This window comes from Sunxiuqinia sp. sy24 (assembly GCF_052677165.1).
The window spans coordinates 209,740-440,425 of record NZ_JBQYLH010000001.1; the positions used below are offsets into that span (position 1 = coordinate 209,740).

Annotated in this window: 176 protein-coding genes and 1 pseudogene (2 of these 177 running past the window's edge); 103 read left to right on the forward strand and 74 right to left on the reverse strand. The window is 44.2% G+C overall.

Translation table 11 applies throughout. The annotated features are described in order from the left end of the window. Window positions 1-2,055, forward strand: the 3' portion of a protein-coding gene (locus ACUNWA_RS00820) for a GH92 family glycosyl hydrolase (RefSeq protein WP_445589971.1). The gene continues 219 nt to the left of window position 1, outside the view; 2,055 of the gene's 2,274 nt are visible here — the last part of the coding sequence; the start codon falls outside the window, past its left edge; its stop codon occupies window positions 2,053-2,055. A 292-nt stretch (window positions 2,056-2,347) separates the two neighbouring features. On the opposite strand, the gene ACUNWA_RS00825 is transcribed toward ACUNWA_RS00820, so the two are convergent. The 3 genes from ACUNWA_RS00825 to ACUNWA_RS00835 form a co-directional block, all read right to left on the reverse strand. Further along, window positions 2,348-4,339 (reverse strand): glycoside hydrolase family 97 protein, encoded by a 1,992-nt coding sequence (locus tag ACUNWA_RS00825; RefSeq protein WP_445589972.1) that lies wholly within the window; start codon window positions 4,337-4,339, stop codon window positions 2,348-2,350. 235 nt (window positions 4,340-4,574) lie between these two features. Further along, complete coding sequence (locus ACUNWA_RS00830; protein ID WP_445589973.1) at window positions 4,575-5,144, reverse strand: acetate uptake transporter; 570 nt, start codon at window positions 5,142-5,144, stop codon at window positions 4,575-4,577. 357 nt (window positions 5,145-5,501) lie between these two features. After that, window positions 5,502-5,951: an OsmC family protein gene (locus ACUNWA_RS00835; RefSeq protein WP_445589974.1), complete on the reverse strand. Its 450-nt coding sequence runs from the start codon at window positions 5,949-5,951 to the stop codon at window positions 5,502-5,504. Window positions 5,952-6,076: 125 nt separating this feature from the next. On the opposite strand from ACUNWA_RS00835, the gene ACUNWA_RS00840 reads away from it, so the two are divergent. Then, window positions 6,077-6,742 (forward strand): Crp/Fnr family transcriptional regulator, encoded by a 666-nt coding sequence (locus ACUNWA_RS00840; protein ID WP_445589975.1) that lies wholly within the window; start codon window positions 6,077-6,079, stop codon window positions 6,740-6,742. Between the two features lie 65 nt (window positions 6,743-6,807). Here the strand turns inward: ACUNWA_RS00840 and ACUNWA_RS00845 are convergent, their stop codons facing one another. The 4 genes from ACUNWA_RS00845 to porE all read right to left on the reverse strand — a co-directional run bounded on the left by ACUNWA_RS00845 (window position 6,808) and on the right by porE (window position 11,138). After that, window positions 6,808-7,338: a DUF5995 family protein gene (locus ACUNWA_RS00845; protein ID WP_445589976.1), complete on the reverse strand. Its 531-nt coding sequence runs from the start codon at window positions 7,336-7,338 to the stop codon at window positions 6,808-6,810. Next, window positions 7,332-7,556 carry a DUF5995 family protein gene (locus ACUNWA_RS00850; protein ID WP_445589977.1) on the reverse strand — a complete coding sequence of 75 codons (225 nt, stop codon included), beginning with the start codon at window positions 7,554-7,556 and terminating at the stop codon, window positions 7,332-7,334. The genes ACUNWA_RS00845 and ACUNWA_RS00850 overlap by 7 nt, the downstream gene beginning before the upstream one ends. A 152-nt stretch (window positions 7,557-7,708) precedes the next feature. Next, on the reverse strand, window positions 7,709-8,965 hold the full coding sequence (ilvA, locus tag ACUNWA_RS00855; protein ID WP_445589978.1) for a threonine ammonia-lyase: 1,257 nt from the start codon (window positions 8,963-8,965) through the stop codon (window positions 7,709-7,711). 175 nt (window positions 8,966-9,140) lie between these two features. After that, window positions 9,141-11,138, reverse strand: a complete 1,998-nt coding sequence (gene porE, locus ACUNWA_RS00860; RefSeq protein ID WP_445589979.1) for a PorE family type IX secretion system protein — start codon at window positions 11,136-11,138, stop codon at window positions 9,141-9,143. 141 nt (window positions 11,139-11,279) lie between these two features. Between porE and ACUNWA_RS00865 the strand changes: the two genes are divergently transcribed. The 17 genes from ACUNWA_RS00865 to ACUNWA_RS00945 all read left to right on the forward strand — a co-directional run bounded on the left by ACUNWA_RS00865 (window position 11,280) and on the right by ACUNWA_RS00945 (window position 38,553). Next, window positions 11,280-11,906: an RNA polymerase sigma factor gene (locus ACUNWA_RS00865; protein WP_445589980.1), complete on the forward strand. Its 627-nt coding sequence runs from the start codon at window positions 11,280-11,282 to the stop codon at window positions 11,904-11,906. Between the two features lie 64 nt (window positions 11,907-11,970). Continuing rightward, window positions 11,971-13,074 (forward strand): FecR family protein, encoded by a 1,104-nt coding sequence (locus ACUNWA_RS00870; RefSeq protein WP_445589981.1) that lies wholly within the window; start codon window positions 11,971-11,973, stop codon window positions 13,072-13,074. Between the two features lie 159 nt (window positions 13,075-13,233). After that, window positions 13,234-16,677: a TonB-dependent receptor gene (locus tag ACUNWA_RS00875; protein ID WP_445589982.1), complete on the forward strand. Its 3,444-nt coding sequence runs from the start codon at window positions 13,234-13,236 to the stop codon at window positions 16,675-16,677. Between the two features lie 14 nt (window positions 16,678-16,691). Next, window positions 16,692-18,449, forward strand: a complete 1,758-nt coding sequence (locus ACUNWA_RS00880) for a RagB/SusD family nutrient uptake outer membrane protein (protein ID WP_445589983.1) — start codon at window positions 16,692-16,694, stop codon at window positions 18,447-18,449. An 18-nt stretch (window positions 18,450-18,467) separates the two neighbouring features. Further along, window positions 18,468-19,256 (forward strand): DUF5018-related domain-containing protein, encoded by a 789-nt coding sequence (locus ACUNWA_RS00885; RefSeq protein ID WP_445589984.1) that lies wholly within the window; start codon window positions 18,468-18,470, stop codon window positions 19,254-19,256. Window positions 19,257-19,406: 150 nt separating this feature from the next. Beyond that, entirely contained in the window at window positions 19,407-20,264 is an 858-nt protein-coding gene (locus ACUNWA_RS00890) for a metallophosphoesterase family protein (protein WP_445589985.1), read from the forward strand. Window positions 20,265-20,556: 292 nt separating this feature from the next. Beyond that, window positions 20,557-21,420 carry an endonuclease/exonuclease/phosphatase family protein gene (locus ACUNWA_RS00895; protein ID WP_445589986.1) on the forward strand — a complete coding sequence of 288 codons (864 nt, stop codon included), beginning with the start codon at window positions 20,557-20,559 and terminating at the stop codon, window positions 21,418-21,420. Between the two features lie 737 nt (window positions 21,421-22,157). Further along, window positions 22,158-22,751: an RNA polymerase sigma-70 factor gene (locus ACUNWA_RS00900; RefSeq protein ID WP_445589987.1), complete on the forward strand. Its 594-nt coding sequence runs from the start codon at window positions 22,158-22,160 to the stop codon at window positions 22,749-22,751. Window positions 22,752-22,851: 100 nt separating this feature from the next. After that, window positions 22,852-23,832 (forward strand): FecR family protein, encoded by a 981-nt coding sequence (locus tag ACUNWA_RS00905; RefSeq protein WP_445589988.1) that lies wholly within the window; start codon window positions 22,852-22,854, stop codon window positions 23,830-23,832. Window positions 23,833-23,979: 147 nt separating this feature from the next. After that, the gene (locus ACUNWA_RS00910; protein ID WP_445589989.1) at window positions 23,980-27,336 is read left to right on the forward strand and encodes a TonB-dependent receptor; all 3,357 of its coding nucleotides are present in this window, start codon (window positions 23,980-23,982) and stop codon (window positions 27,334-27,336) included. Window positions 27,337-27,370: 34 nt separating this feature from the next. Next, complete coding sequence (locus ACUNWA_RS00915; RefSeq protein WP_445589990.1) at window positions 27,371-29,017, forward strand: RagB/SusD family nutrient uptake outer membrane protein; 1,647 nt, start codon at window positions 27,371-27,373, stop codon at window positions 29,015-29,017. Window positions 29,018-29,305: 288 nt separating this feature from the next. Continuing rightward, the gene (locus ACUNWA_RS00920) at window positions 29,306-30,310 is read left to right on the forward strand and encodes a LacI family DNA-binding transcriptional regulator (protein ID WP_445589991.1); all 1,005 of its coding nucleotides are present in this window, start codon (window positions 29,306-29,308) and stop codon (window positions 30,308-30,310) included. Between the two features lie 50 nt (window positions 30,311-30,360). After that, window positions 30,361-32,472 carry an alpha-L-fucosidase gene (locus tag ACUNWA_RS00925; RefSeq protein ID WP_445589992.1) on the forward strand — a complete coding sequence of 704 codons (2,112 nt, stop codon included), beginning with the start codon at window positions 30,361-30,363 and terminating at the stop codon, window positions 32,470-32,472. 10 nt (window positions 32,473-32,482) lie between these two features. Next, on the forward strand, window positions 32,483-33,514 hold the full coding sequence (locus ACUNWA_RS00930) for an alpha-L-fucosidase (RefSeq protein WP_445589993.1): 1,032 nt from the start codon (window positions 32,483-32,485) through the stop codon (window positions 33,512-33,514). 185 nt (window positions 33,515-33,699) lie between these two features. Continuing rightward, window positions 33,700-35,160 (forward strand): sulfatase family protein, encoded by a 1,461-nt coding sequence (locus ACUNWA_RS00935; protein WP_445589994.1) that lies wholly within the window; start codon window positions 33,700-33,702, stop codon window positions 35,158-35,160. A gap of 92 nt (window positions 35,161-35,252) precedes the next feature. After that, window positions 35,253-36,806 carry a sulfatase family protein gene (locus ACUNWA_RS00940; protein WP_445589995.1) on the forward strand — a complete coding sequence of 518 codons (1,554 nt, stop codon included), beginning with the start codon at window positions 35,253-35,255 and terminating at the stop codon, window positions 36,804-36,806. A gap of 124 nt (window positions 36,807-36,930) precedes the next feature. Next, window positions 36,931-38,553: a sulfatase family protein gene (locus ACUNWA_RS00945; RefSeq protein WP_445589996.1), complete on the forward strand. Its 1,623-nt coding sequence runs from the start codon at window positions 36,931-36,933 to the stop codon at window positions 38,551-38,553. A gap of 179 nt (window positions 38,554-38,732) precedes the next feature. Here ACUNWA_RS00945 and ACUNWA_RS00950 read toward each other — a convergent pair whose 3' ends face one another. Then, on the reverse strand, window positions 38,733-40,922 hold the full coding sequence (locus ACUNWA_RS00950) for a glutamine synthetase III family protein (protein WP_445589997.1): 2,190 nt from the start codon (window positions 40,920-40,922) through the stop codon (window positions 38,733-38,735). Window positions 40,923-41,341: 419 nt separating this feature from the next. On the opposite strand from ACUNWA_RS00950, the gene ACUNWA_RS00955 reads away from it, so the two are divergent. From ACUNWA_RS00955 to ACUNWA_RS00965, 3 genes are read left to right on the forward strand one after another with little or no spacing between them, the layout of a single operon-like run. Then, entirely contained in the window at window positions 41,342-42,700 is a 1,359-nt protein-coding gene (locus tag ACUNWA_RS00955; protein ID WP_445589998.1) for a glutamine synthetase family protein, read from the forward strand. A gap of 50 nt (window positions 42,701-42,750) precedes the next feature. Beyond that, window positions 42,751-43,794 (forward strand): hypothetical protein, encoded by a 1,044-nt coding sequence (locus ACUNWA_RS00960; RefSeq protein ID WP_445589999.1) that lies wholly within the window; start codon window positions 42,751-42,753, stop codon window positions 43,792-43,794. 6 nt (window positions 43,795-43,800) lie between these two features. Next, the gene (locus ACUNWA_RS00965; RefSeq protein WP_445590000.1) at window positions 43,801-44,649 is read left to right on the forward strand and encodes an HAD-IIA family hydrolase; all 849 of its coding nucleotides are present in this window, start codon (window positions 43,801-43,803) and stop codon (window positions 44,647-44,649) included. 80 nt (window positions 44,650-44,729) lie between these two features. On the opposite strand, the gene ACUNWA_RS00970 is transcribed toward ACUNWA_RS00965, so the two are convergent. Together ACUNWA_RS00970 and ACUNWA_RS00975 are read right to left on the reverse strand one after the other, a co-directional pair. Beyond that, complete coding sequence (locus ACUNWA_RS00970) at window positions 44,730-45,845, reverse strand: pyridoxal phosphate-dependent aminotransferase (RefSeq protein WP_445590001.1); 1,116 nt, start codon at window positions 45,843-45,845, stop codon at window positions 44,730-44,732. Between the two features lie 110 nt (window positions 45,846-45,955). Continuing rightward, a complete protein-coding gene (locus ACUNWA_RS00975; protein WP_445590002.1) occupies window positions 45,956-46,975 on the reverse strand; it encodes a glutamine synthetase beta-grasp domain-containing protein in 1,020 nt (339 codons plus the stop codon). A gap of 457 nt (window positions 46,976-47,432) precedes the next feature. On the opposite strand from ACUNWA_RS00975, the gene ACUNWA_RS00980 reads away from it, so the two are divergent. The 4 genes from ACUNWA_RS00980 (at window position 47,433) to ACUNWA_RS00995 (ending at window position 51,492) form a co-directional block, all read left to right on the forward strand. Beyond that, entirely contained in the window at window positions 47,433-48,959 is a 1,527-nt protein-coding gene (locus tag ACUNWA_RS00980; protein WP_445590003.1) for a TldD/PmbA family protein, read from the forward strand. Between the two features lie 32 nt (window positions 48,960-48,991). Beyond that, on the forward strand, window positions 48,992-50,308 hold the full coding sequence (locus tag ACUNWA_RS00985; RefSeq protein ID WP_445590004.1) for a TldD/PmbA family protein: 1,317 nt from the start codon (window positions 48,992-48,994) through the stop codon (window positions 50,306-50,308). Between the two features lie 20 nt (window positions 50,309-50,328). Beyond that, the gene (locus tag ACUNWA_RS00990) at window positions 50,329-50,832 is read left to right on the forward strand and encodes an FKBP-type peptidyl-prolyl cis-trans isomerase (protein WP_445590005.1); all 504 of its coding nucleotides are present in this window, start codon (window positions 50,329-50,331) and stop codon (window positions 50,830-50,832) included. 111 nt (window positions 50,833-50,943) lie between these two features. Next, window positions 50,944-51,492, forward strand: a complete 549-nt coding sequence (locus ACUNWA_RS00995) for a hypothetical protein (RefSeq protein WP_445590006.1) — start codon at window positions 50,944-50,946, stop codon at window positions 51,490-51,492. Window positions 51,493-51,564: 72 nt separating this feature from the next. Here the strand turns inward: ACUNWA_RS00995 and ACUNWA_RS01000 are convergent, their stop codons facing one another. Together ACUNWA_RS01000 and rimM are read right to left on the reverse strand one after the other, a co-directional pair. Beyond that, on the reverse strand, window positions 51,565-52,269 hold the full coding sequence (locus tag ACUNWA_RS01000) for a head GIN domain-containing protein (RefSeq protein WP_445590007.1): 705 nt from the start codon (window positions 52,267-52,269) through the stop codon (window positions 51,565-51,567). Window positions 52,270-52,354: 85 nt separating this feature from the next. Next, on the reverse strand, window positions 52,355-52,888 hold the full coding sequence (gene rimM / locus ACUNWA_RS01005; protein WP_445590008.1) for a ribosome maturation factor RimM: 534 nt from the start codon (window positions 52,886-52,888) through the stop codon (window positions 52,355-52,357). Between the two features lie 125 nt (window positions 52,889-53,013). Between rimM and ACUNWA_RS01010 the strand changes: the two genes are divergently transcribed. Beyond that, complete coding sequence (locus tag ACUNWA_RS01010; protein WP_445590009.1) at window positions 53,014-53,988, forward strand: DUF58 domain-containing protein; 975 nt, start codon at window positions 53,014-53,016, stop codon at window positions 53,986-53,988. Here the strand turns inward: ACUNWA_RS01010 and ACUNWA_RS01015 are convergent. From ACUNWA_RS01015 to prmC, 3 genes are all read right to left on the reverse strand, one after another. After that, entirely contained in the window at window positions 53,982-55,052 is a 1,071-nt protein-coding gene (locus ACUNWA_RS01015) for an endonuclease/exonuclease/phosphatase family protein (RefSeq protein ID WP_445590010.1), read from the reverse strand. The genes ACUNWA_RS01010 and ACUNWA_RS01015 overlap by 7 nt on opposite strands. A gap of 85 nt (window positions 55,053-55,137) precedes the next feature. Beyond that, window positions 55,138-56,016, reverse strand: a complete 879-nt coding sequence (locus tag ACUNWA_RS01020; RefSeq protein WP_445590011.1) for a DUF362 domain-containing protein — start codon at window positions 56,014-56,016, stop codon at window positions 55,138-55,140. A 10-nt stretch (window positions 56,017-56,026) separates the two neighbouring features. Then, window positions 56,027-56,878: a peptide chain release factor N(5)-glutamine methyltransferase gene (prmC, locus tag ACUNWA_RS01025; RefSeq protein WP_445590012.1), complete on the reverse strand. Its 852-nt coding sequence runs from the start codon at window positions 56,876-56,878 to the stop codon at window positions 56,027-56,029. A gap of 35 nt (window positions 56,879-56,913) precedes the next feature. Between prmC and ribD the strand changes: the two genes are divergently transcribed. Continuing rightward, on the forward strand, window positions 56,914-57,960 hold the full coding sequence (gene ribD / locus ACUNWA_RS01030) for a bifunctional diaminohydroxyphosphoribosylaminopyrimidine deaminase/5-amino-6-(5-phosphoribosylamino)uracil reductase RibD (RefSeq protein WP_445590013.1): 1,047 nt from the start codon (window positions 56,914-56,916) through the stop codon (window positions 57,958-57,960). Window positions 57,961-58,050: 90 nt separating this feature from the next. Here the strand turns inward: ribD and ACUNWA_RS01035 are convergent, their stop codons facing one another. Continuing rightward, on the reverse strand, window positions 58,051-58,452 hold the full coding sequence (locus ACUNWA_RS01035; protein ID WP_445590014.1) for a DUF6146 family protein: 402 nt from the start codon (window positions 58,450-58,452) through the stop codon (window positions 58,051-58,053). A 96-nt stretch (window positions 58,453-58,548) separates the two neighbouring features. Here ACUNWA_RS01035 and cls point away from each other — a divergent pair, with 96 nt between their 5' ends. The 5 genes from cls to pyrF all read left to right on the forward strand — a co-directional run bounded on the left by cls (window position 58,549) and on the right by pyrF (window position 63,559). Continuing rightward, window positions 58,549-60,015, forward strand: a complete 1,467-nt coding sequence (cls, locus tag ACUNWA_RS01040; protein WP_445590015.1) for a cardiolipin synthase — start codon at window positions 58,549-58,551, stop codon at window positions 60,013-60,015. 35 nt (window positions 60,016-60,050) lie between these two features. Beyond that, complete coding sequence (locus ACUNWA_RS01045; protein WP_445590016.1) at window positions 60,051-60,230, forward strand: hypothetical protein; 180 nt, start codon at window positions 60,051-60,053, stop codon at window positions 60,228-60,230. 78 nt (window positions 60,231-60,308) lie between these two features. Next, a complete protein-coding gene (locus tag ACUNWA_RS01050) occupies window positions 60,309-61,475 on the forward strand; it encodes an AIR synthase related protein (RefSeq protein ID WP_445590017.1) in 1,167 nt (388 codons plus the stop codon). Between the two features lie 107 nt (window positions 61,476-61,582). After that, entirely contained in the window at window positions 61,583-62,668 is a 1,086-nt protein-coding gene (gene prfA, locus ACUNWA_RS01055; protein WP_445590018.1) for a peptide chain release factor 1, read from the forward strand. A gap of 57 nt (window positions 62,669-62,725) precedes the next feature. Beyond that, on the forward strand, window positions 62,726-63,559 hold the full coding sequence (pyrF, locus tag ACUNWA_RS01060; protein ID WP_445590019.1) for an orotidine-5'-phosphate decarboxylase: 834 nt from the start codon (window positions 62,726-62,728) through the stop codon (window positions 63,557-63,559). A 63-nt stretch (window positions 63,560-63,622) separates the two neighbouring features. On the opposite strand, the gene ACUNWA_RS01065 is transcribed toward pyrF, so the two are convergent. Continuing rightward, entirely contained in the window at window positions 63,623-64,156 is a 534-nt protein-coding gene (locus ACUNWA_RS01065; protein WP_445590020.1) for a DedA family protein, read from the reverse strand. Between the two features lie 328 nt (window positions 64,157-64,484). Here ACUNWA_RS01065 and nagB point away from each other — a divergent pair, with 328 nt between their 5' ends. Further along, window positions 64,485-65,312: a glucosamine-6-phosphate deaminase gene (gene nagB / locus ACUNWA_RS01070; RefSeq protein WP_445590021.1), complete on the forward strand. Its 828-nt coding sequence runs from the start codon at window positions 64,485-64,487 to the stop codon at window positions 65,310-65,312. Window positions 65,313-65,623: 311 nt separating this feature from the next. Here the strand turns inward: nagB and ACUNWA_RS01075 are convergent, their stop codons facing one another. Both ACUNWA_RS01075 and ACUNWA_RS01080 read right to left on the reverse strand, forming a co-directional pair. Beyond that, the gene (locus ACUNWA_RS01075) at window positions 65,624-66,430 is read right to left on the reverse strand and encodes a ThuA domain-containing protein (protein WP_445590022.1); all 807 of its coding nucleotides are present in this window, start codon (window positions 66,428-66,430) and stop codon (window positions 65,624-65,626) included. Window positions 66,431-66,555: 125 nt separating this feature from the next. Next, a complete protein-coding gene (locus ACUNWA_RS01080; protein ID WP_445590023.1) occupies window positions 66,556-67,851 on the reverse strand; it encodes a Gfo/Idh/MocA family protein in 1,296 nt (431 codons plus the stop codon). Window positions 67,852-68,617: 766 nt separating this feature from the next. Here ACUNWA_RS01080 and ACUNWA_RS01085 point away from each other — a divergent pair. Next, window positions 68,618-69,925, forward strand: a complete 1,308-nt coding sequence (locus ACUNWA_RS01085) for a DUF2851 family protein (RefSeq protein WP_445590024.1) — start codon at window positions 68,618-68,620, stop codon at window positions 69,923-69,925. An 87-nt stretch (window positions 69,926-70,012) separates the two neighbouring features. Here the strand turns inward: ACUNWA_RS01085 and ACUNWA_RS01090 are convergent, their stop codons facing one another. Further along, window positions 70,013-71,530 carry an alpha-L-fucosidase gene (locus tag ACUNWA_RS01090; protein WP_445590025.1) on the reverse strand — a complete coding sequence of 506 codons (1,518 nt, stop codon included), beginning with the start codon at window positions 71,528-71,530 and terminating at the stop codon, window positions 70,013-70,015. Window positions 71,531-71,785: 255 nt separating this feature from the next. Between ACUNWA_RS01090 and rpsO the strand changes: the two genes are divergently transcribed. The 6 genes from rpsO to ACUNWA_RS01120 all read left to right on the forward strand — a co-directional run bounded on the left by rpsO (window position 71,786) and on the right by ACUNWA_RS01120 (window position 79,727). Continuing rightward, the gene (rpsO, locus tag ACUNWA_RS01095; RefSeq protein WP_445590026.1) at window positions 71,786-72,055 is read left to right on the forward strand and encodes a 30S ribosomal protein S15; all 270 of its coding nucleotides are present in this window, start codon (window positions 71,786-71,788) and stop codon (window positions 72,053-72,055) included. Between the two features lie 106 nt (window positions 72,056-72,161). Next, window positions 72,162-74,444, forward strand: a complete 2,283-nt coding sequence (gene pnp, locus ACUNWA_RS01100; protein WP_445590027.1) for a polyribonucleotide nucleotidyltransferase — start codon at window positions 72,162-72,164, stop codon at window positions 74,442-74,444. Window positions 74,445-74,495: 51 nt separating this feature from the next. Continuing rightward, entirely contained in the window at window positions 74,496-74,981 is a 486-nt protein-coding gene (locus ACUNWA_RS01105; RefSeq protein WP_445590028.1) for a hypothetical protein, read from the forward strand. Between the two features lie 60 nt (window positions 74,982-75,041). Further along, the gene (locus tag ACUNWA_RS01110; protein ID WP_445590029.1) at window positions 75,042-77,147 is read left to right on the forward strand and encodes a prolyl oligopeptidase family serine peptidase; all 2,106 of its coding nucleotides are present in this window, start codon (window positions 75,042-75,044) and stop codon (window positions 77,145-77,147) included. 93 nt (window positions 77,148-77,240) lie between these two features. Beyond that, window positions 77,241-77,879 carry a deoxynucleoside kinase gene (locus ACUNWA_RS01115; protein WP_445590030.1) on the forward strand — a complete coding sequence of 213 codons (639 nt, stop codon included), beginning with the start codon at window positions 77,241-77,243 and terminating at the stop codon, window positions 77,877-77,879. Window positions 77,880-77,975: 96 nt separating this feature from the next. Continuing rightward, a complete protein-coding gene (locus tag ACUNWA_RS01120) occupies window positions 77,976-79,727 on the forward strand; it encodes a tetratricopeptide repeat protein (protein WP_445590031.1) in 1,752 nt (583 codons plus the stop codon). Between the two features lie 80 nt (window positions 79,728-79,807). On the opposite strand, the gene ACUNWA_RS01125 is transcribed toward ACUNWA_RS01120, so the two are convergent. After that, window positions 79,808-80,338 (reverse strand): RNA methyltransferase, encoded by a 531-nt coding sequence (locus ACUNWA_RS01125; protein WP_445590032.1) that lies wholly within the window; start codon window positions 80,336-80,338, stop codon window positions 79,808-79,810. Window positions 80,339-80,507: 169 nt separating this feature from the next. Further along, complete coding sequence (locus ACUNWA_RS01130) at window positions 80,508-81,779, reverse strand: arginine deiminase (RefSeq protein WP_445590033.1); 1,272 nt, start codon at window positions 81,777-81,779, stop codon at window positions 80,508-80,510. Between the two features lie 114 nt (window positions 81,780-81,893). Between ACUNWA_RS01130 and ACUNWA_RS01135 the strand changes: the two genes are divergently transcribed. Beyond that, the gene (locus ACUNWA_RS01135) at window positions 81,894-82,481 is read left to right on the forward strand and encodes a DUF4294 domain-containing protein (protein WP_445590034.1); all 588 of its coding nucleotides are present in this window, start codon (window positions 81,894-81,896) and stop codon (window positions 82,479-82,481) included. Between the two features lie 44 nt (window positions 82,482-82,525). Beyond that, entirely contained in the window at window positions 82,526-83,080 is a 555-nt protein-coding gene (gene thpR / locus ACUNWA_RS01140) for an RNA 2',3'-cyclic phosphodiesterase (protein WP_445590035.1), read from the forward strand. A gap of 1 nt (window position 83,081) precedes the next feature. Here the strand turns inward: thpR and ACUNWA_RS01145 are convergent, their stop codons facing one another. Next, the gene (locus tag ACUNWA_RS01145; protein WP_445590036.1) at window positions 83,082-84,497 is read right to left on the reverse strand and encodes a sugar transferase; all 1,416 of its coding nucleotides are present in this window, start codon (window positions 84,495-84,497) and stop codon (window positions 83,082-83,084) included. Between the two features lie 388 nt (window positions 84,498-84,885). On the opposite strand from ACUNWA_RS01145, the gene ACUNWA_RS01150 reads away from it, so the two are divergent. The 5 genes from ACUNWA_RS01150 to ACUNWA_RS01170 all read left to right on the forward strand — a co-directional run bounded on the left by ACUNWA_RS01150 (window position 84,886) and on the right by ACUNWA_RS01170 (window position 90,361). After that, window positions 84,886-85,536: a protein-L-isoaspartate(D-aspartate) O-methyltransferase gene (locus ACUNWA_RS01150; protein ID WP_445590037.1), complete on the forward strand. Its 651-nt coding sequence runs from the start codon at window positions 84,886-84,888 to the stop codon at window positions 85,534-85,536. A 7-nt stretch (window positions 85,537-85,543) separates the two neighbouring features. After that, a complete protein-coding gene (locus ACUNWA_RS01155; protein ID WP_445590038.1) occupies window positions 85,544-86,185 on the forward strand; it encodes an MBL fold metallo-hydrolase in 642 nt (213 codons plus the stop codon). An 86-nt stretch (window positions 86,186-86,271) separates the two neighbouring features. Next, complete coding sequence (gcvP, locus tag ACUNWA_RS01160; RefSeq protein WP_445590039.1) at window positions 86,272-89,136, forward strand: aminomethyl-transferring glycine dehydrogenase; 2,865 nt, start codon at window positions 86,272-86,274, stop codon at window positions 89,134-89,136. Window positions 89,137-89,189: 53 nt separating this feature from the next. Next, window positions 89,190-90,002, forward strand: a complete 813-nt coding sequence (gene ispE / locus ACUNWA_RS01165; RefSeq protein ID WP_445590040.1) for a 4-(cytidine 5'-diphospho)-2-C-methyl-D-erythritol kinase — start codon at window positions 89,190-89,192, stop codon at window positions 90,000-90,002. 209 nt (window positions 90,003-90,211) lie between these two features. Then, complete coding sequence (locus tag ACUNWA_RS01170; RefSeq protein WP_445590041.1) at window positions 90,212-90,361, forward strand: hypothetical protein; 150 nt, start codon at window positions 90,212-90,214, stop codon at window positions 90,359-90,361. 62 nt (window positions 90,362-90,423) lie between these two features. On the opposite strand, the gene ACUNWA_RS01175 is transcribed toward ACUNWA_RS01170, so the two are convergent. The 4 genes from ACUNWA_RS01175 to tgt all read right to left on the reverse strand — a co-directional run bounded on the left by ACUNWA_RS01175 (window position 90,424) and on the right by tgt (window position 94,756). After that, complete coding sequence (locus tag ACUNWA_RS01175) at window positions 90,424-90,744, reverse strand: biotin/lipoyl-containing protein (protein WP_445590042.1); 321 nt, start codon at window positions 90,742-90,744, stop codon at window positions 90,424-90,426. A 16-nt stretch (window positions 90,745-90,760) separates the two neighbouring features. Beyond that, window positions 90,761-92,305, reverse strand: a complete 1,545-nt coding sequence (locus ACUNWA_RS01180; protein ID WP_445590043.1) for an acyl-CoA carboxylase subunit beta — start codon at window positions 92,303-92,305, stop codon at window positions 90,761-90,763. A gap of 200 nt (window positions 92,306-92,505) precedes the next feature. After that, window positions 92,506-93,594, reverse strand: a complete 1,089-nt coding sequence (locus ACUNWA_RS01185) for an LptF/LptG family permease (protein ID WP_445590044.1) — start codon at window positions 93,592-93,594, stop codon at window positions 92,506-92,508. Window positions 93,595-93,625: 31 nt separating this feature from the next. Further along, complete coding sequence (gene tgt, locus ACUNWA_RS01190; RefSeq protein ID WP_445590045.1) at window positions 93,626-94,756, reverse strand: tRNA guanosine(34) transglycosylase Tgt; 1,131 nt, start codon at window positions 94,754-94,756, stop codon at window positions 93,626-93,628. Between the two features lie 138 nt (window positions 94,757-94,894). On the opposite strand from tgt, the gene ACUNWA_RS01195 reads away from it, so the two are divergent. From ACUNWA_RS01195 to ACUNWA_RS01235, 9 genes are all read left to right on the forward strand, one after another. Further along, window positions 94,895-96,022 carry a glycosyltransferase gene (locus ACUNWA_RS01195; protein ID WP_445590046.1) on the forward strand — a complete coding sequence of 376 codons (1,128 nt, stop codon included), beginning with the start codon at window positions 94,895-94,897 and terminating at the stop codon, window positions 96,020-96,022. Then, entirely contained in the window at window positions 96,013-96,624 is a 612-nt protein-coding gene (locus tag ACUNWA_RS01200; protein WP_445590047.1) for an RNA polymerase sigma factor, read from the forward strand. Before ACUNWA_RS01195 ends, ACUNWA_RS01200 begins: the two co-directional genes overlap by 10 nt. A gap of 94 nt (window positions 96,625-96,718) precedes the next feature. Further along, a complete protein-coding gene (gene rsmG / locus ACUNWA_RS01205) occupies window positions 96,719-97,339 on the forward strand; it encodes a 16S rRNA (guanine(527)-N(7))-methyltransferase RsmG (RefSeq protein WP_445590048.1) in 621 nt (206 codons plus the stop codon). A gap of 229 nt (window positions 97,340-97,568) precedes the next feature. Beyond that, window positions 97,569-97,727, forward strand: coding sequence for a 50S ribosomal protein L34 (gene rpmH, locus ACUNWA_RS01210; protein ID WP_299578220.1), 159 nt, complete (start codon window positions 97,569-97,571; stop codon window positions 97,725-97,727). 273 nt (window positions 97,728-98,000) lie between these two features. Next, window positions 98,001-98,807: a PASTA domain-containing protein gene (locus ACUNWA_RS01215; protein WP_445590049.1), complete on the forward strand. Its 807-nt coding sequence runs from the start codon at window positions 98,001-98,003 to the stop codon at window positions 98,805-98,807. 2 nt (window positions 98,808-98,809) lie between these two features. Next, entirely contained in the window at window positions 98,810-99,868 is a 1,059-nt protein-coding gene (locus ACUNWA_RS01220; RefSeq protein WP_445590050.1) for an RluA family pseudouridine synthase, read from the forward strand. A 3-nt stretch (window positions 99,869-99,871) separates the two neighbouring features. Next, entirely contained in the window at window positions 99,872-100,849 is a 978-nt protein-coding gene (locus ACUNWA_RS01225) for a D-alanine--D-alanine ligase (RefSeq protein WP_445590051.1), read from the forward strand. Window positions 100,850-100,978: 129 nt separating this feature from the next. Further along, window positions 100,979-102,526, forward strand: coding sequence for a replicative DNA helicase (gene dnaB, locus ACUNWA_RS01230; protein WP_445590052.1), 1,548 nt, complete (start codon window positions 100,979-100,981; stop codon window positions 102,524-102,526). Beyond that, window positions 102,492-103,790: a hypothetical protein gene (locus ACUNWA_RS01235; RefSeq protein WP_445590053.1), complete on the forward strand. Its 1,299-nt coding sequence runs from the start codon at window positions 102,492-102,494 to the stop codon at window positions 103,788-103,790. Before dnaB ends, ACUNWA_RS01235 begins: the two co-directional genes overlap by 35 nt. 1 nt (window position 103,791) lies before the next feature. On the opposite strand, the gene ACUNWA_RS01240 is transcribed toward ACUNWA_RS01235, so the two are convergent. The 3 genes from ACUNWA_RS01240 to ACUNWA_RS01250 all read right to left on the reverse strand — a co-directional run bounded on the left by ACUNWA_RS01240 (window position 103,792) and on the right by ACUNWA_RS01250 (window position 105,510). Continuing rightward, window positions 103,792-104,277 (reverse strand): hypothetical protein, encoded by a 486-nt coding sequence (locus ACUNWA_RS01240; RefSeq protein WP_445590054.1) that lies wholly within the window; start codon window positions 104,275-104,277, stop codon window positions 103,792-103,794. A gap of 230 nt (window positions 104,278-104,507) precedes the next feature. Beyond that, entirely contained in the window at window positions 104,508-104,924 is a 417-nt protein-coding gene (locus tag ACUNWA_RS01245) for a GreA/GreB family elongation factor (protein ID WP_445590055.1), read from the reverse strand. Between the two features lie 172 nt (window positions 104,925-105,096). Further along, complete coding sequence (locus ACUNWA_RS01250) at window positions 105,097-105,510, reverse strand: GreA/GreB family elongation factor (protein WP_445590056.1); 414 nt, start codon at window positions 105,508-105,510, stop codon at window positions 105,097-105,099. Window positions 105,511-105,935: 425 nt separating this feature from the next. Here ACUNWA_RS01250 and ACUNWA_RS01255 point away from each other — a divergent pair, with 425 nt between their 5' ends. After that, on the forward strand, window positions 105,936-106,634 hold the full coding sequence (locus ACUNWA_RS01255) for a MarR family winged helix-turn-helix transcriptional regulator (protein ID WP_445590057.1): 699 nt from the start codon (window positions 105,936-105,938) through the stop codon (window positions 106,632-106,634). Between the two features lie 218 nt (window positions 106,635-106,852). Here the strand turns inward: ACUNWA_RS01255 and ACUNWA_RS01260 are convergent, their stop codons facing one another. The 5 genes from ACUNWA_RS01260 to ACUNWA_RS01280 all read right to left on the reverse strand — a co-directional run bounded on the left by ACUNWA_RS01260 (window position 106,853) and on the right by ACUNWA_RS01280 (window position 112,727). Beyond that, complete coding sequence (locus ACUNWA_RS01260; protein ID WP_445590058.1) at window positions 106,853-108,187, reverse strand: TolC family protein; 1,335 nt, start codon at window positions 108,185-108,187, stop codon at window positions 106,853-106,855. Window positions 108,188-108,248: 61 nt separating this feature from the next. Then, window positions 108,249-109,376 carry an efflux RND transporter periplasmic adaptor subunit gene (locus tag ACUNWA_RS01265; protein ID WP_445590059.1) on the reverse strand — a complete coding sequence of 376 codons (1,128 nt, stop codon included), beginning with the start codon at window positions 109,374-109,376 and terminating at the stop codon, window positions 108,249-108,251. 84 nt (window positions 109,377-109,460) lie between these two features. Then, window positions 109,461-110,723: an ABC transporter permease gene (locus ACUNWA_RS01270; protein WP_445590060.1), complete on the reverse strand. Its 1,263-nt coding sequence runs from the start codon at window positions 110,721-110,723 to the stop codon at window positions 109,461-109,463. Window positions 110,724-110,740: 17 nt separating this feature from the next. Then, window positions 110,741-111,991: an ABC transporter permease gene (locus ACUNWA_RS01275; protein WP_445590061.1), complete on the reverse strand. Its 1,251-nt coding sequence runs from the start codon at window positions 111,989-111,991 to the stop codon at window positions 110,741-110,743. Window positions 111,992-112,001: 10 nt separating this feature from the next. Continuing rightward, window positions 112,002-112,727, reverse strand: coding sequence for an ABC transporter ATP-binding protein (locus ACUNWA_RS01280; RefSeq protein WP_445590062.1), 726 nt, complete (start codon window positions 112,725-112,727; stop codon window positions 112,002-112,004). Window positions 112,728-113,165: 438 nt separating this feature from the next. Between ACUNWA_RS01280 and ACUNWA_RS01285 the strand changes: the two genes are divergently transcribed. The 3 genes from ACUNWA_RS01285 to ACUNWA_RS01295 all read left to right on the forward strand — a co-directional run bounded on the left by ACUNWA_RS01285 (window position 113,166) and on the right by ACUNWA_RS01295 (window position 115,653). Beyond that, entirely contained in the window at window positions 113,166-114,017 is an 852-nt protein-coding gene (locus ACUNWA_RS01285; protein WP_445590063.1) for a tetratricopeptide repeat protein, read from the forward strand. A 202-nt stretch (window positions 114,018-114,219) separates the two neighbouring features. Further along, window positions 114,220-114,642, forward strand: a complete 423-nt coding sequence (locus tag ACUNWA_RS01290) for a SpoIIAA family protein (protein ID WP_445590064.1) — start codon at window positions 114,220-114,222, stop codon at window positions 114,640-114,642. Window positions 114,643-114,669: 27 nt separating this feature from the next. Then, the gene (locus ACUNWA_RS01295; RefSeq protein WP_445590065.1) at window positions 114,670-115,653 is read left to right on the forward strand and encodes an ATP-binding protein; all 984 of its coding nucleotides are present in this window, start codon (window positions 114,670-114,672) and stop codon (window positions 115,651-115,653) included. Window positions 115,654-115,841: 188 nt separating this feature from the next. Here the strand turns inward: ACUNWA_RS01295 and ACUNWA_RS01300 are convergent, their stop codons facing one another. From ACUNWA_RS01300 to ACUNWA_RS01320, 5 genes are all read right to left on the reverse strand, one after another. Continuing rightward, window positions 115,842-117,497: a carbamoyltransferase C-terminal domain-containing protein gene (locus ACUNWA_RS01300; protein ID WP_445590066.1), complete on the reverse strand. Its 1,656-nt coding sequence runs from the start codon at window positions 117,495-117,497 to the stop codon at window positions 115,842-115,844. Next, window positions 117,494-118,480, reverse strand: a complete 987-nt coding sequence (locus ACUNWA_RS01305; protein ID WP_445590067.1) for a DUF6427 family protein — start codon at window positions 118,478-118,480, stop codon at window positions 117,494-117,496. Before ACUNWA_RS01305 ends, ACUNWA_RS01300 begins: the two co-directional genes overlap by 4 nt. A 61-nt stretch (window positions 118,481-118,541) precedes the next feature. Continuing rightward, a complete protein-coding gene (purD, locus tag ACUNWA_RS01310; RefSeq protein WP_445590068.1) occupies window positions 118,542-119,813 on the reverse strand; it encodes a phosphoribosylamine--glycine ligase in 1,272 nt (423 codons plus the stop codon). A gap of 5 nt (window positions 119,814-119,818) precedes the next feature. Then, window positions 119,819-120,472 carry a polysaccharide deacetylase family protein gene (locus ACUNWA_RS01315; protein ID WP_445590069.1) on the reverse strand — a complete coding sequence of 218 codons (654 nt, stop codon included), beginning with the start codon at window positions 120,470-120,472 and terminating at the stop codon, window positions 119,819-119,821. Beyond that, complete coding sequence (locus ACUNWA_RS01320) at window positions 120,472-123,531, reverse strand: protein O-mannosyl-transferase family (protein ID WP_445590070.1); 3,060 nt, start codon at window positions 123,529-123,531, stop codon at window positions 120,472-120,474. Before ACUNWA_RS01320 ends, ACUNWA_RS01315 begins: the two co-directional genes overlap by 1 nt. A gap of 446 nt (window positions 123,532-123,977) precedes the next feature. On the opposite strand from ACUNWA_RS01320, the pseudogene ACUNWA_RS01325 reads away from it, so the two are divergent. Together ACUNWA_RS01325 and ACUNWA_RS01330 are read left to right on the forward strand one after the other, a co-directional pair. Beyond that, window positions 123,978-125,053: pseudogene (locus tag ACUNWA_RS01325) on the forward strand (IS3 family transposase); the annotation flags it as partial. 827 nt (window positions 125,054-125,880) lie between these two features. Next, on the forward strand, window positions 125,881-126,546 hold the full coding sequence (locus tag ACUNWA_RS01330) for a DUF6629 family protein (RefSeq protein WP_445590071.1): 666 nt from the start codon (window positions 125,881-125,883) through the stop codon (window positions 126,544-126,546). Between the two features lie 149 nt (window positions 126,547-126,695). Here the strand turns inward: ACUNWA_RS01330 and hcp are convergent, their stop codons facing one another. Further along, window positions 126,696-128,366 (reverse strand): hydroxylamine reductase, encoded by a 1,671-nt coding sequence (gene hcp, locus ACUNWA_RS01335; protein ID WP_445590072.1) that lies wholly within the window; start codon window positions 128,364-128,366, stop codon window positions 126,696-126,698. Between the two features lie 247 nt (window positions 128,367-128,613). Continuing rightward, on the reverse strand, window positions 128,614-129,504 hold the full coding sequence (locus ACUNWA_RS01340) for an ATP-binding protein (RefSeq protein WP_445590073.1): 891 nt from the start codon (window positions 129,502-129,504) through the stop codon (window positions 128,614-128,616). Between the two features lie 80 nt (window positions 129,505-129,584). Between ACUNWA_RS01340 and ACUNWA_RS01345 the strand changes: the two genes are divergently transcribed. The 5 genes from ACUNWA_RS01345 (at window position 129,585) to ACUNWA_RS01365 (ending at window position 134,889) form a co-directional block, all read left to right on the forward strand. Continuing rightward, the gene (locus ACUNWA_RS01345; protein ID WP_445590074.1) at window positions 129,585-130,259 is read left to right on the forward strand and encodes a Crp/Fnr family transcriptional regulator; all 675 of its coding nucleotides are present in this window, start codon (window positions 129,585-129,587) and stop codon (window positions 130,257-130,259) included. Window positions 130,260-130,372: 113 nt separating this feature from the next. After that, complete coding sequence (pgeF, locus tag ACUNWA_RS01350; protein ID WP_445590075.1) at window positions 130,373-131,146, forward strand: peptidoglycan editing factor PgeF; 774 nt, start codon at window positions 130,373-130,375, stop codon at window positions 131,144-131,146. A gap of 67 nt (window positions 131,147-131,213) precedes the next feature. Next, window positions 131,214-131,918: a queuosine precursor transporter gene (locus ACUNWA_RS01355; RefSeq protein ID WP_445590076.1), complete on the forward strand. Its 705-nt coding sequence runs from the start codon at window positions 131,214-131,216 to the stop codon at window positions 131,916-131,918. A 254-nt stretch (window positions 131,919-132,172) separates the two neighbouring features. Further along, complete coding sequence (locus ACUNWA_RS01360; protein WP_445590077.1) at window positions 132,173-133,420, forward strand: aspartate kinase; 1,248 nt, start codon at window positions 132,173-132,175, stop codon at window positions 133,418-133,420. A gap of 185 nt (window positions 133,421-133,605) precedes the next feature. Next, a complete protein-coding gene (locus tag ACUNWA_RS01365) occupies window positions 133,606-134,889 on the forward strand; it encodes an efflux RND transporter periplasmic adaptor subunit (RefSeq protein WP_445590078.1) in 1,284 nt (427 codons plus the stop codon). Window positions 134,890-134,968: 79 nt separating this feature from the next. Here the strand turns inward: ACUNWA_RS01365 and ACUNWA_RS01370 are convergent, their stop codons facing one another. Further along, the gene (locus ACUNWA_RS01370; RefSeq protein WP_445590079.1) at window positions 134,969-136,120 is read right to left on the reverse strand and encodes a carboxypeptidase-like regulatory domain-containing protein; all 1,152 of its coding nucleotides are present in this window, start codon (window positions 136,118-136,120) and stop codon (window positions 134,969-134,971) included. Between the two features lie 232 nt (window positions 136,121-136,352). Here ACUNWA_RS01370 and ACUNWA_RS01375 point away from each other — a divergent pair, with 232 nt between their 5' ends. Together ACUNWA_RS01375 and ACUNWA_RS01380 are read left to right on the forward strand one after the other, a co-directional pair. After that, window positions 136,353-137,009 carry a hypothetical protein gene (locus tag ACUNWA_RS01375; RefSeq protein ID WP_445590080.1) on the forward strand — a complete coding sequence of 219 codons (657 nt, stop codon included), beginning with the start codon at window positions 136,353-136,355 and terminating at the stop codon, window positions 137,007-137,009. A 23-nt stretch (window positions 137,010-137,032) separates the two neighbouring features. Continuing rightward, on the forward strand, window positions 137,033-137,632 hold the full coding sequence (locus tag ACUNWA_RS01380) for a 3-keto-disaccharide hydrolase (RefSeq protein WP_445590081.1): 600 nt from the start codon (window positions 137,033-137,035) through the stop codon (window positions 137,630-137,632). On the opposite strand, the gene ACUNWA_RS01385 is transcribed toward ACUNWA_RS01380, so the two are convergent. Both ACUNWA_RS01385 and ACUNWA_RS01390 read right to left on the reverse strand, forming a co-directional pair. Further along, entirely contained in the window at window positions 137,629-138,966 is a 1,338-nt protein-coding gene (locus ACUNWA_RS01385; protein ID WP_445590082.1) for a deoxyguanosinetriphosphate triphosphohydrolase, read from the reverse strand. The genes ACUNWA_RS01380 and ACUNWA_RS01385 overlap by 4 nt on opposite strands. A gap of 39 nt (window positions 138,967-139,005) precedes the next feature. After that, on the reverse strand, window positions 139,006-139,719 hold the full coding sequence (locus ACUNWA_RS01390) for a M48 family metallopeptidase (RefSeq protein ID WP_445590083.1): 714 nt from the start codon (window positions 139,717-139,719) through the stop codon (window positions 139,006-139,008). Between the two features lie 49 nt (window positions 139,720-139,768). Between ACUNWA_RS01390 and ACUNWA_RS01395 the strand changes: the two genes are divergently transcribed. Beyond that, window positions 139,769-140,473 carry a hypothetical protein gene (locus ACUNWA_RS01395; RefSeq protein WP_445590084.1) on the forward strand — a complete coding sequence of 235 codons (705 nt, stop codon included), beginning with the start codon at window positions 139,769-139,771 and terminating at the stop codon, window positions 140,471-140,473. Window positions 140,474-140,623: 150 nt separating this feature from the next. Here ACUNWA_RS01395 and ACUNWA_RS01400 read toward each other — a convergent pair whose 3' ends face one another. Beyond that, complete coding sequence (locus ACUNWA_RS01400; RefSeq protein WP_445590085.1) at window positions 140,624-143,260, reverse strand: glycoside hydrolase family 2 protein; 2,637 nt, start codon at window positions 143,258-143,260, stop codon at window positions 140,624-140,626. Between the two features lie 574 nt (window positions 143,261-143,834). Here ACUNWA_RS01400 and ACUNWA_RS01405 point away from each other — a divergent pair. The 12 genes from ACUNWA_RS01405 to ACUNWA_RS01460 all read left to right on the forward strand — a co-directional run bounded on the left by ACUNWA_RS01405 (window position 143,835) and on the right by ACUNWA_RS01460 (window position 156,100). Further along, complete coding sequence (locus ACUNWA_RS01405; protein ID WP_445590086.1) at window positions 143,835-145,271, forward strand: alpha-L-fucosidase; 1,437 nt, start codon at window positions 143,835-143,837, stop codon at window positions 145,269-145,271. A gap of 27 nt (window positions 145,272-145,298) precedes the next feature. Beyond that, window positions 145,299-146,414: a carbohydrate-binding family 9-like protein gene (locus tag ACUNWA_RS01410; RefSeq protein WP_445590087.1), complete on the forward strand. Its 1,116-nt coding sequence runs from the start codon at window positions 145,299-145,301 to the stop codon at window positions 146,412-146,414. Between the two features lie 4 nt (window positions 146,415-146,418). Next, window positions 146,419-147,492, forward strand: coding sequence for a family 10 glycosylhydrolase (locus ACUNWA_RS01415; protein ID WP_445590088.1), 1,074 nt, complete (start codon window positions 146,419-146,421; stop codon window positions 147,490-147,492). 319 nt (window positions 147,493-147,811) lie between these two features. Further along, window positions 147,812-148,627 (forward strand): mechanosensitive ion channel family protein, encoded by an 816-nt coding sequence (locus ACUNWA_RS01420; RefSeq protein WP_445590089.1) that lies wholly within the window; start codon window positions 147,812-147,814, stop codon window positions 148,625-148,627. A gap of 341 nt (window positions 148,628-148,968) precedes the next feature. Further along, window positions 148,969-150,375: an anthranilate synthase component I family protein gene (locus ACUNWA_RS01425; protein WP_445590090.1), complete on the forward strand. Its 1,407-nt coding sequence runs from the start codon at window positions 148,969-148,971 to the stop codon at window positions 150,373-150,375. Between the two features lies 1 nt (window position 150,376). After that, window positions 150,377-150,946 (forward strand): anthranilate synthase component II, encoded by a 570-nt coding sequence (locus tag ACUNWA_RS01430; protein ID WP_445590091.1) that lies wholly within the window; start codon window positions 150,377-150,379, stop codon window positions 150,944-150,946. Between the two features lie 77 nt (window positions 150,947-151,023). Further along, a complete protein-coding gene (gene trpD, locus ACUNWA_RS01435; RefSeq protein ID WP_445590092.1) occupies window positions 151,024-152,019 on the forward strand; it encodes an anthranilate phosphoribosyltransferase in 996 nt (331 codons plus the stop codon). Window positions 152,020-152,076: 57 nt separating this feature from the next. Continuing rightward, window positions 152,077-152,862 carry an indole-3-glycerol phosphate synthase TrpC gene (gene trpC, locus ACUNWA_RS01440; RefSeq protein ID WP_445590093.1) on the forward strand — a complete coding sequence of 262 codons (786 nt, stop codon included), beginning with the start codon at window positions 152,077-152,079 and terminating at the stop codon, window positions 152,860-152,862. 48 nt (window positions 152,863-152,910) lie between these two features. Next, window positions 152,911-153,546: a phosphoribosylanthranilate isomerase gene (locus ACUNWA_RS01445; RefSeq protein ID WP_445590094.1), complete on the forward strand. Its 636-nt coding sequence runs from the start codon at window positions 152,911-152,913 to the stop codon at window positions 153,544-153,546. A gap of 8 nt (window positions 153,547-153,554) precedes the next feature. After that, entirely contained in the window at window positions 153,555-154,736 is a 1,182-nt protein-coding gene (trpB, locus tag ACUNWA_RS01450) for a tryptophan synthase subunit beta (RefSeq protein WP_445590095.1), read from the forward strand. Between the two features lie 62 nt (window positions 154,737-154,798). Further along, complete coding sequence (trpA, locus tag ACUNWA_RS01455) at window positions 154,799-155,587, forward strand: tryptophan synthase subunit alpha (RefSeq protein WP_445590096.1); 789 nt, start codon at window positions 154,799-154,801, stop codon at window positions 155,585-155,587. Window positions 155,588-155,905: 318 nt separating this feature from the next. Continuing rightward, on the forward strand, window positions 155,906-156,100 hold the full coding sequence (locus ACUNWA_RS01460; RefSeq protein WP_445590097.1) for a hypothetical protein: 195 nt from the start codon (window positions 155,906-155,908) through the stop codon (window positions 156,098-156,100). A 161-nt stretch (window positions 156,101-156,261) separates the two neighbouring features. Here ACUNWA_RS01460 and ACUNWA_RS01465 read toward each other — a convergent pair whose 3' ends face one another. From ACUNWA_RS01465 to ACUNWA_RS01480, 4 genes are all read right to left on the reverse strand, one after another. Beyond that, entirely contained in the window at window positions 156,262-158,823 is a 2,562-nt protein-coding gene (locus tag ACUNWA_RS01465; RefSeq protein WP_445590098.1) for an adenosylcobalamin-dependent ribonucleoside-diphosphate reductase, read from the reverse strand. Window positions 158,824-159,144: 321 nt separating this feature from the next. Next, a complete protein-coding gene (locus ACUNWA_RS01470; RefSeq protein WP_445590099.1) occupies window positions 159,145-160,383 on the reverse strand; it encodes a 3-deoxy-D-manno-octulosonic acid transferase in 1,239 nt (412 codons plus the stop codon). Between the two features lie 184 nt (window positions 160,384-160,567). Continuing rightward, on the reverse strand, window positions 160,568-161,047 hold the full coding sequence (gene rnhA, locus ACUNWA_RS01475; protein ID WP_445590100.1) for a ribonuclease HI: 480 nt from the start codon (window positions 161,045-161,047) through the stop codon (window positions 160,568-160,570). An 87-nt stretch (window positions 161,048-161,134) separates the two neighbouring features. Then, complete coding sequence (locus tag ACUNWA_RS01480; protein WP_445590101.1) at window positions 161,135-163,285, reverse strand: S46 family peptidase; 2,151 nt, start codon at window positions 163,283-163,285, stop codon at window positions 161,135-161,137. Between the two features lie 284 nt (window positions 163,286-163,569). Between ACUNWA_RS01480 and gltX the strand changes: the two genes are divergently transcribed. The 5 genes from gltX to ACUNWA_RS01505 all read left to right on the forward strand — a co-directional run bounded on the left by gltX (window position 163,570) and on the right by ACUNWA_RS01505 (window position 170,308). Beyond that, complete coding sequence (gene gltX / locus ACUNWA_RS01485; protein ID WP_445590102.1) at window positions 163,570-165,096, forward strand: glutamate--tRNA ligase; 1,527 nt, start codon at window positions 163,570-163,572, stop codon at window positions 165,094-165,096. A 208-nt stretch (window positions 165,097-165,304) separates the two neighbouring features. Beyond that, window positions 165,305-166,831 carry a TolC family protein gene (locus tag ACUNWA_RS01490; protein WP_445590103.1) on the forward strand — a complete coding sequence of 509 codons (1,527 nt, stop codon included), beginning with the start codon at window positions 165,305-165,307 and terminating at the stop codon, window positions 166,829-166,831. 22 nt (window positions 166,832-166,853) lie between these two features. After that, window positions 166,854-167,849: an HlyD family secretion protein gene (locus ACUNWA_RS01495; protein ID WP_445590104.1), complete on the forward strand. Its 996-nt coding sequence runs from the start codon at window positions 166,854-166,856 to the stop codon at window positions 167,847-167,849. Window positions 167,850-167,852: 3 nt separating this feature from the next. Then, window positions 167,853-169,052 (forward strand): ABC transporter permease, encoded by a 1,200-nt coding sequence (locus tag ACUNWA_RS01500; protein ID WP_445590105.1) that lies wholly within the window; start codon window positions 167,853-167,855, stop codon window positions 169,050-169,052. 26 nt (window positions 169,053-169,078) lie between these two features. Next, entirely contained in the window at window positions 169,079-170,308 is a 1,230-nt protein-coding gene (locus ACUNWA_RS01505) for an ABC transporter permease (RefSeq protein WP_445590106.1), read from the forward strand. Window positions 170,309-170,429: 121 nt separating this feature from the next. Here ACUNWA_RS01505 and ACUNWA_RS01510 read toward each other — a convergent pair whose 3' ends face one another. The 3 genes from ACUNWA_RS01510 to ACUNWA_RS01520 all read right to left on the reverse strand — a co-directional run bounded on the left by ACUNWA_RS01510 (window position 170,430) and on the right by ACUNWA_RS01520 (window position 174,920). Beyond that, complete coding sequence (locus ACUNWA_RS01510) at window positions 170,430-172,649, reverse strand: amino acid permease (RefSeq protein ID WP_445590107.1); 2,220 nt, start codon at window positions 172,647-172,649, stop codon at window positions 170,430-170,432. A gap of 160 nt (window positions 172,650-172,809) precedes the next feature. Further along, window positions 172,810-173,475 (reverse strand): DUF3267 domain-containing protein, encoded by a 666-nt coding sequence (locus ACUNWA_RS01515; protein ID WP_445590108.1) that lies wholly within the window; start codon window positions 173,473-173,475, stop codon window positions 172,810-172,812. After that, window positions 173,472-174,920 carry an oligosaccharide flippase family protein gene (locus ACUNWA_RS01520; RefSeq protein ID WP_445590109.1) on the reverse strand — a complete coding sequence of 483 codons (1,449 nt, stop codon included), beginning with the start codon at window positions 174,918-174,920 and terminating at the stop codon, window positions 173,472-173,474. The genes ACUNWA_RS01515 and ACUNWA_RS01520 overlap by 4 nt, the downstream gene beginning before the upstream one ends. Before the next feature lie 167 nt (window positions 174,921-175,087). Between ACUNWA_RS01520 and ACUNWA_RS01525 the strand changes: the two genes are divergently transcribed. From ACUNWA_RS01525 to kbl, 3 genes are all read left to right on the forward strand, one after another. Beyond that, the gene (locus ACUNWA_RS01525) at window positions 175,088-176,215 is read left to right on the forward strand and encodes a glycosyltransferase family 4 protein (RefSeq protein WP_445590110.1); all 1,128 of its coding nucleotides are present in this window, start codon (window positions 175,088-175,090) and stop codon (window positions 176,213-176,215) included. A 40-nt stretch (window positions 176,216-176,255) separates the two neighbouring features. Further along, window positions 176,256-176,894 (forward strand): ribonuclease HII, encoded by a 639-nt coding sequence (locus tag ACUNWA_RS01530; protein ID WP_445590111.1) that lies wholly within the window; start codon window positions 176,256-176,258, stop codon window positions 176,892-176,894. A 174-nt stretch (window positions 176,895-177,068) separates the two neighbouring features. Further along, a complete protein-coding gene (gene kbl / locus ACUNWA_RS01535) occupies window positions 177,069-178,256 on the forward strand; it encodes a glycine C-acetyltransferase (RefSeq protein WP_445590112.1) in 1,188 nt (395 codons plus the stop codon). A gap of 486 nt (window positions 178,257-178,742) precedes the next feature. Here the strand turns inward: kbl and ACUNWA_RS01540 are convergent, their stop codons facing one another. From ACUNWA_RS01540 to ACUNWA_RS01585, 10 genes are all read right to left on the reverse strand, one after another. Next, window positions 178,743-179,501, reverse strand: coding sequence for a hypothetical protein (locus ACUNWA_RS01540; protein WP_445590113.1), 759 nt, complete (start codon window positions 179,499-179,501; stop codon window positions 178,743-178,745). A gap of 24 nt (window positions 179,502-179,525) precedes the next feature. After that, entirely contained in the window at window positions 179,526-181,136 is a 1,611-nt protein-coding gene (locus ACUNWA_RS01545) for a RagB/SusD family nutrient uptake outer membrane protein (RefSeq protein WP_445590114.1), read from the reverse strand. A gap of 16 nt (window positions 181,137-181,152) precedes the next feature. Further along, window positions 181,153-184,320 (reverse strand): SusC/RagA family TonB-linked outer membrane protein, encoded by a 3,168-nt coding sequence (locus tag ACUNWA_RS01550; RefSeq protein ID WP_445590115.1) that lies wholly within the window; start codon window positions 184,318-184,320, stop codon window positions 181,153-181,155. Between the two features lie 552 nt (window positions 184,321-184,872). Beyond that, a complete protein-coding gene (locus tag ACUNWA_RS01555; protein ID WP_445590116.1) occupies window positions 184,873-185,397 on the reverse strand; it encodes a lipid-binding protein in 525 nt (174 codons plus the stop codon). 19 nt (window positions 185,398-185,416) lie between these two features. Continuing rightward, window positions 185,417-186,127 carry a BT_2262 family domain-containing protein gene (locus ACUNWA_RS01560; protein ID WP_445590117.1) on the reverse strand — a complete coding sequence of 237 codons (711 nt, stop codon included), beginning with the start codon at window positions 186,125-186,127 and terminating at the stop codon, window positions 185,417-185,419. A 25-nt stretch (window positions 186,128-186,152) separates the two neighbouring features. Beyond that, on the reverse strand, window positions 186,153-187,637 hold the full coding sequence (locus ACUNWA_RS01565; RefSeq protein ID WP_445590118.1) for a SusD/RagB family nutrient-binding outer membrane lipoprotein: 1,485 nt from the start codon (window positions 187,635-187,637) through the stop codon (window positions 186,153-186,155). Window positions 187,638-187,650: 13 nt separating this feature from the next. After that, the gene (locus ACUNWA_RS01570) at window positions 187,651-190,887 is read right to left on the reverse strand and encodes a SusC/RagA family TonB-linked outer membrane protein (protein ID WP_445590119.1); all 3,237 of its coding nucleotides are present in this window, start codon (window positions 190,885-190,887) and stop codon (window positions 187,651-187,653) included. 1,174 nt (window positions 190,888-192,061) lie between these two features. Beyond that, on the reverse strand, window positions 192,062-192,814 hold the full coding sequence (locus ACUNWA_RS01575; RefSeq protein ID WP_445590120.1) for a YjjG family noncanonical pyrimidine nucleotidase: 753 nt from the start codon (window positions 192,812-192,814) through the stop codon (window positions 192,062-192,064). Between the two features lie 135 nt (window positions 192,815-192,949). Next, window positions 192,950-193,642, reverse strand: coding sequence for a 16S rRNA (cytidine(1402)-2'-O)-methyltransferase (gene rsmI / locus ACUNWA_RS01580; protein WP_445590121.1), 693 nt, complete (start codon window positions 193,640-193,642; stop codon window positions 192,950-192,952). A gap of 50 nt (window positions 193,643-193,692) precedes the next feature. Beyond that, on the reverse strand, window positions 193,693-194,562 hold the full coding sequence (locus tag ACUNWA_RS01585) for a hypothetical protein (protein ID WP_445590122.1): 870 nt from the start codon (window positions 194,560-194,562) through the stop codon (window positions 193,693-193,695). Window positions 194,563-194,633: 71 nt separating this feature from the next. Here ACUNWA_RS01585 and ACUNWA_RS01590 point away from each other — a divergent pair, with 71 nt between their 5' ends. Continuing rightward, window positions 194,634-195,212 carry a thymidine kinase gene (locus ACUNWA_RS01590; RefSeq protein WP_445590123.1) on the forward strand — a complete coding sequence of 193 codons (579 nt, stop codon included), beginning with the start codon at window positions 194,634-194,636 and terminating at the stop codon, window positions 195,210-195,212. Continuing rightward, on the forward strand, window positions 195,209-197,689 hold the full coding sequence (locus ACUNWA_RS01595) for a bifunctional UDP-N-acetylmuramoyl-tripeptide:D-alanyl-D-alanine ligase/alanine racemase (RefSeq protein WP_445590124.1): 2,481 nt from the start codon (window positions 195,209-195,211) through the stop codon (window positions 197,687-197,689). Before ACUNWA_RS01590 ends, ACUNWA_RS01595 begins: the two co-directional genes overlap by 4 nt. Window positions 197,690-197,780: 91 nt before the next feature. Here the strand turns inward: ACUNWA_RS01595 and ACUNWA_RS01600 are convergent, their stop codons facing one another. The 3 genes from ACUNWA_RS01600 to ACUNWA_RS01610 all read right to left on the reverse strand — a co-directional run bounded on the left by ACUNWA_RS01600 (window position 197,781) and on the right by ACUNWA_RS01610 (window position 201,184). After that, window positions 197,781-198,482, reverse strand: coding sequence for a Crp/Fnr family transcriptional regulator (locus ACUNWA_RS01600; RefSeq protein WP_445590125.1), 702 nt, complete (start codon window positions 198,480-198,482; stop codon window positions 197,781-197,783). 149 nt (window positions 198,483-198,631) lie between these two features. Continuing rightward, window positions 198,632-200,275: an NAD+ synthase gene (locus ACUNWA_RS01605; protein WP_445590126.1), complete on the reverse strand. Its 1,644-nt coding sequence runs from the start codon at window positions 200,273-200,275 to the stop codon at window positions 198,632-198,634. Window positions 200,276-200,506: 231 nt separating this feature from the next. Next, window positions 200,507-201,184 (reverse strand): porin family protein, encoded by a 678-nt coding sequence (locus ACUNWA_RS01610; protein WP_445590127.1) that lies wholly within the window; start codon window positions 201,182-201,184, stop codon window positions 200,507-200,509. 328 nt (window positions 201,185-201,512) lie between these two features. Between ACUNWA_RS01610 and ACUNWA_RS01615 the strand changes: the two genes are divergently transcribed. Both ACUNWA_RS01615 and gldB read left to right on the forward strand, forming a co-directional pair. Then, window positions 201,513-202,337: a hypothetical protein gene (locus ACUNWA_RS01615; protein WP_445590128.1), complete on the forward strand. Its 825-nt coding sequence runs from the start codon at window positions 201,513-201,515 to the stop codon at window positions 202,335-202,337. Between the two features lie 127 nt (window positions 202,338-202,464). After that, window positions 202,465-203,502, forward strand: a complete 1,038-nt coding sequence (gldB, locus tag ACUNWA_RS01620; RefSeq protein WP_445590129.1) for a gliding motility lipoprotein GldB — start codon at window positions 202,465-202,467, stop codon at window positions 203,500-203,502. Window positions 203,503-203,763: 261 nt separating this feature from the next. Here gldB and ACUNWA_RS01625 read toward each other — a convergent pair whose 3' ends face one another. Beyond that, entirely contained in the window at window positions 203,764-204,705 is a 942-nt protein-coding gene (locus tag ACUNWA_RS01625; protein ID WP_445590130.1) for a mechanosensitive ion channel family protein, read from the reverse strand. A gap of 495 nt (window positions 204,706-205,200) precedes the next feature. Between ACUNWA_RS01625 and ACUNWA_RS01630 the strand changes: the two genes are divergently transcribed. The 7 genes from ACUNWA_RS01630 to ACUNWA_RS01660 all read left to right on the forward strand — a co-directional run bounded on the left by ACUNWA_RS01630 (window position 205,201) and on the right by ACUNWA_RS01660 (window position 220,823). Then, window positions 205,201-206,094, forward strand: a complete 894-nt coding sequence (locus ACUNWA_RS01630) for an ABC transporter ATP-binding protein (RefSeq protein ID WP_445590131.1) — start codon at window positions 205,201-205,203, stop codon at window positions 206,092-206,094. A gap of 118 nt (window positions 206,095-206,212) precedes the next feature. Further along, window positions 206,213-209,548 (forward strand): golvesin C-terminal-like domain-containing protein, encoded by a 3,336-nt coding sequence (locus ACUNWA_RS01635; RefSeq protein WP_445590132.1) that lies wholly within the window; start codon window positions 206,213-206,215, stop codon window positions 209,546-209,548. An 8-nt stretch (window positions 209,549-209,556) separates the two neighbouring features. After that, the gene (locus ACUNWA_RS01640) at window positions 209,557-211,041 is read left to right on the forward strand and encodes a TolC family protein (protein ID WP_445590133.1); all 1,485 of its coding nucleotides are present in this window, start codon (window positions 209,557-209,559) and stop codon (window positions 211,039-211,041) included. Between the two features lie 26 nt (window positions 211,042-211,067). After that, window positions 211,068-212,126 carry an efflux RND transporter periplasmic adaptor subunit gene (locus ACUNWA_RS01645; RefSeq protein ID WP_445590134.1) on the forward strand — a complete coding sequence of 353 codons (1,059 nt, stop codon included), beginning with the start codon at window positions 211,068-211,070 and terminating at the stop codon, window positions 212,124-212,126. Between the two features lie 12 nt (window positions 212,127-212,138). After that, window positions 212,139-215,213 (forward strand): efflux RND transporter permease subunit, encoded by a 3,075-nt coding sequence (locus tag ACUNWA_RS01650; RefSeq protein ID WP_445590135.1) that lies wholly within the window; start codon window positions 212,139-212,141, stop codon window positions 215,211-215,213. A gap of 68 nt (window positions 215,214-215,281) precedes the next feature. Continuing rightward, the gene (locus ACUNWA_RS01655; protein ID WP_445590136.1) at window positions 215,282-219,997 is read left to right on the forward strand and encodes an efflux RND transporter permease subunit; all 4,716 of its coding nucleotides are present in this window, start codon (window positions 215,282-215,284) and stop codon (window positions 219,995-219,997) included. Window positions 219,998-220,106: 109 nt separating this feature from the next. After that, window positions 220,107-220,823 carry a hypothetical protein gene (locus tag ACUNWA_RS01660; RefSeq protein WP_445590137.1) on the forward strand — a complete coding sequence of 239 codons (717 nt, stop codon included), beginning with the start codon at window positions 220,107-220,109 and terminating at the stop codon, window positions 220,821-220,823. Window positions 220,824-220,980: 157 nt separating this feature from the next. Here ACUNWA_RS01660 and ACUNWA_RS01665 read toward each other — a convergent pair whose 3' ends face one another. The 4 genes from ACUNWA_RS01665 to ACUNWA_RS01680 form a co-directional block, all read right to left on the reverse strand. Continuing rightward, window positions 220,981-221,721 carry a phage Gp37/Gp68 family protein gene (locus tag ACUNWA_RS01665; RefSeq protein ID WP_445590138.1) on the reverse strand — a complete coding sequence of 247 codons (741 nt, stop codon included), beginning with the start codon at window positions 221,719-221,721 and terminating at the stop codon, window positions 220,981-220,983. Beyond that, the gene (gene tcmP / locus ACUNWA_RS01670; RefSeq protein ID WP_445590139.1) at window positions 221,708-222,850 is read right to left on the reverse strand and encodes a three-Cys-motif partner protein TcmP; all 1,143 of its coding nucleotides are present in this window, start codon (window positions 222,848-222,850) and stop codon (window positions 221,708-221,710) included. The genes ACUNWA_RS01665 and tcmP overlap by 14 nt, the downstream gene beginning before the upstream one ends. Before the next feature lie 295 nt (window positions 222,851-223,145). Continuing rightward, complete coding sequence (locus tag ACUNWA_RS01675) at window positions 223,146-223,433, reverse strand: hypothetical protein (protein WP_445590140.1); 288 nt, start codon at window positions 223,431-223,433, stop codon at window positions 223,146-223,148. Window positions 223,434-223,815: 382 nt separating this feature from the next. Next, a complete protein-coding gene (locus ACUNWA_RS01680) occupies window positions 223,816-226,098 on the reverse strand; it encodes a tetratricopeptide repeat-containing sensor histidine kinase (RefSeq protein WP_445590141.1) in 2,283 nt (760 codons plus the stop codon). Between the two features lie 541 nt (window positions 226,099-226,639). Between ACUNWA_RS01680 and ACUNWA_RS01685 the strand changes: the two genes are divergently transcribed. After that, window positions 226,640-227,986, forward strand: coding sequence for an NAD(P)/FAD-dependent oxidoreductase (locus tag ACUNWA_RS01685; RefSeq protein ID WP_445590142.1), 1,347 nt, complete (start codon window positions 226,640-226,642; stop codon window positions 227,984-227,986). Window positions 227,987-228,000: 14 nt separating this feature from the next. On the opposite strand, the gene ACUNWA_RS01690 is transcribed toward ACUNWA_RS01685, so the two are convergent. The 3 genes from ACUNWA_RS01690 to ACUNWA_RS01700 all read right to left on the reverse strand — a co-directional run. Next, complete coding sequence (locus ACUNWA_RS01690) at window positions 228,001-228,999, reverse strand: DMT family transporter (RefSeq protein ID WP_445590143.1); 999 nt, start codon at window positions 228,997-228,999, stop codon at window positions 228,001-228,003. A 222-nt stretch (window positions 229,000-229,221) separates the two neighbouring features. Further along, the gene (locus ACUNWA_RS01695; protein WP_445590144.1) at window positions 229,222-229,767 is read right to left on the reverse strand and encodes a GNAT family N-acetyltransferase; all 546 of its coding nucleotides are present in this window, start codon (window positions 229,765-229,767) and stop codon (window positions 229,222-229,224) included. Between the two features lie 511 nt (window positions 229,768-230,278). Then, on the reverse strand, window positions 230,279-230,686 hold the 3' portion of the coding sequence (locus ACUNWA_RS01700) for a DMT family transporter (protein WP_445590145.1). It continues 36 nt past the right edge of the window; only the last 408 of its 444 coding nucleotides appear in the window; the start codon falls outside the window, past its right edge — the gene reads right to left on this strand; its stop codon occupies window positions 230,279-230,281.

A 230,686-nucleotide genomic window follows, 5' to 3' on the forward strand; every position in this document is an offset into this window, starting at 1 on the left:
CATTACGAAGACTCCACTATTTACGGATTTAGCCATACCCACTTAAGTGGTACGGGCATTGGCGATTTGGGCGATGTCCTGCTGCTTCCGTACTCCAATACCGATGAGCAAAAGCCTGTTGGCGCCTTCGACAAGAAGGACGAATCGGCGACTCCCGGTTACTATCAGGTGCAGCTCAAAAACTTCGGTGTTACCGCCGAGCTGACGGCTACAAAGCGGGTTGGCTTCCATCGGTATAGTTACGCAAAAGCTTCGGAAAGAAAGCTGATGCTGAACCTGGGACACATCCTTCAACCCAACTGGGGACACCGCATTGTTGAAAACTCGTTCCGCAAAATTGATGATAAAACCCTGGAAGGTGTGCAGAAAACAAGTGGTTGGGCCAGCGATCATCTGATGGCTTACCGCATTGAGTTTGCCGAGCCTTTCGAGCAATTGACTGTGTATTCGGAAAACGAAAAAACCAATAAAAGCGAACTGACAGGACGTGATATTCAACTGCATTTTCAGTTTGCCAATGCTGAAGAGCCCTTGTTGGTTAAAGTGGCCCTTTCGGTTGTAGACGAAAAAGGCGCTGCACAAAACATGCAGGCCGAATTGCCGGGCTGGGATTTTGAAGCTACGGTTGCCCAGTCGCAAGACGAATGGAGAGCGGCCTTGCAGGGCATTGAAATCAGTACCGATGACCAGGACGTAAAAACCAACTTTTATACCGCGCTGTATCATTCCATGATGGCGCCTTTTACGTACCAGGATGTTGATGGCCGCTACCGGGGAATGGATAAGAGTATTCGGACAGCTCCTGAAGGATTTACCAACTACAGCGTGTTTTCGTTGTGGGATACTTTCCGGGCTTTCCATCCGTTGATGACCATTATCCGCCCTGAAAAAGCAGGCGAATGGGCCGAGTCGCTGGTGCAGAAATACCGCGAAGGAGGCTTGTTGCCTAAATGGCCGCTGGCTTCGAATTACACCGGAACCATGGTGGGTTATCCGGCCACTTCGGTTCTGGCCGACGCCCTTACCAAAGGTTTGGTTCCGCAGGCCGATCTAAAAACTTGGCTGGAAGCGGCTGTCACCTCATCAACCTACCAACCTGAATGGCTGGAAAAGGTGAAGGGAACACGCGAAGAGAATGTGATGTCGAAGCATATTTATTTCAAGGAGAAATATGGTTTTGTACCGGCCGACTCGATTTCTGAATCGGTGTCGTATGGCGTTGAAATGGCTTATTACGACTGGTGTATTGCCAAAATAGCCGAGGCAGCTGGCGATGAGGAAACAGCCGCGCGTTATTTCAAGAAGGCAGAGAACTACAAACTGTATTTTGATGAAAGCACCGGCTTTATGCGCGGGAAAAATGGCGATGGAAGCTGGCGTACTCCTTTTCAACCCCGTTTTTCGGAGCACGAAAGAAGCGATTATGTAGAAGGGAATGCTTACCAGTGGAGTTACTTTGTGCCGCACGATATTGAAAACCATATCGCTATGTATGGCGGGAAGTCTAATTTTGAAACCCAGCTTGATACGCTGTTTACCACCAGTTCTGAAATCATTGGCGAAAATGCCTCGGGCGATATTACGGGATTAATCGGGCAGTATGCGCATGGAAACGAGCCCAGTCACCACATGGCTTATTTGTACAACTGGACCAATTCACCCTGGAAAGCCCAGAACTACCTCGACCAGATTTTGCATGATTTTTACTTGCCTACGCCGGCCGGAATTATCGGTAACGAAGACTGTGGTCAAATGTCGGCCTGGTATGTGCTCAATGCCATTGGATTTTACCAGGTTTGTCCGGGTGATCCAACCTACACCATTGGCCGTCCGATTGTTGATCAGGCTAAAATTCAGGTGCCGGGAGGTGTTTTTGAAATTGTGGCCCACCAGAATTCAAGAGAAAACAAATACATTGAGAAGTTGGTACTGAACGGTACTGAGCTTGATAAACCATTCTTCACGCACGATGAGCTGATGCAAGGTGGAAAGCTGGAGTTCTTTATGACTTCCAAGCCGGTGGCTTATTTCGGCGAAGCAGGGGTAACAGAGTAATGGTGTTGGGGTGTTCCTCCCGTTTTTGAAAATAAAGGGATTTTAGATATCCTGAACTAAAGATAAAAAAGCCTTCAATCCAGAAGGCTTTTTTGATACTCAAAGGTTTTGGTTTGAGGAGGATTGCACATTCCTGTTGAATGAAAACGGGTTAAGATCGCCGGGGAAGCTGTGGGATAGTCCTAAGAATAGGTTAGCAGTCGGAGAGGTTTAAGGCAATAATATTGCCAGAAATAAAAAAGACCGCTACAGGGAGTACTGGAACGGTCTTTCTCATTTTATCAAGTATGTGTTAACGTTTGGTGATTTTTGCAGCAAATCCACCACCTGGTTTAAGGTCGACGATCAGCTTTTTATTGCCAGGCAAGGGGGTGATTTCATGTTTGTAATCTCTTGCGGCACGGTCTGCATTGATTCCATCGCTGAATAGTTCGAGTTGGTAATCTCCTTCACCTAAAAAGGACAGATCAATTTCAGCTTGCCGTTCCTCCCAGTTGGTCAATCCACCGACATACCAGGTGTCTCCTTTTTGTCGTGCCAATAGAATGTATTCGCCAATTTTTCCATCAATTTCAAGGGTTTGATCCCATACGGTCGGGATATCAGCAATGAATTGCGTGCACTCTATCTCGTTGAGGTAGTTCGATGGATTGTCGCAAAGCATGTTGAATGGCGATTCAAAAATGACATATTGAGCCAGTTGGCGGCACCGGGTACCTTGGCTCATTGGTTCGCTGTTAATGGGGCGGTAGTTTGCATGGGTAGCATTCCGCATGGCTCCTTGGGTATAATCGATTGGTCCGGCCATCATGCGTATAAAAGGCATGGTGACATCGTATGTTACCATGTCTACTTGTTGCGGCGACCACTTTAACTGCTCTAAGCCAAACACTCCTTCAAAGTTGATAACGTTGGGGTAGGTGCGTTGTAGTCCGGTAGGCTTATAGGCCCCGTGGAAGTCGATCATGAGCTGATAGCGAGCAGCCGTTTCCGCACAGCGGTAGTAGAAATCTACCATCGCCTGATCGTCCCGATCCATGAAATCAACCTTAAAGCCTTTGACTCCCATTTCTGAATAAATGCGGCAAACATTTTCTAAATCGCGATCCATGGCCCAGTATCCAGCCCATAGAATGATGCCAACATTTTTGCTTTCGCCATAGCGAATAAGTTCTTCAATGTTTATTTCTGGAATCACCTGAAGCAAGTCTGCTTCCTTGTTTACAGCCCAGCCTTCATCCAGAATCACGTATTCAATACCTTGCTCAGAAGCAAAGTCAATGTAGTACTTGTAGGTTTCGTTATTGATTCCGGCGCGGAAATCCACACCATAAATATTCCAGTCATTCCACCAATCCCAGGCTACTTTGCCGGGCTTAATCCAGTCGGTATCCTCCAGTCGGGAAGGAGCTGCTAACTGGTACACGAGGTCATTATTCAACAGTTCCTTGTCGCTGCTTGAAATGGCCAACACTCGCCAGGGGAAACTACGTGCTCCTTGTGTCTTGGCAATGTAATTTTCTCTTTCGGTTACAAGTTGCTGCAATTCGTTGTGTCCGCCCTGGATGGTCGTTTTAGGATAAGGAGCGGAAAGACCGGTTAGGGACGTTTCGCCGGTTTGATTAATTAGGTAGAGGCCGGGATAGTTTTCTAGATCAGCTTCGGTGAAGCACAATTTCTTGCCGTTATTAAGCTCAACAACCATCGGTAAGAAGATCATACGGTTCGGGTTAATTTCGCTGATTTTTAGATGAGTGTAGGTGTTTTCGAAGGAGTTGAAAAACTGTTGCTCAAAATTTTCAGGGTTGATCTTGTTAACATAGGGAAAGATGGCTTGATTATTCTGGCTAAAGTTGAGTTGTACTTCTTCTTGGGAAATGAATAGTTCTTCCTTTTCAGTAGTGACAAAGCGGTATGCAACTCCCTTGTTGTAGGCTCTGAAGATGAGACCGTAATTTCCTTTAAAGGTTAGCTCCAATTGATTATAGTCATCCTGAATTTCACTTTTTTTGTAAATAGGAGTGCTAATTATTTCATTGATGCTAGTTCTCTTTTGGTTTTTTAGTTTCGGGTCTTTTCCCCATACGGATCCATTGGTTAGGGTTATGGAAAGGTTAGAAGGTGCCAATACTTCGGTTTGCTCGTGCGTAACGGAGTAACTTATCTTACTTCCAATTTCAACTTGAATCTTCAGCTTACCGTCGGGAGACTTTAGTAGGAGAGACTGGGCAAATCCAGCGAAGGAAATGACGGCAAAGAAAAGTAGTAGTAATGGTCTTTTCATAATTTGTTTAGTTAAGTAATAATTGATTGAGGTGCTAATTTACTACTTTAAAGAATTATCTGAATAGTGAAAAGTATTTTAATTTCCTTTATGTCAGTCTGAAGGATGGATTATATATTATTGGTTTATAGTGACAATTACTCAGCTTTTCATGGGATGCTTGTATTTTGAGCAAAAAAAAGTATTGAGGGAATGGAATCCATCAATACTTTTCAATGTTGTTCTGGTGCTTTCTTTATTTTGTCTTGATCAGTGCTTGCCCAACGGGTAAAATGGTGCGTTTGGCCAAATCATTCAAAATAATAGCTGCCATCATGTACCAGGCTGAGAAGGCACAAACAATCAGAACGACTGCCGCTACCTGGTTCATCACCGGCCATCCGAAATGCCCTAAATCGAGGAAGATGAAACCAAGTAAAAGGGTGGTAAAGGTGATAAACATGGCACGGTGAATGAATAGTGTTCCGATCCAGAAAATGAAAGTGAGCAAGGTCCAGCCAAGCAGGAAAAAACCGACGTCGGTATGCGACGACTTGTAAATCCCCAGATGGTTGAACAGCCAGATCAGTCCGAGGCCGATCCAGAATGATCCGTAGCTTGAGAAAGCAGCAAAACCAAAGTTATTGCCTGTTTTTTGCTCCAAAAAACCGGCGACCAACTGAGCCAGTCCACCAAAGATGAAACCCATGGCCAGTACAGGGCCCAGGCCGCACCATCCGAGGTTGTGAAATTGAAGCAGAAGGGTTGTTAAACCGAATCCTGCCAAGCCTACTACGGCAGGGTTTCCTAGTTTTGTGTTGTTCATTAACGGGTGTTTTAGTTGTGTGTTATTTTTGATTTCGGCGCAAAACTAAGAATTAAATCGAGTTACCTAACGGGCTATAGCCTACGGAGCATGGTTCTTCTATAGGATTAGTGATTTGGTAATATTTGACAGGCAGTTAAAGCTTTCAGAAACAATAGATGAAGGCCATGAACCCTTTAATTTGTGTTGTGGGCTATTGTATTTTTGGGTATTCCAGGCCTTGTCATGAAGATATACAATGCTGCTCCGGTTTGTTTAAGTGGAAATGCAATAGCCATAAAAAAACCGGCCTAAGCGATAGCGAACAATCATCAGGCCGGGTGTATGTATGGAGGTGTTTCTTTGTTATGTGCTTGGCTAGCCAATTTTAACCTCTACCGGAGTTTCGCGGCTAAGGTTATCCAATACCGGGCTGCGTTCGGCCATGATGCTCTTCCATTGTTCCACTGTTTGGGCATCGGCAATGGTTTCGGGTTGCAGGCTAATGCTAATGCTTTGGTACCCGGCGCGGTCTTCGGTAGGCATGCCAAATAGTTTCATGGGGTTAAGCTGCCCTGTGATGTTAATCTTCAGGTCGGTTAATTCCATCTCCAGTTCGTGCGCCACCTTGAAGCCCAAGATATGCATGCATCCAGCCAGTCCGCTCAAGATGTACTCCACCGGGTTGGGAGCCTGGTCGGTTCCACCCAACTGGCTAGGCTCGTCGATTAGCACATTGAACTGTCGTACTTTTATTTCAGCAACAGAATTAGATTTTGTTGTTGACGCTACGTCAAAATCGATTATTTGATCTTGTAATGTTTCCATCTGAAAAGTTTTAATTTAATACTTTTACAAAACTAGCGCTTTAGCCGCGGGCTATATCGTCTGCGGGCGTGTATTAAGAAATAGCCAAGGGTGTAATTTTACACTCTGTTTAATGATTGTAGTTTATGGAAATAGTCTATCCAACGGGCAGTACCTGTATCAACGAGCTTTGTGTTGAAGAGAAGGCGGAACTGTTTGATAATGGCCGATACCTGGATTTTAAGCAGGGCGAACTGGTGGTTAAAAGAGGAGCACCGGTTCATGATTTGTACCTGATCCAGGAGGGAACTGTTGAGTTGACCCTCGACGATGAGCGAACCAAACAGTCGCTGATGTTGCTTTTCTCGGGTGAAATCATCGGCATTAACTGTGCTTACTCAACAAAGAACTATCGGTTTTCGGCCCGGGCACTCACCGATTGCAAAGTGCTGATCATCGATTATCAGCTGTTTACCCGTTTGCTGACAAGCAATCCGCGCTTTTCGATGGCTTTTATTCAGTACATCTCCATGGTGAATGAGAATTTTCTGAACTGGCATATGAAGTTGACCGAACGGAACTCAGCTGGTGCACTGGCCTTTCTGTTGTGCGAGTTTGAAAAGAGCTATGGGCAGCGGTCGTTTGAATTGCCATTGACCCGAAGCGACATGGCCCGGGTAATCGGTTTCTCGAAGGAGAGTGTGCTGAAAAACCTGGCCGATTTCAGGAAGGAAGGCCTCGTGGAAAGTGAAGGACGGGAAATAACCATCGTGGATCTTGAACGCCTTCAGGATATTTCAACCTATGGGTAAGCAGAACAATCGGGCTAGTACGCTTACTGACTCTACTTCTGGAAGTTCGACTAGTTACTAGGCCTTTAATTTCTTAATTTTTTGAGGGATGGTGCCCCGTTCGGTGAGACGACCAGGGCAAGGACGGTGTTGGCAATTAAATCGGGTTCGAGGACGAGAGCAACTTTGGTGGCTACCCGCTGGTCATGTTGGCCGATAAAATTAGCCTGCCGCTCGGGTGGTGTTTGATGCAGCTGGTTGGCAAATTTCCAGGCGCCATCGCGAGCCAGTTGCATGCTGAAATCAACCAGGTAATCATCCACTTCACCGGTCCATTTTAGGATGTATTTCAGAGCTGGCCAAATGCGAGATAGTTTGTCCTGAACCTCGTGTACCAAAGAAGAGAGAATGGCATTGATCCGGTTGAAGTCATCGTGCAGCTTATTCAGCTCTTTTCCGCGCGAGACTTCGGCAGCGGCAATACCTAAGTCGAGGTTAATGTGGGCGTTTATGCCCATGAGCAGATGCTGCAAAACAATGGGCCAGTAGCTGGTTGATAAATCAAAGGCTCTTTGCCAGGAGCGGGTAAGCGGAAGTCCGGTCCGGCTGGCTACCAAGCATCGATGTACCGTTGGGCAAACACTACATCCAATTGCTCCATGCGCGGACCATCGTCAAAATAGTTGTTTTCAATCCCTTCTTTTACTTTGATGGTACCCTTTTGGTACAAGGCAGCAAAGTAGCCTGAAGGATCACCGTTGTATTCGCAGTGTTGGATGATCTGCTCCAGAACTTCAATGACCTCATCAATGGTTTTCAGTGGTGCTGCTGGCATGAGAACAGGCGTTAGCTTATCGGATTAACTCAAGTTTTTCAAGGTATCCAACGATTTGCCAACAGATATGGTTCAAACTCTGAGTTTTAAATTCTAAGTTCCAGGTTCTGCCACCTCCTGTCTTCTTCCTCCTGTTTCCGTGCTCCGTTTTTTTAAATCAAATACTGAAACAAGTCGGGCTTGTCATTCACATATTCATAAACAAAGCCATTCTCTCTCATGCGGGTTAGCAGTCCTTCTACATCCTTGTGGTCCTGAACCTCGATGCCCACAAAAGCAGGACCTCGCTCGCGACTGTTCTTTTTGGTGTATTCGAAGTGGGTAATGTCGTCGGTTGGGCCAAGCACGTTTTCTACAAAGTCGCGCAAAGCTCCGGCCCGTTGTGGAAACCGTACAATGAAATAATGTTTCAGCCCTTCGAACAGGAGGGAGCGTTCTTTTATTTCTTCGGTACGGGTAATGTCGTTGTTGCTACCTGAAACAATGCACACCACGTTTTTCCCTTTAATTTGATCGGCGTAATAGTCGAGTGCGGCAATGGATAGTGCTCCGGCCGGCTCAATCACAATGGCGTCGCGGTTGTAGAGTTCCAGAATTTTGGTGCAGATGCGGCCTTCCGGAACCAAGACAATATCGTCAACCACCTGCTGGCAAATTTCAAAAGGGATTTCGCCAACACGCTGTACGGCGGCACCATCAACAAACTTATCGATGTTTTCAAGGGTGACAACTTTCCCTTGTTTCAGCGATTCGGTCATGGAAGGAGCTCCGGCCGGCTCAACTCCAATGATTTTGGTGCTGGGATGAACCTGTTTGAAATAGCTGCCCACGCCGGCAATCAGTCCGCCGCCGCCAATAGGGACAAACAGGTAATCAATTTGGCAGGTTGAGTCTTGCAGAATTTCCAGTGCGGAGGTGGCTTGCCCTTCAATAATCAAGGGGTCGTCGAAAGGGTGAATAAAAGTCTTTTTGTTTTCGTTGCAATCTTTCCAGGCTTCGGTGCTGGCGTCGTCATAAGTGTCGCCATGCAAAATGATTTCGACAGACTCTCTGCCAAACATTTGCACCTGCTTGATCTTTTGCTTGGGGGTGGTGGTGGGCATGTAAATTTTGCCGTGAATGCCCAGCTTTTGGCACGAATAGGCCACGCCTTGCGCATGGTTGCCGGCACTGGCACAAACCACGCCGTTCTTCAATTGCTCCTGGCTTAAGCTTTTAATCTTGTTATAGGCCCCGCGGATTTTGTACGAGCGTACAATCTGTAAGTCTTCGCGTTTTAAAAATACGGAGGCTCCAAACTGCTCGGACAAGTTCCGGTTTTCCATGAGCGGGGTGGATGTTAAAATCTCATTGAGCGTCAACTTGGCCCGATTAACATTCTGAAGCGTTGGAAAATATTGTTTGGTCATTTTTTGTCTTTATATATTGAAAGCAACATTTGGTGAAAGGTTCAGTTCATCGAATAAACCGATCCGCAAAAGTAAGTCACTTTCGTTCTTCAGAAAAGCGATTGAGCTGATTTTGTTTCGAATTTAAAGTATTGTTGAAAGAAGCGAGTTGCTTGTTACCTTTTCGGGAGAACTATTATTCTTCCACTTCGGGGGTGAATCGTTCGTAATAGTCGGTTGAAAGCACCCGAAATTCGGTACGCCGGTTCAGGCCTTTGGCAATTTCCTGTTGCTCGGGACTGAGTTCATTGATGAATTCCTCCGTCAGTTCATCGTTTCGCTTCAGAAAGTCATAGTCTCGGGCCAGGTTGCGCGTCACTTTCTTGGGCCAGGTTTCACCATATCCCTTGGCCACCAGTCGTTCGGGGTTAATGCCTCTTTGAATGAGGAAGTCAACAACAGACTGGGCACGTTTCTGCGATAAGTCGAAGTTGAACTGTTCGGATCCCACAAAGTCGGTGTGCGACATCAGTTCGATGGTAATGGTGGGGTTCAGCTCCAGAATGGCGACCAAGCTATCGAGAGCATGGATCGATTGGGGTAGCAGCTCCCAGCTTCCAAATTCGTAGTTGATGTTGTCTACTTTGATGGGCGCATCGGTTGGCGTTAGGTACAGATCCAGTCGGAAGTCCTGACTATCATCCAGTCCGATGGTTGATTCCCGGCCTTTATCATTTAAGTAGCCGTCTTTAAAGGCCGCAAAAACATAGTCGGTTTCAGGGTTCAGTTTGAGTTGAAACTGCCCTTTGTCAGCACGCATTTTCAGGTTGGTACCATCCGTTCCAATAATCCGGATGCGGGCACCATCCAGGCGCTGGTTGGTTTCTTTGTCATATATTTCACCTGAAACCCGGAAGATCTTTGGCGGCAGGTAAAAGGAGTAAATATCATCGCTGCGCGAACCTTTGCGGTTAGAGGCAAACAGTCCACGGGTTTCTTCGCCTTCAATAAAAGCCATCCCAAAATCGTCGCCTGTTGAGTTGATGGGTGATTTCAAATTTTGAATGTGCCATTCGCCATCTTTCTTGCGGGTGGCTTTAAAAATGTCGAGTCCGCCCATGCCCATGTGGTAATCCGAGGAGAAGTACAGCTCTCCGTTGGAGCGAATGGTTGGGAAAACTTCATTCCCCGGCGTATTGATTTTAGGGCCCAAATTCACCGGCTTAGAGAAAGTGCCTCCGCTGGCTGTCGCCATCCAGATGTCTTTACCACCATAGCCTCCGGGTTTATCGGAAACAAAATACAGGGTATCGCCATTGGCCGACAGGGACGGGTGAGCGGCAATCAGACTATCACCAACCAAGTCCAGTTTCGTGGGTTCTGACCAATTGCCACGAGACATTTTTACCCGGTATAGTTCGGCACCCAAGTCTGTTTGCTTATCATAGCGGGCTCGGGTGAAAATCATTTCATCGCCGTTTTCGGATAGGGTGACGGCTCCTTCCTCGTCGGGCGAGTTGATCAAGCCTGATTCATCCACCAGAACCGGCGCGCCCCATTTTTGCCGTTGAACCAAGTATTCTACGCGGAAAATATCAGCAAAATAAGCACCGGAGATGGCGCTTTGTTTCTTCCCTACCGTATTTTCACGGGTCGAGGTCAGCAAAATCTCATTTTCGCGGCCGCCCACAAAAACAGGTGCATAGTCGCTGTACTTTGAGTTGAGCTCGCGAACCGAATTGACGACATAGCGGGTGGGATTTTCCTCCCAGTCACGGGTATAGCGGCAGGCATCCAACCCGTTGATTGCTTGCACATCATTGGGAACGGAGTCGAGGTATTGCTGGTAAGCTTCAATGGCCTGATCGTATTTTTGGGTGGCGCGCAAACAGTCAGCGTAGTAGAGTACCGCCTTAAAATCGGGGTGCTGCCGGCGGATGGCATTTTTGTACCAGATGGCCGCTTTCCCATATTCGCCTGTAGTGCGGTAAGCTTCGGCCATGTTGTAGGCCATGTTCATCTTGTGTTGCAGATTATCATCCTTGCGGTATGCTTTGCGGTATTTTTCGGTAGCCCGGTAATATTCGCCAATCTCATAGGAAAGTGAGCCTAAGCGATAGTATTTTTGAGATGAACAGGATCCCAAAAGGAGCAGGGCTAAAAAGAGAATACTAATTAAATAGGTCCGCTTCATGAATCAAGGCTGATTAAGGCAATAAAAGTAACCAAATTTGTTCGTTATGGAAAAACGTAAAATGAAAAGATAAAGTATTCCAATTTCAGGGTTCGTGAATATTTTAGTTCTTTTGTCACAATTTTACCAACCATTCTGGATATGAATAGAGGCTCCATTCACATGACGCTTGCCTGGAAACGCATGAAAGCTGGTGATAAAGCCGCTTTAGCGGAAATATTCGATCATTTTTACTCGGACTTGTATCACTATGGACTGAAAATTAGCTATGAGCCCGACTTGGTGAAAGATTCGGTGCAAGATGTCTTTCTTCGGATTTGGGAAAAACGCGCTACGCTTGGTGATGTTAAGAATGCGAAAGCTTATCTTTTATCTTCGGTGCGGCGCAGGGTGCTCGATAACAAAGAACTTTATGGGGAAACAAAGAGCGAGGAAAGTGTTGACGGGGAGTCACAAGCTTTTTCTTTTTCATCGGCCGAATTTATGGAGGTCGAAGAAATCTCCAAACAACTTCGGGCCTCTATTGTTCAGGCTATTAATAGTTTGCCCGACCGGCAGCGGGAATTGATTTACCTGCGTTTCTATTTTAATCTCCCCTATGCTGAAATTGCCCGGATCATGAGCGTCAAGGAGCAGACAATCAAAAATATGATGCAACGGGCAATTGCCAATCTTCGAGATAAAATTGACCCTCAATTATGGGAGGACATTGACTACATTGACGACCTTTTCATGACTTTCTTTCTGCTATTTCAAAAAAAAGGTTGATTTAGGGTAGTACCTTTTTGCCTGTTTGTCCTCTATATACATAAACGGCAGGAAAGTTTTACTCATGGAGATTCAAAATAAACTAACAACATTACTGGCAGACGAAGTTTTTCAGGATTATATCCGAGACTTTGGAGACTTCTCAGCAGAAAAGCAAAAAGCATTCGCAGAGCAGTATGGTCTTTCTGAAAAAGAACTGGCCGATGCCCGAAGGTTTGTTTCCGGCATAGCATTTAAGCGAGCTGGCGTTGATGCTGGAGAACGGGATCAGGCATTAAAACGGCTGATGAGCCGAATTGCAAATACTTCTGATTCGGCCGAACGCAGATTAGGAACAGGTGGTTTAGTACAGTGGGTCTCTCGTATCGCGGCTATTTTGTCTATTCCTTTACTGTTAACAAGCATCTATTTCTATCAGCAAGCATCAATTGGCACCTCGAACTTAAGTTCTTTGGCGGCGAGTCAGAAAACCTTCAATACGTTTCGGGCTCCCCTTGGCGCGAAAACACAGGTTGTTTTACCCGATGGCTCGCTGGTTTGGTTAAACTCGGGGAGCAGTCTTTCCTTTCCTTCGGTTTTTGATGGACATACCCGCGAAGTAAAGCTTAAAGGCGAAGCCTATTTTGAAGTCGTCAAAAATGAACAGGTTCCCATGTTGGTTTCTGCCGGTCAGCTAACCGTGAAGGTGTATGGTACGACCTTTAATGTGAATGCTTTTGCAGATAATGGATTGGTTGAGACCACTCTGGTTGAAGGGAAAGTAACACTGATTCCGAAAGAAAGTCATAAGGAATATTTGCTGGAGCCAGGTTATTCGGCTTCTTATGACTTACAAAATCAGGAAATACGAGCCATGGAAGTTTCGGAAATGGAAGCTTTTACCGGCTGGAAGGATGGCAAGCTGCTGTTTCATGACGAGCGTTTCGCAGCTATTGTCGATCAGCTGGAGCGCTGGTATAATGTGGATATTAAACTTGCTGATCCTTCGCTGGGAGAGTATACGTTATACGCCACCTTTGTTGATGAAAACATTGAGCAGGTATTGAGTATTTTATCCAATTCCATCCCAATCAATGTTAGGTATATTAAGCGTCATAAGCAGGCTGATGGCAGCTATTCGAAACGGAAAGTAGTAATCACACGAGATGTAAATAGAGTAATAAACTAATTATAATATTTTGAATAGCAATAATTTCTAAAAGATGAGTATATGATATAGTTACCAAACGTATCGCGTAAAAAAAAACAGGAAAGAGCGGCAACTCCTTCCTGTTTCAAATTTGAAAATTCAACGATTTATTAATTACTAACAAATCAATTCAAAAGTATGAAAAAAAACAGAGGAATTCATGCCGAAAACTTAACACTCAGGCATTCCTGGAAAATTCTATTGAAAATGAAAATTACAATCTTATTGGTGCTGCTGGCGATATTCCAATCGCTGGCATTCGATGGGTATTCTCAATCAACCAGGTTCTCTTTCGATCTTCAAAATGCGAAGGTAGTAGATGCCTTGCTTACCATTGAAGATCAAAGTGAGTTCTATTTTGTCTACAATAAGGAGGCAATTGACCTGGAACGTAAAGTTAAGATTGATGTGAAAAATCGTAGTATAGAAGACGTGCTGGATATTCTTTTTAAAAATACCGACGTCAATTATCAGATTTCGGGAAGACACATCATTTTGGCAACCTTGCAGCAAAATCAAGAAAACCGAACCCTCATAGGTAAGATTACCGATTCGTCAGGTGAGCCCCTTCCCGGAGTTACTGTTTTGGTAAAAGGAACGACCCATGGGACAATCACTAACTTTGATGGAAACTACACAATTTCGGATGTGCCAGCTAATGGAATTTTGGTGTTTTCGTTTGTTGGAATGAAAAGCCAAGAAGTCGTTGTAGGCAATCAATCGTCAATAAATTTAGTGATGGAGGAAGACGCCATCGGTATTGAAGAAGTGGTAGCTGTTGGGTATGGTACCCAGAAAAAAGCGAACCTAACCGGGGCGGTTCAGTCTGTATCTGCTTCTGAATTGAAGGACCGTCCGGTGGTTTCGGCTGTTTCTAGTTTGCAAGGGGCGATTCCGAACCTGAATATCTATGTCTCAGATGGACGAGCCAACAGCGTACCAACCTTAAATATTCGTGGTACGACAACCCTGTCGGGGGGAGGTGAACCACTAATTGTTATTGATGGAGTTCCTGCTACAGTAACCGAATTTTCACAGATGAATCCTTCGGATATTGAGAGTGTGTCATCTTTGATGGATGCAGCTTCTGCTGCTATATATGGTGCCCGGGCTGCTTTCGGAGTGGTGCTGGTAACTACAAAATCGGCCGGTAAAGAAGAAGTACAGGTTAGCTATAACACGAATATTTCGATGCGACGACCGGTAATTATTCCGGAATTTATTCGAGAGCAAAATACAGTAATGCGCGCTCGAGTTGAGGCTACGGGTGGTTGGTATACCTTAAAATATCTTTATGGAATTAACGATTGGGATTTTTTAGATCGGGTTACTGCAGGCGAGGAAGATGAAGTGGTTTTGAATCCGGAAGATCCGACTAGGTGGCTTATGGCTGGACGTACCAATTGGTACGAAGAAGCCATGAAAAACTTTAGTATGACGCAGAATCATAATGTTGCCATCTCTGGGCGTAATGATAAGACAAGTTATTATTTATCAAGTGGCTATTCGCGGCAGGATGGGATCTTTAGGTATGGTAATGATATCTTTGATAAGTATAACATGCGTGGAAAGATTGCCTTTGACGTTACAGATTGGCTGAATATTTCCAATAACACATCTTACAATTATGATGTTTACGATGAGCCTTCTCAAGGATTCAACTTCTCCGGCTTATACAACACATCAACCTTAGGTGTAATTAAGAATCCGGACGGATCGTGGTCAAGTGCCGGTGCTTCATTGTTGGGTGCTGCTGCTGAAGGGGGACGTTCCTATACTCGCAATGCGAGGTATTGGACATCTTTCACAGGTAAGGCAAGCCTAATTAAAGATATGCTTACGGTTACTGCCAAGGCTTCATTTATGCGTTCGGATAAGACTCGGAAAGTTTTTTGGCTACCTGTTGAGTATAAAATAGGACCGGATGAAATTCGGACAAACCACCCGGTTAAAGATGCCCAGCGAGATGCAGGAACTGCTCGCCAGAATGTTTTTGATATTTATGCAGACTTTGATAAAGACTTTCAAAAGCATCATGTTCATGTTCTTGTGGGTTACAACCAGGAGTACCGATATGATGATTGGTTTAAAGCATATCGAAAAGACTTGATCAGCACGAGTGTGCCGAGTATTAATAATGCCACCGGAGATAAAGAGCTTGATGAGTGGATCTCGGATTGGGCTACCCGAAGTGGGTTTTTCCGTGTGAATTATGATTTTGATGGAAAATACTTGTTTGAGGTGAATGGGCGCTACGATGGAACGTCAAGATTCCCTCAAGAAGACCGGTTTGTGTTTGTGCCTTCTGCTTCGTTGGGGTGGAACATACATAAAGAAAACTTCTTTATGCCTTTTTCGAGTATATTCAATACTCTAAAGCCTAGAATCTCTTATGGTCGTCTAGGAAATCAAAACGTAAGTGCTTATCACTACATAGCCAAAATGAACGATGGAAGAACCAGTTCAATTCTTGATGGTGGCGAATATGATCGGCAGCTGACACTATATGCACCTGGACTTGTTTCGGGGAATCTGACTTGGGAAAAAGTAGAGACAAAGAATATTGGTATCGATTTTGGATTACTCAATAATCGGCTCTCAGGAACTTTCGATTATTATCACCGGGCAACAATTGATATGCTTACGAAGGGTAAAAAGTTACCTGGTGTTTTAGGAACCGCCGTTCCGGATGAAAATGCTGCTGACCTTATTACCAAGGGATGGGAACTGGCTCTTAGTTGGAAAGATAATTTTAAACTAGGATCCGACCGATTTAACTACAGTGCTCGTTTTACGCTAGCTGACAGCCGTGCCTGGATCACGGATTTTGATAATCCCGAAGGTCGTTTGAATGATTACTATGAGGGCTATGAAATTGGAACGATTTGGGGGTATGAGGTAAATGGTCTTTTTCAGACTGGAGAAGAAATTGCCAACCATGCTAATCAAAGTGCATTTTGGACTTATCCAGGAAAAGTACCTCCAGGACCTGGCGATATGAAGTTTGAAGACCTTAATGGTGATGGGGAAATTAGAGGTGGTCAAACAATAAATGACTTGCAAGATCTCAAGAAAATTGGAAATAGCAAAGCTCGTTATCATACGAGTTTACGGATTGGAGCGGACTGGAAGGGCTTTGATTTTTCAGCATTTGCTCAGGGCGTTCTTAAGCAAGACTGGTATCCGACATCCTACTATTTTTGGGGGTTAAATGCAGGTCCATGGACAAATCTTCAAACGTGGCAGCATGAAAATTCGTGGACTCCTGATAATACAGAAGCCTACCTTCCCCGTTTGAAAGGATATGCAGCGACTTGGTGGAGTGGCGGAGAGATGATCCGACAGAATACCCGCTATCTGCAAAACAACGCATATATCAGATTAAAAAATGTAACAATGGGATATACCATCCCAAGCTCACTTACCCAAAGAATAAATGTTGCACAGTTACGCTTGTTTGTGGCAGGAGAGAACTTACTCACCTGGTCCGGAATCAAGAACCCGAATATCGACCCGGAAGCAAGCAATAGCAGTTATCCTATACAGAAAATGTTTACTTGTGGACTAAGTGTTAAATTCTAAAAAAAATACGGACAATGAAAAAAATAGGCATTTTATTCATATTGACGCTTCTGTTTGCTTGTAATGATGAGCACTTGGAGCGATTCCCTCAGTCCGATATTACTGAAAAAAACTTTTTCAGTAATGTGGATGACTTGAAGACTTACAGTTACCAGTTCTATGATTATATCAACCCCTCATACTGGGATCGGCCTTCAGATAATACAACTGTTGAGAAAGGAAGCATTAAAAGCCTAATGCTGGGAGCCGTAACATCCGACAATATTGGCGGTTGGGGTTGGGGACAGTTACGTTCTATCAATTACTTTCTGGACAATTACAAGAATGCAGAAGGACTGCCAGAGGAAATTAGCAAATACGGTGCGATGGGGCATTTTGCCCGGGCGCGTTTCTATATTGGTATGGTAAAAACATATAGTGATGTCCCTTGGTACTCGCATGTGTTGAATACCAATGACGAAGAGGAACTTTATAAAGGACGTGATACCCGCGAAATGGTGGTTGATTCCATTATTGCAGATCTGGATTTTGCAACTCAAAACCTCACCAATGAAGAGAGCAAGGTTATGCTTTCAAAGTGGGTGGCCTATGCTCAACTGGCTCGCTTTTGTCTTTATGAAGGAACTTATCGGAAGTACCATGCCGGCGAAACCGACCTGCATGTCACTAAGGAACCTGCTTATTTCTTGAATAAAGCCGTTGAAGCTGCAAATGCGATTATGCAAAGTGGGGAATTCGCTATTAGTACAGTTGGCGGACCTGACGAATCGTATGCAAATCTTTTTAATGGAGGTGCGAACCTGGCTGAGAACCCGGAAATGATCATGTTTAAAGAGTATGAAGATGATAAAAAAGAACATGGTGCGGAACTGGTACTTGATTTCGAGAATGGAATTAGCCGAAGTATGGCCGATAGCTACCTAAAACTAGATGGTACATTTGTTCCTAAAGCTGAAACTGAGATTACTCCGCTGAACGATATCTTTACAGATCGCGATCCGCGTATGAAACAATCTTTAATGATGCCGGGCTATACTTTGCCAGGACGTAACTCTCCCTACAAACTTTCTCTGGGAAAAACCGGAGGCTACGGGCAGATTAAGTTTATGCCTAAAGAAGAAGATACGCACTGGGATGGTTACATGACTGTACATACTGACCTGCCTTTGTATCGATATGCTGAAGTATTATTGATTTATGCTGAAGCAAAAGCTGAATTGGAGACGCTTACACAAAATGATTTGGATTTGACGATCAATCTGCTACGTGATCGCGTTGGAGTTGGGCATTTGAGTCTTAACCCACCGGTCGACCCAGTACTGGACGCACAGAATCCGGGCATCACTACTTCGCAGAAAGCAGAATTACTGGAGATTCGTCGTGAAAGACGTGTGGAGTTGTTTGCTGAAGGATTCCGCTATACCGATATGATGCGTTGGAAACAGGGAACAGTATTTGAAAAAGCACAGCAAGGAATTTATGTCCCTTCTACTGGATTAGTGGATATTACAGGAGATGGGGAAGCCGACTACTTTATTAGTGACGATGGCTCTAATCAACCTGCAAACCTTCCTGCTGGAGTAACTATCTTGCTTGCCAACTCGGATGATTCACCGTTGTACTTGGAGAATGGAAAATCGGGGCATATCATGTTTAAGATTGAGCAAAATGGTTTAGGAACATTCCAGGAACCTCAATATTATTATCGTCCTGTGCCTTCAAGTGAAGTATTGTTGAATCCAAATTTAGAGCAAATATTTGGGTGGAATTAATTCTAAAAAGATAAGAAAATGAAAAAAATAATATTTATAAATCTGATACTAACGATGCTGTTGTCCGGGTGTATGCAGCCGGTTGATGTGAACGTTGATGTGTTGCCAGATAATCCAGATATATCGTCCATCAAGGTTGGATTAATGAGCGAGACTGGCCTTTTTCAAACACTCCCTGTAACATTAGAGGAGATAAATACAGAGGATAAAACGATAACAGTCTATCTTAAAACATTCATGAGTATGGAGCGGATATGGGTGAGTACCCGTACTGAAGATGGATGTCAGATAACTCCGCTTGGAGAAGCTCCTGAGCTTGGTACTTATGGAGACTATACCAGTCCTCGGAAGTACCGGGTGACAGCGCCATCGGGAAATTCTGCAGAATGGACTATTTCTATTATGCAAGATCCCAACCTACCTGATATCAGCTGCCTGGCCAATTTATGGACGGGTGCTGATTTGGCTTGTGATGATGAACCTTTTCCTAGTTATAGCCCAACTATAGTTACTGGCGAACAGCTGGATGGCGACTGCAATAAAATTAAATTAACCCTTAATTTCTGGGCAGATGGGAATGCTGTGATCGAGCTGGAGCTTGAGTTAGGCGCATTTGATGAATCAACCTTTATCGGAGAGGTTACCTTATTGAAAACCGTTAGTTTCTCATCTTATGGTTCGAATATGACATACGAGGCAGGCCCGGCTGGGACTTATAACCTGAACTCGCTCGAGCTGAATTTTGATGCTGCATTTTCTGGTTACAGTGGTTGGGATAGCTATCCGTTATCTTTTTATAAAAAATAGGGTTTAATCTTGAATAGATAAATCTGAATTTAAGCAGGTCCGTCTCTGACGGATCTGTTTTTCAATTTTAGATATATAGCACACCATTTTTATCGGACAACTGATGATTTGGAAAGGGAGTTCGATCGTAATACAAATAAGCATAAAACTATGAAGAATATTCTTTTAATTACAACTCTGCTATTCCTTGTTTTTAGCGCCAATACAGAAGCTTCAAATGGGAATAAAAGAAATGGAAAATTTAAGTTTGCCTTTTTTACTGACATACATCTGAATAAAGGTGATAACAATTGTTTCCAGGGTTTGGAAAAAGCGATCAATGCTGCAAAATCAAAAGGCGTTGATTTTATTATTACAGGTGGAGATCAAGTGGATGTGGATGGATTAGGAAAGGATGCCGAAACGGCATTTGAGTTATATGATCGTTATAGTAAAGTCACTTCGGCTGTTGGGCTCGATTATTATGCTGCAATTGGAAATCATGATCGTTTTTGGGGGTGTGATAAAAATGATCCGTTATATAACGAAGGGCTCTTTGAGCAGTACCTGAATAAAAGCTATTATTCGTTTGATCATAAGGGGTGGCACTTTGTTGTGTTGAATACCAGTAACTCGGTTGTCGGTGACAAACAAAAAGAATGGCTTGCTGAAGATTTGAAGCAAGTTGATCAGGAAACGCCTATTGTTGTTGTAGCCCATGTCCCTTTTATATCGTTGTACTATGTAGCGCTTCAAGGTCGATATACCAGTGCCGATACATTTTCAAATTCGAAAGAGATCTTGGACATGTTTAAAGAACGAAATCTAAAGCTGGTTCTTCAGGGGCATCAGCACCTTTATGAGGAGATCAAAATATTAGGTATCCAATTTATTACTGCCGGTGCTGTTTCTGCAAGCTGGTGGGGAGGCGATTACCATGGTACAGAAGAAGGATTTTTACAGGTTGAATGCAAAAGCAATGAATTTAGCTGGGAATATGTTGATTACGGTTGGGAGGTAAGTAAATAAGTGGCCCATGTTTTTCTGAAGAAAAACAGAGTAAAATGATCTTCTTTCGGTTGATCGTTTTTCTGAAAATGTAATTCAATACTGTTTTTTGCTAGTTTTTTAGTGTATTTTAGATTTGTTGTTTCATAGACTGGACGGTAACGTAGGAGGAAGATGTTTTGATAAATCGAAGTTTGGATAAAATCAAGGATGGGAATAAATTGAGCAATGAGTGTTTAGGCTTAAATAACTGATTGGATAACCACAAGGACGGATGATTGAAATTTCCATTCGTCCTTCATAATTTATAACGATGAAGATAAAATTCCTTTTCTCAATTTTTGTGATGCTGGCTTTTGCCGCATGTACCGGTAAACAAACTACTTCGAATGCTAATCAGCCAGACCCTGAGCTGGTTATTGCGACCTTCAACCTTCGTTACAACAACCCCAATGATGGTGAAAATGCCTGGCCCAACCGGAAGGAACAGGTGAAAGCGCTGATTCGCTATCACGAGTTTGATATTTTTGGTACCCAAGAGGGATTGATTGGCCAGTTAAACGACCTTTCGGAGATGTCGGAGTTCGCGTTTACGGGTGTGGGGCGTGACGATGGCAAGCAAGACGGAGAACATTCGGCAATCTTCTATAAAAAATCGCGGTTTGACTTGCTTGGCAATGGTGATTTTTGGCTGAGTGAAACGCCTGATGAACCGTCTTACGGCTGGGAAGCCAAGCATCGACGTATTTGTTCATGGGGAAAGTTCAAAGACAAACTGACGGCAAAAACGTTTTTTATTTTTAATGCACATTTTGATCATCAGGCTGTTGAGGCACAGCGTCAATCCGGTATTTTGGTTGTTGAGAAGATGAAGGAAATCGCAGGAGATGGACCCGTTGTTTTCATGGGCGATTTAAATTCGACACCCGAAACAGAACAAATTCAGACCATTAGTGGCTTTTTGAACGATTCCTACAAGGCAACAAAAATGCCTCCCTATGGCCCTGAAGGAACGTTCAATAGTTTCAATTTTAATGCGCCAATGGACAAACGGATTGATTATGTTTTTGTTAGCAAGGATGTTACGGTGTCGTCTTACGGTGTTTTAACGGATAGTTACGATCAAAAATACCCGTCCGATCACCAACCTGTTGTTGCCAAAGTGGTGATTGATTAATAGAACACGAAATCAAATAAATAGAGAAACCGCCCTTCTAAAGAGGCGGTTTTTTGTTACAACGGTCTATGTGCCGCGTTGAGGGGCATTGCACCAACTTTCCTGTTAATTTGTGCAACAGTAGTATCTTTTGCTAATGGCAAGCACAATCGATATTTAGCTTCAACGAGAGCGAAGAGCATTTAAAGTATCCGTTCCGCACACAGGACAAGCAGCTAAATGGGGAGATAAACATACGTTCGGTTCCAAGCAATTCGCTCTCGTTGTCTCCTCAGATGATGGCATTGTTCTAACACAATCAGCTACGGAAAAAGTAGACAATCTCGGTTGGAATAAATTGTTCAATCGTCATTAAGAATCCTCTTTACACAAAGATATTGTTTCGTTAAAATGAGGTCAACAAATATACACTATATGGTTTAGGCAGGTTAGCCAGAGCCATCTTCCTCCCAAGTCTTTTCTACTCATTGCATTGTCATTTCAGTTGATACAGTGTTGTTTGAACCCTCTGCTTACTGGTAATAACCAGATTTGACATTGCCTTAAGCTTAAGGCAAACTTCAACACTTAGTTTTGAGTCATTCTTTGTTTGTGCGCTGTTTGTTTCATGAAACTATAATAAATACAGAAAAAAACAGGTACCTTAACCATGAATTCAACAATGCAGCGAATAGGCTTGTTAAAAAACAGGAAGGGAAGAAAATATTTTTCATAGTTTTGTAAAGATTGCTTGCTATATGGCTACCAAAAAACTAAAACCTCTTCAGAAAAATGAGTTTGAAACGATATACAACCGTTTCTTTCACATTTACTATGACATTGCCCAACGTTTCCTTTATCATGAGGAGGATGCCAAGAGTGTCGTTCAGGATGCTTTCATCAAACTTTGGGAAAACGAAATCCATTTGCAAAACGACGATGAGATTAAAAACTACCTTTTCATTCTCGTCCGCAATCGCAGTCTGAATGTCATTCGGCAACGAAAAAGACAATTTCAAACAACGGATCAACCAGAGTATATAATCAACTCAATTAGTCATAAACTGCTTGAAAAGACAGGTGAAGATATTTTGCTTTACCAGGAACTGTTTGAAAAAGTTCAACAAGCCATTCAGGCCTTGAGCCCAAAATGCAAGAAGGTATTCCAATTAAGTCGTTTTGAAGATTTGAGTAACAACGAAATTGCAGCCATATTGGATATTTCAGTTAAAGCTGTTGAAGCCAATATAACGCGTGCACTTAAGCAGCTTCGGGAAGAACTTGCTCCTTATTTAACATCGAAAGAAGCAGCACCTAAACTCCCCATTTTATTCTATTTAAGCCTGATCTAAAATAAATCTATTTTTTTTTCATCAATACATGTAGGGTTCAACTTCCTGTTGGTGTTTTTATAACAAACACATTCAACGAATGCGAAACATCCATGAAATCATGTCACGTTTTTGTCAACGGCAGGCCAAGCACGATGAGCTAAAGGAATTCGACCAGTGGCTTGACGATAACCAAAACGCACAAGAATTTGCTGATCTACATAAGCTCTGGTCTTGGTCAGGGCAGATAGTCGAAAAAAAACCGGCAGTCTCTTTTACAGATACCTGGGAAAAGATTCAGTCATCACCTACTGCAAGTAGTAGCCACTCCAAAAGACTTAATGCCTCTTTTATTTTTCGTTATGCCGTTATTGCTCTTCTGGTTTTAAACCTGGGATGGTGGGGAGCTCACTTCTTCTACCAAAAGCAAAATCAGACAGCCATGCAGGATTTTTCAATTAGTGCAACCCCCTACGCCAATTCAGTAATCACGCTTCCAGATCAAACTTTGGTTTACCTGCGTCCGGGATCTTCCCTGAACTACGATAATGGATTCAATGCCAACAAGCGGGAAGTGCTACTCAATGGAGAAGCTTATTTTGATGTTACCCGACAACCCGACAAACCATTTATTGTAAAAACAGACCTGGCTCAAATAAAAGTGCTTGGAACCAAATTTAACGTTTTGGCCCAAAATGGAGCTCCAATCTATCAAACGACCTTGGTTGAAGGACAGGTAGAATTTCAACCTAATTCAGGGGAAAAATACCTGTTAAATCCCAATCAAATGCTTGAGCTAAATACGCAAAAAAATACCGTCACGATAAGTGAAGTAAACACGAATCTTTATGTCGCCTGGAAAGATGGGAAAATAATTTTCAGGGACGAAACTCTTGGAGATATAACCAAGCAACTGGAAAAAATCTACCATGTCCAGTTTATTTATCAAAATTCAAAACTTGCCGATAGCTATCGTTTTTCTGGAACTATAAACCGAGAGACTTCTATTGGCGAAGTCATCAAAATGCTTAAAATTTCAATTCCAATGGGAGTTGAACGAAAAGAAAGGTTCCCGGAGCCCGACTTAATCTATTTGAAATAAAAACGGGCAATACTACCAATATTGCCCGCTGGAATAAGGGACTACCAATCCCTTGAGTTTTAATAAAAATAATAGGACAAAATTATGAAAAAAAAATCTGTATTCTACGGGTTAATATCCCGTTGTTACTTGAAAAAATGGTATCTCATGATGCGTTTAGTTGTCTTTTTAATTTTGATTTCAGCCATGTTGGCCAAAGCTAATACCGGCAGTTCACAAACCGCCAAACTAACTATGAGTTTTGAAAACGTTAGTCTGACGGAGGTTTTTGAAGAAATTGAGAATCAACTCAACATTGGTTTTCTTGTTCCCAGCAATCTCTTAAATGACGAACGGAATATTAATATTTCAGTGAGAAATGCGACCGTAGAAACAATATTGGACGAAGTTCTAAGCCCCAATGGCTACCAGTTTGAATTTGTTGGCAAGAATGTAGTCATCACTGAAAAAACAACCGTTCAACAACAAGCGGTAAAAGGTACGGTGACTAACAGTTCCGGAGAATCTATCCCCGGAGCAACCGTTATGGTCAAAGGCACGTCAAGCGGAACCATCACTGACGGGGAAGGCTTTTACGAATTACCCAATGTTCCGGTAGATGCTGTTTTGGTTTTCTCATTTGTGGGGATGCAATTGCAAGAAGTATCAGTAGCCGGACGCAGCACAATCAATGTTGTTTTACAAGACGAAACCATTGGCATTGAAGAAGTCGTTGCGATTGGCTATGGAACCGTTAAAAAAGCAGATTTAACAGGTGCTGTTTCAACCGTTGATGTTGAAGATTTGGCAGGAACACCGGTAGCCGGAGTTGATCAGATGCTTCAAGGCCGGATGGCTGGAGTTAATGTAGTTGGTGATTATGCTCCAGGTGGAGGCGTGTCAGTTCGGGTTCGGGGTTTTAGTACAATTCGGAACAATGATCCGCTGTATGTTATCGATGGAGTTCCTGTCGAATCCGGAATTAACATGATCAATCCTAATGACATCGAATCACTTCAGATTTTGAAAGATGCTTCTTCAGCATCTATTTATGGTTCGCGGGCTGCCAATGGGGTGATCATCATCACGACTAAAAAAGGAGAAAAAGGAGATGCTCGCGTTAGCTTCGATGCTTACTGGGGCGTGCAAGCATCGGCCAAGCAACTTAACCCACTGAATGCAAAAGACTATGGCGACCTGTTATGGAAAGCCCACGAGAATGATGGAAAAACACCTGTAAGTGACATTTACGGAACAAGTGCCACCCCAACAATCCCTGCGTTCTTGGATGAAAACAGCCGAGTGCCATCAACCGATTTAAATTGGGTGGACCAAATTCAGCAAAATGCACTGGTTCAATCCTATAACCTAAGTATTTCCAACGGAAGAGATAATTCCAACCAATCATTCTCATTGGGTTATTTCGATCAGGAAGGGGTTATTAAATTCACCGATTTTAAACGGATAAACGCACGCTACAATTCTGAATACAGGTTCTTTGACCGTTTGACTATTGGCGAAAACCTTTCACTGTCGCACTCGTGGTCTAACGAAGCGCAAACAAATAGTGTTTTGGGAAGCGTGGTTTATGATGCTTATAAGTATCCATCAATTGCTCCTGTTTACGATCTGGATGGCAACTTTGCCGGAGCCTTTTTAAGCGATATCCGAAATCCTTATGCCAAGCTTTTCCACAACCAGGACAATACTCACAAACGACTCAAATTTTTTGGAAATATTTATGCTGAGCTGGAAATAATCAAAGGTCTGAAGTTAAAAACAAACTTTGGAGCCGACTACTCCAATTATTACAGAAGAAATTTCAGTCCTAAATTTCAGGAAACTGGTGCACATAACCCTAGTACTATTAGCACCTTGTCAACAACCAATAGCTGGAAGTTTGATTGGATTTGGACTAATACGGTTGCCTATAGCACCCGGATTAATGACAAGCACCAGATTGATCTTTTAGGGGGTATGGAAGCAATCGAATCAACTTATGAAATAAACAGTGCTTCGCGTGAGGGCTTTCCGTATGAAGAAGAAAACTTCCGCTACCTGGATGCCGGAGATGGTGGAACTCAGAAGAACTCGGGCAGTGGCTTAAACTCCTCACTGACTTCTTATTTCGGAAAAGCCGATTATGCATACGACAGTCGTTACCTTTTCTCATTCACCTTCCGTCGTGATGGCTCTTCAAAATTGGGCAACAACAAGTGGGGCAACTTCCCTGCTCTTTCTGCCGGATGGCGAATTAGCGAAGAAGCTTTTTTCACTAAAGGCATTATCAATAACCTGAAGTTACGTTTAGGTTGGGGACAAAACGGGAATCAGGATGTTCCTCCTTACGCCACAATTGAAAGTTATTACACCAACGCCTACCATTCGAACTACGCGATTGACGGTGCTCAAAGCTCTGTTTACAATGGCTTCACTCAAAGTCGGAATGGAAATGCCGATCTGAAATGGGAAACAACAACTCAGACCAACATTGGATTGGATTTAGGATTCTTTGATAACCGGTTAAGTGTTACTGCCGATTACTTTTTCAAGAAAACCAAAGACCTACTTCTGGAGCGTCCGCTTCCTCCGGTAGCTGGAGGTACTAACCAAACGGTATGGGACAATGTGGGAGAGATGGAAAACAAAGGTATTGAGTTGCTGATCGACTACCAAAGTGTTCGCAAAGGGGATTTCTCCTGGAATGCCAGCTTAAATGTAGCTCACATTAAAAATGAATTGACCAGTCTGCCTGACGATATTGATTTCATCGCTTTGCCAGGCTCTTACCTGCATAGTGTCAACTTCGACCAGGAAACTTCCCGCTCAGAGGTTGGGCAACCAATTTCTTCATTTTATGGCTATCATAGCCTGGGCATTTTCCAAAGCCAAGCAGAAATTGATGCGCATAAAGTTCAGCCGAATGCCAAACCCGGAGACCTTAAATTTGAAGACTCCGATAAAGATGGTATTTTAGATGGTGATGATCGTGGCTTCATTGGAAACCCACATCCTGATTTTACTTTGGGGTTGAATCTTGGCTTCCAGTATAAAAATCTGGATGCTGCTTTGTTCTTCAATGGTAGCTTTGGCAACGAAGTTTGGGATCTGACTCGTTACTACGGAGATTTCTTCAACCTTTCGGCTTACAACAAGCTTGACCATGTGCACGATGCCTGGAGTACAGATAACACAGGGGGAACAGTTCCGCGTTTATCCTTGGATGATACCAACAACAATATCCGCCCTTCATCCTATTACATTTCTGATGCTTCGTATGTGCGCCTCAAAAACCTAACTATCGGTTACTCACTTGACAAACTGGCATCACGCATTCACAGCAATAAACTTCGTGTTTACGTTCAAATCCAAAATTTATTTACCATCACCGGCTACGATGGACTGGATCCGGAAGTTGGCTTACAGAACTACAGCTCGGAACACCGCAACCTGGATATTGGTGTTGACCGTGGATTATATCCTCCTTCCCGAACATTCACCTTTGGTGTAAACCTTGGATTTTAATCTTTAATCAGTGAACCATAAAAAAGAAATTATCATGAAACGAATTATATATTTTCTGATTCTAAGCGTATTCCTTGTAAGTAGTTGTAGTGATAGCTTCCTGGAGGAAAGCCCAATTGGAGAGCTTTCACCCGATCAGATTTTAAAACCTGAAAATGTTGAAAAGATCGTTATTTCAGCTTATTCTGTATTGAATGGTCAATTCGACGAAGCATCCAATGCCTATAATTCTCCAGCTTCGAACTGGAGTTTTGGCGATGTTGTTTCCGATGATGCTTACAAAGGTGGTGGAGGTACGGGAGACCAAAATCAAATTCATCTGATGGAGATCTTTGCCACTGATCCAACCATAAAAGATGTGGAACGTAAATGGCTGGCTTTATATGAAGGAATTCGTCGTGCAAACCTTGCCATTCGCCTGCTCAACGATAGCGAAGAATTTGACGCGTCATTAAAAGAACAGCGTCTTGCTGAAATGCGTTTTCTACGCGGGCATTATCATTTTGAAGCCAAAAAAATCTATGGCAATATTTGCTACATTGACGAAACAATTGTTACGAAGGAAGACTTCTACGATCTTTCGAATTCCGATTTAACGAACGAGCAACAATGGGCAAAAATTGAAGATGATTTTAAAGCTGCGGCTCAAGTACTTCCCGGAGATCAAACAGAACCTGGACGCCCGGTTAAATGGGCAGCAAAGGCTTACCTGGCCAAATGCTACCTCTTTCAGAAAAAATGGGATGATGTCATTACCGAAACCGATGCGGTTATTACATCTCAAAAATACAGTTTGATGGCCAACTTCAGCGATGTCTTTTTACCAGACAATGACAATGGTTCAGAGATTGTATTTGCCGTACAGCATTCGATTAATGATGGATCGCCCAGCAATTACAATGGTTCCATTGGTGACCGCTTGATGTCGCCCGGAGGTCCTTATGCAGGCTATGGATTCCTTCGTCCATCACAAAACCTGGTCAATGCCTTTAAAACTGATGCCAATGGTTTGCCAGCTCACGATAATGCCATGCTTGAAGACTCTGATCCGATAGACCCACGCCTCGACCATACATTGGGACGCCACGGTATTCCATTCCTCGATATTCAGGTTTATGACTGGACACCACGCGAAGCTTCGGTATATGGGCCGCACATCACCAAGAAAAGGCTGTTATCAACCAATTCGCCAGACTACCTTGCGGTATGGCCATACATTACTGCGTTGAACTACTACATCATTCGTTACGCTGATGTACTCCTTTGGCGTGCTGAAGCGGCTATTGAAACCAATGACCTTGAAACAGGCCGTACTTACATCAATATGGTTCGGGAACGTGCCCGCGATGGTGTTTATGTAAAAACCATGGATGGCACTGCTGATGCAGCTAACTATACAATTGACCGCTATCAAACAGCATTTGGATCAAAAGATGCAGCTCTAACAGCCTTGCGTGCTGAGCGTCGCCTTGAGTTTGCACACGAAGGACATCGGTTCTTTGACCTTGTTCGGTGGGGCATCGCAGATGAAGTGATGAATAGCTATTTTGAAAGCGAAAAACAACTTCGTTCCCACTTGGTCAATGCTAAGTTTGTTGCAGGGAAACACGAATATCAGCCTATTCCCCAGACGCAGATGGATCTGAGTCAGGGGGCTATGACTCAAAATTCAGGTTATTGATCATAGATTCGTGTTAATAGACAGTTATGATCAGAAATACCATTTGGATCATCAGCCGGTGGTTGCCAAAGTAGTGCTCAATTGATCCATGTGTTTATAAAATCCAAAGAAACGGAAAACCGCCTTTTTTACAGAGGCGGTTTTTTTGTTGGCAATGTTTTGGGGTCTAAATTCTAAAGGTTATCAAGTCGGGTAGGAATGAGTTTGCAGAATAAATGTAGAATTTTTTTGTGAGGTGCTTGGAATTCTCACGTGAGAACTGCAGTTTTGTTATCTTGATACCAGCGCATGAAAAAGACCATTACCATTAAAGATATCGCTCATGAATTAGGCGTACATCACACCACTGTTTCGCTGGCCTTGCGCAACAGTAAGTCCATTCGCGAAGAAACCCGCAAAAAGGTTTGGGATAAAGCGGCAGAGATGGGCTATCGACCCAATCGTTTGGCGCAGGGATTTCGAAACAGACGGAGCAATACCATAGGCGTATTGGTACCCAATATTCAGCACCATTTTTTTGCCAAATTTATCTCCGAGGTGTCCGAAAGAGCCAGCCAGTCAGGATATTCCGTTATGGTTTTTCAGTCCAATGAGCAAGAAGCCACCGAGAAGCGAAATGTTGAAGCCTTAATTGACAACCGGGTGGCCGGAGTAATGGCCTCTGTGTCGAAGGAAACCACTACAGGAGCACATTTTGACGCCTTCAAACAAGAGGATATTCCTTTGGTGTTTTTCGACCGGGTACCTGCTCAGGAAGCGGTTCCAAAGGTTGTTGTTGATAACCATCAGGGGGCTTACGAAGCGGTAAAGCTCATAAGCAGCAAGAATAAAAAGCGAATTGCATTCATTACTGGCTCCATTGAACTCAATGTTTATCAGGAGCGTCTGGAAGGCTACAAACAAGCGTTGCTTGATGTTGGTCTGGAATTTCAGGAAGAGCTATTGGTTCGCGGCGATTTTTTCATGAAAGATGGAATGGACGGAGCGAAAAAGTTGATGGCATTATCCCGAAAGCCGGATGCTATTTTGGCTGTTGGTGATGACGTTGGCATTGGAGCGATTAAATACTTGAAAGGCGCCGGATTCAGGGTTCCTGAAGATGTGGCTGTGGTGGGCTTTGATAATGATCCAATGGGAGTTGCCATTGATCCGGAGTTGACTACGGTGAGCCAGCCGATTGAGCTGATGGCAGACGTTTCGTGGCAAATGTTGCTGGCGAAAATCGACGCTTCAGAAACGCGAGTGGAAGAACAAATTTTACCGGCATCCATTTTAAGAAGACAATCGTGTTAAACGAAATCTAAAATAGAAACTATTAATCGAGAAACTCACTAAATAAAACTATGAAAATCAATCACCTGCTTATTGTGTTGCTCCTTCTGAGCTCTTGTGTACAACAAATTGATCCTCCTAAACCCTATGGGCCTGTGCCAAGCAAGGGACAGTTGCAATGGCATGAAATGGAATATTTCAGCCTTGTTTGTTATGGACTGAATACCTATACTGAAGAGGAATGGGCCTATGGCGATGTCGATCCCCAGATGTTTAATCCTTCAGACCTGGATACCGACCAGTGGGCCCGGGTAGCCAGTGAGGCAGGCATGAAAGGACTGATTTTAGTGGCTAAACATCACGATGGTTTTTGTTTGTGGCCCAGCAAGTATACCGACTATTCCGTGAAAGCCACCCCTTGGAAAGACGGCAAAGGCGATGTGCTGGACGACTTGTCAAAATCATGTAAAAAGTATGGATTAAAACTGGGGGTTTACCTGTCTCCTTGGGATCGAAATCATGCAGAATACGGGCGTCCGGAGTATGTTCACTATTTTTACAGGCAGCTGGAAGAACTGATGACTGAATATGGAGAGATCTTCGAGTTCTGGATTGACGGCGCCAGTGGTGGTACCGGCTATTACGGTGGAGCCAACGAACTGCGAAACATCGATCGTAGAACCTATTATGGCTACGATAGTATCTTTTCCATTGTTCAGAAACACCAGCCGAATGCGGTAATCTTTAGCGATGTGGGCCCGGGAGTTCGCTGGGTTGGAAACGAAGCGGGCATCGGTAGCGAAACCAACTGGAATACAATTAGCACAGCAGGTAAATTTCCCGGAGAGGGAAATCAGGAGTATACGAAAAAGCTGGGAACAGGTGATCCCGACGGAAACGAGTGGATTCCGGCAGAGGTGAACACCACTTTGCTGTGGCCCAAAGCATGGTATTTTCACACCGGACATCAGCCAAGAAGTTTAGCCAATTTGATGGATTTGTACTATACCTCCATTGGTCGGGGGTCGTCTTTGGATTTAGGATTGGCAATTGCACCAACCGGGCAAATTCGAGATGTTGATGCGCAAGCTTTACTGAAATTCAGGGAGCAGGTCAACCGGGAATTTGCGGTTAACCTGGCTGAAAATGCTACCCTTACTGCAAGTGACCACCGGGGAGGACAGGCCGAATTTGCAGCTGACCGATGTGTGGACGAGAGTACCGAGAGCTACTGGGCAACCAATGATAGCATCCAACAAGCTACACTTACCATTGATTTTGGGCAGGAAACAACCCTGAACCGGTTATTGCTTCAGGAGTATATCCGCCTGGGGCAACGGGTATGTGCATTCACGGTGGAGTATGAAGACAATGGGAACTACAAGCCTTTGACACAGGGAACAACCATTGGCTATAAGCGGATTCTGCGTTTTGATGATGTAACAACATCCAGGCTGCGCTTGACTTTGGAAACGGAAGCTCCTTGCTTAACCCTTTCCAATTTGGGAATTTACTGCGCCCCTCGTTTGGTTGCCGATCCTGTGGCACGGTTCGATATTCAGGGAAACCTGAGTTTTGAAGCCGTTGAAGGAATTTCTGTTTTTTATGCGCTTGGAGAAGAACCCCAATCAACGGATTTTCAAAAATACGAAGGCCCGGTAAAGCTGCCTTTAGGAGGAAAAGTACATGCTTATGCCCAGGATGAAGCCACCGGTTTCAAAACGGATTTAATGATCACCGAATTTGGGGTGCCTAAAGCACAGTGGAACGTGGTTTCTGTGGACGGCCGGAAGGAGGCCAGTTCGGCAAAAGCGATTGATAATGATTCCAAAACCTTTTGGTTAGCTGAAAGTAAACATGCTCATCCGCATGGAATTGTATTGGATTTAGGAACGAATTTAACGCTGGATGGCTTTTCCTATTTACCCCGTCAGGATGGTGAAAAGGCTGGGATTATTTATGAATATGCTTGCTATGTAAGCACGGATGGCAAAAGCTGGGGAGAACCGAAGGCAATCGGAACATTCAGTAATATTGAAAATAACCCCATTCGTCGGCGGATAAAATTTAAGCATGCCATTGAAGGACGATTTGTTAAACTGGTATCCAGATCGGATGTCCGGCAAACTGGCCTGGCTTCCTTTGCTGAAGTTGAGGTATTTGTTATTGGTACCAAATCATAAACAAAAAACGATGAAATCACGAAGTGTATTTTCTTTATTAATGGCCGGATTAATCTTGTTGGGATGTGGTGGCAGTTCTACTTCAGACTACTCCCAAAGGATTGACGATAGTGTTAGAGCAGAACAAATTAAAGAGATGAAGTTCGGCATGTTTATCTGCTGGTCGTTCAGTACCTTTTATGGAAGTGAGTGGACACCAACATTGGATAAAGATGCTTCTTTTTTTCAAGCTTCGGGCTGTGACACCGACCAGTGGTGTAAGGTAGCTAAAGAAGCCGGAATGGGATATATCCTTTTTCTGGCTAAGCATCATGATGGATTTTGTTTGTGGGATACAGAAACCACGGATAAAAAAGTGACCAACAGTCCGCTGGGGGTTGATGTGTTGGCTAAACTTCAAAAATCGTGTGATAAATACGGCATACAACTGGCACTCTATTTTTCTGAAGGTGACTGGAACTGGCCCGGAGCCGAAGATGGAGGCTGGATGAAAGGTGGTACTAACCCGGAAATGAAAAAGGCACAATTGAAAGAGCTTTGTACTCAATATGGCCCCATCGAGTTTTTCTGGATGGATCATGCCGTTGGAGATGGAGGCTTATCGCACAAAGAAACTGTTGATTTTATTCATCAGTTTCAACCCAACTGCTTCATTGGTTTTAATACTGGAGAAACCGCCGGCCGTTTAAACCTTCGTGAGCGTGGAAAACCAGGAGTTATCGGAGACAAATCGACGGTATGGAATGAGCACCACCTCAAAGATAGTTATGACGATTTTTTAGTGGCTGAATTTACCTATCCCATCCTTCCCAAGCATCAAGGTGGGGCCGACTGGTTTTATTCCTTGCCCAAGCATGATAAGCTATGCAAGCCAGCTGAAGATCTGTATGAAGACTATAGGGGAGCTGTTGAATATGGAAATATCTTTTCCATTAATGTTGGGCCAAACTATGAAGGAAAGATTCGAGAAGTAGACGTTGAAACACTTCAGAAAGTTGGAAAGTATATCTCTGGTGAACTAAAACTGTCGGAGAGAGACTAAGTTTAGCTATTCACAAGTTCTAGTTTTATGAGAAATGCATTTTGATGTCCTTGCGTTTGGTTTTTGGTGGAGCTTTCCGACCGATTATCAAAGGCAAGGATTTTTTATTTAATTTTGGATCTTAGCGAAATCGCTTGCCTTTGACCAGCATTTCGTAAACAAGCGTAAAAAAACACAATTAAACCATGATCAACCTCGTCAAACTAATTGCCGGAACATCCTTGTTGTTGTCGGGAAATCTCGTTCAAGCCAGGCAAGCTAAGCCTGAAAAGGCTGCAACTCCCAATATCGTATTCGTTATGTGCGATGATTTGGGGTGGGGAGATATAGGTTTTAACGGGAATGAAATAATAAAAACACCCAACCTGGATATGCTGGCTGGGAAAGGAATCACCTTTAATCGTTTTTATGCTGCTTCAGCGGTGTGTTCGCCAACGCGGGCGAGTTGTTTAACCGGCAGAAACCCATATCGTCTTGGAATTCCAAATGCAAACTCAGGACATCTAAAAACAGAAGAAATTACATTGCCCGAGCTGCTTAAGCAGAAAGGCTATGCAACCGGCCACTTTGGGAAATGGCATTTAGGAACTTTAACGACTCAAGTGAAAGATGCTAATCGCGGCCGTCCCGGCGATTCAACGCATTATAGTATTCCCAGCATGCATGGTTACGATACTTATTTTGTAACCGAATCGAAGGTGCCAACCTACGATCCGATGTTAAAACCGGCCACTTTTGATACCGAAAAAGGAGAAAGTTTGCGGTATGGCTGGAAAGCAATTGAAGATAAAAGCACTGCAGAATTATTTGAAACATTTTACTGGATAGGCGAAGAGACCAGTGAAACGGAAAACCTGGATGGAGACGATTCAAAAATCATTGTTGACCGGGCGATCCCTTTTATTGAAAACTCCTTAGAAAAGGGGCAACCTTTCTTTTCGGTGATTTGGATACATACGCCGCACTTGCCGGTGGTGGCCAGCGAAGAAATAATGAACGAGTATGGTGCGTATTCCTACCGGGAACAACTGTATTATGCCACAATTTCCGCAATGGACCAACAGATGGGACGCTTGTGGGAAAAGCTGGAGGAGCTGGGAGAAGCCGAAAACACCCTGATTTGGTTTTGCAGTGATAATGGCCCCGAGCTGCGTACGCCCGGAAGTGCCGGACCTTATCGGGGGCGTAAGCGCGATTTGTACGAAGGAGGAGTTCGAGTACCCGCATTCTGTGTTTGGCCTCAGGGAATTGAAGCTGGACAAAAAACCGATTTTCCTTGTTTTACCAGCGATTACTTGCCAACTGTAGTCGACCTGCTGGAACTGAATTTTCCGGATGAAAGACCAATCGACGGAATAAGCCTGACAGAGGTCTTGAAAGGGAAGAAAGCAGAGCGCGAAAAGCCCATGGGATTTCGGTACCTGGAAAGATTGTCATGGGTAACGCAAGAGTACAAACTGATTAGTACCGACAATGGAAAAACCTTTGAGTTATATCATTTGCTGAATGACCCGGGAGAGCAGAATAATATTATGGCACAAAATTCAGAACTGGCAGCTCAAATGAAAGCCGACTTGATGGATTGGCTGGAATCTTGCCAAAAATCTGAGAATGGAGAAGATTACGAAATAGAGCCTGAGAAATAGGAAATGTGCCTGGGCTAAAGCATTCATACAGCAGCAGGATGATATTCCTTGCGAGTTCAGAGAAAACGATTGAAAAATAAAACGATAAACGAATGAGATTCAGATTTGATCTAATGGCTGCTGCGCTCGGTGTTCTTTCGGCTTGCACCGGAAAGCAAGTGCCAGAAGAAAAGCCCAACATTCTTTTTATTTTAAGTGATGACCATACTTCACAGGCGTGGGGTATTTACGGCGGAATTTTAAAGGATTATGTGCATGCGCCCAATATCGGCAGGCTGGCAAATGAAGGTGTGGTGCTTGACAATTGCTTTTGCACCAACTCCATTTGCACACCAAGTCGTGCCACCATTTTAACCGGACAGTACAGTCATCATAACGGAGTTTATACGCTCGCCAATGCCTTGAATCCGGACAGTATGAACATTGCCAAAGTGTTGCAAGGAAATGGCTACCAAACGGCCATTATTGGGAAGTGGCACCTGAAAAAACAACCGGCCGGCTTTGACTATTTTAATGTTTTGCCAGGGCAGGGAAGGTACTGGAACCCGATTCTGAAAACCAAGGATAACTGGGAAGACGGCTATGGTGGCGGGAAAGAGTATGAAGGATTTTCGACCGATGTGATTGCTGATTTGAGTATCGACTGGATGAAAAAGAGGGACAAGACCAAGCCCTTTATGATGATGTGTCACTTTAAAGCAACGCACGAACCTTTTGATTTTCCCGATCGCTATAAAAATCTGCTGGATGGTGTTGAACTGCCGGAGCCGGAGAGCCTTTACGATTCAGGGCCTGAAACCACAGGCCGAACATTCAAAGGACAGGTTCTGGAAAACCTTCGAGATCGTTACCTCGATAATACCAAAAATCCCAACTACTGGGCGCAGTATCCAGAGTTGCCATTTTCGGTGGATGGCCTGGATGCCAGGGAACAACGCAAAAAGACCTATCAGAAGTTAGTGAAAGACTTCATTCGCAGTGGTGCCGCCATTGATGACAACATTGGCAAGCTGCTCGACTTCCTTGAAGAAGAAGGGATTGCAGACAATACGGTTGTTATCTACACGGCCGATCAGGGCTACTTTTTGGGAGAGCATGGTTTCTTTGATAAACGACTGATTTATGAGGAATCCCTGCGAATGCCTTTTGTAATTCGTTACCCCAAAGAATTTAATGGCGGTCGACGCATTGATGATATTATTTTGAACATTGATTTTGCGGCTTTGCTGGCCGATTATGCTAATGTTGAAAAGCCTGATTTTATTGAAGGAAGAAGTTTCCGGAACAACCTGAAAGGGGAGACTCCTGAAGACTGGCGAAAATCGATGTATTACCGGTACTGGTTGCATCTGGTGGATCGTCCCGGACATTTCGGTATTCGGAATGAGCGGTATAAGCTGGCCTTTTTCTATGGTCAACCGCTGGACATGGCGGGAGCGCAGCAAGAAACGACAGAACCGGCCTGGGAGTTTTACGATCTTCAGAAAGATCCGCATGAAAACGACAATGCCTACCATGATCCTGCTTATGCCGGAATTATAAAGGAAATGAAAGAGGAGCTTATTTTGCTTCGGAAAGAAGTTGGCGACTCGGATGAGTCTTATCCTGTAATGAGGGAGCTTGTAGAAACACACTGGAATAATTAAAATTCACGCCTTATTCCGAAGACATTATCCTAAGGTAGCAGGCCGAAGCGATGAAGAGTTGCCGGTTGCTAAATGTAGAATATTTAAATAGATACGATTTCTAGTTTAAACCAATAAACAGTTAATGATGAATATAAACCTTAGCCAATCAATTGGTCTTTTTTCGATTGCCGGACTGGGGCTGGCAGCTTGCAGCCAACCGGCCGCAGAGAAACCCAAGACCAAGCCGAATATTGTGTACATTATGAGTGATGATCATGCCTATCAAGCCATCAGCGCATACGGGCATGGGCTCAATAAAACGCCGAACATTGACCGGATTGCAGAGCAGGGAGCCATTTTTACCCGGGGGTTTGTCTCCAACTCCATTTGTGCGCCGAGCCGGGCGGTTATGCTTACCGGCAAGCACAGTTTTGTCAACGGAAAGGTGGACAATGTGCAGCCATTCGATTGGAACCAGATGAGCTTCCCGAAATTGTTGCAACAAAATGGTTATCAAACGGCTCTGATTGGAAAAATTCACCTGGATGGATTGCCGCAGGGCTTTGATTATTCGGCGGTGTTGCCGGGGCAGGGCCATTATTACAATCCGGATTTCATCATTAATGGTGAGAAAAAACGCCTGGATGGCTATGTGACGGATTTAACCACCGAAATGTCGTTGAAATGGCTGAAAGAGCGCGATCCGGAAAAACCCTTCTGCTTGCTCTACCATCAAAAGGCCCCGCATCGCGAGTGGTTGCCGGCCGAGCGTCACTACAAGGAATACACTGGGATGACCTTTAAGGAGCCCGAAACGCTTTTTGATGATTACAAAGGGCGTGGAACGGCTGCCAAAGAGCAGGAAATGAATGTGCTGAAGGATATGAACTGGGCCGGCGACTCCAAAATACGGCCCGAGGTGATGGATGAGCTGGGCATTCCTCAGACCCTGACCTGGGACAAAGCGGCTTATACCAACAATCTGGGCCGAATGGATGAGCAGCAACGGGCTGCCTGGGATGCAGTGTACGATCCGATTGTGGAAGACTTTGCCCGCAAATATCCAAGCATGAATGAAAAGGAGCTGATGCAATGGCGCTTTCAGCGATACATGCAGGATTACCTGGGGTGTATTGCATCAGTGGATGAGGGAGTTGGCCAGTTGCTCGATTTTCTGGAAGAAAACGGATTGGCTGAAAATACCATTGTGGTGTACACCTCCGATCAGGGCTTTTACCTGGGCGAGCATGGCTGGTTCGACAAGCGGTTTATGTACGAAGAATCGTTTCGGACGCCTTTGCTGATGATGTATCCTCCGGAAATTGAGCCGGGCACCGTGGTGGACGAGTTGGTTCAGAACATTGATTTTGCCCCAACATTTCTGGATTATGCCGGTGTTGATATTCCGCAGGATGTGCAAGGTGAATCCTTCCGCAGGTTGGTTAGTGGCGAAAGCTCGGTATGGCGCGATGCCATTTATTACACCTATTACGAATACCCTTCCATTCATATGGTGAAACGCCATTATGGGGTGCGGACCGACCGGTACAAACTGATTCATTTTTACTATGATATTGATGAGTGGGAATTGTATGACCTCGAAAACGATCCGCAGGAAATGACCAATGTTTATGACGATCCGGCCTATGCCGATGTGAAGCAGATGATGCATGAACGCTTAACCGAACTGCGCGAAAAATATGGCGACAGCGATGCCAATGATCAGCGTTTCCTGAAAGCGTACCTCGATGTGGTGAACAACTAACCGGAACCCTGCGGCTTGGAGGTGAGCAGACTCGGAAACGTCCTCCACGCAGGCGGAAACCTCCAAGTCAGAGGCGGAAGGTTTCTCCATGCAGGCGGAAGCATTTCTAATAGTACAAAAAAGAGGCTGCTCACCTAAAGTTGTGAGCAGCCTCTTTGGTATGTATTGGCTTGCGTTTGTTAGCGTACAAACAGTAGTTCGCGGTACTTGGGCAGTGGCCAAAGCTCATTGTCTACGGTTAGTTCCAGCTTGTCAATATGATACCGAATGTCATTGAGGTAAGGGCGTACGGTATTGTCATAAGCCTTAGCTTTGTCAACGCTATTTTCAATCACATTGGCAACTTTGCGGGCTTCCACCATCTCTTTCACCTTGGCTTTAATGGCCGATATGTGACCCCCAATTTCCCGGATCAGTTCTTTGCGGGCATGAGCAAGCTCCTCAAATTCTTCAGGAGAAAAAACGTCCTTTAGGTTCTTGACGTTCTTAAGCAACGTGGTTTGGTACTGAACGGCTGTTGGTACAATGTGGTTGATGGCCAGATCGCCCAGCACACGTGCTTCAATCTGCACTTTCATGGTAAACTTTTCGTATTCCACCTCGGTACGCCCTTCCAGTTCTTTTTTCGAAAGAACTTCCTGCGAGGCAAACAGCTGTTTGGTCTGTTTGGACAGGTAAGCCGCTAGGGCTTCGGGTACGCTGTTGATATTGGTTAAGCCACGTTTTTTGGCTTCAGCTAGCCAGTTATCACTGTAGCCATCGCCACCAAAACGAATGGGTTTCGATTCAATAATTAGCTTTTTCAGAACCTGAAAGATGGCTTCATCTTTTTTGATCCCTTTTTCGATGAGGGTATCCACCTCTGTTTTGAATTTCTCAAGTTGGGCAGCCACAGCGGTGTTGAGGGCAATTAACGATGAGGCACAATTGGCCGATGAGCCAACAGCCCGGAACTCAAATCGGTTACCGGTAAAGGCGAAGGGCGAGGTGCGGTTGCGGTCGGTGTTGTCCAGAATAATTTCTGGAATCCGGCCAATGTTCAGCTTCAAGGCTGTTTTTTCGTCTGGTGTCATTTTGCGGTCAACAACGGCTTCTTCCATCAAGTCAAGCATCTTGCTCACTTCTGTTCCCAGAAAAACGGAGAGAATGGAAGGAGGTGCTTCGTTGGCTCCCAGCCGGTGCGAGTTGGAATCAGACACGATGCTGGCACGGAACAAATCCTGATGATCATACACGGCTTTCATGGCATTAACCACAAAGGTGAGGAACTGCAGGTTGCTCTTCGGATTTTTCCCCGGAGAGTATAAGTTAACACCCGTATCGGTAGTTAGCGACCAGTTGTTGTGTTTGCCCGAACCATTGATTCCTGCAAATGGTTTTTCATGGAATAAGACCTTGAAACTGTGGCGACGGGCTACCTTTTTCATAATGTCCATCAGCAGTTGGTTGTGGTCGTTTGCCAAATTCGCTTCTTCGTAGATGGGAGCTGCCTCGAATTGGTTAGGTGCCACCTCATTGTGACGGGTTTTTAGTGGAATGCCGAGCTTGTAAGCTTCGTTTTCCAGGTCTTCCATGTAGCGGTAAACCCGGGTTGGAATCGAACCAAAATAGTGGTCGTCCAGTTGTTGATCTTTTGAAGATGCATGTCCCATGAGGGTTCGTCCGGTTAAAACAAGGTCGGGGCGGGCAGCGAAGAGCGCTTCATCGATTAAGAAATACTCTTGCTCGCATCCCAGGTTGGCATTTACCCTGGTTACATTCTTGTCAAAGTACTGACAAACAGCTGTAGCCGTTTTGTCAATCGCAAGTAATGACTTGAGTAAAGGGGTTTTGTAGTCGAGTGCCTCGCCGGTGAATGAGATAAAGACTGTTGGGATACACAAGGTGCCATCAACAATAAATGCGGGCGATGAAGCATCCCAGGCGGTGTAGCCTCGTGCTTCAAATGTTTGGCGAATTCCACCACTTGGAAAGGACGAAGCATCCGGTTCTTGCTGTGAGAGCAGCTTCCCGCTAAAAGCTTCGACCACGCCACCATCTTCTCCATGTACAATAAAGGCATCGTGCTTCTCTGCTGTGCCATCAGTCAGTGGGTGAAACCAGTGTGTATAGTGCGTGGCGCCATTTTCAGTAGCCCAGGCTTTCATCCCTTGAGCCACCTGGTCTGCCATTTTCCGGTCTACTGCCCGGCCATGATCGATGGCATCACTAACGGCTTTATAAGCTTCCTTGGAAAGGTATTTTTTCATTTTGGGTCGATCAAAAACATTCATCCCAAAAAAATCGGAAGTCAGGTTGTGTTCTCTGACTACGTTAACTGGTTGCCGTTCGATAACTTTTTGCAGCGCTTTAAATCTGAAATGTGCCATGGTGAAATTCGTTTAATTAATATAATGCTATAGAGGGGCTCTACTGTTTTAATGAAAATCAAAAATAAGGATTTTTCAGGTGAAAATATCGTTTTTTTGAAATTTTGATCTTAATTATCGGTGGTGTATGTGTGCCTTTTGTTATTTTTTGAGAATGAGCTTGCCTTAAATTGGATGTTGTTCTGAAATAATTAATTTTTAGAGTTGATTTGATCCGGCAGCGGGAAGGCTCTTTTTTGTAGTGTGAGAGTTTCTGATATTCATAATTATTGATTTGTCGGCTCTTGTTATGCCTAGGGGTTGGCTTTGATGGTTGCTGGTCTGACGAGTTTTATTTTTGAAATGCCTTGCTTTGCATGTGGCAATATTTTTATTTTGGTGTATCATGCACCATTTAATACTTAAAGGGACTGATTGTTATGGGGAATAAAGAAGTAATTCAAAAGATAAAGGAAAGCCGGCATAATAAAATAAAATTTGCAGTGGCGGATATTGATGGGGTTTTGCGAGGGAAAACCATTAGCAAAGACAAGTTTCTGGAAGTGGCTGACGGAAAAATGGGCTTCTGCGATGTGGTTTTTGGTTGGGATTCCAGTGACAAAGTCTATGATAATGTGCAGACCACCGGTTGGCATACGGCCTATCCCGATGCGAAAGTTCAGCTCGATCTGGCGACTTACCGAACGGTTCCCTGGGATGGCGAGTTGCCTTTTCTTTTAGCCGATTTTAGTGGCGATCAAGGAGCAGGCAAAGCTGTTTGTCCGCGAAGCTTGTTGAGGCGGGTACAGCAAATGGCTTCCAACATGGGTTTTACGGGTGTTTTTTCCGAAGAATTTGAGTGGTTTAACTTTTTGGGAACGCCGAATGAGTTGGCAGCTAAGAAATATTCGGACTTACACCCTATTTCGCCTGGGATGTTTGGCTATTCCATGTTGCGTCCCAGTCAGTTTCAGTCTTACTTTAACGATTTGTTTAATGATTTGGAGCAATTTGATGTACCCTTGGAGAGTATTCATACCGAAACCGGGCCGGGCGTTTATGAAGCAGCTATTCGTTATGATAAAGTTTTGAAAGCAGCCGATAAGGCGGTTCTGTTTAAGAATAGCGTGAAGGAAATTGCTTATAGGCATGGAATTGTGGCCAGCTTTATGGCTAAGTGGAATGATGAACTTCCGGGATGTAGCGGACATATTCATCAAAGTTTATGGGATAGCGATCAGAAAAATAACCTGTTTTACTCCGGCAATCCAGAGGCACCCATGAGTGGGTTGATGGAAAGTTATCTGGCCGGGCAGCTGTATTGCATGCCTCTTCTTTTACCAATGTATGCGCCAACTGTGAATAGCTATAAGCGTTTGCGTGAAGGAGCCTGGGCTCCAATTACCGCAAGCTGGGGCTTCGACAACCGGACAACCGCTGTGCGGGTGATCAACGGGCAGGCGAAATCGACCCGGCTCGAAATGCGTTTGTCGGGATCCGATGCCAATCCGTATTTGGCCATGGCTGCATCATTGGCTTCCGGCTTGTATGGTATTCAGCATGAAATGAAATTAACTGCACCACCAACCACTGGCAATGAATATGCTCAGCATGAGCGGGAGCATTTACCTGCCAATTTGATGGATGCGACACGAGAAATGAAAGAGTCGGAGGTGGCCAATAGCTTGTTTGGCAGTGATTTCGTTGCTCACTTTACAGCAACTCGTGAGTGGGAGTGGCGTGAATTTATGCGTGCCGTAACCGATTGGGAAATAAAAAGGTATTTTGAAATTATCTAAAAACCCTGTTTCTGATTACTTTTGAGAAGTTCGGAAAAAAAGAAATGATTATGCAGACGCTCGATTATTTTCAAGTGATACGACGGGCATGGGAGGAATTTGATGACCGGCACGAAATCAAAGGGATTTTCGATGTCAGTGCCCATGTCTCGACCAACCAGGTGTATAAGATATCCTTTTATGAGAGGCAGCCTGTTTTTGCCAAGCTGACTGAATATGGGAATTTTGAACATTTTAAGGAAGATCATGTCATCATCAACAACCTGGCGAATAACCTGGAAGCTCCGTATGAGAACTTTTTAGCCCGGTCACTGGTCAAACGGAATGACCTGTATATTTACCGCTATTTTGAGCAGGATAAGTGCGCCTGGGTGGTTTTCTACAATCCCATTAAAATAAAATACAAGATGCCTCGCCGCTTGGAGGATAAGAATATTCGCAAGTTGGGGCGCGAGTTGGCCCGGTTTCATAAAGCCTGCTCCAATGTGAGTAACCAGTTGCCAAATGCATCGAAGACAGTCGTGACCGACATTCACCGTCTGATGCGGAATGTGGATACCGGCAAATTTTGTGGTAACGAACAACAAAAAGACCTGATTAAGCGGCAGTGTGATTTGTTTCTTTATCGGGCCGACAAGGTGAATTATTCAACGGAGATTGCAACCATTCCTGTTTTTGTTGATTGGAATATCGGGAATTTTTCGGTTAGTGGCGATGGCAAGTTTTATTCGCGTTGGGACTACGATTGGTTTAGGGAATCATCGCGCGTCATGGATTTCTACTTTTTCAGCCGGGTGGTCTCCGATGTGGGCGACCGCACTGTTTTTAGTTATAAAATTGATACGCTGATGGAGGATCGCTTCATTATGTTTTTGAAGGAATACCATCGTATTTTCCCGCTAAATGAGTCTGAGGTTCGTTTAATTAAAGAAGCGTACCGCTTTTTTATTCTGAATTATGTAGTCAAGGATGGAACCCATTTCTTCTTGCCCTCTTATGCTCGTAAATTGCAGAAAGAAGCCTATGACTTGTACATTCCGGCGATGGACGTAAACTACAGTGCGGATAAACTATTGAAAGCATTAAAACTATAAAGTTGTATGAAGACAAAAGATTTTAGAAGCGTTGTGACCAATTATAAAGCGGTCTTTTTTGATGCTTTCGGCGTTCTGAAAAATCATAAGGGGATTATTCCGGGAGTTGAGAATACCTTTGATTTTTTAGAAGAAAAAGGCATCGATTATTATGTGCTTACCAATGATGCTTCGCGAAGTCCGGAGGAGCTGGCCCGAATGTATCAAATAAATGGGATTCCGAGCATAACAACCGACAAAGTCATCTCATCGGGCATGTTGGCACACGACTGGCTGAAGCTGAAGATTAAAAAAGGAAGAGTTGCTTACCTGGGGACCGAGCAGTCGGCTCATTATATTGAGATGGCTGGTCTGAAAACCTTGCCGATCAGTCAGCTCGATCTGCAGGATGTGGATGATGTGAAATGCCTGGTTTTTCTGGATGATGAGGGGTTTGACTGGAATAACGACATTAATAAGGTGGTCAATTTACTACGGAAGAAAACCATGTCGGTGATTGTAGCCAATACCGATATTAATTACCCCTTAAACCGGACTGATATCGCGATAGCCATTGGTGGTATTTCCGATATGGTGGAGGAAATTCTGGGCCGGCACTTCATTCGGTTTGGAAAGCCCGATGCCCAGATGTTTATGTTTGCTTATGAAAAGGCTTGTAAAAAACAAGCGTTGAACCGCGATGATATCCTGATGGTTGGCGATACCCTGATAACAGATATTATGGGAGGCAATAAGTTCGGGATGGATACCATGTTGGTTTTGTCGGGAAATACCTTGCCGGAGAATGCTAAAATGAAAATACGCTCGACGGGAATTATCCCAACGTATGTGTGTGATTCGGTAGTCAGCTTCTAGTCCGAAATTAGTTTCTTGCAGATCTCATCCCTGTTTAAGCAGGCTGATGAAAGCGTTTAACTTTTCAAGGTACTAGTTGTTTAGGGCGTGGCCAGTTCGCACAAGGCGTCAACGAGCAACTGGTCTTTTTCCTGGCCTTGCGAAGCCACGCGAATATGGTATTGATCTAAGCCGACTTTGTTGCTACAGTCCCGCACATACAAGCCGTAGTCTTCAAGTAGCTTCATTTGAAGATCCAGCGCTTTTAGTCCAAATTCAATCTTTACCAGAATGAAATTGCTACCAGTGGGGTAGATTTTGTATCCGGTCAGGCTTTTAAGTTTTTGGTATAGCTTTTTAACATCTTGAATAACATGCATGCGGGTTTCGTGGTAAACTTCGTTTGTGTTTTTCAGTTGCAACAAGAAGTATTCGGCAATGGAGTTGATATTCCAAACCGGAAGGGCGTCCTTGATGGTTGTTAGAAAAAATGGGTTGGACGTGCAGATGTAGCCGAGGCGTAGGCCCGGAACACCGCAGTGTTTGCTCATGCTTCGCACGATGATCAGGTTGTTGAACTGGTCGGTCTCGTTTAGTAAGGTGGGGATCTTCTCATCGGCAAAGTCAATAAATGACTCATCCAGCAGGATTAGTTTCAGCTCCCTCATTTCGCATAAAAACCATCGGAGTTCTTCCAAACCCATGAGTTGCCCTGTCGGGTTTCCGGGATTGATGATCAGGGCTGAGCTGACTTTGTTTTCCTGAATCCAGCGGGCATAGTCGTGCAGGTCGAGCTGGTAGTCTTTCTTTGGATCTAACGGATAGAGTTTGGCGGAATCGGAACTGCGCAGCTTCTCAATATACTCACTAAAGGTTGGGATGGGAATGGCGATATCTTCGATCAGGTATTTTTCGATGATGGTGATTAGCTCGGTGGCTCCGTTTCCTAATAGTAGAGTTTCCGCGTTGAGTTGCAACACTTCGGCAAGGGTTTGTCGGGCTAGTTTGGGGTTGCTCGATGGGTAGGCCTTGATAATGTCGCTGAGTTTGGATTGCAGCTGGTTCAGCATTTCGTCGGTAGGGTAATAGGGATTGGCGATGAAACAGTAATCAATGACTTGACTGATCTGCTCTTCGCCAACAATATCGATTAAAGCTGGCGAATGACTCGTTTCTTCAAATAGCTGCCGGTTAATTTTTATTCGTTGTTGTTGCATGGTTTGAATTTTGAACCTCAAAAGTACGCAATCTGGTGTATGGTCGAAGCCCGGAAGCAAAAAAAAAAGCTGCCCGGGGAGGGCAGCTTTTTTTTGCGATTGTGTAAGCTTTACAGCTTGGCTACGGCTTTATGTGTTGTTTTGATGATGACAGCAGCAATTTTGTATGGATCACCGTTTGATGCAGGACGACGGTCTTCCAGGCGACCTTTCCAGCCATCTTCAACGGTTCCTACCGGAATACGAATTGAAGAGCCACGGTCAGAAACACCATAGCTGAAATCGGTAATGGCAGCTGTTTCGTGAAGGCCAGTTAAGCGTTGGTCGTTGTATGCTCCGTAAACATCAATGTGTTCTTTGATATGTTGTCCAAATTCTTCGCAAATGGCCATAAATATAGCTTTGTCGCCTTTGGTTCTCATGATACCGTTTGAGAAGTTTGCATGCATTCCTGAACCATTCCAATCCAGCTCTTTACCAAGTGGTTTTGGATGCCAGTCAACAACAATGCCATATTTCTCAGCTGTTCTTTCCAGGAAATAACGGGCAACCCAAATTTGATCGCCGGCATTGTGTGCTCCTTTAGCGAAAATCTGAAATTCCCACTGTCCGGCAGCAACTTCGGCATTGATTCCTTCTACATTCAACCCGGCTTCCAGGCAGATATCAAAGTGTTCCTCAACAATATCACGACCAAATGCTTTATCTCCTCCTACACCACAATAGTAAGGTCCTTGAGGAGCAGGATAACCATCAGCTGGGAATCCAAGTGGTTTGTTGGTTTTTGGATCCATTAAAAAATATTCTTGTTCGAAACCAAACCAAAAATCTTCGTCTTCTTCTTCGATATGAGCTCTACCATTGGATTCATGTGGGGTGCCATCAGGATTGAGCACCTCAGTCATTACAACATAAGCATTGTTGCGATCAGGGTCAGGAAAAATTGCAACTGGCTGTAATAGTAAGTCAGAGAGTCCGCCTGTTGCTTGCTGAGTTGATGATCCGTCAAACGACCATACAGGGCAGTCTTCCAATTTTCCACTGAAATTTTCTGCAATTCTCGTTTTGGCCCTTAAGCTCTGAGTTGGCTTGTATCCATCCAGCCAGATGTATTCCAATTTTGATTTCATCTTGTTACAATTTATAAGTTAACGATGTGTTTTTTCAATGATTTGATGTCAAAAGTAGAACGGGTAGTCAGAAATATAAATAAATGAGCAGCATTTTGTAAAAAAGTTAATATAAAGTTTACATAGGAGTTTGTTTTTTTAGGGATGCCCTGTTTTTGTCTAGGTGTTGTTTGAAAAAACAGCTATTTTATTCTGGAAGCTACCATTGAAATTGATATGTGGCTGTAAAAAATAGCTATGTTTCTGGGTGTGCACCCTCTGTGGTGAGGTGTTGGTGGTTGTTGTGGAAGTATGTCATACGCTTGGAGAGCAAAAAATATTTTGGTGATAGATAGTCCATTATTTCATCTCATTGCGTAATTTTAATTGTTTGTGCCGGACTGCTGGTGCAAGCTTACGGACAAATTTGTGTTAAATTGAAAGATGAAAACTTACAACTCGATAAATTTTATTCAAAATGAGAAACATTGACCGAAGAAAATTTTTGAAATCTTCCGGTTCGGCTGTCGCAGGAAGCATGTTGTTGCCTGCTTTTATTCAGTCGTGTCAGGGTAATCCCCTGTCGGATGAAATTCAGGCTTACCTGGATCATTTCGGAGTAGACCTTCATTTGTTGCAAAAAGTGACAGGCAAGGCGCTAAGCAAAGGCGGCGATTATGCCGACCTGTTTTTTGAGCACAAAACAATGAATGTTTTGGCTTTGGAGGACGGCAATGTGAACAGGGCTTTTTCCAATGTTGATTTTGGCGTAGGCATTCGGGTGTTGAAAGGCGATCAGACAGGTTTTGCCTATTCGGAAACCATTACTCCTGAAGCTTTGATGAAAGCAGCCAATACCGCGGCTAACATCGCCAGTGGGGCGAAGAATATTCCTGCTCAAGAGATTAGGGAGGCTTTCCCGGCCGATTATTATGCCATTAATCGCTCGTGGGAAGACGTTACCGTTCCGGAAAAAATTCCTTTTATTCAACGCTTAAACGGCCAGATATTTGAGTTGGATAGTCGTGTTTCCAAAGTGAATGCGAATTTGTCCGACGAGTCGGCCTATGTGTTATTTTATAGTTCAGAGGGCGTTATCAGCTATGATTATCGACCGCTGGTTAGCATCGGCGCTTTCTGTGTGATGGAGCAAAACGGGCAAATTGAAAATGGCTATAGCTCACGTTCGTTCCGCAAAGGATTCGAATTCTTGCAGGATGACTTGGTTGAGTTGGTGGCCAGGGAGGTGGTCGATCGTACCGCTTTGTTGTTTGAGGCTACCAAGCCCAAGGCCGGTGAAATGCCGGTGGTGATGGGCGCCGGTGGTTCTGGTATTTTGCTGCACGAAGCTATCGGACATACTTTTGAAGCGGACTTCAATCGTAAGGGGACTTCTATTTTTGCAGACAAAATGGGTAAGAAAGTGGCCGAAAGCTTTGTCAATATTATTGATGATGGCACTTTGCCTGAGAATCGCGGATCGCTTAATCGCGATGATGAGGGGAATCCTTCAGAAAAAACGTATCTGGTGAAAGACGGTGTTTTGAATAGTTATATCCACGATCGGATCAGTGCCCGGCATTACCAGGTAAATCCGACAGGAAATGGTCGACGGGAATCATTCCGACATGTTCCACTGCCTCGAATGCGGGCAACTTATATGGAAACGGGTCCTCATTCGCGCGAGGATATTATTACCAATGTGAAGCAGGGTATTTATGTGGATAACTTCAGTAACGGTCAGGTGAAAATTGGGGCTGGCGACTTTACCTTCTTTGTTAAATCGGGTTACCTGATTGAGAATGGTAAATTAACCCAGCCCATCAAGGATATCAATATCATCGGAAACGGGCCGCAAGCCTTGGCCGACATATCCATGTGTGCCGATGATTATTTGATTGACAACGGAACATGGACCTGCGGCAAAGGAGGACAATCGGTTCCGGTAACCTGCGGTCTGCCAACGGTTTTGGTTAATAAGTTAACGGTTGGTGGTATGAGTTAATGAAGTCGAATTCATAAGAAAAATGGTATAAAATGACACAAGAAGAAAAATATACACTGGCCAAGTGGGCCATGCAACACGCCTTGGATAGTGGTGCCGATGACGTCGGTATCATTATTTCAGAAAGTAAGAGCAGTAACGTCGATGTTCGGGAGCAAAAAATTGATACGCTAAAAGAAGCCATCCAAAGTAGTATGAGTGTGCGTTTGTTTGTCGAAAATAAGTACTCGGTGCACCGGACCAATCGGTTGGAAAAAAAAGAGCTGGCACGTTTTATCGAGCAAGCTATTGCCGGAACGAAATACTTGTCGCCTGATCCGTTTCGAAGCTTACCCGACCCGGAATTGTATTACAAAGGTGGAGAGCAGGATTTGAACACAGTTGATCCTTCTTATGACCAGCTTGATCCGAAGACCAAGGTGGAGCTGGCTTTTCAGGTGGAAAATGAAGTGTACAAAAAGGACGATCGGATTATATCTGTTACAGCAAGCTATTCGGATAGCACCAATAGCCGACTGATGATGACCAGCAATGGTTTTGAAGGAGAAACGGCCAACAGCAGTTTTAGCTTGTATGCTTCCGTGTCGGTTGATGGAGGTGATGCCCGCCCGAGTGAAGGCTGGAGCGAACGCGCGATCTTTTTCGATCAGCTGAAAAAATCGGAGGTGGGAACTACTGCGCTGAATCGGGCTTTGAAGAAAATAGGGCAGGAGAAAATTGCATCGGGGAAATACGACATGCTGGTTGAGAATCTGAGTGTGCCGCGTTTGTTTTCGCCCTTAATCAGTGCGTTGAATGGTTACAGTATTCAGCAGAAAAATTCTTTCTTGATTGACAAACTGGGCCAAAAAGTTGCATCGCCAAAGTTAACCCTGACCGATGATCCTTTCCTTCAGCGTGGACTGGGTTCTCACTTGTTTGATGGCGAAGGGCTGGCAGCGAAAAAACGACTGGTTTTTGATCAGGGAGTTTTGGGAACTTATTTTATTGATACCTATTACGCCAAGAAATTGGAAGTTGAGCCGACCACTGGCGAAACATCAAATTTAATTTTCGAGCAGGGCGATAAGAATTTGGATGAGCTGGTGAAAGGAACGAAAAAAGGAATTCTGGTTACCGGATTTAATGGCGGAAACACCAATGGATCAACGGGCGACTTCTCCTATGGAATTGATGGTTTCCTGGTTGAAGATGGCAAAATTGTTCGGCCGGTTTCTGAAATGAACATCAGTGGAAACATGAAAGATTTATGGGTGAGCCTGGCGGCAGTCGGCAACGATCCCAACCTGAATTCATCCTGGCAAACGCCATCTATGGTGTTTGAGGGGGTTGACTTTAGCGGAAGCTAAGTTTGCCCAAGGATTATAGAGTGAGTGAAATACCTTCTTCGTATAGCGCGGGGAAGGTATTCTTTTTTATTTTTGAAGAAAAACAAATTGTGGCAAAACGAGAGAAAAAAGGGAAAAGTAAAAGTTCAGCAGGGTATAACCAGAAAGTGGGAGAGGATTTCCTGGCGCTGAATGCGCAAAAGGAAGGTGTGGTAGAGACAGCAAGTGGCCTTCAGTATAAAATTGTGGAAGAGGTGGAAGGCGAAAAGCCGGATGAGCATAGCACACTTTTGATTCATCAGCGGGCCTTGCTCTTGAATGGAACCATTCTGGAAGATACTTACCGTAAAAATAAACCGGATGAGGTGAAAGTTGGAGAGCTGATTGAAGGCTTGCAGGAAGGCTTACAATTAATGGGGAAGGGTAGCCGTTATAAATTCTGGGTGCCGGCAGAACTGGCTTGGGGGCGCAAAGGAACCAGCAATAAAATTCCGCCCTTTGCGGTGCTGTCGTTCGATATCAGGTTGGTTGATCTTGGTGCTTAGTAGAAATAAATAGCCTCCTTTTGCGTTTTGGATTCAAGTTCTGGCATTAATCTTGTTTTGTTGGGAGCTTACAGGGAGTTAGAATAAAATAAACAATAAAAATTGAAGCGTATGAAAACAATTACACGACTTTTAATGATCCTTACTCTTGCTGTTTTTGCAGCTTGTGAAGGGCCAGTAGGTCCTCCCGGACCTCCGGGAGATGATGGGCTGGACGGCCTGAATGGTGAAAACGGCTATCTTTTTGAAATAGAAGGAAGCTTCTCTCCGGCCAATGAATACACCTTGTATTTTCCTTTTCCGGACGGTTTTACGACTTATGATACAGATATTGTGATGGTGTACATTTTGTGGGACCAGGTAGAGTCGGGCACAGGCGAATGGCTGGATGTGTGGCGTGCTTTGCCACAAACCGTTATTGTGAACGAGGGGGTGATTCAATACAATTTTGATTACACCGTGGCCGATGTCGAGATTTTTATTGAAGAGACGGTGGGCGAGCTTTTGCCGGAAGAAACGGATAATCAGGTATTCCGGATTGCCGTGCTGCCAGCTGAGCTGTTGACTAACAAATCGGTTGACATTAACAACTTGGATGCGGTAATGAAATCAATGGATATGAATGGCAAGGCCATTAAAAAAGTGAGCATGACGAAATAGCGAACAAAAGCTGAATAAAAAAAATGGCACTTCAATTCATTGAAGTGCCATTTTTTTTGAGTTAGCCTGAGCTTAATATTCTTTCACTGTTCCGGAGCCGACAATACCTTGGTCAACCAGCGGATTACCTTGGTAGATTACGTTTCCGGAGCCGGCAATACGGACATTCAGATTTTTGACGGCGAATACATCGGCATTTCCCGAACCGGATATTTTAACCATCACATCGGTTGATTCAAAGTTAATGCCCTTGAAATTGCTTGAGCCGGAGAGATTAACAGCGAGGTCGTCAGCAACGCCATCGCCTGCTATATTGATGTTTCCACTGCCCGAAACGGTTGCTTTAACGCGGTTGGCTTTCAAGTCGTCCAGTAAAATGTCGCCACTGCCACTCACCGACAGGTCAAGAATCCGACTTGCAATAGAGCCGTCGTTAATTATTTTACCTGATCCGGAAAGCGACAACGCATTAATTTCGGGTACGGTAATGTATACTTCAATTTTTCCGGGGGTGAATGATTTGAAGATGTAATTCTTGGCTGCAAAGCGAATGATCAGTTCTCGACCCTTCACTTCGGTAATGATTTCTTCCAGGGTTGATGATTTGGCAACCACCTCTACCGATTGTTCTTCACCATGCTCCACATAGACTGTAGCAGGAATCTTCACGGAGATTTCGGAGAATGAAGGTAGCTCTCGGGTTTCTTCGTCGGCCTTTGCTGTCAGGCCAATGCACAAACTAAAGATGGTAATTAAGCTTATTAATTTTGTTTTCATAGCAAGTCATTTTGGGTTTCTATTGATTGTTCACTTTATAAAGACACTCTGAAAAATGAAAGGTTGCATGGGGTGGATTTGGATGCTAGTCCAGGTCTAAAATTCCATCCGGGCATTGGATCACAATTGTCCGCTCGTTTTCATCCAGCTTGACCAGTAGTTCTTCGTTAAACGGAATCAGTACTTCTTTTCCTTGGTATTGAACCTGAAACAAGAGATTACCGCCAAAGTCTTCCACGCGTTCAATGGTTCCGATTTCACCAATTTGTGGATCTGACAACTTAAAGCTGATCAGCCGGTGCAGCGAAAATTCTTCCTCCGAATGAATGAGGTCCTCTTCTTTTAAAAAAACGGAAACACCGCTCAGCTTGCGGGCTTGTTCTTCATTCTCCACCCAATCGAGCTGGACGATGGCCGATTCGGCCGAACGAAAGCGAAGGCCTTCGTCTGCAAGAAAGTAGGGGACCAGCAGGCCATCCAGTTCTAGAAAAAGCGTAGGTTCTTCTTCCAGACTAAGGTCATACTGAGGCTCAAAAATTAATGAAAGTGCGCCTCTGATGCCATGAGGTTTCTGAAAATAGCCAATCTTCTGGCAAGTGTTTTTTTCAATCGTTTCCATGGCTCAAAAATAGGAAACAAGCTTGCTTGAAACAAGTCCGAATCTCAAATTAAATTTGCTAATTATCTTGCGGTTGTCTGCTACGGGTAGCGATGAGTTTGCTTGCTTTGGGTTGAAATTAGACTGTGCGAATCCTTGTCATAGCCAATGGTTTGCCTATTTTTGTAGCGATGAACAATCTTTTCGATATCCAGCAGTTTCAGCAGTTCGATAACATGGAGCTGATTGCCCGTGAAGTGGTGGAAGGTTTTATTACCGGACTTCACCGCAGTCCTTTTCATGGCTTTTCGGTTGAATTTGCGGAGCACCGGCAATACAATCAGGGCGAATCGACCAAGCATATCGACTGGAAATTGTTTGCCCGTTCTGATCGTTTGTATGTCAAGCAATATGAGGAAGAAACCAATTTGAGGTGTCAGCTGGTTATCGATACGTCCTCATCGATGTTGTTTCCTTATGAACAAGGGAAAAACAAGCGATTCAACAAGCTGGCGTTTTCGGCTTACAGCGCAGCTGCATTGATGTATTTAATGCGTCGGCAGCGCGACTCGGTTGGCTTGAGTTTGTTTTCCGATCATATTGAATACCACTCGGAGAATCGGTTGTCGTCGGTGCATGCCGAGCTGTTATACGGCAAGCTGGCGGGATTGCTGACCAAGGGAAAGGAAGATCTTCGAAAGACAACCAATGCCGTTGAGGCGCTTCATCAAATTGCTGAGCAAGTGCATAAGCGATCGCTGATTTTGATTTTTAGCGATATGATGGATGACAGCGAAGACGAGGAGTTGTTTTCGGCCTTGCAGCATTTGCGCTACAATAAGCATGAGGTCATTCTTTTTCATGTAACTGACCACAAACAGGAAAAGCAATTCAATTTTCAGAATCGGCCCTACCGATTTGTTGATCTCGAAAGTGGTCAGCAGTTGAAGTTTTCTCCACACGAATTGAAAGAGAACTACAAAAAAGCCGTTGCCCGGCATTTTGAGCAGCTGAAAGTGAAGTGCGGACAGTACCATATTGATTTGGTTGAAGCCGATATTAATGAAAATTTCAGTCAGGTGTTGCACCAGTTTCTGCGCAAGCGTAAAAAACTCTATTGATTCTTTTTAATTAAGGTGCAGCTGATGGGGTAGTGGTCTGAGTAGTCTACCTTATCCACCTTGAAATTATAGCTTTCATAGCTCGAACTGTGCAGGATGTAGTCAATCCTAAACGAAGGTAGTTTCCCCAGATAAGTGTTGGCAATACCCACTCCGGAACTAACAAAAGCATCGTCCAGTCCTTGTGCTACCGTGGCATAGGTGTAGGAAATGGGGGTGTCGTTAAAGTCGCCGCAAACGATTACTTCGTGTGGTGAATCAGTAATCAGCTGGTGTAGGGTTTCTGCCTGCTCAGTACGTTTAATAAAGGCTTTTTTGAGTTTCGAACCGGTGTATCGGACTTTGCGGTAGCTCTCTTCCTGCTTTTTAAATGAAATGGAATCGAGCGAGTTGATCTCGGCATCGGTAAACCGATAGCTTTCCAGGTGGCAGTTGAATAAACGAAGGGTGTCGTCAGCTGTTTTCAGATCTGAAATAAGAATCATGTTGGCCGAGCCTTCAAAGTGAACCTCTTCCTTGTGAATAATCGGAAAACGGGAATAATTCACCTGCGATCCGGATTTGCTGGCATGGGCATATTTCAAGTCTTTAGGATCAGGCAGTTTTCCTTTGGATGGTTTTTTTGTAAAGCTGTTTTGACCGGAAGGGCGGAACTCCTGCAAGCAAATAATATCGGCTTTTTGGGCTTGAAGGTGTTTTAAAACGTTTTCGGCAACATCGCTTTTTTTGCTGTGCATGTCGCCATAAAAATTCTTCACATTGTAACTGCAAACCACCAGTCCCTCTTCGGTGGTCTGTTTCCCGGTCAATTGGATGTAGTGGGTGAGGTGCGTGTAACCCAACGTGATGGCGAGCACGGATAAAATGGCAAAGCGAGTTTTGGAGAACAACCACAACAGGACAAAAAGAATGTTGAGGAAGAGGAAATAGGGGAAGGCCAAGCCGAAAAAGGCCGGAACCCACCAGTTTGCCGGACTAATATTGACAGCCAGGTAGCTCATTAATAGTCCCAAAATGGCTATCAGATTGAAAAAGAGAATGCTATTTCTGAAAAAGTTTTTCAAAGCGATGATTCATTTAAGCGGAACAGTTTCAACAAATATAAAGAAAAGCCCTTAGGTAAATCAACTGGAAGTTGACTTCAACATGTTACTGTCTGGTATTTTTAAGTACAATGCTGCGGATGTGCTCTTTGGCTTGTTCTGTTTTTCCGAAGCCGGCCTGTGCCGCCAGCCCAATATAAGGCAAGCTGTCGGGATCAATTCCCAGGCGTCGGGCGGTATATGCTTCGGCTGAAACAATATCCCTAGAAATGATCAGACTTTTGTAGTCCTGCACGCCTTGGGGAGTCGCTACCCGGTATGCATCCATGATGTTGAGGCTCGGTTTTTTGTAGTGCAGCAAGTCAAGCATGCTTTGGGCCTCCTCCTGTTGGTATTGGTCAGCATCCCATATCAGCCCTTTCAGGTTGTGGAAAGCTCCAAAATATTCATTGCTTGGGAGGATTTGCGCGGCCGGCACATTAATGATAAGGTCCACCTCCTGCACGAGCTCATGGATTTTTGGGTGTTTCATGACCCGGGCATTGGGGATGTCCACTTCCGGGTATAAAAAATCTTTGTTTCCCGGCAGTATTTTCGCGCCGGCATCTTTTACCATTCGTTCAATGCCGCTTGTTTTGTAGCATTTAGTCCATTTGTCCTGAGTTTGATCGACCAGAAAAACGCCGCGTGATCCTGCTTCGTAGCAGCGTCGAACCAAGCTGGCAAGCAATTCAGGGTTGGTGTTTTGTCCACTTTCAGGAGGCTGATTCCAGCGCATGGTTGGTTTCACCAGAATTTTTTGTCCGGGTTTGATAAACCGGCTCAAGTCGCCAAGGGCTTCCAGTCCCAGGTCAAGCATCTCGGCTGGGCTTCCGCCACGTAAAATAACCAATTCGGTGTTGTTTGCCGCGGCATAGGCTTTGGGAAGGCAGAATAACCCGCCGGTAGCCAATAGGCTCTGCGTTATAAATTGTCTTCGTTTCATAGGGCGTGCTTTACGATCGGAGTCGTTCCGCAAAGATCATGCGGTTTTTTCCGTTAATATCTTTTCTTAGCGTAACGTTTGAAAACCCACTTTCTTTCAATAGAGCCTCTGATTCTTTGCCAAAAGCTTCGTTGATCTCCAAGAATAACTGGCCGCCATCCCGAAGGTGTTTCAAGGCAAATGTGGCCAAGGCCTGGTAAAAAACAAGTGGGTCTTCATCGGGAACAAACAGGGCTCTTGCCGGTTCATTGTTCAAAACCAAATTGCTCATCACTTCTTTCTCCGACTCGGTTACATAAGGCGGATTACTAACCAGGATGTCAATTCCCCCGAAGGATTCGGGAAGGAGCGGGTTTAGTATATTCAGATGAAAAAAAGCGACTTCGGTCTTGTTTAAACCGGCATTCTCTCGGGCAACATCCAAGGCATCTTCCGAAATGTCGCAAGCCAGAATTTCAGCTTTGGGCCAATGTTTTTTCAGGCTGATGGGAATGCAGCCACTGCCGGTTCCTACATCAAGAATACGAGGGGCTGTTGTTTGGCGCGACTTCAGGATCCAGTCCACGAGCTCTTCCGTTTCGGGTCGGGGAATCAATACATTGGGGCTGACCTTAAAAGTTAAGCCATAGAATTCTGTTTCGCCTAAAATGTATTGAATGGGCTCCTGCTTCTTTAGTCGAGCCACAATTTGTTTTATTTCCTGACTTTCCCTTTCTGATAAAACGACGTTTTCTTTCAACATCAGGTCGCTCAGCGTGTAGTGCCGTAGCTTCTCAAAGATGATGCGGATCAGACTTTCAATTTCACCTTCGTGATAAAGCCCGTTTAATTCTTTTCGGATATACTTGATGCTTGCCTGCATTTATTTGTATTTTTGGCAAAGTTAAATTTTTTGGGATGAACACAGCTGAAAAATACATGAACCGGTGTTTGGAACTGGCCCGATTGGGTGCCGGAGATGTGGCGCCAAACCCGATGGTGGGCTGTGTCATTGTCTATCAGGGCAAAATTATTGGTGAAGGTTATCATCAAAAGTGTGGCGAAGCGCATGCCGAAGTGAATGCCATCCGGTCGGTGAAAGACAAGGATTTACTGCCATCGTCGACCCTATATGTGAGTCTGGAGCCTTGCGCTCATTTTGGAAAAACACCGCCCTGTTCCGACCTGATTATTGAACATCGTATTCCGAAAGTGATTGTTGGTTCGGTTGATCCGTTTGCCGAAGTGGCCGGAAAAGGCATCGAAAAAATGCGTAAAGCCGGCATTGAGGTTACGTTGGGAGTGCTGGAAAATGACTGCTTGTGGTTGAACCGGCGTTTTTTCACTTTTCATCAGAAAAAAAGACCTTACCTGATATTGAAATGGGCACAAACCATGGATGGGTTTCTGGATATTGATCGCTCACAAATTACCTTTGGAAAACCTACCTGGATTAGCAATGAGCTATCGCGCAGGCAGGTTCATAAGCAACGGACGGAAGAGTCTGCTATTTTAATCGGTACCAATACGGCGTTGAAAGATAATCCATCATTAACCGTTCGCGAGTGGGATGGCAAGCAGCCTTTGCGTTTGCTATTGGATCGAACCAATCACCTGTCGGAAAAGCTGAACCTGAAAAACGGCAGCTGTCCAACGGTGGTTTTCACCCAGGAAGCAGCCGAATCGAAGCCCAACCTGGAGTATGTGCAGGTTGACTTTCAAGCGAAGGTTATCCCTCAGATTTTAGCGTACTTATATGAGCGCGACATTCAGTCGGTGGTGGTGGAAGGTGGCCAGCATTTGCTGCAATCGTTTATCGATCAAGATTTGTGGGACGAAGCCTATGTCTATTATGGCAATACTTTTTTTGTAAAAGGGGTGCCTGCTCCTCGTTTGCCGGTAGCTCCGGCTAAGTCGGAAGAAATGCACGATACCTTGCTCAAATTCTTTGTTAATCCGGATTAGGGAGCAGTTGCCGGTGACTGGTTTGTTTTTGTTTGCACCCGTCCCGGCCCTGCGCGCGAGTGAGGGTAGCCTAGTGAGGCCGGCTCTCACTCAAATAGCCCGAGGTCCGTTTGCAATGATCCGAATTTTCAGCACTTGCTCAACATATTGAAAGTAGTAAAACAACTTGTGGTTGATCTCCAACCCGTAGTCTGTTTGCGAATCATAGTTGATCTGCCCATCCAGCAATTGCGAGTTGCGTCGCCAAATCGATTGGTAATTCCATGCATTCACATATTGCTGGTTCCAGTTTTCGTAATAGCTTTGAGAATGGTACCACGAGGGTTTGCTGTAGCTGATATACCACGTTTCGAACCCAGGGTCCAACACAATCAGTTCATAGCTAACACTGTCGTTTTCTTCCTTGTCGCTCACTTCATTGAGCTGAATGTTTTGCTGGGAGCTGCATGCGGCGAAAATCAGAATCAGAAGAATAAATATAAAATTTTTCATCACTGCTATTTTGTATTTTTATACGAATAAGGCTGGCAGTTTGTTTATCAGGTGAAAAATACAGAAATTTAGTTGATTGATTTAAAGCTGTCTTGAATGGTAGAATTTCTGAAGGGAATTTGGCACTACACGCCGGGAACCGTTACCCTACTGTATTTTATAACGGTTGTTTTCATTGCTGTTTTCATTGTTCTTGAAAATCGGAGTCCGCTAAAAACCATTAGCTGGGTTTTGGTTTTAGTGACCTTGCCGGTTGGTGGAATTATTATTTATCTGTTTTTTGGACAGGAATACCGGAAGAAGAAAATGTTTTCGAAAAAAGGCTTGTACTACCTTGAGAAATTGCGGAAGCAAATCCAGGATCAGTTGCGTCGGCTACCTCAGAATGAACATCTTTTTAATGAAAAGATCTTGGGTAAACGCCACCTGATGAACCTCTTGTTGTCCAACTCCAACGCTTTACTGTCGAACAATAATGATGTAACTGTGCTGAAAAATGGACACGAGACTTTCCCGGCTATTTTTCAGGCTATTGAAAAAGCAAAAAGCCATATTCACCTCGAATATTATATTGTAGAAAATGATGAATTGGGAGGTCAGCTTAAAGAATTACTCATCCGAAAAGCCGGTCAGGGGGTCGAAGTACGCTTTATTTATGATGATGTTGGTAGTTGGCGCTTACCGAAAAAGTATATCCGTGAACTCAAGGATGCCGGCGTGCAGATCGACTGTTTTATGCGGGTGCGCTTTCCCATGTTAACTTCCCGGGTAAACTACCGGAATCACCGTAAGATTATTATCATCGATGGGGAAGTGGGCTTTACCGGTGGACTTAATTTTGCTGATCGCTACATGCATGGGAGTTATGAGTTGGGCTTATGGCGCGATACGCATTTGATGGTGACTGGCGGCGCTGCAATCTCGTTGCAAATTATTTTTATGGCCGATTGGTTTTTCGTTTCCAAAGAAATATTGAAGGGTGAACGCTATTTTCGTGATCTTCCGGTTGGTGGTGGCAAACTTATGCAGGTGGTGTCAAGTGGTCCCGACTCCGATTGGGAAAGTATTGGGCAAGCTTATTTCTCGGCCATTGCTTCGGCTCGCGAGCGGGTGTTTTTGGCAACTCCCTACCTTATTCCAACCTCCGAAATTATTTATGCCATGAAAACGGCTGCACTTGGTGGAATCGATATCCGTGTGTTGCTGCCCGGAAAGTCGGATGCTTTTTTCCCTAAGTGGGGATCCGACTCCTACGTTGAGGAGTTGATGGAAGCCGGAGTGCGTGTTTATCATTATAAACCTGGTTTTACGCACAGTAAGATGATGGTGGTTGATGGCGTTTTTTCATCCATCGGAACCGCCAATATGGACTTTCGTAGCCTGGAGACTAATTTTGAAGTGAATGCAATGGTCTATGATGAAGAGTTGGCTCGCGAAGTGGAAGTTTTGTTTTTGGATGATTTGGAAAACAGTGAAGAATTAGTTCTTGAAGAATGGACGCAACGAAGCAGATACCGCAAAATAATGGAGTCGTTTGCCCGTATTTTAAGCCCGATGATGTAGCTTGTTTTTTTGCTGGTTTTTATCGTTTTGTTCAAATGGCTCAGGAGAATCTGGAAGAGTCGTTGTTTTTGGAAGTGAGCGAACACAATGCAGGGGACATTCAACTGTGCCGAAAAATCGGATTTCTGCTCACTGGTGAGCGAAAAAAAGATTACACAGATGGGAGTGATGCTTTAGTGATGAGTGCGGAGCTATCCTCGCTTGCTGAAGATTAATGAGAATACCTTCAAATTACTAATTTCAAAATCCCCTAAAAGTATTAACTTTGTGGCCTGAAAATACAGACTGATTTTATGAGCGATAACAGGTACATGGCGCGGGGCGTTTCCGCATCAAAAGAAGATGTCCATCAGGCCATTAAAAATATTGACAAGGGATTGTTTCCTAAAGCATTTTGCAAAATTATTCCCGACGTGCTGGGCGGCGATCCGGCTTGGTGTAACATTATGCACGCCGACGGTGCTGGTACCAAATCTTCCTTAGCGTATATGTACTGGCAAGAAACCGGCGATGTGTCGGTGTGGAAAGGCATCGCGCAGGATGCTCTGATCATGAATATTGACGACCTGCTGTGTGTGGGAGCAACCGACAATATCTTGTTATCGTCAACCATTGGTAGGAACAAAAATAAAATAACAGGCGAAGTTATTGCGGCCATCATCAACGGAACCGATGAGCTTTGCAAGGAATTGCAGGAGATGGGCGTAGGGGTTTACCCTACAGGTGGCGAAACCGCTGATGTGGGCGACTTGGTGCGTACCATCATTGTTGACTCTACCGTGACCTGCCGCATGAAACGCGAAGATGTGATTTCAGCCGATAATATTCAGGCGGGCGATGTGATTGTTGGACTAGCCTCTTTTGGCCAGGCTACTTACGAAAAGGAATATAATGGCGGGATGGGCAGCAATGGCTTGACTTCGGCGCGCCACGATGTGTTTGCCAACTACTTGGCCAAGAAATATCCGGAGAGTTTTGACTCGGAAGTTCCGGCAGAGTTGGTTTATTCCGGTAGCAAAAAGCTGACGGAAACCATTGAAGGACTTGGCTTGGATGCTGGCAAGCTGGTGCTTTCTCCAACACGGACCTATGCACCTGTAATCAAGAAAATGTTAGATGATCACAGGGCTGACATTCATGGAATGGTGCATTGCTCGGGCGGCGCACAAACGAAAGTTTTGCATTTTGTTGATCATGTGCATGTGATTAAAAATAACCTTTTCCCCGTTCCTCCGTTGTTTAAACTAATTCAGGAAGAATCGAAAACCGAGTGGTCCGAAATGTACAAAGTGTTTAACATGGGACATCGCATGGAAATCTACCTGAAACCTGAATTTGCGGAATCAATCATCGAAATTTCAAAATCATTTAACATCGATGCGCAAATTATTGGTCGGGTTGAAGCCTTTGACGGGAAGAAATTAACCATCGAATCTGAATTCGGCACATTCGAATATTAGCACCGATAGCCTTCAGTAAGAATGAGAGGGACAAAACTCAACGCAAGCTTGTGAGTATTATCTCTATTGGAATTTGGATTTTTAACTTGGAATTTGGAACATAAAATATGGCAGACCATTCAATATTAGAAAAATACGAAGCTATTCAGCACCGGCTGGATGAAGTTGGACAGCAAATTACCGATCCTTCGGTAATGGCTGACATGAAGCGATACGTGAAATTAAGCCAGGAATATAAGCGGTTGGAATCGTTGGTGAAAGCCTTTAAAGAGTACCGCAGCCTGGTTGAAAATATCGAGTCGGGTAAGGAAATGCTGGCACAGGAAACCGATGAGGAAATCCGTGAGATGGCCCGCGAGGAGATTGACGCCAGTGAAGAACAGCTTCCGGCCAAGGAAAAAGAAATTAAACTATTGCTGGTTCCGGCCGATCCGGAAGATAGCAAGAATGCCATTTTGGAAATTCGCGCTGGAGCAGGAGGCGATGAAGCCAGTATTTTTGCCGGAGACTTGTTTCGCATGTACTCGAAGTATTGCGAGAAAAAAGGCTGGCGCATGGAGGTCACTACCGTAAATGAAGGCACTTCGGGCGGATACAAGGAAATTGTAGCAACGGTTACCGGTGAGGGTGTTTATGGTGTGATGAAGTATGAATCAGGCGTACACCGGGTACAACGCGTACCTCAAACCGAAACACAGGGCCGGGTGCATACGTCGGCTGCTTCCGTAGCCGTACTTCCTGAAGCGGAAGAGTTCGATATTGAATTGCGCAACGAAGACATCCGTCGCGATGAGTTCTGTTCGTCAGGTCCTGGTGGGCAGTCGGTGAATACCACGTACTCGGCTATTCGTTTGACACACATCCCTACCGGGATTGTGGTGCAATGTCAGGATCAGAAATCGAAACTCAAAAACCTGGATAAGGCCATGGTTGAGCTGCGGACACGTATTTACAATATGGAACACCAGAAATACCTGGATGAAATTGCTTCGAAACGGAAAACCATGGTTTCAACCGGCGACCGTTCAGCAAAAATTCGTACCTATAACTGGCCGCAAGGTCGGGTGACTGATCATCGGATCAACCTCACGCTTTATAATTTGCAGGCGATTATCAATGGCGATGTCGATGAAATTATTGAAAAGCTGATGGTCGAGGAAAACTCAGAAAGACTGAAAGAAGCAGAAATTTAAAGATAAAAATTAGTGAAGGGGTGGCTTAAGTCACCCCTTTATTAAAACAGCATAAACATGAACCGCGAACAATTATTTGAACAGATCAAAAAAAAGAGGAGTTTTTTATGTGTAGGACTGGATTCTGATATCCTGAAAATACCGGCACATTTGAAAGAAACTTCTGACCCGATCTTTGCTTTCAACAAGGAAATTATTGATGCTACTCAAGACTTATGTGTAGCGTATAAACCCAACCTGGCTTTTTACGAAAGTCTGGGAGTTACGGGCTGGGAAAGCCTGGAGAAAACCGTGCATTACATTCGTGAAAAGTATCCCGAGCAATTTATTATTGCCGATGCTAAGCGTGGCGATATTGGAAATACGTCGAACTTGTATGCTCGGGCATTTTTCGATCGCATGGACTTTGACGCGGTAACCGTTGCGCCATACATGGGCGAAGATTCGGTTAAGCCATTTATGACTTACCTCGATAAATGGGTTATTCTGTTGGCTCTGACTTCGAATAAAGGCGCTTTCGATTTTCAGTACCTGAAGAATGAGGCTAATGGCGAAATGTTGTTTGAAACCGTTTTGAAAACTTCGCAGCAATGGGGCGACACCGACAATATGATGTATGTGGTAGGTGCTACTAAAGCAGAAAAATTGGAAGAAATCCGGGCTATCGTGCCTGATCATTTCTTGCTGGTTCCCGGTGTTGGCGCACAGGGTGGCAGCTTGGAAGAAGTAGCAAAATATGGCATGAATGGCCAGTGTGGTTTGTTGGTTAATTCGTCGCGTGGAATTATTTATGCTTCGAATGATACAGACTTTGCTGAAAAAGCCCGCGAAGCAGCGATGGAAGTACAAGTAGACATGGAAGAATTGTTGTTGGAAGCTGAGTTGCTGTAAAAACTTTACGCATAACATAAAACCAACCCGGAGTTCTGAATGAGCTTCGGGTTTTTTGTTGTATTAAAAAATCAGGCTGATCAACAGGTATTTCAGTAATAGACCGAGCAAGCTGTAAAAAAGCGTTTCTTTTATATTGTGCTTGAGCATGCCGGCGGCCAGTAAAATAACGGGGGAGGAAAGCGGCAGCAGGTTGAAAACAAAAATGGTGATGTTGCCGTATCTTCGGATTTCCTCTTTGGCTTTTTCGTAGCGTTGGCGCCCAATTAGCCTATCGATGATGTGGGTGCTGAAAAAGCGACCGATGTAATAATCAATTACCTGTGCGGCCAGCGCTGTAGTGATCGCCAGCAGATTCAGCAGGTACGCATCCATGCCCGATGTCAGGTAATAAATAAACGCCAGTTCTACTGGCATGACCAGAAAGAACAAATAGCCTGAAAAATTAACCACAGCAAACGAGAGCAGGGTGTGTTCGCGGTGTCCATATATCTCCTTCCCAACCGTAAGTGAAACAATGGTTACAGCCAGTGCTGCCAGAATGAGAAAGGGCAGTATTTGTTTCAATTTGAAGTAGGACTTGTTCATGATATTCATTTCCTTCCAGATTAAATTTACCAGCTTTTTGTCGTAAATACATGCTTGAGCCGGGTCTTTTCTTTGGAATGATGTTCCAAAAACGAATTTTCAGGAAAGGGCAGCTCATTTTTTTTGTGTGTCAGAAAAAGGAAAGAGACAATAGGAGTATTAGCAAACGGTTAAATTAGCTTGTTGATGGGCGCTTTAATACTAAAAATTGTAGCTTTGTGGTTTGTTCTTTTACGACGCTGTAATCCGTTCTCTTTTTAGTGTTTGAGTTACTTAAATAGAAAATAATAGGAAACAGCGATACGATTCTACTATTCATATTTAAACATAAAATATCGTGAGATTAATTATTCAAGAAACACACCAGGTTGCATCGCGTTGGACAGCCAACTACATTGCACGCAAAATTCAGTTGGCCAACGCTAGCGAAGAAAAGCCATTTGTGCTGGGTTTACCAACAGGATCATCTCCGCTGGAAACTTACAAGGAATTAATTGCATTGCACAAAGCAGGAAAAGTGAGCTTTAAAAATGTAATTACCTTCAATATGGATGAGTATGTGGGGATACCTAAAGATCACCCTCAAAGTTACCACTCATTTATGTGGGATAATTTCTTTTCGCATATCGATATTCAGGAAAAGAATGTTAACATTCTGAATGGCAATGTAACGGATGTGAAAGCGGAGTGCCAGCGCTACGAGGACAAGATTAAATCGGTTGGTGGAATTGATTTGTTTTTGGGCGGAATTGGTGCTGACGGACACATTGCTTTTAACGAACCCGGTTCGTCATTGGCATCGCGTACGCGCGATAAAGAACTGAATTACGACACCATGGTGGCCAATTCACGGTTTTTTGATAATGACGTGAATCAGGTGCCAAAAAGTTCACTAACAGTTGGCGTTGGAACCGTTTTAGATTCAAAAGAAGTGGTGATTATTGTCAACGGATTGTCGAAAGCCAGAGCTTTGCGCCATGCTGTTGAAGAAGGAGTGAACCACATGTGGACCATCAGCGCACTGCAACTGCACCCCAAAGGAATGATTGTTTGCGATGAGCAGGCAACTTATGAACTGAAAGTGGGAACTTACAAACACTTCAAATCAATTGAAATAGATAATCTGGACGCGGATAAATTAGCCGATTCAGATTTGGTTTGGTAGTTTGAGTCAGCTAAATAAAGCATTGAAAGGACGATTGCAATTACCCGGTTAAAGGGGTGGCAGTCGTCCTTTTTGTTTTGTACAACAGGCTGCCACCAGTTTGTGCTTTTCGGATCTTAGCTTTTGCTATGGTGTGAAACTTGAAATTTAAACAAAAAATAAGCACTATCTCATAAACTGTGTAAAGTCTAAAATACCGAGGGTTATCTCCCGGTATTTTCTTTTACTCAGTTCATGAGATAATGCGGTGTTTATCTAGCATAGTAATTAGTATCAATATGCTGTAAGTTTGATATTTTTTGAATGTAATTTTACCGATAAACCGGATTTACCCATTTTTCTTTAGGATGATACTTACTTTCTGCAGCCCAACGTATTCCGCGTTTTTGTATTTCCAGTGGTTCGCCCTTGAAGTCGGACATTACGTGTCCTAACGATGAGTAGAATATACGCCCCTTGCCAAAATATTTTTTCCAAATCACAGGAATAACACATTTGTCAATCCATGATGTATTGTCGCCCGAAAATTCAGTGATCGCAAGTACATTTACATTTGGATCTATATGCATATAGTATTGTTCTGAGTGCATTGAAAAATCCTTCAATCCTTTGGTAATTGGATCTTTGTGGTTTGTTATCTCAACCGAATAGTCGAGAACTCCGCCAGGGTGTGCTACCCATTGCCCGCCAACCATAAACTGGTATTCTACATTATTGCGGAACGAGTCGCCAATTCCACCGTGCCATCCAGTAAAGCCAACGCCTCTTTTGACAGCTGCCAACAAGGCTTTTTCCTGTTCTTTTGTAATTTCGCCCATCGTCCACATTTGGATGATCAGATCGAGCGAATTCATTAGCTTTTCATTCAGATAAGAGTCGAGTGTATCAGAGACCGTTACTTCAGCACCTTCTGATCTTAACCAGGGAACAAACACTTCAACCGATTCAGTTGGTTCGTGTCCTTTCCATCCACCATAGACATACAGTACTTTTTTCCCTTTTAATGAAGGTTGTTCTTTTTGTTTTGATGTCGCCAAGACGGCATTGGGAACTAACAATGCTCCTGTTCCGGCTGCTATCGTTGATTTTACGAAATTTCTTCTCGATAAAGATTTCATCTATTTAAATTTAGTTATTACGAAGTCGAATTTTGAGATAGTTAAAATCCCAGTGAATTGTAATTCACTGGGATTAAACTAAAACTACTAATTAACATCTACCAATCTAAGAATCAAATATTGTACTATAGTTTATACCCGTTTTCGTATTCACGGTGATAGAACTTTTCAGCTTCCGGATCATTTATGAAATACTGTTTTTCAGGAGACCAGGCAACTGGTCGTTTTAATTCATAGGCAATGTTTCCAAGTATACTGCAAGTAGCTGTTCTTTGTCCAATTTCAACCGGAACGATTGGGTCAATCCTAGCCCTAACAGCATCAATGAAGTTTTCTAGGTGTCCTGGACTTTTTTCATACAAGCCAGCTTCTACTTCACGCTTTTCGGGCAACAGCGATGGATCGGAAGCGGCTATACTACCGCGGCTAACTTCGATCCAGCCATCTTCACCCCAGAATTTTACTCCACGTGTTTCTTTGTCATCATACGCTTCGTTGGTCATGGTAATACCATTGTCGTATACATAAGTAAGATATTTAGTGTCTTTGTAACCCGGAGGAATAACTTCTACAGGTCCACTGTGATCTTTTTTCAATCCCCACTGGCCAATGTCGAAATTATGTGCACCCCAGTCGCATGTAAAACCGCCGCCAAGTCCCTTGTAGTAGCGCCATCGGGCCCAAAAAGTTTCTTTTGTCGGTGGATTAATTGTTATTGGAGGATTTAATGCTGAATTGTAATGAACAGATGGCATGGGACCTAGCCATTGTTTCCAATCCAAATCTGCAGGAATTTGTTCTTCTGGTAAATCGTAAATGGATGGACCTGGACCTACGAAAGCATTCACTTTCGTCAACTTACCAAATTCTTCGCGATGAACCATATTTACAGCATGTTGGTAATTGCTATCAGAACGTTGTTGGCTCCCGGTAGCAAAAATTATATTATTTCGGCGAACAGCAGCTGCAACCTTAATACTTTCCTTGATGGTATAAGTAATTGGTTTCTCTTGGTAGATATCTTTTCCTGCATTACAGGCATCAATAGCAATAAGTGCATGCCAATGGTCGGGCGTTGCTATTACAACAGCATCAATATCTTTTCTGTCAATTATTTTTCTGTAATCTTTGTATGTTTCTACTTCAACTTTCGTATTTCTTGCGTTATAAAACTCGTTAACTTTCAATTTAAAACGCTCTCTTTTGATTCCGTAGACATCGGCACCTGCAACAATTTTAACACCTTTTATTCTGCTGAAACCATTCAACAGGTTCATCGCTTGCTGGCCAAGACCGATAAATCCAATTCGGATCGTGTCATTGGCTCCCATTCCAAAACTTTTGGTATAAGGCAGCAAAGTTACACCAGCTGCACCAACCAACGAGTTTTGAAGAAATCTTCTTCTTGAAAAATTACTCATTTTGAAATTTTTAATTCATTTGTAAGATCTATTCTATAGTTTATTGCTTGAGTAGATTACTGTTGCTCTTTTTGAGCGTCATAACAAATGTTTGCAATCTATTCAATATCAATTATATCTACTTTAAGTGAAATTGTAACAAAGAAATACAACATCGTTCCGCATCAATGTCCGTTATGTTCTGCTCTGTTCTGGTTCAAATATATAGATATTTATCTGCATTGCAAATGTTTAACAACATAACGAACACTAACGTACTGTTTCGAACACCGTACTTAAATGTAACAAGAAACAACGTTATCTGATCATTGATGATAATGATGTTTCTAATTATTGTATTTTTTGTAATACGCACTTGTAAAAAGAATCTGTTAAGATATACTCCCTATCTGCTCACAAATACTTGTATTCTAAGGCAAGCCCGATCCATGTAACTATAAGGAGGCGGAGTGAAGCCTTGACTTTTTAATGTTTTGCGACCAGGCTTTTGCTTTTTCTTGACTGACCTGAAGCTACCAGACAATGGATTTATTTCCAATTTCTTGTTGGAACAAAAGGATTAATTGTTTGATCTGTTTCATGCGTTTGAGTTTTTCTTCTTTCTGAATCATTGCTACTAGTGAACTAATAGAAATATAGGAGAAAGTCAGGACTTTATTCCGGCAAAGCCAAGTGGCATTATGGGATAATTGACCACTTTTTTGTTTTGTACAACAGGCTGCCATCAACTGATATTTTCCATAACTTTAATGGAAAATAAGTCATTATGAACGAGGTATTTCTTCAGTTTGTATGGAAACACCGACTGTTTAATGCAACTAGCCTGAAAACCGAAGACGGGGAAGTGGTTGAGGTGGTTCATCCCGGACAGTCCAATACCGATGCGGGCCCCGACTTTTTCAATTCCCGCATTAAGATTGGTGATACCACCTGGGCTGGCAATGTCGAGATTCATCAAAAAGCGTCGGACTGGTACGTACACCAGCATGAGCAGGATGCGGCCTATGATAATGTGGTGTTGCATGTGGTGCGTGAAAACGATGCTGAGGTGAAAACAACAGGGGGCGAAGTCGTTCCTGCGGTGGTACTCCATTATCCGGTTCATTTGGAAGAAAATTATCACAAGTTGTTGCAGTCGGACCGATGGATTGCTTGCGCCGATCGTTTTCATGAAGCTGATCCTATGGCTTTGCAGATTCGGTTTCATGGCTTGATGGTGGAGCGATTGCAGCAAAAAACACAGGCCATTGTTGATCAGTTGCAGCAAAATAAGAACGACTGGAACGAAACCTTTTACCAGTTTTTGGCTCGTAACTTTGGCTTGAAAACCAATGCTCTTCCGTTCGAACTGTTGGCAAGGGCTTTACCCATTCAAATTTTGGCGAAGCACAAGAATGATCTGTTTCAGCTTGAAGCTTTGCTTTTTGGAACGGCCGGCTTGTTAAACGAGCAGTTGTTGGGTGATGACTATTTCCTGTCACTTCGGAAAGAATACGTATTTTTGTATAAAAAATATCGGTTAAAGCCTATTGAAGCCTATCTTTGGAAGTTTCTGCGCCTGCGTCCTGTCAATTTTCCTACTGTTCGGCTGGCACAGTTTGCAGCCCTGGTGCATCACTCTTCCGCCTTGTTTTCCAATTTGGTGGAAAAAGATAATATGAGTGAAATCCGCGAATTGTTTCGGGTTCAAGCGTCTGATTATTGGGATACTCATTACCGTTTCAACAAAGCTTCGGGCAAACGACCCAAAGTGTTGGGCGATGTTGCTTTTCAGAATATTTTAATCAATACGGTCGTGCCTTTTTTGTTTGTCTATGGCGAATATCATAATCAGCAACAGTTAAAAGATAAGGCTTTGATGTTTTTGGAGAAATTACCGGCAGAGAACAATTCCATTATTTCGAATTGGAAAGAACTGGGGGTATCGGTTCGCTCTGCTTTTGACAGCCAGGCTTTGATTCAATTGAAAAATAGCTATTGCACACCGAAGAAATGCCTGCAATGCCATTTGGGGGTGAAGCTCATTAACCATACGCTTGAAAATGGGAATGAGCTAAATCCTCAAAGATTGTGAGGATTTGGCTCATTCCTATTGCTGGCTGCTTGTCCGTTTATTTATTCTAGCGAACAATGGGATCATTCGCAGGTGTTAAATGTAGAATTAATACACTTCCAGGTTTGAGAGAACCGGACAGGCTTTAGAATCGAGGATTCGGATGCGAAGCTGACTTGTTTTCACCTCATCGACCGGAACAATACGCTTGTAGCCAATGGTAGTTGCCTCGCCAATCTTTTTCCACGTACCGTTGATGTTGGCTTCCAGGCTAAAAGCTTTCACCCGCTGTCCCAGTTGGATGTATTCCTGCAATAGCACGTAACTGATGGTTTGCTCTTGTCCCAGCTCTACAAGCAGTTCGGCTGTTTGCTGATTGTCGTCCGTTGTCCAGTAAGTTTCAGGCTTGCTGTCAGTCAGGTTTTGTGCCCCATAAACCGCAGCTTCTCCTCGTGTTGCCGATGCTTTTACCGGAGCATTGGCCGCCAGGTTGTTGGCAAAAGCTTCATCCAGCATGGCTTTCCACTTCCGCAGCGATGCCACATCGTTTTCATGAATCAGGCCGCGTCGGTCGGGTGGCAGGTTCAGGAGTAAATTGGAACCGCGTCCGACAGATTCCAGATAAATCTTAAACAGGTTTTCAGCTGAGCGAACCTTGTCGTCTTCATGCGCATGGTAAAACCAGCCCGGGCGGATCGAGACATCCACTTCAGCGGGTACCCAGTTTGTTCCATCTTCTGAGCCGCGATTGAGCAGTTCGGTAATTCCCGGTTTTCCGGCATACAAGGTGTCCGTACTGATGGTGTTCCAGTTGGTTTCGCCAACGAAGCCGCGCTCGTTGCCACACCAGCGGATATCCGGACCTGCATCGCTGAAGAAAATAACTTCAGGTTCAATTTCGCGAATCATTTTCAGTGTTGTTGGCCAGTCGTAATAAGTTGCTCCTTCAATTTTGCGTTTCTCGTTTGCCCCGCCATAATAGCCATCGCCGCCATTCGCTCCGTCGAACCACATTTCGAAAACCGGTCCGTAGGCGTGAAACAGTTCTTTTAGTTGGTTCCGATAGTATTCAACATAGGCGGGAGTGCCGTAGTCCGGATGATTGCGATCCCAAGGTGACAGGTACACGCCAAACTTTAATCCGTACTTTTTGCAAGCCTGGTAAACTTCTTCTACTACGTTGCCTTTTCCATTTTTGTAAGGACTGTTGGCAATGTCGTGTTCTGTGTACTCGCTGGGCCACAGGCAAAAACCGTCATGATGCTTGCAGGTTAGGATAATCCCTTTAAGCCCGGCTTCCTGGATTGTTTTAGCCCATTGCTCGGGATCCAGATTGGTGGGATTGAAAACGGTTGGGCTTTCATCGCCAAATCCCCACTCCTTACCGGTAAAGGTGTTGGTGGTGAAATGGATAAAGGCATATTGTTCCAGTTTGTGCCATTCGAGTTGGCGGGCTGTGGGAGTGGGGCCCACGGCGGCAGGAGGGGGAGGAACTTGCTGTGTGCAGCCGGAAAAGCTGATCGCAAGTAACATGAGTCCGATTAACAGATTGATTCCGGCGGTTTTGCTTGGTTTGCTTAATGTGGCCACAATGCATGGCGTCAATTTGGATGTTTTAAAAATCATAGTATTCAGGTTTAATGAGTTGTGTTAAAATTAATAAAAAGAATAGCTTATTTGTGCTGTCCTGTGCTGAATTTGGGGAAATATTTCAAAGGATTCAAAATGAGGCACTTTTTTAGCTGGAAAATCAAAGGTTGAGATTGAAAATCAAAGAATATTCATTACTTTTGCGGAAGTTTTTTGAAATTAATTTTAAGCGGTTGTTATTGAAAGCGATGCAGCGGCTTAAGAATTGTATCACCATTTAAAAAGAAAAAAATGTATTTAACTTCTGAAACGAAAAAAGAGTTTTTTGAAAAGTTTGGTAAAAATGCAGAGGATACCGGTACTGCTGAAGGACAAATTGCTTTGTTCTCTTTTCGTATTTCTCACCTCACTGAACACCTGAAGAAAAACAAAAAGGACTATAGCACACAGCGTGCCTTGGTTCGTTTGGTAGGTAAGCGTCGTAACTTGCTTGACTACTTGAAAGATAAGGATATCGAGAGATACCGTGCGATTATTAAAGAATTGAAATTACGTCGATAATTTTTATAGCGAAAGGGCAATAGTTTTATTGCCTTTTCTTATTTTTGAAATCCCCACCACCATTCGACTTAGTTCGTATTGTTAAATTTTATCTCAAAAATTGATTATGAATCAAATTATTAAAACAATTGACCTTGGCAATGGCCGGACCATTACGATTGAAACCGGTCGTTTGGCAAAGCAAGCTGATGGTGCAGTTGTCGTTAGAATGGGTGACACCATGTTGCTGGCCACGGTGGTTTCGGCAAAGGAAGCCAGAGAAGATGTTGACTTCATGCCCGTATCGGTTGATTACCGCGAAAAATTTTCGGCTGCAGGTCGTTTTCCCGGTGGATTTCTAAAACGCGAAGCTCGCCCAAGTGACGATGAAATTTTGGTTGCCCGTTTGGTTGACCGTGCTCTTCGTCCTCTTTTTCCCGCTGATTACCACGCTGAAACAGCAGTGATGATCAGTCTGATCTCCTACGATGAAAACGTCATGGCCGATTCATTGGCCGGATTGGCAGCCTCTGCTGCTATTGCCGTTTCTGATGTGCCATTTGAAGCGCCAATCTCTGAAGTGCGCGTAGGTCGTGTTGCTGGTGAAATGATTGTGAATCCAAGCAGTGCTCAATTGGCTGAAGCTGATATCGATATTATGGTGGCAGCCACTTATGATAACATCATGATGGTTGAAGGTGAAATGGATGAAGTATCGGAAGAAGAGATGCTGGAGGCCATTAAGGTTGCACACGATGCCATTAAAATTCATTGTAAAATACAGGAAGAATTAGCCGCTGAAGTAGGTGTTGTGAAGCGTGAATATTGTCACGAAGTGAACAACGAAGAACTGAAAGCAAAAGTAGAGGCTGACTTGTTCCCTGCTTGTTACGATGTTGCTAAGCAGCAAATAAAAGACAAACAACTTCGTATTGAGTCATTCGGTAAAATCGTGGATGACTATGTCGTGGCTTATTTGGAAGCCAATGCCGAAAACGAAGAAATGGACCTTGTTCAGGATGAAAAACTAATCCGTCGCTATTTCCACAAAGTGGAAGGTGAAGCCATGCGTCGCATGATTTTGGATGAAGGTATTCGTCTGGATGGTCGTAAAACAGACGAAATCCGCCCAATCTGGGGTGAAGTGGATTATTTGCCGGGTGCGCATGGTTCTGCCATCTTCACTCGTGGTGAAACCCAATCGCTTTCATCCATTACGTTGGGTACCAAAATGGATATTAAAAAGATTGATAATGTGACTTTCCAGGGAACTGAGAAATTCCTGTTGCATTACAACTTTCCCCCCTTCTGTGTGGGCGAACCAAAAACACCACGCGGCTTAGGTCGTCGTGAAATTGGTCATGGTAACCTGGCTTTCCGTGCGCTGAAACGCATGATTCCTCAGGACTTCCCTTACGTGGTGCGCGTTGTTTCCGATATCTTGGAATCAAACGGATCATCGTCAATGGCAACTGTTTGTGCCGGAACGATGTGTATGATGGATGCCGGTATGAATATGAAACGTCCGGTTTCGGGTATCGCTATGGGATTAATCTCTGATAAGGAATCGGGTAAATTTGCCGTTCTTTCTGACATCTTGGGTGATGAAGATCACTTGGGGGATATGGACTTCAAAGTAACCGGAACCGAAAAAGGGATTACCGCTACTCAAATGGATATCAAAGTAGACGGACTATCTTATGAAGTACTGACACAAGCTTTGCATCAGGCGAAAGAAGGCCGTCAGCACATTCTTGGAAAAATCCTTGAAGTAATTCCTGAGCCTCGTGTTGAATATAAACCAAACGTGCCACGCGTTGAAACCATTCAGATTCCGAAGGATATGATTGGACCAATCATTGGCCCTGGAGGTAAGAATATTCAGCAAATGCAGGAAGAAACCAATACCGTGATCGTGATCGAAGAACGCGATAATTTTGGTTGGGTTGAAATTTCGGGCTTGAACAAAGAAGCTATGGATGCAGCCAAAGAACGTGTAAAACGAATTATTGCTCTTCCTGAAAAAGGTGAAACCTACAAAGGAAAGATCAAAAATATCACTACGTTTGGTGCTTTTGTTGAAATCATGCCTGGCAAAGAAGGTTTGCTTCATATTTCTGAAATTACCTGGGAGCGTTTGACCAATGTGGAAGATGCTTTGAAAGTTGGTGATGAAGTAGAAGTGAAACTGCTGGACATCGACCGCGATGGCAAACTGAAACTTTCTCGCAAAGCGTTACTTCCAAAACCGGAAGGCTATGTTGAGCGCGAACGCAGCGACCGTGGAGGCGATCGTCGTCCACCACGCCGCGATGGTGGTGATCGTCGCGAAGGAGGTGATCGTCGTGACGGAAGAGGAAGCCGAGACAATCGGGGTGATCGTCGGCCGCCAAGAGAGAATAGAGACTAACACTACTTTATAAATAGATGCCCGCTTGTCGGGCATTTTTTTTCTTTTGTTATGACAGAATGGAGTCAAAGAATAGCAGCTCAGATTGAGCAAGAGCTGAAAGGAACCAAAGAAAGTGATTTGCGCTTTATGCGAGTTGCTGAATACCTTCGGATGCTCACCCAGATTGATGAGTTCTCGGATAGCTGTCCGCATTGCAGTCAATTAAAGGCTGAAATTGAAAAGGAGGCGAACACCATCAGGCAGGCTGTTACTCAAGTAGGCCGAGAACGCCGGAGTTACGACAAACATATCGACAAGCTGGCGCGTCATTTGAAAAAAGAGCACGGTTTTTATCCTCCCTATTTTTATACCTATTCGTATAGTTTTTCCTATACTGCAGTGGCGGGCCTTGTCGGTTTTCTTATTAGCCTGCTGTTTCCATCTATCGACCGCTGGTTTTTTCTTACTCCCGGCATTGTTATTGGGCTGCTGGCGGGCCAATTCGTTGGAAATCGGAAGGATGCACGGATCCGCTCAATGAATAAGTTGCTGTAATTATTCCCACGGGTTGAATACGGATAGGTTTTTGGCAGTTGCAACCCAAATTATCCGAAGATGAAGAATATCTTATACTTATTAGTTGTCGTATCGATGAGTTCCTGTATCAACAAGCAAACAATAAAGTATCCGGAGACCAAAAAGGAAGCAGTGAAAGACACCTATTTTGGCACCGAAGTAGCTGATCCTTACCGTTGGCTGGAAGACGATAATTCGGCTGAAACATCGGCCTGGGTTGAAACGCAAAACAAATCGACCTTTAGTTACCTTGAATCGCTTCCGTATCGCGAAGAAATAAAAGGACAACTGACCAACTTGCTCGATTATCCCAAACATGGAACGCCTTTTAAAAGAGCGGGTAAGTATTTCTTTTTTAAGAATGACGGGCTTCAAAATCAAAGTGTTTTATACATGACGGAATATTTGGATCAGGAAGCTGAAGTTATTCTCGATCCCAATACGTTTTCCGAAGATGGAACTATCGCCTTGTCGGGTATTGAACTTTCGGAAGATGGGCAACACTTGGTCTACATGGTGGCCAAGTCCGGTTCTGATTGGAATGAAATTTTCGTGAAGGATCTTAAATCAGGCAAGTTGCTCGACGATTCTATTCAGTGGGTTAAGTTCTCGGACCTTGCCTGGTACAACAATGGTTTTTATTACAGTGCCTATGATCAGCCGCAAGAAGGAACTGAATTGTCTGAGTCGAACCAGTTTCAAAAGATTTACTATCACCAGTTGGGAACTCCGCAGGCTGCCGACCAGCTGATCATGGAGGATCAGGATAAACCCAAGCGGATGTTTGGCGCTGAAATTACCGATGATAAGCGTTTTCTACTCATCTCTGTTAGTGAAGCTGCGCATGGGAATGCGCTTTCGGTTAAGGATTTGTCCCAGAAGAATGCTGACTATATTTCCTTAATGGATCGGTTGGATTTTGAGTTTGAGGTACAGGGTAATGTGGGCGACAATTTGTTTGTTCGTACCAACTATCAAGCACCCAAATACCGGTTGATTAAAATTAATATCAATCAACCCGAAGAGGAAAATTGGGTGGAAACGATTCCAGAGAAAGAAGAGGTTTTGCAATCAGTCAGTTTTGTTGGTGGCCGGATTGTAGCCGAATACATGAAAGATGCGCATAGTGTAGTTGAAGTGTATGATTACGATGGGGCCTTGGATTTTGAGATCGAAGTTCCTGGTATTGGAAGTGTTGGTGCTTTTTCTGGAAAGAAAGATGAGCCGGAGGCTTTCTACAGCTATTCATCCTTCAACACCCCCGGCGAGATTTATCGTTTTGACTTTGAAACGCAGGAATCATCTCTGTTTTATCGGCCTGAGGTAAAGTTTAATCCGGATGATTTTATCGTTAAGCAAGAGTTTTTTGTATCGAAAGGGGGGACACGGGTTCCCATGTTTATTGTTCATAAGAAAGGCATTAAACTGGATGGAACAAATCCAACCTTGCTTTATGGTTATGGTGGATTCAATGTTAGCCTGACGCCGTCGTTCTCAACCACCCGAATGGTTTTTGTTGACAATGGTGGTATTTATGTGGTCGCTAACTTGCGTGGTGGTGGGGAATATGGAGAAGACTGGCACCAGGCGGGGATCAGGCTCAATAAACAGAACGTATTTGACGACTGTATTGGGGCTGCCGAATATTTAATAGCTGAAAATTATACTTCCAGTGATAAGCTCGCGTTGATGGGCGGTTCGAACGGAGGATTGCTTGTGGGGGTGGCTATTAACCAGCGTCCGGACTTGTTTCAGGTGGCTCTGCCCGCCGTAGGAGTTATGGACATGCTTCGTTTCCATAAGTTTACCATTGGTTGGGCTTGGGCTGGCGATTATGGAACCAGCGAAGACAGTCAGGAGATGTTTGAGTACCTCTACGCTTACTCACCTTATCACAACATTCGGAAGGACGTGGATTATCCAGCTGTGTTGGTAACTACAGCCGATCATGACGACCGCGTAGTGCCGGCGCATTCCTTTAAATACATTGCCCGCTTGCAGGATTTGCATGCCGGACCAATGCCTACGTTGATCCGGATTGACACCAAAGCCGGACATGGTGCTGGCAAACCAACCGCCAAGGTTATTGATGAATACACTGATGTTTGGTCGTTTCTATTTTACCATCTTGGAATGAAAATGTAGTATTGGAAGCTTGGTTTAAGAGTTGTTAATCGACAAGAAATTATTGTACTTTTATGTCCCGGAAGTGATGAAGCTTCCGGGATTTTTTTTGATATGAAGATCAATTATTTAGTTATAGAAGGAAACATAGGCTCCGGGAAAACCACCCTCGTTAATAAGATTGCTGAGGAGTTCGAGGCACGGACGGTGCTGGAAGGATTTGATGATAACCCTTTTCTGCCTAAATTTTACAACGACCGTGAAAAGTTCGCTTTCCCTTTGGAGATGTCGTTTTTAGCAGATCGATACAATCAGCTGAAGCGAAATATTCGCGAGTTTGAATTGTTCAGCTCCTTTCTGGTTTCAGACTATTACTTTATGAAATCCCTGATTTTTGCCCAAACAACGCTCTCGCCTGATGAATATATGCTCTATAAACGCTTCTTTGATATTATTTATGAAAAACTTCCGAAGCCGGATCTCTATGTTTATTTGCATGCGGATGTTGAAAAGCTGATCCGTAATATTGAAAAAAGAGGTCGAGCTTATGAGCAAAATATGGACCCGGCTTATCTGGAGCAGATTGGTCAAGGTTATTTCCGGTTCTTTAAGCAACAAAATGATTTTCCGATTCTGGTTGTCGATACCAATAATATTGATTTTGTGCATGATGAAAGTCATTTTAGGCAGTTGCTTTCCCTCATTTTCGAAACCGACTATTCATCTGGGATTAACAGGGTTTTAGTGGATTAAAAAAGTAGGTCAGATGCTTTTATTTCGTTAAAACATTGCTATTTTTGTGTACAAGTACCGAATTAATTCAAAATTAAATATTCTAATACTGTCGACATGAAAAAACTTAGTTTAAAAACTCTATCCTTTTTTGTTTTGGCTGCAGTCCTTTTCGCAGGCTGTTCTAGCCTTAAGAAGATGAAAAAGAATGCAGATGACATTAACTTCAAAGTGACTCCTGAAATTTTAGAAGCCCATGGTGGTGATGTGGATGTTGCTATTGATGGCCGTTTTCCGGCAAAATATTTTAACAAAAAGGCGACAATTGTTGCTACTCCTGTTTTAAAATATGACGGTGGTGAAACTGCTTTCGAATCGGTAACTCTTCAAGGGGAGAAAGTTGATGCCAACAATAAGGTGATTAGCTATACTGGTGGAAATTTTTCTTACAAAGATGCAGTTGCATTTGAAGACGGCATGCGTGTGTCTGATCTTGAAATTCGTATTACTGCGTCAAAAGGATCTAAAAGCTTAGATTTTGAGCCTATTAAAGTGGCTGATGGCGTATTGGCTACTTCTGAAATGGCTATTAACTACCCATCTCCAATCATTGGTATTCAGCGTGAGAAAAACACAACTGGTGTTTATGATCCTAATATCGACGAGTTCCAACGCATTGTTCCAGAGCAGTATGTCGCTGACATTCATTACTTGATCAACAGCTCTTACGTTCGTGGGACTGAGTTGAAAAGCGAAGATGTAAAAGAATTGTATGCATACGCTAAAGATGCTTTTGAAGCTGAGCGTAAAGAATTAAAAGGTGTTGAGATTTCAGCCTACGCTTCTCCTGATGGTGAATTGGATTGGAATACAAAATTGTCTGAACAACGTGAAAGTTCTTCAAACAAAGTTGTTTCCAGAGAATTGAAAAAAGCTGAAGTTGAAGCTGAACTGAAAACAAAATTCACTCCGGAAGACTGGGAAGGTTTCCAGGAAATGATGGAGAAATCAAACATCCAGGATAAAGAGTTGATCTTGCGTGTTCTTTCAATGTACTCAGATCCTGAAGTACGTGAGCGCGAAATCAGAAACTTGTCTGAAGCCTTTACGGTTGTTGCTGATGAGATTCTTCCAAAATTGCGTCGTTCAAAAATCGCTGCTAGCGTTGATTTGATTGGTAAAACGGATGAGGAAATTGCTGCTTTGGCTGACTCTGATCCTGCATCATTGAACCCCGCTGAATTGCTTTACGCTGCAACTTTAACTGCTGACCAGAACAAAAAATTGGCTATCTACAATTCATTCATCAAAGTTTATCCTAAAGACTGGAGAGGTCATAACAACGCTGGAATGATTTTAGCTCAGCAAGGAAAATATGATGAAGCGAAGCCATTGTTCGAAAAAGCAGAAAGCTTGGCAAGCGATGAGCCAATCATCAAAAACAACTTGGGTGCTGTAGCTTTGCGTCAAGGTGATGTAGATAAAGCTGAAGCTTTATTTGGTGCTGCCTCAGGTGCTGGCGAAGAAGTAAATTACAACTTAGGTATTGTTGCCTTGAAAAAAGGCGACTACGACAAAGCCGTTCAGTTGTTTGGCGACAGCGATTCTCCAAATGTAGGTTTGGCTAAAATCCTGGCAGGAGATAACAATGGTGCTTTGAAATCATTGGAGAACTGTACTTGGGAAGGTTGCTATATGAAAGAATACTTCAAAGCTGTTGTTGGTGCTCGTACAGCTAAAGAAAATCTGATGTACGAAAGCCTTGAGAAAGCTGTTGAGATGAAACCTGAATTGAAAGAAAAAGCGGCTTCAGATTTAGAATTTGCTAAATACTGGGATGACGCCAAATTTCAAGGAATTGTAGAATAATTACATCGATATAGATGATCTTAAAAAAGCGACTTCATTTGAAGTCGCTTTTTTAATGCTTTATTTTTGATTGGGGTGAATTAATACCGGAACTTCTTAAACAGGTCCCATAAGACAATGCCGGCACTGACCGAGATATTGAAGGAATGTTTGATCCCGAATTGGGGAATTTCAATGGCTCCATCACACAGATCAATTACTTTTTGCTGCACCCCTTTCACCTCATTGCCAAATACGAGGGCTAACCGGTCGGTGGTTTTTACTTCAAAATCAGGAAGCATAATGCTGTTTTCTACCTGTTCAATCGCAAATATGCGATAGCCCTCATCTTTTAGTTTTTGAATGGAATCTTCTGTCTTTTCAAAATAGCTCCACGGAACCGATTTTTCTGCGTCGAGGGCTGTTTTATGGATTTCTTTATTGGGCGGTGTAGCTGTGATTCCGCACAAATGCACGGCCTCAATCAGCAAGGCATCCGATGTTCGGAACACCGAGCCGATGTTGTTGCAACTGCGAATATTATCCAGTACAATCACCAAGGGAGTTTTCTCCGTTTGCTTATATTCTTCGGCACTGATTCGGCCGAGTTCGTTTGTTCGTAGTTTACGCATCAAAGTTGTTTAAAGTTGAAAACACAATTGTTTGTATTCTCCATTTAAATTAGCAAATAAGGAATACTCGAAATATCGAGGCATCCAGAATCTTTTCTGTCTCTGAGCTCAAGATTTCAGCATAAAGGGCATTCGTTTTTCAAGGATCCAGCATCGAGCACTCAAGGGCCTACCATTCAACGGGTTTTCTTCGGAAAGGCATGCTCATGCAGCGAGCTCCACCACCTCCACGAGCCAGTTCGGAACCGGCAATGGTAATCACGCATTTTTTGTTGTCCGGAAGCACTGCTTTTCCACTAATATAATCTTTCGCTTTAATGACCTCAAAGCCATTTTTGTTGAGCTCTTCTACGGTATTGACATTACGTTCGTAGCCAATGACCTGTCCTGGGGCAATGGCGAAAAAGTTGGCGCCACTGTGCCATTGCTCGCGCTCCTGGGTCCAAATGTCTTTGCTTCCACCACATTGGATCGGTTTCAGATCCATCCCTAATTTTTTCAGTGCTTCCGGCAAGTTTTTTTCTTCCGTAATGGACGAAACTTCTCCATTTTCAATTTGAATATGAATGGTATGGTAGCGGTTGGTGCCCAGAATCAGCGGTTCGTAAACCATGCAGGCATCACGATCAAGGAAGGTGAAAACCATGTCGAGGTGAATAAAGGACTCGGGCATATCGGGTAATTCCTGGACAATGACATGGTGGATTTTTTCTTTCTTTGCTTTGATGCTTTCCAGAATGAAGTCGATGCCTTCGGTACTGGTTCGAATGCCGGTGCCAATAACCAGCACATCTTCGCGTGCTACCTGAAAGTCACCCCCTTCAATCATGATCTTCTGGCCAGCGTTTAGTTCTCCAAAATGCAATGGATTCAATGTTTTCGTTTCAATTAAGGGGTGATTGTTGAAAATGGTTTCCATAATCAAGGCTTCGCGGTCGCGAACTTTATTAGCCATTTTGCCAATAACGACCTCATTGCGGAATGACATGGAGGCGTCGCGCGTAAAGAGAAAGTTATGCAACGGTGCTAAGCTGAACCGTTCCTGACTCAGGTAGCGGGTTAGGTTATCGCGCTTAATGGGCACCCCTTGAATAAGCTGTCGGGCCAGTTCATTGGCATCAATTTCAAGCAGGGCCGGAAGAATATCCAAGGCTTTTTCAGCGGTGCATATTTCCCGCAGCATGTTTTTCCTAACAATGTCGTTGCTTAGGACATCGCTCAATAGGTCCTTTACTTCGAAACAGCGACTGGCTTTTGATAGGACTCCTTTCAGCTGCTGGTACTCTTTTCCGGCTACTGCCAGGTTCAGAATATCGCTGTACAGGGCCCGCTTGGCTGTTTCGGGTGTCATCTCTTCAACTTCCAACCCAGGCGTATGTACAATTACGCCTTCGAGTTCGCCAAACTCTGACGCTACGTTCACTTTTAATCTTTCAGACATGTTACCATTTTCTAAAATTTGCACAAATATAGTAACTCTAAACCGAAGCTAATCTGAAACAAGCCTGATTCGTTTCAAGTTAAATAACATGTCAGTATCTTTGTAGTGGAAACTATGAAACAATTATTGATCTTGGTCATATTCGTTTTTGGTTTGACTGCGGGAGGGAAGGCCCAGCAACCGGACTCGCTTCATTTTCTCGATGCTATTGAGGCGAACGGGGATACCTTGCCGCACCGGAAGCTGGAAGAAATTCCGGTTTTTTCTAAGCCCAAGTTTGAGAACCGACGACAGGAAAAACGCTACTACCGGCTCGAGCGAAGAGTTAAAAAAGTGTATCCGTATGCAATGAAAGCGGCTGAACTGCTGACTAAATATGAGGCTGAATATCTGGCGGCGAAGAATGAAAAGGAGAGACGGAAATATGTGAAGCAAGTTGAGAAGGAATTGTTTGACCAATACGGGCCTGAGCTGAAAAAGTTGTCGATTTCGGAAGGGCGAATTCTCATTAAGTTGATTGATCGCGAGACCGGGCATACCTCGTATGAGTTGATTAAAGATTTGAAAGGTGGGCTGGTAGCTTTCTTTTGGCAGGGGGTGGCGCGCCTGTTTGGCAATGACCTGAAAGATGAATACGATCCGGTGGTAGAGGATATGCTGATAGAGCAAATTATCTTTCGGATTGAGGCGGGAATTATTTGACTTGGCTGCATTGCTATTTCAGAATGCAAGTATAATCGAAGGAAATGAAACGTGTATTTATTGCGATTAAAATAGAATTGGATCCCGATCTTCAGCAGTTCATTCGGCGATTAAAGCAACAATTGAAGGAGGAACACATTCGCTGGGTGCCCAATGACAAGCAGCACCTCACGCTTCGGTTTTTGGGCGATCTTTCGGAAGAGCAGATCAACCTGGTGCAAGCTGCGATGAAACGGGTGGTGGCTGATCTTCAGGTTTTCTCATTCCAGCTAAATGGCCTTGGTCATTTCAATCATCGGGGACAACCGGCGGTTATCTACCTGGCCGCCCCCAAAAACGAAATGCTTTATGAGCTTGTCCGGCAGTTTCGAGCGGAATTACAGGAGATAGGAATCGACTCATCGAAAAAGTTCACTCCGCACCTGACTGTGGGACGACTTAAGCATTTGAGAAACCGGTTGCAGTTTGAGAGGATTATGGAAAAATTTGGCGAAACAATGGCTCAGGAGGTGTTCGTGCGCGAATTTGTTTTGTACGAAAGTCGCTTGTTCCCTTCTGGACCTGAGTACCATGTTCTGGCAAAATACACGCTGAGATGATTTATTTTCCATTGCCTTTAAAACAGGCAATCAAGGTGTAAATCAGTATTTTGAAATCGAGGTAAATGGATATGTTTTTCAGATAAACCAAGTCGTATGGCAGCCGTTTCACCATCTGATCAACAGAAGACGCATACCCATATTTAACTTGCCCCCAGGATGTAATTCCGGGGCGAATTTTGTGTAAAAGGGTAAAGTGCGGTGCCTTTTTTACAATCAGGTCAATAAAATATTGACGTTCCGGACGCGGGCCAACCAGCGACATCTCTCCTTTTATGACATTGTAAAACTGTGGAATTTCATCGAGATGTGTTCCCCGTAAGAATTGACCGACAGGGATAATTCGTGGGTCATCTTTCCTGGATAATTCTGGGCCGTTTGTTTCGGCATGATGAATCATGGTTCGGAACTTATAAATCGTAAACGGTTTTCCAAAACGCCCAATTCGTTCTTGTTTATAGAGTATCGGGCCATCGCTTTGGAGTTTAATGAGAATGGCGATCAGAAGGTAGACCGGCAGAAACAGGAGGAAGGCCAGCATGGAAAAGCTGACATCAATCAGACGTTTGAGCTTGGCTTGCCAGGCAGGCAAAATTCCGTTCGATATTTTCAGCAGCGGACTGCTGTAGATGATGTTGGTTTTTGCATTTCCTGACAATAGATCGTATAAGTCGGGAATCCCCCAGATAGTTATGGAGTGGTTTTGTATTGAAGTCAAAATGCGTGTGAGCAGGTCGTGTTGCGAGGACTCAATGGCAATGATGACTTCTTCGAGCTTATATTTTTGGGCGATATCGGTAAAATCGTTCAAGGTCCCCAAATAAGGAAGATGGCTTGAAAGTGTGTGTTGGTCATTCTCTTCAATGCTTAAAAAACCGATAAACTGAAAGCCCGCAGGGCGTGGCTGGTTGCTTAACTCGTGATAGATTTTCAAGGCTTTTTCGTTGCTTCCGATCAGCAAGGTGTTGAATCCGAATTTTCGATGGTGAATAAGGTGGATGATGCGACTGGTTTGGATAAGACGGAAAATATAGGTCAGGCAAAAGTGAAGAAGAAAAAGGGTGAAAAACAGTCGGTAGTAATCTTTATAACTGCTGATATAGTCATCGAGTATGAGGGTGAAAAAGATGATGATCACACCCGCTAGCGAGCTTAAAAAAGTTTGGCCCAACTCAAGTAACCGCGATTTTCGAAAGATATTGCTGTAATAGCCCGAAAGGTAGTAGAGAAGAATCCAGCATGCAGGGATGGTGAGTAGGCCAAGGTAAAACTGATTCGTCAATTCAAGCGGAACTTCGGTTCCAAAATGTTGCGGCTCGATTTGTAGTTTGCGGTACAGGTAAAACAGAATCCAGCTGATGGCTGCCGCAAAGAAGTCAAAAAATAAGTACCTGACTACTTGTACTTTTTTATTCATAGAGCTGAATTTGGTCTGTTTAAGCTAGTGTAGCTTATTGACTGAAACGAGCTACAGGGTTAAATATTGCTCTAATTTAGCCTTTTTAGCCATTCCTCCATCGGTTCTGAACAAAGAACTTTCTCTCGGATATTCCGGGGTTCGGTTGTTTGCTTTGATGTCTAAATAGTTTCAGTCGTGTGATGAGATGAACTTCAGGATTTCGGCAGCAAAAAGTCCTTCGATACGAATTCCTATTCTAGTTATAGCTTCAATTTAGAAATAAAAGGCTATTTTCAAGAACTTAGTAAAATCAGAACTTTTCAACGGAATTTGTTGATAATGTTGGCCGGGTAAGGCCACGATATACAATCATTTTGGTGTATTTTTACCTAAAAATTGGATGCTAATGGATGCTCGCGATAGTTTAAGACATAAGGGATTGCGAAAGCGATTAGTTGAAGGTATTCGTATTAAGGGAGTTAGAGATCAGCGGGTGCTGGATGCCATGGCCAAGGTGCCGCGTCACTTGTTTATGGATAGCAGCTTTATTCAGTTTGCCTATAAAGATCAGGCGTTCCCGATCGGTGCCGGACAAACCATTTCCCAACCTTTCACAGTTGCTTTTCAAAGTCAGTTGTTAGATATTCAACCCAATGACAAAGTGCTGGAAGTGGGGACTGGTAGCGGTTACCAGGCCGCTGTGCTGGTTGAAATGGGAGCCATCGTATTTACCATTGAGCGGCAACGCGAATTGTATTTGAACGTTCAGCAGTTGTTACCAGAGCTGGGGTATCATCCCAAGTTTTTTTACGGCGATGGCTACAAAGGGCTACCAACCTATGGCCCGTTCGATAAAATAATTATAACAGCCGGTGCCCCACATATTCCCGAAGATTTGCTTCTGCAGTTGCGGGTCGGTGGTGTTTTGGTGGTTCCGGTAGGACCAACCGAAAAACAAATCATGTATAAAATTACCCGAATTTCAGATGATGAGTTTGAAAAAGAGAAACATGGAACCTTTGTTTTCGTTCCCATGTTAAAGGGTACCGTTAATTAAAAAGAGAATGATACAAGTTAAGAAGTTTACATTTAATCCGATACAGGAAAATACATACGTTTTGTATGACGAAACCGGCGAATGCATTATTGTTGATGCTGGTTGTTTTTTCGATTACGAGCAGCAGGAGCTGGATAAGTTTATTCAGGAAAAGCAATTGAAGCCAGTTAAGCTGGTGAATACCCATTGCCATTTCGATCATATTCTGGGTGTCAACTATTGCAGGGCCAAATACAATATCCCGTTTTACGCGCATGAGGAAGATGCCTTTTTGGTAGAAGCCATAACAGAGCACGGCGATCGGTTTGGCGTTCCGGTAGAACCAGTTGATTCGGCAGACCATTCGCTAACGGAAGGTGAGCCAATTCTTTTTGGGAATTCCTCTTTGGAGGTCATTCATGTTCCGGGGCATGCTCCGGGACACGTGGTGCTGCATCAGCCTGATCAGCAATTCATGCTGGTTGGTGACGTCTTGTTCTATGGAAGTATCGGACGTACTGATCTTCCAAAGGGGAATTTTGAGCAGCTGGTTGGAAACATCAAAAACAAGTTATTTAAGTTTCCTGATGAAACCTTGGTATATAGCGGACATGGTCCCGAAACCAGCATCGGATTTGAAAAGAGTAGCAATCCTTTTTTAATGTCTTGAACAAGTTAGTTGGCGGGTAAAAATCATTTTTTTATCCGCAACTTCCAGTTAATATTACCGCAAACTTTAGATATAAAACAGAAAGCATGGGAAGTGATAATTTTGTAACCCGCCATATTGGTCCTCGGGAAGAGGATATCAAAAGTATGCTGGAGACCATCGGTGTTTCCTCGCTCGAAGAGTTGATCGATCAGGCGGTGCCAGCCAATATTCGGTTGGACAAGCCATTGCAGTTGAAAGATGGACTGACCGAAAGAAAATATTACCGTCGGATTCATGATCTGGCAAAAATGAATAAGGTGTTCAATACCTATATTGGGATGGGCTATTACGACACCATAACACCCGCTGTAATTTTGCGGAATGTGCTTGAAAATCCCGTTTGGTACACTTCATACACCCCTTACCAAGCAGAAATATCTCAAGGACGGCTGGAAGCTTTGCTGAACTTTCAAACGATGGTTTGTGAGTTGACAGGCATGGAGCTGGCTAACGCTTCGTTGCTGGATGAGGCCACGGCAGCTGCCGAAGCCATGGTGATGATGTATAACGGCCGTTGCAGAGCGAAAGCGAAAGCTGGAGCCAATGTGGTTTTGATTGATGAAAATATGTGGCCTCAATCGCTCGAAGTCCTTCAAACAAGGGCTAATCCTTTAAATATTGATTTGAAGATTGGGCGAACATCCGATTTTGTTTTTGACGAGCAGGTGATTGGATTGATCGTTCAATACCCCAACTCTAATGGAGAAATTCTATCGTATGGGGATTTGGTTGAACAAGCGCATGCCGTTGACGCAAAAGTTGCTGTTGCTGCCGACTTGCTGAGCTTGGCCTTACTGACTCCTCCCGGAGAGTGGGGTGCCGATATCGTTTTTGGTAGCTCGCAGCGTTTTGGTGTTCCCATGGGCTATGGGGGGCCACATGCCGCTTTCTTTACCGCGCGCTCCGAGTACAAGCGGATAATGCCGGGACGGATTATTGGTGTTTCAAAAGATAAACATGGCAATCATGCCTTGCGTATGGCTCTGCAAACGCGTGAGCAGCATATCAAGCGCGAAAAAGCAACCTCCAATATCTGTACAGCTCAAGCCCTATTGGCGACTATGGCTGGTTTTTATGGTGTTTATCATGGAGCGGAAGGAATTTGCGGAATTGCTGAACGGGTACATGCTATTGCCGTTCTATTAGATAAAGAAATTACAGCGCTGGGCTATCAGCAGTTAAATAAGAATTATTTTGACACCATCCGATTTGCTTTGCCTAAGCATGTGAAACGTGACGACATTGAATGGCTTTCGCATGAATTGGAGATGAACTTCCGCTATTTCGAAAACGGGGAGGTTGGCTTAAGTATTGATGAAACAACCAACCTGGAAGATATCAACTGGATTATTGAAGTATTTGCTAAGGCAGCGAATAAACGTTATCCGCATATTGTCGATTGTCCGGAAGAGTCTACTATTGATACCGCTTTTGTGCGTCAGTCTTCTTTTATGAAGCAGGAAGTATTTAAAAAATACCGCTCCGAAACGGAGATGTTGCGTTACATCAAAAAGTTGGAGCACCGTGATATCTCGTTGGCGCACTCTATGATTCCACTTGGATCGTGTACCATGAAACTGAATGCTGCCACGGAAATGTTACCCCTAAGCTGGTTTGAATTTAGCAGTATTCATCCTTTTGTGCCTAAAAATCAGGCTCGCGGATACCATGAGATGATGGAAGAGTTGCGACGTGATTTAGCTGAAATTACAGGCTTTGCCGATGTAAGCTTACAGCCTAACTCGGGTGCTGCCGGCGAATATGCTGGATTGATGGTGATTCGCGAATACCATTTAAGTCGTGGTGACGATCATCGAAATGTTGTGTTGATTCCTTCATCGGCCCACGGTACAAACCCGGCAAGTGCGGTGATGGCCGGCATGAACGTGGTGGTGGTGCCTTGCGATGAAAGAGGAAATGTGGATGTGGATGCCCTTCGGCAAAAGGCGGAAGAATACAAGGATACGCTTTCGGCCTTTATGGTTACTTATCCTTCGACTCATGGTGTGTTTGAAGCATCTATTGTGGAAATGTGTGAGATTATTCATCAAAATGGTGGACAAGTTTACATGGATGGTGCCAACATGAATGCACAGGTGGGTTTAACCAATCCGAAGCGAATTGGAGCCGATGTTTGTCACCTGAACCTGCATAAGACTTTTGCCATACCTCACGGTGGCGGTGGCCCGGGTGTTGGCCCTATTGGAGTGGCTGAACACTTGGTTGAATTTCTGCCATCGCATCCAGTTATGAATAACGGACATGTTGGAATTTCAGCCGTTTCGGCAGCGCCATGGGGGAGTGCCTCTGTATTGCCGATTACCTACGGTTATATAAAAATGCTAGGAGCCGATGGGCTGACAAAAGCGACGGAGATTGCCATCTTGAATGCCAACTACATTGCCAGTCAGTTGAAAGATTCGTATGGCATTTTATATGTTGGTGAAAAAGGACGGGTGGCACACGAAATGATTTTGGAGTGTCGCCATCTGAAAACTGATTCTGGAATTACCGAAGCCGATATTGCCAAGCGCTTGATGGACTATGGTTTTCATGCGCCAACGCTGTCGTTTCCGGTTCATGGAACCTTGATGATTGAGCCAACTGAAAGTGAATCGAAAGAGGAACTGGATCGCTTTATTGAGGCTTTGAAATCGATTTTCGAAGAAATCCAAGCTATCATCAGTGGAGCGTCAGAGAAGGACGATAATCCCTTGAAAAATGCGCCGCACACAGCCGATACGGTTACCTCCGACAACTGGGAGCATTCCTACAGTCGTCAGCAGGCTGCTTTCCCACTGTCGTGGCAAAAAGAAAATAAATACTGGCCACCTGTTGGTCGTGTTGATGATGCGTATGGCGATCGCAATTTAATGTGTACCTGCGATCCGATAGAATCTTATCAATAGTTACCATATCATGACTGCTGTTTCGTATCTTTACAGCAGTCATTTTTTTTATTATGATTACATATCCGATTGCCAAAATTAATTTGGGTCTCCTGGTTACCGGGAAACGACCTGATGGGTTTCACAACATTGAAACCATTTTTTATCCAGTCCCCATTCAGGACGCGCTGGAAGTTGTCGTGTCCGATGTTTTTAATATCACCATTTCGGGTATCGACTTGAATGAAGATCCGGAGAAAAACCTGGTGGTAAAAGCTTACCAATTGTTGAAAGCAGACTTTCAATTGCCTCCTGTAAATATTCACCTGCATAAAAATATTCCGGTAGGAGCAGGACTTGGTGGCGGTTCGTCAGATGCCGCTTATATGCTGCTTCTTTTAAATGAGCTGTTTCAGTTGGAGCTTACGGAGGAGCAATTGCTGAATTATGCCTTGCAATTAGGTAGCGATTGTCCGTTTTTTATTCGTCATAAACCTGCTTTTGCCCAAGGTCGCGGTGAGTTGATTGAAGAGATTGCGCTTAATTTGGCGGGCTATTACCTGGTTGTCGTAAAACCTTCGATTCATATTTCAACCCCTGAAGCTTATCAAGATATTGTTCCCGCTATGAGTCGGATTTCCCTGAAGGCTTTGGTCCATTTCCCCCTTTCGAAATGGAAGGGCAACTTACAAAATCAGTTCGAGCACTCTGTTTTTGTGAATCACCCCGAAGTAAAGGAGATTAAAGAGAAATTGTACCAGTTGGGAGCTGCTTTTGCCTTAATGTCGGGAAGTGGTTCTGCAGTGTATGGTCTTTTTCGGTCCGATAAAAAGAATCTTGCTGCTCATTTCTCAGCCGATTGCCATATTTTCACACAGAAGCTTTAATCCTTTTAAGATTCCTTAAGATAAATTTCAGAACCTTTAACAAGCTTGTCGGTAACTTTTTGCCTTTTGGTGAGTCTCTTGATTAGAACACAATTGGAAACATTCACGAAAGTCTTAAAGCGATGAAACAACAAAGTAAACAAATTCTTTTATTAGCTCTTATTATGCTTGCTCTGACCGGCATGCACGTTAACGCAAAAACAAGCTTAATGGAAACTGAAATTGAGCCTGAGCTGGAACTTGAAAACTGGATGATTGATGATTTTTTCTGGAATCAAGGGGTGATCGATTGGAGTGTGGCAACTGACAAGAACTTGACGCTTGAAGCCTGGATGATTGATGATGCTTACTGGCAATAAATGGGAACCTGGTTTTATCTGGGAGTCAAGAAAGACAAAAAAAGGGGCCTAAGCCCCTCTTTTTATAATGGTTTGATTTCAAGCATCAAATGTTTCTTCGGAATTTTCTCTCCCGGTTTTACATGCACTTTAACGATTTGTCCATCAAATGGCATCTGCACGTTATTATGCATTTTCATGGCTTGCAGAATCAGCAGGCTGTCGCCCTCTTTCAATTTTTCACCCGCTTTTACGTGAACATCAATGATGGTTCCCGGGATGAATGAATAGATCAGATTCTCATTTGGAGTAGACCAAATTGGCCGGTTCCGGTATTTGCGCGTGTACTCTGTTAAGTACTTTGCGCTATGAACGATAATCGTTTCGTATTTCTTTTCAGTCATACTGCTTCTTTTACGTTTAAAATGGAGGAATTCCGTGCTTTTTGCTTGGTCCGCTTACAGCTTTGTTGGCTGACACCTGTAAGGCGTGCAACAACATTTTGCGGGTGTCTTCAGGTTCGATAACCTCATCAATATACCCTCTTGCTGCGGCAACATATGGATTGGCAAATTTCTCTTTGTACTCCTCAATTTTAATCTGGCGCATGGCTTCCGGATCTTCTGCTTCGGCGATTTCTTTACGAAATACGATGTTGGCAGCTCCTTCAGGTCCCATAACCGCGATTTCAGCTGTTGGCCATGCAAACACAAAGTCAGCACGCAGGTGACGTGAGTTCATGGCAATATAACCTCCACCATAGGCTTTACGGATAATAACTGTAATTTTTGGAACAGTCGCTTCACTGTAAGCATACAGAATTTTCGCACCATGACGGATGACGCCGGCATGTTCCTGATCTACACCAGGTAAATAGCCAGGTAAGTCTTCCAGCGTAATAATAGGAATATTGAAAGCGTTACAGTAGCGAATGAAGCGAGCTGCTTTATCCGAGCTGTCACAATCCAATACACCAGCCAGTACTTTGGGCTGGTTAGCGACAAAGCCGACTGTTTCTCCATTCAAACGACCAAATCCAATCACGATGTTTGGAGCAAACAATTCCATGATTTCAAAGAATTCTGAATCGTCTGTAATTGCTTGAATAATATCACGAATGTCATAAGGCATTTTGGGATCACCGGGAACGATATTCTCAATTTTCGTTTTCTTCTTTGGAAGCTGAGGCTCAATTTTCGTGGCTTTCTGCTTGTTGTTCCATGGAATGTAAGCCATCAATTTCTTGATTTGATCAAAGCATTCCAATTCGCTTTCAGCATAAAAGTGTGCGTTTCCAGTCACTTCAGCATGAACTTTTGCTCCTCCAAGCTCTTCCATCGAGATTTCCTCGCCAAGTACGGTTTTGATCACACTTGGTCCGGTGATAAACATTTTGGAGATGTTATTTACCACAAAGACGAAGTCAGTCAGCGCTGGAGAGTATACGGCTCCACCGGCACAAGGACCTAAAATAACCGAGATTTGAGGGATTACACCTGAGGCAAGCGTGTTACGGAAGAAAATTTCGCCATAACCGGCCAGCGAGTCAACACCTTCCTGAATACGGGCACCACCAGAGTCATTGATTCCGATTAAAGGTACGCGCATTTTCAAGGCGTGATCCATGATTTTTGTGATTTTCCGGGCGTGCATTAAGCCCAGGGAGCCACCTGCTACGGTGAAATCTTGCGCAAAAATACAAATCGGAGAACCATGAATTGTTCCTGTTCCGATGATTACACCGTCGCCGTGCAATTTCTTTTTTTCCATGTCAAAATCGCGACCAACGTGCTCAACAAACAGGTCATACTCGTGAAATGAACCCTCGTCAAGGATGTATAAAATACGTTCGCGGGCCGTGAGCTTCCCCATGGCTACTTGTTTCTCAATGGCTTTGTCTCCACCACCTTTGAGAACTTCACTTTTCCTTTTTCGAAGGTCAAGGATATTCCGTTTCAACGACATATCATATAGTTTTAATTAAAAAAAATGTCTCGTTTTTGTTTGAGACCGTTATGATTTTGTGTTTGTTTTATGTTCTTCAACGGGGTAAAATTAGAACTTTTTCAAACACATTGCTACTTTTTTAAAACATTTGATGTTTGCTCTTACGAGAGACTTAATATTTGGTTTTGAACAATTTGCTGAATGGTTTGAAGGTTCGCTTAGCGGCTCCCCCATTTGTACATGTATGCAGCTAGCCCTCCAAAAATAATGTTGGGGATCCATGCGCCCAGCAAGGGGGAGACAGCTCCTGAAAGTGCAAAAACAGTCGATATTTGCATAAACATGATATAGGTGAATGCTTGCAATATTCCCAGTCCTAGATGAAGCCCCAGTCCTCCTTTTACTTTTCGAGAGGCCAGAGAGGCTCCTATAATTGTCAGAATAAAGGCGGAAAAGGGTCCTGCAAAGCGCCGGTGTCTTTCAATCTCAAATTCCGTGGTGTTAACCCCTCGCAGCTTCATGTCTTTAATTTCACTACTCAGCTCTGGCAGAATCATGGTTTCCACAATGTTCTTCATAACCCTGTAGTCATCAGGAGCCATGTTTAACGTTGTATCAAGCTTGGTGCCGGTGTTGATGGTCTCGGTGTAGCCATCAATGTCACGAATCACGTAATTGTTAATAATCCATTTCTTGTCTTCGCGATCCCATTTGATGTAATCGGCTTCAAGCTTCGATTTTAATTCGCCGTCTTCAAATTTCTCAATGGTGAATTTGTAGCCTACATCATTTGATGTGTTGTAGCTTTGCATGTAGATGAAAACCCCAGGCGATAGCTGCCGGTGAATGTTTCTTTCCAGGTAGTTTCGGGGTGAATCAATGTAGGTGCTTCTGAATTCAATTCTTTTTTTATTCGACGGCGGAATGATATAGTTGCCCAGCGTGTAAGAGAACAGCGCGATCATAAAGGCCGAAATCATATAGGGACGCATCAGCCGGGCATACGAAACGCCGCTGCTTAAAATGGCAATAATTTCCGAGTTGTAGGCCATTTTCGAGGTAAAGAAGATAACGGCAATGAAGGTGAACAGCGCACTGAATAAATTCGCGTAAAACGGAACGAAATTCACGTAATAGTCGAAGATAATTGCCTTCATGGGGGCATCTTTCGAGATAAACTCATCGAGGTTTTCCGATACGTCAAATACCATGGCAATGCTAATGATCAGTGCAATGGCGTAAAAGAATGTCCCGAGGAACTTCTTTATAATATAGATGTCAATTGTTTGCAGCCTTGGTATTTTCATATGCACCACTAAGTTTCTTTATGCTGAGAATTTATAAGCGTCTGCCTAGTTTTTGAACGAGCTCTTCTTTCCATTCCTTAAAGGTGTTGGCCAGAATTTGCTGGCGGGCTTCCTTTACGAGCCACGAATAAAAAGCCAGATTGTGTTGACTGCCAATTTGAGCTCCCAGCATTTCATTTGAAACGATAAGGTGGCGTAGAAAAGCCTTCGAATAGTGATGATCAACAAAAGAAGTGCCATCGGGGTCAACCGGAGAGAAATCGTCAGCCCACTTTTTATTTTTGATATTGATAATTCCGTTTTTAGTGAAAAGCATGCCATTGCGTCCATTTCGCGTAGGCATCACACAGTCAAACATGTCGACGCCACGATCAATGGCTTCCAGAATGTTGATAGGAGTTCCAACGCCCATCAGGTAGCGGGGTTTTTCTTTCGGTAGGATGGGGTTAACCACCTCAATCATGGCGTACATGTCTTCTTCTGATTCACCCACCGACAGGCCTCCAATAGCGTACCCGTCGCTAGGAATTGAACTGACGTGTTTGGCCGCAGCCTCCCGTAGATCAGGATAAACAGCTCCTTGTACAATGGGGAAAAGTGATTGCTTGTGCCCGTAAAGTGGGCTGGTTTTTTCCATCTGGTTAACACAGCGCTCCAGCCACCGCTGGGTTAGCCCCAGCGATTTCTTGGCGTAATCGTAGTCGGCATCTCCCGGGGTGCATTCGTCAAAAGCCATGATGATGTCAGCCCCGATTTTACGTTGAATATCGATCACACTTTCCGGGGTGAACAGGTGGCGCGATCCATCGATATGAGACTGAAACTTAGCACCCTCCTCGCTTAGCTTACGGATGTCTCCCAGCGAAAAGACCTGAAACCCACCACTGTCTGTTAGAATAGGGCCGTCCCACCCATTGAATTTATGCAGGCCGCCAGCTTGTTCTATAATGTCGGTTCCCGGACGCAGGTATAAATGATATGTATTACCCAGAATAATCTGAGCCTGAATGTCTTCTTTTAATTCTTTAACATGAATCCCTTTGACAGATCCGGCTGTTCCTACCGGCATGAAAATGGGTGTTTCAATTGCCCCGTGATCTGTTTCCAACCTTCCGGCCCGGGCGTTGCTGTTAACTGCTTGATGTTGAAGCGTAAAGTTCATGTGTCAATTTTTGAGTGCTCAAAGATAGGCATAAAAGTTAAACCACCAGAAAGCTACCGTTATCACTAAAGGTTATTTTAATTTGAAAAAACGGAATTAAATCTGTTTGATTGTTAAATTTGCGTGCAAAACCTGAACATGGATAGCAACTTTTTTGATCGAACAACGTTGGAATGGATCGCCCTGGCCATTTTCTTTGGTGCTGTGGCGATAGAGTTGTTTTTTTTACTGTTTTTTTACCTTCGTTTGTTATTGATCAAACAACCATCGTTGCCCTCCGCAGAACGGTCAGTGAGTGTTTGCCTGGCGGTGCGCAACGAAGAAGAGCGCATTGAAGCGGTGCTGACTCAGTTGTTGGAGCAAGACTATTCGAATTTCGAGGTGATTGTGGTGGACGATTTTTCAGGAGATTGCACCATTCAAAAGGTTGCCCAGTTATCGAAAAAATATCCCCAGTTGAAATTTACGTCTATCAGTCAGGAAACCAATTTCTCAGAGAAACTATCGATTAACCTGGCGATGAAGGCGTCTAAATCGGATCGGGTGCTTTTTTTACGGCCCGATAGTCTGATTGATGATCGGGATTTTCTGAAAAAGGAGAATGAGCTCGCTGGCGATTCGAGTCTGTTGATTAATTATACTAATTTAGAATACCAGCGGAATGTGCGGAATAAACTGTGCCGGATGGAGCGTTTCACCGCTTTCTTAAACTCGGCGGCTTATTCTTTGGCGGGCTTGCCGGTCGTTTATCAGGATAGCAATGTGCTTTTTGTCCCGTCGCTCTATTTTGATCAATCGGGATTCAAAGGAAAGATGAATGATCATTTTGCCAACCTGGAGTTGGTGCTGAATGCGGTTGTCAAAAAGAAAATTCGAGTTTCGCTGGATGCAAAAACCATTGTAAGAGAGCGATCTGTGGCTGAGCGCGGAGACTTTTCTGCCCTTTTGAAAAAGAAAATTTGTCTGAATCGGCAGTTGAATTTGGGACAGCGATTCGTTTATGGGCTGACTGATGTTTCAAAATTGTTGTTTGTGGGTGTCGGGGGGTGGCTATTAGTTATTGAGGCTCAAAATTGGCTGTTTTATGCCATTCCAGCCCTATTTGTTCTTTTTTTGCAACTTTTTATTGTCAAAACTATGGCAGCCCGTTTGAAGGAAGATAAAATCTTTTTATCTTCGTTTGTGTACGTTTATATCAGACCGGTGCTTAATTTGTTACATAGTTTTAAAATTTACATCCACGATAAACGAAATAAATGGAATTGAATCCTAACTTGTCCGATAAGGCCCAACAGGATTATGCCTTGGTTGAATCTGCCCTTAGAGGGGATGAAAAAGCTTTTGCAAAACTGTTGAGTAAATATAAGGATGCCATTTATTTCATGCTCCTGAAAATGGTTAATAATAAAAGCGATGCCGAAGATCTGACGATCGAAGCTTTTGGTAAAGCCTTTAAAAACCTACACCAGTACTCGCCCAGCTATGCGTTTAGCACCTGGCTGTTCAAAATCGCCTCGAACAATTGTATTGATTTCTTACGCAAGAAAAAGGGTGTGCATGTATCTATTGAGAGTAATCCCGATAGCAATGATAACGAGCAGTCAGTGCGGCTTAAGTCAAAAGACCCCAATCCGGAGGAGAAACTGATTCGTATCCAGAAAGCCATTTTGTTGCGTCGCATTGTTCACAAACTGAAGCCTCGCTACCGGACCTTGGTGGAACTTCGATATTTTCGCGAATATTCGTATGAAGAAATCGCAAAAGAGCTAAATTTGCCGCTCGGAACAGTGAAAGCTCAATTGTTCAGAGCACGCGAAATGCTTTTTAAAATGATTGAGTCTACGGAGATCGACGACCACGAGTCTTAACTTCATCGTCTGCAAATCACTTGTTCTGTTGCGTGGCAAACGAAGCTAAAGCCCGGTTGTTGGCGGTTTTGTAATTTTATTGTAAGTGTATTCTATGGAAATCATCACCAAATATTTTCCGGACTTAAATGTTCGGCAGCAAGAGCAACTGTCGCAATTAGGAGAGTTGTATCGCGAGTGGAATGAAAAAATTAACGTTGTTTCACGAAAAGATATCGATCATCTTTACGAGCGGCACGTCCTTCATTCGTTGGCGATCGCTAAATATATCCAGTTTGAGCCGGGTACTTCCATCATGGATGTTGGTACCGGAGGCGGTTTCCCAGGAATTCCGCTGGCCATCCTTTTCCCGGAAACGAATTTTTTTCTGGTCGATTCCATTGCTAAAAAGATCAAGGTGGTTGAAGGTGTCAGCCAAAGTTTGGGATTAACCAATGTGGAGGCCGGGCAAAACCGGGCCGAAAAAGTTCCCGGGCAGTTTGACTTTGTTGTGAGCCGTGCGGTGACGGCCTTTCCTAAGTTTGTTTCGCTGGTTCGGAAAAAGATTAGTAAAGTTCAGCACAATTCGTTGAGCAACGGTGTCTTATACCTGAAAGGCGGTGATTTTGCCGATGAATTGGAATCTTTTAAGAAACAAGTGACGGTGTATCCGCTCAGCGATCAATTTGAGGAGGAATTTTTCGAAACAAAAAAACTGATCCATTTGCGTCTTTGATCGCCTCAATAGGCCTGGTATAGTGGCAAGCTTGTTTCTGAGGTCTGGCGTTTTGACAAAGATGGAGATGACTTGCTGACTATAAAAAAGTTGCCGCCTATGGGCTTGGGAATCATTTTTCGGTAAAAACCGATGAAAATTAGTTGTATTCTTTTGGAGAGAATCAAAAAAGAATTATTTTTGCAGTCCGAAATAAGCGAGAGTATATCACACATAAAAATATTGACAAATGAAAAGGACATTTCAACCATCAAACAGAAAGCGCAGAAACAAACATGGATTTCGTGCAAAAATGGCTTCTGTCGGCGGTCGCAAAGTTTTAAAATTGCGTCGGGCAAAAGGAAGAAAGAAATTGACTGTTTCTGACGAACCACGTCATAAGCGTTAGGACAACAAGAAAATCTTAAATACATTGAGAGGTGAAGAATAACTATTCTTTACCTTTTTTTGTTTTAGCTCATTTGATCTGCCGGACAGTACGGTTCAAGCCTATCCGAAGTGCAATGGACTGATATCTTCTTTGGAGATCGGGCAACGTCCTTCGAATTCCCACCCTTATCATGAAATAAAACCGGGGATGATCGGATTAAAATTTAATCCGATTTCCACATACTAATTTTTAAGCTATTTTTGTTCCATTAGAAGATTAAATGCTTACCCTATGAGTTTTAAGGCGTACCTGACAAGTAAGAGTTTTTGGATTAGCGTATTACTGGCCATTGCAATTACGGTGATGCTTCTATTGATCACCATATTTGGATTGCGTATTTACACCAATCATGGTGAAGCTTATGCTGTGCCCGATTTTAGTGGCATGTTGCTTGAACAAGTGACTGATAAGGTAGTCGAAGATGAGTTGCTTTTTGAGGTGATAGATTCGCTTTATATTGAAAGTGCAGCTCCCGGCTCCGTGATTGATCAGGTGCCTGCTGCCGGAGCCATGGTGAAACATGGACGCACCATCTTTTTAACCATTTGTGCTTCCAAGCCTGAGCAGGTTGCCATGCCCAAGCTCACAGATATTTCATACCGACAAGCCATGAACCTGATGATGAGCTTTGGACTGAATGTTGGCAATGTGGATTACGTGCCTTCTGAATTTCCAAACCTTGTTTTGGAGCAGAGGCTTCATGGAAAAACGGTGAAGCAGGGAACATTGGTTAATAAAGGAGCCAACATTGATTTAACGGTGGGGCAAAGTCGTTTTGGAGAAGCTACTGAAGTTCCCGACTTACTTGGCGTTCGGCTGGACCAGGCCAATGAGTTAACGGCTGTGTCGTTTCTAAATCTGGGAGCAATTATTTATGATGACTCTTTTGAGACTGATGAAGATAGCGCCGCTGCGCGCGTTTGGCAGCAACGCCCGGCTCCTGCTCGTGGTGCTAAAATTGAACAGGGAGCGTCAATCGATATTTGGTTGACCGTGGATGAAGAGAAATTACAATTAGACGAAGAAGAGGAATTTTAACTATGGTTGAAGATAAAAATACGGACTTGGGCGATGAGCTGGATGAGTCGGAAGAAGGTGCTTTGTATGAGCATTATAAGTTGATGGTTGATCCCGGGCAGAAAATGCTTCGGGTTGATAAATTTCTGGTTAATCGCATCGACAACGCTTCGCGAAGCCGGATTCAAGCGGCAGCTGAAGCTGGAAGTATTCTGGTAAACGGACAGGCGGTAAAATCAAACTATAAAGTAAAACCCGGTGACGAGGTAGCCATCATGATGGATTTTCCACGTCGCGAGTTAAAGATCATTCCGGAGGATATTCCTTTGAATATTGTGTATGAGGATGACCAGTTGCTGGTGGTGAATAAACAGCCCGGCTTGGTCGTTCATCCGGGACATGGTAATTACTCCGGAACGCTGGTAAACGCTTTGGCTTATTATTATCAGGATTTGCCGCTTTTTAAAACTACGGATCCCCGTCCTGGTCTGGTGCATCGGATTGATAAAAATACCTCAGGCTTAATGGTGGTGGCGAAAACCGAATTGGCGAAAGTTAAGTTGTCACAACAGTTTTTCGATAAAACTACCAAGCGTCAATATGTAGCACTGGTTTGGGGCACTCCGAAAGAGCCTACCGGAACGGTTGAAGGAAACATTGGGCGCAGTATAAAAGACCGCCAGGTTTTTACGGTGTATCCTGAAGGAGACCATGGCAAGCACGCTGTAACGCATTACAAGGTTTTAGAAGAGATGGGTTACGTAACTCTGGTGCAATGTCAGTTGGAAACCGGCCGTACCCACCAGATTCGGGTGCATATGAAACACCTGGGGCATCCACTTTTTAACGATGACACCTATGGTGGCAATCAAGTACTTCGAGGAACCACCTTTGCAAAGTACAAGCAGTTTGTGCACAATTGTTTTAAGATTTTGCCGCGGCAGGCGCTACACGCTAAAACCCTGGGCTTTGTCCATCCGGTAACGGGCGAGGAAATGCTTTTTAATTCAGACCTACCCGAAGATATGAGTCAGGCGATTGAGAAATGGCGTGCTTATATTGCGAACAGAAACATTGAATAACGAATGAAAAAGAATATTGCAGTAGTCTACGGGGGAGATTCCTCCGAATACGTGGTGTCTGTGATGAGCAGCAAAAATGTTTTTCAGTCTATTGATACCGAATTATTTCAGCCTTGGGCGGTTGAAATGAAGGGAGCTGAGTGGAAATTGCTTGTTAATGGCGAGCCGGTGGCTGACATCGATAAGCAGGATTTTTCGGTTGAATACCAACATGAGCGACTTCGTTTCGACTTCGCTTACATTACAATCCATGGAACACCCGGTGAAGATGGTATTTTGCAGGGCTATTTCGATTTGATGAAGATCCCGTATTCGACCTGTGGTGTGCAATCATCAGCTCTTACTTTCAATAAATACTACTGCAGTAACTACTTGCGAAATTTCAACATTGCCATGGCTAAGTCCGTGCGGTTGACGAAAGGGGATGTTATTGATGAGGATGCCTTGGTTGAAAAGCTGGGTTTGCCTGTGTTTGTGAAGCCCAATGCCGGAGGCTCCAGTTTTGGAATTACCAAAGTGAAAAACAAAGCCGACTTAAAAGGGGCTGTTGAGGCCGCCTGGAAAGAAAGTTCGGAAGCCTTGATTGAAGAATTTATTGACGGATTGGAAATTACCAGCGGCTTGGTGAAACTGAAAAATGAGTCCTTTCTGTTTCCAGTGACAGAAGTGTTGCCGAAGAATGAATTTTTTGATTTTGAAGCCAAATACACCAAGGGAGCAACAGAAGAAATTACGCCTGCACGTATTTCCGCAGCGCTTACAAAAACCTGTCAACAGCTGTCGTCTCAAATTTACGATCTCTGCAATTGCCAAGGTATTGTTCGGGTCGATTATATCTTGAAGGATGGAGTCTTTTATTTTCTGGAAGTGAACACAACGCCGGGAATGACCCCAACAAGCTTTATTCCTCAGCAAATAGAGGCTATGGGCTTTGAGCTGAAAGATATCATAAGCAAGATTGTGAATGATCAGCTTAGCTAAAAATTAGCTGTTATAAATTAGCGATGGAGACTGAAAAAGGTCTCCTTTTTTTATACCTTTAAATCCATTTTTTCGGATAAATCAGCATTCCGAAAAAGTTTGTAAATCAATACGTTTATCATTTTAGACATGGCCACAGATAGAAAAAGCAATCAAAAAGTTTCATCCATAGAGCAAATCAATGCGCAGTACGGTAAGTTGCCACCTCAGGCAGTTGATGTTGAAGAAGCTGTGTTGGGAGCCTTGATGTTGGAGCGGGACGCTTATGTTACGGTGGCCGATGTGATCGATACACCCAGTTTTTACAAAGAAGAGCACAAGAAGATTTTTGATGCCATCAAATACTTGTCCACCCATGAAAAACCAGTGGATTTGTTGATGGTGACCCAGCAGTTGAAAGATACGGGACATCTTGATGTGGTAGGTGGTCCGCTGTACATTACCCAGTTGACCAGCCGGGTGGCATCAGCAGCTCACATCGAATTTCACGCCCGTATTATTGCTCAAAAATACATTCAGCGCGAATTGATTCGGGTGTCATCCGAGATCCAGACCAGTGCTTACGATGATAACATGGATGTGGATGATTTGATTGATTTTTCTGAAACAGCGCTTTTTAAGGTGGCTGAAGGAAACATCAAAAAAGAAACCCTTCCGATTAAACCGATTTTGAAAGAAGCCGCCCGCCTGATTGAGGAGGCGTCGAAGCGCGAAGATGGATTGAGTGGTGTGCCCAGTGGATTTACGGCCTTGGACCGGATGACCTCAGGCTGGCAAAAAACCGACCTGGTGATCGTTGCTGCACGTCCGGCGATGGGTAAAACGGCTTTTGTTCTTTCGATGGCCCGAAACATGGCCGTTGAGCATAAGAAGCCGGTAGCCGTATTCTCGCTGGAGATGTCTTCCGTTCAGCTGGTTAATCGTTTGATTGCTGCGGAAACGGAATTGGGATCTGAGAAAATTAAAAACGGTAGTCTGATGGATTGGGAGTGGGAACATTTCAATCGGAAACTGAATGTTTTGGAAGATGCCCCCTTGTTTATTGATGATACTCCGGCATTGTCTATTTTTGAATTTCGGGCCAAGTGCCGGCGTTTGAAAATGCAGTACGATATTGGTGTTGTCATTGTCGATTACTTGCAGCTGATGACGGCAGGAGATGCCGGACGCGGCAGTCGTGAACAGGAGGTGAGTATGATCTCCCGATCGCTAAAAGCTATTGCCAAGGAGCTGGATATTCCAATTCTGGCGCTTTCGCAGTTGAACCGTTCGGTTGAGTCACGTGAGGGAAAACGCCCACAGCTTTCCGACTTGAGGGAATCAGGTGCGATTGAGCAGGATGCCGACTTGGTGCTGTTTATTCACCGTCCGGAATACTACGGCATTACGGAGGATGAAAACGGAAATTCATTGATTGGCGTGGCCGAAATCATTATTGCTAAACACCGTAACGGTTCGGTGGGCGATGTTCAGCTGGCCTTCAAGAAACAAAATGTTAAATTTGCCGATTTGGAAACGGTTATTCCGGAAGAAATTGGTGGCGGGAATTTTGGACAAACCTTTGGGTCGAAAATGAATGATGATCCGGGAAACATGGAGATGCCAGTTAATAGTGGCTTCGAATCCGAAAATGCCAACTCATATGGAACACCTAAAGCAGACGATATTCCTTTCTAACCAAATGAAAAAGGGCTTGCTGGTCCTTGTTTTTTCTTTATTGCTTGTGCACAGTAGCCTGGCTGTTTACCTGCTGGTACCTATGGATGATGGGCAAAAAAACCACCTGAAAGCATATGGAATAGCTTACTGGACCTTGGAGCAGGCCATTGAAGTGAAATGGTTGTTGAACTACCGGGGAGGCAGTTTTCTGATTCCGTATTACCAGGAAATTGAAAGCGAATGCCTGGTACGAGGCGTTGGTGTCGAAAAACTGGCAGATGCTCAAGCCAATCAAATTCTGGCTGAGATAGCTCGCCCCGAAGAGAACCAGGATGCTATAAGCATGCAGAAGGCACCAAAAATAGCGGTGTATTCTCCTCCCAACAAACAACCGTGGGACGATGCGGTGACCTTGGTTTTAGCCTATGCCGAAATTCCTTATGAGGTGATTTATGACGAAGAAATACTGACTAATCAGTTGCCGGACTATGACTGGCTGCACCTGCATCATGAAGATTTTACCGGACAGTTTGGTAAATTCTTTCGCTCGTATCAACACATGCCGTGGTACCAGGAAGAAGTCAAAACCAACCAGCAGTTGGCGAATAAGTTGGGCTTCTCCAAAGTTTCGGAGATGAAGCAGGCGGTAACCAAACAAATTCAGGCTTATATTGCACGCGGTGGCTTTTTGTTTGCCATGTGTGCTGCTACCGACACCTATGATATTGCCCGGGCAGCCGAGGGCGTGGATATTTGTGAGTCGATGTTTGATGGCGATCCGGCCGATCCGCACCTCAATGATAAGCTCGATTATGAACACACCCTGGCCTTTCGTGACTTTACGGTGGTGAAAGATCCGTTTCAGTATGAGTTCTCGGATATCGATGTGTCGACCTCCCGGAAAGTGTCTCCAGCTCAGGACTTCTTTACCTTATTTGAATTCTCAGCGAAATGGGATCCGGTGCCAACGATGCTTACCCAAAACCATCAGCGAATTATTAAAGGCTTTATGGGACAAACAACGGCCTTTAAACACCAGTTGGTGAAACCCAGCGTGCTGGTAATGGGCGAAAATAAAGCGGCCGGAGAAGCCCGTTACATTCATGGCGAACTAGGCCAAGGATTCTGGACCTTTTATGGAGGCCACGATCCGGAAGATTACCGCCATCTGGTGGGCGATCCGCCAACCGATTTAAACTTACATCCCAATTCTCCGGGCTACCGCCTGATTCTGAATAATATCCTCTTTCCGGCTGCTAAAAAGAAAAAGCAAAAGACCTAATTCACTTTCGACTGATGTTGGGTAAGTGCATTAAGAGGCATGATCTAAGCGCTCCGTCTAGGTTTTCGGTGCTTGTGGCTATACCTTTCCCGACGTCTCCTGCATTCTTTTCCTCCACGCCTTCTGCACCTGGTTCTGAGCCGTCGGGCAATGGCTCTGGTCGTTCGCTTAAGTTGGTGTCAGTAGACAAAGGCACAGCGCTTGAATTGGTGTATTCATATTGTCCTTCAGTTGAGTAAGTGTAGCTTGTAATTTGATCGGGTTTGATTCGGGTCAAAGCCGGATCTTCTGGGTATCTTCTGCGTTGCTTCTGTGTATCTTCTGTATTGAAATACGCAGAATATACATTGGAGTAACACAGAAGAATCTTTGAAAATACGAGCCAGGTATGGAAATATGCTGAGCGATATCGGGTGTGTTTGCTATGCGGGAAGGCCAGGAGCTCATATCCTCTGCTTGGTTGATGCGAAAATATTGATGTGTACATTCAGCTTTGAGTGAAATGAATGTCTAGCTTGTGAAGTTGTATGGTGTTGGTGTAGAGGTTGTTTGTGTTTTTGCTGGCGAAGTATGGGGGCGGTTGCTTTTTGCATATTTGACTTATACTGCATATGGAAGTGAAAAAAATAAATGGGGGAGGTCGGGAATAGCCAACTTCCCGGAGGTTTGAAATGCCCCCGGGAAGATGTGTTTGATCAAAAAAGATGGGGTGAGTTGTTATTCATAGGCTCTGGCTGGAACGTAATTACCATTGGCTTCCGGCTGGAAAGGAATGTCCAGGATTTGAATCCGGTGCTCGCCTTTCCAGTTTGTGTAAGTCAGTTCCTCTCCAATCTGCCCCAGGAAAATAGCAACCCCTAATGCCGAGAACAGCGAAACTCTGTTTTCTCTTACATTGTCAAAGCTGGGATAGACCAGTTTGATGCTATAGGTAAGTATCGGGTTAATCTGCCTTAGCGTCACAATCGAATTCATCGTAATGATATCGGAAGGCAATTCATAGGGTTGGACAATTTGAGCCGCAAGAAGCTTCTTTTTGACCAACTGAATGCTGTCAGACCGGGATAAGAATTTATTTTCGATTGTATTGACGAGTGGCATGATTTTGTTGAAGTCAACAATGGATACCAGCATCGGTGCTATCTTTTTTTGCGTTTGACAACTTTCTCTTCCTCCTTTTTTAGCTTTTTTTCAAGCTTTCGTTCTTTCAAACTTTTTTTCGGTTCTTTCAAATTACCTTTTGCCATGATTTTAAATTTTTTAGGGTTAATAAAAACAAGACATATTGTAAGGAGCAAACCGTGATTTAGACGGTATACTCTCCTTGAGATTCAGGTTGATAGATAATGCTTTTGATTTCCATTTTTTTGATTCCTTTCGGAACATTAAAGGCGATGGTGTCTCCGGCTTTGTAGCCCAGAAGTGCACTTCCCATGGGCGACAGGACGCTTATCTTGAGGTTCTTCAAGTCAGCCTCGCTGGGATAAACCAGTTGGACTGTCATCATCCTTTTGGTGTCCAGATCAAGGACTTCTACCTTTGAATTCATCGTGACATAATCGGGTGCGATGGCTTTGGATTCGACCTTGGCAGCCCGGTTAATCTCTTCTGCTAAGAAGGGTAAGTTTCTGACTTCAATCGCTTGAAGTTTCTTTTCTGAAAGTGTGAGTTTGCTCAAACGGGCAAAATCCAATTCCGTGATTGTAATTTGTTTATCCATAGGTATTAAAGATTAATTGTTGTTAAACGAGAAAATAGTCTGATTGGGGGTTGTTCGGAAGATTACCTGAACAACCTTGAAGTGCTGAAGTCTGATTGGTATCTGCCTTCGAGAAGTGAAGCTTTCTGACTTAGCATGGAGGCAAGGAACAGCCGGTGCTGCTGCCGGGCAGGACGTTTGCCCTCCCGCAGATCACGAGTCACCAGGCCATAAGAATCCTGTGTACGGATCATCTGTTGATGTCCGTCCCGAATCAATGCCTTATGTAATGTCAGGTTCCTAATCATTTTTACTTTTGCAATGCCATGGTTTTGGTCGCTTTTTAGGCAACCAAACGGGTGCATAAAAAACGGATACGACCCAAAAGCATCGCATCCGATGTAAATGTAAGTAATATTTTTGTACTTTCACACAAATTTTAGTGGATGAAAAATAAATACGCGCTTTTTAAGCAGCTGATTGATTTATTCGAAGAGTATGAGCAGGAGGAGGAGCACTTGGATTTGCTTGGATTTTCGCGCTGGATGATTGGTCGGTTGGAAGAGGAGCCAGAAAAAAATCAGAAAGTCGTATCGAAGAAAAAGATACCTCAGGATGGGGTTTCAAGTTCCTTTTTGCTGGAGTTGAATGAAAAAGCCCGATTTTTGGAAATCATTTCCCGAATGGCCCGCTACCATGAATTTTACACCCGAAAGGCGCTGAAAGATCTGATTATAAATACCCGCCTCGAATTTTTATTTCTCCAGTCTATCGATCAGATGGAAAAAGCCAAAAAGACGGATCTTATTAATACGTATCATCTGGAATACACCACCGGTATGGACACCATCCGGCGCTTGAAGAATAATGGTTTGCTGGATGAAATGCAGGACGAGTCGGATAAAAGGGCTAAGCTTTTGTTGCTTACAGAGAAAGGGAAGAGTGTGTTAAGTCAATCCATCAAACGGATTAAGGATGAGAATACCCTGTTCTTTGCAGCCATCAGCGAAAATAAGTGGAAGAAGGTATTACCTGTTTTGGAGGAGATTGATATGTTTCATGACGAGGTTTACCAAAATCATGGAGACAAACCCTTTGCCGAGATTTCGAACCTGATGGACTCACTCAAGCATTACCGTAAGTAGTGGACTGCCTTTGTGTAAAAAGAAAGTTCGGAATACAATTGAAAGCGATTTTTTGTAGCAAATAGATCGTGTTTTGGTCCTTTTTTAAGGTTGATCCACCGGGAACTTCGCATGCTGAACGTTTCCTGGATATACGCTTGTGTGTTTTAGTTTGATAAAAAGTAAAAATCCGACTTGGCTAACAAATCGGATTTCGTAGGTGCTTAACTATTTTCAACTTACAATTCGAGAACCTCACCATTGTAGAAATCCAGGATTTTGGTGCGGAAAATATAATCGTACTTGGCTTGCGCCAAGTCGCTTTTAGCTTTGGCGAGGTTATTTTTCGATTGGTTGTACTCGACCGAGTTAACCATCCCGACATTAAATTTTTCTTCCGTATAACGGAAAGCTTCCTGCATGGATTCTACAGCTTTGTTGCTGGCCATGTATTTTTTCAGGGCTGCCAGTGCGTTGGTGTACGCCTGCTCAATGTCTTTGCGCAGCACGTTTTTGGTGCTTTGCAATTCCAGTTCCTGGTTCATCACTTGCAGTTCCGCATTTTTTATTTGCGTTCGAACCTGTCCCTTGCTGAAGATGGGAATACGCATATTGACTCCTACGCCATAACGTTCGTTATTTTTTAGCTGGTCATTAAACGAAATTTTATCGCCATTAAAATCTTCGTATTTGTTGTTGTACGAGTTGTAGTAGTCGGCACCAAACGAAAGCGACGGATACAAACTTCCTTTGGCAATGGCTACTTGCTCCTTGGAACTTCCCAGCCGGTATTCGGCACTTTTTACTTCGGGGCGCAGATTTACGGCGTTACGGAAAACCTGCATTGAATTAAGCAATGTGCCGTTGGCCCTAACAACCGGCAACACGGGTTCTTTAATCTTGAATTGGTCGGTGGAGGGCAACTCCAATAGCTGGTATAAGTTTAAATAGGCCAGCTGTAAGCTGTTCTGCTGATTCACCAGGTTGAGTTCTTCTCCAGCCAGCTGCGCCTCAATTTCCAATAAGCTGCCTTTGGCCAGGCTACCGGCATCCACCAGCTTGCGGGTGCGGTCAATCTGAAGTTGGGTTACTTCCAGCTGATCTTCGGCTACCTGAACCAGTTCCTCGGCAAATAAAATTTCGAGGTACGACGCGGCAATGAAAAGCATGATGTCGTCCTTGGCTTTTTGCAGGTCGGCCAGGCTGGCTTTTAAATCCAAGTCAGCTTTGTCGATACTGTTTTGTAGGGTAAAACCATTCCAAAGCGTCATGTTGGCGCTCAGGCTGCCGCCGGTTTGGTTCGAATTGTAATTGGCATAGGTATTATCGTACTGCAGCGACCGGCCAAAATTGAAACTGTTAGACAATCCTCCGCTGACGGAGGGCAACAGATTATTCTTAGCTTGTTTCAATTCATTGCCGTAATAGTCGGTATTGATGGTTTGCTGCTGGATTTGAATGTTATTTTCGAGCGCATAGTCGATGCACTTTTGTAAGTCCCAGGTTTGTTGGGCACTGGTTGTGCCGGAGAATACAAATAGCAACAAGAAAGCGAGCAGAAATAGATGTTTCATAGTTGTTCTTTTTATGTTTTGAACGGAGCTAATTTAATCATTCGTTTGCAATTACGTCGGATTAGCCCTGGTTATTTTTGTCTTCTTTCAGTTTCTTGGGGTCAATTTTTTCGCCTTTTACTTTCTCCTCTTTTGTCAGACCTGAAACCACTTCAATGTTGATACCATCAGAAATTCCGGTTTCTACCTTACGTTTTTCAAACACGTGTTCTTCTTCGTTGACAAGCACTTCCACAAAGGCCGAATCGTTTTCGAATTTCAGCATGCCTTCTGGAATCACCAAAACACTGTCTTTGCGTTCCAGCACAATGCTGGCGTTGGCGCTGTATCCGGCACGGATAAACTGGTTGTCTTTCAGCGAAACGTCAGCCTTAATTTCAAACTGAATAGCACCGTTTTCTTCTTTTCCTTTCGGTGAAATGTATTCCAAAATAGCCTGAAACTTCTCTTTTTCAATGGCTCCAATTTCCAGTTCAATGGGCATGCCTTCTTTAATTTTTCCAACTTCGGTTTCGTCCACTTTACCTTCGAAAATCATGTCTTGCATATCGGCAATGGCAGCGATGGTGGTGCCTTCATTGAAGGTATTGGATTGAATGACTGAGTTGCCTTCTTCAACCGGAACGTCTAACACCATACCGTTGATGGTGGATCGGACAAGCGTGTTGGTGGCGGTTTCTGCTTTCTTAGTCACCCCGTTCTTGATCAGCTCCAGGTTATTTTCGGCTGAAGCCAATTCTTCTTTGGCCGAGTCATAAGCCACCTTTGAATTTTTAAATTCTTCGTAGGAAATCACGTCCGTATCGAACAATTTCTGCTGACGATTATAGTCATTTTTGGCATCTTCAAAGTTGATGTTTGCCCGGTTCAGGCGCGATTCTGCAGCATTCAGGTTAACCATATCGGGGATGATCTTGATCTTGGCAATCACCTGATCTTTTTTCACATAGTCGCCGGCCAAAATGTAAATCTCATCAATAATGCCTGAAACCTGCGGCTTAATTTCAATTTCCTGCCGGGGAACGACTGATCCGGTGGCAACCGTTTTGCGAATGACATTGCTAACAAAGGGCGTTTTGGTTTCAAAAACATCGGGTTGCTTTTTCGATTTGGTGTAGAGGAAGTAAATGGTGCCTCCAAAAATGCCTACGATGAGGACTATTCCTAAAATTTTAAAAATCTTTTTCATGGTGTTGGTTTTATTATTGTTTCTGTTTCAATTTTTTTGAGTTCCTGAGTTTGTGACTTGGTGCGTTCAAGTGGGTATAAATGTCTACCCTTCATCGCGCAGGGCATCAATGGGTTTTATTTTGATGGCTCGCCGTGCCGGAATAAAGCCGGCAAACGCGCCTGAAAAAACCAGAACAGCCAAGGCCGACAGGGCCATCGTGAGGTTGACTTCCGGGTTCCGGAAGAAGACCTCGTCTCCGGCGGCCAGCAATATCTGGTTGAGGACTTCGAGCAGCCCGACACCCAACGAAAGGCCTACGTAGCCGGCCATAACGGTCAGAAAGACACTTTCGGCAATGATGTGTAGCATGATTTTGCCCGGTGTGGCACCAATAGCCCGCTGGATGCCAATTTCCTGGGTGCGTTCTTTGATAATCACCAGCATGATGTTGCTGACGCCAATGACGCCGGCCATCAGAGTGCCGATGCCCACAATCCAGGTGAGGGCCTGAATGCCGAAGAAAAGCATGGAGAACTTTTTAAACTCGGCTTCGATGTTAAACGAGCCAATGGCTTGCAGGTCGTCGGGTGCAATTTTATGGCGTTCTTTCAGAATGCGTTTCAGCTTTCCTTCCAACGCGCTGACGCTGGTTCCGTGGTCGGCGGTGACGGAGAAAAAGTGAATCTCATCGCCATAGTTATAAGCAGTTTGCATCGTGGAAAACGGAATGATGATCGTTTCTTCTTTTTTGCCACCACCAATATTGATTCGCGTTTCAGGATGAATGACACCCACTACCTGGAAGTAGACGCCACTGATTTTGAGGTATTGGCCGATGGGGTCTTCATCTTTGTCGAACATCATTTCTTCCACGCGCTCGCCAATCACACAAACCTTGCGTTTTTGTCGCACGTCAATTTCGTTCATCAGGCGGCCTTTTATCGGTGTCCATCCATCAATTTTAAAGTAATCAGGATAATCGCCAAAGATGTTGAAAGCGCCGGTACGTTCGCCACGCACGGTGTTGTCTCCATTTTGTTGCCAGCCAAAAAGTCGGGGCGACAGGTATTCAATTTCGGATACATTTTGCCGGATGTATTCGATGTCCTGGTTGTTATAAATCCAGCGACGGCCGCGTTGAAAGCCTTCGTAGGGAACGCTGGTACGTTCGGTCCAGAAAAAGGCGGAGTTGGTGGCAAAGGCTTTCACCCCCTCCATGACACCGTTTTCCAGCGCGCGTCCGGCACCCGACATGATGATGAGCATGAAGATGCCCCAAAATACGCCGAAGGCTGTCATGAAGCTGCGCAGTCGGTTTTGCTTGAGGGCACTTAATATTTCTTTCCAAAGATCAAGATCTAACATGATGTTGTTTTTTTCAGTTATTCATCGCGCAAGGCAACAATTGGTTTAATGCTGGCGGCTCGCTTAGCTGGGATATAACCGGCAAGGGTTCCGGCAACGACCAACAAAAGGGTGGCTGCTAGTGCTACGCCAAAATCGACAGTCGGATTCATGAAAATGGTTTCGCCCTGTTGCGTTGCATCGCCCGCGGATTGGACCATCGAGTAATTGATAAGCTCCATCAGCCCGGTTCCCAGCACCAGCCCGATGTATCCGGCAACGGTGGTAATTAAAATCGATTCGAGTAAAATTAAGCCAATGACCGATGCCGGACTGGCCCCGATGGCTTTGCGGATACCGATTTCTTTGGTTCGTTCTTTCACCACAATCAGCATGATGTTGCTAACCCCGACAATTCCGGCAATGAGGGTTCCAATGCCAATAATCCAGATAAAGATTTTGATGGCCTGAAAAATCCGCATGGTCTGGATGTAATTTTCAAGCTTGTTGTACATGCCCAGCGCGCTTTCATCGGTCACATCGAAGCGGTGTTTGCGGGCAAAGGTATTGCGAATGCGTTCTTCAATGGCCTGGCTTTCTTCCAGCGTTTGGCCGTTGATAGTAATGGCAAAGTTATGCAGTCGGTTGGAGCCATTGAAAACTTTCTGTGCTGTAGAAACCGGCATGTATGCATTGCGATTGCGGGTGGATTCGGGTTCAATGCAGACGCCCACCACCTTAAAGGGCACATTGTTAATTTTAACATATTCGCCTAACGCCAGCTTTTCCTTAAAAAGGGCGGTGTGAATATCTTTCCCGATGACGACCACTTTTCGGTTTTGAAGGATGTCGACATCATTGATGAAGCGGCCTTCCAGCAGTTTCATGTTATCTACTTCATTCAGCTCCGGGTGGCAGGTAACGGTGGTGTATTCGCCTGATTCCTTTCCATAGGAATAACGGGTGTTTCCCATAAAGTAGCGGCCAGATGCTGTTTCGACACCGGGGATGTTGCTGATGATATCGTAGTCATCGTTATGGAACTGAATGGGGCGGCCCGGTTTCAATCCCTGGTGAGCAATGGTTGTTTCACCGGTCCAAATCCACATGGCATTAACCGCGTCATTCATGAAATTGTTGGCGACACCATTGCTTAGCCCATTGCCGGAGCCCAGCAAGATCATCAGCATGAAAATTCCCCAGGCGACAGAAAAGCCGGTGAGAAAGGTGCGCATCTTATTTTTTTTGATGGTTGACAGGATTTCCTGCCATTTATCGAGATCGAACATAAGGCAGAAGTTAAGCGGTTTCCAATTCTTTGGTGTAGGTATGACGGAATGCTTTGAGGTCTCCGTTACGAATGATCTCATCAATTCGTCCGTCTTTCAGGCGAACCACTTTTTGGGTCATCGCGGCAATGTCGTGCTCGTGAGTTACAATGATGACGGTGATCCCGGCTTGATTAATCTCCTTCAAAATCTCCATTACTTCATACGATGTGGAGGTATCCAGGGCTCCGGTAGGTTCGTCAGCCAGAATTATTTTGGGCTGCGAGATTAGCGCACGGGCAATGGCTACCCGTTGTTTTTGTCCTCCCGACAGCTCGTTGGGCATATGTTCGGCCCAGGGAGCCAAGCCCAGTTTTTCCAGATATTCCATGGCTGTAGCATTCCGCTTTTTCCGCTTTTCGCCTTTGTAATAAAGGGGGAGAGCCACATTTTCCATGGCATTTTTAAACGAAATAAGGTTGAAGGATTGAAAAACGAAACCCACCATTTCATTTCGGAGTTGGGCCGATTTCTTTTCGCTCATGTTGGCAATCAGTTTTTGGTCCAGATGGTAGGCCCCTTCGTCATAATTGTCAAGTATGCCCAGAATGTTGAGTAAGGTGGATTTTCCGGATCCGGAGGAACCCATGATGGAGACAAATTCGCCCTGTTCGATGTCCAGGTCTATTCCTTTAAGCACGTGGAGCTTGCTGCTTCCCATGACATAGGATTTGTGAATGTTGTTTAGTTTAATCATTGTTTTCTTGTTTTCGGCTTTGTGCAATCAAAATTGATAAAATCAGTACTTATTTCAGAAATTTATTCGATGAACGGCGGAATTCTGGGTGTCAATGGTAATTTTTCCTTCTGGTTCGTTTATCGGATAAATTGGGATGAGGAATACATTACTTAGGACGGATAGCGAGGCAAGACGTTACACGATATCGAAAATTTGTATCGGTTCTATAGGTGTTTTGTTTTTCAATAAATAGTTTAACTTTGGAATATGCTATTGTTTTCCTGTTGTGTGTCACAAAAAGAAAGAAAATATTCGTTTTTTCTTTAAAAGTCCGAAAGGAAGAATTCTAAGGTCTTATTTTTGAAACGATAAGGAAGTAGGTGAAAAAGTTGTCTGTGTTATATATCAACATAATACTTGTGGTGAAATTAAGAATGTAAAAAAAATACTACTATCATGTCAAAATTGTTTTTAGTAATAATATTTTTAAGCATACCGTTTATTTTATTTTCAAAAAGTACTATTGATACTGACACTATCCATGAGCCGCTATTCAAACCATTTATTGAAAGATATATACTTGACGAAATAAAAAGTTTAAGGCAGGAAAATCTAAGTTTGAAAGCACAAGTCACAAAACAAATTTCGGAAGCTAAATTAGAGTCAGCAGATAGAGCAATAAATTATACCACAAGCACCGTAAATAATATATTTTATATTATTACTGCTGCAGCTTCTTTGCTTGTGCTTTTAGGTTGGCGCTCGCTGAACGATATCAAAAAAAGCTTAAAGAATGATATGGCAAGAAAGTTACAGACGCTTACAGTAGATTATGAAAAACGTTTGCAGCAAATTGAGATGAAGATGACCGAACGTTCAAAAGTAATAATAGAAACGCAACAAAATATAACAGAAACAAATTCGATTCACTCCTTATGGCTGCGTGCTGGTCTGGAAAAAAGTGAAGAGGATAAAATATCAATATATGATGAAATATTAAGCATAAAACCGAATGATATTGAAGCAATGACCTATAAGGCTGATGCACTATTAGAAATAGGAGAAGTACGCTGGGCATTAAATCTTTCAAATAATGCTATCGAGCATGATGATGAGTACTCTCTGGCATACTGGCAGCGAGCTTGTGCTTATGCAAAAATGGATAAACAAGATGAAGCTTTGAAAGATATTAAAAAGGCAATTGAATTGTCTGGTACCATGCAAGACGAACTGCTTAATGAAAAACATTTTGAAAAATTGCATGATAATAAAATTTTTAAATCATTAATTCCTCATTCAGAATTATAAGAACATTCGAACGGTTTTAAATGGCAACAAGAAATGGCGAACACACAAAACACGGTATAACAAACAAGGGTTTCTGTGGTATGCGAAACTTTGTCTCTCGCTTCAACTTTGGTAACGGAGGATATGAACGAAGCCTGCAACCCCCTGCTTGCCATACCGCCACACGTTGGACAGTGCTTAAAGAGGAACATTGCGGAACCCCATGAATCAGAAAATTACAACCAGAGAAATCTCTAAAGATGAAATGTGGATTAATCACAATTGCATTCGTTTGATCGAGGGCAATATCTTTCATATTACGGCTAGTGGAGAGCAAACTTCAGAAATGGCTTACACCTATCTTGATTTATTTGATAAAATGCTTTCTGGCTCGGCGCAGCCAGTGAGTTACCTGATCGATCTGAATCAAGCGGGCAAGAACTCCTCGGGAGCCCGTAAATTATGGACGCAAATTGGCGACGATAGCCAAACGCATCGCATCGCACTTTTTGGTCTTCATCCGGTGGCTCTGGTATTGGCATCATTTGTTATTGGGGTTAGCAATGAGCAAAAAATGCGTTTCTTTAAAACCGAGCAGGAAGCCATGGCCTGGCTTAAGGAGGTTCCGGCTGATCGACAAAACTAAGTGTAACTTTTCAAAGTCCCGAATGCAATGACTACACCAGCAGATAGAAAACGAATAAGTGAGATGATCCGGGTGATTATGCAGGTTGCTCAGGGTAACTATTCGGCTCAAGTTGAGTTGTCGGAGCAGAATGATGATCTTGACTCACTGGCTATGGGCTTGAACATGATGATTGATGATGTGAAAAGCAGTATCGCTATTCAGCTTGATAATGAGCGGACCAAACAAAGAAGTGAAGATTTAAAACAGCTGGTGGAACAGGTTAAGGAGAGTAATCAGTTGAAATCGGCTTTTTTGGCCAACATGAGTCATGAGATACGGACTCCGCTAAACTCGATTCTTGGTTTTTCGGATTTGCTGAGGCTTGAACTTGAAGAGAAATCCTTCTTGCATTATAAAGGGATTATTCAAAATGCAGGTAGCCAGTTGCTACGAATCATAGATGATATCCTGGATATCTCGAAATTGGATGCCAGTCAACTGTCTCTTTTTATTGAACCCACCGATCTGAATCAGCTCATGAAGGAAGTGTATGAAGCTCAGCTTCGGCGTCACCGACTAAAACGGAAACACTTGCTGGAATTGAAAGCTCCAACCTTTTCAGAAGATGGGCAAGTTATGGTGGAGACTGATGCTGTGCGGCTTAAGCAAATCCTGAATTACCTGCTTGACAATGCTGTTAAATTTACTGATGAAGGTTGGATTGAGTTTGGTTATGTGCTCGCGCCTGCTTCAATAAACCATGAGCTTGAGTTTTATGTGAAAGATACCGGTGTCGGAATCAGTGAAGACCAACGGCAATTTGTTTTCGAGCGGTTTTTTCAGGATCTGAATTTGCAGATGACTGAAGGAACCGGACTCGGGTTGAGTATTTGTAAGGGATTAGTGGAGCTGTTGGGTGGCGAAATTCGGGTTGAATCAGAGATGGGAAAAGGAAGCTGTTTTTATTTTAGCTTACCCTTGCATGCCTCTGTTGAGCTTAAGGACGCAGTTATTCCTTCTCGGGGGTAATGGGTAAATCTTAAAGGATAAACTGTATTTATTGCTGATGATAGCCTATAATCAGTAATTTGTTGGCAAGATATACTGATGCCCGACGAGACGGATTTGCTCATTCACCGATGGTCGATAGATCAATTGACTACTATTGAATCGGTGCGAAAAAAATCTCCGTCTATAGTTGACTTAATGCTGACAGATTAGGGGGTGATGGCTTGCCACTTCCCCTGAATGACCACCCCCGCAATTTTCATCTTTTTGGCCGATTGGAAGGCATCTTCGGCGGTATGCACAATAGGTTCTCCTTGTGCATTGAATGAAGTATTGATCAAAGCTCTGACCTCGTACTTTTCATCCAGCAGGCATAGTAAATCCCACAGATAGGGATTTTGTAACCGTTCAAATATGGTTTGAATACGAGCCGTTCCATCGACATGTACAGCTCCGGCTAATTCTTCCTGTTTCTCGGGAAGAACGTTAAAGTCCATCAGCATGTATTGGCTTAAATGATGAATGTCTTGTTGACCGGTAAAGTAGCGGGTGTTTTTCTCAAGCATGACTGGCGCCACCGGCCGGTACCATTCGCGCTTCTTGTGGTGCATACTCACTTTTTGAGCCAGCTTAGGGGTGTTGGCCAGGCACAGCAAACTGCGATTTCCCAGCGCACGTGGGCCTGCTTCTCCATATCCATTGCAGAGACCAATTACATGTCCTTGGAGCAGTTGTTCAGCTGCTTGTCTTAAATCTTCGGAACTGTACTCTAGCGTATTTTTACCCAAGTTCCAGTTATTCAGGTAGGGTGAATGTGTTTCAAGTTGCCCGTGTTTTTTCCATTCGGCAAAAGCGGCGGCACCAAGGGCAAGTCCCGAGTCTTCGCAGCAGGGCGGGATAAACACGTCTTTAAATAAGCCCGATTGAATGAGTCGGGTATTGGCTACAATGTTTAAGGCACAGCCGCCGGAATAGTAAAGTGTGTTGGAGTTGCTTTGTTGTTGAAGTCGCTCAAAAATGTGCAAGGTTTCGCGCACAAAGAGTTCATGAAGTGTGGCAATCAGGTTTTGTACCCACGGATTTTTCTGGTCAAAGGATTTTAGGTTGAGATTGAAATCGGCTTTCGCCTGCTTGAAGAACTTTGATTTTTTACTCCAGATATTTTGAAAATACTGGTGTTTCTGAAGCCACTTTTCAAGTTCTGGTTTGTAGCTCCCGTGTCCGGCCAGCCCCATCATTTTTCCCGGCACCGAGTTTTGTTCGTTTTGTTTAGCTCCAATAATGGAGAATACTAGTGCATTGGCGTTAAAAATAGCGGTGAGGTGTTGGTAATTCCAGTGTGCTTCAATTTTGCGGATGGTGTTATCTTCAAAGATCCAGGCTGAGAAGTTGCTTTTGCTGGCGCCGCCGTCGAAATGAACCAGGAGGCTGTTGTTTTTGAAGTTTCCGAAAAAAGGCAGGCAGGTGAACACATGAGCCAGCTCATGATTCAGAGCCCAGGCAGTGGCTTTCTTGCCGAACCACCAGCAATGTCCTTCTTCCAGGTCAGCAGCCAACTCTTTAGGCAGTGGAGCTTCAAAGCGGGCATTTCCCTGAGCCGACAGAAAAGTACGTCCAACAACATTGTCCACAAAAACCAAATCGAATGTTTCTGTCAGTAATTTGCGGTCTTTTAATAGCAGATAAAGCTGTTCGTGCAGGCGATTGTCGCGCTTGCGCCGGGAGAGGCGTTCGAGCTGTAAAAAGTCACGAACCTTCCCATTCTGCATAATTGCCAGGTTATGATCGTGCACATAATACGGATGTTCATAGGTGTCACGATCCTGAATGCCGTAGATTGCCAGCGTAGGCTTTTCGGGGGTCATGATACAAATTGCAGGTAAATAATTAAGGCGATGAATAAATAAACGAACAGGTTACCCCAGAACTTTTGTTTCATAAAGATCAGGTAGTTGGAGATCAGGTAGGTCAAGGGAAGTGACATGATTACCAAAATTTCCTGCGAAACAGCGGGAACAAAAAGGAGTAAGGCAAAAGCAATCAGTGTGATCAGGAAAAAAACCTGGAAATTCTTGCGGGTGCTAATTTTTTTTGCGTCATACTGATTCAAAAGAAAGATTCCACCTAAAAGGCTGATCATCATGAGGTAGCCCAGGTAAACCTGCAAGGGGATGTTGCCACTAAAAAAGGAGTTTTCGGTTTCAAAATTAACCAGGATCGTATCCCAAAAGGCAGGCCGCTGGTTGGTTAAGTAATGGTATGACCAGGTAAACAACCATGGGACGCCTAGCCCCAGCACCGGAAGTGCGAAATTTCGCCATTGCGGACGTTTCTTGATTAAGGCAAATCCAATCCAGATAACCGGGAAGAAGAAGATCAGGTTGAGGTAAAACAAAGACCCTAGCCCAATGAGAAATCCGGCTTCGAAAGCACTTTCATGAAACTTTTCCTTTTCGTAGGACTGGAAAATCCGGTCGACACAAAGAAGCAGGAAAAGTAAGGCGAAATACACCGGATGCAGGGTGTGCAAGGTTACGAGGCCACCAATAATCAACACAAAAATGTTGGATGGTAAAAAGGTGCGCACCCGAATAAAGGCATATTCGGTGTTTAGTTTTAGAATGAGAAAGGAAAAAATGACTACAAACAGCATGGAAAGCAAATTGCTTAACAAAGCTGAATGTGCAACCAAGTGATGAACCAGCCGGTATAAGAACATGTCATTTTCGCCATTAAAATAGGGGAAATAGACTGGATCAATATAGGAACGAAACCAAAGTCCTGCGACCAATAGCGGAATAAGGATGAAATGGTATGCCTGGTTTGTTTTGAGTACTCTGAGTATCATAAATTATCAATGGTTGGTTGTCTCTTTTTCCTTTCAGCAATGAGCCAGGGAGGACGAGACTTTACAAGTCAAATCCGAGGTCTTTACGATAGTATTTGCCTTCATAGCCAATTTTTTCTGCATTTGCATACGACTGAGCCAAAGCCTCCTGTCGGTTTGCTCCGTACGAACTGATGGCAAGCACGCGTCCACCGGCTGTAACAACTTTTTGCCCTGCTTGCTTGGTTCCGGCATGAAACAGCAGGCTGTTTTGTACCTGATCGAAGCCTGTCATCACTTTGCCATTTTCGTAATCGCCCGGGTAGCCTCCCGAAACCATCATAACCGTTACGGCGGCACGCTCATCTATTTCAATGGATTGTTCGGCCATGGTTCCGTTAGCAGCAGCTTCCAGCAAGTCAACAAAATCGGATTTAATACGCAGCATTACTGCTTCGGTTTCCGGGTCTCCCATGCGCACGTTGTACTCAATGACATAAGGTTCACCGCTGCAGTTAATCAATCCGAAGAAGATAAAACCGTTGTAGGGGATGTTGTCTTTCTGCAAGCCATCAACGGTTGGTTTGATGATACGTTCTTCGATCTTTTTCATGAATGTGGCATCCGCAAATGGAACCGGGCTGATAGCGCCCATGCCGCCTGTATTGAGTCCGGTGTCGCCTTCACCAATGCGCTTGTAGTCCTTGGCTTCCGGTAGAATCTGGTAATTTTTTCCATCGGTAATGGCAAAGACCGATAATTCAACGCCGCTCAAAAATTCTTCGATAACGACTTTGCTGCTGGCTTGCCCAAACTGGCCATCAAGCATGGTTTTTAGCGAAGCTTCTGCCTCCGGAAGGTTATCAATAATCAATACACCTTTTCCGGCAGCCAAACCATCCGCTTTTAAAACGTATGGGGCTTGCATGGTTTTTAAGAAAGCTAGTCCCTGATCAAGCGTATCGGCGGTAACGGTTTGATATTTTGCTGTTGGTATTTGGTGACGGGCCATAAACTCTTTGGAGAAGTCTTTGGAGCCTTCCAATAAGGCGCCGGCTTTTTGTGGGCCTACTACCCGGATGTTTTTCAGTTCTTCATCGGCCAGAAAATAGTCGTGCAGTCCTTCAACCAAGGGTACTTCAGGACCCACAACAACGAGGTTGATGGCTTTTTCCAGAACCACTTTTTTGAGGGCTTCAAAATCGGTAACTCCTACGGCAATGTTTTCACCAAACTCCGCGGTTCCTGCATTCCCGGGAGCAATGAATAATTGATTAACTTTTGCTGATTGGTTGATTTTCCATGCCATGGCATGCTCTCTACCTCCTGATCCAACGAGTAAAATATTTAACATGATCCTTAAAATTTGTCTGTTTGTTGTTTGCCTTTCTCGGGAAGCAAGGCAAATTGATATCCTTTTTCTTTTAATTTCTTAATAACAACTGGCAGGGCCGGTTTTAAATTCTTCTGCGCCTTAATGGAGTCGTGAAAAATTAGGACCGATCCTGGACGCACAAAGTTAAGCACATTTTTCACAACGGTCTCGGGACCTATTTTGGCCTGATAATCACGGCTAATCAAGTCCCACATAACGACCTGATAGTTTTGGTTTAGCTGTCGGTACTGCGATTGGCGCATCCAGCCATGGGGTGGACGCATAAAAGCCGAATCGATGTAACCGGCCGCTTTTTCAACATTGGCCAAAAAAGTTTCATCTGTTTTTTTCAAGCCTTGCACATGGTTGAAGGTGTGATTTCCGGTTTGGTGTCCTTCAGCTTTGATTTGTTGGAACAAATCGGGATAGCGTTGAACATTTTCGCCTACGCAAAAAAAACAGGCCTTGATGTTTTCTTCTTTCAGCAGCTTCAAAACCCAAGGAGTGACTTCAGGAACCGGCCCGTCGTCGAAGGTCAGCACCACCTGTTTTTTATTCCCCGAAAGGCGCCATATAGCGTCGGGGAAAAAGCGGGTTGCCAACTTCGGGGGCCGTATTCTTGGGTCAACTCTTAGCATTAGTTAATGGTGCTGTATGCTTGAAAATACGTGTTGAAACTTTGTGTAATTTCTTTCGATAAATCTTCTTGTTTGTAGCGATTGGTGATCATGCTCATTTCGCGCATGAAATACATGATGCGCTGGATTTCCTGATCGATGGAGGCAATGAACTTCGAGTCAAGCGACAAGAAATAATCCATTTCCTGTTGGTACGATTCAAAGATTTCGCGGATGACAGCTGATCCTTTATCGATATTTCCGGCAGCCAGGTAATTTTCGGCCAGCTGCAGCGAGAAGTAATTGTAAGGAACCACCGCATGCGGAATCAGCTCCAGACTTTTATCCAACACCTGAATAGCGGAATCTTTTTTACCTTCCTGAACCAGGCTTTCGGCCAATCGGTTAAAGTTGTTGCGGATGTTCATCATCATACGCTGGTTGTTTTCATCGATGTAAACTTCCGGGTCATTCATATTTCCCCATTTGAAGTCGTACATCATATGCTGGTACATCCGGTTGGTATTTACGCTTCCGAAATACATCCCTGCTTGCTCTGTTTTAACGGGGGTGAACCGATAGGCGAAGCCGTCGAGCTGGAAATAATCCTGCAATCCCAGGTACTTGTCGCGTCCAACCGTTATGGCGTAATAAATGGGGCGTTTCCAGTTCGAATTGGCAATCATATCCAATACCATCAGTTCATCTTTGGTAATGTAGTTTTTGTTGCCAAAATCAATGTAGATGGTATCCACAATGGCATCGTACTGCGATTCTGGCACTACTTTATTTTTGATCACCGCTTCCTTGTCCACTTTCAAGAATAGTTTTTTCGAAGGAATGTAAGAGGCATTGTCGGCCTGCGCGAGCTTGGTTCTTGGGTTGTCATCTTTGACAAAGTCAAGCGCTTTTTTCAAATCAACAGCACCTTTAATTCTTGGGTCGTCCATCAGGTAGATGACATCCCGGTTGCCTTGAACGTACTGATCTTCTGTGAACGTGATCGGCAGTGGTTCGGAGTCGTAGGCCTGACGACGCATTTGGTCAATGTACCAGTCGGTTTGCAGGTAACTCAGGTTACACACCCGCAGGTCGGTCCGTACGCCTTCCACTTCCTGGTTGTACCATAAAGGGAAGGTGTCGTTATCGCCATTGGTGAAGATAATTCCGTTGGGCTCACAGCTATTTAGGTAATTGGCTCCAAAGTCGCGAGCGGTGTAGCGACCCGATCGGTCGTGGTCATCCCAGTTTTCGCTAGCCATGATGCCGGGAACCAGAATCAAGCTGACGAGCGAAACAGTAAGGGCACTAACCGTTTCTGGCATCCACTTTTTCAGGCTTTCAGTCAGACCAATTACGCCCAGTCCAATCCAGATGGCAAAAGCGTAGAAGGAACCGGCGTAGGCATAATCCCGCTCACGTGGCTGGTGTGGATACTGATTTAGGTAAACCACAATGGCAAAGCCAGTCAGGATAAACAAGAGGGAGACGACCCACATATCTTTTTTATTGCGCTGGTAATGGAAGAAAGCACCGATCAGTCCTAATAGCAATGGAAGGAAGTAGTAGGTGTTGCGCGCTTTGTTGTTGGCGTAAACGTCGGGCAAGTTAGACTGGTCGCCCAATCGGATTGAGTCAATAAACGGAATTCCGCTTAGCCAGTTACCACTCAGCACATCGCCATGTCCCTGGGTGTCATTTTGTCGTCCTGCAAAGTTCCACATGAAGTAGCGCAGGTACATGTGCGCCACCTGGTAGCGGATGAAAAATTGCAGGTTCTCGCCAAAGGTCGGTAGCTTAATGGTTTCCTGTTCTCCTTGCCGGTTGGTTATTTGTACTGTTCTTCCTTCGATACCCGCCCAGCTTTTATAGTCTTCAATATGGTTGGCCTGGCTGCTGTACATACGCGGGAAGATGGTGGTAAAACGCGAATCGTATTGCGGTTTCTGACGAATGTCAGAAACGACATATTTCCCATCTTTTTTGATGTAATACTGTTTGCCTTGCACATAGGGCGTTTGCGGATCGAGAGGTGTGTTGTAATGCTGGCCGGTTATCAGTGGCCGGTCGCCGTATTGTTCGCGATTCAGGTAGCCCAGCAGCGAAAATGCATTGTCGGGGCTGTTCTGATCCATCGGCGTGTTGGCCGACGAACGGATAACAATCATTGCGAAGGACGAATAGCCAATAACAATGACTGTGAAAGCCACTAATACGGTGTTCCACAGCACCAAATTCTTTTTTGTTGTGTAATGTATGCCATACACAATCAGACTGACGAGCAACAAGGCGTAAATAATGGCTCCGGTGTTGAACGGAAGTCCAAACCCGTTGACAAATAAAAGCTCAAACCAGGTGGCAATTGTGATAACACCCGGAATAATTCCATACATGATCACCCCTAAGAGGACCATGGAAATCAGCAAGCTGGCAATGATTCCGTTTCGGCTAACCCTATATTTTTTAAAATAATAGACAAATACGATGGCAGGGATGGCCAACAGGTTCAGCAAGTGAACACCGATGGAAAGTCCCATAAGATAAGCAATCAGGATGATCCAGCGGTTTGCCTGGGGTTGATCGGCTACATTCTCCCATTTTAGGATAGCCCAGAAAACAACAGCCGTAATGAGCGAGGATGTTGCATACACCTCACCTTCGACAGCCGAGAACCAAAAGGTGTCGGAAAAGGTATAAGCCAGGGCACCAACAACACCACTCCCGATAATAGACAGTGCTTGTCCGGTCGTATATTCATTCTCTTTTTTAACCAGCTTTTGAGCCAGGTGGGTGATGGTCCAGTACAGAAACAAGATGGTGAACGCACTGGCCAGAGCCGACAAGGCATTGATCATCATGGCCGCGTGGGCAGAATCGGCAAACAGGGTGAAAAAACGTCCGAGGATCATGAAGAACGGAGCACCGGGTGGGTGTCCTACTTCCAGTTTATACGAAGTTGTAATAAATTCACCACAGTCCCAAAAACTGGTGGTCGGTTCAATCGTCATTAAATAAACAACGGCTGCAACTAAAAACACCAGCCAGCCGGTAACATTGTTAATGAACTTATAATTTCTCATTCGTTAAAGATTTCTATTTAAGAGGTTTATTAAGTGTTTAAATTGTTCCTCGTTTGTTTGCATTACGCTCATCAGAGAACCAGGATTAACGCTTGTTTTAACCGCTTTTATTTTCACGTTTTTTTGATGTTTGCGAAGATAGTACATTCTTTGAACTCAGACTAATCAGAATATGAATTTAAGCGTTTTTAACAGCCTGCAAACAACGCTTCTTAACACTTTTTAAGAAGGTTCCCGGAGCAGAGATAAGCGCTTCCGCCTGTGAGTTGGAGCCTTCCGCGTTCGTCGGGGAGGTTTCCGGGTGTGAGGTGGAGCTTTCCGTGTGATTGAAAGAGGAAGGGGGTAGTGTTCATTAAACTGTGTATGAAACCGAAAAAAGCGGCAAGAAATAACTGGAACTGCTACATTTGACTGGACGGTGGGATAAGTATAATTTATTTACCTACATTATGAATGCTATGAGAAAGAAGTTTGACAAAGAATTTAGTCAGTATAAAGACAATAGTTTTCCAGGTTACGGGAATCCAAAGATGACGGATTTGGAGCGAGAAAATGCCCGCTTACAGAAAGAGTTTCGAGCAGCCAGAATGGAACGGGATATCCTAAAAAAGGCAATCAGCATCTTCTCCGTGAACGATGGGAAATCTACCAATTTATAAGTGATCACCGCAACCGGTTTTCTACCCGGATGATGTGTAAAGTATTCAAAATAAGTAAAAGCGGTTATTACCACTGGCTTCAGAATGGAGAGTCAAACCGCTGGAATGAAAAGCGAAAGTTATTGGTCGAAATTAAACGGATTTTTCAGGATAGTGGTCAAAGCTATGGAAGCCCGCGGATGAGCGAAGAACTTCGCGCCTTAGGACACAAGGTGTCACGTCCTCGCACGGCGCGAATTATGAACGCTGCAGGACTGCAAGCCAAGCGGAAACGAAAGTTCAAAGCGACAACCGACTCCAGACACAACTATCCGATCGCTCCCAACCTGTTAAACCAGAACTTTTCGGTTTCTGCCTCTGCCAAAGTTTGGGTTTCCGATATTACCTATATCAGAACCAACAAAGGCTGGATGTACTTGACTGTCATTATTGATTTGTTTGATCGTAAAGTGATTGGCTGGGCCATGAGCAAAGGCATGCGTGCGGAAGCAACAACGATTCCTGCATGGAGAATGGCCGTAAAGAATCGTTTGATTACGACTGAACTAATCTTTCATTCAGACCGTGGTATCCAGTATGCCTGCAATGCTTTCACCAATCTATTGGAACGCGAGCAGCTGGCTGCTCGCAGTATGAGCCGTAAAGGTAACTGCTGGGACAATGCTGTGGCCGAAAGCTTCTTTAAAACGATAAAAGTGGAGTTGGTCTATCAACGGAGCTTTCTCGATCAGGAACAAGCCCAATTATCCTTGTTTCGGTGGATCGAAACCTGGTACAACAAACGAAGAAGGCATTCGGCTTTAGGGTACAAAACAATAAACGAATTCGAACAACTAAATAATAATCAAAGGATAGCAGCGTAACTCTTAACTAGCCGCACAGTTTTTTATTTTCTTTATCAGTGCTTGTATTTCAGGTTAGCTGTAAAAATGATGTTATTGCTGATGTGCAGGATTATCTTTTACCACCAGCCACCACATCATCTTTAGGAGGTGTAATTGTTGGTTCTGGGCTTGATGTTTCTGAAAATGGCACGTTATGAATTGCCAGTGAAAACAATAATATTTCTGGGGAAAATAAAATTATTTTTCTCAGAAGCGGTCTTCTATCCAAAACGGAGATTTGGACAGCTAATCTTGATGGAACAAACCAACAAAAGATAAATATTTAGATTCCCGCAGATGCTGAAATTTATGAATTTACACTAAGTCCAGATAAGAGAGAAATAATTTTTATAGTAGAGGTAAGTGGATCAATGAACTCAGTATCTTTAGACACATACAAGTGTAATCTTGACGGATCGAATCTATCTAAAATCATCGAAGGGCCGTCTGGAAATGACGAATACACATACAATATGCTAACCTATTAGGTTGATCGAAAGAATTGGTGTTTTTCTATGGGATAATGTACACATTACGTATTTACGCCAGCTTAGAGAATGAATTGTGGATTGGAATCCGCGACACCCGGAGGGTAACCCCAAAAAGCAAGGAGCACCCTGTTCTGATGCCCTGCGTTTTCGCAAATCAAATTCAATAAATACGTACTGTCTTTATTGCTTCAAAGCCCGATAACCCAAATATAATTTGTGCATGTCTGCTTTAACCAGGAATTATGTCGTACCTTTTAGTTTTTTTACGGTTCATCGGTATTTCGTAAATAGAAATTTCACAGAAAGGGAAAGTGGATGTGTTTCTCGCCTGAAGCCAGTTTTGTCAGTGGGGCAGTCATTACAGTGATTGGTGTTGCGACTGTAAAAAAAGTACATCATCCGGCACAGCTTGTCTTTGCAATAATTCCTCTGTTTTTTGGGGTTCAGCAATTTGCGGAAGGTGTTTTATGGCTAAGGCTGCTCACTGACGGATCAGAAACAATACGGATATTTAGTACTTACTTCTTTTTGGTTATGGCCCAAGTCATCTGGCCGTCTTTAATCCCAGTCTCTGTCTTGTTGATGGAGAAAAATGAAAAACGGAGAAAGATCTTACGTGTGCTGCTGATTTTGGGTATGATTTTGTCCGGTTATTATGCCTTCTGTTTGATATCCTATCAGGTATCGCCACGAATTGTTTATTATCATGTTCAGTACAATAATGATTTTCCGAGTTTATTGGCGTTGCCTGCCTTTTGTTTATATCTGTTTGTAACCATCGTCCCTCTTTTTGTTTCAGAAGTCCGAAAAACTAAGTGGTTGGGTATTTTGATGCTGCTGTCGTGCGTTGTTACTATCGTGTTTTTCAGACAGTACCTCACTTCTGTGTGGTGTTTTTTTGCTGCCTTGATGAGTGGGGTGGTATACTGGATCCTTCACTCATCAAAGGAAAAATTTAAATTGGGTCGAATCGAATTCTGACCGCTGGTTCAACCCGGAAAGTTGTTCAAGCCCGCTAGCCAAAATTTGAGATACACGCTTTGTTTTTGTTCCATACAAAAGCAAGGGGCACCTTTTCAGATGCCCCTTCTTTCTTCCCAAATCAAATTTAAACTCAATAAATAGCCAATCTAAATCGAAGCGTTTTCCTCAATGGGATCTAAAAATAGTTTCATGTCTTCGTCAACGGTTGTGATTCCGGCAATGCCAAAGTTTTCGACCAATACGTTGGCTACATTGGGCGACAGGAATGCTGGTAATGTTGGTCCCAGGTGAATGTTTTTCACACCCAGGTAAAGCAAAGCCAGCAAAACAATCACCGCTTTTTGTTCGTACCAGGCAATGTTGTAGGCGATTGGCAAATCGTTGACATCATCCAGCTCAAAAATTTCTTTCAGCTTCAGGGCCACTACAGCTAATGAATAGGAGTCGTTACACTGTCCGGCGTCGATGACGCGAGGGATACCGTTGATGTCGCCTAAAGGCAATTTGTTGTAGCGGTACTTGGCGCAACCGGCCGTCAGAATTACGGTATCTTTCGGCAGCTTCTCGGCAAACTCGGTATAGTAATCGCGGCTCATCATGCGCCCATCGCAACCGGCCATGACAAAGAATTTGCGGATAGCACCGGTTTTTACGGCTTCAACAATGGGTTCGGCCAGTTCGAATACTTGGTTGTGTGCAAATCCACCAACGATTTCGCCGCTTTCAATTTCGGTTGGAGCTGCACATTTTTTTGCATGCTCAATAATCATGGTGAAGTCTTTCATCTCACCTTCTTTGCGATCCGGGATATGGATGGCTCCGGTTAAGCCGCTGGCTCCGGTGGTGTAAATGCGGTCTTTGTAGCTTGCTTTGTCCATTGGTGGAACGATGCAGTTGGTGGTGAACAGGATGGGGCCGTTGAAAGATTCGAACTCCTCTTTTTGTTTCCACCAGGCATTTCCATAGTTACCAGCCAGGTGGCTGTATTTTTTGAATTCCGGGTAGTAGTTGGCTGGCAGCATTTCGCTGTGGGTGTACACATCCACGCCAGTTCCTTCGGTTTGCTTCAGCAAATCGTCCAGGTCTTTCAGGTCGTGTCCCGAAATCAGGATGGCCGGATTGTTACGCACACCAATGTTTACTTTGGTTACTTCCGGATTTCCGTATGAGCTGGTGTTGGCAGCATCCAAGAGCGCCATTACATCTACGCCGAATTTACCGGTTTCCAAAGTGAGGTTGACCAATTCATCCACCGAAAGATCTTTGGTAGTTGCGGCTAGTGCTTCTTGCAAGAAGTCGAAAATTTCCTGTTTCTCATGCTTCAGGTTGTAAGCGTGCTCGGCGTAGGCGGCCAATCCTTTCAATCCATAAATAATCAGCTCTTTCAGCGACCGAATGTCTTCGTTCTTTTCACTTAAAATACCTACTTCCTGGGCTTTGGCTTCAAACTCTTCGCCAGTTTTTGCTGTCCAGTGCACCGATTCGTGCTGGCTAATGAGCAGACTGGCATCGGCCACTTTTCCTTTTAGTTCGTCGCGGAACTTCAGCGCTTTTTTGATGCGGATGACAAAGGACGTGTGATCGAAGTTAGCATTGGTAATGGTGCTAAACAGACCATCAAAAATGACTTTATTGGCTTTGGCATCGGCCTTACCAACAGTTTTTAATTCGGTATTTAAAATTGAAATTCCTTTCAACACAAAAAGCAAGGTGTCTTGAAGGTTGGCTACATCGCTTGGTTTTCCACAAACTCCTTTAATGGTACATCCAATTCCTTTTGAAGCCTCCTGGCACTGAAAACAAAACATATTTTCCATAACTAAACGCTATTTTTTCTGATTAAATAATTTTTTATTTGATGGTGGTGACGACAACGCGAAGATGCTTTTCCGAACTTGTCCCGGAATCTTTCTTGGTTAACGAATAGCTGCTCGCTAGTTGGAGATCCTGAAACACGTTCAGGATGACTCTATTCGCTGTTTGATGCAGCTCTGCCATAAATTTATATTGATTTTGGGGTGACAAAAGAAGAGACCGGGATGCAGTATTCCCGGCCACTACTTCTTAAATCCATTCCTCGGCTAAAACATCCCCTCTTATTCCAACTACAATTTCTTTTACCGGCACTTTGCGACTTGCCCGGTCAATGGAAATTTGCACCAGTTGCGATAAACCTCCGCAGCACGGCACTTCCATAACCACTACGGTGATGGTGTTGACTTTGGATTCATCAATCAGTCGGACTAATTTTTCGACATATATTTCTTTCCCCTGGTCCAGTTTTGGGCAGGCGATCACTAATTTCTTCCCTTTGATAAAGGTGTCGTGAAAACTTCCGTGTGCAAAGGCTGCACAGTCGGCAGCCACCAACAGGTCGGCCCCTTGAAAGTAGCTCGCAGCGGGGTTGATGAGGTGCATTTGCACGGGCCACTGCTGCAGTTCCGATTGTCCGCTGTGGCTTACTGTTGCTTGCGGAGCCATCATAAAGGCTGGTTTTTCGAAGCTTACCGGAGCAGACCCGGGGCATCCACCGCCACAACCACTACTTTGCTCTTGCCCCTGGGGTTTGCTGTTATGCACTTCACTAATGATGGCCGATACATTCACATTAATCTCCTCCTCATTGGCCTTCAGATAACGAACAGCTTCCTGTAAAAATCCGGTTTCACCATGATCTTTCAGATGTTTCAGGTGAGCGATCAACAAATTTTCGCCTTTCGGAATCATCTGCTTAATCACCGTCACTTCATCGTATTCTTCGGCTTCGCGCTTCTCAATCTCGATAGCTCCCTGCGGGCAATGCCCCAGGCATGCACCTAGTCCGTCGCACATCAACTCGCTGATCAATCTGGCTTTTCCATCGATAATCTGCAATGCGCCTTCGTGACAATTGGGGATACATAATCCGCATCCGTCACACAACTCTTCATCTATTTTTACGATTTCTCTGATCATCTTTTCCTATGTTTGATGCAACAAATGTAGCTAGTCCGTGTTGGGAGAATTGTATCAAATGTTACAAACTTGGTTTTTTTATGCTGAATTATGATTTATTAAGCCGATCGCCTATTTTCAGGGGGCTGACGCCGGAGCAGCTGACCACGATTTTGCAGGGGGTGCATTATCAGATCCGAAATTTTGAGAAAAACGAGTTGGTGGTGCATGCTGGTGATGAGTGCAACCGCTTGTTTATTGTTTTGAGAGGAAGTGTGAAAGGGGAAATGGCTGACTATACCGGGAAAACGATCAAAATTGAAGATATTGAAGCTCCACGGCCTTTGGCTGCTGCTTTTTTGTTTGGGCAGAACAACCGGTTTCCGGTGACAGTGATTGCCAACGAGCAGGTAAGCTTGCTGAGTATTGAGCGGGTTGAGTTCCTCAAGCTGTTGCAGCATGATTCACAGATTCTGACCAACTACCTGAATTCGATCTCTTCGCGGGCGCAGTTCCTGTCGCAGCGCATGAAGTTCTTATCGTTTAAAACCATTCGGCAAAAGATAGCGCACTATCTGCTTGATTTGGCCGGCGATCGACTGGCGGTGGTGGAGCTACCCTTGTCGCAGGCCCAACTGGCTGAGTTTTTCGGGGTGACACGCCCATCGCTGGGCCGTGCCATGGGCGAGCTGGATCAGGAAGGTTATATCGAAGTGCAACGCCGAACGGTGCGCATTCTGGATAAGCAAAAAATGAACGACTTGCTAAAAGGCTAAGGGGATGTTTAACGGATTGGTGTAACTACTTGCGTTTAAGTTATAATTAACACTGGTAGTAAATAAATACTAATCTGTCGTTTATTCTGTAGTTTTGTATGAAAAGGAAAAAGATGGAATGTATTCAGCATGGAGAAAAATCATTTTTGAAATTTCGTAAATTAACCGAATCCGGTATTTTTCATTTTTCGTCGACCCGAAAAGGGTGGGGAGGCAATGGTCAATCGCGCTTTACCGGGGATCCGCCTGAAAGGTACCAATCATATAGACAAGAACTGGCTAACGCTTTTCAATTTGATCCGGCTCAATTGGTTATTCCGCGGCAGGTGCACGGTACTCGGGTTGCGGTGGTTAATGAACTTACGGTGGCTGCTGATTTAGACGAAACCGACGCTTTAATTACCAATCAGCCCCATTGTTGCGTCTGTGTGCAAACAGCCGATTGCGTTCCAATTTTGCTTTATGATCCAGTGCAGCAGGTGGTGGGAACTATTCATGCCGGCTGGCGGGGAACTGTTGGAAAAATCGCTAGTAAAACGGTGTATGAAATGCAACGTCATTTTAACACCATGTCGGAAGACCTGATTGCCGGCATTGGTCCATCCATCCACTTGCATGCCTATGAAGTAGGGGAGGATGTGATTCGGGCGGTGCGCGAAAGATTGCCCAATTACCGCAAATTGTTAAAGCCCTCTACCTCTAAGGGGAAAGCCTACTTTGATTTATGGGAAGCCAATAAGAGCCTTTTAATGACAGCGGGTGTTCCCGAGGAACAAATCGAACTTATGGGATTTTGTTCCTTTTCCCACCAGTCGCTTTTTTATTCGGCACGACGTGATGGAACCGATACCGGGCGAATGATTTCCGGGATAATGTTGGCAAAATAATTATCTTTACGCCGATATTTTTTTCGTGAACAGCAGGTGGCATCACCCTGCCTAAAAAAATAAAAAAATGCACAACGAACTACTGTGGCTGGTTATGTTACTGGCCAATTTCCTGTTAATTATAGCTGCCTATAAATTCTTTGGAAAATGGGGATTGATCATGTGGATTCCCATTTCAGTCATTGTGGCCAACATTCAGGTTATTCAAACCGTTGAACTGTTTGGACTGGTGGCTACCTTGGGCAATATTGTTTATGCAACGTCTTTTTTGGTGACTGATATTTTATCGGAGAATTACGGGCGTGAAGATGCGAAAAAGGCCGTATGGATCGGGTTTTTCAGTTTGATTTCCATGACTATGCTGATGAACCTGGCGCTTTATTTTTTCCCGTTGAAAGGGGATACGTTTGCCGGAACTACACACGAAGCTTTAAGCACTATTTTTAAGATGATGCCGCGAATAATGGTTGCCAGTCTGGCTGCTTATCTGGTTTCACAAAGTCATGATATTTGGGCTTTTCATTTTTGGAAAAAACGCTTTCCAACAACTCGTCAGTTGTGGTTGCGCAACAACCTGAGCACGATGGTTTCGCAATTGCTGGATAGTGTGGTGTTTACGATCATTGCTTTCTGGGGCGTGTTTGAAATGAGCGTGCTGTGGGAGATCCTGATCACAACTTACTTGCTAAAATGGGCCGTAGCCGCGGCAGATACGCCTTTTGTCTATTGGGCCAGAGCCATTCAGAAGAAAGGGAATTTTGTGATGCACTAAGGCGCTATCTGTTTTTTTTTTGCGAAGAGCGCCTCTGCTGTTCTTCAGTTCGTGGCATTGTCTTTCTTTTGGGACTTGCAAAACATACTCAAATGCAGTTATTGGCGCGTCGTCTGACGGTTCTGTTTTTTTGGCCAACCATTTCATTATTTTTAGGTGTTGAAAATAAAATTCAGCGGCTGATAAAAATAGTTTTATGATGATCTAAAACTAATTATTTTAGCACCTTAAAGTTTGACTGAAAAATACGACCTATGAAGATATTTAAATTTGGCGGAGCCTCGGTAAGCTCTGCAAGTGCGATCCAAAATGCCGCGTCAATTATTGAGCGGTTTCCAGGGCAAAAGGTCATTGTGGTCTCGGCTATGGGCAATACCACCAATGAGTTGGAGGAGTTGGTGAAGAGCTACTTCAATAAGGGAAAGAAAAGTCTGGAGGTGTTTCAGCGTATTTCAGATTATCATGCTGGTATTATTGCCGACTTGGGCTTAGGCGAAGACGATCTGGGGCAGGTGAAGCAGCTGTTTGCTTTGCTGAACCAGCGGCTGTCTGAAAGTCCGTCGCTTAATTTCGATTACGAGTATGACCAAATGGTTTGCTACGGGGAATTGATTTCTACAGCTATTATTTCGGCCTACCTGAATAAGCGCGGTCTGAAAAACCAGTGGATGGATATCCGTCAAAGCTTACGTACCGATGACACGCACCGCGAAGCGCTTGTGGACTATAAATGGTCAGAGATGCTCATCAATAATAATTTTACTTTTAAGGATGTTGACCTTTATATAACGCAAGGTTTCATTGGGTCAACCAATACCAATCAAACAACCACGCTAGGGCGGGAAGGATCCGATTTCACGGCGGCCATTTTGGGTAATTTGTTGAATGCCGAAAGTGTAACTATTTGGAAAAATGTTCCTGGCGTTTTAAATGCCGATCCGGTCGATTTTCAGGATACGGTTAAGCTGGAAGAATTATCATACAAGGAAGCGATTGAGCTGGCTTATTCCGGTGCAAAAGTTATTCACCCCAAGACGATTAAGCCCCTGCGAAATAAACGAATTCCACTCTTGGTTCGTCCGTTCGATTTTCCGGATCAGGCCGGTACCATGATTCACGATGTGGATCACCAATTGGATTTGGTACCCATTTTTATTCTGAAGAAAAAACAGGCCCTGATCACCTTGTCGCCTTCCGACTTCTCCTTTATTGGAATCGATCAACTGTCGGAGGTGTTCAGCTTATTTAAAAAGCGCCGGATAAAAGTGAACCTGATCCAGCAATCGGCTATTGACCTTTCGCTATGTATTGATGAACCTGAAGTGGGTTTGGAATCTTTGGTGATGGAGTTACGTAAAGAGTTCGATGTGCTTTATAATACCGATTTGATTTTGGCAACCATCCGTTTTTATAACAACGATGCCATGACGAAGATGAAGCAGGACCGACAACTCTTTTTGGAACAAAAAAGCCGGCGTACTGCACGTTTGGTGCTGAAATAGCAACCGGCTAGGTTTTGTTGGTCTAAAACGAATCAAGCAGATAAGAACATTGATCTGTGGCCCGTTCTATTTCATTTGCGGGCCACAGGTGTATATTCCCATTTCGTTTGTCATAAGTTATCGAAATGTCGTACTTTTAACAAACAAAAATCCTGATCGCTAGAATTGACCCAAATAAATGCACCATGGCAAAAAGAAAGAAAAACAGGTTACTCCCTTATTTACTCGCTCTTCTAGTCGTTCTCATTATTGTGCTGGTTGTTGGAAAAAAGAAAGGTTGGTTTGGGAAAGAGTTTGAAGTCAAAGTCACAACTCAGAAAATTGAAAGTAAAACCATCACTGAGCTGATTACGGCCAACGGGAAGGTGCAGCCGGAAACCGAAGTCAAAATAAGCCCGGATGTTTCGGGTGAGATCATTGAAATGGATATTGAAGAAGGAGATGAGGTGAAAAAAGGGCAGTTGCTCATGGTCATCAAACCTGATATTTATATTCAGGCGCTGAACCGGGCCGAAGCCAGCTTGAACTCATCGAAGGCCCGATTGGCGCAGACGGAAGCACAGTTGATTGAGCGGGAGTTGGCGTTCAAACGTTCTAAAACATTGTATGATCAGCAAGCCGTTGCGCAGTCTGATTTTGAAACGGCACAGGCTGGTTACAAGGTAGCTGCTGCAGAGGTACGCGCTGCTGAGTTTGCGGTGAAGTCGGCTGAAGCATCGGTGGCTGAGGCCGAAGAACAACTGGTGAAAACCAAGATCTATGCGCCCATGGATGGAACAGTTTCGCAGCTTAATGTTGAAAAAGGCGAGCGGGTCGTTGGAACCAATATGTATGCCGGAACTGATATGATGGTGGTGGCAGATCTGGATCGAATGGAAGTGAAAGTGGAAGTGAACGAAAATGATATTGTCAAGGTGTCGAAAGGCGATACTGCTTTGGTAGAGGTGGATGCTTATCTGAAACGGACGTTTAAGGGAATTGTCACTGAAATTGCCAACTCGGCCAATACGGTCGGGTCTTCGTCCGATCAGGTAACCAATTTTGATGTGAAAGTGCTATTGCTGCGCGATTCTTACCTCGATTTGATTGATAGTTCATCGATGAATATCTACCCATTTCGCCCGGGCATGTCAGCTACTGTTGATATTCAAACAGAAACCCGAAAAGGGGTGATCGCAGTGCCTATTCAGGCGGTTACCACCCGGATTGTTAAGGATGAAGCTGAGTCGGGCGAAGATACTTCAAAAGATGAAAAGGAAGAAGTTATTTTTGTGTTGGAAGAGGGTTTAGCCCGCAAAAAACGCGTTGAAACTGGCATTCAGGATAACATGAGCATTGAGATTTTAAGTGGAATTACTGGTGGTGATGAGGTGATTACCGGGCCTTACAATATCGTGACCCGCACCTTAAAAGATAGCTTAAACGTTAAGTCAGTTGATGAAAAAGAATTGTTTGAGGCCAAAGATTAAGGTTTCCAATTGCGATGAAACGCAAAAAAGCCATCCGGGATTTCCCGGATGGCTTTTTTGTTTGCGCCTCTTTGTTTGGTTACTGTGGGCGTTTGAAACTGTTCCAAAAGTTTTCCACGTAAGCTTCGTTCTCAAAATAATCTTTCCCTGTTTGTTTGGTCGGGCTGGTGCTTAAATCCAGCACGCTGGCTTTTCTGCTAAGGGTTATTTTTTTGTTTTTCGAGTCGGTAAATGTTTTATCACAGTCCAGGTAGTTCAAGCTGTACTTTCCCGCTTGTGGCTTGTATGTGGCAGTAAAATGGTAGCTTACCTGGTTTTGTTCGTTTTTCTTGGTTGCCAGCGAACGGTTATGGGGGTTGTTGTGTTTCGATTCAACAACACACTCATTGCGCAGGATTTCGTAATTATTCTGACTGATATAAATCTTCCCATCCAGCCGGGTGGCGTAGTAGTCGCCGGTGTGCGCCAAATCGGTTTTTCTGGTTTTGTAGGAAATTACCCACACCGAATCGCCATTGAAAGGGCTAATGCTTTCCAGTTGTAAGTCAAAATCGTTGAGTAAGTGGGCGTTTAAAACACTGTTGGCCAAGCGGGCAATATCCATCTCAATCAGCTCGTCAAATCCGGTTGTTCCACTTGCAATCGAGTAGGATTCAAAGTCCTTTTTAACTTCGCTGAATTGGTAGTGACGGTTTTTGAACGCGTCGGTAATGGACGGCGAACGATAAGCTGTTTCATCAAAAAAATCAATGACAGCTTCCCGTTTTTGTTGTGTACCATCGGCTGTTTTCAACTCTTCCTGGTAATATAACTTCATCCCCAGCGGCCCTTGGTGGAAATTCTGCGGAATGTTGCTGGCTGCTGATTTTATAATTCGAAAAAGAACCCGTGATTGTGCGGCAATATCGACGTTCTCAATGTCATAAGTCTGCTCGGTCAGGTCAATCTTGACGAAGTCTTTTTGCAATAAGGTCGCAATGTCGAACGTCTGGTTTTCATAACCCACAGCGGAGAAAAATAGCTGCTCTTTCTGAAATTCTTCCGGAACTTTAAGTTCGAAAAAGCCTTGGGCATCGCTGGCTGTTCCGTAAAATGTTCCTTCGACGCCAATGTTTGTATAGGCAATTCCTGCCTGGCTTGCCGAATCAACCACTCGGCCCTTGAGTTGTTTGACTTGTGCTTCTGTTGTTAAACTAAACAGAAGAAATAAAGATATTATCAGATTTCTCATGCGGTCTTTTTTTTAGCTCAGAGTTTTTCCTATTTTTAGCTAATAACGTCAGAATAAATTTAAAAGTACAATTTGAATAACATATTTATGAGAAAGACGTTATTTATTCGAATTAACCAAACAACGAAAAAATAGTTTAAAATCAAACAATCCGGGAGTTTAATCCTCTTAAATTCACAATGAATTAGGATTCTATATCCCGGCTTATTGTTTACAATAAAAATTGAATCAGATGAGAACAAGCAAACTTTTTATATTCATTGCATGTGTGGGGGTTTTGGCTGCATCATGTGTGTCGAAAAAGAAATACCTGGACATGGAATCTTCTAAGTTACGTGCCGAACAACGGGTGCGTGATTTGACCGATGAGAATCAGGCTAAAGCCGATCGTATTGAACATTTGATTGCGGATTATGAACAAACCAAGACCGAGCTGATGGGAAGCAATGCCGAGAAGGACCAGCTGATTAGTGACTTGAACGGACAAATCAATACGCTAGCCAACAATGTGCAGGAGAAAGATGCCAGCATTGAAGAGAAAATTTATGCTTTTGAATACGAAAAAAGACAGTATAGCCAGCAGATGGAAGGCTATAAAGAGCAGATCGAGGCATTGCAGGATGACAAAAAAAACCTTTCTTCGCAAGTGAAGAAGCTAACTGGTGATCTTTCCGAAATTCGCTTTGATCAGAATCGTCAGAAAGATGAAAACGGGAAACTGGAATTTCAACTTAAATCGAAAAATGCGACTATCGAAGAGTTGTCGGGACAGTTATCCACTCTGAAATCACAAGTGCAAAAGCTGAAAGTTGATCTTCAAACCAAAGATGAAACAATCGAACAGTTGAAAAATAATGTTAGTTTGCTAAAAGGTGAGCTGGCGAAATAAATAAAATCATAAAACTAATTTGAATGAAAAAACTGACGTATTTGCTGGCGCTGCTGCTGTGCGCTGGGCCGCTGCTGGCACAAAAAGATGTAATCAACCTGTTTAATGGAAAGAACCTGGATGGTTGGAAAATTCATGGCACAGAAAAATGGTATGTAGAAAAAGGTGAATTGATTTGTGAAAGTGGCCCGGACAAAGCTTATGGGTACCTTTCAACTGAAAAATCGTACGATGATTTTGAGTTGGAAGTTGAATTTAAGCAAGAAGCCAATGGCAATAGCGGGATCTTTTTCCGTTCTACTTTTGAAGGCACCAAAGTGAGTGGCTGGCAAGTGGAAGTAGCTCCTCCAAACCACGATTCAGGCGGTATTTACGAGTCGTATGGCCGCGGATGGATTTGCCAGATTCCTGATGAGGAAGAAGGCTACCTGAAAATGGGTAAGTGGAATAAAATGAAGATACGCCTGCAAGGTGGTCATGTCACCACCTGGCTGAATGGACACCAAATGTGCGACATGACCGACGATAAAATTGCCGAAGGCAAAGGAAGTATTGCCCTGCAAATTCATGATGGCGGTGGTATTAAAGTACACTGGAGAAAGCTGAAACTTCGTGAGCTTTAGCCCAACGAAGGCAGGTTGATTCCTTTTATCTTCCGGAATAAATCCAGGGCATATAGATCTGTCATGCCCGACACAAAGTCGATTACCGATTGCACCTTTTCATAGGTCGAATGGTGGTCGACTTTGTATTGAATGGGCATCAACGAAATCAGTCGTTTAGAATAGCCTTTGTCGGGCGATAAAACGGCTTCGGTAAAGGATTCGAGAAGCGTTCCGATAATCTGGTGTCCGGAAATCTCAACTTCTACAACCGCTCGGTGTTTGTAGATTTTTTCGATGGACAAGGCCTGAATCTCATCCATGGCAATTTTCGATATGCCTTTAATTTGGCTGATCAGCGATTGCTGGAAAGCACCTTTCATGATGGCATCCTGGTTGGCTTCAAATTCAGCGATGCATTCGTGTACCAGTTTGTTGATCACCCCGGCACGCAGGTAAGCAATACGCTCATTGTGGTCCAATACTTCTTTAAATGTGGCTTCAATCTTTTTTAATAAATTCTTATCTTTCCCCTTATCATAAAAGTTCAGGAAAAGCAGTTTGGTTTGCTCGTAGGTCAGGATACCCAGTTTGTGAGCATCTTCCAGATCCATTAGTTGGTAGCAAATATCATCGGCCGCTTCAACTAGAAAAACTAAGGGATGGCGCGCAAATTTTAGCGGATTGTTGTAGAGCTGCTTGATGTTGAGTTCACTGGCAATTGCCTCGTAGCATGCCTTTTCAGACTGGAAAAAACCAAATTTGGGTTTTGTGACATTGACCGATTCAAAAGGGTATTTGACAATGCTGGCCAACGTGGTATAGGTAAGGGCAAAACCTCCGGCCCGGCGTCCGTTAAACTGGTGGCTAAGTAGTCGAAGGGCATTGGCATTACCATCGAAATAAACGAAATCCTTCCATTCTTCGGGTTTCAGCATCAGCTCCAGGTTCTGGCCGTTTCCATTTCGGAAGTAGCTCGAAATGGCTTCTTCACCGGCATGTCCGAAGGGAGGATTTCCCATGTCGTGAGCCAGGCAGGCGGCCGAAACAACAGCGCCCAGCTCCGAAATTAGAGGATTGGTTTCGCCGGCTACGAGCAGTTTTTCCGAAAGAATGTTTCCGAGTGAGCGACCTACGCTGGCTACCTCCAGGCTGTGCGTTAGTCGGTTGTGCACAAAGATGCTTCCCGGTAACGGAAAGACCTGGGTTTTGTTTTGCATCCGCCGGAAAGGCGACGAAAAAATAATCCGGTCGTAGTCGCGCTGAAACTGGGTCCGGTTAAAGAGCTCAGTTTGTTTCGCCCCGGGCTGGGTGCCTAATCGTTTACTCGAAATTAATTCCGTCCAGTTCATCATAGCATTTTATTTAAATAAGCAGTTGGAGCGCTTTTCTGTTCAAAAAACATCCACTTGATAGTTTTTTAGCTCTTTGTCCAGTTGTTTTGAGTTCGGACAAACCGATTCGAGCAAGCTCCAAAAGCTGGTACTGTGGTTTTTCTCCCTGGTGTGGGCCAGTTCGTGCAGTAGCACGTAGTCGGTCAAGCGATCCGGCAAACGCATCAGGTGCACGTTCAGGTTGATATTGTTAGTGTACGAACAACTTCCCCAACGACTTTTTACATGTTTTATAAATACTTTTTCAAATTGAAACTGGTGCTTGTCGGCCAGTTCCTGAAGGCGGTTCGGAAGGTATGCTTTGGCTTCGTATCGCATAACTTCAACAAGTGTCCGGCGTATAAATTGCTGAATGGGTGGGTGTTCGTGATTGATGTGCTCTGGAATGTTGATTTGAATAATACCGTTCCCGATGCTGTTTGATACTTTCGACTGTCTGACTTTTACGACTTTTAATTGATGAAACTTTGTTCGAAAAGAGCTATCTTGCTCAAAAACAGTTAAACCTGTTTTTAGCTTTTGTTGTTGTTCTTGTATCCAGGTCGATTTCGATCTGACAAAGTCAATTGCTTTGGACTCTGAAGCTAAAACAGGCATGGAGACATGGGCAAGTCCATTGGGTTTTACCCGTAACCGAAAATAACGGGAGCGTTCATTTCTAACTAAAGTAACCTGTCCAACAGGTTCAACATCGATCACTTTCTCAGCCTTCATAGAGTTAATAATTGCTGACGAAGATAATCAATCCTTCAAAATTTGAACTATGGAACAAAAAAACACGATTGAAGTATTTGGGACGATTAATAAAAGAGAAACCGTATTTACTATTGATGACAAGGTAGAGCCGGGCACACTCGTTTTTGAGTCGCTTGAGCCATTTCCGGGGTATTACCACGAAACTCCCTTCGACACGAAACCTATTTACATGTACATTGCCTTGCAGGAACATTATCCGCTGGAAAGCATTATTCGCGCTACTCAGGAGGTAGAAAAAGTTTTCGATGAAAAGTTTGATGCGGGTAAAGGCTTTTTGACGATGTATGAGAAAACATACTATGTTCTTCGGGTGAGGCATTTAAACCGCTATGAGCTGATTGGTGCTTTGCAAAAAGCATACGAAGATAACGGAATTCACTTTTTGAGCAAGAATAAGAAGAACCTGAAGGAGAAAGCCAATATTAAGGTGGTTAAATTTTTTACCCTTGAAAAAATTGATGACGGAATTTACCTGGATTTAAAAGAACGGTTCCATGCTTATATTGAGCTTCCGGGTTATAGCGCGTGGGATGACTTTGATGCCCTGAGCAATCGGGTGAAGTATAATTGGCGCGAAAGTAAATTTGATGCGGCAGTTGGCTCTTTCTATCACAACGGACGCTTGCGCGAATTTGTTAGGATTTATAGCAATAAGTTAAGTTTAGAATATTTACAAGAGTTGAAAAAACTCTACATGGAAAAGGTGAAGTAGTTGTACTAAAAATAGGATGAGAGCAGGATAGCAGGTGTTATCCTGCTTTTTTTATGTGTTTGTAGGCGATTGTTCCCGACTTAGAAGTAAAAAAAAACTGCACCAATGAGCAAGTCACTGATGCAGTTCCGAGTAAAAAAAATTATGCTGCTAATTTATTGGAAAATATTGCTTGTCGAAGTTCCATCCTTCAACAGCTATTTTCCAATTTCTTGAATCGGCCAGAGGACATTCCAGCTCGATTATTTTTTCATCTCCCGGAACCAGCGAAACATAGTTGTCGTTGGCAAATAGTGGGAGTATTCGTTCGTTCGTTTGGGCATCAACCACTGCCAGTCGGTTGAAGAAAGCTACAGGTGCATTGGGCGAATTTTTCAGTGTGACCCGCACTTTGTTGGGAGCACTTCTAGTCACTGATACGTTCAGTTTCGAATCAGGCAGCTTTTGCAATCCGCTGTAGTTTCCTTCGGCATCCGGAAACCAGTAAAAGTTTTCGGCTACCACTTCCTGTTGGTTGTTTTGCAGTTGAAGCAAGAGGAAGGAGCCATCTTTTTCGCCTCCAACATGTTTTAGCGCCGATTTCACCGACATGATTTTTTTGGTTGTTGTAGGCCCAATGTAAACAAGAATCTGAGAGATCGGGCGCTCTTTGCCTTTCATGTCATAAGCTTTGGCAACCAGCATCAGGTCGTTTTGGGTTTCAAAGCCATTGTTGACTACGGTAATCATTTTTGATGTCGGATTGCAAATGGCTTGTAATTTCTGACTTCCGGTTCGCAGTCCGTATAAACAAGCATTCGGATCGAGGTAATAGTCGTACATCTGTCCGCGCAGAGCGGTCCAGGGATTTTGTGTTTTCCAGATGATGGTTCCCGTGTACCAGTCCCACATGTGCGAACTGAATCCTTCGATGAGTGCCCGGTATTGGTTGTAGTTCACCAACTGCGCTATTCTGGCAAACTCCTCCATGTTGGAAGCGCCGCCGTAAGGCTTCATCGAGCGTCCATATCCAATGTATTTATGATAGGTCCAAACAGGGTCTGAAACTGATTCGGTTCCATGTTTTTCGGTAGGGATAACCTGATTTTCGATGGGAAGAAAACGCTTCAAGGATTCCGCATCGCCAACGCCAACAGAGCCTATTTCAGAGTTGAAAGGCCAGGTGCGGTGTTGCCAGAAAATAGAGTCAGGCTGAATGCCATAAGGGCCATCGCCGTTTCCTCCCAAAAAGTTGTAAGACATGCTGTCGGAATTCGAATATTCGATAAACCAGCGTGTGCCGTCCAGTTCTTTTAGTACGGAATCTCTTAGTGTTTCCAGAATATCAACAGGAGGCTTGATCTCGTTTCCGCCGCACCACATGGCCAGCGATGGATTGTTGCGGATAAGCTTCACAGCATCAGCTGCCGATTGGATAAATAAATTATGGTCATCTGGGTATTGCCGGCGGGTCCATTGGTCGTCTTTTTTATTCCGATCGAGCCATCGTCCGTTGCAGTCGCCAGACATCCAGAAGTCCTGAATGACCAGCAGTCCATATTTGTTGCAGGCATCATAAAACTCAGGACGTTCGGCCAGCGCTCCACCCCAAATCCGAATCAAGTTCAGATTCATGTCGCGGTGGTAGCGCACTTCCGCGTCGTAACGTTCGGGGCTAAAGCGAAGCATGGCATCGGAAATGATCCAGTTGCCACCTTTTATAAATATTTTTTGGCCATTGACCATGATCTGCATGCTGCGCGTCTGGTCGTTCCATTTTCGCTGGATTTCGCGAATACCTACGGTGATATTTTCCTGATCGGCGAGTTGGTCGTTCACGAAGAATTTCATCGTCAGGGGATAGAGGTTTTGATCGCCATAACCATTGGGCCACCAGAGTTTTGGGTGCTTAATCGTCAGTTTGGGCAGCTTTATCTTTTGGGTTGAACGTGCAGGCAGCGAAACCGTTTGCTCTACGGTCTGCCCATCAATTTCCACGACAAGTTTTCCCGAGACGAGCTTGTTGGTTGGATTGACCAGCTCGACCGATGTTTGGATTTGAGCCGGAGCTTGCTTCTTGCCCGGTAAACGAACACCCGGTACGTGGGTAATCACATGCGTATTTTGCAGGTTGATTACCTGGGTGGTTTCCACGGTCACTTTATCCCAAATTCCGGTGTTGCGGTCGCGAATTGGTTGAATCCAGTCCCACCCAGCAACATATTGGTGCGCCACATTGCGGGCAATTTCACCATCACCTCCCTGTCCGCCATTGGGGTTTCCAGCCGGATCAACCGGATAGACAATAACAGCCAGGCGATTGTTACCGTCAGCGGCTAGCAAGGAGGTAATGTTATACGTTTGACGCAAGAACATGCCGTAATGTCTTTCTGCATTTACTTTTTTCCCGTTCAAAAAAACATCGCAGCTGTAGTTGACGCCTCGGAAATGCAACCAGACTTGTTCATCTTCTTTTGCTTTTTTGTTGAAATTATTGACAAACCAATAGGTGTAATGATCTCGTCCGGTTTCGTAAATGTCTTTGATTTTTTCGTTATGCATCCCGTAGAACGGATCCGGAACCTCGTCCAGAGCAAGCAGATTGGTTAACACCGTCCCGGGAACAATAGCTGGTTTCCACTGGCGCAGACGATAGCTTGGTTTCGAAATCTCTTCGCCGGAGGCTTTAACTTTTTCCAGCGGCGCGAGTTGCCAGTTTGAGTTAAGTTCAAGCTCTGATGCAGCTCCTCTTTGTGATGAGAAAATAATTGCGAAGAGGATTCCTATAAGTATGATTCGATGTCTCATGGTCTTTTTTATTGGTTCCTGTTCTGAGTATTCTGCAATCCGAAATTGTCTTTCGTTTGCTTTGTTCTACTTTGTTACGTTTGTCTGCAGCTGTCGGTTTGCGATGCACGTATCGCCGAAATTCACTTAATGCTGATTCATTGCTATTGAGCTCTGCTGTTGAGTGACTTAGTCTGTGTTTTGTCGGTGGTGTGGCACCTGCTTTTGAAAAATATAACCGTTCAAAACTAAGGATATTTTTTACAAAAGAACTTGTTTTTTTAATAAATGTGTACGCACACATGGTATTTTTTCTATCTTGTCGCTCCTTCTTGACCTGGGGGCGTTAACTATTTAAGGGAAGAAACCGATTAAGCCAATTGTTCGATTAAAGCCTTGATTCTGAATCAATATCGATTTTTGGTTAGCCTTAGCTATATTAGGGGATTTTTTGGTTTTTCTGATGATCATTGTCCCAAAGAGCTGTTTGTACTTGCTTTTTTGATGTGTGCGTAAACATCTTTTTATAGTAGGGTTATAGATAGGAACTTTGAATTTCCTTATATTTAGATTAAATGTTTTAAATCGTTTAAAAATGAGAAAGATAGTTGGGGTTTTATTGATTGTTTTGATGGGATTTTTATCGCTGTCGGCCCAAGACCTGGGGGTTCATCAGCAGTCAACAACTTATGAATGGCCATCTGACCAAAAGGTATTGGAGAAACTGGATCAATGGCAGGATCTGAAGTTTGGAATGATTATTCACTGGGGTTTATATGCCGTTCCGGGAATAATCGAGTCGTGGGCTTTGTGTTCTGAAGATTGGATTAACCGGCCTGACAGCATGAGGTACTGCGAGTATAAAAAGTGGTATTGGGGTCTGAGTAAGGATTTTAATCCAGTGAAGTTTAATCCGGAACAATGGGCGGACGCAGCTGATGGGGCAGGGATGAAATACCTGGTTTTTACGACTAAGCATCATGACGGATTTAACCTGTTCGACACGCAGCAAACGGATTTTAAAGTAACCAATGGCCCGTTCAGTAAGCATCCCAAAGCGAATGTGGCTAAATATGTCTTTGAAGCCTTTCGGGCCAAAGATTTTATGATTGGGGCCTATTATTCAAAACCTGATTGGCATTCGCAGGATTTTTGGTGGGATAAATATTCAACGCCAAACCGAAATGTTAACTACGATATTCGCAAATTTCCAGAGCGCTGGGATCGCTTTAAAACATTCGCCTATAATCAGATCCAGGAATTGATGACAGACTATGGGGCAGTTGATATTCTTTGGCTTGACGGTGGGTGGGTTCGTCCACGCGAAACGGTGAATGAAGAGGTTTTGTCGTGGGGAGCACCGATTCCGGATTGGGATCAGAAAATTGATTTACCCAAAATTGCCGATATGGCTCGGCAGCAACAGCCCGGTTTACTGATTGTGGATCGTACTGTTCATGGCCCTTATGAAAATTACCAGACTCCCGAACGTAGTATTCCTTCCAAGCAACTGGACTATCCTTGGGAAAGTTGCATTACCCTAGGCAATAACTGGGGATTTGTTCCAAATGAAAAATTGAAATCACCTACCAAAGTGGTACATGACTTGGTAGAGATTGTTGCTAAAGGAGGTAGTTTGTTGTTGGGGGTTGGGCCCCGTCCTGATGGAACGCTGGATGCAGAAGTGGTTGAGCGGCTGCAGACAATTGGCGAGTGGCTTCAAGCCAATGGAGATGCTATCTATGGAACCCGAACTGCTGAGTATTATCAGGATGGCGAAGTGTTCTTCACTAAAGGGAAGGACAAGGAGACTTATGCGGTTGCCCGCTTAGCAGAGGGAGAGCCTGTGCCGGCAGCCATCCGTTGGAGTGGGAATTTACCGGCAAAGGGTTCAAGCCTTGTTTTGCTGGCTACCGGAGAGAAAGTGAAATGGAAAATGGACGGAGATCAGGTGTTGGTGTCAGTTCCAAAATCATTCCGGAAAAGTCATGCGGAATATCCCGCGTTGGCCTTTTCTATTCAACCAAAATAAAAAACTGATTTTTAAAGAATTAGAAAGATGATGAAAAAACATTTCCGAACACTGAGCATAATCCTCCTGCTGTCAAGCCCGTTCTGTTCGTTTGGCCAGAACCTATGGGAAGGACTTGATCATTTGTTTACACCGGTTCGACATTACGTGGCTTACCAGGCTTCTGAACCGATCCTGCTGGATGGAAAACCCAGCGAGGCAGATTGGGCAAAAGCGGCCTGGACGAATGATTTTGTTGATATTGAAGGTGACCGAAAGCCGAAGCCGCTTCACCGAACTCGCATCAAAATGCTGTGGGATGAGCATAATTTATACCTCTTTGCCGAACTGGAAGAACCACATGTTTGGGCGTATTATGATACCAATGACATGATTGTTTATCATGAAAATGATTTTGAAGTTTTTATCGACCCCGATGGAAATGCTCATGATTATTTTGAGTTTGAGGTTAATGCCCGCAACACGTTGTTTGATTTGTTTATGCCGCGCCCATACCGCGATGGAGCTCGTCCCTTCGTGATTTATAACGCTCCGGGATTTGAAAGTGCCATTGCCGTTGATGGAACGATCAATGACCCAAGTGATCGGGATAAGAAATGGACGGTGGAGATGAAGATTCCATTTGCAGACTTGCGCTCCGGGGTGGAAAGTGAAGTTCCTGAGCAAGGAGAGCACTGGCGAATCAACTTTTCGCGGGTGCAGTGGAAAACCGATGTTATTGATGGGCGGTATGTGAGACGGAAAAATCCGGATACCGGCCGTCCATTGCCCGAATTCAATTGGGTGTGGAGTGCTCCCGGCATCATCAGCATGCATGCACCTGAACGTTATGGAATTGTGCAGTTTTCAACTCATGCCGTTGGAACCACTAAGGTGGATTTTCAGCCTGCTAAACATGCGCAAATGCGCAAATACGCTTGGCAGATTTATTATAAGCAGAAAAGTTATCAAAGAGAGCATGGCTGGTATGCCGCTAATGTGAAACAATTGGGATTGAATGACCGTTTCTCTCTAGAAGGAAATGAATCAGTAAGCTTGGAGTTGGAAGCAAGCAAATGGCAATTTACGGCTAGGCTTACAGCTTCTGATGGCAGTTCTTGTTCAATTAATAACGTAGGCTTGTTTAAAACAAATCAAAAATAGAAACATGAAAAAACGTGAATTTATAAAATCATCCTTACTGGCAGGTGCTGGTATTTTAAGCTACACCAGTTCAGGGGCTTTCCCTAAAAGACATAAATCGGAAAAAAGAGCTAATAAACATTGGGTTTGGGAAAATCCGAATAAGAAAGAAACAGAAGCTGAGTTGCAGGAGAAATATGAGCGGTTTTACGATGCTGGCATCCGGGGGATGTTTTTTGAGAGCGATAGCGAGATGCATTTTCGGATAGCCAAAAAGGCAGGTTTGGAAACGCATCGCTGGATGTGGACCATGAACCGAGGTGAGAAGTCGCTGCTGGAGGCGCATCCCGAATGGTATGCCATCAGCCGGACCGGCGAGTCGTGTGCAACCAATCCACCCTACGTTAATTACTATCGATGGCTGTGTCCCTCAAAACCTGAAGTTCAGGATTACTTGCGCGAGCAGGTGGAAAATGTCTTGCAGAAGGACTATGTTGATGGAATTCACCTGGATTATGTGCGCTATTGCGATGTGATTTTGCCAGTTGACCTGTGGCAAAACTACGACATTGTTCAGCAGGAGGAACTACCGGAATATGATTTTTGCTACTGCGAAACTTGCCGTTCAAACTATAAGGAAATGCATGGCGTAGATCCGCTGGAGCTGGAGTATCCCGATCAGAGCCTTTCATGGAGAAACTATCGGTATGACCGAATTACAGATATCGTGAACCAGGCTTCAGCTATTGCGCACAAGCATAAAAAGCAAATTACTGCAGCGGTATTTCCAACGCCGGAAGTGGCACGGCGTATTGTCCGGCAAGATTGGACCAACTGGAACTTGGATGGAATCTGTCCTATGATTTATCACGGTTTTTACCGTGAGCAGGTTCAGTGGATTGGCGAGGCGGTGAAAGAAGGTGTTCATTTTTTATGTGGTCGTTTCCCGCTGTATGCCGGACTGTTTTTGCCTAATTTCAAATCAACGAAAGAGCTGGACAATGGCATTGACTACGCTTTGAAAAACGGAGCTGCCGGCGTTTCTCTGTTTGGTAACGTTGATGATGAGGTGCTGGCTGTTTTGAAAAAGCATAAGTAGATCGTGGTCTGTTTTTTAGGAATAGGAAGGGGATAAGTTTATTCTTTTTTCTGAAACGGTATCATATTATAATAGAGCTCCGAAGCATAAGATCAGCAGATCATTCGCTTTGGAGCTTTATTTTTTTTAATCCTTAAAAGCAGCATCGTCTACTGATTGTTAATTTAGTTTTATTGAGAAATACTGTTTTGTTCGTGTTAGTATTTGCAAGATTAGTAGTAAATTAGAACATGAAAGGGGAATTGCCCAATCATAATCAACAGAATTTATTCCGTCCAATCTTGAGTTAGTAAGAAATTGACTAATTAAAACAAAACACATGGAAGATTATCAGAGTTTAGTAGAAAAGGCTTATGAACTGATTTTAATCCATGGGGCACAGATTGTTTTAGCAATTGTAGTCCTGATTGTTGGTTTATGGATTATCAACCGTTTTACGCGAGGTGCCCGGCGGATGATGGAACAAAGAAAGGTCAATGTGTCTTTGATCGGTTTTGTGTCCAGTATGACCAATCTGGGCTTGAAGGCCCTGTTGCTCATTAGTGTAGCGGGCATGATTGGTATTCAAACGACTTCGTTTATTGCCATACTGGGTGCCGCGGGTCTGGCTATTGGCTTGGCCCTGCAGGGAACGCTGGCCAATTTTGCCGGAGGGGTTATGATCCTTGTTTTTAAACCCTTTCAGGTGGGCGATCTGATTAAAACCCAAGGGCATTTAGGGGTTGTTAAAGAGATTCATATTGTAGTGACGGTCTTGTTGTCACCCGACAATAAAACCATTATTATCCCGAATGGTGCTATCTCAAATGGAGATATAACCAACTATACGACGGAGGGACTGATTCGGGTAGATATGACCTTCGGAATATCCTATAAGTCCAATATTAAACAAGCACGGGAGGTGCTGCTGAAGGTAATGAGACAACATCCGTTGGTACTCGAGGAGCCGGCTCCATTTGTTGGTGTTTCCGGTTTGGCTGATAGTGCTGTTGAGCTGGCCGTGCGTCCACATACCAAGCCGGAGAATTACTGGGCTGTTTATTTTGCTGTTTATGAGCAAGGTAAAGAGGCGCTGGATGAAGCCGGAATAAGCATTCCGTTCCCACAAATGGATGTGCATATGAATCAAGTATAAAATGAAGGAATTCTCATTTTTTGTCGGTGAGTGGTCTTAAAATTTGCTTATTCAAAAAAAAAGTTATTGTTTTACACTCTCAAGTTCAAATTAGATTAATGAAATAAATACAATATGGCTTCCGTGGTGGGGTCTTCTTCGAATAAGAAGGTAATAGCCATATTGGTATTTTTAAGAGATATACAAATGAATCAGGTCATGTTAACAAATTGGTGGTGGCGCAATAACTTTTCACAATACCGTGGGGAGGAGTAGCTTCATGCCAGTCATGATCACAAAAGCGGCTTATCGGAACACGGTAAGCCGCTTTTTTTTGTCAAAAATTTTAAAAACGCAATAGCATGAATCCAATAAATGTACAAGTAAACGTCAAGAAGATCCTGGCAGATACGCTTACTCCGGTGAGTGTTTATCTGAAGTTCAGGGAGTTGTTTCCCAACTCGATTCTACTTGAAAGTTCCGATTATCATGGGAATGAAAATGCGTATTCTTTCATCTGTATCAAGCCAATGGCCTGCTTTACGGCCGATCAGGGGCAGATTACCATCGATCACTTGGGCAAGCGGGTAATGAGTAAAGAGGTGACTGATCACAAGACAGTAGAAGTGGAACTGGATGCCTTTTTCAAATCGTTCAAGCTAAGTGGTGATGTGGATGGCACGCCTGCCAATGGCTTGTTTGGATACCTTAGTTTCGATTCGATTAAGTATTTTGAGAAGATCGACGTGACAGCTGAGCGAAAGGAAGCCTATTCGGTGCCGGAGGTGAAATATTGCTTTTATAAGTATATTCTGGCTATTGATCACTCCAAGGATATGATTTCGTTGATTGAAAATCTGGCTGAGGGGGAAACAGCAGAAATGGGACAGATTGAGTCCTTGCTTAAAAATTTGTCTTTTCCGGATACCAAATTTGATTTGGTGGGCGATGAAACTTCCAACATTACCGATGAGGAATATCGGCAGATGGTCACCAAAGGCAAAGAGCATTGTTATCGTGGCGATGTCTTTCAGATTGTGTTGTCACGACAGTTTGCACAACAATACAAAGGCGATGAATTTAACGTGTACCGGGCACTTCGGTCAGTTAATCCATCGCCTTACTTATTTTTCTTCGATTACGGCGATTACCGGATCTTCGGTTCCAGCCCGGAAGCGGAGCTACGGATAAAGAAGGGACGTGCTATCATCAACCCCATTGCGGGAACATTTCGGCGTTCCGGCAATGATGAGCAAGACCGGGTGTTGGCTGAGCAGCTGTGTGCCGATCCCAAAGAAAATGCGGAGCATGTTATGTTGGTTGATCTGGCGCGAAACGACCTGAGTAGAAATGCTGAGGACGTGACTGTGGACAGCTATCGCGAAGTGCAGTACTTCTCACATGTCATTCACCTGGTGTCTGAAGTGTCGGGTAAACTGCCTGAAGGAGCTAATATGGTTTCTGTGTTGGGAGATTCCTTTCCGGCCGGAACCTTGTCGGGAGCGCCTAAGCACATGGCTATGCAGTTGATCGATCGCTACGAAAACCAGCGGCGCAGCTACTACGGGGGAGCTATTGGTTTTATGGGCTTCGACAACAGCCTGAACCATGCGATTATGATCCGTTCTTTTTTGAGTAAAGGAAACGCGCTCTACTACCAGGCTGGTGCCGGAGTGGTGGCCGACTCACAAGAAGAAAACGAACTGCAGGAAGTGAATAATAAGTTGGCTGCGCTGAAAAAAGCCATTGAAATTGCTAAAGAGATTTAACATGAAAATAGTAGTCATAGATAATTACGACTCATTCACCTACAATTTGGTGCACGCGATTAAGAAACTATCGGGGCAGCCTGTTGATGTGATTCGGAATGATGAGCTGGAGCTGAACGATCTGGAGAAGTACGATAAGATTGTGCTCTCACCGGGACCCGGAATTCCGGAAGAAGCTGGTTTGCTGTTAGAAATTATTCGTGAGTTTGCCCCGCGTAAAAGTATGCTGGGGGTTTGCTTGGGGCATCAGGCAATGGGCGAGGCTTTTGGTGCTAAATTGATTAACATGAAACGTGTGCTGCATGGCGTTGCCACAACGGTAAGTCAGGTGAATCCCGATCCGATTTTGTTTGCCTCGATTCCGGAGCAATTTGAAGCAGGCCGTTACCACAGCTGGATTGTGAATCCGGATGGTTTACCTGCTTGTTTTGAAATAACCAGCCAGGATGCTAATGGGCAGATTATGTCGATGAAGCACAAAGAATACGATGTGCGTAGTGTGCAGTTTCATCCTGAGTCGGTTTTAACACCACTGGGTGAGAAAATGATTGAGAACTGGTTGAACAGCTAATTCAATCGGAGTCTGGAAACAACTGTTGAATGCAATGGATTTGATGGTGCAATAGAATATAAAACAATCAGAATACGATGAAAGATACTTTAAACTATTTATTTGAAGGCAACAGCTTAAGCAAAGAGCAAGCGCAGCAAGTGCTCACCCGGGTTGGTGAAGGTCAATTTTCGGAGTCGGAGATTGCGGCTTTACTGACTGTTTTTCGAATGCGGAAGATTAAGGGAGAAGAAATGGCTGGCTTCCGCCAGGCCATGCTAAGCTTGTGCGTTCCGGTTGATTTTTCTGAGTTCAATACCATTGATGTAGTTGGAACCGGTGGCGATGGGAAAAACACCTTCAATATTTCAACCTTAAGTTGTTTTGTGCTGGCAGGAGCAGGCTATAAAGTGACCAAACATGGTAACTATGGCTTGTCATCAGTAAGTGGATCATCCAATATGTTCGAATATTTTGGCTATCAGTTTAGCAACGATCACGATAAGCTGCGTCGCGAACTGGACGAAACCGGCATTACCTTTTTTCATGCACCGCTTTTTCATCCGGCCATGAAATATGTCGGCCCTGTGCGGAAAGCTTTGAAGGTTCGCACCATTTTTAATATCATGGGGCCAATAATCAACCCGTCGTCTCCCAAAAATCAATTGATAGGGGTGTCCGACCTTGAAATTATGGATCTTTACAATCAGGCGATGCGCGATAGCAATCAGAATTACCGGATTGTACACAACCTGGATGGCTATGATGAAATTTCACTGACCGGGCCAGCACGTTATGCTTCAAAATCGGGTGTATTTGATCTAAGGCCGGAAGATTTTGGCTTTCCAACTTATACTCCTGAAGAATTATCGGGCGGAGATTCGGTGGAGGATGCTGCCCAGATTTTTGTTCGCATATTGGAGGCAAACGGGACCGATGCTCAGCAGCATGTCGTCATAGCCAATGCTGCGTTAGGAATTCAATGCCTGTGTCCCGGAAAATCGTTGCTCGATTGTGTGGCTGAAGCGACAGAAGCATTGGAAAGTAAGAAAGCCTTGGCGGTGTTCAAAAAGCTGATGGGCAATAGTAAGTAGCCTGCATTTTTAGTGCTTATTGCAGATTGAAGAATGACAATAAAAGACGAAATCATCATGACGATATTAGACGAAATAAATGCCAATAAGCGCCGCGAAGTTGCGGCTGCTAAAGAGAAGATCAGCATCGACGAATTGAAGTTGTCGCCTTTTTTTAAGCGTACATCCAACTCGCTGAAAGCGGCCCTCCAAGCTAAAGGGGCCTCCGGAGTTATAGCCGAATTTAAGACTAAGTCGCCTTCCAGGGGAATGATTAATGCAAACGCTGAAGTTACAGAAGTTACTTCGGCCTATGTTGCAGCCGGTGTGTCGGGCTTGTCTGTTTTAACCGATCATCCGTATTTTGGTGGTTCGTTTGAGAATCTAGCTAAAGCTCGTTTTGCGAACCCACAAACGCCCATTCTGCGTAAAGATTTTATGCTCGACCCTTACCAGGTTTATGAAGCCAAAGCGCATGGCGCCGATTTAATTTTGCTGATTGCCGCCAGCTTGAGTAAGGAAGAGTTGTTGCGCTTATCGGAAACAGCCAAAGAGCTGGGGTTAGAAGTTTTGGTGGAAGTGCATGCTGAAGAAGAAGTTGATAAGCTTAATCCTTTGGTGGATTTGGTTGGCGTGAATAACCGCAACCTGAAAACGTTTGAAGTGGATGTGGAAACCTCGGTTCGGCTGAGTAAGCAGCTGCCTTCGGATATGGTTCGCATTTCGGAAAGTGGCTTATCATCCATCGAAAATATTCACTACTTGCGGAGCGCGGGTTTTGATGGTTTTCTGATGGGCGAAAATTTCATGAAAACGGAAGACCCTGGGAAGACGTGTACGGAGTTTATGCGAAATTTAAGATAACTATTCAGCGGATGATGTCATGTCACCTGCTGAATAACCAAAGCACTTATGGAAGATTTAAAAATAAAAGTTTGCGGAATGAGGGATCCCGATAATATTCAGGAGGTCCTTAAAGCTTCGCCTGATTATTTAGGGTTTATTTTTTACCCGAAATCGAAACGCTTTGTGGGTGAAAATCCAAATCCGGAAATTTTCAGTCTTGTTCCGCAAGCAACGAAGAAAGTGGCGGTTTTTGTCAATGAAGATTTGGAAAAAGTCCGGGCCATTTGCTCTGCCTTTCAAATAGAGGTGGTGCAGTTTCATGGAAATGAAAGCCCGAAAGATTGTCAAACCTTAAAGCATGATGGAGTGACGGTTTTAAAGGCTTTTTCGGTGGATGAGCAGTTTGACTTCTCCGTGCTGAAAGCATATCATTCAGCTGTCGATTACTTCCTGTTCGATACCAAAGGTAGATTGCCCGGTGGCACCGGACTAAAGTTTAACTGGGAGTTGCTAAATGAATATAAGCTGGATGTTCCTTTTTTCTTAAGTGGAGGCATTGGCCCCGATGATGTCGAGGCGCTTACTCAGTTTAAGCATAACCAGCTTTTTGCTTTGGATATTAACAGTGGATTCGAATTGGAGCCCGCTTTGAAGGATGTTTGCCAAGTCAGGAATTTTATCAATCAGATCAGAAAAAAATAGCATATAATATGAAATATCAAGTCGATAGAAAAGGTTATTACGGAGAGTTTGGTGGTGCCTACATTCCCGAAATGATGCACCCCAACATTGAAGAACTGCAGCAGCGGTATATGGAAATTATTAATTCGTACAATTTCCGGCAGGATTTTATTCATCTGTTGAAGCATTATGTAGGACGTCCTTCGCCCTTGTATTTTGCCAAGCGGCTGTCGGAGAAATATGGCTCGAACATATACCTCAAAAGGGAAGATTTGAACCATACTGGTTCGCATAAGGTGAACAATACCATTGGCCAGATTTTGCTGGCCAGAGCTTTGGGCAAAACACGTATTATTGCTGAAACCGGAGCCGGTCAACACGGTGTGGCTACAGCTACTGTGTGCGCCTTGATGGGCATGAAATGCATCGTTTACATGGGCGCACTGGATGTGGAACGCCAGGCGCCTAATGTGAAAAAAATGAAGATGCTGGGTGCTGAAGTTATTCCGGCAGTTTCCGGAAATCAAACGCTGAAGGATGCCACTAATGAGGCCATGCGTGACTGGATCAACAATCCGGAAGATACCCATTACATCATTGGCTCGGTGGTAGGACCACACCCGTATCCTGATATGGTTGCGCAGTTTCAGGCGGTCATCAGCGAGGAAATCAAAATGCAGCTGGACGAACACCTTGGCCGCGAATTTCCAACCCGGGTCATTGCCTGCGTCGGTGGCGGTAGCAATGCTGCTGGTGCCTTTTATCATTTTCTGGAAAATGAGGAGGTCGAACTGATTGGTGTGGAGGCTGCCGGTAAAGGAGTAGATACCGATGAAACGGCAGCTACTTTAACCTTGGGTGAAATTGGTATTTTGCACAGCGCTAAATCCATGCTGATGCAAACGGAAGATGGCCAGATTGTGGAGCCGTACTCTATTTCTGCCGGATTGGATTATCCCGGGATTGGACCGCTTCACTCGCATCTGTTTAAAACAAAACGGGCCAAGTACTTGTGGGCAACCGATGAGGAAGTGTTGGAGGCGGCCTTAGAGTTGACTCAGCTTGAGGGAATTATTCCGGCACTGGAATCGGCTCATGCTTTGGCTGCGCTGAAAAAGATTGACCTGAAGCCTGATGAAGTGACGGTTATCAATTTGTCGGGACGTGGCGATAAAGACATGGAGACATACTTAAATTACTTTGGCTATTAAACCCTGTTTTGGGCAGCATGCTGGTTTATGCGATTGAAAGCCCAAAGCGAAAAATGAGAACGATGAACACACAAAATAGAATCAATCAACTTTTTCAAAATAAGAAAAAGAATATATTCTCGGTTTATTTTACTGCGGGCTACCCTCAGTTGGATGATACGGTGAAGATTATTCAGGAATTGGAAAAAAACGGCACGGACCTGATCGAGATTGGCATGCCTTTTTCCGATCCGGTAGCCGATGGACCGGTGATTCAGCATAGCAGTACGGTGGCGCTGAAAAATGGCATGAGCATCAAAAAGCTTTTTCAGCAATTGGCATCCATACGCGAAACCGTTCAAATTCCTTTGATCCTGATGGGCTATCTTAACCCGGTGGTGCAGTATGGCGTAGAGAACTTCTGTAGGAAATGCCAGGAGGTTGGTATTGATGGACTGATTTTGCCTGACCTGCCCTTGAGCGTTTATCAGGAGGAGTTTCAGTCCATGTTCGAGAAATACAATTTACACAATGTTTTGCTTATTACACCGCAAACATCTGATGCCCGGATTCAGGAAATTGATGATGCTTCCAAGGGCTTTATTTACATGGTTTCAACCTCGTCGACAACGGGCGCGAAAAGCAACGTGTCTGATTTTAACAAGGACTATTTTGAACGAGTTAATCAACTCAAGCTCAAAAATACACGCTTGATTGGTTTTGGTATTTCCAACCGGGAAACCTTTGAAAATGCCTGTTGTTACGCTTCGGGAGCAATTATTGGAAGCGCTTTTGTGAAAGCGCTGGAGCAGGAGAAACCCTTGGATGAACGAATTTCAAGCTTTGTTAAAGGAATTGTAATCGGTTCTTAATCTTTGTGGTGTTTCTTTATGCTGTTGTCGAATCGGCAATGCTCAGCTCTATTTGAAACGAATTCTGTCGTGCAAACGAAGGCTTCTATTAAGAAAATATTGAAATGGTATGCTTTCCTTTTCCGATTAAAACGGAGTTTATAAATGTTATATAACAAGTTTTTAAATTGAAAGAGCTAGCCAGTTGGATCTCAGATTTTTAATCCATAATGAGGCTGCCGATGATGTTAAGTTGTGTTAATAGCTATTTTGCAACATACCAAAGTAGGGGAAGATGTGTTATTTTAGCAAGAGTAATAATTAAACGTTCTAATTGCCATGATTGAGTACGCGAAAGTAATTTTACCCAAGGTTAGTTTTAGCCGGGATTTGTTCCGGAAAGAGCTGATCAAATGTGTTAAGTGGGCTGAGACCCCGGATAATCTCAATGAGCTGCGTGAATGGTGTGAAGAAAGTTTCAGTGACATGTATCCTGAAATTTTAGATGATGTTTTTTCAACGATTGCTGCATAAACTCAGAAAAAGAAAAAGGTCCCCTATCGGGACCTTTTTTCGTTAGTAGCCCTACCTTCTTAAGCTGCTTAATAACTTCGCTGTATTCTTTGTGGCTCAACCGGAAGCAAAAAAGGCCTTCACCTGAGTGAAAGCCTTTTTTGCTTCGTTGCATATCGAAATCAACCACATTTCGATGATCCGCAGTCGGGGCAGGTTAAGCAGCCTTCCTGGTAGATCACATTGCTTGATCCGCATTCGCCACATACCGTTCCTTCGGCGATGGTGCCGTTAGGGATGTACTTTTTCAGGGCGCGGGCAACACCAGCTTTCCAGCTGTTGATTGTGTCGTTGTCCAACTGCAGGCTGGTTACGGTATCCACTACTTTGTGGATTGGCATGCCATGACGCAGGATTCCGGAAATAAGCTTGGCGTAGTTCCAAAATACCGGATTGAATTTGTAGGACAAACCTTCGATGGTGGTTTTGTATCCGCGTTTGTTGCAGTATTGGAAATCGTAACGAGAGTTACCATCTTCGTCACGGTTTTTAATAATTTTTCCTTTGGTTACCGAGCGAGGAAGTAAAATGCCATCTTCGTCATCCTGCAATCCAGTGAAAATTTCGTAAGGCAGATCGCCAACCATGCCGATAAAAGCGACCCATTTGTCTTTGTTGTTTTGGAAACGTACCACATCGGCTTCCAATTCTTCAGGTCGTTTGGTTGGAAAGGCTGAAAATTTCTCTTTTTTCTTTTCTTCTTTTTTGTTCGAAAGTAAAACGCCAGAGCGGGATCCGTCACGATAAACGGTAACACCTTTACATCCGCTTTTCCAAGCTTCGAAATACAGTTTACCAACCAACTCTTCTTCTACATCATTCGGCAGGTTGATGGTTACGCTGATGGAATGGTCGACCCATTTCTGGATACGCCCTTGCATGCGCACTTTACGCAACCAGTCAACATCGTTTGATGTGGCTTTGTAGTATGGCGATTTCTCTACCAGCTTATCCAACTCTTCCTGTGTATATTGAATCGTGGTGTCATAGCCATTGGCTTTCATCCAGGTCACAAACTTGTGGTGGAAAACGATGTACTCTTCCCAGCTGTCGCCCAATTCGTCAACAAAGTCAACGCGTACTTCCTTGTCGTTTGGATTAACTTTACGGCGACGTTTGTATACAGGCATAAACACAGGCTCAATACCGGAAGTTGTTTGTGTCATCAAGCTCGTGGTGCCAGTAGGGGCAATGGTGAGCAGCGCGATGTTTCGACGGCCATATTTTACCATGTCCTGATACAAGTTCTCGTCTTGTTCGCGAATCCGCTTGATCATCGGATTGTTTTTTTCGCGCTCGGCATCGTAAATAGCGAATGGTCCTCTTTCTTTGGCAATATTAACCGATGAACGGTAGGCTTCAACCGCTAGTGTTTTATGAATTTCTTCGCTGAAATCAGTCGCATCTTCTGTCCCATAACACAATCCTAAAGCGGCCAGCATATCTCCTTCGGCAGTGATGCCAACTCCTGTGCGGCGTCCTTCGCCTGCTTTGGTTTGAATCTTTTTCCAAAGGTTGCGTTCGATGGATTTAATTTCTTGGTCTTCCGGGTCTTCGTCAATCTTAGCGATGATGGCATCAATTTTCTCCAATTCCAGATCGATGATGTCATCCATCATACGCTGGGCGTAGTTCACATGCTCTTTGAACAGGTTGAAGTTGAACTTGGCCTCGGCAGTAAATGGGTTTTCAACATAGGAATAGAGGTTGATAGCCAGCAGGCGACAGCTGTCGTAGGGGCATAGTGGAATTTCGCCACAAGGATTGGTTGAAACGGTTTTGTATCCCAAATCGGCGTAGCAGTCCGGCACGGATTCTTTAATGATGGTGTCCCAGAAAAGAATGCCTGGCTCGGCTGATTTCCATGCGTTGTGGACAATCTTATCCCAAATTTTGCTGGCGTTGGTTTCTTTTACAAACTTGGGCTCGGCTGAGTCAATGGGGTATTGCTGGGTGTATGGGGTGCCACTTTCAATGGACTGCATAAAGTCGTCGTGGATTTTAACCGAAACATTGGCTCCGGTAACTTTCCCTTGCTCCAGCTTCGCATCGATGAAGGACTCCGAATCCGGGTGTTTAACAGAGACAGAAAGCATGAGTGCTCCGCGGCGACCGTCTTGAGCAACCTCGCGTGTTGAGTTGGAATAGCGCTCCATGAACGGAACAATCCCGGTGGATGTTAACGCTGAGTTTTTTACCGGTGAACCTTTAGGGCGGATGTGTGACAAGTCGTGTCCAACACCACCGCGTCGCTTCATTAGTTGAACCTGTTCCTGGTCAATTTTCAGGATACCACCATAGGAGTCTGAATTTCCTTCGTTTCCAACAACGAAGCAATTGGACAGTGAGGCAATTTGATAGTCGTTGCCAATTCCTGTCATGGGGCCCCCTTGAGGGACGATGTGCTCGAAATCTTTCAGAAGCTGGTAGACCTGTTTTTCGGTCATTGGATTTTTATACTTCTTTTCAACTCTGGCAATTTCTTTAGCCAGACGTTGATGCATTTCATCCGGATTCTTTTCATAGATATTTCCAAAAGAATCTTTCAATGCATACTTGTTAATCCATACCCGGGCAGCTAAATCATCTCCTTTGAAATAATCCAAGCTTGCCTGATATGCTTCCTCTTGGGAATAAGTTTTTTTGCCCGTTTGGGTCTCCACTGCCACATTTTTGAAAGCCATACACCAAAAATTAAAATACGGTTGTTGTTAACTGATTGTATACTTGTGTAAAAGTCGGATTGTTTTTCCGTTGTTTTGATAGATGCAATATACCATCCAAAAGAAAAAAATGGAACACTATTTTTTGAAAGTGCCTTTAAAGTTATCAACTAAAAAATGTTAGTATGTTGATAATGAGGCTAAACGGGATTTGATAAGTCTGAAAAGTTTACCGAAACGAAAATCTATGTTTTTTAACGGTGTGAGAAATGCTAACAGGGTTAAAAACGCCCGGAGCTCTGATGAGCAAGCTTTTTTGAGGACTGTTCAGGTGGTTTATTTTTAGTCGATGTTAAAAACTTTTTCTAAAACCTGTTGTGTGGCTCCCAAGTTTAGCAGCATGAATTCACGACATTTTTGAGCCACTTTCAATCGCTTTTGGTCATCGTCAAGCAGCTGGTTTAAAATTGCAATTAGCTCTTCGGTATTTTTAATTGGAAAGGCAGCGCCTACCTTTTGCAGATTTACCGCTTCCTGAAATCGAAGGTAGTTGGGGCCAAAAATTACCGGGATATTGTAAATGGCTGCTTCAAGCGTATTGTGAATGCCCACGCCAAAGCCACCACCAATGTAGGCCACATCAGCATAACGATAAATGCTGGATAGAATTCCGATGGTGTCGATGATTAAAATTTGAGCTTGCTCCAGATTTTCACCTGTTGCTTGGGTGTAACGAATAGCTCCATCCGGAAGCTGTTCCAGTAATCGCTTGATGTTACTTTCCTTAACTTCGTGGGGGGCGAAAATGATTTTAGTGGTCGGGTTCTGTTTTAGAAAGTCGATCAGTAATTCTTCGTCAGGCGACCAGCTGCTGCCGGCTACAATCAGCTTTTGTCCGTTTTTGAATTGCTTAATCAGCGCAAGCTGTTTGCTTTTGGCTGCAATTTCGGCCACACGGTCAAAGCGGGTGTCGCCCGTTATGGTGTAGTTGTTAATTCCGATGGATGAAAGCAACTGGCCGGATGTTTCGGTTTGTACGAAAAAGTGGGTGACTTTTGCAAGTACCTGCCGATACCATTTGGCTCTGAATCCGGATTTGAAAAACAACTGTTCCTGTCGGAAAATAGCAGATACCAGGTAAAGGGGAATGTTGTTTTTATGAAGCTGGTTGATGTAGTTGTTCCAGAATTCATATTTAATGAAAAACACTTTTTCGGGTTTGGTCAGCTCAATGAACTTTCGGGCATTCGTCACGGTATCGAGAGGCAAGTAGCACACGTAGTCGGCTTGCTCATAATTCTTTCTGATCTCGTATCCGCTGGGCGAAAAAAAGGTTAACAGAATTTCGTAGCTTGGATGCTCTTTCTTAATTTGTTCGATTAATGGACGTCCTTGCTCAAATTCGCCAAGCGAGGCGCAGTGCACCCATAGTAGTGGGCGGCTGTGGCTCAGTTGCTCTTCTAGGTAGGGGAAAACCGCTTTTTGTCCTTTGACAAACAGTCGGGCTTTTTCGTTGAAAAGTGCTGATACTCTTGCAGCAAGAGAATAGAAAAAAATACCTATTTGATAAAAGAATTCCATAAATGCGGGTTGTACTATTCGCGTGTAAAAGTAATTCTAAAATGATAAATGCGCTAGCAAGAGCGATGCTTTTGTCAATTTATCGCCTGCTCGTTCTTACCGGCAGTAAGCAGGCTGGGAAGAACATCGCTTCACTGGTCTGCGACAGCTATCGCTTGCAGCATTCAAAAGCCGATGGGGCGGTTTACTCTTCTTCCATTCGGGCCTTCAAATAGCCTTCATCCTTTTTTAGGTTGGGTGCCATGGAAGCCTCTACTGCCAGTTGGTCGCAGCGTTCATTCTCGGGGATGTTGGCATGTCCTTTCACCCACACAAAACGAACCTGGTGCAAGGAATAAACTTTTAGAAAACGGGTCCACAAATCCGCATTCTTTTTGCCCTTAAATCGTTTTTTGACCCATCCCCAGATCCATTTTTTCTCAACGGCGTCTACCACGTATTTCGAGTCGGAATAGATGGTGACCTGGCAATTAGAGAACTTTAAGGCCTCCAAGGCTATGATTACGGCTAGCAGTTCCATGCGATTGTTGGTGGTCAGTTCAAAGCCGTCTGAGAGTTCCTTGCGGTGTTGGCCGGCAAGCAAAACAGCTCCATAGCCACCCGGGCCGGGGTTTCCTCGTGCAGCTCCGTCAGTGTAAATGGTTACGCGGGGTGAATTTGTCATGATCTTATTCTTTTGGGCAAATATACAAATAGAAAGAGGGTGACCTCATGTGTAGGACACCCTCTTTTTGTATTCGGTGGTAATTTTTTATTTTACGATGGTCATTTCATCGATCAGGTTGGTGGCGCCAGCAAATTTGTCGATGGTCCACAACACGAATCGGATGTCCACGTTGATACATTTCTGAAGTTCGGGTTCAAAGGCGATGTCGCCGCTCATGGCTTCCCAGTTGCCGTCGAAAGCAACACCAATTAGCTCTCCGTTCCCGTTGATTACGGGGCTGCCCGAGTTTCCACCGGTAATGTCATTATTGGTGGTGAAGCAAGTGTGCAGTGTTCCATCAGCATCAGCGTATTGACCGTAGTCTTTGGCTTCATAAAGCTCTTTCAGCTTGCCAGGAACATCAAACTCATCATCGCCAGGGATTTCTTTTTCAATATAACCTTTTAATGTAGTGAAATAGCTGTAGTGAACCCCATCGCGCGGAATATAGTCGCCAACAGTTCCATAGGTCAGACGCATGGTGGAGTTGGCATCCGGATAGAATTTCTTGTCGTTGTACATTTCCATCATTCCGGCAACGAACAGACGACGACCTGTAAGCAGGTCCGCTTTGGTCTCTCTCATTTTTGATCCGAGTACCGACATCAGGTCGAAGATATCCAGGGCGCTTTGGAATGCCCTGTCTTTTTCCAAGGTCTTTAACTTCGGATTGTTCAGGAATTCTTCCAGCTCTGCCCGATGAGCAAAAAGGGTTTTATCGAACATTTTTTGCACGTAGGCATCGAAATCACCTTTGTATTTGTATTTAATCTCGTTGAAAAAGCGGGGTTGATAAGGCGGGGTCACATTGTTATTAAAAACTTCCATCAAGGCTGCTGCTACCTTCGCATCGGTGTTTGCATTGTAGTCCTTGAAAAAATCGTCCAACTCTGTTTTTAATTGCTCGGCATTGGTCTTCACGCGTTCCTGATTGTCTTGCTTTAGGGCTTCATAAAGCCCTTTGGCGCCGTAGCTGAAGTAGAAAATTTCTGGCCCACGTACCATCGTCTCAACCAGGTATTCATAGGCTGATTCATCTTGCGTATTTTCATAGGCTGACTCGATCAGTTCCAGCGCTTTCCCGTATTTGGCTTTACGTTCTTCGGAGGCATTGGCCCATGTGGCAAATTCTTGCTCGATGTTTTTCTTTTTCTCAATGACCTGCAAAGCGCTTAAGCCTTTGTTTTGCCCAATGCTGTATTTGTAGTAGTTTGAGCTACGAGCGTGTTTTGACGCATATTGGATGCGTGCTTTTTGGCTCGATCCCATGTAGCGTTTCATGATTTCGAGTTTTTTAGCCCGTGCATTAATACGTGCCTCGTTGGTTTCGTTCATCGTATAGTCAATGCCGAAAGAGGATTTGTATCGGTTGGTGCTCCCGGGGTAGCCCATCACCATGGCAAAGTCGTCTTTGTCATAGCCTTTCAGAGAGATGGGTAGGTGATGGCGAGGCTGAAAAGGGATGTTGTCTTCTGAATAGCTCGCCGGCTTTCCGTCGGGGCCACAATAAACGCGGAACAAGCTAAAGTCGCCAGTATGTCGAGGCCACATCCAGTTGTCGGTGTCGCCGCCAAATTTTCCAATTGACTTAGGAGGAGCGCCAACCAAACGCACATCGCGGAAGGTTTCGTACACAAAAAGGTAATACCGGTTTCCTTCCAACAGCGATTGAACCCGGGCATCGTAGTGCGTATCTTCAGTTGCTTCTTTCTGAATTTCGAATGATTTTCGTTGGATGGAAGCGTTGCGCTCAGCAAAAGGCATTTCATCGGTTAAATCGGCGACTATCTGATCGGTCACATTTTCAACACGAACTAAAAATGAAACGGTTTTCCCAGGATTAGGTAGCTCTTCTTCTTTGGTTTTTGCCCAAAATCCATCTTGTAAATAATCGTGATCGACCGAGCTGTGCGTCTGAATCTCATCGAAGCCACAGTGGTGGTTGGTCAGGATTAATCCTTCGGATGAAATTAATTCACCGGTGCATGAACCGCGGTCCAGCGCAACAATGGCATCCTTCAAGCTTGAGTTATTAATGGAATATATTTCGTCAGCCGACAATTCCAACCCCATTTTTTGCATCTCGCCAATATTCAGTTTATGAATCAGCGAGGGCAACCACATTCCTTCATCAGCTATGGCCCGGCTTTGAATAAGCAGGCAAAGACCGACAAATACAATAAAAATCTTCTTCATTCGATATCCTATTAAATAAATTGTAGTCAGAAAAAAATGCAAAGATATTGATCTCCGGCGATGCTACAAATAACATTTGGTGTTGACGTACTTTTGTCATCTTTCTGCTCAATAGGTTGCTGAAAATAACTTTTCATTACAGCCAATTAAATTTTTGCTTTTGATTTAACGGTAGAAGCTTGGGTTTCAAATTAAAATGAATGACTGGAAGGAACAGATTATCAGAAGACTTTCGCCGGTTTTAAATTTCCCTATCTTTGCAGTGAAATTTTTAATCAGAACAAATGAATTCCAGAAAAGTCAGGGTGCGATTTGCCCCAAGTCCTACCGGCCCGCTGCATATGGGCGGCGTCCGAACAGCCTTGTTTAACTACTTGTTTGCCAAAAAACTTGGTGGCGATTTTTTGCTGCGGATCGAAGATACCGACCAAACCCGCTATGTTCCGGGAGCCGAAGAATATATTATTGAAGCATTGAACTGGTGTGGCTTAAAACCTGTAGAAGGGCCCGGTATTGGCGGCGAATTTGGACCTTACCGGCAGAGCGAACGCAAAGAGATTTACCGTGAGTATGCGCAGCAGCTGGTGGATAGCGGACATGCTTATTATGCGTTTGACACGCCGGATGAATTGAATGTCCTGCGTGCTGAGGCGGAGGCAAATAAAGAGGTTTTTTCCTACGATTTGCATACGCGCGATCGACTGAATAATTCATTGACTCTTTCTCCGGAGGAGGTTCAGCAAAAGTTAGATGCAGGAGAACCTGCGATAATTCGGTTTAAAATGCCGGAGAACACCGATGTGATTGAGAAGGATCTGATTCGTGGTGAGGTGAAATTCAATACCAACCAGCTGGATGACAAAGTTCTGTTTAAAGCGGATGGCATGCCTACGTATCACCTGGCTAATGTGGTAGATGACCATCTGATGCAAATCACACATGTGATTCGCGGAGAAGAGTGGTTGCCATCGATGCCATTGCATATTTTGTTGTATCAGGCTTTAGGGTGGTCCGAAAATCGTCCACAGTTTGCGCATTTGCCCTTAATTTTAAAGCCTACCGGCAAAGGAAAATTGAGCAAGCGTGATGGTGATAAGATGGGATTTCCTGTTTTCCCGTTGGAGTGGAAAGATCCAAAGACAGGTGACGTGTCACGCGGATACCGCGAAGATGGCTATTTCCCCGAAGCCTTTGTGAACTTGCTGGCTTTGCTGGGGTGGAATGCCGGAACGGAGCAGGAATTTTTCAAGATGGAAGAGTTAATTGAGCAATTTAGCCTGGAGCGTGTGGTTAAATCGGGTGCAAGGTTTGATCCGGAGAAAGCGAAATGGTTTAACCGTCATTATTTTCAGCAAAAAGACGAGGAGGAGCTAGCTGAAGCCTTTAAGCCGATATTGGCAGAGAAAGGTGTTGACGCGAACGATGAGTTGATTGTGAGGGTTGTAGGTATGGTTAAAGAGCGCTGCGAGTTTGTAGCCGATTTGTGGGAGCAGGCTAGTTATTTCTTTGTTGCCCCGGGCAGCTATGATGAAAAGACTGTGAAGAAGAAATGGAAAGAAGATACGCCTGAGAAGATGCAGGAAATTGTGACTCTGTTCAACTCGGTTGAAAGCTGGGATGCTGCTACAATAAAAGAGGCTTTCTCAACATTTATGAATGATAAAGGTTGGGGATTTGGCGTGGTGATGGTGCCGATTCGTTTGGCATTGGTGGGGACGAGTGCCGGAGCCGATTTGTTTGATATTTGTGAGCTGATTGGCAAAAGTGAAACCATCAGCAGGATTCAAAAAGCAATTGAGCAACTAGGATAGCGAAGAGCTAGATCGAATATAGCGTTTACAACCCGGGCCGGAAGCCCGGGTTTTTTTGTGGGATTTTTTTCAATAAGGCAGAATGGGTTAAGCAATGTTAAATATTTGCAAGTTTAGAATAAAAGCGTTCTGGGTTCGAAAAATATTTCTTCTCTTTGCAGAAGAAAATAATTAAACAAGAAAGCAAGTCATACTAAAATCAATTGAAATGATAAGACTACGTGTTTTTTGGTGCTTTGTTATTATGGCCTGTTTGGTGCAGTTGAAATCGTATGCACAAAGCTCAGATGTAAAAGTGCTTACTTTTTCGGATGTGTATGAGCAGATGATGGGCAACAGCCATGTATTAAAACAAGCCGAGTACCAGATGGACGAGAAGGCAGCCGAACTTCGGGCTGCAAAGGGTTTACGTGCCCCTAAAATCAATCTCACCGGAACTGCTGTTCAAATGGCAGATCCTTTGCATTTGGATTTAACGCCTGTGCGCGACGCCATTACACCGCTTTATTCTGCCTTAGGAAATTTTGGTAACTTCTCGGGAGTGCCGAACCCCGATCCAGCAACCAACCAAATGATGCCGGTATTGCCTGATGATATGAGTACTGCAGCCGTTCGGGCTCAGCTGTTGGAGGGATTGGATCATGTGAATGCCGCCGAGTGGGATCAAATGATTCAGGAAAAGCGTTTTGCTTCCTTGAGTGCCTCAGTAGTTTGGCCGATATTTACCGGAGGGAAGATTAACGCTGCCAACGAAGCAGCCCGTATTCACGAAGAAGAAGCTGGTTTGCAGAAAGATCAGAAACAGGCCGAGTTGTTAAGCGAGTTGGTAACTCGTTACTATGGTTTGGTGTTGTCGCGGGAGTCAGAGAAAGTTCGCCAGCAGGTTTTGGATGCGATGGAAAAGCATTTATACGATGCCAAAAAGCTGAGCGAACAAGGACAGATTGCCCAAGTCGAGAAACTGCATGCCGAGGTTGCTAAGGCGGATGCTGAACGCGAGCTGAAGAAAGCCCGTCGGCAGTCTCATATTGTAGAACGCTCGCTGCAAAATACAGTGGCCATGGAGGCAGCCGATTCGATCGTAGCAGTTAATCAGTTGTTTGTGCTGAAAGGAATTGGCGACGAAGACCAGTTTGTTGAATTGGCCAAAGCGAACAGCCCTTTGTTGCAGCAGGTCAGCTCCAAGAACGAGCTGAGCCAAACCGGGGTGAAGTTGGAGCAGAGTAATTACTTGCCGACCGTGGCACTAACCGGCATGTACGATATTGCCAATAAAGATTTTTCGCCTTATGTGCCGGAATGGATGGTCGGTGTAGGATTAAAATGGACGCTGTTTGACGGAGTGGCTCGCACGCGTAAAGTACAGGCTGCCAAGTACCGGGTTAATCAGGTGGAAGAGGCTGGTTTAAAAGCGCAGGACGATATTGAAACGGTGATCCGGAAACTTCACCAACAGCTAGGGATGCAACTGGAGCAGCATGAAAGTCTGAAAAAATCATTGACTTTTGCTGAAGTCTATTTGGAAAGCAAGGATATGGCTTTTCACGAAGGACTGGCTACTTCGGCCGATGTTGTTGACGCCCGCTTGCTGGTGGCCAGGTTTAAGATTGAGCAATTACAGGCCATGTATCAATACGATGTGGCCTTAGCTGCGCTGATGCAGATTTGTGGCGTCCCGGCTCAGTTTAATAATTACATCACCAGCGATTTGGTGATTACACAAACCATTGACTAACAATAAGATTAAATCAGGAAAAATGAATAAGACCAGAAATTTTATCATCGGCTTGTTTTTCACAGCCTTGTTGATTTTTGTGCTGTACACCACTTGGCTGATTACTCGGCCGGTTCCATTAGAAATTCAGGGTGAAATTGAAGCAACGCAGGTTCGGGTGGCTTCTAAAATTCCGGGACGTATTGACGCCATTGCCGTTCGTAAAGGACAGCAGGTGCAGAAAGGTGACTTTTTGTTTTCAATCAAGAGCCCTGAGATTGAAGCCAAATTGCAACAGGCCACGGCAGCCCGTAGTGCAGCTCAAGCTCAAAGTATGAAAGCACAGCACGGTGCGCAAAAAGAAGATATTCAGGCTGCATACAGCACCTACCTGAAAGCAGAAGCTGCCGCTCGTTTGTACGAGAAAACATTTCAACGAATTTCCAATTTGTTTGAGGCCGGAGTAGTGTCTGAGCAAAAGAAAGATGAGGTTGAAACCCAAATGGAAGCTTCGCGAGAAACAGCCAATGCGGCCAAAGCAATTTGGGAGAAAGCCAGCAAAGGAGCCCGCAGTGAGGATAAGAATGCCGCTGAAGCCTTGGTGGAACAAGCCGAAGGTGCTATTGCGGAGGTGGAGTCATACCTAAGCGAAACGCAGATTAGTGCTCCTGCAAGTGGCGCGGTTTCCAACATTATTTCCGAAGAAGGAGAACTTGTACCAACAGGCTTTCCGGTGGTGACCATTCATGACTTGTCGGACAGCTGGGCTACCTTCTTTGTTCGCGAAGACCTGATGGCTGACATCCGCATGGGGAGTGAGCTGAAAGCAACCGTTCCGGCGATTGGGAATCAGGAAATCACCTTTAAGATTAATTACATCAGTCCGTTGGCCGATTTTGCCAGCTGGACATCAACCAAAGCATCGGGCGGTTTCGATGTCAAATCATTCGAAATACATGCTTCGCCCGTTCAGACTGTCGATGGCTTACGGCCGGGGATGAGTGTTTTAATCAATTGGAAACAATTTAAGACGAAATAAAGCATGAACCAGAAAGAGCAAACAGGCAATTTTCGCAGGAACCCGTTTTTCAGGGTACTTCTTCGGGAAGTCGACCGGATGAGTAGTTCCTTCGTCTACCTGTTTACCACTTTGCTGGGGCCCCTCATTGCCTTTATTTTGTTGTTGGCTATTTTTAATGAAGGAGTGCCTCGAAACTTGTCGGTCGCCATGGTTGATCAGGATAACTCAAGCTTGTCGCGCAAAATGGCGATGTGGATTGATGCTGCTCCGGAGGCTGAGGTAGCCATGCGTTTGCCCAACCTGGAAGAGGCATACAGCCAGATGAAAACTGGGCATATTGATGCTGTCGTGGTTATTCCGCAGGAAACGGAAAAGAACATTCTGAAAGGGGTGCAGCAAGAGATTCCGGTTTTTATAAACAATGCCAACATTTTAAAAGGCGGATACCTGCAAAAAGGAATTTATAAAACGCTGGCAACCTTGTCAGGCGGCATTAAGGTGCAGGTAGCTATGAAACATGGTCTGTCCGAAAGGCAGGCACTGGCAAAGGTTCAGCCGGTAAAGCTGCATCAGCATGTGCTGTTCAACCCCTTTGGCAATTATGCTCATTTCTTGCTTTCGGCCCTGCTGCCACTCATGGTGGTGGTATTTACCCTGCTAAGCACCGTATATGCAGTAGGAACAGAAGTTAGGGAGGGGAGCGGACCGGAATGGCTCGAGCACTCGGATGGAAGCATTATTGTTGCTATTGCGGGTAAACTAACCCCGTACACCCTTTTGTTTTTAGTTGTGTCAACGGTGATGAACGTGGTTTTGTTTGTGCAGATGGGAACTCCCTTGCGTGGCGAATTTATGCTGATTGCCTTGGGTGAGCTGATCTTGATTATGGCCTATCAAATGTTGGGTGTATTGCTGGTTACCGTTACCAGTAACCTGCGTTTGGCGCTATCGTTGGGAAGTGCTTATTCCATGATGGCTCTGACGTTCTCCGGACTAACGTTCCCGCAGTTTGCCATGCCAGCAATGGCTAAAGCGTTTACCTGGCTATTCCCGTTTACCTATTGGGTGAAGTTGTTTATTTCTCAAGCTATTCGGGGCGAAGCTGTGGTTTATGGAATCCGGGTTCTAGCAGTTATGCCATTATTCGTCTTGCTGTCAGTAGCTATATTACCCCGCTTAAAACGTATTCTTCAAAATGAAAACTATTGGGGAAAAGTGTAGGGCGTGAGCCATTAGTGATTATCGATATGAAAAGACTATTGAAGAAAATAAGGACAGGAGTTCGCATGACGGGGCAATTCTATCAGGACGAAATGCAAGCCATCCTGAAAGACCATGGCGCCTTGCTCATTTTGTCAGGAGCAATTATTATTTACTCCTTGATTTATGCTTATGCCTACAAAATGGAAGTCGTGCGAGAGGTCGACACGGTGGTGGTCGATTTAGACCGTAGCGCTTCAAGCCGCCAGTTGGTGTGTATGATTGATGGAACCGAGGAGGTCAAAATAAGTCGTTCGGCGACCAGCATGAAAGAAGCGCAGGCGATTTTTGTTGAAGGCGACCACGTGGGAGGTATTGTTGTTATTCCTTCCAATTTCGAAAAAGACTTGTTGGAAGGGGTGCAGGCGGATGTTGCCGTGTATGCTGATGGCAGTTATTTTTTAATTTACCGGCAGTTGATTGGAGCAGCCGTTAAGTCGGTTGGCACTTTTTCGGCCGGAGTTGAGATCAAGCGGATGATGGCTGAAGGAAAAACCTATGAGCAAGCGATGGCTGCCCGCGATCCGTTGGCTGCCGATCTGCATTTCTGGTTCAACCCTTCTTCGGGCTATGGCAGCTTTGTAATGCCCGGACTGATCCTGATTATTCTGCAGCAAACCTTGCTGATTGGTATTGGAATGATTGGTGGAACCAGCAAAGAGAAAAATCGGCATAGTTTCCAGGTGCCGTTGGCTTTAAAACGTGGAGGTATCTTTCCGCTCTTGTTTGGAAAAAGCTTGAGTTACCTAACCATCTACAGCATCAACAGTGTATTTGCCATGGTGCTGTTGCATCATTGGTTCGATTACCCCAACCGGGGCAGTTACCTGCATGTGATGGTGCTAACCCTTTTGTTTTTGCTCTCGGTTATTTTTATGGGAATTACCTTCTCCGTACTTTTCAAGAAACGCGAATCATCTATTTTGCTGATGGTTTTCTTGTCGCCTATTGTTTTGTTTTTAAGTGGAATTAGCTGGCCTGCTGAGTCAATACCTCCGCTGTTGCATAAGCTGGCGCATGTGTTCCCGTCCACCATTATGGTGCCGGCTTACTTGCGTATTCGCAATTTAGGCGTCGACTTAGTCCATGTCAGGCACGAATACTTTTTGCTGCTGGCGCAAGCTTGTTTTTACTTTCTAACGGCATCGGTGGCGCTGTATTTCGAAACAAGGCATAACCGGAAAGCCAGAGCAAAGAGCCAAGAACCAGGAGACTAGAGCCAAGAATCTGGATTTTTATTCTACGCGCTCGCGAAACGAAAACTGGCGGGTGTTTTTTGTTCGTCTCCTACCGCTTATCAGCCTGAAACTTTTGTCTCCAGCTTCTTGGTTCCTGGTTCTATTCAATCACCTTTTCATCATGGCTGTTGACAAACAGCATCGAGTCGATGTTGTTAAAGCCTTCAAACAGGGGTTTGCCCTGGTGTTTGAGGTGGTCGCCGCGGAAACCCAGAATAACCAGACCGGCATCGGCCGACCGCTGGTTGATCATTTCCTGGATGCTTACGTCCTCCTTTTCCTCCAAAAACTCAATGTTTTTTAGGGTGATGGGCAGGCGTCCGCGCACAATCAGATCCTGGAGATGTGTCTTCGTGTTTTCAATTTCTCCGGGTTTCGAAATATCAAAAATCTTGATCGCACTTTTTTTCCAATCGGGGTGAGCATAGATAATAAAGCTTAGCAGAATCATCAGGTTGGCATTGGATTCATCGGTTCGCTTCAACCACAAATGAATATCCTTGTCCGAGTCAATCGGATCTAAGCCAGTGCGCAGAATCAGCACATCGAAGTTGCCGGCATTCACTAGCCCATAATTTTCTATAATCCTTTTCAAGCCATTTTCATCGTTAATGTTGTTGTCAAAAATGAGCATGTTGTTATCCAGTCCGGTAATGCCGGGAAGCTGCACCGCCTGCGCAATAGCCGAGGTGTATGATGGCGAAATCATGGTGTCGACATACACCTGGCTTTCAATTTTTCCAAACTGAAGGATCAGCTTGTCCAGAGTAGCTCGGGCTTCCTTATTCGAGGCTTTTGAAAAGTAGCCTTGAATGAGGTGAATGTAGGTTCCAAAACCATATTTATACGAAATCCAGTTCAGCAGCCGGAATGCTTCTTTGCGTTCAAAGGTTTTGTCCGAAATGCAAATGCAGCTGGGGCGCCATTCGGAATAGGACGTTCGCTTACGGGCATTTTGCAGGTAAACCTGCAAGTTGCGGTTGAGCTGAAAAATGGCGTTGATGAAAATAATTTCCAGCCCTTTCCGGTCGCGGTGGTAGTGGTTAATCAGCAGGTAAATGATGGTCATGGCCAGCAAGGAGACAATGGCGTATAACGCGTCGATTTTAAACATGATAAACAGGGCCACCAAAAAGCCAATTAACGAAAAATACCAGCGCGACTTAAAGGATGGGCGGTATGATGGTGAAGCACCAAAATGGTTTAAAAAGGAGATGAGGCAAAGCGAGCCGTAGGTGACCATGAAAAACATGGAGATAATACCGGCGACAACATCCACATTGCCGACGGCAACAAAAATGAAAGCTATCAGAATCGTTACCAGCGTGGCATTAATGGGTTCATCTTTCTTTTTATCATTCAAACGTAAAAAAGCGTTCACTTTTATCCCCGGAAAGGAGTGATCGGTTGCCAGCGCCTGCAAGGTTCGGGGGGCCACCATGATAGAGCCAATGGCCGATGAGAGGGTGGAGGCCGCCAGCCCGATTGGGATGATGATGTTTCCGCCAAGCGCAATTTTACCCATAATGAGTTGTTGCTCGGTTAAATCGGTTGTGCTGGCCGAGGAAGCCAGTTTCCAGGCAATAAACAGGTAAATGATCATGCCGGAGACAGTGGCCAGGGTGGTTCCCAGTGGTATCGACTTGGATGGGTTTTTTAACTCGCCCGAAAGTCCGACTCCTGCTGTCATGCCCGTAAAAGCCGGGAAAATAATGGCAAACACGATAAAAAACTGGCTCATGTTGCGCATGTCGGCCGAAAAAATCGAGAAGGTATTGGTTTGATAATACTCCGTTGTGCCCACAAAAAACAGAATAAGCGCAACCGCTAAAATCCCCACAATAATGTAAAGAGTTTTTACGCCCATGTTGGCCCCTTTCTTAAACATCAGAAAGGCTAAGGCGCCCATAGCCGGCAGACTGATGGCTTGCCGGGGAAGGATAAAGTCGTAGTTTACTTTCAGGTATTCAAACAGAAACTCGAACGATTCGGTAAAGGCAATGACATAAAAAGCGACACTAATGGCCTGCGACATGTATAGCGCAATGCCCACTGTGGCGCCAATATTCAGGCCAAAGGAGCGGGAGATAATGAAGTATTCGCCGCCGCCTTCCACCCGTTTATTGGTGGCAATCTCCGAAATGGCCAAAGCCGTGGGAATGGTGACCAGGTGTCCGAGCAGGATAATCAGAACCACGCCCCAAAAGCCGAGGGTGCCCACACCGTATCCAAAACGTAAAAATAGGATGGCTCCGAGAATGGTAGACATCGCTGTGAAAAATACCGGGGCAGTGCCGAATCCCTTTTTTGAAACTGTCATAGTCTAGTTGTTTGAATCGATAACAAAGCAAGCTTTGTTTTGATGTTTGTTCCTCAAAATTAAACTGATCCTACCTTCAATGATTTAAAGTACAAGATATTAAATTGAAGGCAGCTTTGAAGCGATTCATCGAAAAAAAAGTTATTGGTCTTTGAGAGTATTATGACTGCTCAGAAGCTTGATCCTTATTGTTTTTGCGGAAATAGAAGTAGGTTTTTTGCTGACTCAGATCGTCATAATTATAAATTTCCTTGTCGGGATGAAGTCTGTAGAAGGCCAGCATGGCCATGTCGCCGGCACAAAACAGGGAATGAATACACATCAGGCTGATGAAGAAGTAAGCCCACGGGCTGGTCCAAAAGAGCAAAGCGCTTACAATACAGAGTCCTTTGACAAGCCAGAAGGGAGCAAGAGCTACAAATCGAAAGGTTCGAAAATCAATGACTTCCTTATCTACCCCGGCATAAAATATGAATTTACTCCAGATGGCGCCAAACTGTACTTTACCGGTTCCCCTGAGGCGGTAAGCTGCGGCATGAATCAATTCGTGCAAAATGATTAGCAGCGTGAAAGCAAAAAGCAAGGCCAGGCCCATCTTGGTAATTGGCTGACTAACACCGTGAGTGTAGTGGATGGCCGCTTTTGTAAGGATAAACACATACAGGGCGATCATGCTGATTTGATAAATCGAATACAGCCGGATCAGGTGTTTTTCCCGCGAAATTTGTTCAAAGATGAATGGCTTGATATGCTGGTGGTCCACTTCAGCCAGCAGTTCAAATTCATCCCGATTTTTTAAGTCGGTGGGTGTGAGTTGGTGCTTCATTTAGTTTGATCTTTCAGGATTACAAAAAAGGCTTTCATCGAAATCAGCCGGCTGATGAAGGCATAGGCGGTAGCTGCAATCATCAGCAGCGAAAAGCCCACCAAGCTGTTGTTGATTAAGAGACTGCTCTTGGCAGCCAAAATAGTAAACAGAACAAAGGCCAGCAGTTTCAGTAATAAATGATAATTGATTTTGAACTGAAACAGCTTGCTGGCGATGACCACCTGTGCCAATGCTGTCAGGAGTTGGGTCGCCAGGCTGGCATATGCTGATCCGGCCGCTTGAAACGGCGGAATGAGCAGCAGGTTGAGACTGATGTTGAGGACCATTCCTGCAAAAGCCATTTGGTTGAGTTGTTTCAGGCTTCCGTTGGCTGTAAGCAGGGTGCCGAAAATATAGGTGGTGGCAATGCCGGAGAAGCCGGTCATCAGGATCCCAAGCAAGGGGGCTGACTGTTCAATGTGTTCGTGGTAGAGCAGCTCCATAATAGGCTGCCCGTAAAAGTTGGCGGCTACAGTCACCAAAATAGCGGGCACAATAATCAATCGGAAAGCGAATTGCACCAGTTGCACCAGCTCGTCGCGCTGCTTAATCATCCGGGCGAAGATGGGGAGCAGCAAGCCGGCAAACAACACGCCAAACATGGCGAAGGCATCCAGCAGCCGGAAAGCCTGTGCGTAAATGCCCGCCTGCTGTTTTCCAATTGGATCGGGGAGCAGGCGCTCCAGCATCACCGAGTCAATCCGGTTGTAAAACGACATCAGTAAGATTAGCAGCGCAAAGGGGTAGCTTTGCTTCAGAATCAGCCGGATGTAGCGCCAGTTAAGCCTGATCCGGATGCGCCCGGCATAATGCAACACCGTGAGGTAGGTGATGATGGCGGTGAGGACATAGGCGGCGGTTTGCGCATAAACGAACCAGCTGATGGAGAAAGCTCCACCCAGCCAGGGAGTGAAAAGCAGCATACTGCAAAACACGATCATCAGGCTTCGGTCAAGCACCGAAAGCAGGCTGTCGGTGCGAAACAGGTGTAGTCCGCTGATGTTGGAGCGTAGGTACAGGGTAAACGAAATCAGAAATTGGTTGAAAATCAGGAACAGCAACAGGTGAAACTGAAGTTTGCTGTAGCCGATAAGCGCGGCGCTAACCAGACAGACCAACGCATAAACCACAGCCAGCAGGAATTTCAGCCCTACAATGTTGTTGAGGTACTTCTTGAGCAGGTGACTGTGTCGGGCAATGTTTCGGTTGTTGAAATTGGTGATCCCCAAGTCGAGCAGGATATTCAGCAGCAGTGAGAAATTCAGTAAGGAAAAGTACAGGCCATAGCTTTCGGCACCCACCATATTTTGCACGGTCCGGTCAATGCCAAAGATCCAGAATGGCTTGATCAAAAGATTCAGAAAGAGCAGCAGGATTAAATTGGTAACAAACTTACGTTTCAACGGCCGTTTTCTTTAGCGGATTAATTGGCTTAAAAATAATCAATTTTTAGGCAGACTTTGTACATTTGGCTTGAATTTGATGGTCTCGATCTCTTGCATTTCGGGACTCGAAAGATAGCAATACAAAAAATAACGAGTTTACAATCGTTCAATAACCCGAAAGGCTCATGATCATTGCGGTAAACACACGCTTGTTGCAAAAAAACAAATTGGAGGGAATTGGCTGGTTTACACGCGAAACGCTTGCACGTATTACCAGAAAGCATCCCGAGCACCAGTTTCTTTTTTTGTTCGACCGACCTTACAGCGATGAGTTTATCTTTTCGGAGAATGTGACCCCGCTGGTCATTTCACCGCCTACGCGCCACCCCGTGCTGTGGTGGCTTTGGTTCGAATACCGGATTCCCCGGGTGTTGAAAAAGTACAAGGCCGACCTGTTTGTCTCACCCGATGGTTACTTGTCGTTACGCACACCGGTGAAACAGCTGGCGGTTATTCATGACCTCAACTTTGTGCACCGGCCGCAGGACTTACCTTGGCTGATGGCGCGCTATTTCAATTATTTTTTTCCGAAATTTGCGCGGCGGGCCAATCGCTTGGCTACGGTTTCCAAGTATTCCAAAGAAGATATTCAACGAACCTACGGCATGGATTCGGATACGATTGATGTGGTTTATAATGGTGTTAATCTGCACTATACGCCAACATCTGAAAAGGAAAAACAGAAAACGCGGCAGCGCTTTACGGCTGGTCAGCCCTACTTTTTATACGTTGGGTCCTTGCATCCGCGTAAAAATCTGGCTAGTTTGTTGCTGGCCTATGAGGCGTTTCGCAATTCCGGAAATCCGAATGTCAAGTTGCTTATAGCCGGGGAAGTGATGTTTAAAACCAGGGAGATCACCCAGGTTTACGGAACCATGAGCTTTCAGGAGGATATTATTTTTACGGGGCGGCTGTCGGTTGAAGATTTGCATCAGGTGTTGGGCGCGGCACTGGCACTGACTTTTGTGCCGTACTTTGAAGGTTTTGGCTTGCCGGTGCTGGAAGCTATGAGGGCCGGCATTCCGGTCATCTGCTCCAACACCAGCTCTTTGCCCGAAGTGGGCGGCGATGCGGTGCTGTATGTCGATCCGTCACAGCCTCGCCAGCTGGCCGAGGCCATGAGCCAATTAGCTGGTGATTTGAATTTGTGGGAAGAACTGGTGGTAAAGGGACAAGAGCAACAAGCAAAATTTAGCTGGGATAAAACAGCCGATAGTTTGTGGCAAAGTATTCAAAATAGTTTGAAGGATTGACTCTTAAAGTCAGTTAGCTGGGATGAAATAGTTAAGAATAATGAAGAAGAAAAAATCAACGATACGTAAGCCGAAAACAAGCCTGCTGCTTTGTTTGCAGGAGGGGCGAGTGGAAGCCGGCTGCGATGAGGCTGGCCGGGGTTGCTTGGCCGGACCGGTTTATGCCGCTGCGGTTATTCTGGGGCCTTCGTTCAAAAGCGATTTGTTAAACGACTCCAAGAAGCTGACGGAAAAGCAACGTTACCAGCTTCGACCCATCATTGAGGAGCAGGCATTGGCTTTTGGGGTGGGGGTGGTCACCAACCAGGAGGTCGATGAAATCAATGTGTTAAATGCTTCGTTTCTAGCCATGCACCGCGCGGTGGATAACTTGAAAATGAAGCCGGAGCATTTGCTGATTGATGGTAATCGTTTTAAGCCTTACCCCGACATTCCTCACGAGTGCATTGTCAAAGGCGATGGCAAAATGTTGTCGATTGCTGCGGCTTCGGTGTTGGCCAAAACCTATCGCGACGATTATATGAATCAGCTGGATGAAGCGTTTCCGGCTTACCAATGGCAGAAAAACAAGGGGTATCCAACCAAAGTGCATCGCGATGCCATTCGGGTACATGGGCCTACACCGCATCACCGCATGAGTTTTCGCCTGCTGGATGAGCAATTGAAGCTGGCGTTGTAATCCGGTAGCTTCAAAGTTGGAAAATGGCGGTTACCCTGCCTTTTGTCACTTTTTATTTTAGCCTTATTTAATTACTTTGGACTGTATTTTCGAATGCGATTCCGGCGTTGATTGCTTGTTCAATTAGCGCGAAGGAGAACCAAGCAAATACTCAAATACTCAAATACTCAAAACATGTACGGGAAAATAAAACAAGATTTACAACAATCCCTCGAAGAATTGAAAGAGCAGGGGCTGTATAAAACGGAACGTATTATTACTTCGTCACAAAGTTCCAGCATTAAGGTTGGTTCCGACAAACAAGTGTTAAACTTTTGTGCCAACAATTACCTCGGATTGGCTAACCATCCGGAAGTTGTTGGAGCAGCTCAGGACATTATGAATGAGTGGGGATTCGGATTGTCTTCGGTTCGTTTTATCTGTGGAACACAGGCTGTTCACAAAGAGCTGGAACAAAAGACATCTGAGTTTTTAGGCACCGAAGACACTATTTTGTATTGTGCGGCTTTTGATGCCAATGGTGGTGTGTTTGAACCTTTATTGGGTGCTGAATCGGCTATTATTTCCGATGAGCTGAACCATGCTTCGATTATTGACGGTGTACGTTTGTGTAAAGCACAACGCTTCCGTTACAAGCACTCCAATATGGAAGAGCTGGAGCAATGTTTGATTGACAGCCAGTCGGCGAAATACCGCGTTGTAGTTACCGATGGGGTTTTCTCTATGGATGGAGACTTGGCCAAACTGCCCGAGATTGTTGAATTGTGTGAGAAATACGATGCCCTGGTGATGGTGGATGATTCACACGCGTCAGGTTATATTGGCGCTACCGGACGTGGAACGGCCGAACACTTTGGCTTGCTGGGTAAAATCGACATCATTACCACAACCTTTGGAAAGGCCTTGGGTGGCGGTAACGGCGGTTGTACTTCAGGTCGAAAAGAAATTATTGAAATGCTACGTCAGCGTTCGCGCCCTTACTTGTTTTCGAACACCCTGGCTCCGGCTACTGTAGGCGCTACCTTGAAGGTGCTGGAAATGCTGACTGCCTCTTCGGAGTTGCAAAACCGGACCATGAAAAATGCTGACCGTTTCCGCAGTAAAATGGAAGCTGCCGGCTTTGACTTGGTGAAAGGCGAAACGGCGATTGTTCCGGTTATGCTGTACGATGCCCCCCTGGCGGTGAAATTTGCAGATAAACTGCTGGAAGAAGGCATTTACGTGATTGGCTTTGTTTATCCTGTTGTGCCGAAAGGAAAGGCCCGTATCCGGGTGCAACTGTCGGCTGCACACACCAACGAGCAAATTGACCAGGCTGTTGAGGCTTTTATCAAAGTTGGAAAAGAGCTGAAAGTGATCTAAAAGACACACTCCTGAATAATATCAAGGGATCCGATCTTAGCGCAAGATCAGATCCCTTTTTTTGTTTCAAAACCTCGTTCGTGACTGGCTCTTGTTGAATAGAACTAGCCATCGCTGTTGAATTGAGGTATGGCGGTTGCCCGTCCGTGGAGTGAGCGAAGCTTGCAAGATGACCGTATTCTATTCGGGGCAAAGCCGAATCTTCCGGGTATCTTCTGCGTTGCTTCTGGGTATCTTGTGTATATAATAACGCAGAAGATACATTGAAATAACACAGAAGAATCCTTGAAAATAAGAGCCAGGTATGGGGAAATGGAAGGTGGGGTGTGCTGAGCTGCTAAGAAGGATGTGTTCTGTTCGGAAACGAGTGCAACATCATTGAAAACGTCTTAAAGAGGAAGAGCACTTCCAGAGAAGATAAAAAGCAAAAATGTAAAAGGGCTGCCCAATAGTTGGACAGCCCTTCCTGATAGTTATCGTGTATGATTAATTACCTAAAGTAAAGCTTACCGACTTTGAAGCTCCGAAATCACCATCGACGTGTACAATCTCGTTACCATCAAAGACAAGAGAGGCAGCTCCCGTTTCCGGGTAAGTTAGGCCATCGCCGTATTCATCGTAAATTTTGAATGAATAGGTGCCATCTTCCAAGCAATGCTTGCTGGTTGCTGAAACAGTGCCATCCGCCCAAGGGCCTCCTGATTCGATAACCTCTTGGTCGGCATCTAGTATTTCCCAAGTACATTCGCTGGCATAGCCATCAAAAGTAATGTTCAAGATTACTTCATTTTCGGCACAAGGTGGTTGAATAAAGGTCTCAAGTTTGAAGTAGGGATACTCAACTTTATATGGGTTGGTGAATTGCTCATCAAATTGAATTTCCAAACCACAAGTTTTTCCTAATGGAGTATTGTCATCCAATGTAATGGTCAGACTGACGGTATCTACTCCTGCAGGAAAAGCTAAGGTCTCTGGCACATTGAAAATATTTGCTGTATCAGCTATCTCGCTAATGGGCACTTCAATTGCAGTCTCTTTGTTGTCACGAACCACAGTGAGGTTAAATGAGAATTCATCTGTTGATTCAAATTCAAACAAAGTGGAGTTGTCCGAATAAAAGCGTACGGCAGGATTACCTGCTGCTACTACCGGGCTTGGTTCAACGGTATCTTCGTATTCGCTACAGGCTACCATGGTAGCTGTAAGCAGTACAAGAAATGCAAAATATAATTTATTAATTTTCATAATTTTCAGTAATTAATTGAGACATTAAAGATCTGCAACCGGCTGTGGTGCTGTCCCCGTTGGGTTATTATCTCCGTTGGTTAAAGCTGGGTTCGCCTGAATTTCAGCCTCAGGGATTGGCCACAACAGGTTGCTATCTCCTTGTGGAATGTTGAATACCATGGTGGTATTCGGGTACCCGGCACCGCGACGGTCAACGCCTTTGTTCAAGCGCATGATATCGAACCAGTTTAAGCCTTCGCCCCATAACTCAATACGACGTTGGTTGAATACTTCTTCCTGAACGTCAGTAGCCGATGTAACCGGGCATAAATAGTCGGGGTTACGGTAGGTCTGGATAAAGTCTTCCAGGGTTGCTTTTCCGTTTGCTCCGCTCATGGCTTCAGCTTCGGCTTTAATCAGGTACATTTCTTCGATACGCATCAAAGGGATGTCGTTGGCATTGGTTGATGTTTCAACCACATTCTGATACGGTGCAAATTTGACCTGTGTGTAAGGGGCATAACCAATACCGACTACTGCGTCAGCTTGTTCGTCAGTCAAGTTAGGAGAGCTCAGGTTCTCATCAATCCACCATCCTTTGCGGACATCGCTGGCCGGAATGCTTGTAAACAGCTGCTTATTAATCTGCTTTCCTCCAGAATAATTAGCATAGCCCCAGTTGAGTGACCCGATATGTGAAATCCAGTTCACAATACCTGAAGTGACCACTCGGTCTGTTTCAGCAATAATGATACCCCACATCCAGTTATCTTCGTCTACTGTCCAGAAGGCGGGCTTGTTGGCTGTCTTAAGCCCGCTAGGCGTAGCACTTGACAGTTCGATGGCTTTGCTGGCATCCGCAGCGGCTTCTGTCCAGTTTTGCATGGTTAGGTTAATCCGGGCGCGAAGTCCGTAAGCTACAGACAGATCGATATAACGCTTGTCTTTGCGGCTGATTCCTTGTTCCTCTGCTGAGCTCAGGAACGTAATCGCTTTGTCAATATCCGAAGTGATTAAGTCGTACACTTCTTTGACACTTGAGCGAGCAGCTCCTTCCAAAGCAGCCACACCTGCATTTTCATTGGTGATGATGGGCACACAAGGGGCAGCTTCATTACCCACATAGGTGAACTGGTACAATTGAGCCAATACCCAATAGCTGAAGGCACGCGCAGCCAATCCTTGTCCCAGGTAGAACTGAGAAGTTGGGTCTTCCACTTCCTCATTAATGGAGCCAATCACATTGTTAGTCATGTTGATGATGGCATACATGTTATTCCAGGTAATTTGGCCTTCGCGAGAGGCTTTTTCCCGATCAGAATAGTCCAGGCTATTGCCTGTCCAGTTGTAGCCGTTGTCTTCCGATACCACATCGTAACCGTTGGCATCGGTAAACATCATGATGGCTGGATAGCCAAAGTCATTGTGGCGAACAGAGCCCAAGGCATCTTCGTTGGGCGCATACTGCGAGAATTGAGCAAAAATGGAGTTTACGCCGGCTTCTGCTTTCGAGGGGTCGTTTTCCACCACCTCTTCTTTTTGCGAAGACGTTACCTCGTCTCCTTCGGGCAGCATATCCAGGTCTTCGCAACCAGTAAGGGCGAAGGAAAAGGATGCGATTAACGCAAGGAAATATGTTTTATTTATAGTCATAATTGTCAATTTTTTATTAGAATGTTAAATTGATACCTCCAGAAATGGTGCGTATAGGGGTATAACGCGCTGTGGTCGCCGAAGTGTAGCTCTGACGAGGATCCAAGCCTTTACGACTTGACAATAAGGCGATGTTATCGGCTGTAAAGTAAACCCGGATTTTATCGAAACTTACCGACTGAGCCATGTTTGAAGGCAAGGTATAGCCTACTGTAATGTTATTCAGACTCAAATAATCAGAGCTTGTCAGGAAGCGCGTTGATCTTGAGCTGGCGTACCGGTCGTTCGCATTTAAGCGAGGAACATCCGTATTGGTATTGGTTGGCGTCCAGGCGTTCTGGATATCTTTGTGCCAGTTGGTTCCGGCAGAACTTCCCATGCCACTATGCATTAGGCGTGCGTAACCTGAGTCGTAAATCTCACCACCCAGTTGGTACGAAAATTGGATAGAAGCATCAAAACCGTAAGCCTCAACTGTCGTTCCAAAACCACCATATACAACAGGTAGCAAATTATCTGTTGCTACTTTATAGTCTTGAGCAACGGTGTAGTCACTGGTTTTAATCGGATTGCCTTCTTCATCTTCTGCCCAGTATTGCGCCATTCCGGTTTCAGCATCTACGCCGGCATAGTCAACCAGGTACATCCGGTACATCGATTCGCCTTCTTCATAAATACGTGTGCCGTCAATTAACTCTCCATTCAAATCAGGATGCAGTTCGTTGATCTTATTCTTGATAAAGGTAGCGTTTGTATTCAGGCTCCAGTTAATGTTGTTTGTTTTCAAAATACTCCAGGCCAGGTCAACTTCAATACCCGAGTTGGTCATTGATCCAACGTTCATGGGGATTGACGTGTAGCCCAAACTTCCGGCAACAGGCTTGTAGTAAAGCATGTCGGCTGATTTGCGGCCGAAATATTCAATTGATCCTGACACCGTATTGGCGAACAGACCAAAATCAGCACCCAGGTTATACGAAGTAGAGGTTTCCCAGGTAATATCCGGATTGCCCTTGTAAGCTAAGGTTCCATCAGCAAATACACCATCGGATCCGGTAACTTTGAACTGATCCATCCAGGCATAGTAGTTGCCGATGTTGTCGTTTCCTTGCTCTCCATACGAGGCTTTCAGTTTCAACATGTCAATCCAATGCACACCGGCAAGGAAGTCTTCGTTGCTCATCATCCAGGCAGCACTGGCCGAATAGAAATCACCCCAGCGATTGTCGGGGCTAAAGCGTGATGAAGCGTCACGACGGTAAGCAATGTTTCCAAAGTAAGTGTCCTGATACGAGTAATTAACACGCGCCAGGATACCTTTGGTGGTGTACACATCTTTGGCGCCACCGCCTCTTAGGTTATCAATGGCGTTATTCACATAGTAGTTTTCCGGATTGTACAGGTTTTGACCTGAAGCGAAAACAAACTCATCAGAATACGTGTAGCCGTCGTAACCAGCAGTAATATCAAACTGGTGTACATCGTCTACGGCAAAGCGGTAGTAAGCAATGTATTGCTGGTTGAAACCCTGTGTGCGGGTCTGATCCTGGTAGGCAGTTCCACCGTAAGCGGCACTTTGCCCCATGTAGGCATTTCCTAAGTCGTTGTAGCGGGTATTGTCAATGTTTAATCCATACTTGGCGGTCAGTTTCAAGCCTTCCAGTGGGGTAAGTTCTGCAAACCACGAACTGTTGATAACATCTGTTAAGTACTCGGTTTTGTTGTAGGTCAAGTCACCGGCAGGGTTGGCGATTTGCATAAATGAACGGGAGAAATTGGTGCTGTTTCCATCGCCATAGTCGTACACTTTACGACCTCTGTTCAGTACGATTTCTTTAGAGTCGGCATCGCGCACATAGATTGGATAAACCGGTGCAATGTAGTTGGCAATAAAGAAAGCGTTACCGCTGGAGTTGGTTGTCACCTGCTCGCCGGGATAATCGCTGTTGATTTGGCTGTAGCTTACATTGGCGCCTACTTTCAACCATTCTTTTACTTTGTGGTCTCCGTTGAAACGTCCTGAAATACGGTTGAAGCCAGAACCTGAAATCACGCCTTGGTCATCCATGTAACCAAATGAGATGAAGTAGTTTTGTTTGTCGTTACCTCCTGAAATAGACAGGTTGTAGTCTTGTCTTGGGTTATTTGAGAACGTTTCGTCGGCCCAGTTGTCGGGGGTGTAATAATACGTTCCATCGCTATAGCCTAGGGTCGCATTGGGGTTTAGTTTACCATTGGTTCCAATTAGGCGCTCGCCTGCAGGCAGTGTGTAAATGTTGTATCCATAGCCACCTTCTGAATCAGTGGTCAACTTGTTATTGGCATACGAATTGGCCTCAAATGCATTGTAGCCCAAATTGTAAATACCGGCATTGTAAATAGCGTTATAGGCTGTTTCTGTGTATTTCTGATGGCTGGTGAAAACATCATAGTTTTCAACGGCACGATCGTTTACACCAATTTTCATGTCGAAATTGATTTTAGCTTCTCCCGATGTTCCTTTTTTAGTGGTAATCATGATGATACCGTTGGCTCCACGCGCACCATACAAGGCAGTAGAAGCGGCATCTTTCAATACGGTCATCGACTCAATGTCAGATGTATTGATCGAGGCCAAATCTCCGTCAAATGGAATACCATCAACGACGTACAAGGGATCCGACTCAGCGTTGATTGATCCAACACCACGTACGCGTACTGTTGCCGAAGATCCGGGTTGTCCGTTATCGGTCAATACTTGAACACCGGCAACGGCTCCAGCCAACGCATTCGAGACGTTCGATACCTGGCGTTTTTCCAGTTTTTCAGTGCCCATAACGGCAGCCGAACCGGTAAAAGCTCCTTTGGTTGAAGTACCGTAAGCGACAACCATAACTTCTTCAACGCCTACGAAATCTTGTGCCAGTGTTGCATTCACGACCGAGCCGCTAATAGCCATTTCTTGCGTTTGCATACCAACAAACGAAAATACCAACGTTGCGGCGTCCTGTGGAACATTAATAGCATAAGCTCCGTCAAGATCTGTAATAGTACCCAGCGTGGTTCCCTTTACGGAGACCGAGACACCCGGGATTGTACTTCCGTCATCGGCGGAAGTGACAGTACCTGAAATTTCCTTGGTTTGCGCATAGAGCGACTGCAAACCAAAAGCAAAAATTACAAGTAATAATGCGATTCTTCTCATAGAAATAATTTTAAAATTTAACAGCATTAATTTTATACTCATGTAATTGTCAGGGCAATAGCAAGCCAGAGGACTTTGCCGTCCTTTTTTAAGATTGCGTTATGATCCCCTAATCAAAACGCTACAGAAAAAATGATTTAAATTGACCCTTCAATTTCAATTTATGCTTCTTAACCAGATGTTAAAAAGTCTTAATCGAGCAAAAGTAACAATTAAGTTGAATCTGGAAAGGGCTAATAACATCTGTTAAGAAATAAGTAACCTAATGCTTACATGAGCTGTTTTTGCTGGGGACTGAGGTTTTGGTGCCTTTCGTTGTTCGTAGGATGGTGGCGTGCGAAAGGTCTTGTCTGTTGATTATAAGGTTGGTAGTATGGTGTTGCTGCGTTCCCCTTTGTTGTGTTGAATGGACTTTGCTGGCCTTAGTTATTTTTCGAGAATAGGGACGGGATAATGGCAGTATAAAGAAAGAGGCTATCCTTTTTGGATAGCCTCTTTGCGTATTTCTAATCCTGCAATATTTTCAAGGATTAAATGAAGTTTGACGTATCGTTAATCGTCATTCGTTAGCCCTGTATACCGGTATCCGGCAATTCGGTATGAATCAAATCCAAAGTCTTCGGGATAGGTATCATCACTGAAGTTCACATTGAATACAATACTGTCGGCGGGCATTCCACTAGGAGTGGTTGCGGCGCCATACATAATTTTACCATCCGATATTGTTACTTGCATGTCATAGTAGTCATTTGGAGCATTGGTGGCTTGAAATGTCATTGAATTGAGATCAATCGACACTTTATTTTTAAAATCCCAAAAGTTCTCATTGTCATCAATCCACATTTCCGTTGTGCTATTCGCCGATGTGTTGTACGTGTCAAGGTGGAAATGACCAAGAACAAATAAGTCATCGTCAGAATATACTACATTGCCTTCTGCATCTACAGCTACACCTGTAACATACCATTCTCCAGCCATGGTTTCTGTCGCAGTACCGCCTATTTCTTCTTTTTCACATGAAGTAATAAAGAACAATCCGGAAACAAGCAGGACAGTATATAAAAATAGATTCTTCATATTAGTATCGTCTTTTTTATTAATTAATAATAATAGTAAATTCCATTAATCCAGCGTATTCCATTACATAGGTAATTTGGCCGGTTGTTGGATCAACTGAGCTAGATGTCATCGCATCCATCGAATCGCCCCAGCTAGGAACAATGCTAGAGATAGGTGTGATTGTATTATCATCATTTAGTTTGAAGTAACCGTTCATCGCATAGCCAGGACCGTATCCAACACGCTGGTCATAGTAGCCACCCATGAAATCAGAGATGTAGAATACACCTGGTTCAACTTGAAGAAGTAGAATCTCAAAGCCGCTGAAATTTACTACAGCCTCACTTGAGAACCAAAATCTTTTTGTTCCCTCTGCGGTCGTATGTATTCCTGTCGTGATAATTGAAGGTGTAGGATCAGCTACATAAACAGTTCTTGAACCTGTTACTGCGAACCCTTCAGCGTTTTTAATCTCATAGTTAACTGAATAAACGCCACCTGTACTTGTGTCGACATTGGAAGTTACTTCAACCTGATCTGAAACATCTTCACCATTCAGTTCTGCATTAAATCCAGCATCTTCATAAGTTGAACCTACGGATACTATTACTTCAGGCTCACCTAATACTTCAAGTGTAGGGTAGTATGTTATGTCAGTAAAGCCTTCTGTGGTTTCATCCTCACAACTTGACAATCCTACAATTGCAAGTATAGCAACCAATAGATATAATATTTTATTTTTCATCATATTCTAAGTTTAAACATTTATTAATTTATTCAGCCCAGAATACCGGAGTGTCAACTCCTTTATTGGAGGGAGCATTACTGTTACGGCTTGTAGAGCTTTCAGCATAGGGGAAGCGTTGTAAGACAGTTCCAGCTCCCAAATTGGTATTATAGTCAATGGGGGTGTATAGTGTACCTGCAACATATAATTCAGGAGAGAATACATCGTTAGCTCTATCGTAAATATCAGCTCCCGTCGCATCGCCAAATTCCGGATATCCTAAACGACGCATTTCGCACCAGGCTTCGAAGTTATTGGTGCCACCTAATGCAATCCATTTTTGAATACCAATTACTTCTGCATAATTATCATTGTCATACGGGTAATAACTGGTATAAATGTCATCAGCACCACTTACGCCTGCAGTGCTAAATGATGCTTCAATGGCAGCTTTGTAGTGTGCTTCTGCATCAACCGCTGATCCGTAGCGTGCATAATATTCCGCCAGGAAGAATTCCGTTTCAGAAACAGTAATGAGATAGACTGGCATGTCGTATGCAAATACAGGACGACAGAAATATGGATCTTTATACTTATCGGAAGTACTGAAGTTCGTGCCAGAGACGCCTCCTTTATATTCTCCATCGTCATTTGTTTCAAAGAACGCTGGTACCCGAGGATCATTGCTATCAAGCATGGTTTGCATATACGCGATATTCGCTGTCACATTCACCTGGTTGGAACCAAAATAAGTTGCGTATTCTTCTTGATAGAAAGGGCTGGCTTTACCTGTTTCATCTGTCCAGATATCATCCCAGGAAATATCTTCCGTTGGGAAGTTGTCTTCCTGAATTAATGCTGCTATTTCAGACTGTACATTCTGAATATTACTCAGCCGCATTAAGATTCTCAACTTCAGTGCGTTTGCGAATTGGATCCATTCTGCGGCAGTGGAGGTTCCAAATAAGAAGTTTGTTCCAACAACGCTCGAGGTTGTTGCCTTCGAGAGTGCATCATTCAGTTCCGCTAAAATACCTTGATAAATAGTTGAGCCATCATCATATACGGGAGATAGGTTCGTTGGATCAAGAGCTTCGGTGTAAGGAACTTCACCATACGCATCCACCAATACTTGGTAGGTGAAAACTCTCAATGTAGTAGCCGCTAAAAATGTTCCCCATTCTTCAGATTCCGTCGACTGCTCGCGAATTGTTTCAAGGTTTTTAAGTGCGCGTTGAGTTAATTGTGTATAGGTGCTACTAGAACGAGTAGCAGACATGATAAACCTCGAATAATCGACATAGTTACTAGTCCCAAAATTCTGTGAGTAATGTTGGGAATAGTACCCACCAACAATGCGTAGGAAGTTTCCATAACTTGAGGCCACGTTCATTTCCGCTCCCGGAAAAATCATACCCGCTGTTACGTTATCCTCCGAAGGAGAGTTCGGATCTTGATTTATATCCAGGTATTCGTCACAAGAGGTCGTACCCAGTATAAGTATTACGAATAAAAATATTATCTTTTTCATATAATTTGGAGTTTTAATATGTTATACTAAGGTTGAAACCAAAAATTCGGGTAGCTGGGTTTACATACATTTCTCCGAAGGATCCTTCCAAGTCAGTACCTGTAGTGCTCGACTCCGGATCGATGAAATGATTATCCTCAGCGGTCCATACAAAAGCATTGTTTACAAATGCAGAAAGCGAAACGTCACTTAATGATAAATCATTAATCCATTTTTTAGGTAAGCTATATGACAGTGTGACGTTGCGTAACTTCGCAAACGTACGATCTACCATGTATGCTAACCCACCGTTGCCATAACCATAGGTGTCGAAGTATTTCTGGAAACTATCATCGGTTGTTTTAATCTGAACTGTATTTTCGACATAAGCCCCATCATCAGTTACTAGCACTGAATTTGGAATTATAAATGGATTTCTGTCATTATATGTCGTGATGACACTATTTCCAGTAAACTGCATTAAGTTCTTTGTGCGTGAAAACATTGATCCACCGTAGCGTACATCAAGTGTTGCGCTTAGTGATACTCCGTAGGCCGATAAAGAAGTAGAAAGACCGCCAGTCCAATCGTGGTTCATATCCAGGCCTGTGTCTTCTACGTCTGTTCCCAGTACGGGTTGTCCTGCTTCGTCAACGATTTGATAACCAAAGTATTCGCTGCTCTTGTCCGTTACGTATTGTGGCAGGTAGGTATAAAACGTACCCATTGCTTCTCCTTCTTCTGCATACATATATACGGCATCATTACCGGCAGAAAAACTGTAGATATTTACTTTCCCTCCTTCTAGGCTTTCAGGCATTGAGAGGACTTCGTTACGGTTAATTGCAAAGTTTACATCTAAATCCCAACGGAAATTTTTGGTTTTTACAGGTGTGGTGCTCAATAGCAACTCAACTCCTTTGTTTTGAACCTCACCGAAGTTGGTGACAGTAAAGCTGTACCCAGTTGATGGGTCAACAGGTAATGTAAAGATCTGATCCTTCGTTTTACGATTATAGAAAGCTGCATCAATACCAATTCGTCCATTTAAAAACTGTAAGTTTAAACCAGCTTCTGATTCTGAGGTCATCTCAGGTTTCAGTGCGGTGGCTCCAGCTCTGTTGGAGGAAATGAACGAGTTCGTACTATTCATTGGGAATGCGGCAATATCACTTCCGTAATACCCGTTGGCATAGGCTTGGATAAATCTGTTACTTGTATAATATGGGTCTGCATCATTACCCGTTTGTCCATAAGCAAGACGTAATTTACCAAAAGAAAGCACCTTGTTGTCTGGCATCAATTCTGTAAAAATCCAGCTTAAGGTAGTACCAGGGTAAAAATAACTATTATTACCAATAGGCAAAGTTGAAGACCAGTCATTTCGAGCTGTCATGTTTAAGAAAAGCATTTCTTTATAGCCGAATGTTGCATCCCCAAACAAGCCGATCAAACGACGTTTTGATTGTCCTTCTGCCAATATTGATCTGGTAGCTCCATTACTCAAATCCCAGAATCCGGTTTCGAATGTTAGAACATCAGTCTGGCCTTGCATCACTGTTGAGTATCTTTCATTGATGTTTGCACCAACGATCCCTGTTAGGGTGAAATTACTAAAGCTGGTATCGTAACTTCCAAGGAAGTCATGGTTGATCTCATAGGCTCTTCTGTAGCGAGCATATACGTTACCATCTTGATTCATATTACTTGGAGCATAGCCGTAATCTTCGTTGATCAAGGCATCGTCCAGACTGATTTGCGGAATTCCCATTTTAAAATCATAGTCAGTATAGTCAAAACCAAAACGATAAGTTAACGTAAGGCCTTCTAGTGGCATAATGTCTGCCTGAAGCTTGCCATAAAATTGTTTTGAATCTAAATGGTTGTAATTATTTTTCAACGACCAGTAAGGATTGGTAATTCCGTATGGCGTGAAATAAGCTTCTGGAGTATTAAATGGGCTGCTTAAATCCTGCATATCCAAGATGGATATATCTCTTGGCATTTCATAAACACCGTCAATTACAGATGTTCCTTGGTATGAGCTTGTCATATCCGTTTCCGATTTCGCAAAGTTGATAGAAGACGAAATCTTAAACCAATCATTACCCTGATAGGAAGAACGGAATGCCAACGTGTTCCGTTTATAAGAGTCAGCATCGGTAGGCATGATACCATCATCGTCAGAATTTGAGAAAGAAACGTAATAGCTGACTTTATCATCTTCTGAAACTCCACTTAAAGAAATATTCTGGTTGGTAGAAATTCCAATTTCAAAAAAATCTTTTACGTTATTTTTGAGAGCAGAATATTCGTGAATAAGTTGTTGGTTGTTCCAGATCGGTCCATACACCTGTGTTGAACCATCTAAGCGAGGTCCCCAGGAGCCATTCTCAATATAGGTTTGACTTCCATCCCAGCCTTGGCCGAATTCATTTTGGAATTCAGGTAATAAGGAGATTTGCCGTAGTTGGATGCCCCCGTTGTATTGAACAGTGAAATTTTTTCCCTTGCCTTTGCTTCCCTGTTTGGTTGTAATTACGACAACACCATTAGAAGCTCGACTGCCGTAAAGGGCTGTTGCAGCTGCACCCTTAAGGATCGTCATGGATTCAATATCATTTGACGACATGTTCGAAAGTCCACTTGTTGTAAGGGCATTACCTGCTTTGTCGATTGCAGGATCATCCAGGTTTAAGGAACTGTTCTGCAAAGGAACACCATCGACAACGTAGAGTGGTTGGTTGCTTCCATTGATAGAGCCAAAGCCTCGGATAGTCATTGATGTAGCAGAACCAGGATCAGAAGATGTAGATTGAATTTGTACACCAGCAACTTTCCCGGATAGAGAATTCGCAATGTTTGTGCTGCGATCTTTCATTAATTCATCGCTAGCGACTGTTGTTGCTGAATAGCCGAGTGTCTTTTCGGAACGCTTAATTCCCATTGCAGTAACAACAACTTCATTAATTCCAACGACATCAGATTCCATCTGTACGTCTACTTTGTTGCCGGTGATTGCCATCTCTTGTGTTTGCATACCAACAAAAGAAAACACCAGCGTTTTTGCGTCCTGAGGTGTTGTGATAACATAGTTTCCGTCAAGATCCGTAATGGTACCTAAGGTGGTTCCTTTTACAGATACAGAAACGCCAGGGATAGTACTTCCATCCTCGGCGGAAGTAACTGTACCTGAAATTTCCTTGGTTTGCGCATAGAGCGAATGCAAACCAAATGCAAAAATTACAAGTAACAATGCGATTTTTTTCATAGAAATAATTTTAAAATTTAACAGCATTAATTTTTTGCTCGTATAATAAAAGGGAAAGTGAAATCTGATTTCGCTTCCTTCTAATTTTAGATTGTCTTACGGTCCCCCAACCTTGAATCTTTCATAGGAGCTTCTTTAATCAATATCTTTCATTATGAGCTTGTTAGCCCTGTGTTAGAACGTTTGTGTTGCAGTAGTAGTAGTGTATCGTTTAGAAAATAATGATAATGTCTGTTTTGTAATATACTTACATGGCTTTTTTATTGGTTTATTCTCGTTTGTTCTGTGTGCGTTGGCGTTGTTTTGCCACAAGAGCATTGCGCTTGGGTTAATAGAGGCGTGTTTGGTATAGAAAGGACCAGAGCTGCAGTTACTGAGAACTTTTCTTTGAAATTGAAGGAGAAAGAAGTGCAAGCCTCTGGTCCTGTTTTTTTCTATTCTTTGCATATCGCAGGATTCCTTGTTTGTTGATTGGTCAACAAACAAACAAACAAGAGTTGCAGGCGATAATGCAGATTTCTTCATGTCAGCGTTTTAATTTATTAAACAGCATCAATTCTATTGCATATTAGTCAATAGGACAGTAAATTTTTCAATTTTCATCCCCTTGGTGTTTGCAGAACGTTTATTCCCCCAAATAAGATCGCCCCACGTTTCTAAAAACTAATTCGATTGAAACCTTCAATTTCAATGATCTTTAAAATGTTAAAAGATCTTAATTATATACAAAAATATAAAAATCCCAATCCCGTGAAAGTTTTTAATCAAAAAAAATATCAAAGTTGATAAATCTCATAAGAGAAATGCAAGTTCTTGTCTTTCTGTATTTAGGCTTGCTTTTTTGTTATTGACTTATAGCCAGCGCGTTTGTGTTTGTTCTTTTCATTTTTATGTTATTTATTTTTCATGGAAAATAATTTTAAAAATGAATGATTGCACTCTGTAACTAAAATGATGAATTTGATTGGTAAGTGTTGTTGATGCTTAGGGTTTGGGGTGAAACTGTTAACGGAAACGTACGGGGCATTAATGTTTAGCAAAGTATGATAAAAGTCAGTTGCTTGCTTTCTGGTAAGTAAGGAGGGGTGGATCGGAAACGAAGGATAATTGCCTGTTTTGAGGAATTGCGTTTAGCTTGGCTTAGTGCGTGTATGTTCAGTAGAAGGTGACTTGCTTAAAGTAATTTGGTGAGTTTTCCTATTTCTGTTACAATGTAGGTTGTGGTTGAAGAGTTTGTATGTTGGAAATAGTGCCCTTTGTTTTCACCCCACTTGTCTTCTGGCGGTCTTGTTTGACTGCTGGAAGGGTCTAAAACTAACACCTGATTGATGCCCATGCCTTTGGCTCCCAGGATGTCTGCTTCCCAGGAATCTCCAATCATCATGCTTTTCTTTTTTTTAGCGTTACAGCATTTCAGGGCATGTTGAAAGATGCGTTTGTCCGGTTTTGGAGCTTGGACTTCTTCCGAAATAAAGATACGGTCAAAGTAGGCATTCAAGCCGCTTGATTCAACTTTCCCGCGTTGAACTTCCGTAAAGCCATTGGTGATGATGTGCATCTGATAGCGCTTTTGTTTCAGGTAATCCAATGTTTCAATCACGCCAGGGTAGAGCTGTTTTTGCAAGGGCATTAGCTTTAGGTAGTGCTCGTTCATGTCAAGCGGATCAATTCCCTGTATGTTAAAATGGTTCAGGGTGTCCTCAAATCGTTTCCGAATCAGTTCCTGTTTTCTGATTTGCTGTTTTCGATAAGCTTGCCATAGTTTGGTGTTAATGGTTTCGTAATAAGTAAAGAAGTTGTCAAAATCAGTTACCTGCTTGTCCAATCCAATTTCGCATACCGTTTGCTGCATGGCGAGCTTTGAGTTGGTTTCAAAATCCCATAAGGTGTGATCCAGATCGAAGTAAAGATGATCGTATTTTCTCATGCAGTTGAGTTTATTGTTTTCGTCATTGGCAAGCAATGAAGCAATTTGTTCCAAGTTTCAAATTTCAAGTTGTTCGAAGTTTCCTCAAAATCCGGGAATCTGAACATCCGAATAGGCCGTATCTTTGGTGAATGGTCAATTCGTCGTTTTTGTCGTCTTGCTTTTGCCTTCTACCACAATGACAATTTCTCCCTTAACGGTTTTCGATTTGAAATGATTGGCTAGTTCCGTGACTGTCCCTCGGGCGTTTTCCTCGTGCAACTTAGAAAGTTCTCTGGAAACCGATGCTCGGCGTTCGGGACCAAAAAACTCGGCAAATTGTTCCAGGCTTTTTACCAGCCGGTAAGGCGATTCGTAAAAAACCATGGTGCGTTCCTCTTCGGCTAGCTGGAGAAGCTTTTTTTGTCGTCCTTTTTTAGGAGGTAGAAAACCTTCAAAGCAGAAACGGTCGTTGGGTAGCCCGGAGTTAACCAGGGCCGGAATGAGTGCCGTTGCCCCGGGGAGACATTCGATTTCCACCTCATTGTCGATACATGCCCTGACAAGCAAATAGCCAGGATCGCTGATGGCCGGGGTGCCGGCATCCGAAATCAGGGCAATGGTTTCTCCTCCGGCAATGCGCTGTGCTATATGCTCGACCGTTTTGTGTTCATTGAATTTATGATGGGAAAAGACCTTCTTTTGAATTTCAAAATGGTTCAGTAGCTTGAACGAAGTACGGGTGTCTTCGGCCAAAATTAAATCAACTTCTTTTAATACTTTGATGGCCCGTAAGGTTATGTCATCCAAGTTCCCAATTGGTGTTGGTACAATATATAGTTTTCCCATTTTAGTGCTTGTAATTGTTTTTTTGTAATCGAGTCGTGTGTTATTTGCTCTTAGTTCGAAAATCGCCGCTTAACCAGCTGGGCGAACTGAATGCTGGTGTCTGTTTTTTTCCATTTGAAATTGGAATTCAGATAGGTGATAGCTTCATCCAGATTTTCCGCTTGGTCAATTTCTTTTACCGTTTGTGTAAAGAGGTGGGGATTGTTCTGGAAAAGTTCGCGGGTATATTGAAAACGGTCATTCAGTCCGATGGCTGTTTCCAGTTTATTGATGGGCGAGCTCGATAATTTGGTGTCCAGTGTTTTACCGTCCAGTAGTAAGTCGTTAAGGGATTTTCCTTTGACGAAATTATCTCCGAGAGTCTTGGTGAAGGCTGGCTCTTCCTCTTCTTCCGGCAGATTTTCAACCAGAGCGGGCTCAATTCCATCTTCTTCGTTGAAAGTTGAATTGGCCGCTGGTTCAGCTTGCGCTTCTTCTGTTTTTTCTGCTGTAGGTGTTACTGTTTCCTCTGGTTCCTGAACCTCCGGAGCAGCTAGAACTTGCTTGTTGGCTTCGTCTTGCTGAGGACTGGGAGTTGGTGGCGCGACCATTTCTTGTTTGGGTGCATCTTCAATGGCCGTCAATTCGTCCTCCACTTTTTCTTCCATTACAGGTTGCGAAAAAATGGGACTTGATACCGTTATGGGTTCTTGCGGTGAGTTTCCGTTGTTGTTGTTGTTGTTGTTGTTGTTGTTGTTGTTGTGCAGGCTCAGTTCTTTCAAGAATTCAAATTCCTGCGCTACAAGCTTCGATTTGCTCGCGGCAATGTCCAGCTCAAAACGGGAGAGCTCTTTGGAGTTCAGCAGTTCGCCGGCAATTTCATTCAGCTCTTCCAGATCTTTTAAAATAAGTTGTATTAATTTGTGCTTTTCCATAATCATTCAAAAACAATTTAACCCGACAATTTCGTTACTTTTGTAAAAGTAGTAAAATACAAATTTAAACACTGAAAATGTTTCTTGAAAGGGATGTCAGTCATCATAAAAACGGCGGAACGATAGAAGTTATTGCCGGTTCCATGTTTTCAGGGAAAACAGAAGAGTTAATCAGGCGGTTGCGCCGGGCTCAGTTTGCACGCCAGAAGGTCGAGATTTTTAAACCGATGGTTGATTCGCGCTATTCGCTGGAGAAAGTAGTGTCGCATGATGAGAACTCCATTCCTAGTTCTCCGGTCGAAAATTCAGGTAATATTTTGTTGCTGGCAGGCAATGTGGATGTGGTGGCCATTGATGAAGCCCAGTTTTTTGATAAAGGGCTGGTGGATGTTTGTCGGACCTTGGCCGATATGGGAATTCGGGTGATTGTTGCCGGGCTGGATATGGATTTCAAGGGCAAGCCTTTTGGTCCCATGCCCGATTTGATGGCTATTGCCAATTATGTTTCCAAGATTCATGCAATTTGTGTTCGCTGTGGTAGTGTGGCGCAATTTTCGCACCGGCTGGTTTCGAATGATAAACAAGTACTTTTGGGAGAGAAGGAGGAATACGAAGCCCTTTGTCGGGTTTGCTACAATAAGGTGAAAAATTTATGACTCAATTTTCGATTGATAAAATAGCAGCTGTTATTGGGGGGGCTCTTCGCTCTGTCCGTGCTGTTGAGCATGGTTTTATTTCATCGCTGTCTATCGATAGCCGAGCCTTGGTTGATCCGGATCTGTGTTTGTTTTTTGCTTTGGTGGGCGATCGGCATGACGGGCACCAGTATGTTCGGGAGTTGTATGAAAAAGGTGTTCGTAGTTTTGTTGTTTCAGTACTTCCAGCAGACGATTCAAGCTTTCGTGGCGCGAACTTTATTGAGGTGAAGGACACCTTGAAGGCGCTGCAGCAGTTGGCGGCTTTTGTTCGCCGTGAATTTCAGTTTCCGGTTTTGGCTGTCACTGGGAGCAATGGGAAAACCATCGTTAAAGAGTGGCTTTTTGATTTGCTTCAGCATGAATTTCGAATTCTGCGAAGCCCGAAGAGTTATAATTCACAAGTTGGCGTTCCGCTTTCGATCTGGAATATGCAGGGTGATGCTGATCTGGGTATTCTGGAGGCCGGTATCTCAAAGCCCGGCGAAATGAATAAGCTGGCAGCTTTAATCAGCCCCGAGATTGGTCTTTTTACCAACATTGGCGATGCGCATCAGCAAAGCTTTTCTTCGATGGAAGAGAAAGTATTGGAGAAGTTGCAGCTCTTTGAAGGAGCGAAACGGTTAGTTTGCCGAAGGGATCAGGAGTTGGTCTTTAAGTTGGCTTCTGAAAAATTTGTCAGCACCGGTACGCGTGTCTTTTCCTGGTCGACCAATGGTTTGGAGGCAGATATTGCTTTTGTGGTGAGCACCAAGCAGCAGTTTACACAGCTTCTATTTGAATGGAACGGAACGAATTATACGGTTCAGATTCCCTTTGGCGATGAGGCTTCCCTGGAGAATGCCTGTCACTGTCTGGCGCTGATTTGTGCCGAGGGGTGGTTGAGCGATTCTGTAATTCGCGGGTTTGAAAGCCTACAGGCAGTGGCCATGCGACTGGAGCTTAAGCAGGGAGTGAATGGATGCACGCTGATCAACGATTTTTACAATACCGATATTAATTCCTTAGAAATTGCCTTGCAATTTTTGAATCAGCAGACGAGTTCATCGGATCAGAGGAAGACCGTTATTTTATCCGACATTAAACAATCCGGCTTTGCGCCGTATCAATTATATACTGAGGTAAATCGCTTGCTTAAGCTCAATCAGGTGAGTCGCCTGATCGGTATTGGGCCAATGATTCATGAACATCAGTCGGTATTTCAGATGCCGGCACAATTTTATAATTCTGCGCGCGAATTTGCTGCGCACATGAAAAGTGAAGATTTTAGTCGTGAGTTGGTCTTGTTAAAAGGAGCCCGCGAGTTTCGTTTTGAAAGTTTGGCTTCTTTGCTTCAGAAAAAATACCACCAAACCCAACTTGAAATTAATTTGAACACCTTGGTGGATAACCTGAACTCCTTTCGGGCTGTGATTAAACCTGAAACCAAAATTATGGTTATGGTGAAAGCTTTTTCCTACGGAAGTGGGACTGTCGAGATTGCTCGCGCGTTGGAGTTTCAGAAAGTAGATTATTTGGCTGTTGCCGTTGCTGACGAAGGAATTGAATTGCGTCAGGCCGGAATTGAAACGCCTATTTTAGTCATGAATCCGGAGGAGCACAGTTTTGATGCGATGATCGAATATCGGTTGGAACCGAATATTTACTCCTTGAGCGTTTTCCAAAAATTCAACAGGGTGGCAGCTAATTCGGCGGTGTCATCCTATCCGGTTCATATTAAGCTGGAGACAGGGATGAATCGGTTGGGATTTTCTGATGCGACTGAACTGGCCACAATAGCAGTGCAAATTCAGCGGGAAGAAATACTGCGCGTACAGTCGGTTTTTTCGCATTTGGCAGCTACCGACGAGCCGTTGCACGATGCTTTTACACGTAAACAATATGAGCGGTTTCGGGAACTGGCTGATGTGGTGGTTTCGAAACAAAAAAATAAGGTGATCCGGCACTTGCTGAATTCGGCAGGAATTGAGCGCTTCCCGGAGTTTCAGATGGATATGGTTCGTTTGGGTATTGGGCTTTATGGTGTGGCTGCTGCCGCTATTGATGTTCGTCCGATTGCTTGCTGGACAACTGCCGTGTCGCAGGTGAAAAAAGTGGTGAAAGATGAAACGGTTGGTTATGGTCGCAAAGGCAGGGTAAGTCAGCCCACAAAGATTGCGGTTGTTCCGGTTGGCTATGCCGATGGCTATGATCGTCGCTTTAGCAATGGGGTTGGACAAGTGTGGGTAAATGGTGTTCGTGTGCCCGTAATTGGAAATGTGTGTATGGATATGACGATGATTGATGTTTCGGGCGTGGATGTAGAAGCTGGTGATTTGGTTGAGTTGATGGGAGAGCACATTCGCCTGAAAGAACTTGCCAATTGGGCTAATACAATTCCTTACGAGATATTGACTGGCATCTCGCAGCGTGTGAGGCGGGTTTATTCACAAGAATAGACAAGCAGCGTACGGTCTGTCAATAAAAAAGGAGAAATTGAGGTTTTAAACACCAGTTTCTCCTTTTTTATTTTTTATCGTCGATGGGTTTTTAGCCCAACTTGCTAATTCGGTCCAGTTTATGCGCATCCAGAATCCGGATCTTACGGCCATCAATGGCAATGACTTTTTCGCCTGCAAAGGTTGAAAGAGTGCGAATGGCATTGGATGTGGTCATGTTTGAAAGGTTGGCAATATCTTCGCGCGAAAGGAATGCTTTCAGCGTAGCGCCGTCGTTTTCATAACCATATTTCTCTTTTAGCAAGAGCAGCGATTCGGCCAGACGACCGCGGATATGTTTTTGTGTGAGTGTCACCGTGCGTGAATTGGAGAAGCCGAGTTCGCGGGCCAGCTTTCGTAAAAGTTTAGCTGCTATCTCCGAATTTTTCAGCATGCAGTTAAAGAAAAAGTCGCTATCGACATGGCAGGCTAAGGAGTCTTCCAAAGCAACAGCTGATGCGATGTGAATTTCGCCGGCTAAGAGCGCCCTATAGCCAATAAAACCATTGGGTTTTGTCATTCGGATGATTTGCTCTCGACCACCAACGCCCTCTTTAAATATTTTGATTTTTCCTTCAATCAGGAATGCAAATCCGGTGGGTTTGTCGCCTTCTTTGTAGATAAACTCATTTTTCCTAAAATTGGTCAGCGTGATATGTTTGAGTAGTTGCTCTTTTTCCTCGGGAGTTAGCAAACTGAAAACCGATTTTGGATTCTCAAGCATTTCTTTAATCCCCATTTCATGACTCAGCATATATTCCAACTTTATATGTTATAGAGCATCAAAGTTAACTAAATTTAACAAATAAAAAATCTTTTGAAGACTTATTTCGCCTTCAAAGAAGCTGACTGTGACTTTGATCCATTTCAATGGGTATTCACTGGAAAGACACACTTTTTGAACTAATGATACCTTGCAACGAGGGGCATTCGCCGGCCAAACCCAAAAGCTTTTGAGCTTACTCTTAAAATAGGAGGGGACTGAAATCTTTTGTATTCATTTTGATTGACCATCCGGGTGATTTTAATGACGGTTTCTTTATCGAAACCTTTGTGGATAATCTCCTCGGGCGATAGGTTCATTTCGATGTAATTGAACAGCACCTCATCCAATATGTCGTAATCCGGCAGCGAGTCCGAGTCTTTTTGGTCGGGGCGTAATTCAGCTGATGGTGGCTTGACAATGCTATTGTGAGGTATAATCTCTTGTTCGCGGTTAATGTAGTGCGAAAGTTTATAGACATCGGATTTGTAAACGTCGCCTAAAATAGACAGGCCGCCGTTCATATCGCCATACAGGGTGCCGTAGCCCACCGCGCATTCGCTTTTGTTGGTGGTGTTCAGAAGGATGTTACCAAACTTGTTGGAAAGGGCCATCACCAGAATGCCACGTGTTCGGGCTTGAATGTTTTCTTCGGCTACATCAGGTGGCAGGTTGTTAAACAAGGGTTTGAGTTGATTCTCAAAATCAGTCACCATGCTTTGGATTGCGACGGTGTCGTGTTGGATGCCCAGGTTTTCAGCCAGCTTTACCGCATCATCGATGCTGTGATCAGATGAGTAGCGCGAGGGCATTAGCACGCCACGAACATGTTCTTTGCCCAGGGCTTCCACGGCCAAAGCGCATACCAGTGCTGAATCAATTCCGCCTGATAGTCCCAAAATGGCATCTTTGAAACCCATTTTTTGAAAATAGTCACGGATGCCTAAAACCAACGCTTGGTGTATTTTTGCAATGTAATCCGGATGATCCACTTTTCTGGTCGAAGGGGTCTCGGTGTCAATTACTTGAAAATCTTCTTCGAAATAGGTTAACTCAACAGGAATTGTTCCATCTTCTTTCAGGAAAAAGGAGCCACCATCGAACACAATTTCCGTTTGAGCTCCAACTTGGTTGACATAGACAATTGGAAGTTGGTATTTGATTGCCTTCTTAATGAGAATATCTTTTCGCCAGCTCGCCTGGTTGTATGAAAAGGGGGAGGCCGAAAGGTTGATAACCAAATCGGGTTGGTACTGACTCAACTCCTCAAGTGGCGATCGGGTGTATAATTTATCTTTGCCAAATTCATTTTGCGTGGGCTGCTCATCCCACAGATCTTCACAAATGGTGATGGCCAGTTTTTTTCCTTTAAACGAGATCAACTCGAATTGCCGGTTGGGCTCAAAGTGGCGGTATTCATCAAAAATATCGTAGGTTGGCAATAATGATTTGTGACGCACGGCTTCAACCTGCCCATTGTTTAATAAGAAGGCAGAGTTGAATAGTTTCTTGCCTCGTGAACTTTGGTTGATACTTGGCCCACCTACCAGCGCGGCAATAGTCGTGCATTCGCTCGCAATTTTCAAAATTGCTTTTTCTGCCTTCTCAATAAATTCTTTTCGCTCGAGCAAATCGTGCGGATAGTAGCCCGTAACAGCCAGTTCTGAAAAAACGACCAGATCAGCTCCCTGGCGCTCTGCCCGCCGGATAGCTTCAATAATTTTGTTGGTGTTTGCCTCAAAGTTGGCAATATGGTAATTCAGTTGTGCCAGTGCAATTTTCATATGATTAAAATTAGAACCAAGACATTAGAATCAAGACACAAAACAAGATAGTTAAAGCATTCTCCTTTGTATCAAAAAGCCTTTTTGTCATGGGTGTTTCATCTGAGCAAATTATTCGTATTCAAATGTATCCTATGGAATTCGCAAAAATAACTGAAAAAGAACAAAAATCCCCTTGATTGCTTCCCTGAATTATGCGTAAAATTTTTATTCTCGAGCGTGGGGTGCTCACTAGAAGATGAGTCCCAGTTTCAGAACGAACGAATTCAAAGTTGTTTTGTCTTCAAATTGGTCGTTTGAGGTAACATCGAGAAAACCGTTTTTGTATACCAGCCCAAGGGTGATCGCGTTGTTGCCGCCCAAATCAAAATTGGAGCCAACACCGATATTCAAAGCCAGGTTAAATAAATTGACTTCATCGCTGATGCTCTGTTTGTCAAATGTTCCGTCGCTACTGTCGCCTTTCGCCTGGATATTGACAAAGGAGGAGAATCCAAATTGTCCCCAGTAAGACCAGCGCTGAAACTGGCTGGTGTGCAGTTTGATCATCAAGGGTACTTCAACATACTTTAAACGGTAGCGGAAGGTCGTGCCCGAGGCAAAGGTTTCACCTGCAAACTGAATATCACCCGACGGATTGTAATAACTAACTTTAGCTCCAACGTTGTTAATGATTAGTCCGGTGGAAATGGCATACTTATTATCTGCGTCAAAATAGAAATCAGCATTCACTCCATAATCAAAGCCCATGGCCACTTTCCCTGATTCAACACCTTCCGTATCGGACGAAAACCAGTTAATGGAGGGACTCCCTGTGAAGGATAACTTGATGGCACGTTGCGAGAACGCAGATTGACTTAGCAAGACAAGTAAGATTAGAAGTCCAAGGGTGTTTTGTATTTTTTTCATGATTTTTCTATTTCTGATTAACTGAACGGACGATGGTGGTTTTTTTGTATCTGCAAATCTCGAACTTTCTTTTGAAATAGACAATTAATTTGTTTAACAGTCACGTTCGGCATTGATTAACTAATGAGTCAGGCTGAATGGCTGAGCGGAGTTTAGTTAAATCTGCTGTCTGTGGGATTGAAAATCGGATTTTCCTATGCTACTAGCAAAGTCTATGGCTATGTTAATATACTGATTGAGAGTCTGCGATATGTTCTTTTATTTTTATTTAATCTAAATAAGCAGTAACTTGATGGGGAATTGATTGAATAACTTAAAACAGTTAAAAATGAAGACAAGAAATGAGATGATTAGAAGAACAGTACTTTTTGCTGTGGCAATGGTATTTGTTTTTGGAGCTGGGGTGTTTACCGTCCAGGCTCAGGATGACCCCATGGTTTTTGCAATTGTCGACTTTATGAAGGTTAACGCTGGTGATGAAGGGAAATATGTTGAAATAGAGCAGGATGTATGGAAGCCCATCCATCAGGAACGAATCAACCAAGGCGAGATTATTGGTTGGATTTTATATCGAATTCACTACACAGGGGCTGATGATGAGTATAACTTTGCTACCGTTGCTGTTTTTGACGATCCATCCAAATTGGAACATACTTTTTCGGTAGATATGGAGAAGGTACACCCCGGAAAAGATATGGATCAGCTGTTTGATGAAACCATGAATAGCCGACAGCTTGTCCGGCAAAACCTGATTCGTCGGGTCGGTGCTGTTTATCCTGAAGGCGGCCCCGGAGATTTTAAGTACATCCAGGTCAACAGCATGAAAGTAAAGCCCGGACATGGAGGTGCCTATGTTGATAATGAGATGAACGTATGGAAACCTGTGCATCAGGAGTTGGTGAATGCGGGGACACGCAGTGGGTGGTCCTTGTGGCAGTCGGTTTATCCTTTTGGCGAGAGCTTGCCCTACGATTATATAACAGTTGACTATTTCGCTGATTATTCGAAGCTGGGAGCAGCTGATGTTTATGGCGCCTTTGAAAAAGCACACCCCGGAGAAGATATCAATATGTTGATGCAAGAAACCACCGAAGCAAGGAGCCACGTGCGTGCCGAATTGTGGGAAGTGATTGATTCGATTTGGAAACAATAAGGACTTGATCGGAGGATCGTCCGTTTCACGTTTTTTTTTATTTCCTCAGAAAATATTTTGTAGTTTAACGAGTTCTAAAGTTGACCCCGATCTCAAGTTGTCGGGGTTTATTTTGACTTTTAGTTGAATGGATAGTTTAGAAAAAACGAAAGATTGGATTACGGTTATGAAGCGTTGCTTACTGGTTGTTTGTGTTGTTTGTGTTGTTTGTTCGTGTCAGCGAAATCCGTTGAAGATTGATGTTTCGGATGTTGAAATTGAGCTGGCCGTAAAGTCTTATGATGATGCGCTTTTTGCAGACAGAGCACTGACGAAAGAAAGAATCTCTGAATTGCAGCAGGAGTATGGGCGCTTTTTTGAATTGTTCAACTATCACATGATTGGTGTTGGAGGTCCGGAAGATGCCGGTTTTCTTCCGCAGCTTAAGTCTTTCGTCTCCGATACGATGATTGTAAGTCTAAAACAGAAAGCAGATCAGTTGATCGACAAAAAGGCTTTGGAGCATGATTTTACCTTAGCCTTTAAACACTATCATTACTATTTCCCAAAAAAAGTAGTTCCAACAATTTATACCTGTATTAGTGGATTTAACCAGTCGGTGGTGTTGGCTGATTCGCTGATAGGCATTAGTTTGGATAAGTATTTAGGTGCAGACTCTCCGTATTATCCGAGTCTGGGACTTGCGAAATATAAAACCCGAAACATGCATCCGCAAAAGATTGTATCAGACGCTCTTTATTTTTGGGCGATGACTGAATATCCCATCAACTTGACGGCCAGTAAGGTAATTGAGAATATGGTTTATCAGGGCACCTTGTATTATTTTGTTGATGCGATGATGCCTGAAGTACACGATACGCTGAAGATTGGCTACACCGCTAAGCAGCTGGCGTTTTGTCAAACGAGTGAGGCAGCGATGTGGAGTTATTTAGCCGAGCAGAACTTGTTATTTTCGACCAAGCGGATGGATATTAAACGGTATGTCGATGATGGCCCTTATACAGCCAGTTTTACCACCGAATCGCCTGGAAGGGTGGGGGCTTGGTTAGGCTGGCAAATCGTCCGGGCGTACATGAAAAAGAATCCGGAAGTCAGCCTGAAGCAGCTGATGGAACAACAGGATTATCTCAGCCTGTTAAATCAGTCGGGCTATCAGCCGAATTAGCTTCATGTAACGATTTTTCCCGATGCTGGTTTCAATTTTCTGATGCTTCAGTCTGTTCATTCCTGAAAATGAAGAATGATTTTGGAAAATAGAACTCCCGCTCTCTTCAGGAAACAGATCGATTGAACAATGAAAAAAGCTGGCTGCACGCACTTGCAGCCAGCTCTGAATCAACCTTCACGCAGATTGAGCGGATTGGCCTTGGAAGGCTTGATGCCTTCTTTTTTTCAGCACTAAAGCCGGCCAACCTCAATTAGTATTTTATTTCTCAGACAATGTTGGTCCTGTTTGCGCCTTGTCCATCGCTAATTTGAGCGGGTCAATTTCTTCGCCCCAGTAAATCGTTCGGTGTGGAAATGGAATTTCAATATGGTGTTCATCGAAAGCGGCTTTCAGGCGTTTGCGATAGGCTCGGCCAACGATCCACTGCTGACTGGGTTTGGTTTTTATTCGGCCCTTAATTACCAGCGCGCTGTCGCCAAAACTATCGAGTCCAAAGATTTCCATCGGTTCCAGAATGACTTGTTTAAACTGCTTGTCTTGTCGCATGTTCTCCGATACTTCCTCCATAATTCCCATGACTTTATCCAAATCTTCCTTATAGGCCACGCCAATGTCGAAAACGATGGCCGACCACTCTTTAGTCATGTTCGAAACCGTATTGATTTTACCATTCTGAAAGATATGTACCACGCCCGACAGATCGCGTAGAGTGATGGTTCGGAGCTCAATTTTTTCGACTAATCCTCCGGTTCCATTAATGATGGCGATATCGCCGGTGCGGATCTGGTTTTCAAGTAAAATGAAGAATCCGCTGATGAAGTCGCGCACCAATTCCTGCGATCCAAATCCTACGGCCAGCCCAATGATACCGGCACCTGCCAAAATTGGGGCTATATCGATGTGTATCTTTTTCAGAAAAATCATAATGAATATGGTCCAGATAATTGCGGCAATTCCTTTGCGGACAATCCCCATCAGAGTGTTTAGCCGTTTCTCCACTTCCAGGTCGGGATCCTCTGCGTGATGAACGGTTCGTTTGGCCAGAATCTTTTTTAGGTTTTTGATCATGAAGGAACTGGCACGAAGGGCGATCAGCAAGAGAATAAAGAGGATGATGATCGATGGTAGTTCTGTAATAATCCATTGCGACAAACTTTTCACAAAAGTTTCCCAAAAGTAGGAGGTGAATAATTTTTCCATTGTTTTTTAGTAAGCGATGATTAATAATTTCAGATTCTTGAGTTATCGGGAACAAACGTTCTTTTTTTATTCAACCTAAATGTAATGAATCCTTCCCGGGATATCAGACTAAGTAGACACGCACGGGAGGGATTTTAAATATATGGAATATCATGCCAGTCGTTAAATGACTCTTGCTTGATGTGTTCATGTCTTTATTGGTCAGTGCGTTATGTCTGTTGTGGGCGTTATTCTTAGAGAATATCCCGATGTAGAATTAAAATGAACGTTGTAGAATTCGTTTCACAACAGGGCTTTGCATGAGGTTGTTTAGCACAGTCTTTTGTAATTTCGTCGATAAGCGAACCTGTTTCGTCTAATAAAAGTGGATGTTGCAATGAGTTTGCCAAATTTAGATGTCTTAATTTTTTTGATCAAAAAGGCTTTTATTTCCTGAGTTAAGGATTAAACGTTTGATTAAAAAAGGAGTCTACATACTAAACGAAATTGACCAAAGTGAAAATTACGATTGATCAGCTAAGTAAAATCTATCCCAATGGGAACCGGGCGCTCAACGATGTTCATCTGGAAATTGAGAATGGCATGTTTGGACTACTCGGACCTAATGGTGCTGGGAAGTCCAGCCTGATGCGGATTTTGGTGACCTTGATGAAGCCCAGCAAAGGAAAAGTAACCGTTAACGGTTATGATTTGGTGAAGAATCGGAAAGAGATTCGCAAGATGCTGGGTTACCTGCCGCAGGATTTTCGCTTCTTTTCACAACTGAAAACATACGAATTTCTGGATTATGCGGCGCGCCTGGCGGGCATGAAAAATGCCAGGGAGCGGGCAAGTGCCGTGGAAAAGATGCTGGAAGAAGTGGGCTTGTTTGAAGCGCGCGACCGGCAGGCCAATCGCTTGTCGGGAGGAATGAAACGACGCCTGGGGATTGCCCAAGCCCTGATCAATGAACCTCAGATTATTATTGTGGACGAACCCACTACGGGGCTGGATCCTGAGGAGCGCATTCGCTTTCGAAATTTGTTGTCGACCATCTCAACCAATGATGTCATTATTATTTTATCTACGCACATTGTAGGCGATATTTCCAGTACCTGCAAAAACATGGCCTTGCTTAATTTTGGCGAACTGGCTTACAGTGGTTCGCCCGATGAACTGGTTGAAAAAGCCAGGGATAAAGTGTGGCTCATTCACGCTACCGAGACCGAATACCAGGAAATCAATGAAAGGTATCCGGTGATTTCCAATGTTCCCACCAGCGAAGGATGGGAAATTCAGGTGGTGGCCAATGAGATCAATGGGTATTCGGGGCACAACATTGATCCGAACCTGGAGCATGCTTACGTTTATTTTATGGAAAGTCGTTTAAATCAATGGACTTCCAGTTGAAAATTATAACACGAGCTATTATCATCTAAGGATGAACCTTTAAACTGGTAACTGAAGGCAGGAGCAGGCTCTGTGTCCAGCCAACTGAAAACTTTAAACTGTCAACTGAATAACGTTTATGATCTCGATTCACAATATTCGCTCAATAGCCCGTTACGAAACAACGACCTTATTGCGCAGCTGGTTTTTTCGGATTTTCGCAATCCTGGCAATGATCTTCCTTTCTTTTTTCAACTTTGGCGTATTGATTGAATCGAACGGAGGAGCCGGACATTGGGCCATGAAGGGCCTTGCGTCAATCATTCCGTATGTCAATCTCTTGTTTTTGAATGTGGTTCAGGCTGTGATTGCTATTTTCCTGGCTTCCGACTTTTTGAAACGCGATAAAAAGCTGGATACGACTGAGGTGATTTACATGCGTCCGATGACCAATGGCGAATATGTGATTGGCAAAACCCTGGGCAACCTGGTGGTTTTCATTGTGCTCAACCTGATTATTATGACCATTGCCCTCATCTTTAACCTGATTGCGCAGAACACCAGCGTTGACTTGAATGCTTACCTTTATTATTTTTTGGTGATCAGTGTCCCCACTTTGGTGTTTATTATGGGGCTTTCTTTTTTGATTATGTCGCTAATTCGGAACCAGGCCGTCACCTTTGTGGTTTTGCTCGGTTATGTTGCCATTTCGCTGTTTTATCTTCAGGATAAATTTTATTACCTGTTCGATTATATGGCTTTTAATATTCCGTTGACCTTTTCTGATTTTGTTGGTTTCGGAAATTTGAGCACCATTCTTGTTCACCGGGGAATGTATTTCACCTTCGGTATCGCCTTTATTTTTTATACCATTCTCCTTCTGCGTCGCTTGCCGCACTCCGAAACGATGCGTCTGTTTTCGTTGCTTTTTGGGACTCTCTGCCTGGCCGGAGGGATCTACCTGGGGAGCATACATATAGGTTCTTTTTTAAAAGATCAGAACCTGCGTGAGGAAATGATTCGTTTGAACGATGAATACCTGGGAGTTTCGCAACTGGCAATTGCCAATTACGATATTCAGTTGGATCATCAGGGTGAACGCATTGCATGTGTCGCTACCTTGGATGCCCAAAACACCAGTGACGATCGGATGTCAACGGTTCTTTTTAGTTTGAATCCGGATTTGAAGTTGAAGCAGCTTACGGTGGATGGAAAGGCTCAGGATTTTGACCGTAAACTAGGACTGGTCGAGTTGACAGGCTTGAGTGTTGAGCCCGAACAGAAGTTGAAAGTTACCTTTACCTATGCCGGTAAAATAGATGAAGCGGCCTGTTTCCTGGATATTGATGATGAAACCCGCCAGGAAGCTTACCGCAACTTCATGTACCAGATTGATAAACGACATGCTTTTATTACGCCGGATTATGTGCTGCTGACCCGCGAAAATAATTGGTATCCGATTCCAGGAGCTGGCTTTGGCGCAAAAAATAAGCAGTGGCTGTCGCGCCAATTTAGCAACTATCGGCTTGAAGTAACTTCTCGCCCGGGCTTAACGGCTATTTCGCAGGGCGTGGTTGACGAACAGGAAGGGCGCTTTGTGTTTACCAACTCGCATGCGCAGTCGCAAATTTCATTGACCATTGGGTCTTACGAAAGAATGAATCAGGAAATTGATGGACTGGATTTCAGCATCTATTACCGAAAGGGACATGACTATTTTTCAGAATTTTTTAAAGAAATTAAAGATACCATTCCGGGAGTTATCACCGAAGTGATTCAGGATTTTGAGCGGGATGTTGATCTTTATTATCCTTTCGAGCGGTTTTCGCTGGTTGAAGTTCCGGTTCAGTTTTACTCCTACGAACGGATTTTGACGGGGGCGCGGGAGCAAATTCAACCCGAGATGATTTTATTTCCTGAAAAAGGCTTGCTGGTGAATGAGGCTGACTTCAATGGACGACTGAGCAGGCAGCGCCGCTATGGAGGACGAAATGATGAGAATCTGACGACAGAAGAAAAGAAAGTGCAGGTGTTGCAAAATTTCCTGTCGACTTTTACGCAAGAACAGGGGCGTCCCGATTTTAACCGCTCGCAGGGTGAGTTGGAGATCGAAGAAACAAAGAATGCTTTTTATGCGTTTCCACTTTTTTACAACTATGCTTTTTATATTCGTTCTGAGCGCTGGCCAGTAGCCGACCGCGTGTTCGAAGCCTATAAGAAGCAAGTAAGCTCCAATCCTCGAATGGGCTGGATGCGCGATTTACAGGGTATGTCGGAAGATGAACAAGCCAACCTTGCGTTGTTGTCGCAAAGCTTTGAAGAGATATTGAACGATCCGGAGCAAAATCAAATTATTGATAATGTTATTCAGCAAAAAGGTAAGGCGCTGTTTTCCATTATCAAGACCAAGGCCGAAGATGAAGCTTTCGAAGATTTCTTGTATGACTACCTCAGCGATGTGAAGTTTACTGCTTCGAGCATTGAAGATTTTAATGATGCTATTTGGGATGAATTCGCCATTGATTTGATTCCTTATATGGAAGATTGGTTTAGCAGCACACGTTTGCCGGCATTCCTGGTTGGAAGTGTCGATGCGGTGAATGTGCTGGATGGCGACCAACTGAAAACGATGGTGAAGTTTAAGGTGAGCAACACCGAAGATGTGGAAGGCATTATCTCGGTCGATTTTCGCTTGGGAGGCGGCCCCGGTGGAAGGGGAGGCGGCATGGGCAGTTCGCCGGAAACTATTAGTAAGCTAATTCGTCTGGAAGGTAACCAAACCAAAGAAGTGAGCTATTTGCTTAGCGGCACACCCCGCGGAGCGAATATCAACACATTGACGTCTAAAAATATTCCATCCGAAATTCGCTTACCATTGGATAATATTGAAGAAGACAAGAAAGCAATACCTTACGAGGGGGAAAATATTGTCGATCTGCCGGTCCGTATTGCGGAGGATAATGAGATCATTCTGGATAATGAAGATCCGGGATTTGAAGTGGTGGGGGAGCCCGAAACCAGCCTGCTCCGTCAATTGCTCATTAAAGAGGAAAAATCGACGGGTAAATACTCGGGATTCTCCAGCTGGCGTGCGCCGCGTAGCTGGACTTTGACCACTCATTCGAGTTTCTATGGTGCTTATATTCGCTCGGCGTATTACCTGCGCTCGGGCGAAGGCGATAAAGTGGCTACCTGGAATGTACCCATTTCTGAAGCCGGTTATTACCAGGTGTATGCTTATGTGTATAAAGATGATCGTCGGGGACGGCGTGGTGGTGATGGCGGAGAATATCACTTTATAGTACATCACGATGATGGTGATGAAGACGCTTTAGTAGACCTGAAATCGGCCGAAGATGGCTGGAACCATATAGGGGGTTACTACTTTTCTCCGGATACGGCCAAAATTGAGTTAACTAACGAGTCGTCCGCCCGCATGGTGGTGGCCGATGCAGTCAAACTGATTAAACAATAAAAGACAAGATGAAACTAACTTTAGTCAAACTTAAATTCCTCATTCTTCTGGCTCTGTTTCCTGGAAGTGCGGTCGTCGGGCAACAACTTCTGAGCCTGGATAAAGCGATGGAAATTGCCTCGCAAAACAGTCCCGATATCCGACGCTCGCTTTTAAATCTGGAGCGTTCGCAGGAGTCACTGAATGCGCAGAAAGCAGCTTTGAAATCGCAGTTCTCATTAAGCCTCAATCCGATTGAATACAGCCGGACTCGGTCGTTTGACGATTACTACTCTTCCTGGTATACTAACGAATCGTTTGGTTCATCGGGAACATTTACCGTGTCACAGCCAATTTTGCTGACTGATGGGACGGTGTCGCTGGTCAACCGTTTTGGCTGGCAAAAAAGCAACAGCGATATTAATAATGTTGAGGACCGATCGTTTACCAATAATTTATATATCAGCCTGGCTCAGCCGCTGTTTACCTACAACCGGCTGCGACTTCAGTTAAAAGAGTTGCAGCTCGATTTGGAGAATTCGAACCTGAGTTACGCCATGCAGCAGCTTAACCTGGAAAAACTGGTGACTCAATATTTCTACAATGTTTACATGTCGCAGATGAGTTTGACCATTTCGAAAGATGAGCTGGCTAATACTGAGAAAAGTTATGAGATTACCAAAAACAAGGTTGAAGCCGGACTGGCTGCACGCGAAGAATTGTACCAGGCTGAGCTGAACTATGCAACGGCCAAGTCGAATGTGCAGAACCAGCAAGTGAATCTTGAGAATTATAAAGACCAGTTTAAGCAATACATTGGCATGGATATTTATGAGGAGATTGCGGTGATGGCCAATGTTGATGTGGTGGCGGTTGAGGTAGACCTGAAAAATGCTATTGATTATGGATTGGGTTCCCGAATGGAGCTACGTCAGCGGGAGATCGATATTGAAACCTCGCAGTTCGACCTGATTCGGACCAATGCGCAGAATGAGTTTGAAGGGGAGATGAACTTGTCAGTCGGAATCATTGGCGATAACTCCAAGCTGGGCGATATTTATCAGAATCCAACGAACAACCCACGGGTTTCGCTTTCATTCAATGTGCCTTTGTTCGACTGGGGGGAGAAGAAATCGCGAATCAAAGCCCAGGAAGCGGTGATTAAAACCCAGGAATTGAGTTTCGAGCAGGAGAAAATTCAAATCATTATGGACATCCGTCAGGTGTATCGCTCGCTGCAGAATCTCAAAAACCAGATTTCCATCGCCGAGCAGAACGAACGCAATGCCCAGCTGACCTATGAGATTAATCTAGAGCGCTATGCCAATGGCGATTTGACCAGTATGGACTTGAACTTGTTTCAGACCCAGCTTTCGGAAAAGAAAATGGCTTATGCGCAGTCTTTAATCGATTATAAGATTGAACTGCTCAATCTGAAAATCCAGACGCTGTATGATTTTGAGCAGAGTCGGGGCATCGTTCCTGAAGAATTAATCAAAAATAGTAATAACTAAAAACCATCCTTATAAAACGCAATCCCATGAAGATCAATCTGTATTATACCATTATTTTATCCGCGCTACTGGGTTTGTCCGCGTGCAACAACCAAAGTGCTGATTCGGAAACTGAAATCGCGATTCCGGTTTCGGTAGAAGATCTGAGACCTGACTTTATTGAACAAACCATTAACACAACAGGAACCGTGGTGGCAACCAAAGAGGCTACGCTGACAACAGAGATGGCCGGCCGGTATACGCTGGCGACCAATCCAAAGACCGGCAAGCGGTTTATGTTGGGCGACCGGGTCAATCAGGGACAGGTGATTGTGAAACTGGAGGATGAAGAGTATGTCAACAATATTGGGATGCAGGCCAAAGAGCTGAACCTGAAAATATCGGAACAAAATTATACCAAGCAAAAGTCGCTTTACGACAAGGGTGGTGTGACGCAAAGTGAGTTGAGCAATGCCGAGGTATCGGCCGTTAATGCCCGCGATAGCTATGAACTGGCCAAGATTCAACTTGAGAAAATGAATGTTGTTGCGCCATTTGGCGGGGTGATTACCCAATTGCCGTACGTCACTAAAGGTACGAAAGTGGCCAGCGGCACCGAAGTGGTCAACCTGATGAGCTACGAGAAACTACAGATGGAAGTCAACCTTCCGGAGAAATACATCAACCAGGTGGAGCAGAATCAAGATGTACGCGTGATGAACTATACCTTGCCTGAAGATACGCTGCATGGATTGGTTCAGGAATTGTCGCCGGCTATCAGCACCGAAACCCGCACCTTTACAGGGAAGTTGAGTATCGATAATGACCAGCTGAAGCTGCGTCCGGGCATGTTTGTGCAGGCCGAGATTGTGCTTGACCGCAAAGACAGTGTCATCGTCATTCCGAAAGAGGTGATCATCTCGAACCAGCGTGGGAAGTCGGTTTTTGTTGTGGAGAAAGGAACAGCCGAGCAGAAGCAGGTGACCCTGGGCTATGAAAATCAGGACAAAGTGGAGATTACTTCCGGCTTGAAAGCCAATGATCGCCTGGTGGTGAAAGGATTTGAGACCTTGCGTGCCCGTTCGAAAGTAAAAATCATCAAATAGAAAGGATATCCCGTGAAGAAGTTAAGCGAATTTTCGGTCAATTACCCGGTTACTGTTCTGATGATGGTGCTTGGTGTCGTGCTTCTGGGCTACATCTCGTACGACAAGCTGGGGGTTGACCTGTTCCCGGATCTGAACAACCCGCGCTTATTTATTGAGCTGGAATCGGGTGAAAGACCTCCGGAAGAAATGGAAAATCAGTTTGTCGAAAACCTCGAAGGGCTTGCGATCCGACAGTCGGATGTGGTGGAAGTCTCGTCGGTTTCGAAAGTGGGGAGCGCCCAAATTACGGTTGAGTATGCCTGGAATAAAGACATGGATGATGCTTTTCTGGATTTGCAGAAAGCGGTGACTTCTTTTGCCCAAAACCAGGACATCGACGAAATTAACATCACCCAACACGATCCGAATACTTCGCCGGTGATGATTTTGGGGCTGAGTCATGCAACCAATGAGGATATGAACGACTTGCGCAAGGTAGCCGATAACTACATCCGCAACGAGCTGATCCGGCTGGAAGGTGTGGCTGAGGTTGACGTATCGGGAGCTCAGGAAGTGGAAGTGTTAATCGAAACCAACGATTATATGCTGGATGCTTTTGGCTTGTCGCTGGATGAAATCAGCAGTCGTATTGCCAGTTTCAATCAGAATATTTCGGGAGGAAGCATCGAAGAGATGGGGCTGCGTTATGTGGTCAAAGGGGTGAGCCTGCTGACCGATATTGAAGATTTTGAAAACGTGATTGTGGGCTACAAACAAATTACGGCCGACAATACCGAGGCGGCTTTTGCCCCCATTTACTTGCGCGAGGTGGCTAAAGTCAGCTTTCAGAATAAGGACCCGGAAAACATTGTTCGCCTCAATGGCAAGCGTTGCCTGGGCCTTTCGGTTTACAAGGAAACGAAGTTTAACACGGTGAAAGCTGTTGAGCAAATCAACGAAGGCATTGTGGACATTCAAAAAGCGCTGCCCGGCTACCAACTGCAAATGGTAACCAACCAAGGCAGTTTTATCAGCGATGCTATCAAGGAAGTGGAGGAATCTGCCTTGTTGGGAATTCTGCTGGCCGTGTTTGTGTTGTTTTTGTTCTTGCGTCGGTTTGGGAGCACCTTGATTATCAGTGTGGCCATTCCCATCTCAATCATTGCCACCTTCAATCTGATGTATTTCAACGGCCTTAGCTTGAATATCATGACTTTGGGAGGGCTGGCGCTGGGAGCGGGTATGCTGGTTGACAATGCCATTGTGGTGATGGAAAACATTTTCCGAAACCACGAGTCGGGCCTATCGGTGCGCGAATCGGCTATCGAAGGTACCGCGCAGGTTGGCGGCGCTATTACGGCTTCCACCATTACCACCATCATCGTGTTTTTACCCATCGTTTATCTGCATGGTGCTTCGGGCGAGCTGTTTAAAGACCAGGCCTGGACCGTTGCTTTTTCATTGGTTTCATCGCTGGCAGTCGCTATTTTGTTTATTCCCATGCTGTTCAACCTGTTTTATAAGAACAGGAAGAAGCAGGTGAAGTCACGCTCGGTTCAGGTGAAAGGCTATGGAAACTTCTTGGAAAAGGTGCTGAAGGTAAAGTGGGTGATCATTTTGGCAACAGTTATTTTGGTTACAGGATCAGCCTTGTTGGTTCCTTTTATTGGCACCGAATTTATGCCTAAAACAGAGACCCGCGAGTTTAGCATCGAAATTCGAATGCAGGAAGGCACTCGCCTGGCACGTACCAGCGCGGCCGTGGAAAATATGGAAGCTATTGTTGCCGAGTTGCTCGGCGATAACCTGGAGACCCGATTCAGTCATATAGGGCCAACCAGCGGCATTAGCAGTTCGACCACCGATATTTTTGAAGGGGAAAATACAGCCAGTATTAAAGTGATTCTGGCGCCGGATAGTGAGCTAATATCAACGGCGGCCATTCGAAAGATTAGCCAGGCAGTGGGCGAGATTCCCGGTATGGAAATTAGCTACCATCAGGATGAAACGGCTTTGAAAAGTATTATGGGGACTGACGAAGCTCCCTTGGTTATTGAAGTGCAGGGTGAAGACCTGGCGGTGATTGAAACGCTTGCTGCTGAGGTGAAGCAGCGGGTTGAAGGGCTGCCGGGCATGTACAACTTTGAATCATCGCTGGAAGAAGGTTCTCCCGAAGTGGAGATCATGGTGGATCGCCTGCGCGCCGGCATGTATAACCTGAGTGTGAGTGCGATTGTTTCACAGATTCAGGATCAGCTGGAAGGCAAATTGGCTGGCCAGGTGGAGCGGCAAGGCGAGATGCAGGACATCACCCTGAAACTTCCGGATAAAGGACTGGCACAGCTGGATGAGCTGATGATTTCAAGCAATAACCAGGAGTTTATGGTTAGTGAGCTGGCTGATATTCACATCGGACAATCGCCCAAAGAGGTTTATCGTCGCAACCAGAACCGGATTGGTAAAATTACCGCACAACTTGAGAAAGATGTGGCACTGGATCAGGCAGTGAAAGAAATTCGTTCGGCTATTGCGCCCATGTCGATTCCACCAGACTATCAAATCAATATTAGTGGAGAGGAAGAGCAGCGACAAGAGTCGATGGCAAGTCTGAGCTTTGCCTTAATCCTTTCTATTGTATTGGTGTACATGGTACTGGCTTCACAGTTTGAGTCGTTGTTGCATCCGTTCACGATTTTGCTGACCATTCCGCTGGCGGTTGTAGGCTCTATTTTGGTGTTCTTCCTGTTAGGAGAAACGCTTAACATTATGGCTTACATCGGAATCATCATGCTGGTGGGGATTGCGGTGAACGACTCCATCATCTTTGTCGACCGCATTTTGCAATTACGGCAGGAAGGACTGGCTCGACGCGACGCGATTCTACAAGCCGGACAGCAACGGATTCGCCCCATCATTATGACGAGTTTGACAACTATTTTGGCCTTGTTCCCGCTGACATTGGGAATTGGTGAAAGTGCTTCGTTGCGCTCGCCCATGGCGCTGGCAGTTATCGGCGGGCTGGTGACCTCTACCTTGCTGACCTTGATTGTCATTCCGTGTATGTACGAAGCCATTGAGGGAATTAAAGATCGGATCAGAAATTAGAATTGACGATTTGCTCATTTACGATTGACAAGTAGTAAATGGTAAACAGTTAAATAGGAAATAGACCAATGAAATTTATCATCGATAGAAAGACGCTGATCAGCATGTTGTTTATAGGACTAACCCTTTTGGGCTATGTTTCCTACAAGCAGCTGGGAGTGGAGTTATTGCCCAATGCGGAACTTCCCTTCCTGTTTGTTCAGGCGGTTTCACCACAGGAAGCTGATCCAGAGTACCTCGAAAATGAGGTGGTCATTCCCATTGAAGGAGCCGTGGGAACGCTGGAAGGTATTGAGTCGATTGAGTCGAACATCACTTCTCGCATGGGGACGGTCATCGTCTATTATCAGAAAGATGTTGATTTTAGTTTCGCCTACCTCAAGCTTCAGGAAAAAATTAATGAAATACAGGGCGATTTGCCCGATGGTGTGCGGGTGAGCGTGAACCGGGTCGATTTGTCGCAAATGAGCAGCCAGTTTATGGAGCTGCAGGCGCGTGGCAGTGGTGGTGTCGACCGGATTCGGAACCTGGTGGATCAGGAGATTGCTCCTGATCTGGAAAACCTGGATGGCATTGCCGGGGTGAACGTCTTTGGAGGGAAAGAAAAATCCATTGAGGTGATTCTGGATATGGAGGCCTGTGAAGCGTATCATATTACTCCGGGACAGATTCGTTCCCTGCTGTCGCAAAACTCGCAGTCGCGTACTTATGTGGGGGCACTTCGCGAAAAGGAAAAGCATTATTTTGTGCATGTTACGGCAGAATATACGCAGGTGAGTGACCTGGAACGGCTGGTAGTTGCCGAAGGTCCGATCTTGTTGAAAGACATTGCCGATATTCGGTTTGGGGTGAAAGAAGAAACCAGCTACAGCCGCGTTAATGGGCAGGATGCCGTTACCATCCGACTGATTAATGACTCGCAAGCCAATCAGATCGAGCTGTCGCATAAAACGCAGGAGTTGGTTGAAAAACTGAATGAAAAGCTGGCCCGGAAAGATGTTCAGCTCTTTGTGCAGGATAACTCGGCCGAAACGATGGAAGAGAACATCGATCAGATCATCAACCTGGCGCTGATTGGAGGCCTGATGGCCGTGTTTGTATTGTGGATGTTTCTGAAAAATGTGCGCATTGTGGCTTTCATCGCACTGGCTATCCCCGTGTCGGTGTTTACGGCTTTCAATCTGTTTTATGCCTACGACATTACCCTGAACAGCCTTACGCTCGTGGGGATGGCGCTGGCCATTGGCATGCTGCTCGACAACAGCGTGGTGGTGCTCGAAAATATCTACCGGCTTGCTGGCAAAGGGCAGGATGCTGATTCGGCCGTTACCCAGGGAACAACAGAAGTTTGGCGCTCGATTGTGGCCGCTACCCTGACCACCATTACGGTCTTTCTGCCTTTCGTTTTTTCGTCCAACTTCATGATTGAAATGCTGGGTAAGAATGTGGGAATCTCCATCATTTCAACCTTGCTGGTGTCGCTGTTGGTGGCCTTGCTTTTTGTACCGATGGCCATTCACTTCATTCTGAAAAGAAAAAGCGGAAAAGCCATTTCGTTTGAAAAACTGACCACCAATAACCGGATGGTACAGATTTATATGTTGCTGTTGAAGTCGTGTATGCGCAATCCGGCAGGTACGATTTTGGGAGCACTGGCTATCTTTTTCATTACGGTGTTTGCCAGCTTGGCGGTTAGTGTTAGTTCCTTGCAGGAAGTGGAGGAAGATCAGATCCAATTGTATGTGACCATGCCTTCCGGATCGAGCCTGGAAACGACCGATGAAACGGTCAGCAAGATTGAGGAGAAGCTGCAGGACGTGAAGGAGAAGCTGGATGTGATCAGCACCATTGAGGAAGAAGAGGCGGTGGTGACGGTTAAATTGGTGGACGATTTTGAGGAAATTGACGGTCGTAGTTTTGCTGAAATTAAATCATCGGTGAGCGAATTGACCAAAAATATAGGTTCGGCAGAAATCTCGTTTGAACAAAGCAGCTCCGGCGGTGGCGGTGGTGGCTTTGGTGGCGGCGGTCGAAATATGATGGGCAACTTTCAACGTTTGCTGGGTATTGGCAGCAACGAGGAAAAAGTAGTGCTGAAAGGACAGGATTTTGACATGATGCAGATCGTAGCCGAAGACATTGAGTACTTCCTGGAAGAACTGGACTTTATTAACCGGGTGCGCCTGAATGTGTCGGATAACCGGCCGGAGGTACACATGTTGTTCGACCCCTTGCTGATGACCGAATACAACATCAACATCAGTCAGGTGACCAGCGAGCTGAATTCCTTTTCGGGCGAAATTTCAACCGGAGTACAGTTTAATCAGGGGGTGGACGAGTATGAAATTATCATTCGGCAGGGAGAGGAAGATCCGCTGGAGGACGACACCCGAACGATGGATGATCTGAAGCTGCTGCAAGTGAGCGATGCGGCCGGAGGGCTGCACGACCTGCAGGATTTCTCGCAGTTGGTGTATGCCCGTGGCCTGGCCGGAATTAACCGGGTGAACCAGGAAAAGCAAATTGAAATTACCTATAGCCTGATTGATGAAGCGCAGCAATCCAATGATTTGCTGGCCTCTTACCGTTACGAAATTGATGAGCTGATTGCCTCCTATAATTTTCCCTCGGGCGTTGCCGCCGAGGTGATTCATGAAGAAGACGACCTGGGCGAGTTTAAGTTCCTGATTTTGGCCGCCATCATTCTGATTTTTATGATTCTGGCTTCGGTGTTCGAATCGTTTGCCACGCCTTTTGTGTTGCTGTTTTCCATTCCGCTGGCCGCCATTGGCTCGCTGCTGGCCCTGATATTGACCGGCAACAGCCTGTTCAATGCCAACACCATGATTGGCTTTCTGATTTTGCTGGGCGTAGTGGTTAACAACGGCATCATTCTGATTGACTACAGCAATATTTTGCGTAAGCAGGGCTATCGTCGTCCGCGAGCACTGATGACGGCTGGCTTGTCGCGGGTGCGCCCCATTCTGATTACCACCATCACCACCATTGTGGCTATGGTGCCGCTGGCCATGGGGCAAGCGGAATATGTCAGCGTGATTGGTGCTCCCTTTGCCATTATCGTGATTGGTGGATTAGCCTTGAGCACGGTGCTGACCCTCATCTTTATTCCTACCTTTTATTCGGGACTGGAAAGTGCTCTGGAATGGTTTTATCAATTGGACTGGAAGCTGAAAGTTTTTCAGCTTGCGGCTATGGCTGGTACGCTGACCTTGATTTACCTGGAGGTCGATGAGCTGACCTGGCAATTGCTGAATACCGTATTGGCCATTGTGCTTATTCCGGGAATGACCTGGTTTGTGCTGAGTAGCCTGAAAAAAGCGGGAACCCGCCTGATTGCACCCGATGAGCGGGTTCATATCGTCATTCAAAACCTGGTGAAGATTTATGATCGTCCGGGGCGTTTTAGCCGGGAGTGGACTGGTGGACTCAATATCCGTCGGCGGGCCGGAATGGAAAAAGAGTATCGTTCCATTCGCGAGTTCGACCAGCTGATTTGGCAACTACCCCTGCTGGCTTTCCTTATTTATTTTACGTTTTTCTACCTTGCCTCAACCTTCTGGATCAGCTTCATGCTGGTTATGGTTTATCTCTACCTTAACCAAATTTGGAAACCGGTAGCCATTTATCTTCAACACCGGCAGGACGACACTCAGCGAAATATTTTCAACCAAATTCAGAAATACAGCAAGCTGTTCTTATTCTGGCTGCTGCCCTTGGTCGAGCTGTTTATTCTGTGGAAGAAAACCAACTTTATTGGCTTGGTGGTGGCCTTTGCCGCTTTGTGGTATTTGGCGCTACTGATTTCGGTTACAGCCCGACGCCTGTATGAAGAGAAAGTCAACATTGACCGGATTACCGGGCGTTTTGGCAACCTGAGAAGAACCACCTTGCGGCTGGTGAAACAAATTCCGGTTATTGGAAAAAGAAAGGTGCCTTTTAAAGCGCTCGACGGCGTGTCGCTTGAAATAGGTACCGGCATGTTTGGCTTGCTGGGACCCAACGGAGCCGGAAAATCAACCATGATGCGGATTATCTGCGGAATATTTGAGCAGAGCTATGGCAAGGTGTGGATTAATGGTATCGACACTCAGGAGAAGCGCGAAGAGCTGCAGGGCCTGATTGGTTACCTGCCGCAGGAATTTGGGATGTATGAGAATATGCCGGCGCAGGAATTCCTCGATTATCAGGCTTTGCTGAAAGGACTGACCGATGCCAAGGCACGTCGCGAGCGTATTGAATATGTGCTGAAGTCGGTGCATATGTGGGAAAAACGCGGCGACAAAATTGGTTCCTTTTCCGGAGGTATGAAGCAACGAATTGGGATTGCTCAAATCTTGCTTCACCTGCCAAAAATATTGGTGGTCGATGAGCCCACTGCCGGGCTGGATCCGCGCGAACGGATTCGCTTCCGGAACTTGTTGGTGGAGCTGAGTCGCGAGCGAATTGTGATCTTTTCAACCCACATTATTGAAGATATTTCAAGCTCGTGTAACCAGGTGGCGGTCATTAACCGTGGGGGGGTCAAATATCACGGAACCCCAATTAAAATGGTGAATCTGGCCGATAAGCTGGTGTGGCAGTATGATATGGAGGTGGCCGATTTCGACAAAATGCCAAACAAACAGATGGTGACACACCACATGCGGGTAGACGATAAAATCCGGGTGCGTATGCTGAGTCATGATAAACCAGCGGAAGATGCCATTGAGGCTAAGCCGGTTTTGGAAGATGCTTACTTGTGTTTGATTAAGGATTTGAAGTAAGAAGGCAGAGGCAGAGGCAGAGGCAGAGGCAGAGGCAGAGAAAAAATGCAAAATTATTGACGATTAGACGATTTATAAAGGACGATTAACTGAAAACTCTTAATTGAAAATGAATAGATTCAAATTAAAAAATAAGATAAACCTGATCCGTAAAATGATTCAATACAATTTCCGGATCATCTTTGGAGGCCGGTTTATCTGGTTCTTGCTGGCTGCTTTTGCCTTTTTTGCTTTTGTTGCTATTACAGCCGTTTGGAACGGCGAGGTGCCCGATGAAGAGTTTGTTTACGGGACGCTTTTATTTCCGGCCATCTTGCTGATTTTCTATCCCATGACCTTTGGGATTCAGAACGATCTGGATGCCGGCATCCTCGAAATTTTATTCGGAATACCGGATTATCGTTACAAAGTGTGGCTGGTGCGGCTCGCGCTGGTTTTTGTCTTGGTTTTCCTGTTGTTGGTGGCCTTTGCCGGGGTGAGTTCCATTTTCCTTACGCCCGTTAATTTAGTTGAAATGGCCCGGCAGCTCATGTTTCCGGTTTTGTTCCTGGGCAGTTTGGCGTTTATGTTTTCCACCATCATTAAAAATGGCAACGGAACCGCGGTGGTGATGGTCATTCTGGGGGTGGTGCTGCTCATCTTTAGCGATGCCCTGCAGCGTACCTACTGGAATGTGTTCCTCAATCCACTCAGTGTGCCCCGAAATATGAATGAAGTGGTGTGGGAAGGCATCGTGCTGAAAAACCGTATTTTTCTGATCGTCGGTACCCTGGTGTTTATCCTCTACGGCCTGTTTAACCTGCAAAAACGCGAGAAGTTTATTTAAAGAAGTCGGTGAGTCGCGAGTCCGGAGTGATGCCCCCAAGCTATTTTAATGGAAAGCTAACAACAAAGGCTTTTCAAAGCAATTGGTTGGTGTAGCGTCGTTACAAACGACAAGCAGCTTCCCACTCGATTATGGGCTGGGCTTATTTTTTTTATCATTAAACAACAAGTGATTCTGGATATTCTTCGAATGTTTTACCTGCAAGGAGACGACCGTTAACTTTTTTACTTCTTTTTACTCCATCAACTCCCCAAGTGCCCCATTGCTTAAAGAAGAAAGCTGCATCTTGATCTTGACATTGCTTTTTAATATTTAAAACCCATTCTTCTTTCATTGGTCGTGCTTTTACACCACTTTCTCCACCTACAATAACCCAATCAATTCCTTCTAAATCCATATACTCAAGATCTTCAAGAAGTGGTTCAACCGAAAGAAATTTAATTGAAGCATTAAGATTTCTAAGTTTATTAATTCTTGGTAATCCATCGGCTTTGTTCTCCACGCTAACACCAAGCCAAATGTTTGATGGAATGTCTTTATCTAGAAAATAGTCATACATTCTATTTTCTCTTTTAGTCAAGATTTGATATATATGCTGAGGTGTTTGTTTTATTACATCTATAATCTTGTTCAAATATTCTTCTGGCATTTGTTCATGAAACAAGTCGCTCATAGAATTAACAAAATATTTTGTGGGTTTCTTCTTTTTTAAAGGTTGATCCAATCTTTCGGGTAAAACAGAAAAGTCAAATCCATTTTCATAGCCAGGAGTCCCCATTGCTTTGAGCCTATTTGCCATTACTTCAGCATAACAGTTCTTACATCCTGAGGATACTTTAGTACACCCAGTTGTTGGGTTCCAAGTTTCTTCTGTCCACTCTATTTTAGTTTTCTTCATCAGTATTCCATTTTATCACAGTTTCGTCTTTGGGCTGATCTGATATTGCCCATTTTCTACTGTCTAGTATTCTGTTATTATTTAGTGTAAATATACTGACCTTTTTTAAATTGATTAATTCCTTTACTATCTGTTTTACATCTTTGGGAAGAAAGCATTCTCTAATTGCAAAATCCAGAAGTGCTATGTTTGAAACTTTTTTCTTATTCTTGATAAACTCAATTAGTTTTTTTCTGAAGAGAGAATGAAACAAAGTTGACTCGTTTGTTGCAAAAAGTGAATTTTGAAGACTTTCATTCACTTTCAAACAATTACCATCAGATGTAGTTTTAAAGGCAATTTTATTCATAAACAACATGCCTTTTTGATGACCAGTAATTAAAAAAAGAGAATTTTTACTACCGCCCCCATCAATGAGAATATATCTGACATAAGGAACTGTATTTTTATTAGATGGTAAATTAATCTCTTGAATTAGTTTCAATTTTATCGATGTCATAAAGGAATGAATATTTTCATAATCATCTATTCCATCTTTTGTAAATTCTTCAATGAATTTTCTTGTCTTATGATCTTTATTGAAATTAACAGAGGAAAATCTATATGAATGAAATACAGGCATGAACAATAATATCTCTGTAAATGATAATGACATTAGTTGTTTTAGGTCATGCATTTTAACATTTGAATAGGTAAATGGGTCGAGAAAAAAGAACTTAGGTATTTTGTTCCTTTCTGGCTTTTTAACAAGAGAAGGTAAAAGATCTTCATATCTCTCATTTTTAATTGTGATATTAATTAGTGATTTATCGTATTCTGTTTTTTCTAATTCTGAAATTAGGTTTTTAATGTTATTCTCGTCTTGATCGTTGAATAGAATATAAATCTTAAGGTTATTTTTATTGCGAAAAATTGGTGATGATAGTATGTATTTAATTCTATCAAGTAAGATTAAAGGACTCCCATTTTTATCTCCGTTTTTTCCTTGACCACAAAATAAATCAGCAATAAGGCATTTTCCAAATGACAATAATAGCTTTGGCAAATAACCTGTAATATATTCTTCATATATCTTAGTTTTTGAAGCGGTTAAAGCTGATTGATTCTTAAAGAAGTTATTCTTAGCCATTCTAATTTGGTTAGTTTTTATTAAAGTTATTCAGTATCGCACGCGGTTTTTTTGCCTTGCCCATAATACTTGTATATCCACAGTCTTGTGGATATATTCGCTTTAGCTGGATGTATCTTTGTTGGTTAATAGGCTGATTGTGTGCGGTGGGTGTCCGTTGGTTAATACTGTCATTGGTTTTTTCCTTTTTCGATTTTGCCGATTAAGTTATAAAAATTTACAAAATATATGTACGAATAAGCGCCTTTTTATTTTCGTTCTAAATAGTTGATAATCTTCATGGAGAATTTTCTATTTAACACCTCAGGGGGGTACCTCCGAGGTGCTCGTTTGCATGTTTAACCCCCTCGCGTTCATGTTTAACCCGCACGCTTGCAGCAAAAAGATTCAAGCGAGTATGTTTTTGGAGCAAGCCTGAATAAAAAAGGTGCAAGCGAGCACCAAATTGCTTCACGCTTGAATCAAATTGGTGGAAATTTCCGCCAAAAACAGACAAGCTTGCGGCTATGAACTGAACGTTTGAATCAAAATGACGGACGTTTTCTTGTTTGGGCTGAACGGTTTCATCTTTAAGGTTCTCCATTCAATGTTTTTACTTCTTGATTGGAGCTTAGGGGTGGTAGTGATCGGCTCAGGCCCTTCTCTCCCCGCCTGACAAAGGAGGAGAAAAGAGCGCATCGGTGAACGGTAGCCCATAACCTGACAGCGTCGGAAGGTCCTGTCAGCGTTTAATCGACACTGACAACTTCTGACCAGTAACAGATCCTGAAACAAGTTCAGGAAGACGCTTAAAGCGGATAACCGAAGTCACGAACGCATGAAGTTACGGAACTGAAAACCGATAACTGACCTCTTAACCGCAAAGTCGCCAAGAGAACGCGAAGAAAGAAGGCACGAGGTCACGAACTCACGAACTCAAGAACTCAAGAAGGCACGAAGACACGAACTATCCGAACATCCGGCAATCAATTATTTTCGATTGATTTTTCAATTTCTTCTTCAACAACACTGTTGGGTAATCTGAACCAGAATTCCGTTTCGCTACCTTCCGATGAGTTTACGCCAAGCGTTCCGCCATGAGCTTTTATTGCCAGCTGGCAGAAGGTCAGTCCCAGTCCGGTGGAGGCCGTTACTCCGAGTTGTCGTAAGTCGTGTTGTCCAAATTCTTCAAAAATCAGGTGTTGTTTTTCTTCCGGAATATGAGGCCCTTGATTCCGAATTCCAATTCGGATATCTGTTTCGCCTAGTTGCTCTATGCGAAGCGTAATGGTTCCTTTTTGCGGCGAAAACTTAACGGCATTGCTCAGCAGATTGGCAATTACCCGTTTGATTAAATGATTGTCGGCAAAGAAAACAGGCCGGGTGATGTCTTCAATTTTCAGGCTTAGTTCTTTTTCGTTGAGTAGAAAGAGCAGTCCGGTTTTTTCATTTTCAACCAATTGGTATAAATCATTCTTCCTTGGATTTACTTTCATTTCGGTACTGTCGGCTTTATAAACGTTGAGCATGTTATCAACCAGGTTGAGCATTTCGTAACCGGAGTGAATGACAAGTTCGCTGCGAAGCTCTTCGTCATCAATATACCCACTATTGATAATGCCATTTAACGGACTTTTTAAGTCGTGGACAATCATTCCGGTGATTTTTTCTTTAAACAACACCAGCTCATTCAGGCGTTTATTGGTTTTGCATTGCTTGTCCATTTGCTTCTGAATTTCTTTCCGCTGTTCTTCAATCAACTGATTTTTTAGCTTTAGGATACGATTGTTTTTCTTGTGCTGGTTATAGTTGTAGTAAATCAGAATTAGAATTAACAAGGTGAGGGAAAAGGCTACAATTGCCGAGTTGCGCCACAGGCGTTCTTTACTGAGCAAGATTTCTTTTTGAGCTAACTGGGTTTTTTGTAGCTCAATCTGCTGTTCTTTTCGGCTTGTCTCGTACTTTGCTTCTGCCTCAGCAACTGCTTCCGCTTTACTTTTATTGAAAATGGTGTCATTCAACTCAATAATTTCAGTGGCAAATTCCAATGCCTTTTTGTAATCTCCTTTTTGGGCATAGGCTTCACGAAGTGCTTTTGCAACTGCCTTTTGTTGGAATGGAGCATTGAAGTTAGGAGAAAGTTGCCGGCTTTTATGTCCATAGGCAATGGCACGGTTGAGGTGTGATTCTCGAAGGGCAGAACTTGTACTCGTCTTGGCAAGATTAACATGAACAGAAGCCAGATTCCCATAAACGTTGATCAAGCCGGGAATATCATTCAGCTTTTGCTTTAGTGTTAAAGTCTTTTTATAGTAGCTTTCAGCTTGTTCGTACTTGCCCATATCCTCATAAAGAAGAGCTATACTTCCATAGTTAATGGCTATGCCAACTTTATCATTTCTTTTTTGGTTTACTTCTAAGGCTTCTTGTGCGTACTTCAAAGCCAGGTCGAAATTTTCAAGCTGCAAATAAGATTTACCAATATTTGACAAACAAATTGCCATTCCTTTCTCATCGCCTTGTGCTTTGAATAACTGCAACGTACGCTTATAGCCTTCAATGGCTTCTTCATGATTATTCTGATCGTAATGAATGGTTGCAATGTTGAGGAAGGCGACTGCTGTTTCTTTGGGTTTATTAAGAAGTTCGTAATAGTGAAGTGATTCGTAGAAATATTGGAGAGCTTCTGCCAGTTTCCCCTGTTTTTTGTAGGTGAGCCCTAATTTTGAGTAGGAGTTGGCTAGCTCCGAAGTATCTTGTAAGGCTTCACTGATGGGAATTGCTTCGAGGTACAGCTGAGTGGATTGATCCAGGTTGCCTTTTAGGTAATTAATGACTCCCATGTTCCGGAGTGATTCTGCTAAAAATTGTTGATAGCGCTTCTGGTACTTGTTATCTTTTTGGCTGAGTTCTTGCCTGGCAATTTGCTCAACCTGATGAAAGTGGTGATAGGTGCTATCCAGCTTATATTGCATGAAGAATGAAAATCCAAGTACCCGGTAAGATCGGCTTAGTAGCAAGTTGTGCTTACTCTTTTTTGACTTTTTGGGTTGGATATTACGCCCTGTTTGAAGGGCCTTTTGGCTATAGAAAATGGCCGAGTCGGGGAGGGGCAGCTTATCGTAATACTCGGCCAATTCCGTGAATAAACGAAAACGGCTTGTATCATGTTTTGATCGTTGTATTTGTTGCCACAGTTGATTTTGGTTATCAGCTGATGCATGGATTCCAGCCAAAAAGAACGTAAGGAATAAGAATAGTTTGCTCATTGTCGAGTTTGAAGAATGAGCAAACTAAAATAGCAAGAAAACTGAGAATACACCCGGAAAAGTAATTTTAGATGGAATCTTTTTTCTGGATTTGGCAGTTACCAGCTTCGGGGGTATCTCGAAGCTGCTCGCGTGCATGTTTGAACCTCAGGCTTGATCTTTTTGTTCTTTTGGGTCAAGCCAAAAGGACAAGTTTGTTTCATCGGAAAAGAAATGAAAGGCGTCACCAATGACAAACCACCTCGACACCGATTAATCGGTGCCACTCCTCTTTGAAAAAAAGGAGGAGAAAAGAGTGTATCTGTAAACGGTAGCCCACAACCTGTCAGCGTTTAATGGCAAAGCACCAGAAGCAGAGAGCATGAAAGCATCTCGGGCAGAGCGCAAAACGATAAACTGATGCTTTCGATCTTTCCGGATGGTCTTTCATAATATCTGTTCTGGTTGTTTGGTGCAATGAGATTCGTCATAGGATGGCCATTTTTGAAGACTTAGTTTTGGAGGTTTGACCAAAAACCAACCAACTAAAAATTGATAAAGCATGACGCTATCAAGAAGAAAATTTTTAACAGCCGGCGTGGCCGGACTGGGAGGACTTGTTCTGGGAGGACAGGCCTATCAGTATCTTTCGGCCAGTGAGGCCAAAGCCAAAGTGGTGATTGTAGGAGGAGGAGCTGCCGGGATAACCATGGCGGCTTATTTGTCTGACATGCTTCGGCACGACGATATCACCATCATCGAACCAAAGGAAATTCATCATTATCAGCCCGGATACACCTTGGTTGCCGGAGGAGTTTTTACGCCGGAGGAAATTTTGATGCCTAACCAAGAGCTGATGCCTTCGGGGGTGAGGTGGATGAAAGATTTTGTTGAGGAATTGGTTCCCGACAAGAATTACCTGTTGACCCGGGCGAATGGGAAAGTGAGCTACGACTTTTTGGTGCTGGCTCCCGGTTGCCAGATGAATTTCGGCCGAATTGAAGGCATCTCAAAAGAAACGCTGGGCGAAGGAAATGCTCACTGCATTTACGATTACCAGGGAGCCATCAAGTGTCACGAGGCGATTACGAAACTGCGTGAGAAACCAGAAGGACAACTGGTGTTTACCGATACCTATTCGAAGCTGAAATGTGGTGGAGCCCCCAAGAAAATTACCTTGATGACCGAGGATTACCTGCGGGAAGAAGGCATCCGTGAAGGTTTTGAAATGACGTATTATTCTAACTCCAATAACCTGATGCGCCCGGCTGTGTATGGCGATCGCTTACAGGCTATTTACGACGAGCGCGAAGTAGGCGTTCAATACCAGCACCGGCTGGTGAAGGTGGATACGCAGGCTAAAAAGGCTTTCTTCCAACTGTTGGACGAGCCCACGCTGGCTCACTTGCCACGCGTGCCCGACTCGGAGCTGGTTGGCGTGGATTACGATATGTTGCACTTTACCCCACCCATGGAAGCGCCTGACTTTGTTCGCCACTCGCCGCTTGCGATCACCGAAGGTAAGCTGCGTCATGGGGGCTGGGTGAAGGTGGACGAAGGAACCTTGGTGCAGCCCGACTACCCGAACATTGTGGTGCTGGGCGATGTTGCTGGCCTGGGGACCAGTAAAACCGGAGCCGCTATTCGCATTCAGGCACCCATTGCTGCTGCCAACCTGGTTTCGCTGATGGAAGGAAAAGAACCAGAATTAAAATACAACGGCTATACGGCCTGTCCGATTGTGACCGAGCATGGCAAAGTGCTGATGTGCGAGTTTGGTTACGACAAGGAATTGATGCCAACTGTGCCTTTTCTCGATCCTGGAGTGGAGCGCGGTATGTGGTGGATCCTAAAGGTTCATGGCCTGAAACCCATGTATTACCATGGGATGCTAAAAGGCCTGATGTAGCTAGGTTTTCTTTTTTACAGTCTTCGTCTTTTCGATCCTCTTAACAGGACAAGGACATAGGCGAGTCGCTGATGTCGTTTGAGCTTGGTCAATGCCATTTTCCACCAGGGAATTGAAGGGGCTTGGCCTGCTTCGGCGGGCTGCCTTTTATGCTGAATGACGGTGAAAACCGAGCCCAGTATTAAGAATATGGCTACCAGGCTTTTCGTGTCCAGCGTTTCCTGAAAAACAAGCACACCTACCAAAACCCCGGTGAGCGGCTCCAAGGTCGATAAAAGCGAGGCATTTCCCGGGCCGATTCGCTTCAAACCATTAAAGAAAAGAACAACAGCTGCAAAGCTGGACCAGACACTGAGGTTAAGCGTGTAAAACAATGCTTTTGGGGTGAAATGTAGGTTGATGTTGTTGGTTGCCAAGCCTTGAGCGAGAAAAAGCAGGGCCGTGAAACCAAATATCCAGAAGGTGGCGGTAAAGGAATTCAGGTTTTTCAATACGGGATGTGCCATGCTGATAATGTAAAAGGCATACAGCACTCCGGACGCTAGGGCCCACAGGATGCCAAGCATGTTCAGGTCTTCTCCTGTGTCAACGGCCAAAATAGCAATGCCGGCAAAAGATAAGAGCAAGGCCAGCAGTTTTTGGATTGTGAATCGTTCTTTAAACAGGATGGAAGCTAAAGCTAACGTAATGATGGGATATACAAAGTGCAGCGTGCTGGCTAAGCCCGATGAAATGTACTGATACGACTTGAAGAGCGTATAGGTGGTCATCATGGTGCCTACCAGGGCTGCCATCAGTAGATGGAGAAACTGCTTCCGGCTTATCCGAAGCTTAATTCGTTTGTACAGACAAAACAGGCCGATTAAGATAAAAGCAAAGGTGTAGCGGGACAACAACAGGTTGTTGACATCAAATCCTTCGGCGTACGTTTTTAAGGCAAAGAAAGGCATCAGTCCGAAAAAGATGGCCGATAGCAAAATCATTATCGTTCCTTTGGTTGTAGATGAAATCATGGCGACGCTGTTATGCTTGTATTTGTTTAATTGTTAGTCGATCAGTCTAATTGTTTGATCGAAAAAAGCTTGCAAATATCCACATTTTGTACCGATAAGCAACATGAAATAATTAAGCTTTGTATGGTTGGGTCTTGATGCGTTAATGTATTGGTAATTGGTCTGATAGATGAAGGCGTTTGTTGATCGTGCCCGGCATATTCAAGGCTAATGCCTGACTGCTTATCCCGTATTCTTTTCGAAGAACGGCCGGTGAATGATGGGGTGGCATTCCAGTCTGAAAGTCCGAAAATCAGCTTCACTCAAGTCGTTGGGGTGCGACATAAGCATCAGCTTAACAAAAGGGCCTCCTTCCTGATAGGGTGGCTGTGCGTAGTCATACGGGTTTAAGCAAAAGCCTAATCGCTCATAAAATCTTATGCGCCGCTGCTTGAGGGAGTCTTCGGGTTTTTCCACTTCCAGCAGAATTTGCTGATCACTTTCGGACAGGAAGGTCTCAAGACAGTTTTTGCCAAAGCCGGAATTCCGTTGGGAGGACAGGATGGCAAAATGTTCGATATACCGAATGGTTTTAAATTCCCACCACAAGAGGATGCCAACAAACGTTTCGTCAACCAGTATAAGATCGAAGTGATACATTTCATGCTTTATGATCTCCAATTGCTGCTGCCAATTTCGCTTTTCCTCTACAGGAAAGGAATGTTCATATAAATTCCAGGCTTCCGCTAATCGCGGATCGGTAACGTTCTTAATACGTAATCTTTTCATGGCAAACGAAACTTGGTTTAAAACGGAATACATTTCATCACGTCGTCGCTCTTTTCAGGGCTGGTTCAGTTTGAACAAAGAGCACTGCCGAAAAGAAGGACAAAGATCGGCTTTCCTGTTTTCGATAGCAAGTGCAAAAGGGCTGCAGTTTAATTCTGAAAGTCTCTCCATTTACAAGGAATCCATGGCGCTTTTCGTTGATTGATTTATCAATAAAGTCTTATCAGACGGATTTTCCTCCTTGTCTTGAAACAAAGAGGAAACAGAAAATTTCAGAAAGCACTACGTTCAGCAGCTCCAAATAAGCTTGGATACTGCCTTCACTCAAACGTGCTTTTCAAGGCTGATTTTTATCTTCACCCTACATCTTTCTAAAAGCTAAGTTCAACGAGTGATTTCCTCCTTCGTCGGAACTTCTCGTTTGCACTATGCGTTCAGTTTGATTCTGGCCTTGATAAAAATAGGCCAATCCTTTGAGTCATCTGTGTTTTTTAGGTAAAGGAAAGCCCTCTTAATAGCGCTGAATCAGAAATATTCCGCCAAGTAAAAGCAGGATGCCAGCAATACGACCTGCAGAAATAGGATGCACGGCCAGGCCGAAATAGCCAAAATGATCAATGATGGATGCGGCCACAAGCTGTCCGGCGATGGAGGCTGCTAAAACGGTACTAACACCAATTTTGGGAATAAAAAAGATGACCGACGATACAAAAATGGCGCCCAGCATGCCACCGGCAAATAAATACCAGGGGGCTATTTTTACCTGTCCCCAGTCCGGAATTTGAGTTTTTAAAATTAAATTAAGCCCTACCAGACAGATAAAGCCTACCAGAAAGTTAACCAAAGCTCCTTGCAAAGGATGTTTTAAGAACGTTGTTAGCTGGGTGTTAATACTTCCCTGAATGGCCAGCAAACACCC

What these genes read in the sequence shown, in the direction of transcription:
- ACUNWA_RS00825 (WP_445589972.1), bottom strand. Translation starts at nt 4,339, where the DNA reads ATGAAAAGACCATTACTACTACTTTTCTTTGCCGTCATTTCCTTCGCT.
- ACUNWA_RS00830 (WP_445589973.1), bottom strand. Translation starts at nt 5,144, where the DNA reads ATGAACAACACAAAACTAGGAAACCCTGCCGTAGTAGGCTTGGCAGGA.
- ACUNWA_RS00835 (WP_445589974.1), bottom strand. Translation starts at nt 5,951, where the DNA reads ATGGAAACATTACAAGATCAAATAATCGATTTTGACGTAGCGTCAACA.
- ACUNWA_RS00840 (WP_445589975.1), top strand. Translation starts at nt 6,077, where the DNA reads ATGGAAATAGTCTATCCAACGGGCAGTACCTGTATCAACGAGCTTTGT.
- ACUNWA_RS00850 (WP_445589977.1), bottom strand. Translation starts at nt 7,556, where the DNA reads ATGCCAGCAGCACCACTGAAAACCATTGATGAGGTCATTGAAGTTCTG.
- ilvA (WP_445589978.1), bottom strand. Translation starts at nt 8,965, where the DNA reads ATGACCAAACAATATTTTCCAACGCTTCAGAATGTTAATCGGGCCAAG.
- porE (WP_445589979.1), bottom strand. Translation starts at nt 11,138, where the DNA reads ATGAAGCGGACCTATTTAATTAGTATTCTCTTTTTAGCCCTGCTCCTT.
- ACUNWA_RS00865 (WP_445589980.1), top strand. Translation starts at nt 11,280, where the DNA reads ATGAATAGAGGCTCCATTCACATGACGCTTGCCTGGAAACGCATGAAA.
- ACUNWA_RS00870 (WP_445589981.1), top strand. Translation starts at nt 11,971, where the DNA reads ATGGAGATTCAAAATAAACTAACAACATTACTGGCAGACGAAGTTTTT.
- ACUNWA_RS00875 (WP_445589982.1), top strand. Translation starts at nt 13,234, where the DNA reads ATGAAAAAAAACAGAGGAATTCATGCCGAAAACTTAACACTCAGGCAT.
- ACUNWA_RS00880 (WP_445589983.1), top strand. Translation starts at nt 16,692, where the DNA reads ATGAAAAAAATAGGCATTTTATTCATATTGACGCTTCTGTTTGCTTGT.
- ACUNWA_RS00885 (WP_445589984.1), top strand. Translation starts at nt 18,468, where the DNA reads ATGAAAAAAATAATATTTATAAATCTGATACTAACGATGCTGTTGTCC.
- ACUNWA_RS00890 (WP_445589985.1), top strand. Translation starts at nt 19,407, where the DNA reads ATGAAGAATATTCTTTTAATTACAACTCTGCTATTCCTTGTTTTTAGC.
- ACUNWA_RS00895 (WP_445589986.1), top strand. Translation starts at nt 20,557, where the DNA reads ATGAAGATAAAATTCCTTTTCTCAATTTTTGTGATGCTGGCTTTTGCC.
- ACUNWA_RS00900 (WP_445589987.1), top strand. Translation starts at nt 22,158, where the DNA reads ATGGCTACCAAAAAACTAAAACCTCTTCAGAAAAATGAGTTTGAAACG.
- ACUNWA_RS00905 (WP_445589988.1), top strand. Translation starts at nt 22,852, where the DNA reads ATGTCACGTTTTTGTCAACGGCAGGCCAAGCACGATGAGCTAAAGGAA.
- ACUNWA_RS00910 (WP_445589989.1), top strand. Translation starts at nt 23,980, where the DNA reads ATGATGCGTTTAGTTGTCTTTTTAATTTTGATTTCAGCCATGTTGGCC.
- ACUNWA_RS00915 (WP_445589990.1), top strand. Translation starts at nt 27,371, where the DNA reads ATGAAACGAATTATATATTTTCTGATTCTAAGCGTATTCCTTGTAAGT.
- ACUNWA_RS00920 (WP_445589991.1), top strand. Translation starts at nt 29,306, where the DNA reads ATGAAAAAGACCATTACCATTAAAGATATCGCTCATGAATTAGGCGTA.
- ACUNWA_RS00925 (WP_445589992.1), top strand. Translation starts at nt 30,361, where the DNA reads ATGAAAATCAATCACCTGCTTATTGTGTTGCTCCTTCTGAGCTCTTGT.
- ACUNWA_RS00930 (WP_445589993.1), top strand. Translation starts at nt 32,483, where the DNA reads ATGAAATCACGAAGTGTATTTTCTTTATTAATGGCCGGATTAATCTTG.
- ACUNWA_RS00935 (WP_445589994.1), top strand. Translation starts at nt 33,700, where the DNA reads ATGATCAACCTCGTCAAACTAATTGCCGGAACATCCTTGTTGTTGTCG.
- ACUNWA_RS00940 (WP_445589995.1), top strand. Translation starts at nt 35,253, where the DNA reads ATGAGATTCAGATTTGATCTAATGGCTGCTGCGCTCGGTGTTCTTTCG.
- ACUNWA_RS00945 (WP_445589996.1), top strand. Translation starts at nt 36,931, where the DNA reads ATGATGAATATAAACCTTAGCCAATCAATTGGTCTTTTTTCGATTGCC.
- ACUNWA_RS00950 (WP_445589997.1), bottom strand. Translation starts at nt 40,922, where the DNA reads ATGGCACATTTCAGATTTAAAGCGCTGCAAAAAGTTATCGAACGGCAA.
- ACUNWA_RS00955 (WP_445589998.1), top strand. Translation starts at nt 41,342, where the DNA reads ATGGGGAATAAAGAAGTAATTCAAAAGATAAAGGAAAGCCGGCATAAT.
- ACUNWA_RS00960 (WP_445589999.1), top strand. Translation starts at nt 42,751, where the DNA reads ATGCAGACGCTCGATTATTTTCAAGTGATACGACGGGCATGGGAGGAA.
- ACUNWA_RS00965 (WP_445590000.1), top strand. Translation starts at nt 43,801, where the DNA reads ATGAAGACAAAAGATTTTAGAAGCGTTGTGACCAATTATAAAGCGGTC.
- ACUNWA_RS00970 (WP_445590001.1), bottom strand. Translation starts at nt 45,845, where the DNA reads ATGCAACAACAACGAATAAAAATTAACCGGCAGCTATTTGAAGAAACG.
- ACUNWA_RS00975 (WP_445590002.1), bottom strand. Translation starts at nt 46,975, where the DNA reads ATGAAATCAAAATTGGAATACATCTGGCTGGATGGATACAAGCCAACT.
- ACUNWA_RS00980 (WP_445590003.1), top strand. Translation starts at nt 47,433, where the DNA reads ATGAGAAACATTGACCGAAGAAAATTTTTGAAATCTTCCGGTTCGGCT.
- ACUNWA_RS00985 (WP_445590004.1), top strand. Translation starts at nt 48,992, where the DNA reads ATGACACAAGAAGAAAAATATACACTGGCCAAGTGGGCCATGCAACAC.
- ACUNWA_RS00995 (WP_445590006.1), top strand. Translation starts at nt 50,944, where the DNA reads ATGAAAACAATTACACGACTTTTAATGATCCTTACTCTTGCTGTTTTT.
- ACUNWA_RS01000 (WP_445590007.1), bottom strand. Translation starts at nt 52,269, where the DNA reads ATGAAAACAAAATTAATAAGCTTAATTACCATCTTTAGTTTGTGCATT.
- rimM (WP_445590008.1), bottom strand. Translation starts at nt 52,888, where the DNA reads ATGGAAACGATTGAAAAAAACACTTGCCAGAAGATTGGCTATTTTCAG.
- ACUNWA_RS01020 (WP_445590011.1), bottom strand. Translation starts at nt 56,016, where the DNA reads ATGAAACGAAGACAATTTATAACGCAGAGCCTATTGGCTACCGGCGGG.
- prmC (WP_445590012.1), bottom strand. Translation starts at nt 56,878, where the DNA reads ATGCAGGCAAGCATCAAGTATATCCGAAAAGAATTAAACGGGCTTTAT.
- ribD (WP_445590013.1), top strand. Translation starts at nt 56,914, where the DNA reads ATGAACACAGCTGAAAAATACATGAACCGGTGTTTGGAACTGGCCCGA.
- ACUNWA_RS01035 (WP_445590014.1), bottom strand. Translation starts at nt 58,452, where the DNA reads ATGAAAAATTTTATATTTATTCTTCTGATTCTGATTTTCGCCGCATGC.
- cls (WP_445590015.1), top strand. Translation starts at nt 58,549, where the DNA reads ATGGTAGAATTTCTGAAGGGAATTTGGCACTACACGCCGGGAACCGTT.
- ACUNWA_RS01045 (WP_445590016.1), top strand. Translation starts at nt 60,051, where the DNA reads ATGGCTCAGGAGAATCTGGAAGAGTCGTTGTTTTTGGAAGTGAGCGAA.
- ACUNWA_RS01050 (WP_445590017.1), top strand. Translation starts at nt 60,309, where the DNA reads ATGAGCGATAACAGGTACATGGCGCGGGGCGTTTCCGCATCAAAAGAA.
- prfA (WP_445590018.1), top strand. Translation starts at nt 61,583, where the DNA reads ATGGCAGACCATTCAATATTAGAAAAATACGAAGCTATTCAGCACCGG.
- pyrF (WP_445590019.1), top strand. Translation starts at nt 62,726, where the DNA reads ATGAACCGCGAACAATTATTTGAACAGATCAAAAAAAAGAGGAGTTTT.
- ACUNWA_RS01065 (WP_445590020.1), bottom strand. Translation starts at nt 64,156, where the DNA reads ATGAATATCATGAACAAGTCCTACTTCAAATTGAAACAAATACTGCCC.
- ACUNWA_RS01075 (WP_445590022.1), bottom strand. Translation starts at nt 66,430, where the DNA reads ATGAAATCTTTATCGAGAAGAAATTTCGTAAAATCAACGATAGCAGCC.
- ACUNWA_RS01080 (WP_445590023.1), bottom strand. Translation starts at nt 67,851, where the DNA reads ATGAGTAATTTTTCAAGAAGAAGATTTCTTCAAAACTCGTTGGTTGGT.
- ACUNWA_RS01085 (WP_445590024.1), top strand. Translation starts at nt 68,618, where the DNA reads ATGAACGAGGTATTTCTTCAGTTTGTATGGAAACACCGACTGTTTAAT.
- ACUNWA_RS01090 (WP_445590025.1), bottom strand. Translation starts at nt 71,530, where the DNA reads ATGATTTTTAAAACATCCAAATTGACGCCATGCATTGTGGCCACATTA.
- rpsO (WP_445590026.1), top strand. Translation starts at nt 71,786, where the DNA reads ATGTATTTAACTTCTGAAACGAAAAAAGAGTTTTTTGAAAAGTTTGGT.
- pnp (WP_445590027.1), top strand. Translation starts at nt 72,162, where the DNA reads ATGAATCAAATTATTAAAACAATTGACCTTGGCAATGGCCGGACCATT.
- ACUNWA_RS01105 (WP_445590028.1), top strand. Translation starts at nt 74,496, where the DNA reads ATGACAGAATGGAGTCAAAGAATAGCAGCTCAGATTGAGCAAGAGCTG.
- ACUNWA_RS01110 (WP_445590029.1), top strand. Translation starts at nt 75,042, where the DNA reads ATGAAGAATATCTTATACTTATTAGTTGTCGTATCGATGAGTTCCTGT.
- ACUNWA_RS01115 (WP_445590030.1), top strand. Translation starts at nt 77,241, where the DNA reads ATGAAGATCAATTATTTAGTTATAGAAGGAAACATAGGCTCCGGGAAA.
- ACUNWA_RS01120 (WP_445590031.1), top strand. Translation starts at nt 77,976, where the DNA reads ATGAAAAAACTTAGTTTAAAAACTCTATCCTTTTTTGTTTTGGCTGCA.
- ACUNWA_RS01125 (WP_445590032.1), bottom strand. Translation starts at nt 80,338, where the DNA reads ATGCGTAAACTACGAACAAACGAACTCGGCCGAATCAGTGCCGAAGAA.
- ACUNWA_RS01130 (WP_445590033.1), bottom strand. Translation starts at nt 81,779, where the DNA reads ATGTCTGAAAGATTAAAAGTGAACGTAGCGTCAGAGTTTGGCGAACTC.
- ACUNWA_RS01135 (WP_445590034.1), top strand. Translation starts at nt 81,894, where the DNA reads ATGAAACAATTATTGATCTTGGTCATATTCGTTTTTGGTTTGACTGCG.
- thpR (WP_445590035.1), top strand. Translation starts at nt 82,526, where the DNA reads ATGAAACGTGTATTTATTGCGATTAAAATAGAATTGGATCCCGATCTT.
- ACUNWA_RS01145 (WP_445590036.1), bottom strand. Translation starts at nt 84,497, where the DNA reads ATGAATAAAAAAGTACAAGTAGTCAGGTACTTATTTTTTGACTTCTTT.
- ACUNWA_RS01150 (WP_445590037.1), top strand. Translation starts at nt 84,886, where the DNA reads ATGGATGCTCGCGATAGTTTAAGACATAAGGGATTGCGAAAGCGATTA.
- ACUNWA_RS01155 (WP_445590038.1), top strand. Translation starts at nt 85,544, where the DNA reads ATGATACAAGTTAAGAAGTTTACATTTAATCCGATACAGGAAAATACA.
- gcvP (WP_445590039.1), top strand. Translation starts at nt 86,272, where the DNA reads ATGGGAAGTGATAATTTTGTAACCCGCCATATTGGTCCTCGGGAAGAG.
- ispE (WP_445590040.1), top strand. Translation starts at nt 89,190, where the DNA reads ATGATTACATATCCGATTGCCAAAATTAATTTGGGTCTCCTGGTTACC.
- ACUNWA_RS01170 (WP_445590041.1), top strand. Translation starts at nt 90,212, where the DNA reads ATGGAAACTGAAATTGAGCCTGAGCTGGAACTTGAAAACTGGATGATT.
- ACUNWA_RS01175 (WP_445590042.1), bottom strand. Translation starts at nt 90,744, where the DNA reads ATGACTGAAAAGAAATACGAAACGATTATCGTTCATAGCGCAAAGTAC.
- ACUNWA_RS01180 (WP_445590043.1), bottom strand. Translation starts at nt 92,305, where the DNA reads ATGTCGTTGAAACGGAATATCCTTGACCTTCGAAAAAGGAAAAGTGAA.
- ACUNWA_RS01185 (WP_445590044.1), bottom strand. Translation starts at nt 93,594, where the DNA reads ATGAAAATACCAAGGCTGCAAACAATTGACATCTATATTATAAAGAAG.
- tgt (WP_445590045.1), bottom strand. Translation starts at nt 94,756, where the DNA reads ATGAACTTTACGCTTCAACATCAAGCAGTTAACAGCAACGCCCGGGCC.
- ACUNWA_RS01195 (WP_445590046.1), top strand. Translation starts at nt 94,895, where the DNA reads ATGGATAGCAACTTTTTTGATCGAACAACGTTGGAATGGATCGCCCTG.
- ACUNWA_RS01200 (WP_445590047.1), top strand. Translation starts at nt 96,013, where the DNA reads ATGGAATTGAATCCTAACTTGTCCGATAAGGCCCAACAGGATTATGCC.
- rsmG (WP_445590048.1), top strand. Translation starts at nt 96,719, where the DNA reads ATGGAAATCATCACCAAATATTTTCCGGACTTAAATGTTCGGCAGCAA.
- rpmH (WP_299578220.1), top strand. Translation starts at nt 97,569, where the DNA reads ATGAAAAGGACATTTCAACCATCAAACAGAAAGCGCAGAAACAAACAT.
- ACUNWA_RS01215 (WP_445590049.1), top strand. Translation starts at nt 98,001, where the DNA reads ATGAGTTTTAAGGCGTACCTGACAAGTAAGAGTTTTTGGATTAGCGTA.
- ACUNWA_RS01220 (WP_445590050.1), top strand. Translation starts at nt 98,810, where the DNA reads ATGGTTGAAGATAAAAATACGGACTTGGGCGATGAGCTGGATGAGTCG.
- ACUNWA_RS01225 (WP_445590051.1), top strand. Translation starts at nt 99,872, where the DNA reads ATGAAAAAGAATATTGCAGTAGTCTACGGGGGAGATTCCTCCGAATAC.
- dnaB (WP_445590052.1), top strand. Translation starts at nt 100,979, where the DNA reads ATGGCCACAGATAGAAAAAGCAATCAAAAAGTTTCATCCATAGAGCAA.
- ACUNWA_RS01235 (WP_445590053.1), top strand. Translation starts at nt 102,492, where the DNA reads ATGGAACACCTAAAGCAGACGATATTCCTTTCTAACCAAATGAAAAAG.
- ACUNWA_RS01240 (WP_445590054.1), bottom strand. Translation starts at nt 104,277, where the DNA reads ATGTACACATCAATATTTTCGCATCAACCAAGCAGAGGATATGAGCTC.
- ACUNWA_RS01245 (WP_445590055.1), bottom strand. Translation starts at nt 104,924, where the DNA reads ATGCTGGTATCCATTGTTGACTTCAACAAAATCATGCCACTCGTCAAT.
- ACUNWA_RS01250 (WP_445590056.1), bottom strand. Translation starts at nt 105,510, where the DNA reads ATGGATAAACAAATTACAATCACGGAATTGGATTTTGCCCGTTTGAGC.
- ACUNWA_RS01255 (WP_445590057.1), top strand. Translation starts at nt 105,936, where the DNA reads ATGAAAAATAAATACGCGCTTTTTAAGCAGCTGATTGATTTATTCGAA.
- ACUNWA_RS01260 (WP_445590058.1), bottom strand. Translation starts at nt 108,187, where the DNA reads ATGAAACATCTATTTCTGCTCGCTTTCTTGTTGCTATTTGTATTCTCC.
- ACUNWA_RS01265 (WP_445590059.1), bottom strand. Translation starts at nt 109,376, where the DNA reads ATGAAAAAGATTTTTAAAATTTTAGGAATAGTCCTCATCGTAGGCATT.
- ACUNWA_RS01270 (WP_445590060.1), bottom strand. Translation starts at nt 110,723, where the DNA reads ATGTTAGATCTTGATCTTTGGAAAGAAATATTAAGTGCCCTCAAGCAA.
- ACUNWA_RS01275 (WP_445590061.1), bottom strand. Translation starts at nt 111,991, where the DNA reads ATGTTCGATCTCGATAAATGGCAGGAAATCCTGTCAACCATCAAAAAA.
- ACUNWA_RS01280 (WP_445590062.1), bottom strand. Translation starts at nt 112,727, where the DNA reads ATGATTAAACTAAACAACATTCACAAATCCTATGTCATGGGAAGCAGC.
- ACUNWA_RS01285 (WP_445590063.1), top strand. Translation starts at nt 113,166, where the DNA reads ATGTCAAAATTGTTTTTAGTAATAATATTTTTAAGCATACCGTTTATT.
- ACUNWA_RS01290 (WP_445590064.1), top strand. Translation starts at nt 114,220, where the DNA reads ATGAATCAGAAAATTACAACCAGAGAAATCTCTAAAGATGAAATGTGG.
- ACUNWA_RS01295 (WP_445590065.1), top strand. Translation starts at nt 114,670, where the DNA reads ATGACTACACCAGCAGATAGAAAACGAATAAGTGAGATGATCCGGGTG.
- ACUNWA_RS01300 (WP_445590066.1), bottom strand. Translation starts at nt 117,497, where the DNA reads ATGACCCCCGAAAAGCCTACGCTGGCAATCTACGGCATTCAGGATCGT.
- ACUNWA_RS01305 (WP_445590067.1), bottom strand. Translation starts at nt 118,480, where the DNA reads ATGATACTCAGAGTACTCAAAACAAACCAGGCATACCATTTCATCCTT.
- purD (WP_445590068.1), bottom strand. Translation starts at nt 119,813, where the DNA reads ATGTTAAATATTTTACTCGTTGGATCAGGAGGTAGAGAGCATGCCATG.
- ACUNWA_RS01315 (WP_445590069.1), bottom strand. Translation starts at nt 120,472, where the DNA reads ATGCTAAGAGTTGACCCAAGAATACGGCCCCCGAAGTTGGCAACCCGC.
- ACUNWA_RS01320 (WP_445590070.1), bottom strand. Translation starts at nt 123,531, where the DNA reads ATGAGAAATTATAAGTTCATTAACAATGTTACCGGCTGGCTGGTGTTT.
- ACUNWA_RS01330 (WP_445590071.1), top strand. Translation starts at nt 125,881, where the DNA reads ATGTGTTTCTCGCCTGAAGCCAGTTTTGTCAGTGGGGCAGTCATTACA.
- hcp (WP_445590072.1), bottom strand. Translation starts at nt 128,366, where the DNA reads ATGGAAAATATGTTTTGTTTTCAGTGCCAGGAGGCTTCAAAAGGAATT.
- ACUNWA_RS01340 (WP_445590073.1), bottom strand. Translation starts at nt 129,504, where the DNA reads ATGATCAGAGAAATCGTAAAAATAGATGAAGAGTTGTGTGACGGATGC.
- ACUNWA_RS01345 (WP_445590074.1), top strand. Translation starts at nt 129,585, where the DNA reads ATGCTGAATTATGATTTATTAAGCCGATCGCCTATTTTCAGGGGGCTG.
- pgeF (WP_445590075.1), top strand. Translation starts at nt 130,373, where the DNA reads ATGGAATGTATTCAGCATGGAGAAAAATCATTTTTGAAATTTCGTAAA.
- ACUNWA_RS01355 (WP_445590076.1), top strand. Translation starts at nt 131,214, where the DNA reads ATGCACAACGAACTACTGTGGCTGGTTATGTTACTGGCCAATTTCCTG.
- ACUNWA_RS01360 (WP_445590077.1), top strand. Translation starts at nt 132,173, where the DNA reads ATGAAGATATTTAAATTTGGCGGAGCCTCGGTAAGCTCTGCAAGTGCG.
- ACUNWA_RS01365 (WP_445590078.1), top strand. Translation starts at nt 133,606, where the DNA reads ATGGCAAAAAGAAAGAAAAACAGGTTACTCCCTTATTTACTCGCTCTT.
- ACUNWA_RS01370 (WP_445590079.1), bottom strand. Translation starts at nt 136,120, where the DNA reads ATGAGAAATCTGATAATATCTTTATTTCTTCTGTTTAGTTTAACAACA.
- ACUNWA_RS01375 (WP_445590080.1), top strand. Translation starts at nt 136,353, where the DNA reads ATGAGAACAAGCAAACTTTTTATATTCATTGCATGTGTGGGGGTTTTG.
- ACUNWA_RS01380 (WP_445590081.1), top strand. Translation starts at nt 137,033, where the DNA reads ATGAAAAAACTGACGTATTTGCTGGCGCTGCTGCTGTGCGCTGGGCCG.
- ACUNWA_RS01385 (WP_445590082.1), bottom strand. Translation starts at nt 138,966, where the DNA reads ATGATGAACTGGACGGAATTAATTTCGAGTAAACGATTAGGCACCCAG.
- ACUNWA_RS01390 (WP_445590083.1), bottom strand. Translation starts at nt 139,719, where the DNA reads ATGAAGGCTGAGAAAGTGATCGATGTTGAACCTGTTGGACAGGTTACT.
- ACUNWA_RS01395 (WP_445590084.1), top strand. Translation starts at nt 139,769, where the DNA reads ATGGAACAAAAAAACACGATTGAAGTATTTGGGACGATTAATAAAAGA.
- ACUNWA_RS01400 (WP_445590085.1), bottom strand. Translation starts at nt 143,260, where the DNA reads ATGAGACATCGAATCATACTTATAGGAATCCTCTTCGCAATTATTTTC.
- ACUNWA_RS01405 (WP_445590086.1), top strand. Translation starts at nt 143,835, where the DNA reads ATGAGAAAGATAGTTGGGGTTTTATTGATTGTTTTGATGGGATTTTTA.
- ACUNWA_RS01410 (WP_445590087.1), top strand. Translation starts at nt 145,299, where the DNA reads ATGATGAAAAAACATTTCCGAACACTGAGCATAATCCTCCTGCTGTCA.
- ACUNWA_RS01415 (WP_445590088.1), top strand. Translation starts at nt 146,419, where the DNA reads ATGAAAAAACGTGAATTTATAAAATCATCCTTACTGGCAGGTGCTGGT.
- ACUNWA_RS01420 (WP_445590089.1), top strand. Translation starts at nt 147,812, where the DNA reads ATGGAAGATTATCAGAGTTTAGTAGAAAAGGCTTATGAACTGATTTTA.
- ACUNWA_RS01425 (WP_445590090.1), top strand. Translation starts at nt 148,969, where the DNA reads ATGAATCCAATAAATGTACAAGTAAACGTCAAGAAGATCCTGGCAGAT.
- ACUNWA_RS01430 (WP_445590091.1), top strand. Translation starts at nt 150,377, where the DNA reads ATGAAAATAGTAGTCATAGATAATTACGACTCATTCACCTACAATTTG.
- trpD (WP_445590092.1), top strand. Translation starts at nt 151,024, where the DNA reads ATGAAAGATACTTTAAACTATTTATTTGAAGGCAACAGCTTAAGCAAA.
- trpC (WP_445590093.1), top strand. Translation starts at nt 152,077, where the DNA reads ATGACGATATTAGACGAAATAAATGCCAATAAGCGCCGCGAAGTTGCG.
- ACUNWA_RS01445 (WP_445590094.1), top strand. Translation starts at nt 152,911, where the DNA reads ATGGAAGATTTAAAAATAAAAGTTTGCGGAATGAGGGATCCCGATAAT.
- trpB (WP_445590095.1), top strand. Translation starts at nt 153,555, where the DNA reads ATGAAATATCAAGTCGATAGAAAAGGTTATTACGGAGAGTTTGGTGGT.
- trpA (WP_445590096.1), top strand. Translation starts at nt 154,799, where the DNA reads ATGAACACACAAAATAGAATCAATCAACTTTTTCAAAATAAGAAAAAG.
- ACUNWA_RS01460 (WP_445590097.1), top strand. Translation starts at nt 155,906, where the DNA reads ATGATTGAGTACGCGAAAGTAATTTTACCCAAGGTTAGTTTTAGCCGG.
- ACUNWA_RS01465 (WP_445590098.1), bottom strand. Translation starts at nt 158,823, where the DNA reads ATGGCTTTCAAAAATGTGGCAGTGGAGACCCAAACGGGCAAAAAAACT.
- ACUNWA_RS01470 (WP_445590099.1), bottom strand. Translation starts at nt 160,383, where the DNA reads ATGGAATTCTTTTATCAAATAGGTATTTTTTTCTATTCTCTTGCTGCA.
- rnhA (WP_445590100.1), bottom strand. Translation starts at nt 161,047, where the DNA reads ATGACAAATTCACCCCGCGTAACCATTTACACTGACGGAGCTGCACGA.
- ACUNWA_RS01480 (WP_445590101.1), bottom strand. Translation starts at nt 163,285, where the DNA reads ATGAAGAAGATTTTTATTGTATTTGTCGGTCTTTGCCTGCTTATTCAA.
- gltX (WP_445590102.1), top strand. Translation starts at nt 163,570, where the DNA reads ATGAATTCCAGAAAAGTCAGGGTGCGATTTGCCCCAAGTCCTACCGGC.
- ACUNWA_RS01490 (WP_445590103.1), top strand. Translation starts at nt 165,305, where the DNA reads ATGATAAGACTACGTGTTTTTTGGTGCTTTGTTATTATGGCCTGTTTG.
- ACUNWA_RS01495 (WP_445590104.1), top strand. Translation starts at nt 166,854, where the DNA reads ATGAATAAGACCAGAAATTTTATCATCGGCTTGTTTTTCACAGCCTTG.
- ACUNWA_RS01500 (WP_445590105.1), top strand. Translation starts at nt 167,853, where the DNA reads ATGAACCAGAAAGAGCAAACAGGCAATTTTCGCAGGAACCCGTTTTTC.
- ACUNWA_RS01505 (WP_445590106.1), top strand. Translation starts at nt 169,079, where the DNA reads ATGAAAAGACTATTGAAGAAAATAAGGACAGGAGTTCGCATGACGGGG.
- ACUNWA_RS01510 (WP_445590107.1), bottom strand. Translation starts at nt 172,649, where the DNA reads ATGACAGTTTCAAAAAAGGGATTCGGCACTGCCCCGGTATTTTTCACA.
- ACUNWA_RS01515 (WP_445590108.1), bottom strand. Translation starts at nt 173,475, where the DNA reads ATGAAGCACCAACTCACACCCACCGACTTAAAAAATCGGGATGAATTT.
- ACUNWA_RS01525 (WP_445590110.1), top strand. Translation starts at nt 175,088, where the DNA reads ATGATCATTGCGGTAAACACACGCTTGTTGCAAAAAAACAAATTGGAG.
- ACUNWA_RS01530 (WP_445590111.1), top strand. Translation starts at nt 176,256, where the DNA reads ATGAAGAAGAAAAAATCAACGATACGTAAGCCGAAAACAAGCCTGCTG.
- kbl (WP_445590112.1), top strand. Translation starts at nt 177,069, where the DNA reads ATGTACGGGAAAATAAAACAAGATTTACAACAATCCCTCGAAGAATTG.
- ACUNWA_RS01540 (WP_445590113.1), bottom strand. Translation starts at nt 179,501, where the DNA reads ATGAAAATTAATAAATTATATTTTGCATTTCTTGTACTGCTTACAGCT.
- ACUNWA_RS01545 (WP_445590114.1), bottom strand. Translation starts at nt 181,136, where the DNA reads ATGACTATAAATAAAACATATTTCCTTGCGTTAATCGCATCCTTTTCC.
- ACUNWA_RS01550 (WP_445590115.1), bottom strand. Translation starts at nt 184,320, where the DNA reads ATGAGAAGAATCGCATTATTACTTGTAATTTTTGCTTTTGGTTTGCAG.
- ACUNWA_RS01555 (WP_445590116.1), bottom strand. Translation starts at nt 185,397, where the DNA reads ATGAAGAATCTATTTTTATATACTGTCCTGCTTGTTTCCGGATTGTTC.
- ACUNWA_RS01560 (WP_445590117.1), bottom strand. Translation starts at nt 186,127, where the DNA reads ATGATGAAAAATAAAATATTATATCTATTGGTTGCTATACTTGCAATT.
- ACUNWA_RS01565 (WP_445590118.1), bottom strand. Translation starts at nt 187,637, where the DNA reads ATGAAAAAGATAATATTTTTATTCGTAATACTTATACTGGGTACGACC.
- ACUNWA_RS01570 (WP_445590119.1), bottom strand. Translation starts at nt 190,887, where the DNA reads ATGAAAAAAATCGCATTGTTACTTGTAATTTTTGCATTTGGTTTGCAT.
- ACUNWA_RS01575 (WP_445590120.1), bottom strand. Translation starts at nt 192,814, where the DNA reads ATGAGAAAATACGATCATCTTTACTTCGATCTGGATCACACCTTATGG.
- rsmI (WP_445590121.1), bottom strand. Translation starts at nt 193,642, where the DNA reads ATGGGAAAACTATATATTGTACCAACACCAATTGGGAACTTGGATGAC.
- ACUNWA_RS01585 (WP_445590122.1), bottom strand. Translation starts at nt 194,562, where the DNA reads ATGATTATGGAAAAGCACAAATTAATACAACTTATTTTAAAAGATCTG.
- ACUNWA_RS01590 (WP_445590123.1), top strand. Translation starts at nt 194,634, where the DNA reads ATGTTTCTTGAAAGGGATGTCAGTCATCATAAAAACGGCGGAACGATA.
- ACUNWA_RS01595 (WP_445590124.1), top strand. Translation starts at nt 195,209, where the DNA reads ATGACTCAATTTTCGATTGATAAAATAGCAGCTGTTATTGGGGGGGCT.
- ACUNWA_RS01600 (WP_445590125.1), bottom strand. Translation starts at nt 198,482, where the DNA reads ATGCTGAGTCATGAAATGGGGATTAAAGAAATGCTTGAGAATCCAAAA.
- ACUNWA_RS01605 (WP_445590126.1), bottom strand. Translation starts at nt 200,275, where the DNA reads ATGAAAATTGCACTGGCACAACTGAATTACCATATTGCCAACTTTGAG.
- ACUNWA_RS01610 (WP_445590127.1), bottom strand. Translation starts at nt 201,184, where the DNA reads ATGAAAAAAATACAAAACACCCTTGGACTTCTAATCTTACTTGTCTTG.
- ACUNWA_RS01615 (WP_445590128.1), top strand. Translation starts at nt 201,513, where the DNA reads ATGAAGACAAGAAATGAGATGATTAGAAGAACAGTACTTTTTGCTGTG.
- gldB (WP_445590129.1), top strand. Translation starts at nt 202,465, where the DNA reads ATGGATAGTTTAGAAAAAACGAAAGATTGGATTACGGTTATGAAGCGT.
- ACUNWA_RS01625 (WP_445590130.1), bottom strand. Translation starts at nt 204,705, where the DNA reads ATGGAAAAATTATTCACCTCCTACTTTTGGGAAACTTTTGTGAAAAGT.
- ACUNWA_RS01635 (WP_445590132.1), top strand. Translation starts at nt 206,213, where the DNA reads ATGATCTCGATTCACAATATTCGCTCAATAGCCCGTTACGAAACAACG.
- ACUNWA_RS01640 (WP_445590133.1), top strand. Translation starts at nt 209,557, where the DNA reads ATGAAACTAACTTTAGTCAAACTTAAATTCCTCATTCTTCTGGCTCTG.
- ACUNWA_RS01645 (WP_445590134.1), top strand. Translation starts at nt 211,068, where the DNA reads ATGAAGATCAATCTGTATTATACCATTATTTTATCCGCGCTACTGGGT.
- ACUNWA_RS01655 (WP_445590136.1), top strand. Translation starts at nt 215,282, where the DNA reads ATGAAATTTATCATCGATAGAAAGACGCTGATCAGCATGTTGTTTATA.
- ACUNWA_RS01660 (WP_445590137.1), top strand. Translation starts at nt 220,107, where the DNA reads ATGAATAGATTCAAATTAAAAAATAAGATAAACCTGATCCGTAAAATG.
- ACUNWA_RS01665 (WP_445590138.1), bottom strand. Translation starts at nt 221,721, where the DNA reads ATGAAGAAAACTAAAATAGAGTGGACAGAAGAAACTTGGAACCCAACA.
- tcmP (WP_445590139.1), bottom strand. Translation starts at nt 222,850, where the DNA reads ATGGCTAAGAATAACTTCTTTAAGAATCAATCAGCTTTAACCGCTTCA.
- ACUNWA_RS01675 (WP_445590140.1), bottom strand. Translation starts at nt 223,433, where the DNA reads ATGGAGAACCTTAAAGATGAAACCGTTCAGCCCAAACAAGAAAACGTC.
- ACUNWA_RS01680 (WP_445590141.1), bottom strand. Translation starts at nt 226,098, where the DNA reads ATGAGCAAACTATTCTTATTCCTTACGTTCTTTTTGGCTGGAATCCAT.
- ACUNWA_RS01685 (WP_445590142.1), top strand. Translation starts at nt 226,640, where the DNA reads ATGACGCTATCAAGAAGAAAATTTTTAACAGCCGGCGTGGCCGGACTG.
- ACUNWA_RS01690 (WP_445590143.1), bottom strand. Translation starts at nt 228,999, where the DNA reads ATGATTTCATCTACAACCAAAGGAACGATAATGATTTTGCTATCGGCC.
- ACUNWA_RS01695 (WP_445590144.1), bottom strand. Translation starts at nt 229,767, where the DNA reads ATGAAAAGATTACGTATTAAGAACGTTACCGATCCGCGATTAGCGGAA.